The following is a 223,659-nucleotide window of genomic DNA, read 5'->3' as shown; positions in this document are numbered from 1 at the left end:
CGGCTCGGGCACCTGTGGCAACGGCGGCTGTCTTGCCGAGCTGTGGGGCGTGCGCGGCCGTCAGGACCCGCCGCCGCTGAAGCCGGGCGACACGGTCACCCTCGCCGTCGAGGGCATCGGCACCGTCTCCAACACCGTCGTCGCGGGTACCGCGCCGCTGCCGCTCCCGACGGGCCGACGGCGTGGCCGGGAGCGGCCGTGAAGCGGCTGCTGGGCAAGGTGGTCGTCGTCACCGGCGCCGCCCGCGGCCAGGGCGCGGCGGAGGCGGAGGCGCTCACCCGCGAGGGCGCCCGGGTCATCGCCACCGATGTACGGGACGCCCCGGGCTGTCGCCGCCTCGACGTCACCAGCGAGCGGGAGTGGGCCGAACTCGCCGCGGAAATCGGGGAGTCGTACGGCCAGGTGCACGGTCTGGTCAACAACGCGGGCGTCACCTGGCGCGCCCGCCTCGGCGACGTACGCCCCGAGGACTTCGACCGGGTGCACGCCGTGAACGTCACCGGGCCGCTCCTCGGCATCCGGCGGCTCGCCCCGCTGATGCGGCCGGGCGCGTCGATCGTCAACGTCGGCTCCACCGCGGCCCTGACCGGCCACTACCCGGTGGCGTACACGGCGAGCAAGTGGGCGCTGCGCGGCCTGTCCAAGGCGTCCGCCCTGGAGTTGGGACCGCGTGGCATCCGGGTCAACACGATCCATCCCGGGTTCATCGAGACCGAGATGACCGCGTCCGCCGAGCCCGCCTTCCGCGAGGCCAACGTCCGCGAGACACCCCTCGGCCGCACGGGGACCGTCGACGAGATCTCCCCGCTCGTCGTGTTTCTCCTGTCCGACGAGGCGTCCTTCATCACCGGCGCCGAGATCCCGGTCGACGGCGGTCTCACCGCGCACGGCGGGGTCAAGTCGATGTCCGACGCACTGAAGTAACGGGAACGGAAGGGCTTCATGGACAAGGTCCGCGCGAGCGCCGCCGAGGCGGTGGCCGACATCCCCGACGGTGCGTCGCTGGCCGTCGGCGGCTTCGGCCTCAGCGGCATCCCCGACGTGCTCATCAGGGCCCTGCACGCCCAGGGCGCCGGTGGCCTGGAGGTCGTGTCGAACAACTGCGGGGTCGACGGCCTCGGCCTGGGCATCCTGCTGGCGGACGGCCGGATCGCCCGCGTCACCGGCAGTTATGTGGGCGAGAACAAGGAGTTCGCCCGGCAGTACCTCTCCGGCGAACTGGAGGTGGAGCTGGTGCCGCAGGGCACACTGGCCGAGCGGCTGCGGGCCGGCTGCGCGGGCATCCCCGCCTTCTACACCCCGGCGGGCGTGGGCACCCAGGTCGCGGGCGGCGGCCTGCCCTTGCGTCACGCGTCCGACGGCTCGGTGTCCGTCACCTCGCCGCCGAAGGAGATCCGCACCTTCCGGGGCCGCCCGCACGTCCTGGAGCACGGCATCACCACCGACTTCGCCCTCGTACGGGCCTGGCGCGGCGACCGCCACGGCAACCTGGTGTTCCGCAAGGCCGCCGCGAACTTCAACCCGTTGGCGGCCATGGCCGGCGGGATCACCGTCGCCGAGGTCGAAGAGCTGGTGGAGCCAGGCGAGTTGAGCCCCGAGGCGGTGCACGTCCCCGGCATCTTCGTCCAGCGGGTGGTGGAGTTGACGGCTGCTCAGGCCGACGACAAGCGCATCGAGAAGAGGACCGTACGAGCATGAGCTGGACCCGCGACCAGATGGCCGCCCGCGCCGCCGCCGAACTCACCGACGGCTCCTACGTCAACCTCGGCATCGGTCTGCCGACCCTGATCCCCGGTCATCTCCCGCCGGGCGTCCAGGTGGTCCTGCACTCCGAGAACGGCATCCTCGGCACCGGCCCCTGTCCCACGGAAGCCGAGGTCGACCCGGATCTCATCAACGCGGGCAAGGAGACGGTCACCGTGCTGCCGGGTGCCGCGTTCTTCGACTCGGCCATGTCCTTCGGCATGATCCGGGGCGGCCACATCGACACCGCCGTGCTGGGCGCGATGCAGGTGTCGCAGCGCGGGGACCTGGCCAACTGGATGATCCCCGGGAAGATGGTCAAGGGCATGGGCGGGGCGATGGACCTGGTCCACGGCGCCCGCCGGGTCGTCGTCCTGATGGAGCACACCGCCAAGGACGGCAGCCCCAAGATCGTCCGGGAGTGCGCGCTGCCGCTCACCGGCGAGCGCTGTGTGCAGCGGATCATCACCGACCTGGGCGTCCTCGACGTCACGTCCGAGGGGCTCGTCCTCGTCGAGTGCGCGCCGGGCGTGAGCGCCGAGTACATCGCCGGGCGGACGGACGCGCCGCTCGCCCGGGCCGGCACTCATGCCGCGGTGTAGCCCAACTGCCGTCTCATGAACGGGGTCATGAGGGTCTTCGCCTTGGCCAGGGTGGTGGTACGGCCGCCGAGGACCGCGCTCTCGCCGCCCGGTACCGGGAGCATGGTCACGCCGTCGGCCGGGCCGAAGGGCACGATGAGCGGGGTGCGGTGGACCGCGCGGTAGGCGCGGGGTTTCTTGCCGTGCCGGCCTGAACTGCGCAGGTAGGCGCGGATGTTGTGGGCGGCGACCTCGGCCTGGGCGAGGGCCGCCGGAGTGACCTTGAGTTCGCCCACGTCGTTGACGTCGCCGACCGCGAACACGTCGGGGTACCCGTCGACCTGGAGCATGGTGTCGACCTTGACGTGCCCGGTCCCGTTCAGCCAGGCGCCGTGTCCGGCCAGGCGCAGCCACAGCGTGTTGGGCGTGGTGCCGGTCGCCCAGAAGGAGGCGTCCGCCTCGATGACGGTGCCGTGGGCGTCGCGGTAGGTGCCGAAGTCGTTGCCTGGCGACATGAAGGAGTCGAGGCGCACCTCCACGTCGTGCGCCTCCAGCCAGGCGCGGGCCTTCTGTCCGGCGCGGGCGCTGCCCGTGGAGTGCAGCAGTTCGGGGCCGGAGTGGGCGAGGGTGACCCGGGCGCCGGGGCGGGCCAGGCGTATCTCGGCGCCGAGTTCGACACCCGAGGGGCCGCCGCCGACGACGAGGACGTGCTGGGCGGTGGCGACCTTGCGCTGGTGCTCGCCGAACGACTTGGCGGCCTCCTCGGCGGTGGCGCCGGCGAAGCGCGCGGGTTCGGGGTAGTCGGCCCCGGTGGCGATGACCAGCACGTCGTACGGCAGGCGTTCCCCCGTGGCCAGTCGGACCTCGCGCCCGGCGGTGTCGATGCGGACCGCCTTGCCGGTGACCACCCGGCCGTGGGTGAGCAGGCGGTCGTACGGGATGAAGGGTGTCACCGTCCACTCCGGGCGCACTCCCGCCCGCAGCGAGGCGATGCGGTGGAAGAAGACCTCTTTGCGGTCGACGAGCGTGACCCGCGCCGTCGCGTCCAGTCGTTTCGCGAGGCGGACACCCGCGTAACCGCCGCCGATCACCACTACGTTGCCGTCGTGCACAACGGATCTCCTGTGCCTGGTGGGGGGAATGAGCGCGACAGTAACACTTGAAACCTCAAGCAATGGGCGGGCCGTGTGCGAGTCCCGTGAAGAGAGGTGAGACCAAAGCGCGCCGGACCCGTGGGGGAGTCCGGCGCGCCGCGCGTTCCGTTCCGCTACTTCCGGCCGACGCCCCCGTAGAAGCCGATCGAGGCGGCGTCGGCCGGCAGTGGCCCGTCGGGGCGCCAGAACGGGACCTGGGTCAGTCCCGGTTCCAGGAGGTCGAAGCCGTCGAAGTAGCGCTCGACCTCGGCGTGGCTGCGCAGGTTCATGCTGGCCGTCGCGTTCTTGTAGACGGCCTGTGCGTCGGTGCGCTCGAAGAGGTCACCCGTGGCGTGCGAAAGGACGAGGAAGCTCCCGTCCGGGAGAGCGTCACGCAGGGTGGAGACGATCTCCCCCGGCTTCTCCGCGTCCGTCACGAAGTGCAGGATCGCGACGAGCAGCAGGGCGACCGGCTCGTCGAAGTCGATGACCCGACGCACCTCGGGATGGTCCACGATGCTCCGCGGATCGCGCAGGTCGGCGAGGACGATACTCGTCTCCCCCGTGCGGCTGAGCAGCGCGTCGGCGTGCCGTTTCACGATCGGGTCGTTGTCGACGTAGGCCACCCGTACGTCGGTCGCCGCCTCGTGGGCGATCTCGTGCACGTTCGGCGAGGTGGGCAGCCCGGTGCCGACGTCGAGGATCTGGCGGACGCCCTCGCCGACGACGTGCCGGACGGCCCGGCGCAGGAAGTCCCGGTTGGCCCGCACGCTGACCCGCGCCTCGGGCGCGACGGCGACGAGCCGCTCGCCCGCCTCCTCGTCCACCTCGTAGTGGTCCTTGCCGCCCAGCAGATAGTCGTAGATCCGGGCGGGGTGCGGCCTGCTGGTGTCGATCTCCCCGACGATGCCGTCCTGCGTCACGTTCCACTCCCCTTGATGACCTGCGTGATCGACCGACGACAGTTTCACACATCAACTTCTGGGCGGGCAGCCAGAGTTCGCCCGAGGGGCCAGGCCCGTCACGACAGCGGCCCCGAACCGGCGGATTAATACCCCCGGGGGTATCTGTTACCTTGGGAGACAGATACCCCCGGGGGTAATTTCGTGAAGGAGGGACCTCGTGTTCTTTGTCGACACCCTGGAGACCGAAGGGCTGGGCAACCGCAGCTACCTCGCGGGCGGCGCCCGGACCGCGGTGGCCGTGGACCCGCCCCGTGACATCGACCGCGTCCTCGCCCGGGCGGCGCTGCGCGGCGTGCGGATCGTGGCCGTCGCCGAGACCCATGTGCACAACGACTACGTCACCGGCGGCCTGGAGCTGGCCCGGCTGACCGGCGCCCGCTATCTGGTGCCGGCCGGGGCGGAGGTGGCGTACGCCCGGGTCCCGGTCGCCGACGGGGACGTGCAGCCGGTCGACGAGGACCTGGCGCTGCGGGCGGTGGCCACGCCCGGACACACCCCGCACCACACCTCGTACGTCCTCGCGGAGGCGGGGCACGCGGTGGCCGCCTTCACCGGCGGGTCGCTGCTGATCGGCGGCGTCGGCCGCCCCGACCTGGTCGAACCCCGGCTGACCGAGCGGCTGGCCCGGGCCCAGCACGCCTCCGTGCACCGGCTCGCGGCGGAGCTGGCCGACGAGGTCACCGTCCTGCCCACGCACGGCTTCGGCAGCTTCTGCTCCTCCTCCGCCGCGGGCGGCGCGGGCGGCACGATCGGCGGCGAGAAGACGTCCAACCCGGGGCTCCTCCAGGACGTGGACACCTTCGTGAAGGAGCTGCTGGCCGGGCTCGACGACATACCCGCCTACTACGCCCACATGGGCCCGGCCAACTCCGGCGGCCCCGCCCCCGTGGACCTGACGGCGCCGGGCGTCGCCGACGCCGAGGAGATCGCCCGGCGGCTCGCGGCCGGGGAGTGGGTCGTGGACCTGCGCGGCCGGGTGGCGTTCGCCGCCGGGCATGTGGCCGGTGCGTTCAACTTCGAGGTCGACGGACAGCTGGCGACCTATCTCGCCTGGATGATCCCGTGGGGCAAGCCGGTGACCCTCCTCGCGGAGAGCGCCGCGGACCTGGCGCGCGCCCAGCGCGAACTGACCCGGGTCGGCATCGACCGCCCGGCCGCCGCGGCCGTCGGCACCCCCGCCGACTGGATCGCCGACGGCACCGCGCCCGCGTCCTTCCGCCGGGCCACGTTCGCCGATCTGGCCGCCGCCCGCGCGCGCGGCGAGGACGTGGTGGTCGTCGACGTCCGCCGGGACGGCGAGCGCACCGCCGCCGGCTGGATCGAGGGCAGCGTCCACCTCCCCGTCCACCAGCTCCACCACCGTCTGCACGAGGTGCCCGAGGGCACCGTGTGGGTGCACTGCGCTGGCGGTATGCGCGCCGCCATCGCCGCGTCCGTGCTCGACGCGGCCGGACGCGAGGTGGTGGCCGTGGACGACGGCTACGCGGCGGCGGCCGAGGCGGGGCTCACGCTCTGTACCACCGGCTGACGCCGGGGATCAGGAAACACGCATGAGGTACGACTTCCCCGGCACCCCCCGTGTCACCGCCACCGAGGCGCAGCGGCTGGTGCGCGACGGCACCGCCGCCCTGATCGACGTCCGCGAGACGGACGAGTTCCGGGCCGGTCACGTCCCCGGCGCCCACCATGTACCGCTCTCCCGGATCGCGACCGCCCATCTCCCCGAGACCGCCCACCCGCTGGTGCTGATCTGCCGCTCGGGCAACCGTTCCCGGCAGGCCGCCGCCCTGCTCGCCGCACGCGGTGTGGAGGCGGTCGACGTGATCGGCGGCATGCGCGACTGGGCAGCGCGGGGACTCCCCGTCGAAGGCGCGGGACTCCCCTTCGAAGACCCGGGACGCCCCGTCGAAGGCACCCCTGGAACCGTCATATGACCGCCCTCGTCCTGGCCCTGCTCGCCGGCGCCCTGGTCGGTCTCGCTCTCGGCGCACTGGGCGCGGGCGGGAGCATCCTGACCGTCCCGGCGCTGATCTACCTGCTCGGTTTCACCCCCGCCGCGGCGGCCACGGGCAGCCTGGTCATCGTGATCGTCACGTCGGTCACCGCTCTGGTGGCGCACGCCCGGGCGGGGGCGGTGCGCTGGCGGGCCGGGCTGCTGTTCGCGGCGGCCGGTCTGCTGCCCGCCGCGGTGGCCGGGGTCCTCGCCGCGCGGCTGCCCGCGGCCCTGCTCACGCTGATGTTCGCGGCGCTGGCCGCCCTGGCCGCCGTACGCATGCTGCGTCGTCGTACGCCCCGGCAGGCCGCGACGGTGTCGAACGGCCGGGCCGCGACGGCCGGTGCCGGACTCGGCGCGGTGACCGGGTTCCTCGGGGTCGGCGGCGGGTTTCTCGCCGTACCCGCGCTGGTGACCGTGCTGGCGGTGCCGATGAGCGCGGCGGTGGGGACCAGTCTGCTGGTCATCGTCGCCAACGCACTGGTGGCGCTCGCGGCCCGGGCCCAGTCGGCGGTCCAGCTGGACTGGGCGCTGATCATGCCGTTCCTGGCGACCGCCGTCCTGGGGGCGTGGGACGGCGGACGGCTGGCCGCGAAGGTGTCCCCCGCGGCGCTCCAACGGGCCTTCGGGACCGTACTGCTGACGATCGCGCTGGCCATGGGCGTCGGCGTGGTGCGGTGACCTCAGGCCAGTGAGAGAAAGAGCTTCTCCAGCCGGGACCGCATCTGCGCGGAGTTCCGCACCTCGGGGTCCTCGCTGGTCATGCACTGCTCCAGGCCGGTCGCGATGATCGAGAACCCGGCCCGGTCCAAGGCCCGCGAGACCGCCGCGAGCTGGGTGATGACGTCCTCGCAGTCCCGCCCCTCCTCAAGCATCCGGATGACCCCGCCCAGCTGGCCCTGAGCACGGCGGAGCCGGTTGAGCGCCGACCTCAGTTCGTCGGCGTCCATGTCGAGCTGCACGTTTCCTCCTCATATATACCCCCACGGGTATTCTACCCGTGGGCGGCAACACCTCACCGAAGGGTTCTGTTCCATGACCACCCCCGTCACCGTGGCCCCCGCCCGGCTCGCCGAGTTCACCGTCGTGGACGTGCGCACGCCCGGCGAGTTCGCCGGCGGCCATGTCCCCGGCGCGCACAACATCCCGCTGGACCGGCTCGACGAGGCGGCGAGCGCGCTGCGGACGGCCGCGACGCGCGGGCCGCTGCTGATCGTCTGCGCCTCCGGGGCCCGCTCGGCCAAGGGCTGCGACCGGCTCGGGACGCTCGGTATCGAGGCGCTCTCCCTGGACGGCGGCACCGCCGGCTGGGCCGCCGCGGGCCACCCGGTCGAGCGCCCGGCCGGGGCCCGTACGCCCTGGCCGATGGACCGCCAGGTCCGGCTCACCGCCGGTGCGCTGGTCGTGGCGGGCTTCGTCGCGGGGCTGGCCCGGCCGCCCGCGCACCGGCTGTCCGGCCTGGTCGGCGCCGGGCTGGTGTACTCCGCCGTGACCAACACCTGCGCCATGGCGACGCTCCTGGCCAGGCTTCCGCACAACCGGCCGGGCGCGGACGCGGTGCCCTTTGAGGAGACGCTGCTGCGCCTGGCCGGGTGACCTGCCGGGGAGGACGGGAATTCCGCCCCCGTCCTCCGCGGTCCGGGTGCCACGGGGTGATTCCGGCGCCGTAGCGCGCGGTGTGGGTGCGGGCGGGGCCGTGGTCGCGTACCTATGGAGGGCACCGCGTCGCCGCGACCCGACGGAGAGCCATGACCGACGCCGACCCCCAGGCCCCCGCCCCCGCCGCTCCCGCCGCTCCCCTGGCCCGGGCCGCCACCCTGCTGCGCCGCCCCAAGCTCTGGGTGGTCCCCACCGTCCTCAGCGGACTCCTCGCCCTGCTGCTCTCCCTGCTCTACATGGGCGGCATCGTCAACCCGCAGGGCGACCTGAAGGACCTGCCGATCGCGCTGGTCAACGGCGACACCGGCAAGCCGCTGCCCGGCCAGGGACAGAACCTGGGCACGCAGATCACCCGGTCGATCCTCGCGGACACGTCCAGCGACAAGGCCGAGTGGCGGCGGCTGAGCCGGGCCGAGGCCCAGGACGAACTGGACACCGGCAAGGTCTACGGCGCCCTCGTCATCCCCGCCGACTTCACCGACTCCGTCGCCGCGCTCACCACCACCGGCGCCGCCGCACGGCCGACGATCACCGTGCTCACCAACCCCGGCAAGGGCAGCCTCGGTTCGTCCCTCGCCAGTCAGATCAGCACCCAGGCGGCGCATCAGGCCTCGCAGACCATCGGCGAGCAGCTCGTCCGGGCCGCCCCGCGGGCCACCGCGACGGACAAGCTGCTGCTCGCCGACCCGGTGAACGTCGTTCCCCAGGTCGGCCATCCCCTCGGCGACCACAGCGGGCTCGGCCTGACCGCGTTCTACTACACGCTGCTGCTGGTGCTGGCCGGCTTCATGGGCGCCAACGTCATCAGCAACGGCGTCGACACCTCGCTCGGCTACGCCGACAACGAGATCGGCCCCTGGCACACCCGGCTGCCCACCGTGCCGATCAGCCGCACCCAGACACTGCTGCTGAAGATGGCGATGACCGCGGGCATCACCCTCGTCACCGTCTCCCTGGTGATGCTGGCCTGCGTCACCCTCCTCGGCATGGACGCGACCCATCTGCCGCTGCTGTGGATCTACTCGTACTGCGCGTCACTGGCCGTCGGCATCGGTGTGCAGGCCATCAACGCGGCGTTCGGCGGCATCGGACAGCTCGTGTCCATGTTCGTGTTCATCGTCCTCGGCCTGCCGTCCTCGGGCGCCACCGTCCCGCTCCAGGCGGTCCCCGGCTTCTACCGGTTCCTGTCCCACTTCGAGCCCATGCGCCAGCTCAGCGACGGCGTCCGCGCGATCCTCTACTTCGACGCCCGCGGCGACGCGGGCCTGAGCCGCTCCTGGCTGATGATCGCGATCGGCACCGCGGTGGGGCTGCTGTTCGGTTACGCGATGACCCTCTACTACGACCGCAAGGGCCACCGCCGCCTGACGCCCCAGCCGGCGTGAGGCTCACCGGTGCCATGACCTCAGCGTCGCGTACATGCGCCCACCCTGCTCCCGGCTGCAACCTTGTCGCAACCTCCCCTGTGGTGCGCTGGGGCGTATGGATGAGGAGATCCCGCGCGTCGAGCTCACCCTCGCGGCCGCCGACCTGCTGCGCCGGCTGCGCGAGGCGCACGGCCCGCTGATGTTCCACCAGTCCGGCGGCTGCTGCGACGGCAGCGCCCCGATGTGCTACCCCGAGGGCGAGTTCCGCACCGGCGGCTCGGACGTGCTGCTCGCGGAGCTGGAGGTCGAGGGCGTCGAGGAACCGGTGAGGTTCTGGATGTCCCGCAGCCAGTACGCGGTCTGGAGCCACACCCGCCTCATCGTGGACGTCGTCGAGGGCCGCGGCAGCGGCTTCTCCCTGGAGGCGCCCGAGGGCGTACGGTTCCTGATCCGCTCACGCCTGGTCGCCCCCTAGCAGTCCCCCGTACGGCCCTCGCCGTCTGGTGCACCCCCCTTGAGTCCTGCGACAGTTGACGGAACCTCAGGGGGGACTGTGACGCATCGTCGAACCGGGTTCCGGGCGGGCAGACGGGTACTGACGCTTCTGACGGCGTTCGGCGCGCTGGCCGGTGCGGCCCTGACGGGGGCGGCACCGGCCGGTGCCGTGCAGGACGCCGCCGTGCCGGTCGCCTCGGGTGTCACGTACCAGGAGTACGACCTCCAGGCGGCCAAGGGTCCGACGCGCATCCATGTGATCCGGGCCGACCTGCGCGATCCGAAGGTGCGCCTTGACCTGCTGTATCCCGGTGCGGTGGCCGCGCGGGCGCCGGTCTCCCAACTCGCCGACACCCAGGGCGCGGTGGCCGGGGTCAACGGCGACTTCTTCAACATCACCGAGACCCAGCACCCCGGCGTCGAGGCGACCGGGGCGAGCGTGGGACCGGCGATCGCGAGCGGGCACCCCCTCAAGGCGGCGGTACCGGACGGCCAGCGGTTCGGCCCCGCGCTGCCGCCCGGTACCTCGACCCGGAACGTGCTCGGCATGGGCGTGGACCGCCGGGTTCGGCTCGACGCCCTGACCCTGACCGGAACCATCGGCACCTGGGAGAACCGGCTGCCGTTGGGCGGGCTCAACCAGTACGCCCTGCCGGTGGGTTCGGTCGGCGCCTTCACCAGCGCCTGGGGCGGAGTCTCCCGGCTGCGCTCCACCTGCGGCACGGACACCGACCGGGCCGCCCCGTGCAGCACGGACACCTACGAGGTGACGCTCCGCCGGGGCAAGGTGGTGGCGACGGCCGACACCCCGGGCAGCGGTCCCATCGCCGACGGGACGACCGTCCTCGTCGGCCGGGAGGGCGGCGCGCAGCAGTTGCGGAAACTGTCCGTGGGCGAACTTGTGCGGGTACGGCAGCGGCTGGTGGCGACCGCGAGCAGGGTGCCGTACCGCTTCGCCGTCGGCGGCTATCCGGTCCTGACGGACGGGTCGCCGTTGCCCGGGCTGGACGCGACGACCTCGGCGGTGCGGACCGCCGTGGGCGTCTCGGACGGCGGCCGACGGGTGCTGCTGCTCGCGGTGGACGGGGCGGCGCCGTACCGCACCGGTCTGACGATCGCCGAAGTGGCTGACACCCTGCGCGACTTGGGCGCTGCCGACGGCTTCAGCCTGGACGGCGGTGGCTCGTCGACCCTGGTCGCCCGTGCCCCCGGCGCGACCGCCGTGACGGTACGCAACCACCCCACGGGCGGCGCGGAACGCCCCGTCCCGAACGGCATCGGGGTCTTCTCGACGAACTGAGCCTCAGGGTCGCAGGCTGCTCACGATGTCGGCGGTCGCCGTCAGACCGCTGCTGATGGTGGGCGCGATGCTCGTGCCGGCCAGAAAGAACCCGAGCAGCGCGCACACCAGGGCGTGGGAGACCTTCAGCCCGCCGTTGCGCAGGAAGATCACCGCCAGGACCAGAAGCAGCAGCACCACCGAGATGGAAATCGCCATCGTCAACCTCCTCCGCCACGCCGTCCCGTCCGGTTCACGGCGTTCGGCCGTAAGTGTGGCGTAGCGGAGGGTTCGTCCGGGCGGCTGACCTGTCCGCCGAACGTGTGGTTTCCCGGCCTAGCGGCGGGCGTCGAGGAAGGTCTCCAGGCCCGCCAGGTCGTCGGTGTTGAGGTAGTCGACACCGGCGTCGAGGAGTTCACCCCACAGCGCGTCGCGGGCGGGTCCGGCCAGGTCGGGGGTGGCCCAGAAGCGCACCTGCTGGCCGCGCGCGTGGGCGGCGTCGACGATGCCGTGCAGCCTCTGCCGCTCGGCCTCGGCGAAGGCGCCGACGCCCTGCCAGGTGAAGTTGAGCGTCCAGTTGTCGCTGATCAGAGAGATGAAGGAGGCGGGCGCCGAGGAGCCGAGGTCGGTGAGCCGGCCGTCGTAGAAGGCGCGCCGGACGGTCTGCGCCTCCATGGGCGTGCGGGCCGCGCGGTCACCGGAGATGACGGCGGTGACCGCCCCCGGGTACACCCTGCCGTGCGCGTACGTCGTGAACAGGTGCTTGTAGCGCCGGAGATGGCGGTCCAGCTCCAGGTACGTCGACGAGCCCTCGGTCTTGATGTCGATGAGCAACTGCACCGGCCTGCGCCAACCCCGGTACACGGAACCGTGGTTGGCCCTGACGATCCTGGCCAGCGGGTCCAGGTAGAGGGACTCCAGCGTGCGGCTCGGGTCGAGGTCGTCCACGGTGTGTCCGATGAGGAGCTGGTCGCCGACGAGGAAGATGTCGGCCTCGACGCTGCCGAAGCGGTGGTCGAGGGCGTCGAACAGCGGCCGGGGATGCTCGTAGTCGTTGTGGGCGTGGGCCCTCCACAACGGCCTTGGCCGGTGCTTCTGTTCGCCCGCGAGGGCCGGTGCTGCGGGCAGGGCGACCGCGCCCGCGAGGGCGGCGCCGATGGTGGTGAGGGCTCTGCGACGGGTGGTGAGGGCCATGCTCTGCCTCCCTTTGGGGCGGTACGAGACATGGGCGAGTATGCGGTCGCGGGGCCTTCAATGGGCATGCCCGTGAGAGGAGTTGGCCGGACTGCCGCTGTGCGTTCACCGGGCCCACCCGGGGAGCACGAAAAAGCCCGCCCCAGGTGGGGCGGGCTTTGTCCGGTGACGTCAGGGGGCTTGCAGGTCCACCAGTTCGGCCAACGCCGCGCGGTGGGTGCCGGCGGTGCCGTACGCGATCGAGTCGGACTTGGCCCGCTTCAGGTAGAGGTGGATCGGATGCTCCCACGTCATGCCGATGCCGGCGTGCAGCTGGAGCGCCTCCTCGGCTGCGCGTACCGCGACCGGCGCCGCGTAGGCCTGCGCGACGGCGACCGCGACGTCGGCGTCCGTCCCGGTGGCGAGCGCGTCGGCGGCGTTGCGGGCGGCGGCCCGGAGGTTGACGACCTCCAGCCACACCTGGGCGAGCCGGTGCTTGAGCGCCTGGAAGCCACCGACCGGCCGGTTGAACTGCTTGCGCTCCTTGAGGTAGCGCACGGTCTCGGTCAACACCCATTCCGCCAGACCGAGTTGCTCGGAGGCGAGCAGTCCGGCACCGGCCCGCAGGGCGCGGCGCACGGCGGGCTCGGCGTCGCCGAGGAGCCGTCCGGGGGCGCCGTCCAGGGTCACGGTGGCGAGCGGCCTGGTGAGGTCGAAGGACACCTGCGGGGTGACGGTCGCGTCGGCGGCGTCCACCGCGTACAGCCCGCCGTCGTCCGCCGGCACGAGCAGCACATCGGCCACGGCCGCGTCCGCGACGCCGGTCAACTCCCCGTGCAGGGAACCGCCTTCATGCCGTACGACCTTGTAGGCGCCGCCCGCGGCGACGTTCAGGGCGACGGCGAGGGCGCCGATCCTACGCCCCGCCGCCAGCTCGGCGAGCAGCCCCTCGTGGCCGACCTCCAGCAGGGCCTCGGTGGCGACGACGGCGCTGGTGAGGTAGGGCACGGGAGCCACGGCACGCCCCAACTCCTCCAGGACCACAGCGGCTTCGCGGTGCGTGGCACCCTGGCCGCCCTGGGCCTCCGGCACCAGCAGGCCCGCGAGGCCCATGCCGTCGGTGAGCGCCTTCCAGGCGGCGAGGTCGTGCGGGGCGTCCGACTCGGTGCGGGCGATGACGCCGGGGGCGTCGCAGTGGTCGGCGAGCAGGTCCCGTACGGCGGACCGCAGGGCCTCTTCCTCCTCCGAGTACAGCAGGTCGCTCATCGGGCCAGGTCCTTCCATGCGACGTCCTTGTCGGTGCGCGGCTCGGACGGCAGGCCCAGAACGCGCTCGGCGACGATGTTCAGCAGGACCTCGCTGGTCCCGCCCTCGATGCTGTTGCCCTTGGAGCGGAGGTAGCGGTAGCCGGCGTCCCGGCCGGTGAAGTCCACCAGTTCGGGCCGGCGCATGGTCCAGTCGTCGTACAACAGGCCTTCCTCGCCGCGGAGTTCGACCTCCAGGCCGCTGATCTCCTGGTTGAGGCGGGCGAAGGCGAGCTTCATGCCGGCGCCCTCGGGTCCTGGCTGGCCCAACGCGAGCTGCTGGCGCAGGCGTTCGCCGGTGAGGCGGGCGACCTCGGCGTCGACCCAGAGCGTGAGCAGCCGCTGGTGGAGGTCGTGGGTGCGCAGTTCGGGGCGCTCGCGCCAGGTCTTCGAGACCGGCCCGATCATGCCGCCCTCGCGGGGCAGGCGCATGCCGCCGATGGCGACGCGTTCGTTGTTGAGCGTGGTCTGCGCGACCTTCCAGCCGTCGCCGATGGCGCCGAGGCGGCGGGAGTCGGGGATGCGGACGTCGGTGAGGAAGACCTCGTTGAACTCGGCCTCGCCGGTGATCTGGCGCAGCGGCCGGACGTCGACACCGGGGTCGGTCATGTCGCACAGGAAGTAGGTGATGCCCGCGTGCTTGGGCACGTCCGGGTCGGTGCGGGCGATGAGGATGGCCCAGCGGGCGTTGTGCGCGCTGGACGTCCATACTTTCTGGCCGTTCACCACCCAGTCGCCGTCGCCCTCGCGGACGGCCCGGGTGCCGAGCCCGGCCAGGTCGGAGCCGGCGCCGGGCTCGCTGAAGAGCTGGCACCAGACCTCCTCGCCGGTCCACAGGGGCCGCAGAAAGCGCTGCTTCTGCTCGTCCGTGCCGTACTTGAGGATGGTCGGCGCGGCCATGCCGAGGCCGATGCCGTTGCGCCGGGGGTCGTTGTCGGGGGCGCCCGCGGCCTCCAGCTCGGCGTCCACGACGGCCTGGAGGGAGCGTGCGGTGCCGAGTCCGCCGAGCCCCTCGGGGTAGTGCACCCACGCCAGGCCGGCGTCGAAGCGGGCCCGCAGGAAGTCCAGGCGGTCGGTCGTGGCGGGCGGGTGGGCGGCCAGCAACTCCGCCGCACGGCGCTTGAGTTCGGCTGCGTCGATCATGCGGTGGCTCCCTTGCTGAGGGCGGGGACGACGGCGACCCGGCCGGTGGTCACGCCGTCACCGACGCGCTGCACGGCGGCCGCGGCCTCCGCCAGCGGCACCCGCTCGCTCACCAGCGGACCGATGGCGCCCCGGGCGGCGAGTTCGGTGAGCTGCTCGTGGCAGTGCCGGACCAGCTCGGGGTTCTTGGTGTTGTACAGGCCCCAGTGCAGGCCCTGGATCGAGTAGTTCTTCACCAGGGCGTGGTTGAGGCCGGGGCTCGGGATGGTCCCGCTGGCGAAGCCGACGACCACGATCCGTCCCTCGAAGGCGACGACCTTGGTGGACTGGGTGTAGGCGTCGCCGCCGACCGGGTCGTAGATCACGTCGGCGCCCCGCCCGCCGGTGGCCTCCTTGACCGCGGCGACGACGTCCTCGGCACGCCGGTCGATCACGACGTCACAGCCCAGTTCCCTGGCCACGGCGGCCTTGTCGGCGCCGCCGACGACGCCGATGACCTTGGCGCCGGCGGCCTTGCCGAGCTGCACGGCCGCGCTGCCGACCCCACCGGCGGCGGCGTGGACGAGCAGCGTCTCCCCCGCCTCCAGGTGGGCCCGCCGGTGCAGACCGAACCATCCCGTCTGGTAGCCGATGTGCAGCGCGGCGGCCTCGGCGTCGTCCAGCGAGTCCGGCGCGGGCAGCAGAGCGGCGGCGTCCGCGACGGCGTACTCGGCGAAACCGCCGTACGGCAGCGCGGGGTTGGCGAGCACCCGGCGCCCGTCCTCGGTCTCGCCGCAGATCTCCACGCCCGGCGTGAACGGCAGCGGTGGCCTGACCTGGTAGTGGCCGCGGCACATCAGCACGTCCGGGAAGTTGATGTTCGCGGCACGCACCTTCAGCAGGACCTGGCCGTCGCCGGGCGTGGGCGTCTCGACGTCCGCGAGCCGCATCACCTCACCCGGCTCACCGTTCTCGTGCACTTGCCATGCCTGCATGCGATGCCTCCACGCGACTACGTCGTACGACCTGGGGTAGTCGCATACTAAGCGGTCGCTTGCCGATCAGGGAACAGTAGCGTGCGTCACGACCGCGCCGACCGCTTCGGCTTCGCCCGTACGTGCATCCGCTCCCCCTGCGGCCCGAACAGACTCAGGAACTCCGCCGGGCCTTCCCCCGTCGACCCGAACCAGTGCGGCACCCGGGTGTCGAACTCGGCGGCCTCCCCGGCGCTCATCACCACGTCGTGGTCTCCGAGGACGACCCGCAGCCGCCCCGCCAGCACGTACAACCACTCGTAGCCCTCATGGGTACGGGGTTCGGGCTCCTCGTTCCGCTGCGGCACCAGCACCTTGTAGGCCTGGAGACCGCCCGGCTGCCGGGTCAGCGGCCAGTAGGTACGCCCGTGCCGCACCAGCGGCGCGGTCCGCACCCGCGGATCCCCCACCGGCGGCGTCCCGACCAGCTCGTCCAGCGGCACCTGATGGGCCTGCGCGATCGGCAGCAGCAGCTCCAGGCTGGGCTTGCGCAGCCCCGACTCCAGCCGGGACAGCGTGCTGACGGAGATGCCGGTGGCCTCCGACAGCCCGGCGAGGGTCACCTCGCGCTCCTTCCGGATCCGGCGCAGCCGGGGCCCCACATCCGCGAGAACACCCTCGACATCTTCATCGGTACTCATGCCCATATTGCAGAATCAGCAAAGATGTTTGTCAATCCCGCACGGGCGGAGCGACCGTGGCGGCATGACGGACACCCACGCATACGAAGTGATCGTGATCGGCGGCGGCGCGGCCGGTCTCTCCGCGGCTCTGGTCCTGGGGCGGGCCCGGCGCCGGACGCTGGTCGTCGACGCGGGCGAGCCCCGCAACGCGCCCTCGGCCCACATGCAGGGATATCTCTCCCGGGACGGCATGTCCCCGGCCGAGTTCCTGGCCATCGGCCGCGAGGAGATCGCCCGGTACGGCGTCGAGCTCGTCCGGGACCGGGTGGTCGACGTCTCCCAGGGCTTCGGCGTGACGCTGGCGAGCGGCCGCACCCTGCGCGCCCGCCGCCTGGTGATCGCGACCGGCCTCAGGGACGAGCTCCCCGCGGTCCCCGGCGTCGCCGAGCGCTTCGGCAAGGACGTCCTGCACTGCCCGTACTGCCACGGCTGGGAGGTCCGCGACCAGGCCTTCGGCGTCCTGGCCACGACCCCACTGAGCGTGCACCAGGCGCTGATGGTGTCCCAGTGGTCGAAGGAGGTGACGCTCTTCCTGCACACGGTCGCGGAGGCCGACCTGTCCGACGACGACCTGCGCAGGCTCGCCGCGGCGGGCGTCAAGGTGGTGCCGGGTGAGGTCGGGAGGCTGCGGATCGAGAACGACCGACTGACGGGCGTACAGCTGGCCGATGGCACGACCCACGCCCGCGATGTGCTGTTCACCGCACCCCGCGCCGTCCCGCAGAACGACCTACCGGCCCAGCTGGGCGCCGAGCTGAACGAGACCCCGTTCGGCGCGTACCCCGTGGTCGACGCGACGGGACAGACGACCGTTCCCGGCGTGTGGGCGGTGGGCAACGCGATGGGCTTCGGCGAGCAGGTGATCAACGCGGCGGCGGGCGGCTACCGGGCCGGGGCCACGATCAACGGGGATCTGCTGATGGCCGACCTCGACGCGACGCCCTGAAGGGGCGCGGGGCTGTGTCGATTTGCGGCTACCGCCGCGTGGGCGCGACCAGCCACGACACAGCCGCAGCCGACGAACGACCCGTTCGTCCAGGTGTGACCCGGCGGAGCGTGCCGCACCATGGGCTGCATGCTTCTTGCCCGGCTGGCCCAGGTGTCCCAGGAGGTCGCCGCGACCTCGGCGCGCTCGAAGAAGACCGCGCTGCTCGCCGACCTGTTCCGCGAGGCCGAACCGGACGACGTGCCGATCGTCATCCCGTATCTGGCGGGACGGCTGCCTCAGGGACGGCTGGGGGTGGGCTGGAAGGTGCTGAGCCGTCCGGTCCTCCCGGCAGCCGAGCCGAGCCTCACCGTCGCCGCGGTGGATGCCCTGCTCACCGAGCTGGGCATGGTGTCGGGCACCGGGTCCCAGGCCGAACGGACCCGTCTCGTAGGCGAGTTGATGGCCGCGGCCACCGAGGCCGAACAACGCTTCCTGCTCGGCCTGCTCAGCGGTGAGGTACGTCAGGGCGCCCTGGACGCGGTCGCCACGGAGGGTCTCGCCCAGGCCACCGAGGCGCCACCCGCGGACGTCCGCCGCGCGGTGATGCTCGCCGGCTCCCTCCAGACCGTCGCCGAGGCGCTGCTCGCGGACGGCCCCGAGGCCCTCGACCGCTTCCGGCTCACCGTCGGCCGCCCGGTCCAGCCGATGCTGGCGCACAGCGCCTCCTCGGTCGCCGAGGCGGTCGAGAAGCTGGGCGGGTGCGCGGTCGAGGAGAAGCTGGACGGCATCCGCGTCCAGGTGCACCGGGACGGCGACACCGTTCGCGTCTACACCCGCACCCTCGACGACATCACCGACCGTCTGCCCGAAGTGACAGCCGCCGCGCAGCAGTTGAAGGACGAGCGGTTCATCCTCGACGGCGAGGTCATCTCCTTCGACGCCGCCGGGCGGCCCCGCTCGTTCCAGGAGACGGCGGGGCGGGTCGGCTCACGGGTGGACGTGGCCACGGCCGCCGAACAGGTCCCCGTCTCCCCCGTCTTCTTCGACGCCCTGTCCGTCGACGACCACGACCTCCTCGACCTCCCGTTCGCCGAACGGCACGCGAGGCTGGCCCGGCTGGTCCCCGAACCGATGCGGGTGCGCCGGACGCTGGTGTCCGGCCCCGAGGACGTCACCGCCGCCGAGTCCTTCCTCGCCGAGACGCTGGAGCGCGGTCACGAGGGCGTGGTGGTGAAGTCCCTCGACGCCTCCTACAGCGCGGGCCGACGCGGCGCGTCCTGGCTGAAGGTCAAGCCCGTCCACACCCTCGACCTGGTCGTCCTGGCCGCCGAGTGGGGCCACGGCCGCCGCACCGGCAAGCTCTCCAACCTGCATCTGGGGGCACGGCGGGAGGACGGCTCGTACGCGATGCTCGGCAAGACGTTCAAGGGCATGACCGACGCGATGCTGGCCTGGCAGACCGAGCGGCTCCAGGAGCTGGCCACCGGAACCGACGGGTACGTGGTGACCGTACGGCCCGAGCTCGTCGTCGAGATCGCCTACGACGGTCTTCAGCGCTCCACCCGCTACCCGGCCGGCGTCACCCTGCGTTTCGCCCGTGTGGTGCGCTATCGCGAGGACAAGCGGCCGGAGGAGGCGGACACGGTGGAGACGCTGCTGGCCGCGCATCCCGAGGTCAGCCCATGAGGACCAGCGCCGGCCTGCTGCTCTTCCGGCACACCGGAGACGGCGTCGAGGTGCTGCTCGGTCACATGGGCGGCCCGTTCTTCGCGCGCCGGGACGCCGGGGCCTGGACCGTGCCGAAGGGTGAGTACGAGCCCGACGAGGAGCCGGCCTGGGAAGCCGCCCGGCGTGAGTTCCAGGAGGAGCTGGGGCTGCCGCCGCCCGACGGGGACGCCGTGCCCCTAGGCGAGGTGAAGCAGTCGGGCGGCAAGCTCGTCACCGTCTGGGCGATCGAGGCCGACCTCGATCCCGCGACCGTCGTCCCGGGCACGTTCCGGATGGAGTGGCCGCCGAGATCCGGGCGGGAGCAGGAGTTCCCGGAGCTGGACCGGGTGGCCTGGTACTCCCTCGCGCGTGCTCGCGAGGTGATCGTGAAGGCGCAGGCCACGTTTCTCGACCGGCTGGCGGAGCACTCGCCCTGACACGTTGCGGCGGGGCCCGCCGCGCGGGAAGGTCGAGAACACAGGTCCGCTCCCCCAGGAGGTCGGTCATGCCCATCGCGACGGTGAACCCGGCGAACGGCGAGACGCTCAAGACGTACGAAGCCATGGGCGCCGAGGAGATCGAGCGCCGGCTCCAGCTCGCGGAGGCCACCTTCCGCACCTACCGGACGACACCGTTCGCCGAACGCGCCCAGCTGCTCGGCCGGGCGGCCGATCTGCTCGACGGCCTCCAGCAGGACATCGGCAAGGTCATGACCACCGAGATGGGCAAGCCGGTCAAGCAGGCCCGCGCCGAGGCCGCCAAGTGCGCCAGGGCGATGCGCTGGTACGCCGAGCACGGCGAGGCGCTGCTGGCCGACGAGGAGCCCGCCGACGCCGATGTGAAGGACTCCGGCGCCTCCCGGGCCCTGGTGCGCTACCGGCCCCTGGGTCCGGTGCTCGCGGTGATGCCGTGGAACTTCCCCCTGTGGCAGGTCGTCCGGTTCGCCGCCCCCGCGCTGATGGCGGGCAACGTCGGACTGCTCAAGCACGCCTCGAACGTCCCCCAGACCGCCCTGTTCCTGGAGGACCTGTTCCACCAGGCGGGCTACCCGGAGGGCGTCTTCCAGACCCTGCTCATCGGCTCCGGCGCGGTCGAGGAGATCCTGCGCGACGAGCGCGTCAAGGCGGCCACGCTCACGGGCAGTGAGCCCGCCGGGCGCTCGGTCGCCGCCACCTGCGGCGACATGGTGAAGAAGACGGTCCTCGAACTCGGCGGCAGCGACCCGTACGTCGTGATGCCGTCCGCGGACATCGACCGCGCGGCCGAGATCGCCGTGACGGCGCGGGTGCAGAACAACGGGCAGTCGTGCATCGCCGCCAAGCGGTTCATCGTGCACGCCGACGTGTACGACGCCTTCGCCGAGAAGTTCGTGCGGGGCATGCAGCGGCTGACGGTCGGCGACCCGCTGGACGAGGCCACGGACATCGGCCCGCTCGCCACCGAGCAGGGGCGGGCGGACCTGGAGGAGCTCGTCGACGACGCGACGCGCAGCGGTGCCCGGGTGCTCTGCGGCGGCGAGCGGCCTGACGGGGACGGCTGGTACTACCGGCCGACCGTCCTGACCGACATCAGCCGCGAGATGCGTATCCACCGCGAGGAGGCGTTCGGCCCGGTGGCCACGCTCTACCGCGTGAGCGACCTCGACGAGGCGGTGCTGCTCGCCAACGACTCGCCGTTCGGACTGAGTTCGAACGTGTGGACGCGGGACGAGGCCGAGGTCGATCGTTTCGTACGGGATCTCGAAGCCGGTGCCGTGTATGTCAACGGGATGACCGCGTCCCATCCGGCGTTCCCGTTCGGCGGTGTGAAGCGGTCCGGGTACGGGCGTGAGCTGTCCGGGCACGGAATCCGCGAGTTCTGCAACATCACTACGGTTTGGCACGGAGCGTGACGTCTGCGCGGCTACCATCCCCGGTGTGAACCGTGAAGTGACTCTGCCGCTGATCGTCGACGACCGGGGCACCTTGCAGGTGTCCGCGGCCGATGTGAGCAAGTTGTTGCGCACGGTCGGGGGGCGGTGGCTGCATCTTGTCGAGGCGGGCGAGGAGGGTCTCGACGAGGACACGGTGGCCGCGTTGACCATCGAGTTGGCCAAGCTCGCCGATCGCATCGACGTGGCCTGCATTGCGCACAGTAGCGGCGGCGCGTCGTGAAGGTCGTTGTGCCGGCACCGGTTTGGAACCCGACCCGTCCCTGAAACGGAGTAACCCCGCGCGAAGTCGTCTGCCCCTCGGGTGATCGTGGACTGGACCACCCTCTGAGGCGAAAGCAGGCACGGTTCATGGCGACTTTGTGCAGACCCTCGGTGTCCGTTCCGGAGCATGTGATCACGATGGAGGAGACGCTCGAACTGGCGCGCTCCCGCCATGCGGACCATCCCCAACTGCCGCTGGCGCTCCGCTTGATCGAGAACACCGGTGTACGCACCCGGCACATCGTGCAGCCCATCGAGGAGACCCTGAAGCACCCCGGCTTCGAGGAGCGCAACAAGGTCTATGTGGCCGAGGCGAAGGCCCGTGTCCCCGCGGTCGTGCGGCGAGCACTGGACGACGCCGAGGTACTGCCCCGCGACATCGATGTCATCATCTATGTCTCCTGCACGGGCTTCATGATGCCGTCGCTGACGGCCTGGCTGATCAACGAGATGGACTTCGACTGCACCACGCGGCAGATCCCCATAGCCCAGCTGGGCTGTGCGGCCGGCGGTGCGGCGATCAACCGGGCGCACGACTTCTGCACCGCCTACCCCGAGGCCAACGCCCTCATCGTGGCCTGCGAGTTCTGCTCGCTGTGCTACCAGCCCACCGACCTGGGCATCGGGAACCTCCTGTCCAACGGCCTGTTCGGCGACGGCATCGCGGCCGCCGTGGTCCGCGGCCGGGGCGGCGAGGGCATCACGCTGGAGCGCAACGGCTCGTATCTGATCCCCGGGACCGAGGAGTGGATCATGTACGACGTCCGGGCCACGGGCTTCCACTTCCAGCTGGACAAGCGGGTGCCCGCCACCATGGAGCCGCTCGCCCCGGCGCTCCAGAACCTCGCGGGACTGCACGGCTGGGACGCCGCCGACCTGGACTTCTACATAGTCCACGCGGGCGGGCCCCGCATCCTCGACGACCTCAGCAAGTTCCTCCAGGTCGACCCGCACGCCTTCCGGTTCAGCCGGGCCACGCTCACCGAGTACGGGAACATCGCCAGCGCCGTCGTACTGGACGCGCTGCGACGACTGTTCGACGCGGGCGGGGCGCACCACCGGGCGCGCGGGCTGCTCGCCGGGTTCGGGCCCGGCATCACCGCGGAAATGACCCTGGGCCGCTGGCAGCGCACGGACGAGACGGACTGAGATGAGTGAAGAGACGATCACCGAGATCCTGCCCCCGATCCGGCACTGGCCGGCCCTCGACCTGAGCGGGACGGACTTCGACCCGGTCCTCACCGAGCTGATGCGCGAGGGCCCGGTCACCCGGATCCAGCTGCCCAACGGCGAGGGCTGGGCCTGGCTCGTCACCCGGTACGACGACGTACGGATGGTGACCAACGACCCCAGGTTCGGCCGGGAGGCGGTCATGGACCAGCCGGTCACCCGGCTCGCCCCGCACTTCATCCCGGAGCGGGGTGCCGTGGGCTTCCTGGACCCGCCGGACCACACCCGGCTGCGCCGCACGGTGGCCGCCGCGCTGACCTCCAAGGGCGTGGAGCGGGTACGGGAGAAGTCCCGCCGGATGCTGGACGAGCTGGTCGACGAGCTGCTCCAGGACGGCCCGCCCGCCGATCTCACCGCCACCGTGCTGAGCCCCTTCCCCATCGCGGTGATCTGCGAGCTGATGGGGGTCCCGGCGGCCGACCGGCAGGTCATGCACACCTGGACCCAGCTGATCCTGTCGTCCTCGCACGGCAAGGAGGTCAGTGAGAAGGCCAAGCAGGAGATGGGCGCCTACTTCGGCGATCTCATCGGGCTGCGGGAGGGCGGTACGGGCGAGGACGTCACGTCACTGCTCGGCGCCGCGGTGGGCCGGGACGAGGTGACCCTGGAGGAGGCCGTGGGGCTCGCCGTCCTGCTCCAGATCGGCGGCGAGGCGGTGACGAACAACAGCGGCCAGATGTTCTATCTGCTGCTGACCCGTCCGGACCTGGCCGACCGGCTGCGCACGGAACCGTCGATCCGCCCGCAGGCCATCGACGAGCTGCTGCGCTACATCCCGCACCGCAACGCGGTGGGCCTGTCCCGGATCGCCCTGGAGGACGTGGGCATCAGAGGCGTACGCATCCGGGCCGGCGACCCGGTCTATGTGTCGTATCTGGCCGCCAACCGCGACCCGGACGTCTTCCCGTTCCCGGAGACGATCGACTTCACCCGCAGCCCCAACCCGCACGTCTCCTTCGGCTTCGGCCCGCACTACTGCCCGGGCGGCATGCTGGCCAGGCTGGAGTCGGAGCTCCTGGTGGACGCGCTCCTGGACCGGCTGCCCGATCTGAGGCTGGCGGTCCCCGCGGATCAAGTGCCCTTCAGGAAGGGTGCGTTGATCCGTGGTCCCGAGGCGCTGCCGGTGACGTGGTGACGGCTCAGGAAGGTCTGCTGGTCCCGCCGGGGCACGGCCGGGTCGTCCAGACCCCCGCCCAGCACGTCACCTTCAAGGTGACCGGGACACACTCGCGCATGGCGTCCACCTTCGAGGTGATCGTCCCGCCCGGCTTCGACGTGGGCGCCCATGTGCACACCCGCAGCGAGGAGTTGTTCTACGTCCTTGAGGGCGAGCTGGACGTGCTGGCCTTCGAGCCCCGGGTACGAACCCCGGACAACTGGCAGCGCTGGGAGTCGAGTTCGGGCAACCGGGTGGTACGGGCGACACCGGGCACGGTGATCGTCGTACCCCCGGGCTGCCCGCACGCGTTCGCCAACCCGACGGACTCCCCCGCGAAGATGTTCTTCCAGGCGAGTCCGCCGCCGGACCACGAGCGGTACTTCGAGGAGCTGCTGGAGATCCTGGGCGACGGGGGCCCGCCGGACCACACGGCCATCGAGGAGCTGCGGGCCCGGTACGACATCGAGCAGCTCACACCGCTCCGGCACCGTTAGCGGATCGGCATCCCCGAGAGGGTGCGGGCGATCACCAGGCGCTGGATCTCGCTCGTACCTTCGAAGATCGTGTAGATCGCCGCGTCACGGTGCATCCGCTCCACCGGGTACTCGCGGGTGTAGCCGTTGCCGCCGAGGATCTGGACCGCCTGGGCGGTGACCTTCTTCGCCGTCTCGCTCGCGAACAGCTTCGACATCGAGCCCTCGGCGGCGGTGAACTGCTTGCCGTTGATCGCCATCCACGAGGCGCGCCAGACCAGGAGACGGGCGGCGTCGATGGACGTCCGCATGTCGGCGAGCTGGAAGGCGACGCCCTGGTTGTCGATGATCGGGCGGCCGAACTGTTCACGGGTCTTGGCGTAGTCGAGGGCGACCTCGTAGGCGGCCCGGGCGGTACCGACCGCCATCGCGCCGACGGCCGGGCGGGAGGCCTCGAACGTGGCCATCGCCGCGTTCTTCACGCGCTCGCCGCCGCCCGCCTTCGCCCGCTCCCTGGCCCGGGCGAGGCGCTCGTCGAGCTTCTCCTTGCCGCCGAGGAGGCAGGAGCCGGGGACGCGCACGTTCTCCAGGACGACCTCGGCGGTGTGCGAGGCGCGGATGCCGTGCTTCTTGAACTTCTGGCCCTGGGACAGGCCGGGCGTGTTCGGCGGGATGATGAAGGACGCGTGGCCCTTGGAGCCCAGCTCGGCGTCGACGACCGCGACGACGACATGGACGTTGGCGATGCCGCCGTTGGTCGCCCAGGTCTTCGTGCCGTTCAGCACCCACTCGTCCTTGGCCTCGTCGTACACCGCGCGGGTGCGCATCGAGGCCACGTCGGAGCCGGCGTCGGGCTCGGAGGAGCAGAACGCCGCGACCTTGACGTCGTTGGCGTCGCCGTACATCTGCGGGATCCAGGTGCCGATCTGCTCCTCGGTGCCGTTGGCGAGGACGCCGACAGCGGCCAGGCCGGTACCGACGATCGACAGCGCGATGCCCGCGTCGCCCCAGAACAGCTCCTCCATCGCCATGGGGATGCCGAGACCGGTGGAGTCGAAGTACTGCTGGGCGTAGAAGTCGAGCGAGTAGATGCCGACCTTGGCGGCCTCTTGGATGACCGGCCAGGGAGTCTCCTCACGCTCGTCCCATTCGGCGGCCGCGGGGCGGATCACATCGGCCGCGAAGCCGTGCAGCCAGTCCCGGACCTCCTTCTGTTCGTCGTTGAGCTCCATGGTGAACTCGGCCATGTCCCCTCCAGCGGCGGCGCAAATGCATGTTACTAGCGGTAACCCGAGTCTGTTACCGACCGGTAGGAAAAGTCAACTCCTGATGACCCCTCGGCAGCCCGTTCGATGCATGGTGCATGGTGGGTGTTAGTTTGCGCAGGCGTCACCGAATCAGCACGGGTGGGGAGAGCTCATGGACACCACGCAGCGGACCGATCAGCAGCGGTCCGCCGACCGCCGTCGGCGCGAGCTGCTGGAGGCCGCGGACAGGGTGGTCCTGCGTGACGGACCCCACGCCTCCATGAACGCGATCGCCGCGGAAGCGGGCATCACCAAGCCGATCCTCTACCGTCACTTCGGTGACAAGGGGGGACTTTACGCGGCGTTGGCCACACGGCATACCGATGCGCTGCTGGATTCTCTGCGGGCCGCGCTGGACGCGCCCGCGGATCGGCGGGAGCGGGTCGCGGCCACGCTCGACACGTACCTCGCGGCGATCGAGGCGCGGCCTCAGGTGTACCGGTTCCTGATGCATCCCGCGGAGGGAGGCCAGGTCGGGGACCAGGGGTTCGACGTCGGGAAGCACTCCGCTCCACTGCTGCGGCGGATGGGCGAGGAGTTGGCCCAGGTCATCGAGGACCGGCTGGACCTGGGGCCCGGGGGGCAGCAGCTGGCTCGGGTGTGGGGGCATGGGATCGTCGGGATGATGCACGCCGCGGGTGACTGGTGGCTGGGGGAACGGCCATGTTCCCGGGCCGAGTTGGTGCAGAGTCTGACCGACCTGTTGTGGGGGCGTCTCGCCGCGGCGGGCGACAAGGTGGGGGGTCCGGGCTTCTGAGGGTTGTATGTCGGCTGCCGGCCGGTGGGGGCTGGTCGCACAGTTCCCCGCGCCCCTAGGGACGCCGCGCTGCCCGGCCCCAAGAAGTGCGGCTCACCTGTCGCCTCAACTTGCTGTGACGCCAACCCGTCAGGCGGTCCGCATAGACCTTGCCGTCCACGTGGTCGCACTCGTGCTGCAAGCACCTCGCGAACCACCCGGTGCCATGCACCGTCACCGGCTCGCCCGTCATCGTGAAACCCTCCACCACCGCGTGGTCGTAGCGCTCCGTTCCCGCCTCCAAGCCGGGCAGGGACAGGCAGCCCTCCGGGCCTCGCAGGACCACTCCGTCGGCCTCCACCAGCCTCGGGTTCACCACATGGCCGAGGTGCCGGACGTCCTCGTCGTCCGGGCAGTCGTACACGAACACCCGCAGCGACTCCCCCACCTGGTTCGCGGCGAGGCCCACGCCCTGGGCCGCGTACATCGTCGCGAACAAGTCCTCCACGAGCGTCGCCAGTTCCGGGCCGAAGTCCGTGACGTCCTCGCACGGGGCGTGCAGAACGGGGTCACCGAGCAGCGTGAGGGGCCGGACACGGCCACGGGTGCCCGGAATGGAGCTGTTTCGCATGGCCGCAAGGGTACGGCGATTCGGGACTGCGAATGGATCTCGATAGGCTGACCACCACCACGTTGCCGTCAGGCGCGGCGCGTACGCAAGGAGGATCGAGAACTGATGGCAGGCAACTCGGACCCGCTCACGCCGCGGGCCAAGATCGCCGTGACCGCGGGCAAGGCGGTCGCGGCGGCGTCGCGCGCCGCAGGGCGCGGCAGCGGTTCGGTGATCGGCGGCCGGGTGGCACTCAAGCTCGACCCCGACCTCCTCGCCCGGCTCGCCCAGAACCTGGACGTGGTTCTGGTGTCGGCCACCAACGGCAAGACCACGACCACGCGACTCATCGCGGAGGCGCTGCGCGCCGCCGGTCCCGTCGTCTCCAACGCGCTCGGCGCCAACATGCCCGCCGGCATCACCTCGGCGCTGGCCGGCAGCTCGGAGGCGCGCTACGGCGTGATCGAGGTCGACGAGAAGTACCTCGCCGGCGTCGCCCGGGACACCGACCCCAAGTGCATCGCGCTGCTCAACCTCTCCCGCGACCAGCTCGACCGGGCCGCCGAGACCCGGATGCTCGCCGAGAACTGGCGTGAGGGGCTCGCGGGCAGCAAGGCCGTCATCATCGCCAACGCCGACGACCCGCTGGTCGTGTGGGCCGCCTCCTCCTCCCCCAACGTCGTCTGGGTCGCCGCCGGGCAGATGTGGAAGGACGACGCCTGGTCCTGCCCGTCCTGCGGCGGTGTGATGCAGCGGCCGGGCGACGACTGGTTCTGCGGGGAGTGCGGGTTCCGGCGGCCGACGCCGAGCTGGGCGCTGTCCGGGGACCACGTGCTGGACCCGCACGGTTCGGCCTGGCCCATCCATCTGCAGCTCCCGGGCCGTGCCAACAAGGCCAACGCCGCCTCCTCGGCCGCCGTCGCCGCCGTGTTCGGCGTACCGCCGCAGGTGGCGCTGGAGCGCATGTACCAGGTGCAGGCCGTGGCCGGGCGCTACGACGTCGTGCAGTTCCAGCAGCGCGACCTGCGGCTGCTGCTCGCGAAGAACCCGGCGGGCTGGCTCGAGACGTTCAGCCTTATCGATCCGCCACCCACCCCGGTGATCCTCTCCGTGAACGCGCGCGGCGCCGACGGCACCGACACCTCGTGGCTGTGGGACGTCGACTACACGCGGCTGACCGGCCACCCGATCTGTGTCGTCGGCGACCGCAAGCTCGACCTCGCGGTACGCCTGGAGGTCGCGAACCAGCACTTCCAGGTCTGCGAGAACCTCGACCAGGCCGTGCAGCTGTGCCCGCCGGGCCGCATCGAGGTCATCGCGAACTACACCGCCTTCCAGGACCTGCGCCGCCGCGTCGGCAACTGACACTTCAGGGGACTTTTGTGAGCGACAACCAGCTGCGGGTCGTCTGGATCTATCCCGACCTGCTCAGCACCTACGGCGACCAGGGCAACGTCCTGGTCGTGGAGCGCCGGGCGCGGCAGCGGGGCCTCGACGTGGCCCGGCTCGACGTGCGCAGCGACCAGCCGATCCCGACCTCCGGGGACATCTACCTCATCGGCGGCGGCGAGGACCGTCCGCAGCGGCTCGCGGCCGAGCGGCTGCGCCGGGACGGCGGACTGCACCGGGCCGTGGAGAACGGCGCGATCGTGTTCTCGGTGTGTGCCGGGTACCAGATCCTCGGGCACGAGTTCATCAACGACCTCGGCCAGCGTGAGCCCGGTCTCGGGCTGCTCGATGTCGTGTCCGTGCGCGGTGAGGGTGCGCGGTGCGTCGGTGACGTCCTCGCCGACATCGACCCGCGCCTCGGGCTGCCCCCGCTGACCGGCTTCGAGAACCACCAGGGCGTCACGCACCTCGGCCCCACCGCCCGCCCGCTCGCCAACGTCCGCCTGGGCAACGGCAACGGCACGGGCGACGGCACGGAGGGCGCGTACAACGACACCGTCTTCGGTACCTACATGCACGGTCCCGTCCTGGCGCGAAACCCCCTCATCGCCGACCTCCTGCTGAAGCTGGCGCTCGACGTGAACGCGCTGCCGCCGACCGACGACCGCTGGTACGAGGCGCTTCGCAACGAGCGCATCGCGGCGGCGCAGCAGCCGGCGTAGAGCCTGCTTGAGCTGGGAGTTCATCTGCGCTCCAGCCGCGTTTTACCAGCCCGTCTGACGATGTGTCCGCACACCTGAGCGGGGTCGTCCAGCAGGCGGACGCACGGTAGGGCCCCGCCCCCTCCTGCCGCTAGGGTGGCGGGGATCGAGCCGGACAGCGTGGTCCGGTCCCCGGCCCACGTTGAGAAGGTTGTTTCGGGCTATGCGCATAGGTGTCCTCACGTCCGGCGGCGACTGCCCCGGCCTGAACGCCGTCATCCGGTCCGTCGTGCACCGTGCCGTCGCCGACCACGGCGACGAGGTCATCGGCTTCCGGGACGGCTGGAAGGGCCTCCTGGAGTGCGACTACCTCAAGCTCGACCTCGACGCGGTGGGCGGCATCCTCGCCCGCGGCGGCACCATCCTCGGCTCCTCCCGGGTCCAGCCCTCCCATCTGCGTGACGGGGTGGAGCGGGCCAGGGGCCATGTCGCCGAGCTCGGCCTCGACGCGATCATCCCGATCGGCGGCGAGGGCACGCTGAAGGCGGCCCGGCTGATGTCCGACGCCGGTCTGCCGATCGTCGGCGTGCCGAAGACCATCGACAACGACATCGCGGTCACGGATGTCACCTTCGGCTTCGACACGGCCGTGGGCGTGGCCACGGAGGCCCTGGACCGGCTCAAGACCACCGCCGAGTCGCATCAGCGCGTGCTCGTCGTCGAGGTCATGGGGCGGCACACCGGCTGGATCGCGCTGCACTCCGGCATGGCGGCCGGCGCGCACGCCATCGTCGTACCGGAACGGCCCTTCGACATCGAGGAGTTGGCGCGACGGGTCGGCGAGCGGTTCCAGGCGGGCAAGCGGTTCGCGATCGTCGTCGCCGCGGAGGGGGCGAAGCCGGCCGCCGGGACCATGGAGTTCGACGAGGGCGGCAAGGACGTCTACGGGCACGAGCGCTTCGCCGGGATCGCGCGGCAGCTGTCCATCGAGCTGGAGCAGCGGCTGGGGAAGGAAGCGCGGCCGGTGATCCTGGGGCATGTGCAGCGCGGCGGGACGCCTACGGCGTATGACCGGGTGCTGGCCACCCGTTTCGGATGGCATGCGGTGGAGGCCGTGCACCGTGGTGAGTTCGGGCACATGACGGCGCTGCGGGGGACGGACATCGTGATGGTGCCGTTGGCTGAGGCGGTGGAGACGTTGAAGACGGTTCCTGCGGAGCGGTACGAAGAGGCTGAGTGCGTTCTCTGAGTTTCGCCGTGGGCCTGCGGGAGGGTTGCAGGCTGCGGGCTCGTTGTGGCTGGTCGCGCAGTTCCCCGCGCCCCTAGGGCGTTGACTGCCCCCGGTGTCATCAGGCGCCGGGGGCGGTTCTAGTCTGTGAGGCGGACACTTCGCACAACCCCCCACGAATCAGGAGCCGCCGCAATGGATCACAGCGGGCACGGCATGACCATGGATCTGCCGCCGTTCACGCTGGGGCGGGGGCTTCAGTGGTCGGCCGATCCGTTCTTCCTCGTCGCCTGTGTGGTGGGGCTGGGACTGTACGCGTACGGGGTCGTGCGGCTGCGGCGGCGTGGGGACGCCTGGTCGGCGGGGCGGACCGTCTCGTTCGCCGTCGGGGTGCTGACGATCATGCTCGTGATGTGCACCAGGCTGAACGACTACGGCATGGTGATGTTCAGCGTGCACATGGTGCAGCACATGGTCATCAGCATGCTGTCGCCGATCCTGATCCTGCTCGGCGCTCCGGTGACGCTGGCCCTGCGGGTGCTGCCCGCCGCCGGCCGGGGGCGGAAGGGGCCGCGCGAGTTGCTGCTGGCGCTGCTGCACAGCCGGTACATGCGGATCATCACGCATCCGGCGTTCACCATCCCGCTGTTCATCGCGAGCCTGTACGCGCTCTACTTCACGCCGATCTTCGACTTCCTGATGGGGTCGAGGACCGGTCACCTCGCGATGATGGTGCACTTCCTCGCGGTGGGTGTGGTGTTCTTCTGGCCGATCATCGGCGTCGACCCGGGGCCGCACCGGCCCGGCTATCTGATGCGGATGCTGGAGCTGTTCGCGGGCATGCCGTTCCACGCGTTCTTCGGTATCGCGTTGATGATGGCGTCCACCCCGATGGTCGAGACGTTCAAGAACCCGCCCGCCTCGCTCGGTATCGACGCGCTCTCCGACCAGAACGCCGCGGGCGGTATCGCCTGGGCGTTCAGTGAGATCCCGTCCGTGCTGGTGCTGCTGGCGCTGCTGTTCCAGTGGTACGGCTCGGAACAGCGGCAGGCCAGGCGGAAGGACCGGGCCGCCGACCGGGACGGCGACAAGGAACTCGAGGCATACAACGCCTATTTGGCCTCATTGAACGCACGTGGGCGCTGAAAGGCTTTTTGGGGCCGGGGCGTTCAGTAGCATGAAGCGCGTTGGGGAAACCGCCAGGGGGAGCGGTGATGACATTTCGCGCATTTATGCAGAGGCTCGCGACAAAGACTGCGTGTCTGCTGGTTCTCGTTCTCGCGGTGAGTGGATGCGACAGAGACACGCCCCTGCTGGCGGTGAAGGCGGTCGCGGCCGGTGTGCCCTCGCTGGCGCCGTTCTTCGACGAGGGCAGTGACCTGGGCCGGGATCAGCCGGTGACGTCGCAGCCCGTTCGAGGAAGTCTCCAGCAGGGCGACACCCCTGGTCTGTACGGGGGTTCAAAGCAACCGACGATCTGCGATGTCGACAAGCTCGAGAAATTCCTCACCGATCCCATGAACGACCAGAAAGCACAGGCGTGGGCACGCGCCCTGGGAATCACCACCGCCGAGATACCGGAATATCTGGATCGGCTCACTCCTGTTCTGCTGCGTCACGACACGCTCGTGCAGAATCACGACTACAAAAAGGGAAAGGCCGTTCCCTACGACTCGCTGTTGCAGGCCGGAATCGCGATTCTCGTCGATCGGCAGGGTCAGCCGGCCGCGAAGTGCAGCTGTGGAAATCCACTGCGTCCCTTCGCGGGTGACACGAGCCGTATCTCGGTCGAGTTCGGGGACGGGAACAAGGAGTGGAAGGGATACGACCGCTCCTCGGTCGTGGCCGTGCGGCCCGCGTCCCGTCCGCTGGAGAAGATCGCCCTGGTCGACGTGGCGGACCCCGATCGCGGGATCAGCCGACCGGTCGGCACGACGGGCGCGAAGGACGACATTTTCGACACCCGCAGGACGGAGGCCGTACCCCGGCTGACGGGGAAGACCTTCGGCGAGGCCCGTCGGGCGCTGGCCGACAAGGGGCTCGCGACCGGGTACGACACCGGGTCGGCGCCCGCCGACGGCGCACGGGTCACCGCGACCGATCCGCCGGCCGGGACCGAGCTGCGGTTCGGGCAGTACGTGACGGTGAGCGTGGCGGAGGGATCGTCGTCCGGGGGCGGTCTCACCTCTCCCCCGCCCGCGGAGCCCCCGCCCCCGGCGCCCTCTACGTCCGGACCCTCGAAGCCCGGACCGTCGACGTCGGGACCGTCCACGCCGGGTACCTCGCCGCCGCCCGCCAGTCACTCGGCGGGCACCCCGCCCGGCCCGTCCGCGTCTCCCTCGCCGTCGCCCCCGACCTCACCACCGCCCTCCTCACCGACCCCGGTGACGAGCGCCCCGCCTGCCGTGAGCAGCTCGCCCCCGCTGACGACGACGAGCGCGCCGCCACCGTCCTCGCCGCCGGTGACCACGAGCGCACCGCCACCGGTGACGACGACCGGCGCGCCGCCGCCCAGCAGTGAGTCCGCGCCCGAGGAGCCCACCGCGAGCGTCGCCACGTAGCGGCTCCGCAGAACCCGGGAGTCACCGGATGCCTTCAGGACCATCGACATCGGGAGTGGGCCGGGTCATCGCCGGCCGCTATCTGCTGCTGCACCAGCTGGGCAGCGGCGGGATGGGCCATGTGTGGCTCGCCCACGACCAGAGACTCGCCTGCGAGGTCGCGCTCAAGGAGATCGTCTTCCGTGACCCGTCCGAGGCCGGTCACGAGCGGGAGGCCCGGGTCGCCCGGGCCCGTGCGGAGGCCCGGCACGCGGCCGGGCTGCGCGGTCATCCGCATGTGGTGACCGTGCACGACGTGCTGGAGCACGACGGGCTCCCCTGGATCGTCATGGAGTACGTGCCCGGCGCCGTCGACCTGCGTGAGCTGATCGCCCGGCGCGGCCCGCTGGCGCCCGCGGAGTCCGCGCGGATCGGCCTCGCCGTCCTCGACGCGCTGACCGCGGGGCACGAGCGGGGGATCATGCACCGGGACGTGAAGCCGGCGAACATCCTGCTCGCGCCGGACCGCACCGGGGCACCGTACGGGCGCGTCCTACTCACCGACTACGGCATCTCCGTGCAGCCGGACGCCGGGGAGACGCGGTACACGCTGACGTCCGTGCTGGTCGGTACGGCGGGCTATCTGGCGCCGGAACGGGCCACCGGCGGGTCGCCCACCGCGGCCGCCGACCTGTTCTCACTGGGGTGCACGCTCTACCACGCGGTGGAGGGCTGCGGGCCCTTCGCCCGCGAGTCGCACTTCGCGGAGATCAGCGCGGTGGTGACGGAGGAGCCGCGGTCACCGGTGCGCGCCGGCGCCCTGGCCCCCGTACTGGAGGCGATGCTGGTCAAGGATCCGGGGCTGCGGATCTCCGCCGCGCAGGCGGAGGCGGCGCTGTCGCAGATCGTCGCGTCACAGGCGGACCCGTACGCGCGGACCCGGACCGACCTGGGCTCGCAGCCGCAGTGGGCGCAGCCGGGACCGGTCGCGCCGGTGCCGCAGCCCGTACCGGAGGGGTTCGGGCCGCTGGTCACCAGCGGTGGCGGGAGTCGGCGCCGTACCCGTCCGCGGGCCCTGCACTCCGCCCTCGCCGGGCTGCTGGGCCTGGTTCTCGCCGGGGGCGGGGTCTGGTACGCCGTGGCGCAGCAGCCGCCCGGGGAGGGCGGGGGTGGCGGCAGCGGGAACGCCGCGCCGTACGGGACGGACGTCGGGCTCGGCAAGGCGCTGCGGGACGGTGACTGTGTGACCGTGGACTGGCCGGGCGGGGCGCCCTTCACGGGTACGCCCCGGTTGGCCCTGGACGCGGCGTGCGGTGGTCCGCCGGACGGGCAGGTGATGGCCTTCGTCCCCGCCGCGTCCGCGGCCGAGGCGCGGGAGCAGGGGCCGGCACGCTGTGCGGAGCTGACCCAGGAGATCCGCGAGAAGCTCGCCGATGTGCGCGGCCTGGCCCTCGTACCGACCGCGGCGGGCTTCACCACCGCCGGACGGCGCACGGCCTGTCTGGTGGTGGGCGCGCACGGGCCGGTGTACGGGCCGCTCGGCGGGCATCGCGAGCCGGGGACGAAGTTCCTCGACGTCTCCTCGATGCAGAAGCGGGACTGTCTGGACGTGCGGTCCAACCGGGACGCGCGGCTGGTGTCCTGCGCGGCACCGCACGACGAGGAGGTGCTCGGATTCACCCGATTGGGCGAGGACGTGACGCTGGACGAGGCGCGCGCCGAGGCGGCGGACCTGGCCTGCGGTCGGGAGGTGGCGCCGGGTGACTACGGCTTCGATCCGTCGGTGTACCGGGCGGGGTCCTGGACGAGCGAGGGCCCGTGGAAGGCCGGAACTCATTTCGTCGTCTGCACCGTCAGGAAGCAGAACGGGGGCACCATGGAGGATGACGCATCATGAGGATCCCGAGGAGGGTGTTGCGATGCCCGGTTCCACGGACGGCTCGACCAGGACGATGGGGGTGCTCACCCTCGGCGGACTCGTCGTGGTGACCGCCTACACGGTGGCGCTCGGCAGCAACGGCTGGCTGTGGTTCGGCTGGGTCGTGCTGGGCCTGATCACCCTCGGGATGGTCGTCACGCGGAGCACCTGAGTCCGCACTAGTGCACGCCCGGCTGGTATTTCGGCAGCCGGGCGGTGATGCGCATGCCGGCGCCCACGGCGGTCTCGATGACGAGGCCGTAGTCGTCGCCGTACACCTGGCGCAGCCGGTCGTCGACGTTGGACAGCCCGATGCCGCCCGACGGGCTGACCTCGCCGGCGAGGATGCGGCGCAGCACGGCGGGGTCCATGCCCGCGCCGTCGTCCTCGATGACGACGAGGGCTTCGGCGCCCGCGTCCTGTGCCGTGATCTGGATGTGGCAGGTGTCGGGCTTGCCTTCCAGGCCGTGTTTGACGGCGTTCTCGACGAGCGGCTGGAGGCACAGGAAGGGCAGGGTGACCGGCAGCACCTCGGGGGCGATCTGCAGGGTGACGGAGAGGCGGTCGCCGAAGCGGGCCCGTACGAGCGCCAAGTAGTGGTCGATGGCGTGGAGTTCGTCGGCGAGGGTGGTGAAGTCGCCGTGCCGGCGGAAGCTGTAGCGGGTGAAGTCGGCGAACTCCAGGAGCAGTTCACGGGCGCGCTCGGGGTCGGTTCGGACGAACGACGCGATCACCGCGAGCGAGTTGAAGATGAAGTGCGGGGAGATCTGGGCGCGCAGGGCCTTGATCTCGGCCTCGATGAGCCGGGTGCGGGACTGGTCGAGGTCGGCCAGTTCCAGCTGGACGGAGACCCAGCGGGCGACCTCTCCGGCGGCCCGCACGAGTACGGCGGACTCGCGGGGCGCACAGGCCACCAGGGCGCCGTGCACCCGGTCGTCGACGGTGAGCGGGGCGACCACGGCCCAGCTGACCGTGCAGTCGAGGGCGTCGCAGGTCAGCGGGAAGGCCTCGCCGCGGCCGGTCTCCAGGGGGCCGGCGAGGCGTTTCATGATCTCGTCGCGGTGATGGCCGCCGACGCCGTCCCAGACGAGGACCCGCTTCTGGTCGGTCAGGCACAGCGCGTCCGTGCCGAGCAACGTCCGTAGCCTGCGGGCCGACTTGCGGGCCGTCTCCTCGGTCAGGCCCGCGCGGAGCGGGGGCGCGGCGAGGGACGCGGTGTGCAGGGTCTCGAAGGTGGCGTGCTCGACGGGGGTGCCGAGGCCGCCGAGGTTCTCGGGGCGTGCGGTGCGGCGGCCGAGCCAGAAGCCCGCGGCGAGGAGGGGGAGGATCGCCACGCACAGCCCGGCGAGGAATCCGCTCATGCCTTCACCTCCGCCCGCAGCTCCTCCGGCAGATGGAACCGCGCCAGGATCGCCCCCGTACCGGCCGGGACCCTGCCCGGGGTCGCCAGGGACACCAGCACCATGGTGAGGAACCCCAGCGGCACCGACCAGAGAGCCGGCCAGGCGAGCACGGCGTGCAGCGCGCCGGAGCCGGGGAAACCGGCCATGGTCGCCGCCACCGCCACCAGCGCGGAGCCGCCGCCCACCAGCATCCCGGCGGCGGCGCCCGGTGGGGTGAGCCGGCGCCACCAGATGCCGAGGACGAGCAGCGGGCAGAAGGAGGACGCGGACACGGCGAAGGCGAGGCCGACCGCGTCGGCGACCGGCAGCCCGCCGACCAGGGCGCTGGCGGCCAGCGGTACGGCCATGGCGATGACCGTGCCCAGCCGGAAGTGCCGTACGCCGCGTGACGGAAGCACGTCCTGGGTGAGCACGCCCGCCACGGCCATGGTCAGCCCGGAGGCGGTGGAGAGGAACGCGGCGAACGCGCCCCCGGCGACCAGCGCGCCGAGCAGGTCGCCGCCGAGGCCGCCGATCACCCGGTCGGGCAGCAGCAGGACGGCGGCGTCCGCGTCTGAGGTGAGGGTGAGTTCGGGGGCGTAGAGGCGGCCGAGGGCGCCGTAGACGGGGGGCAGCAGATAGAAGGCGCCGATCAGGCCGAGGACGGCGACGGTGGTGCGGCGGGCGGCGACGCCGTGCGGGCTGGTGTAGAAGCGGACGACGACGTGCGGCAGGCCCATCGTGCCGAGGAAGGTCGCGAGGATCAGTCCGTATGTGGCGTACAGGGGGCGTTCGCCGCGGCTCTCGGCCTGCGAGGGCGACAGACCGGCGTCGCTGCGCCGGTCGGCCTTGGGGACGGGGGCCCCGGCGGCGAAGGTGAGCCGGGTGCCGGCGTCGATGTGGTGGGTGCCGGCCCGGAGGCGGAGCGGGGTGTCCTCGTGGGTGCGGCCGTCCACCGTGCCGTCGACGGTGACCGTGAGCGGGCGGTCCAGTTTCAGGTCGAGGCCCTCGTCGACACGGACGACGCGCTGTTCGCGGAAGGTGGCCGGTTCCTCGAAGGCGTGGCTGGGGGCGCCGTCGCCCTGCCAGGCGAGGATCAGGAAGAGGGCGGGGACGAGGAGGGCGGTGAGCTTGAGCCAGTACTGGAAGGCCTGCACGAAGGTGATGCTGCGCATGCCGCCGGCGGCGACGGTCGCGACGACCACGACGGCGACGATGACGCCGCCCAGCGAGTCGGGCGCCCCGGTGAGGACCTGCAAGGTCAGTCCGGCGCCCTGGAGTTGGGGCAGCAGATACAGCCAGCCGACGCCGACGACGAACGCCCCGGCGAGCCGTCGTACCGCCTGGGAGGCGAGCCGGGCCTCGGCGAAGTCCGGGAGCGTGTAAGCCCCGGAGCGGCGCAGCGGGGCGGCCACGAAGAGCAAAAGGACGAGGTATCCGGCGGTGTAGCCGACCGGGTACCAGAGCATGTCGGGGCCTTGGACCAGGACGAGGCCCGCGATGCCGAGGAAGGAGGCCGCGGAGAGGTACTCGCCGCTTATGGCCGCCGCGTTCAGGCGGGGGCCCACGGTGCGGGAGGCGACGTAGAAGTCGGAGGTGGTGCGGGAGATGCGCAGGCCGAAGGCGCCGACGAGGACGGTGGCGACGACGACGAGGGCGACGGCGGGGACGGCGTAGCTGGAGTTCATCGGATCGGGTGGCTCAGCGGTCTTCCACGAGGCGGACGAAGTCGCGCTCGTTGCGTTCCGCCCGCCGCACGTACCAGCGTGCGAGCAGCACCAGCGGGGCGTAGACGCCGAAGCCGAGGACCGCCCATTCCACGCGTCGGGCGTCGGGCATCGCGGCGAACAGCAGCGGAAGCGGGCCGATGAGGAGGCCGAGGACGGCCAACACGGTGAGACCGGCGCGCAGTTGGCTGCGCATGAGGGAACGGACGTAGGTATCACCGAGGGTGGTCTGTTCGTCGATCTCGGTGCGGGGGCGGTAGTAGCCGGAGGCGCGGCGGGTGCGGCGGGGTGGTCCGGTGACGACGACGCGGCGTTCGACGGGGTCCTGGTGCGGCATGTCAGGACCTCCGCATCAGCAGGTCGCGCAGTTCGCGGGTGTGGCGCCGGCTGACCTGGAGTTCCTCGGTGCCGACCAGGACGCTGACCGTGCCGGCGTCGAGCCGGAGTTCGCCGATGTGGCGCAGGGCGACCAGATGGCGGCGGTGGATGCGGACGAAGCCGCGGGAGCGCCAGCGCTCCTCCAGGGTGGACACGGGGATGCGGACGAGATGGCTGCCCTTGGTGGTGTGCAGCCGGGCGTAGTCCCCTTGCGCCTCGACATGGGTGATGTCCTCGACGGAGACGAAGCGGGTCACGCCGCCGAGTTCGACGGGTATGTGGTCGGGGTCGGGTTCGTGCACGGGGATGCGGGGCGCGGGGTCGCCGGGTTCTGCGGGGCGTCGTACGAGTTCGGCGGCGCGGCGAACGGCCTCGGCGAGGCGCTCCTTGCGGACGGGCTTGAGGACGTAGTCGACGGCCTTGAGGTCGAAGGCCTGGACGGCGAAGTCCTCGTGGGCGGTGACGAACACGACCAGCGGGGGTTTGGCGAAGCCGGTGAGCAGCCGGGCCAGGTCCAGGCCGTCGAGGCCGGGCATGTTGATGTCGAGGAAGACGACGTCGATCGCCTCCGGGCCGTGCGGCCCCGACTCCAGCGCGCGGTTGATGCGGCGCAGCGCCTCGGTCGCGTCGCCCGCGCCCTCCGCGCTGCCGATCCGGGGGTCGGCGTTGAGGAGGTAGAGCAGTTCCTCCAGCGAGGGGCGTTCGTCGTCGACAGCCAGGGCGCGCAGCATGAACCCGGAGTGTAGGAGCAATCCGTACGTCTGCACACGTGCCGAGGCATGGACGTTCCCGCTGGGTTTCCGCTGGATACAGTGCCGACATGCACAGCGCGCCCGCACCGTTCGACGAGCTCGACCGGAAGATCATCACCGCTCTGATGGCGAACGCCAGGACGAGCTTCGCCGAGATCGGCTCGACCGTGGGGCTGTCGTCCACGGCGGTCAAGCGACGGGTGGACCGGCTGCGGGAGACCGGGGTGATCACCGGGTTCACGGCCACGGTGGAGCCGTCGGCGCTGGGCTGGCGTACGGAGGCTTATGTCGAGGTGTACTGCGAGGGCGCGGCCCCGCCGAGGCGGCTCGCGGAGGTGGTGCGCAACCATCCGGAGATCACGGCGGCGATGACGGTGACCGGCGCCGCGGACGCGTTGCTGCATGTGCGGGCGCGGGACGTGGAGCACTTCGAGGAGGTGCTGGAGCGGATCCGGGTGGAGCCGTTCATCCGCAAGACGATCAGTGTGATGGTGCTGTCCCATCTGCTCCCGGAGAGCCCCGAGGCGGGCGCGACCCAGCCCGCACCCGCGGCATCGCCCGAATAAACATCCGAGTACGCAGTGAACCTGCGTGCCCATGGCTGAAGACGCAGCATTCCTGCGCAGACACGCAATTCTCGTTGCTTGTCGGGTGTGACCGTCACTTCCTACCTTGGTGTCAACCCCAAGTCGACACCGCAGGAAGCGGAGGAACCCCTCTGTGTCCGAGTCCCGTGTGCCGCGCCGACGGCGATTCCTCGTCTGCGAACCCAGACATTTCGGCGTGCAGTACGCGATCAATCCCTGGATGCAACCCGACGTCCGCGTCGACGCGGACCTGGCCCGGACGCAGTGGCATGCGCTGATCGGCGCCTACCGGGCCCATGGCCACACCGTGGACTCCGTGGAGCCGGCCCCCGGTCTCCCGGACATGGTGTTCGCGGCGAACTCGGCGGTCGTGGTGGACGGCCGTGTCTTCGGCTCCCTCTTCCACGCGCCCGAGCGGCGCCCCGAGTCCTCGTTGTACGACACGTGGTTCAAGACGGCGGGCTTCGCCGTCCACCGCCCCGAGTCGGTCTGCGAGGGCGAGGGCGACCTGGTCTGGACGGGCCGGTACGTCCTGGCCGGTACCGGTTTCCGTACCACCCGGGAGGCGCACCGCGAGGTGCAGGAGTTCTTCGGGCACCCGGTGATCAGCCTGACGCTGGTGGACCCGCGCTTCTACCACCTGGACACGGCGCTGTTCGTCCTGGACGACTCCGCCGACGGCAACAACATCTCCTACTACCCGGAGGCGTTCTCGCCGGGCAGCCGGGAGGTGCTGGCGCGCCTGTACCCGAACGCGGTGCTCGCCACTCTGGACGACGCGCTGGCCTTCGGTCTGAACTCCGTGTCCGACGGCCGCAACGTCTTCATCGCGCCCCAGGCCGAGTCCCTGGCCTCCGCCCTCGCCGACCGCGGCTATGTCCCCGTGCCCGTCGATCTGTCCGAGTTCCGCAAGGCAGGCGGCGGCATCAAGTGCTGCACTCAGGAGATCCGCTCATGACAGCGCCCACCCGAGTACCCGTGACCACGCGCTCGTCCGCCGACCTGATCCGCGCCGAGGAACCGGTCCTGGCGCACAACTACCACCCCCTTCCGGTGGTCGTCGCCCACGCCGAGGGCGCCTGGGTCGAGGACGTGGAGGGGCGCCGCTACCTGGACATGCTGGCCGGCTACTCGGCCCTCAACTTCGGCCACCGCCACCCGGCACTGATCGAGGCGGCCCACCGCCAGCTCGACCGCCTCACCCTCACCTCCCGCGCCTTCCACAACGACAAGCTGGCCGAATTCGCCGAGCGCCTGGCCGAGTTGACCGGCCTGGACATGGTCCTGCCGATGAACACGGGCGCCGAGGCGGTCGAGTCCGGCATCAAGGTGGCCCGCAAATGGGCGTACGAGGTGAAGGGCGTCCCCGCCGATCAGGCGACGATCGTGGTCGCTGCGGAGAACTTCCACGGCCGTACGACGACGATCGTGTCGTTCTCCACGGACGAGACGGCACGGCAGGGCTTCGGCCCCTTCACCCCGGGCTTCCGGATCGTGCCGTACAACGACCTCGCGGCGCTGGAAGCGGCGATCGACGACACGACGGCGGCGGTGCTCCTGGAGCCGATCCAGGGCGAGGCGGGCGTGGTGATCCCCGACGACGGCTATCTCACGGGCGTCCGTGAGGTGACCCGCCGCAAGGGCTGTCTCTTCATCGCCGACGAGATCCAGTCGGGCCTCGGCCGCACGGGCCGCACGCTCGCCGTGGACCACGAGTCGGTCGTCCCGGACGTCCTGCTCCTGGGCAAGGCGCTGGGCGGCGGTATCGTCCCGGTCTCCGCGGTGGTGGCCCGCCGCGACGTCCTCGGCGTCCTGCGCCCCGGCGAGCACGGCTCGACGTTCGGTGGAAACCCGCTCGCGGCGGCGGTCGGCACGGCCGTGGTGGAACTTCTGGAGACGGGCGAATTCCAGCACCGCGCCATGGAGTTGGGCGCCCGGCTGCGGGACGGCCTGACGGCCCTCGTGGGCAAGGGCGTCCTCGGTTTCCGCTCCCGCGGCCTGTGGGCGGGCGTCGACATCGACCCGGCCTTCGGCACGGGCCGGGAGATCGGCGAACGGCTGCTGCGGGAAGGGGTGTTGGCGAAGGACACGCACGGCTCGACGATCCGCCTGGCACCGCCTCTGACCATCACGGGAGATGAACTCGCGGGGGCGTTGGGGGCGTTGGAGAGGGTGCTGACGCGGGACTGAACCACGGGTGCGGCTCTCCGGTTGCGGGGAGCCGCACCTCGTCCCGCACAAGGCCCCCGCGTCCGCCACTCATGCACGTGTTTCCGTCATCGTGGACTCGATCATGTTGCCGTCGAACCCTCACCCGCACCAGGCTGTCCCCCGCGGCCTTCCCCACCCGCGCCCCGTTCCGCGCGCTCCGGCATGCACTTACACTGGCACCCCCACGTCACGCCGGTTGACCTGCTGGAACGCGGCGGTTGAGCCGAATTGCCGGAGTGAGGAGCGTCCCCTTGTTCTACTACCTGCTCAAGTACGTGTTGCTGGGACCACTGTTGAGACTGGTCTTCCGGCCTCGGATCGAGGGTCTTGAGCATGTGCCGGCGAGTGGTGCGGCCATCGTCGCCGGGAATCATCTGTCCTTCTCGGACCACTTCCTGATGCCGGCGATCCTCAAGCGGCGCATCACGTTCCTGGCGAAGAAGGAGTACTTCACGGGGCCGGGTGTGAAGGGCCGGCTCACGGCGTTCTTCTTCCGCAGCGCCGGGCAGATCCCGGTCGACCGTACCGGCAAGGAGGCGGGGCAGGCCGCGATCCGTGAGGGGCTCGGGGTGCTCGCCAAGGACGAGCTGCTGGGGATCTATCCGGAGGGCACGAGGTCGCACGACGGGCGGCTCTACAAGGGCAAGGTCGGCGTCGCGGTGATGGCGCTGAAGGCCGGGGTGCCCGTCATCCCCTGCGCGATGATCGGCACCTTCGAGGCGCAGCCGCCCGGCAAGGTCATCCCCAACATCCACCCCGTCGTCATCCGCTTCGGCGAACCCCTCGACTTCTCCCGCTACGAAGGCATGGAGAACGAGAAGGCGATCCTGCGCGCCATCACCGACGAGATCATCTACGCCATCCTCAACCTCTCGGGGCAGGAGTACGTGGACGAGTACGCGGCCGTCGCCAAGGCGCAGGAGGCCGAGGCCAAGGCCAAGGCGGAGAAGGAGCGGCGGTTCCCGCGCATGCCCCTGGGGTGAGTCCGGCGCCGGCTCTGCTCTCGGCAGAGATCCTCACGCGGGTCGGCCCGGCCGTCGTAGCGTCGCCGTATGACACGACGTGCTGTGGTGATCGGGGCGACCGGGCAGATCGGCCGGGTGGCGGTGGGTGCGCTGGCGCGGGACGGATGGGAGGTCACCGCCCTGTCGCGGGGTGGCGGCCGTGACGACGGCTGGCCCGAGGGGGTGCGGGTCGTGCGGGGCGACCGGGAGGACGACGCCGTGCTCGCCGGTGCGGTCGGCGACGGATGTGATGTGGTCGTCGACGTGGTCGCCTACGGAGGCGGTCACGCACGGCAGTTGGTGTCCCTCGCCGACCGGATCGGGTCCGCCGTCGTCATCTCCAGTGTGTCGGTGTACGAGGACGACAAGGGGCGGAACTTCGACACCCAGGAAGAGCCGGACGGATTTCCCGAGTACCCCGTGCCGATGACCGAGCGGCAGCGGACGGTCCAGGCCGGCGACACCTCGTACAGCACACGCAAGGTCGTCCTCGAACGAGAACTGCTGGCCGCCGGTGAGCGGTTGCCGACGACGCTGTTGCGGGCCGGGGCCGTGCACGGGGCGTACTGCCGGACGCCGCGCGAGCTGTACTTCGTCAAGCGCAACCTCGACGGGCGGACCCGGCGGGTCCTCGCGTACCGCGGGGAGAGCCGGTTCCATCCCGCGAGTGTGCACAACGTCGCCGAGTTGATCCGGCTGGCCGCCGGCCGGCCGGGCAGCCGTGTCCTCAACGCGGTCGACCCGGACGCGCCGACGGTGGCGGAGATCGCGCGGGCCGTCGACGCCGTGATGGGCGTGACGGGACGGGAGGACGTGCTCGTGGACGGGCCGCCGCCCGCGCCCACCGTCGGGGACACCCCGTGGTCCGTGCCCGTGCCGGTCGTGTGCGACATGTCCGCCGCCGAGCGGGAGTTGGGGTATCGGGCGGTCGTCCGGTACGCGGACCGGCTGGCCGAGACCGTCGCCTCGATCGAGGCGGAGCTGGCCGGGCGGGACTGGCGGGAGGCGTACCCGAAGATGCTCCAGGCCTACGGCGACCTCTTCGACTACGCGGCGGAGGACACCTGGCTGACGGCATGACGAAGGGGCGGCCCGACTGCGGGCCGCCCCTTCGGTGTTACGGCTTCGGTGTTACGGCTTCGGCGTGGCGTGCGGACCGCACGTCACGTCGGCCGCGTCCAGCTTGCCGCTGAGCAGGTAGGCGTCCACCCGCTCGTTGATGCACGGGTTGACCAGGCTGGTCACACCGTGCGAGCCCGCGTCCTTCTCGGTGATCAGGCGGGAGCCCTTGAACCGCTTGTGCAGTTCGACCGCGCCCTCGTACGGGGTGGCGGCGTCACGCTCGGACTGGACGATCAGCACACCGGGCAGGCCCTTGCCGGTCTTCACGTCCACCGGGGTCTGCTGCTTCACCGGCCAGGTCGCGCACGGCAGGTTCATCCAGGCGTTGGCCCAGGTCAGGAAGGGGTAGTCCGTGTGGAGCCGGGTGTTGTCCCGGTCCCACTTCTTCCAGCTGGTGGGCCACTTGGCGTCGGTGCACTCGACGGCCGTGTAGACGGCGTTGCCGTTCTCCGAGGAGATGTTGCCCGCGATGTCGGTCATGTCGGGGGCTGCCGCGTCGACGACCGCCTGGGTGTCACCGGCGAAGTACTTGCTGAGCACGGTCGCCGTGGAGACCCACGCGGAGTCGTAGTACGGAGCGCTCTGGAAGAAGCCGATCAGCTCGGCCGGACCGACCACGCCACCGATGGGGTTCTTCTTCGCGGTGGCCCTCAACTCCAGGTACTTCGCCTGGACTTCGGCGCGGGTGGTACCGAGGTGGAAGGCGGCGTCGTTGGCGGCGACCCAGTCCTGCCAGTCGTTCCAGCGCTTCTCGAAGGCGACGTCCTGGTCGAGGTTGGCCTCGTACCAGATCTTCTCCCGCGACGGGTTGACGACACTGTCGACGACCATCCGGCGGACATGGCTCGGGAAGAGCGTGCCGTAGACGGCGCCGAAGTAGGTGCCGTAGGAGACGCCGAGGAAGTTGAGCTTCTTCTCGCCGAGCGCGGCCCGGATGACGTCCAGGTCACGTGCGCTGTTCGGCGTGGTCATGTGCGGCAGCATCTCGCCGCTGCGCTTGTAGCAGCCCTCGGCGTACTCGCGGGCCAGCTTGCGCTGGGCGAGCTTGTCGGCCTCGGAGTCCGGCACCGGGTCCATCTTGGGCGCCTTCACGAACTCCTGCGGGTCGATGCAGGAGATGGGCGCGGAGTGGCCGACGCCCCGCGGGTCGAAGCCCACGAAGTCGTACGCCTTCGACGTGTTGACCCACACCGGCGCCTTGGTCGTGACACGGCGCGGGAAGCGCAGGCCCGAGCCGCCCGGCCCGCCGGGGTTGTAGACGAGCGCGCCCTGGCGCTCGGCCGGCGTCCCGGTGTTGCCGATACGGTCGACGGCGATCTTGATCTGCTTGCCGTTGGGCTTGGCGTAGTCGAGCGGCACGGTGACCCAGCCGCACTGGATGGGCTTCTCCAGCCCCCAGTCGGCGGGACAGTCCTGCCAGGCGATGCCGGCCTTCTCGGCCCGGGCGGCGGCGACGGCGGCGCCGCGGGCCTCACGGTCCTGGCCGTGCCGTGCGCCCGCGCTCGCGTTCGCGGTGGGCGCGGCCACGGCCCCGGCTATCAGGGTCGCAGTGACGAGCACTCCGGCGGAGCCGAACGCCGCGACCCGCCCTGTCGGTCTGTGGTGCTTCAAGTGCGACCTCCCCGTACGTCATTGATGAGTACGGGGATCCTCTCGGCTGTGGGTTCCCTGAGAACAGGGGTGGTGACCCTTCTTTGCCAATCCGATAAACGGAGAGGGCCGTTCGCTAGCCGAGCGAGGTCAGGGCCTCGTCCAGCAACCTTCTCAGCCGCAGCGCGTCGGGCGCCATGGCGCTCACCAGCACGGCGGGCCCGGCGAGCGGCATGACCACGGCGCCGTCGCCAAGCACCCGCGCGGCCATCGGTTCGACAGCGAACTCCGGTCGTACGAGGACGAGTTGACCTACGGCACGATGTCCCGCCAGCACGGCCGGACCGTCCCACCCGCCCGGCGCCCCTGGCCCGCAGGCCAGCTCCTGGTCGAGGACGGTACGCCCGCCGACCCGCAGCACCAGACGGCTGGTCAGCCGCCCGGGCTCCTCGGCGGCCCGTCCCAGCACCTGCTCCTCGCGCAGCACGAGCCGACCGTACGCACCGACGTCGACGCGTGTCGAGACGTACAGTTCACTGCCGTTCGCGGAGATCAGCTGTTCCGGCAGCCAGCGCAGTTCGGCGCCGTCGGCGACGGTGAGCCGGACGTCGTACCGCGCCTCCGTCTTGGCCTGGCCCGGCAGGGCGATGGTGGCGGCGGCCGACCCGACGTGCAGCCGGGCTCCCTCCTCCGCCTCGGCCTCGACGGTGAAGTGGTCGCCGCCGAGCGGCCCGCTCATCGCGCCGACGAGCATGACCCGCGCCTCGGCACCGCTCCCCCGCGTCCGGCGCAGCGCCAGCGGCCCGTCGCCCTCCAGCACGGGGAGCGAGGTGCCGCCACGCCCGTCGTCGCGGGCGAGGATCCGCGCGGTCGCCTGGACCCCGGCGCTCATGCCGTCCACGCGGCGAGCTGCGCCCGCACCCACGCGGCGACGTCGCCCACTCCGGCCTCGCTCCGCAACGACTGGAACACAACCGGCAGTTCGGCCCGCTGCGCCTTGGCATCGGCCGCCATCCGCGCGAGGTCGGAGCCGACGTACGGTGCGAGGTCCGTCTTGTTGACGATGAGGAGGTCGGCGGTGGTGACGCCGGGGCCGCCCTTGCGCGGGATGTCATCGCCACCGGCGACATCGATCACGAAGATCTGGGCGTCGACGAGCCCCTTGGAGAAGGTCGCGGTGAGGTTGTCGCCACCGCTCTCGACGAGCACGAGATCCAGCGGACCGACCTCGTCCTCCAGGTCCTCGACGGCTTCGAGGTTGGCGGAGATGTCGTCGCGGATCGCGGTGTGCGGGCAGGCCCCCGTCTCCACGGCGGTGATCCGCTCGGGCGGCAGCACGGCCTCGCGCAGCAGGAACTCGGCGTCCTCGCGGGTGTAGATGTCGTTGGTGACGACGGCGAGGGACAGTTCGTCGCGCAGGGCGCGGCAGAGTGCGGCGACGGTGGCGGTCTTGCCGGAGCCGACGGGGCCGCCGAGGCCGATGCGGAGCGCTCTGCGGGAGCCGTCGGGGCGGTGTGCGTCCGCGCTGATGGCGGAGGGGGCGTCGTGGTCGTGGTCGAGGTGCATGTGCGGCTCCTGGTCGGTGTCGGGTGCGGGTGGGTGGGGGCTGGTCGCGCAGTTCCCCGCGCCCCTGAAAGACGGGGGGTGATCCGAGCGCCCTTATGAAGCGAACAGCCTTACCGGCCATGCCGCATGCAGTTCCGCGGCGATCTCCAGCAGCGGGGCGGAAGCTGCGGGCAAGGCGTCCAGGCCCTCGACCCGCACCCTGCGCCCGGCTTCCACCGCCTGGGCCGCTACGCGATCCAGTTCCGGTGCCAACCGGGCCAGCACCCCCGTCGCGTCGAACGGATCAAGGCTCAGCAACCGCACCGTCGCCGAAGCCGGGCCACTCACGCTCTCGTACGCCGCGCAGTACGCGGCGTCGACGGCGTCGAGCCCGGCCGCCCTGGCCGTGACCCCCAACACCACCGGCTGATGGGCGCCCTTGGGAAACTCCCGTGCGAGCGCGTCGAGTTCACGGGACGGCCAGGTCGCCCGGGCCGCCCGCATCAGCTGGCGCCCCAGCCTTCGCGCGGCGATCCGCAACGCGGGTGACGGTGTGCGCGCGTCCGCCGCCTCGTCCAACTCCACGGGATTCACGCCGAGTACGGCGGACGCGGCCAGCGACGCCGACACCAGCCCCGCCGTGTGCAACCGTCCCCGGCAGAACTCCTCCAGGCTCGAAGCCCCGTTGATCCGCCCGGACTTGACGGCCGCCTCGGCCCCGCCGGAGTGCGCGTGCCCTCCGGCGGGAAAGCGGCCGTCGGCCAGGACCAGAAGTGCGGCCCTGGACATCAGAACAGGAAGTAACGCTGAGCCAGCGGCAGTTCGGCCGCCGGAGTCGCCTCGACCAGCTCCCCGTCGATGTGCACCGCGAAGCTGTCGGGATCGACCTGCACCCGGGGACGCGCGTCGTTCTCCCGCATGTCCGCCTTGGTCACCCCACGCGTGGACTCGATGCCGACGAAGCGCTTGCCCAACTGGAGCCGCTCCGGAAGGCCGTCCTCGATCGCCAGCGGCGCCACGAAGTTGAACGAGTTGTTCGCGGGCGCTCGCCCGATCGCGCCGTACATCGGACGCGGCAGGATGGGCTGCGGGGTCGGGATCGACGCGTTGGCGTCGCCCATCTGCGCGTAGGCGATCTGGCCGCCCTTGACGACGAGATGCGGCTTGACGCCGAAGAACGCCGGCTCCCAGAGCACGAGGTCGGCGAGCTTGCCGGTCTCCACGGAGCCGACCTCCCGCGCGAGGCCCTGCGCGATCGCCGGGTTGATCGTGTACTTGGCCACGTACCGCCGCACGCGGTGGTTGTCGGCCCGGCCGTCCCCGGGCAGCGCGCCCCGCTTCCGCTTCATCACGTGCGCGGTCTGCCAGGTCCGCATGATGACCTCGCCGACCCGTCCCATGGCCTGGGCGTCGGACGAGATGATCGAGATCGCGCCGAGGTCGTGGAGGATGTCCTCCGCGCCGATCGTCGTCGGCCGGATCCGGGACTCGGCGAAGGCGAGGTCCTCCGGCACCGCCGGGTTGAGGTGGTGGCAGACCATCAGCATGTCGAGGTGTTCCTCGGCGGTGTTGACGGTGAAGGGCCGGGTCGGGTTGGTCGAGCTGGGCAGCACGTGCGGCTCGGAGACCACGGTCATGATGTCCGGCGCGTGCCCGCCGCCGGCGCCCTCGGTGTGGTACGCGTGGATACCGCGTCCGGCGATCGCGGCGAGGGTGTCACCGACGAACCCGGCCTCGTTCAACGTGTCGGTGTGGATGGCGACCTGGATGCCGGTCTGCTCCGCCACCGTCAGCGAGGCGTCGATGACCGCGGGCGTCGAGCCCCAGTCCTCGTGGAGCTTCAACCCCAGTGCCCCGCCCCGGATCTGGGACAGCATCGCCTCGTGCGAGACGGTGTTGCCCTTGCCGAGGAAGCCGATGTTGAGCGGGTACTGCTCCATCGCCTCCAGCATCCGGGCGAGGTGCCACGGACCGGGCGTCACGGTCGTGGCCTTGGAGCCCTCGGCCGGACCGGTACCGCCGCCGACCAGGGTCGTCACACCGGCGGCGAGCGCCTCGTCGGCGATCTGCGGGCAGATGAAGTGGACGTGCGCGTCGACCGCGCCGGCCGTCAGGATGCGTCCGTTGCCCGCGATGATCTCGGTCTCGGGACCGAGGACCAGGTCGGGGTGGACGCCGTCCATGGTGTCGGGGTTGCCGGCCTTGCCGATGGCGGTGATCCGGCCGTCGCGGATACCGACGTCGGCCTTGACGATCCCCCAGTGGTCGACGATCACCGCGCCGGTGATGACGGTGTCCGGGGTGCCGTCTGCGCGCGTAGCGCGCGCCTGGCCCATGGACTCGCGGATCACCTTGCCGCCGCCGAACACGGCCTCGTCACCGGCGAGTCCGGGACCGCCGGAGCGGTCCTCCTCGATCTCGACGATCAGGTCGGTGTCGGCGAGCCGGATGCGGTCACCGGTCGTGGGGCCGAAGAGGTCGGCGTACGCGGCACGCGAGATCTCAGGCATCGAGGGCACCTCCGGTCTCCCCGCGCAGCCCGGGCACGATCCGGGCGCCGGCCAGCGGGACGAGTTCGACGTCGACGGGAATGCCGGGCTCGAAGCGCACGGCGGTGCCGGCTGCGACGTTCAGCCGCTTGCCGCGCGCTGCCGCGCGGTCGAAGTCCAGGCCCGGGTTGGCCTCGGCGAAGTGGTAGTGGGAGCCGACCTGGACGGGCCGGTCGGCGGCGTTGAGGACGGTCAGCCGGGTGACCTCACGGCCCTCGTTGTAGACGATCGGGTCCTCGGCGAAGAGGATCTCTCCGGGAATCACGGCGGCCCCCGTCAGACGATCGGGTCGTGGACGGTGACGAGCTTGGTGCCGTCCGGGAAGGTGGCCTCGACCTGGACGTCGTGGATCATCTCGGGGATGCCCTCCATGACGTCGTCGCGGGTGAGCAGCTTGCGCCCGGAGGCCATGAGTTCGGCGACCGTACGGCCGTCACGCGCGCCTTCGAGGATGTGCGACGTGATGAGGGCGACGGCCTCGGGGTGGTTCAGCTTGAGTCCGCGGGCCCGGCGCTTCTCGGCGACGTCGGCCGCCACATGGATCAGCAGCCTCTCTTGCTCGTGCGGGGTCAGTTGCACGTCCCACCTCACAGTCCTCGCTCCGGACCGTGCGGGGCCCGGTTGCCTCAGCCGCCGGGCAAAGTCCCTGGTGGCGTGCCGGAAGGCTAGTTGGACCGGGTTTCAGGCAAGTTAACCGAGCGGTGGTCCATCGGTCGCGTCGCGGGGGTCGCCGGTCGCGTCGCGGGGGTCGCCGCCCGGGAGGTCCCGCACGCTCATCAACGCCCGCAGTCCGTCCCGGAGGATGTCGCTCGGGGCCGGTCCGAAGAGCGCCTGCTGGGCGATGAAGCCCATCGCCGCGGCCATCATCGTGCGGGCCACGTCGTCCGGGGGGACGTCCGAGCGCATCATCCCCGCGTCCTGGTAGGCCTCGACGATCCGCCCCCAGGCCGCGCGCACGGCACCGTAGCCGTCCCGCAGGATGGTCGCGAGCTCGTCGTTGCGGAGGGTCTCCGTCCATACCTGGACGACCAGCCGCGGGAACGCGGGCCGCCCGTCCACGGTCACCGACTCCTTGGTGGCGAGGACCCGGCCGAGCACCGAGGCCACCAGGAGGTCCGGCGGCGGGGGCGGGCTGCTGCGGGCCGCCTCCTCGAAGCCGTCGCGGACCTGGCCGAGCACCTCCTCGACGATCGCGGCGATGAGCACGTCCTTGCCGCTGAAGTAGCGGTACACGGCCCCGGCCGACAGATCGACCTCCTTCAGCACGTCCTGCATCGACGTGGCGTGGAAGCCGCCCCGCGCGAAGCAGACCGCGGCGCCGTCGAGGATCTGCCGACGGCGGGCGTCCAGGTGTTCCTGGGATACACGGGCCATGGTCACCAATCTAAAACGAACGTTCCTTCTTGACAAGGTCGACCGTCGGCGGGACGGTGGGGAAGAAATAAAACGAACGATCATTCTCTTTGAGAGTCCAGTACGGGAGGGACCCCCATGTCCACCGCCTCCGCTACGGCGCCCACCGACGGCCCCCGCCGACTGATCGCGGTCATCGTCCTCGTACCGCTGATCGCGGCGCTCGCCCTGTGGGCCTTCGCCTGGCCCGCCGCCCGCACCGCACCGCGCGACCTGCCGCTCGGCGTGGCCGGCCCCGCGTCCGCCACCGCCCAGGTGGAGGAACGACTGGCCGCACACAAGGGCGCGTTCGAGATCCACCACTACGCGGACGAGGCCGCCGCCCGGGACGCGATCGAGGACCGGACCGTCTACGGGGCGGTCGTCGTCACCCCCGGGGGACCCGGGCTGCTGACCGCGTCGGCCGCGAGCCCGGTGGTGGCGCAGCTGCTCCAGCAGGCCGTGGCGGCACCGGCGGCGGCCGAGGGCGCCCAGGTCAGGACGGTGGACGTGGTGGCGGCGCCCTCGAAGGACCCGCGAGGCGCGGCCCTCAACGCGAGCGTGCTGCCGCTGGCCCTGGCGGGGATCGCCGCGGGCGCGGTGGTGACGTTGAGCGGGCTGCGCGGGACGCGTGCCGTGGTCGGTCTGGTCGGCGCCTCGGCCCTGGTGGGCCTGGCCGCCGCCGGGATCGCAGACAGCTGGCTCGGCGTGCTGACCGGCAACTGGTGGGCGGAAGCCGGAGTGTTCGGGCTGGCGGCGCTGGCCGTGAGCGGTGCCGTCGCCGGCCTCGCCGCCCTTCTGGGCACCGCCGGGATCGGGATCGCCTCCGGCGTGATCATGCTGCTCGGCAACCCGTTCTCGGGAGCCGCCTCGGCTCCTGAGATGCTCCCCGCACCGGCCGGCGTGATCGGCCAGTGGCTGCCGCCGGGCGCGAGCGCGACCCTGCTGCGGTCGGTGGCGTACTTCGACGGCGCGGCGGCGACCGGGCCGGCCCTGACCCTGACCTGGTGGGCCGCGCTGGGCCTGGGCGCCGTACTGCTGGGCAACGCGCTCAGGACGCGCAGGAGGAGTGCCGCGCCCACGGTGGAAAGGGAGTTGGTTCCGACCGGCTGACCCGGGGCACCCCGGAACGGACCGCGCACCTCCGCTGTAGCGGACGGAGGTGTGCGGTCTTTTTACGACCGCCTCCTCGCCCTACGAAGCGCCGGTGCCCTGATGACGGGCCGCGATGCCGAACCGCTGCGGCTCACGCGGCGCCGAGGCGATCTCGCGCACCGTCGACACCGCGCTGATCACCTGCTCCTCGGCGGACTCCGGGAGGTCCTGGAGCGCCTCCAGCCGTTCGAGGTCGGCGGCGGAGACCAGGGCGACCAACGGCTTGCCGTGCCGCGTGACGACGACGCGCTCACCGCCGTACACCACTCGGTTGATCAGGTCGGCGAGCTCAGCCCTGGCTTGCGTCACCGGAATCTCGTAGGCCATACCCCCATCATAACGTCACGTACGTCCTGTACATTTTTTACAGACGCAGAAGGAGGGGACCCATGACCCGACCTACCGCCCGCCACGTCCTGCCCGAGTTCACCGAGCGCACGAGCTTCGGCAGCAGGACGAGGGACCCGTACTCGAAGCTGCTGGAGGAGCGGATCGTCTTCCTCGGCACGCGGATCGACGCCACCTCGGCCAACGACGTGATGGCGCAGCTCATGCACCTCGAGTACCAGAACCCCGACCGGGACATCTCGCTGTACGTCAACTCCCCCGGCGGCTCCTTCAGCGCCATGTCGGCGATCTACGACACGATGCGGTACGTCTCCTGCGACGTGGAGACGATCTGCCTGGGACAGGCCGGGTCGTCCGCGACCGTGCTGCTGGCGGCAGGGACCCCGGGCAAGCGGTCCGCGCTGCCGGGTGCGCGGATGATGCTCCACCAGCCCTCCCTGTCCGAGCCGGTGGCGGGGCAGGCCGGCGATCTGGCCATCCAGGCCGAGGAGTTGGGGCGCGTCCGCGACCGGCTGGAGGAGATGCTCGTACGCCACACCGGGCGGACGCGGGAGCAAGTCACCGAGGACATCGAGCGGGACAAGATCCTCACCGCCCAAGAGGCCCTGGAACACGGCCTGGTGGATCGGATCGTCCCCGGCCGCCGGGCGTCGCGCCCCTCGTCCGACACCCGGTGAGCGGGCGATGCTCCCACCCGAACTGCCTCCGCTGCCCGCGCTGACGCGCGCCGAGGGCGAGTTGATCGACCGTTATCTCGACGTGGTCGATCTGCTCGGCCGGATCAACCCCGCGCACCCCGGGGACACCTACCGCGGGCTGCGGGCCGCCCAGGCGTTGGTCGCCAAGGCGGCCGAGCTGCGCGACGCGCTGGCGACGATGCACCAGCGGGGCGAGGCCGAACTGCACGCGGCGACCCTGACCCGGGCGCTGCGCGTCCTGGACGGGGAGCGGCGCACGGCGCGGGTCATGGTGCCGCCGCACTCCGACAGTTGACGCACCGGCACCGGTCCGGACCGGATGTCGCGACACGAGGCGTCCGGACCGGCCTTCAAACGCACCAAAAGACGTACCCCCATATGGCGTAGCCAGCAGTAGTTTTGCGGGCCCGTCAGGCTTGCGCAACGCGCGTAGCCCAGGGCCGGAATGAGGTGTTCCGTCGCTGGTCCGAGGCTCCTCGGGCCCCTCGACGGTCGCTCGAACAGAGGAGTGTCCACCCGAACGGGTGAGTGGTGAGTAACAACACAAATCCCCGATTCCATTGGGTTTTTCGGCATTGAGTGCGTGAAGATCCCTGTCTGACGACAAGCCCCCGCCGCAGCGGCGGGGCGGTCCGGGCGGACGCCGAGTCCTGCCGCCGCCCGGATGACCGGTCGACAGGAGTGGATCGGCAGGAGTGGAGGACCCAGGCAAGACGGGTCGCCGGGAAGGTCGCTCCCTTCGGGGAGACCGGTCCGAGCAGCCCTTGGGGTGAAGCCGCGACAACGCGGCCGGGCAACTTCGCCAGCCCGAATCCGACAGGTCATCCTTCACAGGCGGCTGACGAAGGGTTGCGCATGTCTGCGCTCAATCGTGTCCCGTCGCTGATGGCCCGAGCCGGTACGGCCTCGGCCCTCACCATCGCCGCAGTGGGCGGCTCCATCGTGATCCCGGGCGTCGCCTCCGACGCGGAGGCCGCGACACCGGCGACGAAGGCACTTCAGGTGGCGGCCTCCAAGAAGGGCTCGCCCTACAAGTGGGGCGCCACGGGACCGCACAGGTTCGACTGCTCAGGGCTCACGCTGTACTCGTACAAGAAGGCGGGCAAGACCCTGCCCCGCACGGCGGCCCAGCAGTACAACAAGACCCGCCACATCTCTTCCGGCAGCCGCAAGGCCGGAGACCTCGTGTTCTTCCACTCGGGGTCGAACGTGTACCACGTCGGCATCTACGCCGGGAAGGGAAAGATCTGGCACTCCCCGAAGAGCGGGGAGGTCGTGAAGCTCGAGAAGATCTGGTCGAGCAGCGTCTGGTACGGCCGGGTCAAGTAGCTCCCCGCCGAGCGGACCGGTGACTCTCCCGTGGGGGTGACGGCCACCTGACCGGCCGTCACCCCCGCGGGGCTCTCAGCCGAGGCCCGCCAGCGGTTCCAGCAGCAGCACGACGCCCAGCACGCTCAGCGCGGCCCCCGTGCCCCCCGCGACGAGCCGTGCGGCCCGCGGGCGCCGCAGCCACCGGCCCAGCCGGTCCACCAGCAGCGCCACCGCCGGGAACCACACCAGGGCGAGCACGACCACGATCAGCGCCAGCAGCAGCGTGCGGGGCAGCACGGGCCGGCCCGCCGGCACGAACTGCGGCAACAGGCTCAGGAAGGTGATGGGCGCCTTCGGGTTCAGGGCATTGGTGACGAACCCCTGCCACACCGGCCGCACGCCGCCGCCCCCGGACTCCTCGACCGCGCCGTACGGACGGCTCAGCGAGCGCAGCGTCCGTACGCCGAGGTAGAGCACATAGGCGCCGCCCAGCAGTTGGAGCGCACGGAACAGCGCCGGTACGGCCGCCAGGACCGCGGCGACCCCGGCCACCGCGAGCGCCGTGTGCAGCAGCAGCCCGCCCGCGACGCCGAGGGCACTCGCGACACCGGCCCGGCGCGAGACCAGGGCATTGCGTACGACGACCGTGAAGTCGGCGCCGGGCATGGCGACCATGCCGGCGGCGACCCCGGTGAAGGCGATGAGCTGTCCGTCCATGCCGTCCAGCGTGCCGTGCCGGAGCCTTCAGCAGGTATGTCGAATATTCTGGGTCCGCCTTAAGCATCCCTTTAGCCTGGGGGCCCGTATGTACGATCCGAACCGCCTCGCCGCCCTGGTCGCGGTCGCCGAGGCCGGCTCGATCACCCGGGCGGCCGAGCGCCTCGGGTACACCACCCCCGCGCTCTCGCAGCAACTGGCCAAACTGGAGCGGGAGGCGGGCACGGCGCTTCTCGTACGGCATCACCGCGGCGCGCGGCTCACGGGCGCCGGCGAGCTGCTCGCGGCGCGGGCGCGCCGGGTGTTGGACGAGCTGGAGCAGGCCCGGCATGAACTGGCCCGGCTGACCGGGCTGTCCGGCGGCACGCTGCGGCTCGGTACCTTCCAGACCGCGGGCATCCATCTGCTGCCGTCCGTGCTGAGCGCGTTCCGCCGGGCGCATCCGGACGTGGAGCTGACGGTCGCCCACCTCGAACCGCCGGCCGGGGTGGAGGCGGTGGCCGCCGGTGACGTGGACCTGGCGCTGACGCACTCCTACGAACCCGCGGACCCGGTGCAGCTCCCCGCGTCCGTCAGCGCGGAGCCGGTCCTGGTGGAGGAACTGGTGCTGGTGACCGCCCCGGGGCACGTCCTCACGAGCGACACCTCGCGGCTGCCTCTCACCGCACTCGCCGGGCAGCCGCTGATCAGCATGGCCCCTGACCATCCCGCCCGGCGCGGCGTGGAGGCGCTCCTCGCCCGGGCCGGGGCCACGCCGTCCGTCCTGGTGGCGACTCCGGTGTACGCGCTGGTGTGCGCGCTGGTCAGTGCGGGGCTCGGGATCGCGGTGGTCCCGGAGATGGTGGCGCGGACGGCGGTCACTCCGGTGGGGACCCGGCCGCTGGGGACGGGGGAACTGCGCCGTACGATCTCGGTCGCCCACCGGGCCGACGGAACGGCCCCTGCGGCGGACGCCTTCCGGGCACTGCTCCGCGGCGCCTTCGGCCGCGCGAGACAGGCCGGTGTCTAGGGTTCCTGCTGTCCCGCCGCCGACACCGGCTCGGCCGGTACCGTCCACGGGAGTTCGATGGAGACGGTCTTGCCGCCCTCGCGGGTCGGCCGGACTCTGAGCTTGCCGCCGTGCTCCGCGGTGAGCCAGCGGATGATCACCATGCCGCGGCCGTTGTCCTGCTGGACGGCGGCCGGCAGCCGCTTCGGGAAGCGGGGGTGGCTGTCGGTGACCCCGATGCGCAGATGTTCGTCACGGTCGAGGTGGAGGTCCACCGTGAAGGTGGGTGACTGCCCGAAAGTGTGCTGTACGGCGTTGGTGGCGAGTTCGGAGACGATCAGCCGGATCGTCTCCGCCGCTTCGGTGTCCGCCGGCAGCCCCCATTCCGCCAGGGTGCTCAGGACATAGGCGCGGGCCGCGGAGACCGAGGCGGGATCGCTCGGCAGAGTGACGGATGCTTCCAGATGGTCTGCCATGGCGACGTCGTCCCTTTCCCACGGGACCGCAGCCCGACACGGAGCGGATGGTTCGAGTACGGTCCCGGACTGGTGCTTCTTCGCCAGACTGCCATTACCAGGCCGGTCACGGTGCCGATCCACCAAGATATGCATATATCTGTCGCTCGAAGCGGTGAACTCTCCGACGGAAGACCGTATTTGGGCGGCCCGGAAGGAGTAAGGAGTAGCCCATGCAGCACGGTCCCGCGGTACGCCGCCGGAAACTGGGCGCCGAACTGCGTGCGTTGCGCACCGGTGCGGGGCTCACCAGTGGTGAGGCGGCCCGGCTGGTGGGCTGGCACCAGTCCAAGGTGAGCCGGATCGAGACCGGCGCGAGCGGCGTGAAACCGGCCGATGTGCGGTTACTCCTGGACGCCTACGAGGTGCACGACGGCCAACTGCGGGAGTTGCTCCTGGTGTTGGCGGGCTCCGACGAGGCCGGGGCGGGACGCCATCACTGGTGGCACGCCTATCGCGGGGTGCTGCCGCCGACGTACCGGGACTTCATCAGCCTGGAGTCGCAGGCGAGCGCGATGCGTACGCTCGAGATCTCCGTCGTGCCGGGGCTCCTGCAGACGCCCGAGTACGCCCGTGCGGTCACCCGGGCCGCGGTCGGCGGCCTCGACGGCCTCGACGGCGAGCGGGACGAACGGCTCGACGCGCTGGTCGAGGTACGGCTGGCCCGGCAGGACGTGTTACGGGCCGACCCCCCGCTGGAACTGGCCGCGGTGCTCGACGAGGGAGTGCTGCGCCGGGAGATCGGCGGCCCCGAGGTGATGGCCCGGCAGCTGCGGCGGCTCATCGAGGCGGCCCGGCTTCCCCAAGTCAGGCTTCAGGTGCTGCCCTTCGCCGCGGGAGCACACATCGGCATCACCGGCCCTTTCGTTATCTTCTCTTTTTCGCGCACTTCTGATCTGGACGTGGTTGTTCTCGACCACTTGACGAGTAGCCTCTACCTGGAGCGGAAAGAAGACCTCCGGGCCTACACCGAGGCCTTCAACACCCTTCAGATCCACGCCCTTTCGCCCGAGGACTCGTTGGATTACATCGCCGGGATAGGTGACGGCGCGTAAGGAGGCACCATGTCTGCACTGCCTCGGAACGTACCTACCAGTACCGATCTGCACGACGTGCACTGGCTGCGCAGCAGCTACAGCACGGGAGCGAACAACTGTGTGGAGACCGCCCGGCCCGGGCCCGGCCCGCAGGCCGGACTCGTCGCCGTACGCGATTCGAAGGACCCGTCCGGACCCGCGCTGCTCTTCTCCCCCGAGAGCTGGGCGGGCTTCACGGCCGCGTTCTGATCAGTTCTGTCCGCACACGGCCGTGTCACGCCGACTCATGGTCGTGTCTCACCGATCACATGTACAGCGCGTTCGATCTGCGCCTCGGAGAGGTCCGCGCGGGCGGTCAACCGCAGCCGTGAGATGCCGTCGGGCACGGAAGGAGGACGGAAACAGCCCACGGACAGGCCTGCCGTACGGCAGTCGGCCGCCCACTGCACGGCCTCCTCCGGGGACGGCGCGCGCACGGAGACCACCGCGGCGTCCGGACGTACCGCCTCGTGCCCCGCGGCGGTCAGCCGTGCGTGCAGTTCGGCGGCCACCTCACGCGCCCGGGCCGCCCGCTCCGGCTCGCGGCGCAGCAGGCGCAGCGCCGACAGGGCGGCTCCGGCCGCCGCGGGGGCGAGGCCCGTGTCGAAGATGAACGTGCGTGCCGCGTTGACCAGGTGGTCGATCACCCGGGCCGGGCCGAGGACGGCGCCGCCCTGGCTGCCCAGCGACTTGGACAGCGTGACCGTCACGACGACGTCGTCGGCGCCCGCGAGCCCCGCCGCGTGCGGGGCGCCCCGGCCGCCGTCGCCGAGCACGCCCAGGCCGTGGGCGTCGTCGACCACCAGACCCGCGCCGTGCTCCCGGCACGCCTCGGCGAGCACGGCCAGCGGAGCGGCGTCGCCGTCGACGGAGAACACCGTGTCGGAGACGACGACGGCCGGCCCGTCATACGTCTGGAGCGCCTTGCGCACGGAGTCCGGATCGGCGTGCCCGACCACCTGGGTGGTGCCGCGGGCCAGCCGGCAGCCGTCGATCAGGGACGCGTGGTTCCCGGCGTCGGAGACGATCAGCGAGCCGTGCGGGGCGAGTGCGGTGACCGCGGCGAGATTGGCCGCGTAACCGGAGGAGAAGACGAGAGCCGCTTCAGAACCGCTGAATTCGGCCAGCTCGCGTTCGAGCTCGGTGTGCAGCTCGGTCGTGCCGGTGACGAGCCGCGAGCCGGTGGCCCCGCCGCCCCAGGTCCGCGCGGCCCGCGCGGCGCCCTCCACCACGTCGGGATGGTGGGCCAGACCCAGGTAGTCGTTGCTCGCGAGGTCCAGGAGCGGGGAGTCGGCGGGGCGCGGGCGCAGGGTCCGTACGAGTCCGGCGCGGCGGCGCAGCCGCGCCTGCTCGTCGATCCAGCCGAACGCCATGGGTCCTCCGGGGGTTTTGTAGGCAGCGAACAGACACTAGTGGGACAAGCAGCCGCCCACTGTGTGGCAATACCCACACAGTGAATGGCCGCTGTTGTACGAACTCTCCTTGGCCGGAGACGGCTCCTTAGGACAGGATCAGCTTTCATGGACCTGCTGAACACGCTGGTGGACAAGGGGCTTCGGCGCGAGCTGCCGACCCGCGAGGAGGCGCTCGCCGTCCTCGCCACTTCCGACGACGACCTGCTCGACGTGGTGGCCGCGGCCGGAAAGGTGCGCCGGCACTGGTTCGGCCGACGGGTGAAACTGAACTACCTCGTCAACCTCAAGTCCGGCTTGTGCCCCGAGGACTGCTCCTACTGCTCGCAGCGGCTGGGCTCCGAGGCCGGGATCCTGAAGTACACCTGGCTCAAGCCCGACGAGGCCTCCAAGGCCGCCGCCGCGGGTCTCGCCGGTGGCGCGAAGCGGGTCTGCCTGGTGGCCTCCGGACGCGGTCCGACGGACCGGGACGTGGACCGGGTCGCGGGCACCATCAAGGCGATCAAGGACCGGCACGAGAACGTCGAGGTCTGCGCCTGTCTGGGGCTGCTCTCCGACGGCCAGGCCGAGCGGCTGCGCGAGGCGGGCGCGGACGCCTACAACCACAACCTCAACACGTCCGAGGCGACGTACGGGGACATCACGACGACGCACACCTACGCCGACCGCGTCGACACCGTGCAGAAGGCGCACGCGGCGGGTCTGTCGGCCTGCTCGGGTCTGATCGCGGGCATGGGCGAGTCGGACGAGGACCTGATCGACGTCGTCTTCTCGCTGCGCGAGCTGGACCCGGACTCGGTTCCGGTCAACTTCCTGATCCCCTTCGAGGGCACCCCGCTGGCCAAGGAGTGGAACCTCACCCCGCAGCGCTGTCTGCGCATCCTGGCGATGGTCCGGTTCGTCTGCCCCGACGTCGAGGTGCGTATCGCGGGCGGCCGTGAGGTCCATCTGCGCACGATGCAGCCGCTCGCCCTGAACCTCGCCAACTCGATCTTCCTCGGCGACTACCTGACCTCCGAGGGCCAGGCGGGCAAGGCCGACCTCGACATGATCGCGGACGCCGGCTTCGAGGTGGAGGGCGCGGGCGAGGTCACGCTGCCGCAGCACCGGGCGGACGTGGCCGCCGCGGCTGCCGGCGGCGGGTGCGGGTCGCACGAGAGCGCCGGCGGGTGCGGGTCGCACGAGGGCACCGGGTGCGGGACCGGCTGTGGTTCCGTGTGCGGTTCCCATGAGGCCGCCGCCGCGCCCGAGGCCAACGAGCCGCGCACCGACCTGGTCGCCGTACGCCGTCGTGGGGCCGGAACGGATCTCGCGCCCAATGCCTGACCTGCCCGTGTCCGAGCTGCTGGAGCTCGACCGGCGGCATGTGTGGCATCCGTACGGCCCGATGCCCGGCCGGGTGGACCCGCTCGTCGTGGAGTCGGCGAGCGGGGTGCGCCTGCGCACGTCCGCCGGGGAACTGGTCGACGGCATGTCGTCCTGGTGGTCGGCCATCCACGGCTACAACCACCCGGTCCTCAACGAGGCCGCCACCACACAGCTCGGCCGGATGAGCCATGTGATGTTCGGCGGGCTCACGCACGAGCCCGCCGTCCGCCTCGCGAAGCACCTTGTCGACATGTCGCCCGAGGGTCTGGAACATGTCTTCCTGGCCGACTCCGGGTCGGTGTCGGTCGAGGTCTCGGCGAAGATGTGTCTTCAGTACTGGCGTTCGCTGGGCCGCCCGGGCAAGCAGCGGCTGCTGACCTGGCGGGGCGGCTACCACGGGGACACCTGGCAGCCGATGTCGGTGTGCGACCCCGACGGCGGCATGCACGACCTGTGGACCGGCGTACTGCCGCGCCAGATCTTCGCGGACGCGCCGCCGACGGAGTACGAGGAGTCGTACGCCGACCAGCTGCGCGCGCTGGTCGAGCGGCACGCCGACGAACTGGCCGCGGTGATCGTGGAGCCGGTGGTGCAGGGCGCGGGCGGGATGCGGTTCCACTCCCCCGCGTATCTGCGGGTGCTGCGCGAGGCCTGCGACGCGCACGACGTGCTGCTGGTGTTCGACGAGATCGCGACCGGCTTCGGTCGCACCGGCGCCCTGTTCGCGGCGCAGCACGCGGCGGTGACGCCGGACGTGATGTGTGTGGGCAAGGCGCTGACCGGCGGCTATATGACGATGGCGGCCACCCTGTGCACGGCACGCGTGGCCGACGGGATCTCGCGGGGCGAGGTCCCGGTGCTGGCGCACGGCCCGACGTTCATGGGCAACCCGCTCGCCGCCGCCGTGGCCTGCGCCTCGATCGAGCTGCTGCTGGGCCAGGACTGGCAGGCCGAGGTGAAGCGGATCGAGGCGGGGCTGACGGAGGGGCTGGCGCCGGCGCGTGACCTGCCGGGCGTCCGGGACGTCCGCGTCCTCGGGGCGATCGGAGTGGTCCAGCTGGATCACGAGGTGGACATGAAGGCGGCCACGGAGGCGGCGGTGCGCGAGGGTGTGTGGCTGCGGCCGTTCCGCGACCTCGTCTACACGATGCCGCCGTACGTCACGGGTGACACGGACGTGGCACGGATCGCGCGTGCCGTGTGCGCGGCGGCGGGAGAGGGTTGAGATGCCTGTACTGGTGATCACGGGCACCGGCACGGAGGTCGGCAAGACGATCACGACCGCGGCGGTCGCCGCCGCCGCGGTCGCCGTGGGCCGTTCGGTGGCCGTGCTCAAGGCGGCCCAGACGGGCGTACGGCCGGACGAGCCGGGCGACGCCCAGGAGGTCGCGCGCCTCGCGGGTCCGGTCACGACGGCCGAACTCGCCCGCTACCCCGAGCCGTTGGCCCCGGCGACGGCAGCGCGCCGGGCGGGCCGCGCCCCGGTTCGCCCGCCGGAGATCGCCGAGATGGCGGCCAAGCTGGCCACCGAGCACGACCTGGTGCTGGTCGAGGGTGCGGGTGGGCTGCTCGTGCGGTTCGACGAGGCGGGCGGGACGCTGGCCGACGCGGCGCGGCTCCTCGGCGCGCCGGTTCTGGTCGTGGCCACGGCCGGCCTCGGCACGCTGAACACCACGGAACTGACGGCCCGTGAACTGCGCTTCAGGGAGCTGGAGTTGGCAGGCGTCGTCATCGGCGGCTGGCCCGACTCCCCCGATCTGGCGATGCGGTGCAACGTGGCCGACCTGCCGGAGGTCGCCGGAGCGCCGCTGCTGGGGGCGCTGCCGATGGGCGCGGGCGCCTTGGCACCCGCCGACTTCCGTGCGGGGGCGCCGAGTTGGCTGGCGCCGCGGCTGGACGGGGTGTGGGACGCGGAGGCGTTCCGGGGCCGGGAAGCCGCCTGACTCAGATGCGGTCCGCGTCGATGTAGTGGCTGATCAGGCCGGGGGCCCTGCGTCATCGCATCTCCGCCCCTTCCCCTTCAGCCAGCAGCCGCACCAGTTCGATCCGCGAGCGGATCCCCAACCGGGTGAAGACGCCCCGCAGATGGTGGTCGATCGTGCGGGGGCTGAGGGCCAGCCTGGTGGCGATCTCCCGGTTGGTGGCGCCGTCGGCGGCCATGCGGGCGACCATGAGCTGCTGGGCGGTGAGCCGGGTGGTCAGGTCGTCCGGGGCCGTTGCGGCGGGAGTTGCCGGGGTGCCCAGGGCGCGGAGTTCCGCCCGGGCCTGGGCGGCGCCGTGCGGGGCGCCGAAGTGTTCGAAGGCCTCCAGGGCGCTGTGGAGACGGTCGCGGGCCTCGGTGCGGTGCCGCAGCCGGCGCAGCGCGCTGCCGAACAGCAGCTCGGTGCGGGCCCGTTCGAAGTCGCGGGTGCCTCGGGCATGCAGGTCGAGTGCGGTGCGGTAGTGGTCGACCGCTTCGGCGCCGGGGGCCAGCAGGGCCCGGCAACGGGCGCTCAGCGCCAGGTCGTCGGGGCTGCGGACGGCGCTCGCCCAGCGGTGGTAGTCGGCGTGCGCGACCCGGGCGACCCGGGTGTCGTCGGTGCGGACGGCCGCCTCCACGTAGTGCGGGGTGGCCAGGTGCCGGATGGCCCGGTGACCGTGGCCGGGGCCGAAGCCGGCGAGGGCGCGCAGCCGGGCCGCCGCCGCGGCGAACCGGCCGCTGCTCAGGTCGAGATAGGCGAGCGCCCACTGGGCGAGCGCGGCGGGCAGACCGAGGCCGCGGGCGAGGGCGTACGAGCGGGCCGTCGCCGCGCGTTCGCGGCACACGTCTGCGTCGCCCGTGAGCGCCGCGAACATGGCCAGGGCCGCCTGGAGATGGCAGGCACCGTTGTCCTGGCCGGTGGCGTACGCCTGCCAGAGGGCGTCGGCCGCGGCGGCCTCCCCGGCGCGCGGGCGCCCGGTCCAGAAGTCGGCGTAGGCCCGGAACTCCATCGCCTGCGCCGCGGCGACCGTCACGCCGCGCACCCGGGCGGAGGCGGCCGCGCGGACGGTCGCCGCGGTGGCCCTGGTGTGGTCGCCGAGCATGAGGGCGGCGATGCCGGCGTGGATCAGCAGGGTCGGGTCCCCGCCGGGGCCGCAGCGCCCGGCCGTCGCGCCAAGCAGGTCACGCGCGTCCTCGTACCGTCCCTCGAAGGCCGCCGCGAGCCCGCCGAGCGTCCCGGGCGGCTCGATGCCGAGCCTGCGGGCCACCCGGTCGGCCTCCCGACATCGCCGCAGGTCACCGGTGTAGATGGCGGCTTCGGTGGCACGGGCGAGGAGATGGAGGGCGGGGTCGGGGACGTCGAGGGTGGTGAGCGTGGGGCGCGATGTGTCCAGGGTTGCGGAAACGTTCCGGCCGTCGAACGCGGAGGCCGCTTCCGGAGTCGCGCCATCGACCTCGGACGGCGCGTCGCCCTCCTCCCCCGGTTCCCGCACCACAGCGGTCAGCAGGGCGTCGAACGCCTCCGCCGCGTTGCCGGCGCGCAGGGCGAGTACGCCGGTCAGCGCGTCGTCCTCGGTGCGGGCGGTCAGGGTGCGGGCGCGGTCGCCCGCACCCGACTGCCAGGCGTACACGGCGGCACGTGTCAACAGCAGGGTCTGCCCGGCCCGGTCGGGACAGAGCGCCGCCGCGCGTTCGGCGAGGGCGCGGGCCAGCGGGAGGCGGCCCTCGTCGCGGGCCTTGGCGGCGGCCGTGGCGAGTTCCCCGGCCAGTCGGGAGCTGGGGCCGAGGGCGCCCGCGCCACGGTGCCAGGAACGCAGCGGGGTCTCGCCCTCCGCGCGCAGCACGCGGGCCAGCAGCCGGTGGACGTCGCGCCGGTCCGCCGGGGAGCCGGTCTCGTACGCGGCGATCCTCGTCCAGGCGTCACGGAAGACGACCCCGTCGGCGCTCGCGTGGGCGAGCCCGGCGGTCTCGGCGGCTTCCAGGGGGCGGGTGTCGAGGCGGGCGGCGGCGACCGCGCGCAGGAAGGCGTGGGTGGCGACCGGGTACTGGTCGGCCGCGGCCAGGAGCAGCAGGAGGCGGGTGTCGTCGGGCAGGGCGCGGATCTGCGCGCGGTGGGCGCGCAGCAGCGACGGGGCCAGTGCGGCGGGTTCGGCGGGAAGGGGGTCGAGACCGGTCGAGCGGCGGTCGCCGAGCAGCCGTACGGCCTCGGCCGCCGCCCGCGGATCGCCGTGCACGGCGTGCAGGAGCCGTACGCGGACGCCCTCGGGCAGGGCGGAGACCAGGCCCTGCCACGCGTCCGTGGGGGGCGGTGGCGAAGTGGGGGCAAGGGGCGGGGGGTTCACCGGAGTCACCACGCCATCGACGTTACTGGCGAGTTAATTGACACGTAAAGACCGGCGATTTCACCGATGCGGCGCGCGTAGACCCGGCCGCACCCTCCTGACAACCCCACCCGTATCAGGAGGCACCATGCAACCCCGCATGCGCCGCATGTCAGCGGCCGTCTCGGCCGTCGTCACCTCGCTCCTTCTGTCGCTCTCCCTGTCCGCGGCCCCCGCTCAGGCCGCGACCCACGATCCGATCGTCTTCGTCCATGGTTTGAGCAGTGACGCGAGCAGCTGGGACGACTGGATCGCCGACTTCAAGGCCGACGGCTACACGTCCTCGCAGCTGTACGCGTTCTCGTACGACTGGTCCAAGTCGAACGTCACCACCGCGAGCCAGCTCTCCAGTTACGTGAAGACCGTGCTGTCGCAGACCGGCGCCTCGAAGGTGGATCTGGTCGTGCACTCCATGGGCGCCCTGAACTCCCGCTACTACCTGAAGAACCTGAGCGGCACGTCGTACGTGGACGACTTCGTCTCGGTGGCCGGGGTCAACCACGGCACGACGACCGCCTCCTGGTGCTCCTGGCTGTACACGTCGTGTGCCGAGATGTACACGGGCAGTTCGTTCCTGACCTCGCTCAACTCCGGCGACGAGACCCCGGGCAGCGTCTCGTACGCCAGCTACTGGTCCAACTGCGACGACGCGCTCACCCCGGACACCACCGCGATCCTCAGTGGCGCCACCAATGTCGAGGTCGGCTGCATCTCCCACACCGACATGAACAACGACTACGGCGTCTACCAGCAGGTGCGCGACTTCGTGGCGTAGGGCGCGGGCGGGAGGTGCACGGATCGCGCACCGGGGGACAATCACGGTAGGGCCCGTCCTTTCGGGAGGTCGCCATGCCGCTACGGTCCGCCGGCTCGGGCAGGTTGCCGAGTGATCCCGTGCACCACCCGCTGTTCGCCCGTTACTACGCCCGCGCGAGCGTCACCGCCGAGACCCGCTGGGGCATGGCCGGGGTACGTGACCGGCTGCTGTCCGGGCTGTCCGGGCGGGTGATCGAGATCGGCGCGGGCAACGGACTGAACTTCGGCCACTATCCGCGTACGGTCGCGGAGGTGGTGGCGATCGAACCGGAGCGCGCGCTTCGGCAGTTGGCGGTCGAGTCCGCCCTGCGTTCGGAGGTGCCCGTCGACGTGGTGCCGGGTGCCGCGGAGGCGCTGCCGGTCAAGAGCGAGGCCTTCGACGCGGCCGTGGTCTCGCTGGTGCTGTGCAGCGTGCGCGACGTGCCGCGGGCTCTCGCGGAGATACGGCGGGTGCTGCGGCCCGGTGGCATGCTGCGGTTCTTCGAGCACGGCCGGGGCGGCGGGCAGGCGATGCGGTTCGCCCAGCGGGCGCTGGACCGGACGGTGTGGCCCCCACTGGCCGGGGGCTGCCATCTGTCCCGCGAGCCGGTCGCCGCGCTGCGGGAGGCGGGGTTCGAACTCGGCCCCTACCGGCGGGTGTTCATGCCGGAGAAGGGGCCCAGGACGCCGGCGTCGTTCTGTGTGCTGGGCACCGCCTGGCGTCCGGCCGAGTGAACAGCCGGGCGTTCACCGGCTCCACTGCCGTAGTTCCGCCGCGATGTCGTGCACCGAGGCGTCCCCGTTCTTCACCAGCCGGGCCAGGTCACGGACCTGCTCGGGCGAGGTGACGACCTTGAGGCCGCTCGCGACGAGGTAGGCGTAGGCGACGGAGGACGCGTACAGGGCGTTGGAGCGCTCCAACGCCGGTACATGGATCAGGAGTTGGAGCAGGGCGGCGGCGCGGGCATGCGCGCTGTCGTAGACGGGCACGTCGAATATCTCGGCCTCGTGCCGCGCGACGGCCGCGACGAGGGCGCCCCAGTCGACGACCTGCGGGTCACCCGGGGTCTTCTGTTCGGCGAGCATGAGGAGCCAGGCGAGGTCGATTCTCAGGTGGTCGCTCAAGGGGTCAGCGACGTCCCTCGCGCTCGGCGCCGAACTCCTCGGCGAACACGTTCTCGTACTGCTTCATGAAGTCGGCGGCAGCCTCGACGAAGGTCTGCCCGGCCTCCCCGGCATCCTGCTTGACCAGCTCTTCGATGTAGCGGTTGACGCTCATGCCGCGGGCCAGGGCGCGTTCGCGAGCCGCGCGGGCGGTGCCCTCGTCCACCCGTACGTTCAGCTGGGTCTTCGCCATACCTTGACGCTAGCGCCGGACCGCTAGCACCGGCAAGAGGGTCCGCCCTCGGGTGGAGATTGCCCCTTACACCGGTATCAGGGGCCCGACCTGGGGTGGAGACGGCCCTGCACTCCAGGGGGATACCGGGTGTGGGCGGGGTCACACTACGCTCGGCCGGGAGTCCGTACGTCCGAGCGATCCGTAGGTCCCGAGCGATCCGTAGGTCCCGAACAATCCGTACGTCCGAGCGAGGAGGCAGTCTTGTCCACATCTGCTGCGGAGCACGCCCCCGGCCATGCGTCGGCCGACGGGGTCGCGGCCCGCGCCCGCGGACTGACCAAGGCGTACGGCTCGGGCGAGACCACGGTGCTGGCCCTCGACTCGGTGGACGTGGAGATCGCGCGCGGTCGCTTCACCGCGGTCATGGGGCCGTCCGGCTCCGGGAAGTCGACGCTGATGCACTGCCTGGCCGGGCTCGACAACGTGTCCGCCGGTCAGGTCTGGCTCGGCGACACCGAGATCACGGGTCTGAAGGAGCGCGAGCTGACGCGGCTGCGGCGGGACCGGATCGGGTTCATGTTCCAGTCGTTCAACCTGATCCCGACGCTGAACGCGGCCGAGAACATCACCCTGCCCATGGACATCGCGGGCAAGAAGCCCGACGAGAAGTGGCTGGACCAGGTCATCGACACGCTCGGGCTGCGGGACCGGCTCAAGCACCGGCCCGCCCAGCTGTCCGGCGGTCAGCAACAGCGAGTGGCGTGCGCGCGGGCGCTGGCCTCCCGACCCGAGCTGATCTTCGCGGACGAGCCGACCGGCAACCTCGACTCGCGAGCCGGTCTGGAGGTGCTCGGCTTTCTGCGCGACGCGGTGGACGACCTCGGGCAGACCGTCGTCATGGTCACCCACGACCCGGGCGCCGCCGCCCACTCCGACCTGGTGCTCTTCCTCGGGGACGGACGGATCGTCGACCGGATGGAGCGGCCGACGGCGGAGGCGGTGCTGGAGCGGATGAAGCGGTTCGACGTGATCCGCGGCCAGGCCGACAGCGGCACTCCCGCCGGCGACGCCTCCTCGGACGCCTCCCCCGACGCCTCCCCCGACGTCTCCCTCGACAAGGACTGAACCGGTGCTGAAGGCGACGCTCCGCAGCTTCCTCGCGCACAAGGGACGGCTGTTGCTGTCCGCGCTGGCCATCGTCCTGTCCGTGGCGTTCGTCGCGGGCAGCCTGATCTTCTCCGACACGGTGACCCGCACCTTCGACCGCCTCTTCGCCTCGACGTCCGCCGATGTGACGGTGGAGCCGAAGGACGACCTCGACTCCCAGGTGCCGACCGGCGAGGCCCGCACCCTGCCCGCCTCCCTTGCGGCCCAGGTCGCGAAGGTCGACGGCGTCGCCTCGACCCATCCGGACGTGAGCGTCGAGAACATCACGGTCGTCGACAGTGACAACGAGTCGGTCGGCCCGACCACCGGCGCCCCCACCATCGCCTCCGACTGGTACGTCACCGACCGCAGCCCCTTGAAGCTCACCTCCGGCCATGCCCCGCGCGGCGCCGCCGAGGCCCTTCTCGACGCGGACACCGCCGACAAGAAGCACGTGAAGATCGGTGACACCCTGACCGTGCTGGCCCAGCCGGGCACGTTCAAGGTCCGGGTCGTCGGCATCGCCACCTTCACCACCACCAACCCGGGCGCGGCCCTCCTCTTCCTCGACCCGGCCACCGCCCCGGACCAGCTGCTCGGCTCGCCCGACAAGGCGACGAGCGTCTCGGTGGACGCGGCCCCCGGGGTGAACGACGCCCGGCTCAAGACGCGGATCGCCGCGGTGCTGGACACGGGCGCCTATGACGTGAAGACCGCCGACGAGCAGGCCAAGTCCGCCTCGGAGGACCTCGGCGGGTTCCTGGACGTCATCAAGTACGTGATGCTCGGCTTCGCCGGGATCGCGGTGCTGGTCGGCGTGTTCCTGATCGTCAACACGTTCTCCATGCTGATCGCCCAGCGCACCCGGGAGTTGGGCCTGCTGCGGGCGCTCGGCGCGGACCGCAGGCAGGTGCGCCGGTCGGTGCTGACCGAGGCGATCCTGCTCGGCCTGGTCGGCTCGACGCTGGGCCTGGCGGCGGGCATCGGCCTCGCGGCGGGCCTCATCAAACTGATGGGTGTCTTCGGGATGAACCTCAAGGCCACCGAGATGGTGGTCGGTTGGGGAACTCCCGTGGCGGCGTACGTCGTCGGGGTCGGCGTCACCTTCGTGGCGGCGTATCTGCCGGCGCGGCGGGCGGCGGGCGTCTCGCCCATGGCCGCGCTCGCGGACGCCGAGATCGCGGGCATCGGCAAGCCGCTCAGGACGCGGGCGGTCGTGGGCTCGATCGTCGGAGCGCTCGGCGCGGCGGCACTGGTGGGCTGCGCGACGGCGACCAAGACGTCCTCGTCGGCCTCCCTGCTGGGCCTCGGTGTCGTCCTCACGCTCATCGCGACGGTGATCGCGGGTCCGCTGCTGGTCCGCCCGGTGATCCGGGTCCTGGGCGCCGCCTTCCCGGCCCTCTTCGGCTCGATCGGCCGGATGAGCCAGCGCAACGCCCTGCGCAATCCGCGCCGTACGGGCGCCACCGCGGCGGCCCTGATGGTGGGTCTCGCGCTGGTCGGCGGCATGTCGGTGGCGAGCGCGTCGATGTCGAAGTCCTTCGACCAGCAGATCGACACGACGTTGGGCGCCGACTTCGTCGTCCAGAACAGCAACTTCGTGCCGTTCTCGCAGACCGTCACGGACGCCGTGCGCGACACCGAGGGCGTCGGACTCGTCGTACGGCAGCGGTTCGCGCCGCTCGCGGTGCGGCTGCCGGACGGCAAGCGCGTCGAGACGACCGCCGCGGGCTACGACGACAAGGTGGACGACGTCGCCCATGTCACGTACGCGGAAGGGGACTCGGCGGCGGCGCTGGCGCCCGGCAGTCTGGGCATGGACGTGGACTTCGCCAAGGACCACGACGTACGGATCGGCGACACGATCCCCGTGGAGTTCCCGGGCGGGCAGCGCACGCGGATGAAGGTCGCCGCCCTCACCGACCAGGACGGCTCCGACGGTTTCGGCATGCAGGGCGGGCTGTTCTTCGGCATCGCCACGGCGGAGAAGTACGTGCCGGGAGGCCAGGACTCCGCGCTCTACGTCAACGCCGCCTCCGGCACGGACGCCGACCTGCTGCGGGCCCGGCTGGACAAGTCCCTCGACCCCTATCCGCAGGTCCAGGTCCGTGACCTGGCCGACTACAAGAAGCTGGTCCACGACCAGATCGCCGTCCTGCTCTACCTGGTGTACGCGCTGCTCGGCCTCGCGATCGTCATCGCCGTGCTCGGTGTCGTCAACACCCTTGCCCTGTCGGTGGTGGAGCGCACCCGGGAGATCGGCCTGCTGCGCGCGATCGGGCTCGCCCGCCGCCAGCTGCGCCGGATGATCCGCCTGGAGTCGGTGGTGATCGCCGTCTTCGGCGCGGTCCTGGGGCTGGCACTCGGGCTGGTGTGGGGGGTGTGCGTCCAGCAGGTGCTGGAGTTGCAGGGCATGAACGCGCTCGCGATCCCGTGGACGACGATCGTCGCGGTGGTGATCGGCTCGGCGGTCGTCGGCATCGTGGCGGCGCTGCTGCCCGCGTTGCGCGCATCGCGCATGAATGTGCTGGCGGCCATCGCGCACGAGTGAGGCAATCGGTGTGACCTCAAGTCACAGGCGCCGAACAGGTGGTAGACGTTCCCTCAAGTCGTACGCGTTCGAGGAGAGTTCATGCCGCGCCCGTTCCGCTTCGGGGTCAGCCTGATCGACCCCGCGCCCGCCGGGACGTGGCGGGCGAAGTGCCGCCGGGCCGAGGAGATCGGGTACGACGTGCTCCTCGTCCCGGATCATCTGGGCATGCCCGCGCCGTTCCCGGCGCTGGTGGCGGCGGGCGCGGCGACGGAGCGGCCACGGCTGGGCACGTTCGTGCTCAACGCGGGTTTCTGGAACCCGGCGTTGCTCGCCCGCGAGGTGGCGACGACGGACGCGCTGACGGAGGGACGCCTCGAACTCGGTCTGGGCACCGGGTACGTACGGGCGGAGCACGACCGGGCGGGACTGCCCTTCGGGTCGCCACGCGCGCGCGTGGACCATCTCCGGCACACGGTCGAGGAGTTGGGGCGGCTCCTCGACGTGCGGGTGCCGCTGCTGCTCGGCGGCAACGGTGAGCGGATGCTGCGGCTGACCGCCGAGCGCGCGGACATCGCCGCGTTCACGGGCGCGTATCTGGTCCCGGGGAGCACGGAGGGCAAGCTGGTGCCGACGCCCCTCGCGGAGTTCGACGCGCGGTTCGCCCGGTACCGGGAGCTGGCGGCCGGGCGCGCGGAACCGGCGGAACTGAACCTGCTCATCCAGATGGTGGTCGTCACGGACGATCCCGAGGCCGCCGTACGGCCCCTCGTCGACCGGGTTGCGGGCCTCACCGTGGAGCAGGCGCTGGAGCTGCCCATCCTGCTGGTCGGCAGTCGGGCGGAGGTCACCGCGAAGGTGCTCGCGCTGCGCGAGACGTACGGCTTCAGCTATCTGACCGTGCTGGAGCCGCACATGGAGGCGTTCGCGCCGGTCGTCGCTGAGCTGGGCGGCACGTGACCTCCGCCGCTGTCCGGATGCTGGAATTCCGGGTCTCGTCGTGGGGTGCGTGATGGGATCGGCGTATGACTGATCTGCACATCAGGGCCGCCGAGCCCGAGGACCTCGACCGTGTGCTGGCCTTCTGGAGGACGGCCGCCGAGGGCACGAGCATCAGCGACGACCGGGACGGCGTCGAGCGGCTCGTCGCCCGCGATCCCGAGGCGCTGATCCTGGCCGAGCGGAGCGGCGAGCTGGTCGGCACGGTGATCGCGGGCTTCGACGGCTGGCGCTGCCATCTGTACCGGCTGGCGGTGCATCCGGAGCGCCGCCGCCAGGGCATCGGCTCGGCGTTGCTGGCCGCCGCGGAGGAGCGGTTCGTGGAGCTCGGCGGGCGTCGCGGGGACGCGATGGTGCTGGTGCGCAACGAGACGGGGCAGGCGGCGTGGCGGGCGGCCGGGTACGAGCCCGAGGAGAAGTGGCGGCGCTGGGTGAAGCACCTCACGGTTTAGGCGGTTCTGCTTTTCCTTTGCCAGGGGTAGGTCACCCGTCCTCCCGGTGAAAGGTGTGGGCTGCGACGCCCTGTCCGATCATGGGACGGAGGTGACCCGATGACCGAAGTGCTCCTGCTGCTCGTGGCGATCCTGCTCTCCGTGGCCTGCGGTGCCTTCGTGGCCGCGGAGTTCTCGCTGACCACGGTCGATCGCGGCGCCCTGGAACGGGCCGTGGAGCGCGGCGAGCGGGGTGCGTCGGGCGCCCTGAAGGCCGTACGGAACCTGACCTTCCAGCTCTCCGGGGCGCAGCTCGGCATCACCGTGACCAACCTGGTCGTCGGCATGCTCGCCGAGCCGTCGATCGCCAAGCTCATCGCCGGCCCCCTGGAGTCGCTCGGGGTCTCCCCCTCGACGGCCTCCTCGCTCGCCCTGGTGCTGGGCACGGCGCTGTCGACGGTGTTCCTGATGGTCGTCGGCGAGCTGGTACCGAAGAACTGGGCGATCTCCTCGCCGCTGGCCGTGGCCAGACGGGTGGGCAACGCGCAGCGCTGGTTCAGCGCCGCGTTCCGGCCCTTCATCACGCATCTCAACAACACCGCGAACCGTGTCGTACGCCGTCTCGGCGTGGAGCCCACCGAGGAGCTGGCCGCCGCGCGCGGACCGCAGGAGCTGGCGGCGCTGGCCCGGTACTCCGCCAAGGAGGGCGCGCTGGAGGCCGACACCGCGGAACTCTTCGTCCGGACCCTGAATCTCGCGGACCTCACCGCGGAGAACGTCATGACACCGCGGGTGCAGGTCATCGCGCTTGACGCGCAGGCGACCTGCGAGGACGTCGCGAACGCCACGCGCGCGACCGGCCTGTCCCGTTTCCCGGTCTACCGCGGCAGCCTCGACTCGGTCGTGGGCACCGCGCACATCAAGGACGTCCTGACGGTCCCGGCCGAGCGCCGGCCCCGGGTGCCCGTCTCCGAACTGATGCGCGAGCCGCTGCTCGTACCGGAGTCGCTCACCGTGGACCGGCTCCTTGACCGGCTGTCCGGGAAGCGCACGATGGCCGTGGTCATCGACGAGTACGGCGGCACGGCCGGGGTGGCGACGCTGGAGGACATCGTCGAGGAGGTCGTGGGCGAGGTCCGCGACGAGCACGACCCGCACGAGACGCCCGACCTGGCCCCGGCCGGGAGCGACGACGAGGGCCGCACGCTCTACTCGGCCGACGGCTCGGCCCGCGTCGACCAGCTCGCGCGCGTGGGGCTGCGGACACCCGAGGGACCGTACGAGACGCTGGCGGGGCTCGTGGCGACCGAGCTCGGCCGGATCCCCCTCGTCGGCGACACCGTCGAGGTCACCGGCTGGCGGCTGGACGTCGTGGACGCCTCGGGGCGCCGGGCCGCGCGGGTCCTGCTGCACGCACCGCTCGACGTGTCCGACGAGGGGGCCGAGGCATGACCGCCGTCCAGCTGCTGATCGGCTTCGCGACCCTCGTGGTCAACGCCTTCTTCGTGGGCGCCGAGTTCGCGCTGATCTCCGTGCGCCGCAGCCAGATCGAGCCGTATGCCGAGGACGGCGATCGGCGCGCCAGGAGCGTGCTGTGGGGCCTGCGGCACGTGTCGGCGCTGATGGCCGCGGCCCAGCTCGGCATCACCCTGTGCACCCTGGTCCTCGGTGTCGTCGCCGAGCCGGCGATCGCGCACCTGCTGGAGCCGGTGTTCCACGCGCTGGGCGTGCCGAAAGGTGCGGGACACGCGGTCTCCTTCGTGATCGCGCTGACCGCGGCGACCTATCTGCACATGCTGCTCGGCGAGATGGTGCCGAAGAACATCGCACTGGCGGAACCGGTGCGCAGCGCGCTCGTGCTCGGCCCGCCCCTCGTCGCCCTGTCCCGCGGGCTGCGCCCGGTGATCTTCACCGTCAACGCCTTCGCGAACGGCCTGCTGCGGCTCCTGCGGGTGGAGACCAAGGACGAGGTCACGGCGACCTTCTCGGACGCGGAGCTGGCCCGCCTGGTGAAGGACTCCGACGAGGCGGGACTCATCGACGACCGCACCCGGGAGCGGCTGCACGACGCGCTGGAACTGGGCCGCCGTCCGGTGGGCGAGGTCGTGCTCCCGCTCGAACGCGTCGTCTACGCGCGCGTGGGCGTCACCCCGGAGGAGCTGGAGCGACTGTCGGCCGAGTCCGGGTTCTCGCGGTTCCCGGTGGTCGACGAGACCCGCAGGATCGTCGGCTATCTCCACGTCAAGGACGCCCTGGACGCCTCGCCGCGGGACGTGCCGTTCCCGGTGCGCGACATGCGGCCCATCGCGCGCGTGCGGGAGGGCACACCGCTGGACGACGTGCTGACGGCCATGCGGCGCGGCCGTACGCATCTGGCGGCGGCGGTCGGGGACGACGGGCGGCTGGCGGGGCTGGTGACGATGGAGGACGTGCTGCGGCGGCTGTTCGGGCAGCGGGCCTGAGTGCTTCAGCCGCCTACAGGGCGACCGACCGTCGGGTATGTGCACGGGATACCATTTCCTCCGCCATGCAGAAGAACCCCACACACACCAGCCTGGTCGCGGTCGGCGACTCCTTCACCGAGGGCATGTCGGACCTGCTGCCGGACGGCTCCTACCGCGGCTGGGCCGATGTCCTGGCCGGCCGGATGGCCGCCCACACTCCCGGTTTCCGCTACGCGAACCTCGCGGTGCGCGGCAAGCTGATCAAGCAGATCGTCGACGAGCAGGTCGACGTGGCGGCGGCCATGCAGCCGGACGTGATCACGCTGGTCGGCGGGCTCAACGACACTCTGCGCCCCAAGTGCGACATGGTCCGGGTGCGGGATCTGCTCACGGAGGCCGTGGAACGGCTCGCCCCGTCCTGCAAGCAGCTGGTCCTGATGCGCAGCCCCGGCCGCCAGGGTCCGGTCCTGGAGCGGTTCCGGCCGCGCATGGAGGAGCTGTTCGGCTGCGTCGACGAGCTGGCCGAGCGGCACGGCGCCCTGGTCGTCGACCTGTACGGGGCAGCGTCGCTGAGCGACCCGCGGATGTGGGACGTGGACCGGCTGCACCTGACGCCCGAGGGGCATCGCCGGGTGGCGGAGGCGGTGTGGCAGACACTCGGCTACGACCCCGAGGACACCGAGTGGCGTACCCCGCTGCCGGCGACGCTGCCGCCCGGGTGGGCCGCCCGCCGGGTCGCCGACGCCCGCTTCGCCAGGCAGCACCTGATGCCCTGGATCGGGCGGCGCCTCACCGGCCGGTCGTCCGGGGACGGGCTGCCGCCGAAGCGGCCCGATCTGCTGCCGTACGACGGGCCCGGGGCGTAGTCGCAGGTCGCCGGGACGGCCGGTCGTGACGTGGGTCTCGTAGTTTCCGACGAACGGACCCATGGCGCTGGCCTGCACAAACCGCCAGTAGAATCTGGACACGTGACTTCCGCTCCCGCCAAGCCCCGCATCCCGAACGTCCTCGCCGGACGCTACGCCTCCGCCGAGCTCGCCACGCTCTGGTCGCCCGAGCAGAAGGTGAAGCTCGAGCGGCAGCTCTGGCTCGCCGTGCTGCGGGCCCAGAAGGACCTCGGCATCGAGGTCCCGGAGGCGGCGATCGCCGACTACGAGCGTGTCCTCGACACCGTGGACCTGGCCTCCATCGCCGAGCGCGAGAAGGTCACCCGGCACGACGTGAAGGCGCGGATCGAGGAGTTCAACGACCTCGCCGGGCATGAGCACGTCCACAAGGGCATGACCTCGCGCGACCTCACCGAGAACGTCGAGCAGCTCCAGATCCGGCTCTCCCTGGAGCTGGTGCGCGACCGTACGGTGGCCGTGCTGGCGCGGCTCGGCAAGCTGTCCGGCGAGTACGCCGAGCTGGTCATGGCCGGCCGCTCCCACAACGTGGCCGCGCAGGCCACGACGCTGGGCAAGCGGTTCGCGACCGCCGCCGACGAGCTGCTCGTGGCGTACGGCCGGGTCGAGGAGCTGCTGGGCCGCTACCCGCTGCGCGGCATCAAGGGCCCGGTCGGCACCGCGCAGGACATGCTCGACCTGCTCGGCGGCGACGCGGCCAAGCTGGCCGACCTGGAGAACCGGATCGCCCGGCACCTGGGCTTCTCCGAGGCCTTCACCTCGGTCGGCCAGGTCTACCCGCGCTCGCTGGACTACGAGGTCGTCACCGCGCTGGTACAGCTGGCGGCGGCGCCGTCCTCCCTCGCCAAGACGATCCGTCTGATGGCCGGGCACGAGCTGGTGACCGAGGGCTTCAAGCCGGGCCAGGTGGGCTCCTCGGCGATGCCGCACAAGATGAACACCCGGTCCTGCGAGCGCGTCAACGGCCTGATGGTCATCCTGCGCGGCTACGCGTCGATGACCGGCGAGCTGGCGGGCGACCAGTGGAACGAGGGCGACGTGTCCTGCTCGGTGGTGCGCCGGGTCGCGCTGCCGGACGCGTTCTTCGCGCTGGACGGTCTGCTGGAGACGTTCCTGACCGTGCTCGACGAGTTCGGTGCCTTCCCGGCGGTCGTGGCCCGTGAGCTGGACCGCTACCTGCCCTTCCTCGCCACCACCAAGGTGCTGATGGGCGCGGTGCGCGCGGGCGTGGGCCGTGAGGTCGCGCACGAGGCCATCAAGGAGAACGCCGTGGCCTCCGCGCTCGCGATGCGTGAGCAGGGTGCCGAGCGCAACGAGCTGCTCGACAAGCTGGCCGCCGACGAGCGCATCCCGCTCGACCGGGCCCAGCTGGACGCGCTGATGGCCGACAAGCTGTCCTTCACGGGCGCCGCGGCCGACCAGGTCGGTGTGGTCGTCGGCCGGATCGAGGAGATCGTGAAGCAGCACCCGGACGCCGCCGGTTACACCCCCGGAGCCATCCTCTGACGCGCTTCACCGCCGCCGAGTTGGAGGCCGCCCGCGACCGTCCGGTACCGGATGTCGTCGCGGACGGTCTCCGCGTGCTGTTCTGCGGGATCAACCCCGGTCTGATGACCGCCGCGACGGGCCATCACTTCGCCCGTCCGGGCAACCGGTTCTGGCCGGTGCTGCATCTGTCGGGCTTCACGCCTCGTCTGCTGAAGCCGGCGGAGCAGCAGGAGTTGCTGGGCTACGGGCTCGGCATCACCAATGTCGTCGCGCGGGCGACCGCGCGGGCGGACGAGCTGAGCGCGGAGGAGTACCGCGAGGGCGGGCGACAACTGGCCCTGAAGGTGGCGCGGTTGCGGCCACGATGGCTGGCAGTGGTCGGGATCACCGCGTATCGGGCGGCGTTCGACGACAAGAAGGCGCAGGTGGGTCCGCAGGAGCGGTTGATCGGGGACACGCGCGTGTGGGTGCTGCCGAATCCGAGCGGGCTGAACGCGCACTGGACGGCGGCGACGATGGCGGAGGAGTTCGCGCGGCTGCGGCTGGCGGCCGAGGAGAGCTGACGGGTCACGGCGGTGCGGTCTCCGTGACGCCGGCCCAGAGCCGCGGCTGATTCACCTCGTCCCGGTCGGCCACCGCCACGGTGAGCCGACGGCCGGTGCCGGGCACGACCCACGTCCGCACGTCGATGGCCAGGGCGGTGAGCATCGCCCAGGGCTCGGGTATGACCTCACCCCGGGCGATGCGCTCCACCAACGTCACGGTGCCCCAGCGGTCCGACGCCCCCCATCGCTGCGTCAGCCGCTCGACGAGCGCCGCTTCGTAGGCGTAGCAGTCGCGCGCGTCCGGCCAGTCCCCCGGCCCTAACCACGCGGCGTGGTAGGGAGCGTGCGCCGCGCGGAAGTCCCGGGCGCACAACTGGTCGATCAGGGCGAGGTCCTTCGCGATGTCCATGTGATCCAGTAAACCGGGTACCACTGACAACTGGCGTGCCGTCAGGCGTCCCTGCGCCGCACGCTCCAGGCACCCGCGGCAACGGCCGCGGCGGTCCACAGCGCCGTCACCGCGAGGCCGGACCACGGTCCGAGCGGTCCGTCGTGCGTCTCGTACAGGACGAGCTGTCCAGCCCGGTCGGGCAGGTAGTCGGTGAGGCCACCGGATACGTCCCCGATCACGAACGACACGACCAGGATGAACGGGATCAGCAGGGACAGGGCGCCCATCCCGCTGCGCAGCAGCGCCGCGAGACCCGCCGCGAAGAGCGCCATCAGCATGAGGTAGATCCCGCAGCCCACGACGCCGCGCACCTGCTCCCCCGCGCTGAGCCCGCGCGCCGCGTCCCCGAGACCCGCGCGGGCGACGGCGAGAGCCGCGAAGGCGGTGACCAGTCCCACCACCAGGGTCGGTACGGCGATGGCGGTGAGCTTCGCCGCGAACCACCGCCCGCGCCGCGGCACCGCGGCGAGCGAGAGCCGCAGTCCACCGCCGTGGAACTCCGAGGACACGGCCATCGCGCCGAAGGAGATGGCCGCGATCTGACCGGGCATCACGCCGGACATCGCCATGAACAACGGGTCGAACTCGGGGTCGGAGGTCTCGGAGGCCCCGGCGATCGCGGAGAACGCCGTGGTCGCGGCGAACAGCGCCAGCAGCGCCCCCAGCAGCGAACGCAGGGTGCGGATCTTCAGCCACTCGGCGTGCAGGACGGGTGCGAACGGCATCTCAGGCCTCCTGCGGCTGTGCGGTGAACTCGGTCTCGGCGGCGGTGAGGTCCAGATACGCCTGTTCCAAGGTGGCCTCCTCCGCGGCCAGTTCGAGCAGGGGCACGCCCGCCGCGGAGACCAGGCGCCCTATGTCGTCCACGCGCGCGTGCCGCACGCTCCAGTGACCGTCGTGGTGTTCGGCTGCGTCGTGCCCGTGCTCGGCGAGGACCGTCCTGAGAGCGGCGGGGTCCGTGGTGCGGATCCGTACGCTCGGCTGCACGCGTGCGTGGATGAACTCCCGCATCGGGGTGTCCGCGAGGAGCCTTCCGCGGCCCAGCACCACGAGGTGGTCGGCGAAGGACGCGGTCTCGTTCATGAGGTGGCTGGAGACCAGGACCGTGCGCCCCTCCCCCGCGAGCCGGCGCAGCAACGCGCGGATCCAGATGATGCCTTCGGGGTCGAGGCCGTTGGAGGGCTCGTCGAGCATGACCACCTCGGGATCACCGAGCAGGGCGGCCGCGATACCGAGCCGCTGACGCATGCCCAGGGAGTACGTCCGCACCCGGCGCCGGGCCACCGCGGCGAGCCCGGTCTCCTCCAGCACCTCGTCCACGCGCCGGTCCGCGACGCGGTTGCTCGCGGCCAGGGTGCGCAGATGGTCGCGTCCGGTGCGTGAGCCGTGGGCGGCCTGCGCGTCGAGCAGGGCACCCACGTGCCGCAGGGGCTCCTGGAGCGTGGCGTAGGCACGGCCGCCGACCGTGGCGGTGCCGGAGGTGGGCCGGTCGAGGCCCAGTACCAGCCGCATGGTGGTGGACTTTCCGGCGCCGTTGGGGCCCAGGAAGCCGGTGACACGGCCGGGGAGGACGGTGAAGGTGAGGTCGTCCACGGCTCGCCGGGTGCCGTACTCCTTGGTGAGGGCCTGGACTTCGATGCTGGTCATGGCGTCAGCCTCGCCGCCGGAGCCGGTCCTGGGCCTCCCCCGCGGGTGGAGATCGTCTCCCCCGAGCGGGGGAGGCCTGTTGTCAGTGGGGGCTGGCACGATGACCGAATGGCTGGCTTGCTGCGCCCGTTCGGACGGGCGGTGACATACACACGGCTGCTGCATCTGTACATCGCGGTCGTGTGGCCCGCCATGTGGCTGTTCATCGAGGAGGCGTGGTGGACCTGGGTGGTGGCCGGCGCGGTGCTCGTGCCCGTCGGCCTGGTCCCCGCGATGCGCACCGTGGAGGGTTTGCAGGCAAGGCTGTTGCTGACCGGTCACCGGCCCGACAGCGCGAGCGACGACATCGTGGTCGCGCCGTCCGCGTCCTGGAGTGACCGGGGGCGGGTGGTGCTCTGGCTGGAGGCGCGGCTGCTGCTCGGCTGTACGACCTCGATCTTCACCGTCCGGCTGCTTCTGGCGTCCGTGGACTTGGCACTGTCCCCGTTCGGCACCGACGCCGATGACGGCGTGCCGTTCCTGCTCGACGGCCACCACTGGTGGCACGCCCTGCTGGTGCCGCCCGCGCTGGCCGTCCTGGCCGCCACGGTGGTCGGCTCCGGGCACCTCGTCACCGCACTCGCCCACCGCCTCCTCGGGCCTTCCCCGGCCGACCGGCTCGCCGCCATGGAGGAGCGCACCGAACAGCTCCTGGAGCGCACCCGTATCGCCCGTGAACTGCACGACTCCATCGGTCACGCCCTGACCGTCGCCGTCGTCCAGGCGGGCGCCGCGCGCGCGGCGGGCGATCCCGCGTTCACGGACCGCGCCCTGGACGCCATCGAGGAAACCGGCCGGGCCGCCCTGGAGGACCTGGAGCGCGTCCTCGGCATCCTGCGCGAGTCGGACCGCCCGGTCAGCTCCCGGCCCACGCTCACCGACGCCGACCGGCTCCTGGAGTCCGCGCGGGCGTCCGGCGCGAAGGTCGACGTCGACATGACCGGCCCCCTCGACACCGTCCCCGGGCCGGTCTCCCGTGAGGGCTACCGCATCCTCCAGGAGGCGCTGACCAATGTGCTGCGGCACGCCGGAGCCGTGCCCGTCCGGGTCCGGGTCGCGGTGCACGACGGTGTGCTCGCCCTGGAGGTCCGCAACCCGCTCACCGCCGACATAGCAGGGCCCGGCCGGGGCAGCGGGCTGCGGGGCATACGCGAGCGCGCGGCGCTGCTGGGCGGCCGGGCGCACACCGGCCCCGACCGAGGTGACTGGCAGGTGCACGCAGAGCTGCCGCTGCGCTGATCTACGCTGGCCGGATGCCGGTCACCGTTCTCCTCGTCGACGACGAACCCCTCGTACGCGCGGGTCTGCGGGCCGTCCTGGAGGCGCAGCCCGACATCGAGGTGGTCGGGGAGGCCGCGGACGGGGCGGCCGTGATTCCGCTGGTCCGGCAGCTGCGGCCGGACGTGGTGGCCATGGACGTGCGGATGCCGCTGCTGGACGGTATCGAGGCCACGCGCGCGGTGCTGCGGACGGTGGCCGAGCCGCCGAAGATCCTCGTGGTGACGACGTTCGAGAACGACGAGTACGTGTACGAGGCACTGCGGGCCGGAGCCGACGGGTTCCTGCTGAAGCGGGCCCGGCCGGCCGAGATCGTGCACGCGGTACGGCTGGTGGCCGAGGGCGAGTCGCTGCTGTTCCCGGCGTCGGTGCGGCAGCTCGCGGCCGAGTACGGCGAGGACGGCGGCAATCGTGCGGCCCGGGCGGCGATGGAGCGGGCTCAGCTGACCGAGCGGGAGGCCGAGGTGCTCCGGCTGATGGCGCGAGGGCTGTCGAACGCGGAGATCGCCGCCCGGCTGGTCGTCGGCACCGAGACGGTGAAGTCGCACGTCAGCGCCGTACTGGCGAAACTGGGCGCGCGGGATCGCACGCAGGCGGTGATCGCGGCGTACGAGTCGGGGTTCGTGGCACCGGGCTGATCGGGGCAGGCAAGCGATCTCTGTGATCCCGGCACTCGCCGGGCTCCGCCCTGACGAGTACGATCCGGCCAACATGCGCACGAGCTGGGAGGACGGACCGTGGGGCGGCTGACCGGCGGGGATCCCTCGCTGTTGCGACGGATCAACTCCGCGGTGGTGCTGCACGCGCTGCGTGCCACGGACTGCGCGACCCTCACCGAGATCACCCGGGTGACGGGCCTGTCCCGGCCGACGGTCGAAGGCGTGGTCGAGGGGCTGATCGAGGCGGGGTACGTCGTCGAGAAGGCGGCGGACGAGAGCGTCGTACGGCGGCAGGGGCGGCCCGCGCGAAGGTTCCGGTTCCGGGCCGAGGCCGGTCATCTGCTCGGCCTCGACATCGGGCCGCACCGGGTCGCCGCGCTCCTGTCCGACCTGGACGGCCGGGTGCTCGGCGCCGTCGCGAAGGACGTGACCGAGACGGCCTCCGCCGACGAGCGGCTGGAGCGGCTGCGTACGGCGGTCGCGGAGCTGCTGCGCCGGGCGGGGGTGTCCCGGGACTCGCTGCGCGCGGTGGGTGTGGCCTCGCCGGGGATCGTGGAGGCGGACGGCACGGTGCGGTTGTGCGCCGCGCTGCCCGAGTGGACGGGGCTGCGGCTCGGCGAGCGGCTGAGCCGGTCCTTCAAGTGCCCGGTGCTGGTGGAGAACGACGCCAACGCGGCGGCGGTCGCCGAGCACTGGAAGGGCGCGGCCACCGAGTCCGACGACATGGTGTTCGTGCTGGCCGGGCTGAGCCCCGGCGCCGGATCGCTGATCGGCGGGCGGCTGCACCGGGGGTTCGGCGGGGCGGCCGGAGAGATCGGGGCGCTGCACCTGCTGGGCCGCGGGGTGACGCCGGAGGCGCTGCTGTCCACCACGGACGAGCCGCTGCACCCGCTCGACGAGCAGGCCGTCGCCGAGGTCTTCGCACAGGCCCGCGAGGGCGACCAGCGGGCCCGCGCGGCCGTCGAACGCTTCATCCAGCGGCTCGTCCACGACGTGGCGGCCCTCGCCCTGGCCCTGGACCCCGAGCTGGTCGTGATCGGCGGCTGGGCGGCCGGCCTCGACGGTGTACTGGAGCCGCTGCGAAGGGAGTTGGCGCGTTACTGCCTTCGTCCGCCGAAGGTCACCCTGTCCCTGCTCGGCGAGGCGGCGGTGGCGACGGGCGCGCTGCGGCTGGCCCTGGACCATGTGGAGGAGCAGCTCTTCGCGGTGGAGGGCACGGTGACGGCGCGGCGCTGAGGGCCCTGACATGGCTCGGGCCCCGGAGCTGCACCGGGGCCCGAGCCATGTGATGGCGCGGCGGTCAGGACGCCCGGCGCTCCGGGTCCTGGTGGATCTCCACGCCGCCGGAGTCGCCGAACGTCAGCCGGCAGGTGTCGGCGCGGTAGGTGGCGACGGAGAGCGCGGCGGTGCGGCCACCGGCGAAGAAGCGGGTGGTGACGACCAGGACGGGGGCGCCCGGCAGGCGGTCCAGCTGCTTGGCGTCGTCCGCGCGGGCCGAGCCGAGTTCGACGGCGCTGTCCTGCCCCTCCAGTTCCAGGCGCTGCAACTCACGCAGTACGGCACGCGCGCGTGCCGCCCCCGGCGGGGTGTCTATGGCGGACAGCTCGGGCACCGACGACTGCGGGACGTAGAGCAGCTCCGCGGCGACGGGCTGACCGTGCGTCATCCGGGAGCGGCGCACGATGTGCACGCTGTCGTCACGGCCGGATTCCAGCACGGCGGCGACGGCGGCCGGCGGGACGTCCAGGGTGCTGTCGGCCGGCTGCCAGGCATCGGTGGCCGTGCCCGGCCAGGCCTGCTGCTCGGTGCCGACCGCGACCCCCACGCGCGGCGGCGCGACCGTCGTACCGACTCCTCGGCGGCGCTGGAGGCGGCCTTCCAGTTCGAGCTGTTCCAGGGCCTGGCGGAGCGTGGCACGGGCGACGCCGAACCGGGCGGCGAGGTCTCGCTCGTTGGGCAGGATCTCGCCCACGGAGAACTCGGAGTCCAGTGCCTCACTGAGCACGGTCTTGAGATGCCAGTACTTCGGTTCCGGCACCGATTCCAGCTGCGTGGTCCCCACCCTGTCCTCCGCAATCGCCGTAATCCGGCGGCGTTTTAGCGCCCTTGTTTATTAAAGGTTGTTGCACTTCTCTGCGACCATAGGGCGGCCCCCACCCTTGGTCAATACCAATCCTCGATCCCTGGCGGCACTCACAGGGACCGGGCCGCGGAGCGTTCACGAGGCGTTCGTACGGGGTGGTGGTTCGTGACATGACGGCAAAGCCCCCGTCGCGCAGGACGGGGGCTTCGAACCGTGCGCCGCTAGGCGGAAAGCGATTGCAGCTTGTCGGGGTTGCTCAGCAGGTAGACCGACTGGATCCGGCCGTCCGCGACGTCCACCTGGAAGACCGTGACGACCTCGTCGCCGGACAGGACCACGACCGCCGGACCGCCGTTGAGCTCCAGGGCACGGTAGGACATGTCCGGAACGCCCTTGCGCGCGGCGCCGATGAGGAACCGGCCGACCTTGTCCGCGGTCTCGATGATCCGCACCGGCGCCTTCGACTTGCCGCCACTGTCGCCGACGAGACGGACGTCGGGGGCCAGCAGCGACATGAGCGCGTCCAGGTCGCCGTCCGCGGCGGCGGCGAGGAAGCGCTCGGTGAAGTCACGGCGCTGGGCGGGGTCGACCTCGTAGCGGGGCCGTCGCTCCTCGACATGCCTGCGCGCCCGCCCGGCGAGCTGACGCACCGCCGGTTCCTCGCGGTCGAGGAGAGCGGCGATGTCCGCGTACGGGTATCCGAAGGCCTCCCTGAGCACGAACACCGCGCGCTCCAGGGGCGAGAGGGACTCCATGACGACGAGGACGGCGAGCGAGACGGAGTCGGCGAGCACGGCCCGCTCCGCGGTGTCCGGGACGACGTCCCCGAAGTCGGTGACGTAGGGCTCCGGCAGCCACGGCCCGACGTAGGCCTCGTTGCGCGCCTTGATCTGGCGGAGCCGGTCGATGGCCAGGCGGGTCGTGATCCGCACGAGGTAGCCGCGCGGTTCGCGCACGTCCCCGCGGTCGGCGCCGGACCAGCGCAGCCAGGCCTCCTGGACCACGTCCTCCGCGTCGGCCACCCGCCCGAGCATGCGGTAGGCGACTCCCAGCAGTACGGGGCGGTGCTCTTCGAAGACGTCGGTCACGGTGTCGATGGTCACGGCTCCATCCCAGCCGACCCGCCGCGCGCTGTCCAGGCGGATTCGGCAGTCCGACCCCGGAAGGGCTACCCGCCGGTAGCAATTGCTGACAAGCTGTCTACGCAGCGTCCGCCAGCGAGTTCGACACCCCCACGAGTCCCAGACGAGGAGCACATCCCATGGCCGGCACCGTCTCGTTCAAGGTCCCTTCCCCGCACGGCCCGCGATCGGTGACGGTCGACTACGCGCGCGTGGGCAGCGGCGAACCGCTGCTGCTGCTGCACGGCATAGGCCACCACCGGCAGGCCTGGGACCCGGTCGTGGACATCCTGGCGACCGAACGCGACGTCATCGCCGTGGACCTGCCCGGCTTCGGCGCGTCCCCGGGGCTGCCCGACGGACTCTCGTACGACCTGGCCACCACGACCGCCGTGTTCGGCGCGTTCTGCGAGGCGCTGGAACTGGACCGGCCGCATGTGGCGGGCAACTCGCTCGGTGGCCTGCTCGCCCTGGAACTCGGCCGGGAGAAGCTCGTACGGTCCGTCACCGCGCTGTCTCCCGCGGGCTTCTGGTCCGAGGCCGAGCGGCGGTACGCCTTCACCGTGCTGCTGGCGATGCGGGGGATCGCCCAGCGGATGCCGTTGCCCGTCGTGGAGCGGCTGTCGCGGTCGGCTGCCGGACGGACCGCGCTGACGAGCACCATCTACGCCCGCCCGGGCCGGCGTTCACCGGAGGCCGTCGTCGCCGAGACGCTCGCGCTGGTGAACGCGGAGGGCTTCGCCGACACCCTCCGTGCGGGCGGCTCCGTCCAGTTCGTGGAGGACGTCCCCGGCATCCCGGTCACCGTGGCCTGGGGCAGCAAGGACCGGCTCCTGCTGCGCCGCCAAGGGGGCCGCGCCAAGCAGATCATTCCCAAGGCCCGCCTCGTGCGGCTGCCCGGTTGCGGGCACTGCCCGATGAACGACGACCCGGCGCTCGTGGCGCGGGTGATCCTCGACGGCAGCCGCTGAGGCCTCCCGGACAGCAGGCGCCGAGGCCCTCCGGTTCCTGCGGAACGCGCCCGAGCCGAGGGCGACTCCGGCGCCCACGAGGCCGCTGCCGACGGCCTGGGCGGTGCCGTAGGCCCCTGTGCCGACGAGTGGGGCGGTGCAGGCGGCGGCGACCGGGATGAGGCCGGAGAACAACGTGGCACGCTCCGCGCCGATCCGCTGCACCCCCATGTACCAGCACACGAAGCCGACGACGGTGACGACCGCCGCCTGCCACAGCAGCGCGGCGGCCTCGGCGCCGTCCGGTCGGCGCCACCACGCCGTGCCGTCCAGGAGTAGCCCCGCCGCCAGGGACTCGGCCGCGGCGACCCCGCACACCGTCGCGGACAGCAGCCGTGGGCCCAGCGGGCGCAGTACGGGTACGGCGAGGACCGCGAAGCCGACCTCACCGGCGAGCGCGCCCACGGAGAAGGCGAGACCCGTGGCGTCCGTACGTCCCCAGCCCTGGACGGTGAAGGCCCCCAGGGCGACGAGCAACGCCCCGTAGAGCACGACGCGTTGGGGCCGACGTCCGTCGAGCGCCGGGACGACGACGGCCACCACGACGGGGGCGCAGCCGACGAAGACGCCCGGAACGGCGGGCTCGGCGGTGCGTTCGGCGGCGATGACGGCCATGTTGAAGCCGACCATGCCGACGGCGGCGAGCAGCGCGAGACGGCCCCACGCGCGGGGCCCGAGCGCCCTCAGCCGGGCCGGGGCGCCGCGCCCGGCGAGGGGCAGGAGCAGCAGACAGGCCAGTCCGTAGCGGAGGAACTGACCGCCCGCGTACGGGTAGTCGCCGAGTTTGCTGTTGGCGGTGAAGGACGCGCCGACGAGGACACAGGCGAATCCTGCGAGCAGCGTTCCGCGGGTGGTGGCGTTCATGGAAGTGACGCTAGGCAGTGGGGCGGTCCGGCTCGAGGTCCATTTCCGTGGCACGATCGGGGACCAATCGGGGACCGATCGGCAGTGGCGGGAAGGGTGGGGCGTGGGCGGGAGGGAGGACGCTGCGGGGTCGGCACCAGAAGGACGACCCGGGTTGCCGTCGGCTTCGGGCGGCGGTGCCGGGTCGGTCGCCTGGGAGCTGCTGCTTCCGGCTGTTTCCGCGCCCGCCCGTGCGCGTGGGCGGGCCTTGCAGTCGGCGCTGCGGGAGGCGGTGCGGTCGGGGCGGCTGGTGCCCGGCACGCGGTTGCCGTCGAGCCGGGATCTGGCGGCGGACCTCGGGGTGTCCCGGGGGCTGGTCACCGAGGCGTACGAGCAGTTGACGGCCGAGGGCTATCTGCGCAGCGGCCGGGGCGCGGGGACCTGGGTGGGCGGTGCCGTACGGGCGGCCCGGCCACGCGCGCGTGACCTCGCGCCCCGGCCGCCCGGTGCCCGGGCCGACTTCGTGCCCGGCACCCCGGACCTGTCCCTGTTCCCGCGGCCGGCCTGGGCGGCGGCGCAGCGTGGGGTGCTGGCGGAGCTGCCGCACCACGAACTCGGCTATCCCGACCCGCGCGGGCTGCCCCGGCTGCGTACCGCGCTCGCCGAACTCCTCGCGCGCCGCCGGGGTGTGGTCGCCGATCCGGAGCGGATCGTGGTGGTCTCCGGCGTGGCCCAGGCGACGACGCTGCTCGGCTTCGCGCTCCACGCGCGCGGGTTGCGCTCGGTCGGGGTCGAGGATCCCGGCAGCCCCCAGCACGACGGCCTCTACGCTGCGGCCGGTGTCACCCCGGTGCCGGTCCCGCTGGACGACGAAGGGCTCGCCCTCGGACCACTGCGGGCGTCGGGCGTCCGCGCGGTCGTCACGACGCCCGCCCACCAGTACCCCACCGGCATCGCCTGCTCCGCGCGGCGCCGGGCCGAACTCCTCGACTGGACACGCTCGGTGGACGGGTTCCTCCTGGAGGACGACTACGACGGCGACTTCCGCTACGACCGCGCCCCCGTCGGCGCGCTCCAGGGCCTCGACCCGGAACGCGTCGCGTACGCGGGCTCGGTCAGCAAGTCCCTCGCCCCGGGGCTGCGGCTCGGCTGGCTGCTCGTGCCGGAGGCCCTCGCCGACGAGGTGATCGAGCGCAAGCGGACCATGGACCTCGGCCATCCCACCCTCGACCAGGCGGCCTTCACCCGCTTCGTGGAGCGCGGCGACTACGACCGTCAGCTGCGCCGCTGCCAGCACGCCTACCGCGAGCGACGCGACGCCCTCGTGGCCGCGCTGGAGGAGCACTTCCCCGGCTCGGAGGTGTCCGGGATCGCCGCCGGGCTGCATGTCATCGCCACGCTGCCAGAGCGGTACGGGCCCGAGGAGCGCTTCCTCGCGCGCGTGACGGCGGCCGGGGTGGCCGTACGTCCGCTGTCGGCCTGCACGCACGCGCGTACCGGCGTCGATGACGGAGCCCGCGGTGGCGAGCGGGTTCCGGCGCACGCACGTACCGGCGACTCGGCGGAGGTGCGGCTGGTGCTCGGGTACGCGCACCTCTCCCCCGCGCGCGTCCGTGAAGGGATACGCCTGATGGCAGAGGCGATCTCCCGCTGATCGGCGCCCGCCCACGCGCGTGCTCTGTCTCGAACGCCGGTTCCCGTGCGAATGCGGTCAGTTGTTCACTTGCGGTTTCCGTGTGCGCTGCGGCGCACCAGTAGTCATGGCATCGCACACTGGCCGGATCCCGTCCCTGGAGGCGCATCCATGTCCCACCGTCCGTTTCCCGGCCGCCGCAGCGTGCTGCGCGGCTCCCTGGTCGCGTCGGCGGCCCTGACCCTGCCCGCCGCGGCCGGCGCCGCGGCACCGGCGTTCGCGCTCTCCGGGCGTCCCGAGGCGGGGTGGGGTGTGCAGACGGGAGACGTGACCGCGCACTCCGGGCTGGTGTGGGTACGTTCCGACCGTCCCGCGCGGATGATCGTCGAGACGTCCGCCACCGAGTCGTTCCGCAACGCGCGCCGCTGGCAGGGCCCCCTGCTCGGCGCGGGTACCGACTTCACCGGCACCACCCGCCTGCACGGCCTCCCGGCCGGCGAGCAGATCCACTACCGCGTACTGCTCGCCGACCCGGACGACCCGCGCCGCACCGGCGAGGCGGTCACCGGCACCTTCCGTACGGCGTCGGCCGGGCGCCGCGACGGCGTCCGCTTCCTGTGGTCCGGCGACCTGGCGGGCCAGGGCTGGGGCATCAACCCGGACTTCGGCGGCTACACGATCTACCAGGCCATGGCCGCGCTCGACCCGGACTTCTTCCTGTGCAGCGGCGACAACATCTACGCCGACGGCCCCATCCCGGCGACGGCCACGCTGCCCGACGGCAGTGTCTGGCGGAACGTCACCACCGAGGAGAAGGCGAAGGTCGCCGAGACGCTGGCGGAGTTCCGCGGGAACTTCCGCTACAACCTGCTCGACGACAACCTGCGGCGGTTCAACGCCCAGGTACCGTCGATCATCCAGTGGGACGACCACGAGGTGCGCAACAACTGGTACCCGGGCGAGGTGATCGCGTCCACCGACACCCGCTACACCGAGAAGAGCGTCGACGTGCTCGCGGCGCGGGCCCGGCGGGCGTTCGGCGAGTACTTCCCGATCTCCACGCTCCCGACGGGGCAGCGGGACGGCCGGGTGTACCGGGTGCTGCGGCAGGGTCCGCTGCTGGACGTGTTCGTGCTGGACATGCGGACGTACCGCAACGCCAACTCGGCCGACGACCAGACCGTGGACCCGCAGGGCATCCTCGGGCGTGAGCAGCTGGAGTGGCTCAAGCGGGAGTTGGCGCGCTCACGGGCGGTGTGGAAGGTGATCGCCTCCGACATGCCGCTCGGGCTCGTCGTGCCGGACACCACCGAGGGCAGGGCCAACATCGAGGCGGTGGCGCAGGGCGATCCGGGCGCGCCGCTCGGGCGTGAGCTCCAGATCGCCGAGCTGCTGCGGTACATCAAGCACCGTCGGATCACCGGCACGGTGTGGCTGACGGCCGACGTGCACCACACGTCGGCGCAGCACTACCAGCCGTCGCGGGCCGCGTTCACGGACTTCGAGCCGTTCTGGGAGTTCGTCTCGGGCCCGCTGAACGCCGGCGCCTTCCCGGCGAGCGCGCTCGACAACACCTTCGGCCCGGAGCGGGTGTTCGTGAAGGCCCCGACCGCCTCGAACGTCTCCCCCGCCGGCGGCTACCAGTTCTTCGGCGAGGTCGACATCGACGGCGACAGCGGCGAACTGACGGTCCGGCTGCGTGAGCAGGACGGCACCGTGCTGTTCACGCGGGTGCTCCAGCCGGGCCGCGTGGGTCAGTAACCCTCATCGGCTCCCGTACCCTCGAAGGCGGGCCGCGTACCGGCGTCATCCCCCGGTGCGCGGCTTGTGAACTCCCCCTTCGAAAGGGCGTTTTCGCAGGTCGAAGCCGATTGTCAGTGGTCGCCTCTACGGTTTTTCCATGACGCGATCCTTGCAGGCCGTGGCCTATCACCGACCCTCCGTGCTGGAGTCCGCGACGGGTGCGCAGCGCCTGGGACTGGAGACCTCACGGGGTGCGACGCCCTCGGGTCCGACGGACCATCCGCGGTTCTTCACCGGCTTCCTGACGTCTCCTCAGGTGACCTCCGCAGGCCTGCTCGCGGTGGCCGACGTGGCGGCGGCACGCTACTACCAGCGGCAGCTGCGCGCCTCGCTCGACCCGGTGGTGACGGGCAACGGCGACCGGCTGCGCTTCGAGTCCTTCTCGGGCTGCGGCGGGGTGTACGCCCGCCTGGACATCCTGGAGGCAGGCCTCGACGGCGGCGAGGTGGGGCACGGCACGACGAACGTCGATGTGAACAACCCCCTGCGCGAGGCCCTGTCGCGGATCGGCGCGGACGATCCGCTCCATCTGCGGGTCGGCCCCGAGGAGTTGGCCGTGACCACGCTGGACGGTCCGGTCGTGGAGAAGAAGGTACCGCTCCCGGACCGCTGGCTGCGGGGGTTCGCGGAGGCCCAGGTGATCGCGGCGGGCTTCGATCTGCGAGCCGAGCTGTCCGCCGCCGAGGCCGTGCGGTTCCTGCGCTCGCTGCCGCGCGGCGCATCACGGGGCGGCCCGCGCTGGGTGGCGCCGGCGGGCGGCGCGCTGCGTCCGACGACGCGCGCGGTACCGGGCGCGGTGTGTCTGCCCGGCCCGGAGCGGTTGATCGCTCTCCAGCGGGTGCTCCGGCACGCGACCGCGCTGCGGGTGTACGGCCCCACGGTGGCGGCCGGCGCCGACGCGACGGCCAGTGCCTGGGAGGCCGTCCTACCGGGCATGCGGCTCACCCTGACGCTGTCGCCCGACGCCTCACGCGGCTTCTCCGGTGAGGGCGGCGTTCTGGACGCGCTCGCCACCGACGAGGCCGCCGAGGACGCGGAGCTGATCGCGGTGCTCCTGGCCTGGGAGCCCCGCGTCGAGGTGGCCGACCTCGCCGCGGCGGCGGGCCTCACGCCCGAGCGGGTCCGGGCGGCCTTGGTGCGCCTCGGCACCTCGGGCCGCGTCGGGTACGACACGGCGGAGGCGGCCTACTTCCACCGAGAGCTGCCGTACGACGCCGAGCGCGTCGAGCGGCACAACCCGCGCCTGCGTTCGGCGCGGTCGCTGGTGGCGGCGGGGGCGATCGCCCTGGACGGCGCGGGGGGCACGGTGACGGCGGAAGACGGCCATGTGCACCGGGTGCGGGACACAGCGGGGGTGCTCACGTGCAGTTGTCTGTGGTGGGCGAAGTACCGGGGCGGACGCGGGCCGTGCAAGCACGCGCTGGCGGTGCAGATGGTGCGGCGGGGTGCCGCGGTCGAGGCGGTGGCCACGGTGGACGGGACTGCCGCGGTGGCGCGGGAGACGGTGCGAGTCGACGGGGGTGCGCGATGAACGCGCTGATGGACGCGGTGCGGGCCGGGCGGACGAGCGAGCTGACAGGCCTGCTGGACGGGATGACGGACGCCGAACGACGGGCGGTCTTCCCCGAGTTGAAGGAGCTCCGCAAGGAGTTGAGGGCGGATCGGTGGGGTGTGCAGGCCCGGCGCGCCCATCCTGCCCTCCAGGTGGCCGGAGCGGCCTGCCAGACCGGCGCCGCCGCCGTCGCGAACTGGCTGGCCGCCGCCGACATGCGGTGGTGGCAGGCGCCCCCGGCGGTGCTGATCGACGTCCTGGCCGATCGCGAGACCGACTGGCTCGCCGACGTGGTGCACCGGCTCGCCCAGCGCCCGCCGAGTGCGCGGGTGCCGTACGAGCTGATGGCGGGCCTGGTCCGGCTCTCCGCCTGCCAGGTCCCGACGACGCAGGCCTATGTGGAGGGCTGGACGCGCCACATCGGCAGCGTCTGGCAGCGCGGCGACACGGTGCTCGCCCGGCTCCGCAAGGACCCGCATCTCCCTCAGCTCGTGGCCGCGCTCTTCGAGACGGACGACATCGGTGGCACCCTTCAGTGGCCTGCCGAGGACGGGCCCAACAGCTGGACCGGCGCATTGGCGCAGCTCACCGCCGAGGGCGCCCTGGAGCGCGGGGCAACGGTCCACGCGTGCGTGTCCCGGCTTCTGCGGGGCGGGACAGTCGCCGACCACCGAGGGTTTCTGCGGCTCCTCAAGGCCCTCGACCTCACCCGCGAGGAAGAACGGGGACGCACAGCGGAGTGGCTGGCCCTGGCCTCGGACGCCCCCTCGGTGGTGGCCTCGCACGCGCAGTCGGTGCTGGGCGGCCTCGCCCTGGACGGCGAGTTGTCCGCGCGTCAGCTGGCCGAGATGTCGGGCGGGGTGCTGTTCCGCACCGAGAAGAAGCTCGTCCGGGCCCAACTCGTCCTGCTGGGCAAGGTGATGGCGCGCGACGCCGCTACGGCCGACGAACTGCTGCCCGCCGCCGCGCAGGCCTTCGGGCACGAGGACTCGGACGTCCAGGAGCGGGCGTTGAAGCTGGTGGAACGGCACATCGGGAAGGCCGGCGCCGAGACGCGGGCGGAACTGGCCGAGACAGCAGGGCAGTTGATGCCAGCGCTCCGCACGCGGGCGGTCGCATCGCTGGGCATGGCTGCGGCGGACATGGAGCCGGTGGTGCACGAGGAGGTGCTGCCGCCGGCGCCGGAGCCGGTGCGACTGAGGCCCGCTCCCGAGTCGGTGGCCGAACTCGCCGAGGAGGTCGGCGCGTTGCTGGCCTCCGGAGGTGATGTGGCGTCGTTCGAGCGCACCCTGGACGGGCTGGTACGCCACGCGCACACGAGCCGGGCCGCCCTGGTCGAGGCACTCGACCCCGTCGTGGCGCGACTGTGGTGGGCCACCGCCGAGACCGAACACATCCGGGGCGACACGTCCCTCACCAACTACCCGCACCTCCAGCTCGTCCTCGCGGCGGTGCTCGGCAAGGTCCGGACGGAGACGCTCCACGCCGCGGTCCAGCGCGGGACGACCGGGCAGACCTGTGTGCACAGCGCCCTCGACCGTGCCTACCAGGCGCGGATCTCCGAGGTGGCGTACCGGATGCGGACCGATCCGTTGCCGTTCCTGCTGTCCACCCCGACCTGGAGCACGGGCCTGCTGGAGCCCGACGAACTGGTGGAGCGCCTCGTCGGCTACCGGCGGCTGGGCGCCCGGCCCTCGGACGCGGACTTCGCGCAGGCACTGCTGCGCGTGCGGCGCGGGGACCGGGCCGCGGCGGCATCGGCGGCGGAGCGCGCGGCTGCCCTCGGCACCGAGCAGGGCAGACGGCTGGCCCGCTGGCTTACCGCCGGCGGCCCGCAGCTCCCGGTGGACCGGCGTCGTACGACCCACTCGCGCGTCCTGGTCGAGTGCGGGGCGCTTGAGGAAGTGCAGGACGAATTCCCGCGCGAGTTCCGGCCCCTCGGTCAGCCGGTGAGCGTCTACCGGGAACGCTGGCACTGCTACCACTGGGACGACTCGATACGTCCGCACTGGCTCGCCCTGCTCCCCGAGCGACGTGAGCTCGTCGCGGCCCGGATGCTCCGTGATCTCTCCACGGTCGCCGTGGACGACCTCCGCGGCCCTGCGGCCGTACTGCCCCTGCTCGCCGAGTCCGGCGGCGAGGCGGGCGACGCCGTCCATCTGTGCGTGGCGTACGGGCTCGGCGCGCGCCACGAGGAGGACCGGCTCGCCGCAGTGGACGCCCTGCTGGTGCTCGCCGCACGGGGCCAGCTCGATGCGGCGCTGCTGGGCTCGGACCTCGGGCAGTTGGCGCGGGACGGGGCGGTGAAGCCGTTGCGGCTGGCCGACTCGCTGCGCACGGCGGCCGCGACGGGGGCGAACGCGACGATCTGGGGGATGCTGCGCCACACCCTGCCGCTGCTGCTCGGCGACCTCGCGACCGGTGGGCCGGACGGACAGGCCGCCAGGAGCCGAGGGCTCGGGGAGCTGCTGGCGGTGGCCGCGGAGTGCGCCGAGCGGTCCGGGGCGCGGGGTGAACTGCCGCACCTGGCCACGGCCGCGGCCCGGCGCGGGTCGTCGCGGCTGGTGACGCAGGCCCGACGGTTGCAGGGGGCGTTGGTCGAGGAGGTCGCGGCGTGACACGAAGGTCGTGACAGGAAGGTCGTGACAGGAAGGTCGTGACAGGACCGCAAGGAAACAGACAAAAACCCCAGATTTAGTCTTTACCGGCCGGTCACAAACCGTTCGTGATCACGCAACACCGTTCCTTCACAGTGGCTGCATGAGTCGAGAAATGTCTGATGTGACGCGTGCGAAGCACGGACGTCCGGTCCACCACTGGCGCCGGGACGTCATCGAACTGGCCGCGCTGTTCACGGCGGTCGCGGTGGCGGACGCCGTCGCGAATCTGATCGGGCACGGGCCCGACGGTCCGCAACTGCTGCTGGTGTCGGCGGTCGTACTGGTCGCCACGGCTGGGTTCCACACCTGGTGGGCACGCCGCCACGGTCACGCGCCGCCGGTGAGCGATACCGATGCCCGGCCGCCCTCCTCGGAGACTCAGGCCGGGCCGTCCGCCGACACCGGGGAGAGCGTGCTGTGGCGGATGCGGACGACGGTGCAGGACGAACCGGGGTCACTGGCCGCGCTGTGCACGGCCCTCGCCGGCCACCGGGTCGACATCCTCAGCCTCCAGACGCACCCGCTGGCCGAGGGCACGGTGGACGAGTTCCTGCTGCGGGCGCCCGGTGAGCTGTCGGCGACCGAGATCACCCGGGCCGTCGCGCTGGCCGGCGGCGCCGGTACGTGGATCGAGCGGGCCGACGCCCACGACCTGGTCGACGCGCCGACCCGGGTACTCGGCCTCGCCACCCGTACCGCGCTCGACGCGGCGGAACTCCCCCTGGCGTTGCGCCAGTTGCTGGGCCGGTGCACGATCAGGTCCCTGCCCGGCACACCGGCCGGAGGGGGCCGCGGCCCGGAGAGCGTGCCCGTGGAGGGGGTACTGGAGGACACCGTGATGCGGCTGCGGGCACCGGAAGGCGGAGTGATCACCGTGGAGCGGCCGTACCTGCCGTTCACCCCGACCGAGTTCGCGCGGGCGCGGGCGCTGGTGGAGCTGGACACGGTCCTCGGACCGCGTGTGCCGCACAGCGAGGACGTGCTGACGCTGCCCGAGGGCAACGACATCACCGTGCGCCGGGCGGACATCGGGGATCTGGAGGCCGCGAAGGCGATGCACGAGCGATGCAGCCCGCGGACGCTCGGTCTGCGCTACCACGGGCCGGTCGGTGACGCGGACCGGTACTTGAACCACCTGCTCAGCCCGCGGTTCGGGCGGACACTGGCGGTCCAGACGGCGTCGGGGCGGCTGGTCGGGCTGGGGCATCTGCTGTGGGACGGGGACGAGACCGAGGTGGCGCTGCTCGTCGAGGACGAGTGGCAGCGGCGTGGGATCGGGGGCGAGTTGCTGCGCAGGCTGGTGGGGATGGCCGGTGAGGCCGGGTGCGAGAGTGTGTACGCGGTGACGCAGTCGTCCAACACGGGGATGGTTGCGGCGATGCGGGATCTGGGCCTCCCCCTCGACTACCAGATCGAGGAGGGGACCCTGGTGATCACTGCGCGGTTGGATGCGCGAGGAGTCGCCGAAGAGGTGGGCTCGGGGATCGCTGAGCGCCGTAGGGGTTAATGGCTGATGGCGGGTGCGGGTGTGCTGTGGCTGGTCGCGCAGTTCCCCGCGCCCCTCAGCGGCATCAGGCCCAAGGCGCCGTTCAGATCCGTCCAGAGATCTTCCACGTCCTCCAGGCCCACCGACATGCGCAGCAAGCCGTCGCTCACGCCGGCGTCCTGGCGGTCGTCCTCGGCCACTATGCGGTGGCTGATGGACGCCGGGTGCTGGATCAGGGTGTCGACGCTGCCGAGGCTCACCGCCGGGGTGATCAGGCGGACGTTCGCGATCACCTCGTGCGGGTCGCCGTGGACCTCGAAGGCGATCATCGCGCCGCCGATGCGCGGGTAGTGGACGCGGGCGACGCGCGGGTCGGCGGCGAGGCGGCGGGCCAGTTCGGCGGCGGTCGCGGAGGCCGCGTGGACGCGGACCGGCAGCGTCGACAGGCCGCGCAGGAGGAGATAGCCGGCCAGGGGGTGCAGGACGCCTCCGGTGGCGAAGCGGACCTGGCGGAGCCGGCCGGCGAACTCCTCGTCACAGGCCACCACACCCGCCATGACGTCACCGTGGCCGCCGAGGTACTTGGTGGCGCTGTGCAGCACCAGCCGTGCGCCCTGCTCGGCCGGGCGCTGGAGCACGGGCGTGGCGAAGGTGTTGTCGGCGAGCAGCGGGACCGTGCCGCAGGCGTGGGCCACCGCGCGCAGGTCCACCTCGGCGAGCGTCGGGTTCGCCGGGGACTCGACCATGACCAGGCCCGTGTCGGGGCGCAGCGCGTCGGTGATGCCGGCCGGGTCCGTCCACGTCACCTCGGAACCGAGCAGCCCGGCGGTCAGGAGGTGGTCGCTGCAGCCGTACAGGGGGCGGACGGCGACCACATGGCGCAGGCCCATCGAGCCCCGCACCAACAGGACCGCGCTCAGCGCGGCCATGCCGCTGGCGAAGGCGACCGCGGCCTCGGTGCCCTCCAGGCGGGCCAGGGCCGTCTCGAAGCGGGCGACGGTCGGGTTGCCGAGGCGGCCGTAGACGGGCGGGCCGTCGGGGTCGGCGCCGGTGGCGGCGAAGGCGTCGATACGGGCGGCCTCACCGCGGCTGTCGTACGAGGGGTAGGTGGTCGACAGGTCGATGGGCGGGGCGTGCAGTCCCTGCCGGGCGAGGTCGTCGCGGCCGGCGTGGACGGCCTCGGTGGCCAGGGCTCTGGTGGGCACAGGCGTCGTCTCCATGCGGGACAGGGTGAACACCGACCGGGTCGCAGGGGGAGAACACCGTGTTACGTTCGGCCCATGGCCGAATCTGTCGTACTGGATCCGGTGGACCTTCATCTTCTGCGGCTGTTGCAGAACGACGCCCGGACCACCTATCGCGATCTCGCCGCCCAGGTGGGGGTCGCGGCGTCGACCTGTCTGGACCGGGTGACCCGGCTGCGCCGGGCCGGCGTGATCCTCGGCCATCAGTTGCGACTGGATCCGGCGAAGCTGGGGCGGGGGCTGGAAGCGCTGCTGTCCGTGCAGGTGCGGCCACATCGGCGGGAGTTGGTGGGGCCCTTCGTGGAGCGGATCAGGGCGCTGCCGGAGTCACGGACCGTCTTCCATCTGACCGGGCCCGACGACTATCTCGTCCATGTCGCGGTCGCGGACATGACGGATCTGCAGCGGCTGGTGCTCGACGAGTTCACGGCCCATCGCGAAGTGGCCCGGGTGGAGACCCGGTTGATCTTCCAGCAGTGGGACTGCGGGCCGCTGCTCCCGCCTACGCCCTCGGCTCAATCCGGGTGACGTGCGGCGTCCCCTCGTACGAGGATGGACCGCATGTCACAGACCAACAGCCTGCCCCGTGAGGTGGCCGACGCGTACGTCGACGCCCTCATCGCCCTCGACCCGGTCACCGGCACCTATCTCGGCGTGAAGGAGAGTTCGAACCGTCTGCCCGACACCTCACCGGCGGGCCAGGACAAGCTCGCCCGGCTCCAGCGGGACACGCTCGCCCGGCTCGACGAGGCGGAGCGGCAGCCCGGCGCGGACAGTGACATCGAGCGGCGCTGCGCCCGGCTGCTGCGCGAGCGGCTCACCGCGGAACTCGCCGTGCACGACGCCGACGAGGGACTGCGCTCGGTCGGCAACATGGCGACGGCCGCTCATTCGGTGCGTGAGGTGTTCACGGTGACGCCGAACCAGACCGACGAGGACTGGGCGGCGATCGCCGAGCGGCTGCGGGCCGTGCCGGCCGCGTTCGCCGGGTACCGCGAGTCCCTCGCACTCGGCCTGGAGCGCAAGTTGTACGCCTCGCCGCGCCCGACCGCCACCTTCGTCGAGCAGCTCACCGAGTGGGCGGACACCGGGGAGGGACGCGGCTGGTTCGAGGACTTCGCGGCGGACGGCCCCGAGGCACTGCGCGCCGGGCTGGACGAGGCCGCGCGCGGCGCGACCGCGGCCGTCGTGGAGCTGCGGGACTGGATGCGGGACGTGTACGCGCCGACGATCGAGGGCGCCCCGAACACGGTCGGCCGGGAGCGGTACGCGCGCTGGGCCCGCTACTTCAACGGCACGGACCTGGATCTGGACGAGGCGTACGCGTACGGCTGGTCCGAGTTCCACCGACTGCTCGGCGAGATGAAGCAGGAGGCGGAGAAGATCCTGCCGGGCGCCGAGACACCGTGGGTGGCGCTCAAGCACCTCGACGAGCACGGCACCCGCATCGAGGGCGTCGAGGAGGTCCGGGAGTGGCTGCAGGGCCTGATGGACCAGGCGATCGAGTCGCTGGACGGTACTCACTTCGAACTGGCCGAGCGGGTCCGGCGGGTGGAGGCGCACATCGCCCCGCCCGGCGGTGCCGCGGCGCCGTACTACACGGCCCCGTCGGAGGACTTCTCCCGGCCGGGCCGTACCTGGCTGCCGACGATGGGCCAGACCAGCTTCCCGGCCTACGACCTGGTCTCCACGTGGTACCACGAGGGTGTCCCGGGCCATCACCTCCAGCTGGCGCAGTGGGCGCACATCGCGGACAGCCTCTCCCGCTACCAGGCCACGGTCGGCATCGTCAGCGCCAATGCAGAGGGCTGGGCGCTGTACGCGGAGCGGCTGATGGACGAGCTGGGCTTCCTCAGGGACGCGGAGCAGCGGCTCGGTTACCTGGACGCGCAGATGATGCGGGCGGCTCGGGTGATCGTGGACATCGGTATGCACCTGGAGCTGGAGATCCCGGCCGACTCGCCGTTCCACCCGGGCGAGGTCTGGACGCCGGAGCTGGCGCAGGAGTTCTTCGGAGCGCACAGCAGCCGTCCGGCGGACTTCGTGGAGAGCGAGCTGACCCGCTATCTGACGATCCCTGGCCAGGCGATCGGCTACAAGCTGGGCGAGCGGGCGTGGCTGCTGGGCCGGGAAAAGGCCCGGCAGCGGCACGGCGACGCGTTCGACCTGAAGGCCTGGCACATGGCGGCGCTGTCGCAGGGCTCGCTGGGCCTCGACGACCTGGTCGACGAGCTGGCGCAGCTGTAACAGCCACATCTGCTCGGTGGTCCAGCCCGCCTCGTCCGTCGCGGGTCGCGCGACGAGGCGGGCGCCATCGGCCCCGGACCGCTATCCGTGTGCCAACGGCCTCAGTTGTACGAGTCCCAGCCACGTCTCCGGCCCGGACCGGACGTGTGCGGCGCGCACCGCGTAGCGGCCGGGGTCGAGCGCGATCCAGACGTGGTCGGTGCGCAGGGAGTCGGTGCCCGGCCAGGCGGCGTCGAACAGCAGCACCGGGCCCGGCACGTTCCAGGCGACCTCCGGTCCCCACACGGCGGCGTCGAGCGCGGCCGGCACCTCCGCGAGCAGCTGCTCCTCGGACTCGGCCGCCGACCACCGTACGAAGAGGCCGCGGTCCGGCAGATAGGTGGTGGAGGCGGGCTCGTCGCCGAACACCAGCGCCGCGCTGTCACCCACCGGCAGTAGGCCGACGTGTCCGTCGACCTCGCAGGCCCGGTCGTAGTCCGAGGCGGTCTCGTCCCCGTCGGCGCCCGCCCAGAACGGGAGCACGGTCTCCGGGACCGCTATGAGCGGCCCGCCGCCCGACTCCACCCACTCCGCCACGCCCGGCTCCGCGTATCGCACCATGGCGCGGAATCTACCTGGTACATGACAGTGCGTGGCGCCCGTTCACAGGAAGACCGGAATCTGCGATTCATCGACGTCCGGTGACCCGGCTCAGCAGCCGCAGTTCTCCGCGTCCACCGGCGCCGTCAGCGGGTCCGCGTCACGGCGCTCCTTGCCCTCCCAGGTCTCGAACTCGAAGCCCTCGCGCGCCCAGTACTCGAAGCCGCCGAGCATCTCCTTGACCTGGTAGCCGAGTTCGGCGAGGGCGAGGGCCGAGCGGGTGGCGCCGTTGCAGCCGGGGCCCCAGCAGTACGTCACGACCGGCACGGACTTGTCGAGGAGTCGCTCGGCCTGCTCGGGGACGAGGGCGGTCGGCAGGTGGACCGCGCCGGGGATGTGGCCCTGGTCCCAGGCTTCGGTGGAGCGGGAGTCCAGGACGACGAAACCGGGGTCGCCCCCGGCCGAGAGCGCGGCGGCGACGTCGGAGACGTCGGCGTGGAAGACGAGGCTCGCACGGAAGTAGGCGGCAGCCTCGGCCGGGGCCGCCGGGGCGACGCGCAGGACGGGGTTGACGGTGTTCGTGCTGACGCTGCTCATGCGATGGCCTTTCCCTGACACGGCTCGCGGGGCTTCTCGTCGGGCCTCGTCGCCCTCCCCACATCCAGAAATCTACGTCGGTCGATCACGTCATTGAAGTGGTGATCCCCGGCGTTCCGCTTGATCCGCCGGTGATTCCCCTGGTATCTCTCCGGCATGACCGAGTTTTCCCCGGACGCCACCGACTGGCGCATCCTCGATGTCCTCCAGCGGGAGGGCCGGGCCAGCTTCGCCGAGCTCGCCCGTGCCGTCTCCATGTCCCCGAGCGCGGTCACGGAACGGGTGCGCCGGCTGGAGGAGGCGGGCGTGATCCAGGGATACGCGGCGGTCGTCGACCCGGACCGGCTGGGGCTGCCGATCCTGGCGTTCGTGCGGCTGCGCTATCCGAACGGCAACTACAAGCCGTTCCACGACCTGCTGGAGGCAACGCCCGAGATCCTGGAGGCGCACCATGTCACGGGCGACGACTGCTTCGTCATCAAGGTCGCCGCACGGTCGATGCGGCACCTGGAGGAGGTGTCGGGCAAGATCGGCGCACTGGGCGCGGTGACGACGAGCGTCGTCTACTCCTCACCCCTGCCGCGCCGACCGCTGGGCCGCTGACCTCACCTTCAGCGTCGATCCGGCTCTGCCCTTCACCACCTCCAACTGGGCGTGGATACGCCGCCGCAGGTCGGCCACATGGCTCACGATGCCGACACTGCGGTCCCGCTCGCGCAGTGAGTCGAGCACGTCGAGGACCTCGTCGAGGGTCTGGTCGTCGAGGCTGCCGAAGCCCTCGTCGATGAAGAGCGTGTCGAGCCGCACCCCGCCCGCCTCGTCGGTGACGACGTCCGCGAGGCCGAGGGCGAGGGCCAGCGAGGCGAAGAACGTCTCACCGCCCGACAGCGTGGCCGTGTCCCGCTCCCGGCCGGTCCAGGCGTCGACGACATGCAGCCCGAGCCCGCTGCGGCCACGTCCGGCCCGGTCGTCGGAGTGGACGAGGGTGTACCGCCCGGAGGACATCCGCAGCAGTCGCACGGTCGCGGCGGCGGCCACCTGTTCCAGGCGCGCGGCCAGCACGTAGGACTCCAGGCGCATCTTGCGTTCGTTGTCCGCCGAGGTGCCCGCGGTCAGGGAGGCGAGGCGGGCCACCCGGTCGTACTCCTCGCGCAGCGGGGCGAGACGGCGCACGGACACGGTCGCGCGCGCGGAGAGCCGGTCGAGGTCGGCGCAGCGCCGGGCGGCGGCGTCGCGCGCGGAGGCCGCGTCGCGCACCCGCTGGGCGGCGAGAGCGGCGGCCCGCTCGGCGGCGGCGAGGTCCGCGGGCGGCTGCTGGGCGGCGGCCGCGGTGTCGGGTTCGGCGAGGACGGCCCGTACGGCGGCCTCCTGCGACTGCCAGTCGTCGAGCCGCCGTTGCAGGTCGCGATGGGCCGCGTCGTCGAGGAGCGCCTGCGCCGCGGCCTGCGGGGTGTCGAAGCCGGCCCGGAACGCGGCGTCGGCCAGCCGGGCGTCGGCGTCCTTGAGCCGCTGGGCGGTGTCCTCGGCGACGCGGGCCGCGTCGGCGGCGTCGGTGAGCCGCCTGACCTGCCGCTCCAGTTGGTCGGCGCGGGCGGCGACGCTGTCGAGGGTGCCGCGCGCCTGCGTCAACTCCTCCTCCAGCACACCCCGTTCGCGGTCCAGGCGGTCCCGGTGCCCGACTCGGGACGCGGCCCGTACCGCGGCCTCCTGGCGCACCGCGGTGCGCCGCTCGTGCTCCTGCTCGGCCCGGCGCAGCTCCTCGTGCGCGGGGTGCAGGTCCGAGGCGGCGTGCCGAGCCTGGGCGTAGAGACGCTCCAACTCCTCGGCGGCTGAGGCGAGTTGCTCGGTGGAGGCGTCACCGGCCTCCGCCGTGGCGGCGGCGAGTGCCTCGCGTACGACGCCCAGGCGCTGTTCCTGCTCGCTGTGCCGTTCCTCCGCCTGCTGGTAGGCGGCCAGCGCCCGCTCCTCCGCCTCCCGGCCGACGTGCCCGGCGTCCTTGCGGGCGGGGGCCGGGTGCTCGGTCGCCCCGCAGACCGCGCAGGGTGCGCCGTCCGTCAGCTGGGCGGCGAGTTCGGCGGCGATGCCGTTGAGCCGCCGCTCCTTGACCTCCAGCCAGCGGGCCTTGAGCGTCAGCGCGTCCACCTGCGCGAGCCGGACCTGTTCGGCGGCCGTGTCGGTGTCACCGGCCAGCTGGTCCCGCAGCCGCGCCGCGCCCAGCCGCCGCTGCGCGGGCTCGCGCTGCACCCCGAGCTGCTCGGCCCGGGTCGCCGCCTCCTGGGCGGAGTCGATACGGGCCTGGAGCCCGCCGCGGGTCGCCTCCCACCCGGCGAGCCAGTCGTCCGCCTCACGCAGGACGTCGTCGTCGGCACGCTCCTGCCGGTCGAGGCCGGCCCGCTCCGCGACCAGTTCGGCCAGCCGCTGCTCGGCCCGCCGGGCCGACTCCAGCCCGCCCAGCTCCTCGGCGGCCCGGCGGGCGGCGGACGCGAGCCCGGCCGCGCCGGCGTCGGCGAAGGTGTCCGGCAGCAGCGCACGCGTGCGTTCCTGCGCTGCGGCCGCCCGGCCGTGCTCGGCGTCGGCGGCCTCCCGGAGCTCCAGCGCCGGCGCCACGGCCTCGGCCTTGCGGGCGCGCTCCATGCGCGCCAGTGCCTGCCGGTAGCCGTCGGACCGCTCCTCCATCAGCGCGGCCCGCTGCCGCGCCTCGCCGAACCGCTGTTGCAGCCGGGCCACTTCGCGTACGTCTCCCAGCGTGCGCTCGGCGGCCGCCTGCGCGGACTCGGCGGACGTGAGGCGGCTGTGGGCGATGGTGAGCTGCTCGCGGGCGGTGCTGCGGGCGACGGCGGCGGCGCTCATGACGGCGTCGGCGAGGCCCGGGTCCCCCGGTGCGGCGTCCGGCAGTGCCATCGCGTCGCCCGCCGCCTGCTGCATGCGGTGCGCGTCGGCCAGCAGCTCGGTGTCCCCGTCGCGGACCTGTGCCTCGGTGGCGCGGCGGCGATCGGCCAGACGCTTCTCGACCTCGGCGAAGCGGTGGGTGTCGAAGAGGCGCCCCAGCAGCCGGCCGCGCGCCTCGGCGTCCGCGCGCAGGAAGCGGGCGAAGTCGCCCTGCGGCAACAGGACGACCTGGCAGAACTGCTCGCGGCTCATGCCGAGGAGTTGGGTGATCTCCTCGCCGATCTCCTGGTGGGAACGGCTGAGGTCCTTCCAGGCGCCGGTCCGGGCGTCGTACTCGCGCAGCCAGCTCTGGGCCTTGTCGAGGGTGCTGCCCGAGCCGCGTTTCTTCGGGCGCTCCCAGGGCGGCTGGCGGGTGATCTCCAACCGGCGTCCGGCGACGGTCAGTTCGAGGCGGACCTCCGTGCGTGTGCCGGGCGCGGCGTGGTCGCTGCGCAGGGTGAGGCCCTGGCCGGTCTGGCGGGCGCCAGGGACGGAGCCGTACAGCGCGTAGCAGACGGCGTCCAGGACGGAGGTCTTGCCCGCGCCGGTCGGTCCGTGGAGCAGGAAGAGCCCGGCGACGGACAGCTCGTCGAAGTCGACGCTCTGAGCGCCCCCGAACGGTCCGAACGCGGTGATGTCGAGCCGGTGCAGCCTCACCGCGCCACCTCCCGCACGGTCTCGTCCGTCCGTACCGCGTCGAACGCCTCCCGCAGTACTCCCTGTTCGTCCTCGTCGGGTCCCGCGCCCCGCACATGGGAGACGAAGTCCTCGGCGATCTCCTGGTCGCTGCGCCCCGCGAGCCGCCTGGCGTAGGACACCTCGGGGTCGTCGGGGGCGCGCTCGGGGTCGAAGACGAGGCTGAGGGTGTGCGGGAAGCGCTCGGTGAGGCGGGCCATGGGGTCGGCGGGGCGGACGGTGTCGGTGAGGGTCGCCTCGACCCACGCCTCCTCGTGCCGCGTGAGGTCCGGGTCGGCGAGCAGCTCCTCCAGCGTCCCCCGCACGCGGGCCAGCGCGCGCGGCACCGGGCAGTCGACGCGCTCGGCGGTCACCGCCCCCTCGGCGTCGAGGTCGACGAGCCACATGCTCTTGCGGTGGTCAGCCTCGGAGAAGGAGTAGGGCAGCGGCGAGCCGGAGTAACGGACGCGGTCGGTGAGGGTCTGGCAGCCGTGCAGATGACCCAGCGCCGCGTAGTCGACGCCGTCGAAGACGGCGGCCGGTACGGCGGCGACCCCGCCGACGGTGATGTCCCGTTCGCTGTCGCTGGCCTCGCCGCCGGTGACGAAGGCGTGGGCGAGGACGACCGAGCGGGTGCCGCGCGCGCGGGTGGCGAGGTCGGCGCGGACGCGGTCCATGGCGGCGGCCAGCACCGCCTCGTGGCCGGGCTTCTCGACCCCGAACTCGTCCTTCACCAGGGCGGGTTCGAGGTAGGGCAGGCCGTAGAAGGCCACGGCACCGAACGCGTCCTCGAGGACCACCGGGGTGCCGCACGCCGACGGCTCGGTCCGCAGATGGATGCCCGCGCGGTCGATGAGCCCCGCGCCCACCCCGAGCCGGCGCGCCGAGTCGTGGTTCCCGGAGATCATCACCGTCGGCACACCGAGGTCGGCCAGCCGGTGCAGCGCGTCGTCGAACAGCTCGACCGCGGCCAGCGGCGGCACCGCGCGGTCGTACACGTCTCCCGACACGGTCACGGCGTCCACGCCGCGCTCACGCACGGTGGCGACCAGGTGACAGATGAACTCGGCCTGCGCGCCGAGCATGTTGACCCGGTGGAACGCCCGGCCGAGATGCCAGTCGGAAGTGTGCAGCAGTCTCATGATCCCCGAGACTAACGGCCGGGTCTGACAACACGGGCGGTCACCTGCATTTCAGGCATCTCCGTATGCCTCTCCACCCAGTTCGAACCCTGCCGTCCCGGCGGTCGCGTCCGCGAGCCACGCCGCGAAGGCGGGGACGTCCGCGTCCGGGAGGCCGATCTCGATGGTGACCGCCTCGCCGTAGCGGACTGCACGGACCTCGCGGCCGGTGGCGCGGAGGTCGTTCTGGACCTTGCCCGCGCGCTGGTGGTCGACCGTGACGGTGGCGAGGCGGAAGCGGCGGCGGGTGATCGTGCCGAGGGTGTCCAGAGCCTCGCCGACCGCGCCTCCGTAGGCGCGGATGAGACCGCCGGCGCCGAGCTTGACGCCGCCGTAGTACCGGGTGACGACGGCGACGACGTAGCGCATGTCGCGGCGCAGCAGCATCTGGAGCATGGGGACGCCGGCGGTGCCGCCCGGTTCGCCGTCGTCGCTCGCCTTCTGGATCGCGCCGTCGGCGCCGATGACGTAGGCGAAGCAGTTGTGGGTGGCGTCGGCGTGCTCCTTGCGGACGGCCGCGACGAAGTCCTGGGCCTCCTGCTCGGTGGCCGCGGGGGCGAGGGCGCACAGGAAGCGGGAGCGGTTGACCTCGGTCTCGTGCACGCCCGCGTGGGCGACTGTGCGGTACTCGTCCTGCATCGGGCCAGCCTATGCGCATCGGCTCGGGTCGCCCGCACGGGTGATGTGGCTCACCGATCGTGCCGCCTGCTCACCGTGCCTTCTTCCCCCGCGGCACCGTCACCGCCGTCAGCAGCGCCGTTCCCGGGGCCAGGCCCTCCCAGGCCGCCCCGCGCCAGGCCAGGACCGCGATCGCCGACGTCGGGAACTTCACCCGGACCGTGTCGAGGGTGTCGTCGAGGCCGTCGCCCGCGAGCTGGAGGACGAGGTCCTCCAGACCCGGGTTGTGGCCGATCAGCAGCAGCGTCTCGACCTCGGCGGACACCTCGCGCACGACCTCCAGGAGTTCGGGCACGTCGGCGCCGTAGAGCCGGGCGTCATGGCGGACCGGGGGCGGGGTGCCCCACTGGGCGGCGGCCAGCTCCCAGGTCTGACGGGCGCGTACGGCGGTGGAGCACAGGGCGAGATCGGGCAGGCAGTCGGCCTCGGCGAGCGCGCGGCCCGCGGCCGGGGCGTCCCGGCGGCCCCGCGGGGCGAGCGGCCGCCGATGGTCCGGCACACCCTCGGGCCAGGCCGACTTCGCGTGCCGCAGCACGACCAGACGGCGCAGCGGGCCCGCTCCGGCGCGCGCGATCATGCGGGCGCTCCCAGGTCGCGGGTGAGTTCGAGACCGAGGAGCCGGTCCGCGTAGGCGTACGTCTCGAAGCGGGCACCGGACGGGAGGCCCGAGGTCTCGACCGACCTCAGGACCCGGAGGACGCCGGGTACGTCGAGGTCGTCCTCCCAGGCCGTGCGCAGTTCCGCGCGCACCTCGTCGGGGACCGGCCGGGACGGCTCGCGCGCCCACGCGGCGACGGCGCGGCGCCACCGTACGAGGGTGGCGCGGGCGTCCTGGAGGGCGGTCACGTCGAGCCGTGCGGTCAGGTCCCGGCGCGTCGACAGCAGGGCGAGCCGCAGTACGTCGGGGTCGACGCCCTCCGCCGGCCCGTCGACGGCGGCGACGGCGACCCGGATCCCCTCCGTGTCCGGAGCGGTGCCGTCCTCCGCCACCACATGGACGGCCTGCGCCCCGCCGAGCCCTCTGCCCGCCTCCCGGCCGTCCTCGAAGGGCCGGACGCCGAGCGCCGCGGCGGCCGCCCGTACCTCGGGCCGCTGCTCCGCGCTGTCGAGCAGCGCCCACACCGGCGTGCCGCCGAGTTCGAGGGCGCGTACGAGGGTGTCGGCGACGAGCAGCACCCGCGGGGCGGTGTCGTCGAGGCCCGGCACATGCGCCTCGACACGGGTCAGGCCACGGCGGGCGGGGGCGGCCTCGACCGGGTCGCCGGTTCGGGCGTCGATGATGCGCAGCACGGGGTGAGCGTAGGCGGGACGGCGGCCGTCCGCAGGCAGGTGGCGCGGATTCCGGACAGGGTGGCGGGTGCGGCGAGGTGCGCGGGCCGGTGGGTCAGGGGTGCGCGCGGGACGTCGTACCGGGGAATCCGCGGGAGTGGTGCGCTGTTGTGCGGGACGCCACAGCAACGGAGACCCTCCAGGAGACCCACGGTGTACGGAGACGAAGCGACGGTCCGCAAGATGCTCACCGAGAGCGGCGACACCTGGGCGGTGGTCGGCCTGTCCTCGAACCGGCGGCGCGCGGCGTACGGCGTGGCCGAGGTGCTCCAGCGCTACGGCAAGCGGATCGTGCCCGTGCATCCGAAGGCGGAGACCGTGCACGGCGAACAGGGCTACGCCTCGCTCGCCGACATCCCCTTCGACGTGGACGTGGTCGATGTCTTCGTCAACAGCGATCTCGCCGGCCCGGTCGTCGACGAGGCGATCGCCAAGGGCGCCAAGGCGGTCTGGTTCCAGCTCGACGTGATCGACGAGGCGGCGTACGACCGTGCGCGTGCGGCGGGACTCGACATGGTGATGGACCGCTGCCCCGCGATCGAGATCCCCCGACTGCGGGACTGAGGCGCGGCGGGCGGCCGCGCCGGTCGACGGCCCGCACCTCAGCCCTGCCCCTCGCACGCGTTGATGTAGTACAGCTCTATCTCCACCCGGTCCGCCGATCCCCCGGACCAGAACGGGCGCGTGCCGACGTTTCCGCCGCAGAAGGCCTGGGGGCGGCGGGACTTGAGGGTGGCGTTGACGTCCTCCGCGAGGTCGGTCGCCGCGCCGAGCATCGACTGCGGGGCGACGCCGAAGGTGATGACCATGCCGATCCGGCGCCCGTCCCCGCTCGCGCGCATCTCCTTGTCTAGGGCCGCGACGATCTTCTTGCGGTCTGCGGCGTTGAGGTTGTTTCCCTTGCCGGAGGCGCGTCCCGTCGCGCCCGAGGACAGGGACACGGCGATGGTGTGCCCTTTCGGGTCGAGGCCTGTCGGTCCCTTCGCCGTGCGCGAGGGGGACGGCGAGGCGGAGGGCGACGGCGAGGACGAGGGCTTCGGGGACTTCTTGGCCCCCGCCGCACCGGTGCCGTCCGAGGCGACCATGCCGAGTACGACCAGGAACAGCACCAGGAACAGGTCCGCGAAGAGCCAGCCCGCGAGATGGCGCGGGGCGATACCGGCGCCCTGGGGGCGTCGCCTCACCGCTGTTCCCCGTTGTACCAGTCGTCACCGGGCCGGCGGGGCGGCGGCGTCGCGGCTCCGGTGTCGGGGCCCGTGGTGTCAAGACCGTCGGTGCGGGGGCGGGGTGGCGCGGGCGGCGGAGGCGGCGCCGCGACGGCAGGCCCGCGGGAGCCGCCGCCGGGATGCCCGTTGCCGTTGTAGGGGCCGTTGGAGGGGCCGCCGTGCGGGCCCGTGGACGGGCCGCCGGAGTTCGACATCGGGCCGGGGCCGGAGCCGTACCCGCCGGCCCCGCCCCCGTTCTGCAACAGCGCGAGCACCCGCTCCAGGGCGTCCATGTAGGCGTACATCCGCTCGCTGTTGTCGTTGAGGACGCCCATGGCCTCACCGACCCTGCGGGTGGTCTCGGTGACCTCGTCGGCGACGGTGGCGTGCACCCGGTTGGCCTCCTGGGAGCTGCCGGCCGCGCGGCGCAGTTCGGCGAGGAGACGGGTGAGGGACTCCCGGGTTGCCTGTTCGTCGCCGCGCAGGTCGTCGCGCATCTTGGCGAAGTCGCGCAGGAGTTGGTGCGGCACGGTCAGGGAGCGACCCATCTCGCCCAACTCGCCCGCGGAACGCGTCCATTGGTCGAGGGCGGTGACGAAGGTGCCCTCCGGTCCTGGCGCGAAGATCCGCTCCATGCGGTCGGCGCTGTCGGAGAGGGTGCGGGAGAGTTCGGCCGTGCTGCGGGTGATGTCCCGTGCGATGCCGACGAGTTGGCCGGCCGGCACGACCTGGGCCTCCAGGACCGCGTGTTTGGAGAGCTCCATGGTGAGGAGGGTCAGCTCGCCGCCGACCAGGGTGCGCAGCCGGGTGCGGGACGCCTCGTGCTCGGCGGCCCACTCCAGGCGTTGCAGCCACATCGTGGCGAGGACCACGCCGCCGATGAGCAGCACCACGAGCAGGACCGCGGTGCCGCCGAAGCCGGAGGCCCACAGCTTCAGGAAGTTGGTGCCCTTCGCCGAGTCCTGGAAGTCCTGGAAGGCGAACCACAGGGAGAGCCATGTCAGCACGATCGGCAGGAACACGGACACGTCCCGCGCGGTGGACACGACGGCGATCAGCCCGCTGTTGCGCGGCTCCTCGTCCGGCACCAGCACCTCGGGCGGATAGGCGTGCAGCAGGTTGACGCCGGACAGGGCCCGGCCGCCGGCCCGGGCGTCGTCGGCGATCCAGGTCAGGACGGAGCGCCCGGTGCTCTCCTCGGGGCACTCGCCGGCCAGCTCGGTCAGCCGGTCGGCGGCGGCCCGCAGCGCCACGGAGGGTTCGGGCGCCGGGGGCGCGGGCTGGTGGGTGTCGGGTTTCCTGCTGGACAAGACCTCTCCCTCAGTACCGGGGACCACGGCGGTCGGAGCCGTGATCCCCGTCGTGCGGCCGGCCGGGCAGATGCTGTTGGAAGTACTGCTGGACGACGACGCCCTGGACGGTGTCCTGCGCCTTCCCGCGCCGACAGCTGTCGAGCAGCGCCTGGAGCAGAGCGGGCGACGGGTTGCGCCCCGCCGCGTCCAGCACCTCCAGTACGTCCCGCTGCCCCAGTTGCGCCCCCAGGGTGCAGAGCAGCAGCAGCCGGTACAGATGCACCGCCTGCCACGGGTTCTGCGGCGCCATCCGGTCCACGGCCTCGGCGTGGAACTGGGTGCGGCGCAGGGCGTCGAAGGGGTTGAGGCGCTCCTTGCCGCCGCGGTGCCCGGTGCAGCTCTCCAGCAGGACGCGGGCCTGGGCCGGGGCGATCCGGCTGATCCGGTCGACCTCGCCCAGCAGGAACGTCATGCTGAAGCGGGCCACGAGCACGCGGACCATGTCGTTCAGCACGCTGTCGGCGACGCCGATGCGCAGGGCGATCCGCAGCAGGGGCAGCACGTCGAAGCTCGCGTGTCTGCGCGCGGCGCTCTCCAGCCGCTCCTCCATCACGCGGAACACCACCCGCCCGCCCGGCGGCGCCACGGTGAGCTCGCGCAGCAGGTCCGGGCCGCCGCCGTCGAAGCAGCGGTGCAGGGCCCAGGTGTGGATCTCGTCCCGCAGATGCCGGTAGGGCTGGAGTTCGAGCGTGTCGGGGCGCCACAGGGCCATGAGCCGGGCCAGCTGGCCCTCGGTGGCGCGGTCGAGTTCCAGCTGTATCCGGGGGATCGCGGTGGCGCTGCGCAGGTAGGCGTCCTCGCGGTCCGACAGGTCACCGCTCGGTGCCGCCTCCAGCAGGCTCATCACATCGGTCATGAGTCCGGGCGCCACCTGGTGTCCGGACGCCCACTCACGGATCTTCGAGGCGCTGGCCATCGGCTGGTCCGGGAGCAGCCGGGTGAGGGCGTCGGCACCGCGGCGCCGCTGGAAGGCGACGAGGCGTGCGGCCTGGTCGCGCAGGGGGCCGGGCGGGCCGGGGTCGGCCTTGACGTCGATGCGGCGCCGGGCCGAGTGCCGGGTCCCGGTGCCGTCGCCGCGTACGAAGACGAACTGGGGCAGGTCCTTCGCCCCGTCGTTCTCCTCCCGGGTGGCGAAGCCCCAGCTGCCCAGCACCACCCGGCCCAGCAGGCCGGCCAGGGCGTGCACGACGACCTCGCCGTCGACCGGTGAACCGACCACCGTGAGCGGCGCCCCGGGTTCGTCCATGACCGCTTCGACGAGTCGCACCAGCAGGTCGTCGGGCACCTCATCGGCCGCCGTGTCGAGGACGCCGAGGAGGTGTTGCTCGTCGATCAGCAACTGCCGTACGAGGTCCAGCGGGACCCGTTCCAGCCGCTCGGCGCCGCTCCCCCGGGCGGCCTGGCCGTCGAGCAGGGCGCTCTGCCGGACGGGCGGCGGCAGCCAGTCGTCCCAGTCGCTGCGGCAGGCGGCGAGCGCGAGGTGCAGGTCGATGCCGGCGGCCGGGCCGGTCAGGACGTAGGTGAGGGTGGACCCGGCCCGGCCGTGCGGGTCGCGGACCGGGAGTTTGCGCAGGACTGCGGCCTCGTGGTCGTGGCGCAGGTAGACGAAGCCCGGTGCGGTGTCACCGGGGTGCTCCTGGGTGGCCCACACCATGTGCTCGATCCGGCTGTTCCAGCGCAGCAGGGCCTCGCGGTCGAGGGAGGTGGCGACCGGGCCGACGTCGCCGCGGCCGGTGAGGGAGCGCTCGGACCACTGGTAGACGGTGATGTCGGCGCGGGGGCCGCCCCGCGCGGGCAGGCTCATGTGCCGGGCCCCCGTCCGAGCAACAGGGCGTCGGCGGCCGGCCCCGTCATGACGCCCTTCATGGCGAGCAGCGCCAACAGGGGTCGCAGTACCCGGTGTTGTCGGAACAGCGCCTCGTCGAAGCGGCGGGCGGCGGCCTGGTCGGCCTGGGCGCGGGGGCCGGTCCCGGTCGCGGAGGCGAGGTGCAGGGTGGAGCCCTGGCATTCGCCCGCGAGTTGCAGCCAGTCGCCGCCGCCGCGGGCGCCGAGGAAGGCGTACACGTCCTCGCTCTCCCGCTCCACGCTGCTCAGGTCGCCTTCGGCGTCCGGCTTCTCGTGCAGCCAGCCGTCGATCTCGCGGTAGCCGCGGAAGCGCAGCAGGTCGCTCTTGGTGACGACGAGGGCGCAGGGGACCGGCAGGAACGGCAGGGCGGGGTTGGCCTGTTGCTGGCGCAGCCGCTGGCGGACGTGCTCGAACGCCGGGTCGCGTCCGGTCGTACCGCCCTGGGAGGTCAGGCCGTACACGCGGGTCGGGTCGACGACGCAGAGCAGGGCGCTGAGCCGGTTGAGGAAGTCGGACTCGCGGCCGGGGCGTTCGAGCCGGCCGCCGGCCACGTCGAAGAAGACGACGCTGTGCGAGCGGCCGGAGTGCTCGTCGGTGACGACCAGGCCGGTGGAGTAGCGCAGTTCGGGGCGGTCGGCGGTGGCGACGAGTTCCTCGCGGCCGTCGATGAAGGGGGCGACGACCTCGTTGAGGTAGAGGTGGTAGCGCTGGGGGTCCAGGGCCTCCACGCGCAGGCCGTAGCGGGCCATGACGGTGGACTTGCGGGCCTGGTCGATCATCGCGGCCAGCAGATGGGACTTGCCGGTGCTGGAGGCGCCGACGAGTCCGATGCGGACCGGTTCGGTGCCGAACAACGGGTAGCGGTAGGGGAGTTCGTGCTGGGGCACGTCGTCGTTGCCGGGGCAGACCACATAGGTGCGGGCGAGCTGGGCGTCCCGCTCGGCGGCGGAGTGGGTGGGCAGGTCGGCCTCGGGCAGCATGCCGCCGGAGGCGTCGAGGACGACCCGCTCGGCCGTGTCCCAGTTCAGGGCCCGCAGGCACATGGGGCACTCGACGGGGCCGAGGGTGGGCAGCGGCCGGTCGGCGACGATCCGCAGCCGTCGCGCCAGCCGTCGCCACCGGCCCGGGGCGCGGGCGGCGGGCGGGGCGTAGCCGTTGGCCCGCAGACGGCCGGCGCCGGTGCGCTGGCGGGCGCGCAGGGCGCGGAACTCCTCGCGGGCGAGGGTCTCGCGGCGTCTGGCCTGTTCCGCGAGGGGCCGCTCGAACAGGCCGCTCGGCGGGACGCCGTCGACGAGGCGGCGGGCCAGTTCACGGGCGGGCGGGGAGACGGCGGAGCCCAACGGGAAGGCGGCGCGCAGGAGTTCCTGGAGCCATTCCTCGTGGCCCTGGTCGAGGGCGGCGTGGATGTGTTCGCGGGAGGAGCCGCGCGGCAGGGTCTCGCCGGTGGCCATCCAGAACGCGACGAGGGCGGCGCTGAGCACGTCCTGGTCGGCGGAGGCGGGGAGGCCGGGCCGGAATCCGGGCGCGTCCCACGCGGTCGCCGGGCGGTCGGGCAGCGGCTCGGTGGCGTACACGGCTCCGTCGAGACCGCCGAGCTGGAGTCCGTCGGCCGGGTCCCACCACAGGTGCTCGGGGCTGATCCGGCCGTGCACCAGGCGGGGTTCGTGCAGCCCGGCGACGGCTTCGAAGAGGTCCCGCACCACACTGCGCAGCCCTGGTCCGTGCAGCACGTCAGGGGTCTCGAAACCGGACAGGGGGACGCCGCGGCCGTCCAGGAGCAGCCGGTGCGGGCGGGTGGAGTCGTCGTAGGCGAGGACATGGGTGAGCTGGCGCGGCAGCTGCGCGCCGTGGAAGTCCGCGAGGCTGCCGAAGAGTTCGAAGTGCCGTCGCATGCGCCCCTCGGCCTCGGGCCCGACGGCCTCCTGCATCATCACCGGATGCCGGCCGGGCAGCCGGCGATACCGCCGCGTCCGGAAGGGCGGCTGCTCCAGGCGCCCCCGCTCCCCGGTGTCCTCCTCAAGACTGAAGACCGCCTCCACCCCGTCCCCCGACCCGGGCCTTCGGCCCCGGAACTCCGCCACCCCCGTGTCTCCTCCCCGTAGCCCTCCCGGACACCAACTATCACAGAACGCTGCCCACGCGAGCGGTGCTTCAGGCAGAGCACCGAAATGAGTGCACTCGGCGTTCACCAGTTCCTGACGGATGATCAACTCCTGTTGGTGAAAGGCCAGTCGGGGGTACGAGCCGGCCCGGTACAGTCGAATCACCTGAGGCTGGGGGGAGCACGCATGGGGGCACTGACGGCGGGGCGGCTGCAGCGGGACGGGGTGCTGCGCGTACTGGCGGAGCTGTACGCCGATCCGCTCACCGCGGAGCTGCTGCTGCGGGGGCTGGGTGCCGATCTGACCCGACTGCCGCCCTTCGGGGGCTCCCAGGCGCCGCTCGGTCACTGGTTCCGGATCTGTCTGACGATCGAGCACGGGGCGTTCGGCTTCACGCTGGAGGACCTCGTCCGGGCGGCGCACCAGGACTTCCCGACGAACGAGGTGCTGAGCCGGTCGGTTGACCCTCGGACGCCGGGCGGATCGCCGGACGACCGGCTGACCGTGCTGTGTCTGCTGGCGGGCCCCCGGGAGGCGTCCAGGCTCCAGCTGCGGCACGAGTACCGCACCATCGAGGAAGCCGCCCGCCGGGGACGTCGCCGCGTCCTCGACATCAGGCTGTCGGCGGCGACCCGGCGCCGCGATCTGATTCCCGCGCTCACCGAACACAGGCCGGACGTCCTGCACTTCGGCGGGCACGGCTCCGCCGACGGCGATCTGCTGCTGGAGGAGGAGGACGGCTCGGTCGCCCCGGTGAGCGCGAAGGCGCTCGCCGCGGTCCTCGACGCGGTGGGCGGAGTCACGGTCGCCGTCCTCAACGCCTGTCACCTGGGCCGGTATCTGGACGTCGTCAGACCTTTCGTGGGGGAGGTCGTCGGCGCCCCGGCGAAGCTGAACGACGAGGACGCGCTGGCGTTCTGCCGGGACTACTACGCGGCGCTGGCCCTCGGCGAGTCCTGGGAGAAGGCCTTCCAGCTGGGCCGGGCGGGTGTGGGGCTGGGTGTCCGCGGGCTACCGGACCTGCGGCGCGCGGTGCGGGTGCGGGAGAGCGACGCCGTATGACGCGCCGGCGAGCGCGGGGGCCGCACCGGGCGGCCGGACGGCGTGACCCCGGGCGACACGCGACGAACAAGCTGCGGAACCTGGAGCTGCGCCCGAAGAACGATCAACCCGCCCAGCGCCTGCACACGACCTCCGATCAGCGGGCCGTCACACGCCGGACGGCCGGGCGGCACGGTCAGAAGGGCGGCGGCCGATGAGCGAGCAGCGGCCCCGCACCGTGAGTGTGCATGTGCCCGCCGGGGTGAACGTGGCCGAGCGGCGGCGGCGCAGTCAGGCGCGGGAGCAGGCGGAGGCGGAGGCGCGGGAGGCGGCCGGGGGCGGACCCAGCCCGGCGGCGTACGACTTCCTGCTGGGGCAGGCGGGCGGGCGCCGCGAGGCGGTGGACGTGCCCCAGCCGGACGGCGAGCCCGGCGAGGAGGTCACCGTCGTCACCTCGCAGCTGCTGCGCAAGCTGGGCTCGGCCGGGACCACCTGCCCGGTCTGCCATCACTCCTTCCGGCTGGGCGAACAGATCTCCATCGAGCGCGCGGAGACCGGGCCCGGCGTCGTTCTCAAGCACCGCAGTCGACGCCTCGACTGTCTGAACCCCGCGGCGGGCGGCCACTCCTCCGCCGCGGCCGAACTGTTCCACCGAGGCGTGGACGAGGCGAATCCGCCCCCGCCGGAGCTGAACACCGTGCGGCTGCACCGGGACCACCCGCTGCTGCGGCTCCACCCGGGGCCGGGCGACGGGGCCCCGACCCGGCACCGCTGCTGGGTGTGCGGGCACACCTTCCGGCCGGACGAGGTGGTCATCCACTGCACCTGCGCGCCGGACGCGCCGAACTGCGCGAGCGCCGTCCACCGCGACCCGGACCACGGCCTGGTCTGCTACGACGACTGGAAGGCCCAGCATCCCGGGGTGCCGTGTCTGATGCTCAACTCCCTGCGGGACCCCAGGTGACCGGCGACCGGTTCGCGCGGCACGCGCTGATCCCGGGCTGGGACCAGCGGAGGCTCGCCGAGGCGACGGTCGTCCTCGCGGGCGCCGGCGCGCTCGGCAACACGGTGGCCCAGACGCTGGCCCTCGCGGGTCTGGGCCGCCTTGTGGTGTGCGATCCGGACACGGTCGCGGTGAGCAACCTCAGCCGCTGCCCGCTGTTCCGGGCGGGGGACGTGGGCCGGCCCAAGGCGCGGGTGCTGGCCCAGGCGCTGGCGGACCTCGCGCCCGGCACGGTCGTGGACGCCCGTGAGGCGCCGCATGTCTCCGGGGCCGGACTGGCCGAACTCCGGGAGGCGGACCTGGTGGTGAGCGCGCTGGACAGCCGGGCCGCCCGGATCTCCCTGGCCGGGCGGTGCACGCTCGCCGGGACCGGCATGCTCGACGGCGGCACGCACGCGTGGGGCGGCGAGGTCGCCTGGTACCCGCCGGGCGGGCGCTGCCGGGCCTGTGGTCTCGGTCCGGCCGAGCGTGCGGTGCGGGACGACCCTTGGTCGTGCGCCGCGCCCGATCCGGCCGCCGAGGTGGGCGCCTCCGCTCCGGTGTCCGCGCTGGTCGGCGCGTGGCTCGCCGACTTCGCCGTACGACTGCTGCTGGGGCTGTCGGTGCCGGACGCGCCGTTGCGGGTCGACGCCGCCGGGCTCGCCGGGCCCCTGTCCGGCACCCCGCCGCGCGGGCGGCCCGACCCGGAGTGCCCGTTGCACGAGCGGCTGCCCGGGGCGGTCCCGGTGCTGCCGCTGGACCACGAGGCCACGGTGGCCGACCTGTTGGACCACATCGACGTGCACGAAGAGCCGCTCACCTGGGCAGGCTTCAGCAGGCCGGTTCGGCGGCGGGCGGCGGTGCGCGCCGTCACCTCCCGGCTGCGGTCCGCGCCCGCCTCGGCGCGGCTGAGCGCACTGGGGGTGGCGCCACGTGAAGTACTGCCCGTGGTCCGACGCGACGGATCGGGGCTGCGGTACGTCGAGTTGGCTGCCGTCGGCAGGAAACGGCTCAGCACACAGGGCGACTTGAACGAGGCACAGTGCGCGACGACGGAGGGTGTCCTGTGAGGGACGAGCTGTACAACGAGCTGGAGCGGGTGATCAACCCCCAGGAGGGCGAGATCGTCCTGCGGTCGATCGGTTTCCGCGAGGCCCGCCTGCCGTCCACGGAACTGGCCCCCCGGTTCTACTGGTCGGAGGTGCGCCGTCTGATCGACGCGGGCGTGCTGGTGGACGGCGAGGCGTTGCTGGCCCGTGCGGCGCACAACGAGTACCCGGGCAACGCGGTGTTCCGGGCCTCCGTGGAGGCGCTGGAGCCGGTCACCGAGCCGCCGCAGCCGCCCCGCGCCGAGCGGCACAGCCCGCCGCCCTCCGGTCCGACGCCGGCGCCCGCGCCGCCGACGGAGCCGGAGACCTACCCGACCCTGGTCTTCGTGTGCAGCACGCACCACGCGGCGTTCATCGAGGAGGTGCGCCGCCTCGACACCCGCGCCGAGCTGTTCTTCGTCAGCCAGGGCGAAGAGGCCCAGGTGGGGCAGATCGCGATGTCCCTGACACGGGAACTGACGTTAGGTCAGATCGAGGACGTGCGCGGCGGGCTGATCGCGGCGGGCGCCCCGGCGGACCTGGAGATCCTCCAGGAGGTGTACGACCACCGCCCCTATCTGCTGGAGGCGCTCCGGGTCAACGGACCCGACCAGCAGCCCTACGACCTGGCGGGCGTGCCGTCGATCACCCCGGTGCGGGACATCGCCGCCGCCGTGCTGGCGCACTACGAGGGCCGGATGGGGCGGCGTCCGCGGACCGTCGTCGACCATCAGCAACCGGACGGCAGTTTCCGCCGCCTGGACCCCGCGCAGTCCCTGCACGACGCGGGCGTGCGCGAGGGCGACACGCTCAACGTGTATCCCGAAGCGACCGCCGGGCACGCCGAGTTGCGGATGCAGGCGATCATCCGGGTGCGCGAGGAGATGCATCGGTACGCGGACCAGCACGAGGACTTCGAGATCGTCGACACCGACGACCCGGAGTTCCCCACCGACTACGAGATCCGCTTCAAAGGGCCGGGCTTACGCCTCCCGGACCAGCGGAGCGCGAGCGCGCTGCCGCGTCCGGAGGCGCAGGACAAGCACAATCTGCTGATCCTGCTGGGCCCGGACTTCCCGCTGGTCGCCCCGGCCGTCTTCTGGCTGAGCCCGATCTTCCACCCCAACATCAAGGGACCCGATCCGCAGTACCCCGAGGCCGAGGGGGCGGTGTGTCTGGGGGTGCTGGCGCACTCCTGGCGCCCCGCGCTGGACTTCGGCCAACTGTGCCAGATGCTCGTGGACATGGCTGGGTATCGTAATTACGAGATCTCGGACAGTTTCAACCCAATCGCGGCATATTGGGCTCAGACGGAGGACGGTGCGGCCATGATCGAGGCCATCGGGGGCAAGCCGCCGGTGCCCGCCCCACCCCCCGACGACGGCGCGCTGCGCGTCGGCGCGCTGCGGATACGGCGGACGGACGGGGTGGCCGATGGCACTTGACATCGAGCTCTTCCAGGGCGAAGCGCGCCAACTGGTGCGCACCGAACCGCTGATCGCACTGCTGAAACCGGCGTTCGCGGCGGAGACGGCCCCCTTCAAGGGCCGCCCCCGTTTCGTGCTGATGCTGCGCAACGACCCCGGACCCGACACCTACGAGCCCGAGACGCCCGCGACCTCCGCACCCTCCGAGACCGACACCCATGAGGGGGATCTCCACCTCACCAATCTCCGCGCCGACTTCGGGTACATCCATGTCGCGATCCATATGGAGGGACGCGTGGTCTACCAGAAGCCCTACTCCGTCAACTCTCTCGTCGGCCCCGTACTCGCCCGGCTCGCGCGGGAGATCGCACCCGAGGAGCCTCGGTGGGCGTTCCGGATCGCCGGGCTGCCCTCGCCCGAGGACGGGGAGTCGGCGCAGCGGCTGCCCCCGGTGGTGGACGGCACGGACGACATCGACGTCTCGCGCTCCACCCGGCTGCCGTTCGGCATCCGCCCGGCCGCCGAGCCCGAGATCCCGCTGCTCGACCTGACCGAGTACGGCGTGACGCTCAGCGACACCGGGGCGCCGGTGACCGTGCTGCTCGGCACCGGGGTGCAGCGCAGCCTGATGGAGATGGAGCTGTCGACCGAGATCGAGGAGGGCGGCTTCCTGGTCGGCCGGGCCTTCCGCCGGGCCGACGACCCCGCCCTGCACGCGGTGATCGTCGACGAGGTGCTGCCCGCCGAGCACTCGGGGGCCTCTCTGATGCACTTCACGTTCACCGGCGACTCGTTCCGCGCGATGAGCCGCACACTCGGCGACCGTCAGCTCGTCGGCTGGTACCACACCCATCTGTTCCAGACCGAGCGCACCATCGGTCTGTCCCGCACCGACATCGACCTGCACCGGGACACCTTCCGGCGCCCCTGGCAGGTGGCCGCCCTGATCAACCTGACCTCGCGGCGGCGGGTGCTGACCTGTTACGCCTCCTCCGACGACTGGATGGCGCCCTGTCCGATCCGGAACCTCGATGACGACTCTGACAGCCACCGTAGTACGCATCCTTCACTGGGCCATCACTGAACCGGCGCCCGACGGCACCCCGTTGCCGCCTCCGACGACCTCCGCCGCGCCGCCCGAGAGCGACGACGACCCGGTCGTCCTCCTCGAACGGCTGGCCCGCGTCACCGCGGCCAGGCTGCGGCTGTCCGACCCACCCCTCGGGGACCGTGGGCCGACGGGCCTGGAGCCGCTGATGGTCGCGGCGGCACTGGCCCTGCGGGACGACCCGCCGACGGCACGTCTGATGGCGGAGGGCGTGGGCGGTTCGGGCACCGTCCGTGATCTGATGGCCCGTCACGGTCTGATCGGGCGCGCCCTGTCGGCGACGCCGGTCGACGACGAGCTGCGCACGGCACTGCTGCGCGCCTCCCCGCTCACCGCCCTCTTCGACGCTCCGCCACCGGGCACGGAGGAGCGCTGCGGGCAGCTTCTCGACCGGTTCCTCGACCACACCGAGGGCAGACGAGCGGCGGTGGCGGGCCTCGCCGCACCACCGTCCTCGCCCGCCACCGCCCGTCACCGCGCGGCACTGCTGCGCCGGTTCCGCTTCAGCCCGGGGGAGAGAACAGTCGTGTACGAGGTGTACGAGACAGCGCTGCTGCACTACGGCGGCCACTACCGCGGACTCACCGACGACGTCCGGAAGTTGGCGCGGGAGAACCCGGCCCGGCTGCTCGACGACGACGGGCCCGGCCAGTGGGCGCGGGCCACCCTCGACTGGTGGCAGCCCCTGTCCGTGCTGACCCGCCGCCATCCCGAGGAGCTGCGCCGCCGTCCGCTGCTCAGCGGCTACCGCAGGGGCACGGAACTGCACCGAATCTACGGCCGGGTCCGGGAGTTCGAGGCGTTGCGCGAGGTGCTGGACCGATGACGAGAGCGCTGCGCCTGGCCACCGCGGACCACGGCGACCGGATGGACCTGCTCGGCACGGCGGGCGACCGCCCGCTGCGGGAGGTGCTGGCCTCCTGCGAGGTGTGGCTGCTGGACCCGTTGGACGAGGAGTTGCTGGAGCGGCCCTGGTCGGACTTCGCCGCCGACATCCGCCTGCGGTCCGAGATCCACCCCGGTACGCCGCTGTTCGCGCCGCCCGGGATCACGGCCCCGCCGGCCGCGACCTCACTGACCAAGCCCCCCGCCGAGAACACCGGCGGTGTGGAGGCCGCGTCGGAACCCGAATCCGCCGACCACCCGGACCGCATCACCGACGCCCAGGCCGTCCGGCTCGCCTACTACCCGCACATCGAACGCGTCGCCTCCCTGCTGCGCAGCCGACTGCCCGTCCTCGTCATCAGCGAGAAGCTGATCGTCACCCATCTGTGGGAGGAGATGGTCACGCTCGCCGAGTGCCGCGGCATCCGGCTCGACGACGACTCGACGGACGACGAAGGCGGCGGTGGCCGTGGGTCCGGCGACCCCGTCGCCGACATGAACGGCGCGCAGCTGAGCACCCGTCAGCGCCGTCTCGCCCGACTCCGCGCCCAGCTGGAGGAGTTGAAGGAGGGCGATGTCATCGTCCTCACCCATCTCGACCTGCTGGCCGGCAGCGCCGACATCGGCCGGCACGCCGAAGCGCGCGAACTGGTCGAGCTGCTCTACGCCTTCCCCGACCAGCTGGTCCTCGCCTTCGCCGACCCCACCCTGCCGCTGCCGGACGTGCTGGCCGAGCGGTTCAGCGCCCGGGTCACCCTCAGCGGTCTGCCGCCGAAGGTGAGGACTCCGGAGACCGAGGAGACGCTCCTGGGGGCCGCGCTGGTGACGCGGGAGGAGGCCGAGACCTTCGAGGGGTTCCAGCCGCGCGAGTTCTACAAGCACGTCGCCGGCATGAACCCCGTACGCCTGCGCCAGGCCATGCGGTACGCCCACGAGAAGCACCGGACGCAGCCGAAGCGGGCCACTCAACAGGACCTGCGCGAGACGCTGTTGACGTTCAAGGCGCAGCAGTCCTCGCACTTCGAGGTGCCCAACGTCACGCTGGGCGACATCGGCGGCTACGACGAGGTCAAGGACGAGATCCGGCAGACGCTCGCCATCATCAGCGGCGCGCAGAGCCTGCCCGACGACATGGAGGAGGTGCGCTCCGAACTCGTCCCGCGCGGCATCATCTTCTACGGCCCGCCCGGCACCGGTAAGACCCTGTTCGCGAAGGCCATCGCCAACGGCATGAACGCCACCATCCAGGTGGTGTCGGGGCCGGAGGTCACCGACATGTACGTCGGTGAGAGCGAGCGCAAGGTGCGGGAGATCTTCGCGTCCGCGCGGCGCAGCGCGCCCTCCGTCATCGTCTTCGACGAGATCGACGCGATCACGATGGAGCGCAGCAACCGTCCCGACGGCGGCAGTCGGGCCGGCAACAGCGTGGTCGCGCAGATCCTCACCGAGATGGACGGTTTCCGGCCCGAGGTGCCGATGCTGGTGATCGGCACGACCAACCGCATCGACATCATCGACAAGGCGCTGCTGCGGCCGAGCCGGTTCCGCTCCATCGCCATCTCGCTGCCCGACGTCACCGCTCGCCGGGCCATTTTGCGCCACCACGCGGGCCGCTATCACATCTCCCTGGACGACGAGGTCCTCGAACTGATCGCCGAGGCCACCGCGGGCCGCAACGGCGACGAGCTGCGCTCCCTGATGCGGGACGCGTTCGTCGGCAGACACATGCACGGCATCGAACCCGACGCACGTCGGCTGGGCTGGCTGGTGGGGCGCCTCCAGCAGGGCCGCCTGGAAATGATCTCGGAGCGCCGATGAGCACCGCGACGGCCACCTGGAGTGGCGACGACCTCAACGCCGTACGACGTCTCAAGGCGCTCGGCCGCAGCATCGACCAGCACTTCGTGGGGCGGCGGCTCGCCCTGGACCTCCTTGAGGTCGCGGTGCTGGCGCACGAGCACGTGCTGCTGCTCGGGCCGCCGGGCACCGGCAAGACGGACCTCGTCAGCCGGTTCGCGGCCGGGCTCGGCAGCCGTCCCTTCGTACGGCTGCTGACCCGGTTCACCGAACCGGCCGAGCTGTTCGGGCCGGTGGACGTGCCCGCCTTCCAGAGCGGCCACGAGTACCGGTTCCGCACCGACGGCATGCTGCCCCAGGCGCATGTCGCGTTCCTCGACGAGATCTTCCAGAGCGGCAGTCCGATCCTCAACACCCTGCTGACGGTGATGAACGAGCGTGTCTTCCACAACGGCCAGGGCGTCGAGGCCGTCCCGCTCATCACCCTCGTCGGCGCCGCCAACTCCCTGCCGCAGGACCCTTCGCTGCTCGCCTTCGCCGACCGGTTCCTGCTGCGCCTGACGATCCCGCCGGTGGCCGGCAACCGGCTGGACGAGCTCCTGGCGAAGGGGTCCGCGCCCGGCCGCGCCACGTCCGCCGGTGACGAGCACGCCTGGATCGACGCGGCCACCCTGGACCGGCTGCACCGGCAGCTGGCACACGCCGATCTGAGCGCGGTGACCCCGGAGTACGCGGAGCTGATCCGTGAACTGCTCGGTCAGGGCGTGGCCTTGTCGGACCGGCGGATCATCCGCGGGCTCCGGCTGGTGGCCGCGGCGGCGCTCCGGCAGGAGCGCGTGCGGGCCGAGGCCGCCGATCTGTGGCCGCTGGAACACTTCTGGTCCGACCCGGCGCACGCGCCGGTGGTACAGGAGGCGGTACGCCGACGCACCGGCGGTCTCGCCGAGGACCCCGACGAACCCGCCCGGACCGTACAACGCCTGGTCTCCGACGCGCGGGTCCTCGGCCGTCAGGTCGGGGCCGGGTCGCCGCCCGCGTCCGTGGAGCGCGTCCTGCGTCAACTCAATGCGCTGAGGCTTGAGTTGAGGCGTGCTGTTCCGGGCAACAGGGAGGGCGAGAGGGAGCTCGCGAGTATCATCGACCACACTCTGGCCTTGCTGGACCAGGGCTGACGCACGGCTACGGGCGCCCGCGCCCGGCTGCGGAATCAGGGGGAAACCAGCTCTATGTGCAATCCGCGCAGGGTCCGTGTCGAGGCCACCAGAGAAGTCGTCGAGGCATGGGAACTCGCCCTGGAGCGTCATGCCAGCGCCAGCGACTCCGTGGTCAGTGAGCTGGAGGTGCGCCATCCCTTCGGCGGCACCCTGGGGCAGGCCACCCGGCAGGTCTTCGAGCGGACGCTCGCCACGGCCGACGGCTGGCGTGCCGAAGCCGGGGGCCACGTACTGACCTTGACGGACGGTCAGGTTTGCTATGACCCCACCACCGGCGAACTCGTGGTGACCGCCCGTCTGGAGGACCAGGTCACCGTCGAGGGCCACGCCGCCGAGACCGTGCGCGGCGCGGTCCGCGAGCAGGCCACCGGCAGCGGTGAAGGGCGTTACTACGCCGACGGGTTCGCCGGGCGCACCCGTGAAGTGGCCGAGCGCGAGGCGCAGGTGGTCGCCGAGGCCGACGCCGTGCGCCGGGCGCGCGAGCTGGCGGGACGGCTGCGGGCGCAGGCGGACCGGGAGTCGACCACCGCGGCCGCCGCGGCCGAGGCCCGGCTCCAGCGGGCGGCGGACGACGACGCGCGGGCCCGGCTGGCCGAGGAGCGCGAGCGGGTCCGCGCCGACCTGGAGGCCCGCAACCGCGAACGCATCACCCGGCTCGGGCAGGACGGACTGCGGGCCGTGAACGGCGTGCTGGCCACGGCCTATCAGCGGGCGCTGCTCGACTTCGCCCGACAGCACGGCGCCACCGGCATCCGGGAGCAGGAGTCCGACGGCGGCATCGACATCGAGTTCGAGATCGACTTCGACCGGATGGAGAACTGACTTCGAGGCCCGCTCGGGGTGGGGCCTCGACGGTGTGCGGAACTGATCCGGGAGGGAGAACTGATCGATGCGGGTGCGGGTGCGGTTCCGGTTCAACACGGACACCGGAGAGGTCGAACTGTTCCAGGTGGACGACATCGGCGCCGGTTCCGGCCCCGAACACGACGCCGAGCACGACCGGATCAGCGCCGAGCTGGGGCAGGTCCTGGCGCGCCGGCCGGACGTCGAGGAGATCTCTCCGTTCGAGGAGCGGCCCCTGCAACGGCACGATCCGACACCACAGACCCCGAGGCGGACACAGGAGGAGGACGTCGAGGGTCCGGAGCCGGGTGCGCGGGAGACCTCATGAGCCGGCGCACCCGGCTGCTGCTCAGGGCCGCGCGCTGCTACTCCGAGGCCCAGGCGCACGCCGAGGCCGCCCGCTGCTACGACCTCCTCGGCTGGCAGTGGTCGGCGGCCGACGCCTACCAACGGGCCGGCGACCTGGAGCACGCGGCGCGCACCTACCGGCAGGCGGGCCACCCGGAACAGGCGGCCCGCTGCTACCGGCTCCTCGGCCGCCCCGAACTCGCCGCCCGCTGCTGGCAGGAGCGGGGCCGCAGACCGGAGGCGGCCTGGGAGCTGCTCCTGGCAGGTGACATCACCTCCGCCCGCCGCCTCCTGGCCGCCGCCGACACCGTCGGCAACGGACCCCAGCAGCTCCGCCTCGAACTCGCCCGCGCCCTCGCCGACCGTCTCGGCGGCGGCCCGGCCGGCCCGCTCCTCACCCTCCTCCCGCGGATCGAGGCCCGTCTGCCGTCACTGGCCGCGCGCACCGAGCGTCGGCTGACGCTGGACTGGGGCGTCGAGGCAGCGGACCGGATCGAGCGCTTCGACTGGGGGGCACGGCTGTTCCGGGCGGCCTACGACGCCCAGGGCGGCGCAGACGTACTGGACCGCTGGCGGGAGTGGGCCGGCGAGCGGCTCGGCTCCACCGCCTGGCTGCCGTCCGGGCCGCCCGTCGAGGCGGACGTCGGGACGGGCGCCTGGACCGGCGTCGGAGCCCCCTTCGGAACCGGCACCGAGACGGGCGGCGGGACCGGCGTCGGCGCGGACATCGGCGCGGACGTCGGCGCGGACGTCGGCCGGGCGGAGGGGCGCTGATCCATGGAACGCGGCGAAAGCCCTCTGCGGCGTCTCCTGAACCGCATCACGCCGGAGACGCCCCCTTCCGCCGGCACCCCGCCGACCCCCATCGTGGCGCGCCCGGCGCCACGCGGGGCTCCGCCGCCGACCCCGCAGCCCCCTGCGGTCCAGCCCCCGCCACGGCCGCCCCGCCAGGCGAGCGGCTCCCACGACCACGGCGTCCGCTTCAGCGTGCGCCCCGCCCGCCCGCCGGAGGAGGGCCCTCCGACACCGGTGCCGCCGGTCACGTACACCTCCTCCCCCACCGTGGACTGGCGCGTCGCCGCCCGTTTCGCCTCCCCGCACCGGGTTCTCGGCGCGCTGGAGGCGCTGCACCGGGCGGGGGCGGCGCAGTGGAGCTGCCACGGGGAGCCGGGCGGCGGGGCGGTCTGGCTGCTCAGCGTGATCGGCCCGACGGTCGGCACCGAGCTGCTGACCCTGCACGGCGGCGCGCCTCGGCCGGTCCTCGGACACGGAGCGCTCGCGGGCCAACCCGGCGGCGGGCCGGAACAGTTGAGCGAGGTGCTGTCCTGGCCCGCGCTCGACCTGGTGGACCTGGTCTCCCGTCTCCCCCTGACCCCGCCCGCCCGGGCCGACCACCGCACCCTGCTGGTCCTGACGGCACCGCAACTGCTGTCGTCCGTCGTCCGGCAGGCGCTGGCCTTCGGCGTCGAGGTGTCGTCGCTCGCGGCACGGGCACGCCCCTGCGACAGCCCTGACGCCCCCCAACGCGAACTGACGGCCTTCGCGTTGACGTCACCGGACGCGATACCGAACGCCCTGCTCGTGGCCCTGTCGGCGCTGCCCCGGACGGCGGTGTGCCGTCCGGTGACCGGCTGCGAACGGCTGCTGCTGGACGTACGCCTGTGCCCTCCCCTCGACGACGCCCTGCTCTGCTCCCCGGTGCCCGAGGGGGAGTTGTGGCTGGTCGGCGACCGCGAGGAGTGGCCTCCGCTGCGCCTTGAGCCACTGGGAACGCCCGCTCCGGTGCCGACCGAGCTGGTCGGGGTGACGGCCGAACCCCCGCCCAGCGCCTACGCGTTGCCGGATGCCGCGCGGGTGCCGTCGACACAGGTGCGGGTGGTGTCCGACGCCCACGCGGACACCGCGGTCGACGCGGTTCTGCTGCACGACGACGAACTCCCCCTCCTGCGCCGGTACTTGCCGGGCCGTCCGCTCGGCGAGGCGGGATTCCTGCTGCCGGGACCCGGTCACCATCTGCTCCTCGAACCGGCGGGCCTGGCCCGCGACCTCCCCTTCGGCGTTCCCCTGCACCGCGTCGGTCCCGGCAGCCTGTTCCTGGAGTCCGGGCACACGCTCACGCCCCCGCTGCCGCCCGCGGCCCGCGCTCACCTCTTCGGCCTCGACGGCACCTCGGCGGTGGTCTGCTGGCACGGCGGCCGGCACCGCTTCCCGCTCGCCCCGATGGTGCCCCTGTGGACCCTGTGGGCACCATCGGAGCCGGTCGAGGTCTCCACCGGCCTGTCCAAGGCGGGCCACGAACTCCTCGACGCCCTGGACGCGCTGGCCACGGCGAGCGGCACCCCGCAGGGGCCCGCCGCGACACCCCACCACGACCCCGGCGAGGCGCTCGAACGTGCCGCACGCCTGCGCGCCACGGGCGACCACGAGGGCGCCGCCGAGGCCTTCCGTTCCGCGGGCGACCCCCTGGAGGCGGGCCGGCTGTTCGAACGGGCGGCGCTGGAGGGGACGGAGGAACGGTGACGGCGAGCGGCACAGCGGCGGGAGGCACCATGCCCGCGAGCGGCGGCACGCCCGTGACCGTCGACTCACCCGCGACCGTCGGCTCGCCCGCGACCGTCGGCGCGGGTACGGCCGGCTCGCCGGGACGCCCATGACGACCCGCCCCGAGACCGCCGCCCCTCCCGGCCCCCGGCGGCTGCTCGCGCTCACCGGTACCGACCCGTGTACCGGTCTCTCCCGGGACGGCACCGCGTTCGTGCATCTCACCGAGCGTGCCCTGAGCTGTCGTGACGACACCGGGCGGGTGCTGTGGTCGGCGGCCGGGGAGGGGCGGCCGTCGGCCGTGGCCTGGGGGCCCGACGGCGGTGAGGTGTTCGTGCTGCGGGCCGGGCGGGTCGAGGTGTACGACGGGGACAGCGGGGCGCCGGCCGACGACGGGTTCCCGGTGCCGGCCGGCGCGGACACGCTCACCGTGTCGCCCGACGGACTGTGGGTGGCCTGTGCCGGGGACGGCGTGCTGGTCCATCATCGCGGCACCCTCGTGTCGTCCCCGCTGCCGACGGTGGACCCGGTGGTCGCCCTGGCCTGGGATCCTCAGGGCCGCCAGCTCTGCCTGGCCACCGCCACCGCGCTCCAGCTGTGGAGCGTCGCCCCGGTCCGCATGGACTTCGCCCCGTGCACGGGCCGCACCGGCATCACCGCCCTCGCCTGGTCACCGGACCGCGACGCGCTCGCCTTCGCCGACGCGGCGGGGCTGCACCTGGTCGACCGCGCCACCGGCCGGCCCCTCGCCGACGCGCCGCTTCCCGGTGCCGTCGTCGGACTGGGCTTCAGCCGGACCGGACGATTCCTCGTGGCCGCAACCGGCCAGGAGGCCCTGCTCGTCCTCGACCGTGCGCTGGAGCGGATCGCGCGACTGCCCGCCCGGATCACGGCACCGCGGGACCTGAGCGTGTCGGCGACCGGGCGGGTGCTGTTCACCGCCGGGGCGGGCCCGGAGCTGTGGGAGCTGCCGGACGCGGCACCGTACCGCGCGGAGCGCCGGGTGGGTGTACTGCTGCGCAGCTGGGCGGCGGCGATGTGCCGCTCGGTGGGACGGACGCTGCCGGCCCTGCGGGACCGGGCGCCGCGGATCACCGGACAGACGCTGCTGCACGACGCGGGCGACGCCCTGTGGGCTCCGGCGATCTCCCCCTCGCGGGACGGCCGTTGGGTCCTGGAGACCGCGCCGGGTTCGCTCACCCGACTGACGGCGTCCGGTCCGGACGACGGACGCCGGAGTGTGGCCGTGGCCACGGGGCCCGGCGGCGCCCATGACCTGGAACTCTCGCCGGGAGGCGGGGAGTTGCTGGCCTGCGCGTCCCGCGAGGGCCAGGCGGGGCTGACCGTTGTCGACCTGGGCAGCGGGGAGGTCCGGGCGGTACTGGAGGGCGGCCAGGGTCCCGCGTGGTGCCCGGCGCCCGCCGAGGGGACGGCGACACTGGCCGTGCCCGAGCCGGGGCCCGCGCCCACGCACCTGTTCGTGCACGCCCTGGATGCCCGCGGCGCCCCGGCACAGCAGCGCGCGAGTCTGCATCTCCCGCAGGGCACGGGCCGCCCCACCTGGTCACCGGACGGGGCGGTCCTCGCGGCCGGGACCCTGGGCGCGGTCATGCTCTGGCACATGCCGCGCAGGGAGCGGGCCCGGCGACTGCCCCTGCCCTCCGGCGCGTTCGCCACCCGCGTCGCCTGGTCGCCGGACGGGAGCCGACTGGCCGCGACGCCCCCCGCCGGGCAGGGGCCGTTGGTGGTGTGGTCGACGCTGACCTGGCGGGTGCAGCGCGAGTTCGGGGCGCCGGGCGGGCGGGGCTGGGCACCGGCGCTGGCCTGGTCACCGGACGGCTCGCTGCTGGCCGTGCCGGGCCCCGGCGCGGACACCACGGTGGTCGAGGTGTGGGACGTGACCCGGGGCACGGTGGCGATGACCCTGGACGAGGGCCCCGAGCGAGGCCCGGTGTGGTCGGTGCGCTGGTCCTCCGACGGCCGCCGGCTGGCCGTCACGTACAGCGGCGGCCGCACCCTCCTGTGGGAGGTGCGGACCGCGCCGGAGGCGACGGAGCCCGGCCCGCCGTTGCCCGAATCACCCGCGTACCTGGCCGAGTTGGGCACGATGGCCGCCGCGGTCGACGCGACCGTCCCCCTGGACGCGCTCGCGGACATCGCGGGGCTGCTGCGTCCAACGCCGCCCCCGGGACGGCGGCTCGTCCATCGGAGCCCGGCCGCCCGCGCCCTGCGGAACCTGGGCTGGCCGCGCTCCGCGCATCCGGCGCTCGGCGCGCTGGTGGCGTCGCGGCTGCCGGGGGACGCGCGCTACGTCCCACCACCGGGCGTCTCCCTCCAGGAGCTGCGCACCACGCTGGAGTGGGGTCTGCGCGGCAGCGGCGAGCAGCCGGAGCGCCCCTCGGTCTCGGCCTCCGAACTGACCGCCGCCCTGGACCGGGTCGAGCGCGAACTCCTGCCGCTGCTGGCCCTGTTGGGTCCGGACGCGGTCCGGGAGGACCCGGCGCTGCCGTTGCGGCTCGCGCGGGGGCCGTGGGCGTCGGCCGCGGAGGCCGCCGCCCGGATCCCCGACCTGCCCTCGCGTCTGCCCGTCCTCCTCGGTGACGACGTACCCGGCCCCACCACGGCGGGCGCCCCCGCGCAGTGGGCCCGGCACGGGCCGCCCGACCGGCTGGTGCCGAGCCAAATGGCGCTGCCCGCGCCCCTGTTGAACGCCCTGTGGGCGCAGGACGCGCTGCTGTACCGCACCCGGCGCGGGCGGCTGCCGTGGACCGAGCGGGACGCGGTACTCGTCCTGGACACGGGAGCCGCGGCGCAGGGGCAGGTGGGCAGCTGTCTGCGTCTGTGCGCGCATCTGCTGGCGGCGGCGCTGCTGGCGGCCGACCGTGCGGTGGCGCTGGTGCACCTCGACGGCCGCGCGGCGCCCGCGCGGCTGACGGCCGCGTCGGACCTGCGCCGTCTGTGGATGCCGGTCCTGCCGGAGCCCGCCGACCCGGCCCGTGCGGCGGCGCTGGCCCGCGAGGCGGCGCGCGGGCTGGCCGCGGTCGACTCGGGCGAGCCCCGCACCCTGCTGTTCACGCACGTCCACGAGCCGGCGCTGCCCGTGCCGGGCGCGCTCACCCTCCGGGTCCACTACCCGCGGCACCCGGTCCCGCCGGACGGGCCGGACACCTGGGTGCTGGCACCGGAACCGGACGGGGACGACCTGCGGCGGGTGCTCGTGCAGATCCTCGGGCGGCTCTGAGTCAGCCGCAGAGCATCTGCTCCACCGCGTCGGGCCCCATCTTCTCCAGCAACGCCTCCAGCATGTCCGGCCGGAAGGCGTCGCCGAGCACCTCGACCCCCGTCTCGTCCCAGCTGATGCGCAGCCGTACGAGCCGTCCGTCGGGATGGTCGTCGTACTCCGACGCGTCGATCAGGTCCGGCAGGTCCTCCACGAAGCGGTACTCGGCACTCATGCCCCAACCCTCTCGTCCATGGTCCAGATCCCGGCGATCCGCTCCCCGCAGGCCGGGCAACTCCCGTCGCGCAAAAGACTCTCCGTCTGCCCCCATACCCCCCGGGTCACCACGTCGACCCCGCATCCCGGGCATCGGGTGGCCCGGCCCTCGGCGCCGAGGGCCCGCTCGACGTACACGTACCGCAGTCCGGCCGCCCGCCCGATGCGCGCCGCGTCCGCGAGGCGCTCCGGCGAGGTGGGGCGGTGGTCGCGCATCCGGTACGTGGGGGTGAAGCGCAGCAGGTGCCAGGGCGTGTCCTGGCCGAGCGAGGCGACGAACTCAGCGATGCGCACGAGCTGTTCGTCCTCGGCGCTGGTTCCGGGGATGAGCGGCGTGCTCGCCTCGACCCATACCCCGGCGGCCTTCAGCAGCCGCAGCGTCTCCAGGACCGGCGCGAGCGGCGCTCCGGTGAGCCGGCGGTGCGCCTCCTCGTCGGCGGCCTTGACGTCGATGTTGACGGCGGCGAGGACCGGGGCGACGCGCTCCACCGCTTCCGGCGTGAGGAAGCCGTTGCTCTTCCACACCAGCGGCACGCCCGACGGGCGGGCCCGGGCGCCGAGTTCGAGGGTGAGCTCGGCGGCGAGGGAGGGTTCGGAGTAGGAGAGGGCGAGGCCGCCGCCCCGCTCGGCGGCGGCCGTGACCAGCTTCTCGACGTCGGCGTCCTGCGCGGAGACCTGGCTGCCGGGGTCCCTGCCGTACTGGGAGACACGGTGGTTGACGCAGTAGTCGCAGCGGAACGAGCAGCCGGGCGGGGCCAGGGTCAGCAGCGGCAGACCGGGCCGGAAGTGGTAGAAGGGCTTGCGCTCCACCGAGGACCAGTGCTCGACGGTGGTGCCCCACGTGGCCGTCAGAACCCGGTCGCCGTCCCGCCGGCGCACTTTGCAGGCTCCCGTGTCACCGTCGCGCAGTCGGCAGCGGAACGGGCACAGGGTGCACTGGAGGCCGCCGTCGACCGCCCGGTAGAAGTCCGCCGGTACCCACGCGACCACCCCGCCACCTCACCCCGTCACCCGGATTTCCACGGTACTCGGTTCCCCGGCGCCGCAGGGCGCGGACATAATGCTCGGATGACCGAGGCCTCCCCCCTCCCCAGCGGTGCGCTCCCGCTCCACAAGCCGGTCGTCGTCATCGGCGCCGGGCCGGCCGGACTCACCGTCGGCAACATCCTGCGGGCCGTCGGCGTCGACTGCGTGGTCCTGGAGACGGAGACCCGCGCGTTCATCGAACAGCGGCCCCGTGCCGGGGTGTTGGAGGAGTGGGCGGTACGAGGCCTCGAACAGCGGGGTCTCGCGGCGAACCTGCTGGAGCGGGCGCAGCGGCACACGGAGTGCGAGTTCCGGCTCGGCGGCGAGCGGTACCGGTTCGGGTACACGGGACTGACGGGTCATCACCACTGGGTGTATCCGCAGCCGTTGCTGGTGACGGACCTGGTGCGCGAGTACGCGGACGTGCGCGGCGGCGACATTCGGTTCGCGGTGCGGGACGTACGGCTGCACGCCCTGGACTCGGACCGTCCCGTGGTGGAGTACGTCGACGAGTTCGGCGAAGACCGGCTGATCCCCTGCGACTTCGTGGTGGGCGCCGACGGGGCGCGCGGTGTGACCCGCTCCCTGCTCACCCCGGACCGCGCGCTGGTCTCCCGGCACGACTACGGCGTCGGCTGGCTGGCGCTGCTCGCGGAAGCGCCGCCGTCCAACGACTGCGTGGTCTTCGGCATCCACCCCAACGGCTTCGCGGGTCACATGGCGCGCAGCCCCGAGGTGACCCGCTACTACCTGGAGTGCCCGCCGGGCGACGATCCGGACAACTGGTCGCACGACCGGGTGTGGTCGGAACTCCGGCTGCGCCTCGGCGCGAACGGCGCCCCGCCGCTCACCGAGGGCCGCCTCATCGAGAAGCGTGTCCTCGACATGCACAACCACGTGGTCGAACCGATGGTGTTCGGCCGCCTCTTCCTCGCCGGCGACTCCGCCCATCTCACCGCGCCCATCGCCGCGAAGGGCATGAACCTCGCCCTGCACGACGCCTTCCTGCTCGGCGACGCGCTCGTGGCCCGGCTCACCAAGGGCGACTCCACCGGTCTGACCGGCTACTCGGCCGCCTGTCTGGGCCGCGTCTGGGACTACCAGGAGTTCTCCCAGTGGCTGTCGGAGGTCTACCACGGCACGTCGTCCGGCGACCCGTACCTCGCGGGCACCACCCAGGCCCGCCTGCGCCGCCTGTTCTCCTCCCCCGCGGCGGCACTCGCGTTCGCCGAGCAGTACCTGGGCAAGGACCCGGAGTACTGAGCGACCGACGCTAGTCGTGCACGGGCCGGTCGCTGAGCCGGTGGTCCGCCACGTTGAGCGCCTCGTCGACGAGTCGCCGCAGATGCCCGTCGCGGAGGGCGTAGATCACCCGTCGGCCTTCCTTCCGCGTGGTCACCAGTCCCGCCAGCCGCAGCCGGGCCAGATGCTGGCTGACCGCCGGCCGGGCCGCCCCGCACGCCTCGGTGAGGGTCGTGACGTCCGCCTCCCCGCCGGTCAGGGCGTGCAGCAGGGTGAGGCGGGTGCGGTCACCGAGGAGGGCGAGGAGTTCGGCGGCGAGGGCGAACTGTTCGTCGCCCGGGGCCTGCGGGTGCGCATGATGCGCAGGTGATAGGTGCATGCGTGCGCTCATACGCACATAATGGCGGTGTGGGCGGCGCACGTCCACCGCACGCACCGGAAGGGGCCTCACGTGAGCGACCGGCACCACCACGGACACGGGCATGAGCACACCCGTCACCATCCGCGGAAGCACCCCCTCGGCCACCGTCTCAAGCACCTCCTCACCCCCCACTCCCACGAGACCGCCGACAAGCTCGACCCGGCGCTGGAGTCCTCGGCACGCGGTATGCGCGCCCTGTGGGTGTCGCTGGTGATCCTCGGGCTGACGGCGCTGGCGCAGGCCGTCGTGGTGGTGCTGTCCGGGTCGGTCGCGCTGCTCGGCGACACCGTGCACAACACGGCGGACGCGCTGACCGCCGTACCGCTCGGGATCGCGTTCGTGCTGGGCAGGCGCGCGGCGACCCGTCGGTTCACCTACGGGTACGGGCGGGCCGAGGATCTCGCGGGCATCGCGATCGTGCTGACGATCGCCGCGTCGGCGGCCTTCGCGGGGTGGACCGCCGTCGAGCGGCTCCTCGACCCGCGGCCCGTGCAGCATGTCCCGGCGGTCGCGGTCGCCGCGCTCGTGGGCTTCGCGGGCAACGAGTGGGTGGCCCGCTATCGCATCAGGGTGGGCCGGGACATCGGCTCGGCCGCGCTGGTCGCGGACGGACTGCACGCCCGCACGGACGGATTCACCTCGCTCGCGGTGCTGCTGGGCGCCGGGGGCTCGGCGCTGGGCTGGCAACTCGCCGACCCGCTCGTGGGGTTGGCGATCACGGCGGCCATCGCCCTGGTCCTGCGGGACGCGGCGCGCGAGGTGTTCCGGCGGGTGATGGACGCCGTGGACCCGGCCCTCGTGGACCGCGCCGAGCGGGCGTTGCTGGAGGTCGAGGGGGTGCGCGGGGTGGGCGAGTTGCGGCTGCGCTGGATCGGCCACAGGCTGCGCGGCGAGGTCGCGGTGGTGGTGGACGGGGACGCGACGGTACGGCAGGCGCACGCCATCGCCGTGGACGCGGAACACGCGCTGCTGCACGCCGTACCGCGCCTGACCGCCGCCCTGGTGCACGCCGACCCGGCACCGCTCCCGGGCGAGACCGACCCGCATCTCACCCTCGCCCACCACACGGCGGCCTGAGTTCAGACGCCCAGCCCGTCCAGCACCACGGCACCGGGCAGCTCGGCGAACGCCTTGCCCGGCACGAGCAGTTTGCCGCGCCTGCGCCCGCTGCCGACCAGGACGTAGGGCAGGTCGACGACGGCCGAGTCCACCAACAGCGGCCAGTCGGCGGGGAGTCCGACGGGGTGATGCCGCCGTACTCCATGCCGGTCTCCCCCGTCGCCGTGTCCATGGAGGCGAACGAGGCCTTGCGGGACCCGAGTTGGCGGCGTACGACACCGTTGACGTCGACCCGGGTGGTGGACAGCACGACACACGCGGCGAGCGTGGACTCACCGCCGCGCTTGCCCGCCACCACGACACAGTTCGCGGACCGCTCCAGCAGCTCCTGCCCGTAGTGCTCCACGAAGACGGCGGTGTCGGCCCACTCCGGGTCGGTGTCGACGTAGACGATCTGCTCGGCGGGGACGCTGCCGCTCCAGCGGCGTACCGCGTCCGCGACGGGGGCGGTCAGTTCGTCGAGGCAGTCGGGGGCGGGCGTGGCGTGCTCGAAGTGTCCGATGGGTGCGTCCATGACCGCACGCTAACAGCCCTGCGGCGGCGGCCCGCCGGGGGTCTCAGGTCGCGGGCGGGACCGAGATGGCCAGCACGAACACCGTCGGTTCGGTGCCCTGATTGCCGTAGGTGTGGGCGGCGTTGGCGTCGAAGGTGACGCTGGAGCCGGCCGGGACGCGGTGCTCGGCGCCGTCGACCGTGAGGCTCAGCTCCCCGGCGGTGACATGGCCGATCTCGACGGTGCCGACCGGGTGCGGGTCGGAGGAGCTGCTCTCACCGGGCATCAGCCTCCACTCCCACATCTCCAGCGGGCCGGGCGCCTCCGTGCCCGCCAGCAGCCGGCTGTAGCTGCCCGCGTCGGTGTGCCAGAGCCGTACGACCTGCTCGGGTGGGACGATCCGCACCTTGGGGCCCTGTTCGTAGTCGAGCAGGGTGGTGACACTGACGCCGAGCGCGTCGCCGATCTTCACCACCGTGCCGATGCTCGGGTTGGTGCGGGCCTGCTCGATCTGGATGAGCATGCCGCGACTGACCCCGGCCCGCGCGGCGAGCACGTCCAGGGTGAAGCCGCGCTCGGTCCGCCAGCGTTTGACGTTGCGCGCCAGGGACTGGGTCAGCAGGTCGAGGTCCGACACATCACGTCCAATATTTTGTATGACAGTGTGCAAGTTGATGAACTACGGTGGGGTGCACCGAATCGTTCATCGAACTGTACTGCGAGGCGCTCCGTGACAGCACTCTTCGCCCTGGCCACGAGCCTGTTGTGGGGCCTGGCCGACTTCGGCGGCGGACTGCTGACCCGGCGGACCCCGGCACTGACGGTGGTCGTCGTCTCGCAGGGCATCGCGACCGCCGTGCTGGGCGCGATCGTGGTCGTCCTGGGCGGCTGGAGCGAGGCGGGACCCCGTCTGTGGTTCGCGTTCGCCGCCGGTCTCGTCGGGCCGGTCGCGATGATCTGCTTCTACAGGGCGCTCGCGCTCGGCCCGATGGGCGTCGTCTCACCGCTCGCCACCCTCAGCGTCGCGGTTCCCGTCGGGGTCGGCCTCTTTCTCGGCGAGCGCCCCGGCCCGACCCAGTTCGCGGGGATCGCGGTCGCGGTCCTCGGCGTCGTCCTCGCGGGCGGCCCGCAATTGCGAGGCGCACCCGTCCAGCGCGAGGCGATCGTCCTCACCCTGATCTCCGCGCTCGGCTTCGGCATGGTGTTCGCGCTGATCGCGGAGGCGTCGACGACCGTCACCGGTCTGTTCCTCGCGCTCTTCGTCCAGCGGGTGACGAACGTCGCGGTGGGCGGCGCCGCCCTGTACGCCTCCGTACGCAGGGGCAACCCGGCCCTGCCCCCGACCGGCTTCGACTGGTCCACACTCCCGGCACTGGCCTTCGTCGGCCTCGCGGATGTCGCGGCGAACGGCACGTACGCGATGGCCGCCCGGATCGGCCCGGTCACGGTCGCCGCCGTACTCGCCTCGCTCTACCCGGTCGTGACCGCTCTGGCCGCCCGCGGCTTCCTCAGCGAACGCCTGAGGGCGATCCAGGCGGCGGGCGCGGGCCTGGCCCTGGTCGGCACGCTGCTCCTGGCGACCGGCTGAACCGCCCCGCTCAGTCCAGCTCCGCCAGCTTCGCCACGGTCTCCTCGTCCAGCTCCGCGAGCGCGTTCAGCTGCTCCGGGGTGATCCCCTCGGGTATCGGCACCGGCGCCGGAGTCCTGAGCGGCGGCTGCCACCCCTCCTCGGGAGTCCATCGCCGTACGACCCGCGCGGGCGCCCCCGCCACCACGGCATGGTCGGGCACGACGCCCCGGACCACCGCACCGGCGGCCACGACCACGTTCCGCCCGATCCGCGCCCCCGGCAGGATCACGGCACCGGTCCCGATCCAGCATCCGGGGCCGATCTCCACGGCTTCCATGCGCGGCCACTGCTTGCCGATGGGCTCGTGCGGATCGTCATAGGAATGGTTCGTCGACGTCACATAGACATACGGCCCGAAGTAGCAGTCGCTGCCGATGGTGACGGTCGTGTCGGCGATGACATGGCTGCCCCGGCCCAGCACCACCCCGTCCCCGATGCGCAGGATCGGCTCGGGGCCGAGGTCCAGGTCGGGCATGAGTCCGGCCGTCAGGGTGACCTGCTCGCCGACGATGCAGTGGGACCCGAGGTGGATCCAGGGCTCGCCGAAGACCGTGCCGAGCGGGAAGGCGAGCCTGGTACTCGTTCCCATCGCGCCGAAGCGGAAGCGACCCGGCCGCTCGGCGGTCACGGAGCCCGTGCGCTGCACCCAGGCCCAGCCGGCATGGACGGCGCGCTGCGCCACACGGCGCCGCCAGGATGAGAACGTGTTCTTGCGCTTCAGCACCCGCTCACGGTACTGAGCGGACGGCCCCCGTATGAGGTCGGGGGCTTGTGATCTTCGCCCTACCGGGTGGCGTACGGTGCGGAGGAACCGAGGACGGCCAGGAGGAGCGAGGCGATGACGCACAAGGCGTTGATCACGGGTATCGGCGGCAGGGAACCGAAGATCGACGGGGAGGCCTTCGTGGCCCCCAACGCGACGGTGATCGGCGACGTGACGCTCTCGGCGGGGGCGAGCGTCTGGTACGGCGCGGTCGTCCGCGGCGACGTCGAGGCCATCTCCGTGGGTGCCCACAGCAACATCCAGGACAACTGCACCCTCCACGCCGACCCCGGCTTCCCGGTGACCATCGGCGAGCGTGTGTCGGTGGGCCACAACGCGGTGGTGCACGGGGCGACGGTCGGCGACGACTGCCTGATCGGCATGGGCGCGACGGTCCTCAACGGCGCGGTGATCGGCGAGGGCTCGCTCGTCGCGGCCCAGGCGCTGGTGCCGCAGGGGATGCGGGTGCCGCCGGGTTCACTGGTGGCGGGAGTCCCGGCGAAGGTGCGGCGCGAACTGACGGAGGAGGAACGTCAGGGAGTCACACTGAACGGCACGCTGTACGCGGACCTCGCCAAGGCTCACGGCGAGGTGCACGAGACGCCGTGAACCTCAGTCGGCGGCCGGGACGACCTCGGGCTCGGCCGCCTGCTTCTCGGCCGTCGCCTTCCTGGCTTTCCTCTTCAGCACCAGCATCGAGGTCAGCCCGATGAGAACGGCAAGCACCAGCCCCAGCCAGGAGAACCGCTTCAGCCAGTCCTCCGCGACGACACCCACGTAGTAGATGACGGCCGTCGTACCCCCGGCCCAGACGATCCCGCCCAGCACATTGGCGATCAAAAACTTCCAGTACGGCATGTGCAGCACACCCGCGAGCGGCCCCGCGAAGATCCGCAGCAGCGCGACGAAGCGGCCGAAGAAGACGGCCCACATGCCCCACTTCTCGAAGGACCGCTCGGCCGTCGCGATGTGCCCCTCGCTGAAGTGCCGGGGGAACTTCTTCCCCAGCCAGGCCAGCAGGGGCCGACCGCCCTTGCGCCCGATGGCGTAGCCGATCGAGTCACCGATGACGGCACCCGCGCTGGCGCAGGCACCGAGGACGAAGGGGTTGATGTCACCGTGCTGCGAGGCGAGCAGCGCGGCGGAGACGAGGATGATCTCGCCCGGCAGCGGGATACCCAGGCTCTCCAGGCCGATGACCAGGCCCACCAGCAGATAGATGCTGACCGCGGGTACGGTCTCGAGCCATTCCTGGACGTGCACCGCCGGTTCCTCCCGTGTCCTGTGATCCCGTGTGATCCCGGCGCACGCCCGCGTGGGCGTGCGCCGGAAGCCTACCCGTTAGGAGACGGCGGCCGAGTCCCAGAGGTTGCATCGGTGCGCGCTGTGGACGGTCGTGCTCACGGCGTTACCGCCCGCGGAGGCGGTCCGCAGCGAGAGCACCTCCCCGGTGCCGGACGGCATGGCCGGCTGCCCGTCGGCATGTGGCGCTCCACCCCGCACGAAGGACCCCCAGTACTGGACCATCTGCCGGGACAGCGCCCGCTGCTCCGCGTCGAGCGGGGACTCCAGACCGAAGTGCTTGAAGAGGTACTGCACCTCGTTGACATGGGTCGCCCCGAAGTCGAAGTCCGTCCCGAGGTTGCGCAGCGAGGCGAAGGGCGGGCCCGTGCGGTCGGCGAACTCGTACGCGTAGACCGGTCCGCGTCCGGCGAGCACCTCGTCGAGACGGAGCGCCGGGCAGGCGAAGAGCATGTCGCCGAAGGCCGTGGCGTAGGCGATGGTGGGGGACGGCTGGGCGGCGAGCGGATAGTCCCGGAGGGCCTCCTCGCCGAATTCCTGCCGCATGACCGTCGAGTACTGCTCGGCCGTGAGTGGACGGCCGCCGAGGTCGAAGCGGGCGAAGGCGAACAGCCGGCCCTCGTCCTGGTTCGCGCCGTTCATCACCGGCACCCCGGCCGCGGCTCCCCGGGCCAGCGCGGCGGACGGCTGCCGCGGCAGGAAGCGTCCGCCGGTGACCGGCCCCCAGTCGAAGTCGCCCTGGGCGGCGAGGATGTCGGCGGCGGACTTGCCGCGCAGACAGGCGACGCTGTCACAGCCGAGCTTGCGCGCGAAGTCGGCGCCCTCGGTCACGGCCGTCCGGTGCGGGCGGGCGGCGCAGTCGTCGTACGCGCCGCTCTCGATGATGCCCGCCCGGAACAGGCCCTTGCTCATGGGTGAGGCAAGCTGGGTGCAGACCGAGCGGCCGCCCGCCGACTCACCGGCGATGGTCACCCGGCCGGGGTCGCCGCCGAAGCGGCCGGCGTTGGCGCGCACCCAGCGCAGCGCGGCCTGCTGGTCGAGCATGCCGAAGTTGCCGGAGACACCGTCGGACGCCTCGTCGTCCAGGCCGGCGGTGGCGAGGAACCCCAGCGCCCCCAGGCGGTAGTTGACGGTCACGACGACGGTGCCGGTCTGTCGCGCGAACGTATCGGGCACGATGTCCTGGCCGGCTCCGGCGGTGAGGCCGCCGCCGTGGAACCAGACCAGGACCGCGTTGCGGTGGGCGCCCTCGGGGACGTAGACGTTGAGGTCGAGGCAGTTCTCGGTGTACGAGGGCTGCTCGTATCCCGGGTCCCAACTCGCGCCCTGGACACACTTGTCGCCGAAGTCCTGCGCCCCGCGCACCCCTTGCCAGGGCCGGACCGTCCGTGGCGCGGTCCAGCGGAGCTTCCCGACCGGCGGCTCGGCGTACGGGATGCCGAGGAACTGCCTGCCCTCGGTGGTGACTTCACCCCGGACCAGGCCCGCCTCGGTGCGCACCACGGGGTCGTCCGACGCGGCCTGGGCCGTCGTGGGAAGCACGAGGGTGGCCGCAAGTGCCGTCAGTGCGACGGCGATCCGGCGCATCACCGCGCCACCCCCGCCCGTGTCCGCAGCCGCAGATCCCCGGCCGACGCCCCGACCCACACGTCCCGGCGCCCGGTCCCGAGCACCCAGTCATGGCGTTTCGGATCCCAGGAGGACAGCGTGCGCGCGGCGACCCGCACGGTGACCCGCCTGCGCTCCCCCGCCCGCAGGGTGAGCCGGCGGTAGCCGCCCAACACCCTTACCGGCTGGTCGAGTCGGAGGTGCGGCGAGGGTCCCACGTACACCTGCGGCACGGCGATGCCCGCCCGGCGTCCGGTGTTGCGGACGGTGAAGGTCACCGAGAGACCGTGGCCATGGGGCTCGGCGGACAGGTCCTCGTAGGCGAAGGCCGTGTACGACAGGCCGTGGCCGAAGGGGAACAGCGGTCGTACGCCCTCGGCGGCGTACCAGCGGTAGCCGATGTGGACGCCCTCCGAGTACTCCTCGACGCCGTCCACGCCCGGGTAGCGGCGTGGGTCCCCGGCGACCGGGTGGTGGTCGTCGTCGGCGGGGAAGGACTGGGTGAGCCGGCCGCCGGGGTCGGTGTCGCCGAACAGGACGGCGGCGGTGGCGGCCGCGCCCTCCTGGCCGGGGTAGTACATCTGGAGCACGGCTCCGGTGCGCTCCAGCCACGGCATCGACGTGGCGGACGAGGTGTTGAGGACGACGGTCGTGCGCGGGTTGGCCGCCGTGACGGCCTCGATGAGCCGTTCCTGGTGGCCGGGGAGCGCGATCGTGGTGCGGTCCTGGCCCTCGGTGGCGTCCTCGTAGGCGAACAGGACGACCTGACGGGCGGCCTTCGCCGCCGCCACCGCCTCGGCGACGTCCGCGGCCCGGGTCGCCGCGGTGATGCGGCGCAGCCGGAAGGTCTGTCCGGTGTCGCCGCCCTGCGCGGTGATCTTCAGGGTGTGCGCACCCTTGGTCAGTGGGAGCGTCCTGCGGCGCACGAGCAGTCCGTCCGGCGCGGCGGAGACGAGGCCGCCCGCGAAGTACTCGCCGTAGCCGGGCAGCACCGGGAAGAGGTCCTCGCCGTCGAGGAGCACCTTGGGCCGGGAGGCGGGCGCGCCGGTGAAGTGGAGGACGAAGGTCCACTCGTCGGTGTCGGGGACGGTGAGCGTCCCGTCGTACGTCCATGTCGCACCTGCCTCGACCTGCCGGCCCTCGCTGTCCAGGGCGGGGCTGAAGGCGGACGCGGGGATCGCCTTGCCGTAGAGGTCCTCGCCGAGGGCGTAGGTCACGTGCGCCGCGCGTGCCTTGATGGCGTCGAGGGGGCTGTCGGCGCGGTCGGGGACGACGTGGGCGCTGCCGCCGCCGCTGACGAAGGGCAGGGCGCCGGTCGGGCCGATGACGGCGATGGCGCCGTCGGTCAGGGGCAGGGTGGAGTGCTCGTTGCGGAGCAGGGTCGCGCCCGCCTCGGCGACCTCCAGCGCGACGGCCGCGCCCGCTTTCGCGTCCCGTTCCGGGCGGGCCGGGGCCGTGCCGTCGAGGAGGCCGAAGCGGTCCATGACGGTGAGAACGCGGCGCACGGACCGGTCGACGTGGTGCTCGGGCACGCTGCGGTTCTCGACGGCCTTCTTCAGCGCCGTACCGAAGTACGTGCCGTCCGGCATCTCCATGTCGAGGCCCGCGGCGAGGGCCTCTCGGGTGCTGTGGGCGGCGAACCAGTCGGTCATCACCCAGCCGTCGAAGCCCCAGCGTTCGCGCAGGACGTCGGTGAGCAGCGTCCGGTTCTCGCAGGAGTAGGTGCCGTTGACCTTGTTGTACGCGCCCATCACGGCGCCGGTGCCGATGCCGACGGCCGCCTCGAAGCCGCGCAGTTCGACCTCGTGCAGGGTCTGTTCGTCGACCCGCACGTCGACGGTCATGCGGTCCTTCTCCTGGTTGTTCATCGCGAAGTGCTTGACGGTGGCGACGAGGCCCTCGGCCTGGATGCCCTCGATCTCGGCGGCGACCAGGTCGGCGGAGAGCAGCGGATCCTCGCTGAAGGTCTCGAAGTTGCGGCCCGCGTACGGGGTGCGGATCAGGTTGACCATCGGGGAGAGCAGGACGTCCTGGCCGAGGGCGCGGCCCTCGTGGCCGATGACGCGGCCGTAGCGGCGGGCCAGTTCCGGGTCGAAGGCGGAGGCCAGCATCACGGGGGCGGGCAGGGCCGTGGCGTGCCGGGTCACGCGGACGCCGGCGGGGCCGTCGGCGAGGCGCAGCGGGGGGATGCCGAGGCGTTCGACGCCCGGGACGTAGCCCGCCTGGCCGAGGGAGGCGGGGTCGGTGGCGCCGTGCAGGAGGGAGATCTTCTCGTCGAGGGTGAGGCGGGCGAGGAGGCCCTCGACGCGGGGTCCCGCGCCGTGGCCGGGTCTCCCCAGGGCATGGGCGGGGGCGGCGGAGCCGCTGGTGGCCGCCGCGGCGACGGCGATCGCCCCGCCCAGCAGACGCAGGGCGGATCGCCGGGGGACGGAGACGCTGTCGGTCATGAGCCGTCACTCCTTCGGTATCTGAACGCACTGTGCGACAAAACGGACTTGACGCGGGGTCAGAAACGCCTGGGATGCGGCGGGAAAACTATGACGGCAGGTGACTCGTGTCAATGAATTGAACAAGGGCCGCCCTCGTTGGGGCGGCCCTCATGCTCAGCGAAGAACGGATCCGAGGGACGTGACGACGGCCGCCGCCTTCTCGGACACCGCGGCCGGGACCTCCACCGGCACCTGGGGGATCACCTCGGCCTCCGGTTCCTCCCGGTGATCGACCTGCGCCATGCGCGTCTCGTAGGGATCGGGATCGCCGCCGGGCGGCGGGGCCGTGCTCGGGGGCTCGACGGGGAGGCGTGGTGAAGGGACGGCAGGGAGGGATCCCTCGCCCTTCTTCTCCTCCTCCGGTTCGCCCTTCTCTTCCGGCCCGCCCTTCTTCCGCGGCTCCCCCGTGGCCGCGGAGCCGCCCGTTTCGAGCACCCATCGCTGGTCCTCGGCGCCGTCCCGGTCGGCGACCACGACGTCCCGGCCCTCGCCGGGCGCGAGGGCGAGCCCGCGGTGCCAGCGGAGCAGGATCTCGCCGCCGACCGTGAGGTCGTACTGCACCTCTCCGGCGTGGACCAGGCAGCCGGCCAGGACCACCGCGTGCTTGTCGGGGTCGGAGGCGAGGCAGAGCCCGGGGTCGACGAGGCTGCGCAGCAGGCCGTCGCCCTCGTACGACCACTGCTGCGACCGGGCCGTCGAGCAGGCGGCGAGGACCGCGGCGACACCGTCGGCGGCCGTGCCCCCGTGCAGGTCGAGGCAGAGGTCCTCGGCGGCGCTGCGGAGTCTGCCCTGTCCGACCTCCACCGGGTCGGTCGCGGAGGCGGCCGACGGGGAACCGACGGGGGTCGGCCGCACCGAGGGGGTGGTGCGGTTGCCGCTGGGGGCACCCCAGGTGGCGCCCGGGTCGGGGAGACCGTTGTCACCGGACCAGCCACGGGCGACGAGCACGGTCGCGAGCAGGGCCAGGGACGTCAGGCCGACCACGGCGACGGCCTTCGCGTTCCGCCGTGGCGCGGCGAGGCGACGGGCCGGAGCGGGGCGGTGCCGGCCGCCGCGCGGACGGGCGTCCGGTGTCTGCCGGGTGCCACCGCGGCCGGGGCGGGAGTCGAGATAGCGCCGGGCACCCCAACCGAGCACGGTCTCGGCGAGCAGGACGTCCAGGCCGCCCTCGAAATGGCTGAGCTGCTCGGCGGCGTGCCGGCAGAAACGGCACTCCGTCAGATGCCGCTGGACGTCCGGCAGCAGGGGGCCGCCGCGACGGATGGGGACATCGAGGAGGCGGTTGTAGAAGCCGCATTCCTTGGAGGGTGCGAGTTCCCGGTGAGCACGGACACAGCCCTGCCGGAATTGCTCACGGGCCTGTTGCAGGGCGTCCGCCGCGCGGCCCACGTCCACGCCCAGCAGACCGGCCGGTACGGATATGGGTTCGGCCTCGACCTCCATGTGCCACAACAGGCATTGGGAGGCCCCGGGAAGGGCCAGGAAAGCGCGCTCGGCGAGCTGCCGCCTTTCGGGTGTGACACCGCGCGCCGCACGCAGTCCACGCCCTCCGGTCGGTTTGCCCAGTTCCGGCAGCGCGGCGGAAATACGGTCCTCGGCGGCCCACTCCTTCACCGTCTCCCTTACGGCGGCCAGGAGTTGGGGACGTACGGCACCGCCGTTCGCGCGGCCGAACACCCGATGGAACGCGGCGGCGGCCACCAGCTCGGCCGAACCGGACGAGGAGGCCAGACAGATGACCGCGTAGTCATGAGTCGCCCGCCAGTGTCGGGCCAGCAGCAGGGCGGTCGCACGGGAACCGCCCTCGGCGCCGCCCAGTTGGGCGACGAGTTGACGGTCGGACTCCCCGGGGCTCGCTCCCGGACGTGGTGGGTAGGGGGGTCGTGGGGGGTACGGGGATTGCACTGAACCATTTCCTTCCGAGCCGCGGACGCGCGGGGAAAACGCATACGTCGGAAAAGCAGGTGCGTGATTGGTGCATACCTATGCCGCGTCAGCTACTGAGCGGTCACCAGGGGGCGCTCACTTTCGCACATACGAATCACAAGAAACAAGAAGTTCGAGTGACCGAAGTTCAAAACGCTGTGAATTCAGATAAGTTACCGACGGTATCCGCACCCGCATTCGAAATCGCGACCGGCCGGACGTCAAGTTGTGTGCGGGCAAAGACGGTTGGCACACGAAATCTCCAACCTCGGCACGGTCCGCGCCAGACGTACACGCGACCCCGCCCGGACCCACAGGCCGCTCCCAGGCTTCTCCCGGGGTGCTCTCATTCCAGTCGGCCAGCATGAGCCGCATGATCGCCCCCCACTCCCCCGCCCCCGCCGCCCGCACCGTGCACAAGGCGGTCGTGCCGGCCGCCGGGCTCGGCACCCGGTTCCTGCCCGCCACCAAGGCGACGCCGAAGGAGATGCTGCCGGTCGTCGACAAGCCGGCCATCCAGTACGTCGTCGAGGAGGCGGCCGCCGCCGGTCTCGACGACGTACTGATGATCACCGGCCGCCACAAGCGGGCCATCGAGGACCACTTCGACCACGCCTTCGAGCTGGAGCAGGCGCTCACCGCCAAGGGCGACACGGTCCGTCTGGACGCCGTGCGCGACCCCGCGCGCCTCGCGAACATCCATCACATCCGGCAGGGCGAGCCTCTCGGCCTCGGCCACGCGGTGCTGTGCGCCCGCCGGCACGTCGGCGACCAGCCCTTCGCCGTACTCCTCGGCGACGACCTCATCGACCCGCGCGAGACCCTGCTCAGCCGGATGCTCGACGTCCGGGACCGCCACGACGGCACGGTCGTCGCCCTGATGGAGGTTCCTCCGGAGCAGATCCACCTCTACGGCTGCGCGGCCGTCGAACCCACCGACGAGGACGGCGTCGTCCGGGTCACCGGCCTGATGGAGAAGCCCTCACGGCAGGACGCGCCGAGCACCTACGCGGTCATCGGGCGCTATGTCCTCGATCCGGCGGTCTTCGACACCCTGGAGCGCACCCCGCCCGGCCGCGGCGGCGAGATCCAGCTGACCGACGCCCTCCAGGAACTCGCCGCGGACGGCACGGTGCACGGGGTCGTCTTCGACGGACTGCGCTACGACACCGGCGACAAGGCCGACTACCTGCGCACGGTGGTCCGGCTGGCGTGCGACCGCCCCGACCTGGGCCCCGAATTCCTGGCCTGGCTCAGGGAGTTCGTGGCGACGGCCGAGGCGAACGGGGCGGTCGGTCGGCGCCGTCCCGCGGCGTGACCGACCCCTTGCTCAGCTGTTGGGACGCAGCGTCCACAGGACGGTCATCTCACCGGTCACCGCTCCGTCGCCGCGGCGGATCTCGATCGACACGGGGAATTCGGGCCGCTTGCCCGCGTCCAGCTCGGCGACGACGTCGGCGGCGGGACGCCCGAGGGTCGCGGTGGCCGTCACGGCACCCATCGCCAGCTTCTTGTAGGCGATCTCGGCGCTGACGGCGAGCGGCACGGCGCGCGCGAGCTGGTCTCCGAACGCGGCGAGCACGATGGCGCCGCTGGCGGACTCGCCGAGCGTGAACATCGCCCCGGCGTGCGGCCCGCCCACGTGGTTGTGGAACTCACCCTGGTCCGGCAGGCCGACCACGGCCTTCTCCGGCGAGGTCTCCTGGAACTCGAGGTTCAGCGTCCGGGCCATGGGCACGGTGGCGGCAAGCATCTCGCCGATGGACATCTGGTCTGCGCTCATGCCAGGCATGTTACCCACGAGTAGCGTTTGCTGACCAGAGCGGTGTGATGATCGTCGTATCCTTGCGCCCCATGTGGCCAGGAGAGAGCTCGCCGGGGGACGGCACGGATCCGCAGCAGCACGCGAACCCCTATCGGCAGCCCGGATACCAGCAGCCCAACCCGTACACGGCCGCCACGCAGCCGCCCCCGCAGAGCGGCCGGGACCGTCGTACGAGAACCGTCGCAATCGGCATGGCCGCGGCCGTCGTGGTCGCCGCGACGGTGACCGGGGCCGTGCTCCTCGGCGGCGGCAGCGACGACGGGGCGGCACCGGACCCGACGCCCACCTCGACCTCGGCCACTGCCTCCCCTTCGTCGTCCGCCGACCCGCGGGGCACGGACGGACAGCAGCCGACGGTGGCCGGCTGGAAGGTCGTGGTCAATCCGGGGCTGGGGGTCGCGTTCGACGTACCGGCCAACTGGGCGCTGGAGTCCCCCGACTGGGTGTCGTACGTCGCGGAGGACGACGATCCCGAGGACACGCCGCTCGTCGCCATGAAGGCGCCCGCCGTGCTGAAGAAGCAGTGGTGCACGTCGGACGACGACAAGGACGGTCGTACGGAGGACACCGCGCTGGCCAGCGCGGGCTCGCGCGGGAACAACGGGGCGAAGAGCACCGAGGAGATCGCCCGCGCGGACTCGGCGGCCTGGGTCTACGGCCTGTACACCCAGCCGGACAGGAAGAAGGTCACCACCGGCCCGGTCACCTCCTTCACCACCGCGTCGGGTCTGACCGGCAGCGTGGCCACCTCGCGGTCCTCCGGAGCGGTACGGCAGGGCAAGTGCGACTCCGACGGCAAGGCGACGACCTTCGCGTTCACGAACTCCGCGGGCGACTTCGCCTCCTGGTCGTTCGTCGGCGCCCAGGGCGTGGAGGGCGAGGTTCCGCAGACCACGGTCGAGAAGGTGCTGAGCACGGTGCGCGTGTTCGCGCCGACGGAATCCTGAGAGGTCCCGTTCCACTTGCTACGTCCCTGACAAGGGGCGGTGACCGAACCGATGCACGGACGCCACTAAGGTGGCCTCCCATGTGGCCAGGACAGCAGCCGCCCGGGGGCGAGCAGAACCCGCAGGACCCGAACAACCCGTACCAGCAGCCGGGGTACCAGCAACCCAATCCGTACCAGCAGCCGGGCTACCAGCAGACCGGCCCGCAACAGGGCGGGTACCCGCAGCCGAACCCCTATGCCCAGCAGCAGCCGCCCACGCAGTGGGACGCGCCCGGGGTGCCGCAGCCGGCCCAGGGCGGGGGCAACGGCGGGGGCAACCGGACGAAGGTGACCGCGATCGTGGCGGCCCTCGCGGTCGTCGTGGCCGCCGGTGTCACCGGTTTCCTGGTTCTCGGCGGCGACAAGGACGACGAGGCCGACGGCGGCTCGGGCAAGGACAAGGGCGGTACGTCGGCCCCTTCGAAGTCCACGGACACCGACCCCAGCGCCTCCGCCTCCGGCTCGGACGACAATCCGCGCGGCGGCGAGGCGGAGAAGGCGACGATCCCCGGCTGGAAGGTCGTGATCAACCCCAAGTGGGGCACCGCCTTCGACGTACCGGCCGACTGGAAGGTCGAGACGCCGGGCATGCTCATCGGCTTCGAGAAGGACGACGCCAAGGCCGGCGACAAGCCCATCATCACGATGTCCGCCCCGGCCTACCTCAAGGAGTCGTGGTGCACGTCCGACGACGACAAGAACGGTGACACCGAGGACACCGCCCTGGCCACCGCGGGCACCAAGGGCGCGAACGGCGCCAAGGACACCGACGAGGTCGCGGTCAACCAGGTCCCGTGGTGGGTGTACGGCGGCTACACGCAGCCGGACAAGAAGAGCATCACCTTCGACGAGAAGGCGGAGAAGTTCACGACGACCTCGGGCGTCGAGGGCAGCGTCGCCTGGGCCCGGTCCAAGAACACGCCCCGCAAGGGCAAGTGCGCGACCGACGGCAAGGCGGTCACGTTCGGGTTCAAGAACTCCGCGGGCGACTATGTGGCGTTCAGTCTGTACGGCGCCACGGGCGTCAAGGACGAGCTCCCGGACTCCACCATCATGAAGATCCTCGGCACGGTCCGCCTGCACGGCGAGCCCACCGGCTGACGCCGTGGCGTGACCAGTTCTTTCGCCGCGGACCCGACGGGGCCGGGCGCACCTGCACGCCGGCCACCTCCGCCGCGTTCGTCACCCGCCTCGGCAGCCAGGGCCCGCTGATCGGCGACGCGGTGGCGGACGGGCCGCCGAGGCACCGGCACAGTCCGTCGGGACGGACTCAGCCGATACCGAACGCCCCGTCCGGGGGCTCGGGTGACGGGACCGCGTCCTCGTCCCGCACCGGCCGCGCAGCGCCCGTGAACGTGCGCAGGGCGTCCCCGTGCTCGACCCGGGCCGGAAAGGCGTCCGCGGCCATGAGCCGGGCCAGTGCGGCGGTGTCGAGGGGACGCCGGGCGGCGACGACCACGGCGTTCCCGAACCGCCGCCCCCGCAGCACACCCGGCTCGGCGATCAGCGCGAGCTCCGTGAACACGGTCCCCAGCGTGGCCAGTTGGGACCGCAGAAACGCGAACGGCGCGGCATCGGCGAGGTTGGCCAGATAGACGCCCCCGTCCCGCAGCACCCGCCCCGCCTCGCGCACATACCCCGCGGACGTCAGATGCGCCGGCACCCGCGAGCCCCCGAAGACATCGGCCACGAGCACGTCCGCGGAGTCGGCGGGCGCCCCCTCCAGCCACGTACGCGCATCGGCGGCGTGCAGCGACATGCCGGCGCCGTCGGGTAGCGGCAGCTGCTCCACGACCAGCTCCAGCAGGCCCCGGTCGGCCTCGACGACGTCCTGCCGGGAGCCCGGCCGGGTGGCGGCGACGTACCGGGGCAGGGTCAGCGCACCTCCACCGAGATGCAGCACGTCCAGCGGCTGTCCGGGCTCGGCCAGGATGTCCAGGACATGGCCGAGCCGACGCGCGTACTCGAACTCGAGGTGCGTCGGCTCGTCCAGATCGACGTACGACTGAGGTGCCCCGTCGACGGTGAGCAGCCAGGCCCGTTCGCGGTCGACGTCAGGCATGAGCTTGGCGAACCCGTGATCGACGACACGGGCGACGGGGATGGCTTCGGTCACCTGTCCATTGTGCCTGGGCCTTCTTGGCCTGGGGGCGCGGGGAACTGCGCGACCAGCCACATACGGCCCGCAGTCCCCCACACACCTCAGCCACCCTCACACAACGGCTGTCACCGTCCCCGCACCAACAGTCCGACCACCCTCACGAATGGCGAACCCGAGCCCGGGCTCCAGAGGTACATCCCTCCCGAGCTCAACAGTCATGGTGACCGTCTCCCCGGGCCGAGCGACCGCCACCTCACCAAGGTCGACGTCCCCCACCACATCCGCGGTCCGGATGTAGAACTGCGGCCGATACCCCGTCGCGACCGGCGTCGTACGCCCGCCCTCACGCGAGGACAGCACATACACCTGGGCCGTGAACCGCCGTCGCGGCTCGACGGAGCCCGGCGCCGCGACCACATGCCCCCGCCGCACCGCGTCCCGCGGGACGCCCCGCAGCAGCAGCGCCACGTTGTCCCCGGCCTGCGCCTCCTCCATGGGCTTGCCGAAGGTCTCCAGGCCGGTGACCACGGTGTCCACGGAGGCTCCCAGCACTTCGACCCGGTCACCCACCTTCACCGTCCCCCGCTCGACCGCACCGGTGACCACCGTCCCCCGGCCGGTGATGGTGAGCACGTTCTCCACGGGCAGCAGGAACGGCGCGTCCACGTACCGCTCCGGCATGGGCACATACGTGTCCACCGCGTCGAGCAGCGCCTCGACGGACGCCGTCCACCGCGGGTCGCCCTCCAGCGCCCTGAGCCCGGAGACCCGTACGACCGGGACCGCGTCCCCGCCGTAGCCCTGCGAGGTGAGCAGGTCGCGGACCTCCAGCTCGACGAGGTCGATGAGCTCCTCGTCGCCCGCGTCGGCCTTGTTGAGGGCGACGACGATGTGGTCGACGCCCACCTGCCGGGCGAGCAGCACGTGTTCGGCGGTCTGCGGCATGATCCCGTCGAGCGCGGAGACGACGAGGATCGCCCCGTCGAGCTGCGCGGCACCGGTGACCATGTTCTTGACGTAGTCGGCGTGGCCCGGCATGTCCACGTGCGCGTAGTGCCGGGTGTCGGTCTCGTACTCGACGTGCGCGATGTTGATGGTGATGCCGCGCGCCGCCTCCTCCGGGGCCCGGTCGATGCGGTCGAACGGGACGAAGGTGCCGGCGCCGCGGTCGGCGAGGACCTTGGTGATGGCGGCGGTCAGGGTGGTCTTGCCGTGGTCGACATGGCCCATGGTGCCGATGTTCAGATGCGGTTTGGTGCGCACGTATGCCGTCTTGGGCATGGCTGTACCTCGAAGCCTCGTAAGTGGCGATGGGGACCCCAAGGACTCGCCGACCCTCCCCCTGCGGGGTCCGCCGGACGATCCGGGGAGGGTCAGCTTCGGGCGCCGTCGACGGCCGTCAGGAAGACGGGCACGGCAGCCTTCGGTGCATCCGCGACCGCGGATGCTGCGAGGACGAAGGCGTGCCGGAACATGGTGTCGATCATTGCCGACGGTTTGCCCGACGTCGAACGATTTTTCAGGGCAGGGGGTTCACGTTTTCGGGGCGGGGAGGTTCACGCCCCGATGTTCTTCAGTGCCTCCCGCACCGACAGCGGCGCGAAGCGGCCCTCCTCGCGCGCGAGGAAGCTCCGTACGGCCTCCGGGTCGGTCTTGGCGTACTCGCGCAGTGCCCAGCCGATCGCCTTGCGGATGAAGAAGTCGGGGTGTCCGGACTGGTGCAGGCAGTAGGTGAAGAGGCGTGCGGTGTCGGTGCGTTCCTTGTGGCGGAGCTGGTGGAGCAGCGCGGTGCGGGCGATCCACAGGTCGTCGTCCACGATCCAGGCGTCCATGTCCGCCTTGAGCGCCGGGTCGGCCGCGACGAGGGTGCCGACGACGTGCGCGGCCAGCAGGTCCACGGTGTCCCACCAGGGCACGGTGGAGACCAGGTGCCGGGCCACCGGCAGGAAGCCGGACGAGAGGACGCGCGCGTGGCGGCGCAGACAGTCGACGGCGAAGTACTGGTACTCGCGCTCGGGCAGCCGCCAGCAGCGCAGCGCGATGGCCGTGCAGTCGGCCTCGTCGGGGCGCGGCACGCCCTCCATGACGGTGCGGGACAGGGCCCGGCGGACGGGGGTGGCAAGGCCGAGGAAAGGGGCGACGTCCTTCATGTACGCGCGCATGGGCTCGGCCCGCGCGGGGTCGGCCGCGGCGCCGTACGTGGCCGTGAGCCGCTCCAGCACGGTGTCGGCGAGGGCACTGCGCGGCAGTGAGGGAGATCCCACACCTGTGACGCTCATGAGACGAACCATACGGCGATCACACACATCGGTCGGTTAGTGTCACCGGATGCTCGATGCCACCACCCGCTCTGGGGGCACCGCCACGGCCCGTCCCCCGGCCGCCGCCACGGAGCTCGCGCTCACCGCACCCCTGCCGGTCGGTCTCGCCGCCCGCTGCTCCAGAGTGCTGCTCTCGCCCTGGTCACGGCTGTCCCTGCTCGTGGCCCTGCTCGTGGGCGCGGGTGCGACCGTGCTCCTCTTCGAGCCACAGCGGCTGCTGGCGGACGGCTGGCCACCGCAGCTCGGCGGAGCCGCGGCGGCCCTGGTCTTCGCGGCGGCGTACGGCCTGTGCACGGTGGCCTTCGTACCGCGCCCCCTGCTCAACCTGGCAGCGGGCGCCCTCTTCGGCACCCAGCTGGGGCTGGGTGCCGCCCTCGGGGGCACGGTGCTCGGGGCCGGCATCTCCTTCGCCCTCGGCCGGATCCTCGGCCAGGACGCCCTGCGTCCGCTGCTGCGGGGCCGCTGGCTGAAGGCCGCCGACGGTCAGCTGAGCCGGCACGGCTTCCGCTCGATGCTGGCGGTGCGCCTGTTCCCCGGGGTGCCCTTCGCCGCCGCGAACTACTGCGCCGCCGTCTCGCGCATGGGCTACGTCCCCTTCCTGCTGGCGACGGCACTCGGCTCGATCCCGAACACGGCGGCGTACGTGGTGGCAGGCGCGCGTGCGTCGACGCCGACGTCCCCGGCCTTCCTGATCGCGATGGCGGCGATCGCCGTACCGGCATTGGTCGGGGCAGTGGTGGCCTGGCGCAAGCGCCACCATCTCCGGGCACGCTGAGCAACCTGAGGGGCGCGGGGCTGTATCAATGTGCGGCTCCGCCGCGTGGGCGCGACCAGCCCCCACCCGCCCGCAGCCGCTCAAACAGCCTCAAGCACCATGGCGTTGGCGAGTCCCCCCGCCTCGCACATGGTCTGCAACGCATAGCGAGCGCCCCGCTCCCGCATCGCATGGACCAGCGTCGTCGTCAGCCGCGTACCGCTCGCCCCCAACGGATGCCCGATCGCGATGGCACCCCCATGCACGTTGACCTTGGCCAAGTCCGCCCCCGTCTCCTGCTGCCAGGCCAGCACCACACTGGAGAACGCCTCGTTGACCTCGAACAGGTCGATGTCGGCGAGCGACAGTGAGGCCCTGCGCAGCACCTTCTCCGTGGCCGGGATGACCCCCGTCAGCATCAGCAGCGGATCCGACCCGGTCACGGCGAAACTGTGCAGCCGCGCCAACGGCCGCAGCCCCAGACGGGCAGCCGTCTCACTGGACGTGATCAGCACGGCCGACGCCCCGTCGTTGATCGGGCTCGCGTTGCCCGCCGTGACGTTCCAGTCGATCTGCGGGAAGCGCTCGGCGAAGTCGGGGTCGTAGTACGCGGGCCTGAGTCCGCCGAGGATCTCAGCGGTACTGGACGGCCGCACGCACTCGTCCCGCCCCACCCCGTCCAGCGGAGCCACCTCCGCGTCGAAGAGACCCGCGGTCCACGCCTCGGCCGCCTTGTGGTGCGAGGACACCGCGAAGGCGTCCATCCGGTCCCGGGTGATCGACCACTTGGCCGCGATGAGCTCGGCGCTGATGCCCTGCGGGACCAGCCCCTCGGGGTAGCGCTCGGCGACACCCGGGCCGAACGGGTCCTTGCCGGGCGGAACGTTGGACCACATCGGCACCCGGCTCATCGACTCCACACCACAGGCCACGACGAGGTCGTACGCGCCCGCGATGACGCCCTGCGCCGCGAAGTGCACGGCCTGCTGGGAGGAGCCGCACTGGCGGTCCACGGTGGTCGCCGGCACCGTCTCCGGGAAGCCCGCCGACAAGGCGGCGTAGCGGGTGGTGTTCATGGCCTGCTCGCCGACCTGGTCGACGGTGCCGCCGATGACGTCGTCGATCAGTGCCGGATCGACGCCGGAGCGCTCGACGAGGGTGCGCAGGGTGTGGGCGAGGAGCTCCACGGGATGGACGTGCGCGAGGGAGCCGTTCGGCTTGCCCTTGCCTATGGGGGTGCGTACGGCTTCGACGATCACTGCGTCACGCATGGATGGGGCCTCCAGCCTGGAACACGGGCATTACCGGTCAGTAGGAAATCCGAACTCACCATAGCCCTGTGAGTTGGAAAATCAAACCCACTCCTGGAAGCCCCCTAGAATCGGCCCCATGGCCGCCCCCAAACACCCGCGCCCCTGTTCCATCGCCGACACCCTGGCGCTCGTCGGCGAGAAGTACTCCCTGCTCGTCCTGCGCGAGGTCTGCCTCGGCAACGGCCGCTTCGACCAGCTGGTGCGCAACATCGGCGCCCCGCGCGACATCCTCGCCACGCGGCTGCGCCGGCTCGTCGAGGCCGGGATCCTGACGAAGCGCGCCTACAGCGAGCGTCCGCAGCGCTTCGAGTACCGGCCGACACGGGCGGGCCTGGAGCTGGAGCCGGTCCTCATGACCCTCATGGCCTGGGGCGACCGGCATCTGCACCAGGACGACGACCGGCCCATGGTCGTCGAGCACTCCTGCGGCAACGAGCTGCTCCCCGTCGTCACCTGCCGGGCCTGCGGCGCGGACGTGCGCCACGAGGACCTGAGCGCCCACCCGCAGGTCCCCGGGTGGACCGTGACGGGGCCGACGGCGGCGTAGCGACGCCCCGGCTCAGCGGTGTGCCCGGCAGAACGCGCGGACGGCCTGGTTGAAGCGCTCCGGCGCCTCCAGGTTGCTGACATGTCCGGCGCCGGGAAGCAGCACCAGCTCGGCGTCCGGAATCGCCTCCTCGAAGGCGCGGGCGACGTCCAGCGGTGACCGTGCGTCCAGCTCGCCCCACACCAGCAGGGTCGGCACGGCGATCCGGGGCAACACGTCACGCTCGTCCGCCTCGGCCATCATGAGCAGCTGCGCCCCCAGGGTCTCCGGGCGCACGTCCCGCGCCATCGCGTCGAGCAGCGGCACGAACTCGGCGGGCGGCTCCCCGGCGAACAGACCCGGCAGCGTCGGATCGAACTCCTCGCGCGGCGCCGCGAGCATCCGCCGCGCGCCCTCGGCCCGGGCCGCCACCTCCTCGGGCGGCAGGGAACCCTTCCACCCGGCGTAGGTGTCGACCAGCAGCAGGGCCGAGACCAGCTCGGGATGGTGGCGGTACAGCTCCAGCGCGACCGTCCCGCCCCAGGAGAGGCCGACGACACGGGCCGGACCGAGCCCCACGTCCTCGATGACGGCGGCGAGGCAGTGGGCGTAGTCCGCGAGGGTGAAGCCGGGCGGCAGGTCGGAGGAGCGCCCGGCACCCGGCTCGTCCCACGCCACGACCGTGAACTCGTCGGCCAGCGTGAAGAGCTGCGGCCGCCACATCCGGGCGTTGTATCCCGCGCCGTGGACAAGGACCAGCGGTGGTCCCTGGCCGACGCGGTCGTAGGCGACCTCGACGCCACCCACCTGCACCGTGGCCATGCCTCCAGGCTAGGCGAGGGGGCCGCCGGTGTCGCGACGGCCCGGAGCCCGGCTCGGCCGTTCTCGAAGACGGCCCGCGGCCCGGGTCAGTCGCCCTGGTAGACGTCCAGTCGCCCGCACATCCCGAACTTCCCGTGCTCCAACGGCTGTTCCGCCCGCACGACCGCGTCGGCGAGATGGGAGAGGTCGCCCCGTTCGAGACGGTCCAGCTGCTCCCCCGTGGCCGCGGCGGCAGCGGCCGCACCGTTCTTCCAGCGTTCCCGCCACTCGGCGAGCCGGGGCCGGACGAGTGCGGCGGCGGCCCGATGGAAGTCGGCCAGCCCTTGGGGAGCCTCCCGCAGCAGCCGGTATCCCTCCAGGGCGAGGTCGCGCCGGGCCCGGGCGATCCGCTCCCGTTCCGCCTCGGGCGCGTCCGCCGGGATCGTGGTCGCGGCGGCGTACGTCTCCGGGTCGGTCAGATACTCCGGCGGCAGGGTCAGCACCGCGTCCCCCGCCTCCGGCAGTCCGCTGTTCTGCATGAGGACGGTGATCCGCAGCCCGCCCTCGTTGACCAGCCGATGGACGGTGCCCGGCGTGAACCGGGCGACCGTGCCGGGTACGAGGGGCGTGACCTCGTACCCGGCCGTCGTGAGCGTCTGCACGGCACCCCGGCCGCCGGTGACGACGTACGCCTCCGAACAGGTCAGGTGCATATGGGGAGTTCCGCCGTGCAGACCGTCGGCGGCGGGCCAGTCGTACACGCACAGGTGCGAGACGGCGACCCCGCCGGGGAGCCCCGCGTACGGGGTCACCACGGGTGGGTGTCCAGGTACTTGGCGATCTCCTCCCGCTGCCAGGCGCCGTCGGCGACGACGACGCGGTAGCGGCGGGTGAGGGTGGCGCCCGGGGCGAGTTCGAGCTCGTCGTAGAAGGCCCAGGAGGGAGCGACGCCCGCGAACGGGTCGTTGCGCACGAACCAGTGGGCCGGGTGGGCGCCCCGGGTGCCGAGGTGGTCGTTCTCCGGGGCGTGCTCGAAGACGAGGGTGGCGTGGCCGTCCGTGCCGTCGTGCTCGCCGGAGAAGGCCAGCCAGGGCGCCTGGGCGCCGAGCAGGTCCGGGCCCTCGGCGTCCGGGGCGGTGATCCGGCCGTCGCGGAAGGCGCGCGGGCCGCGCCAGAACAGGCCGGTGTACCCGGCGAGTTCGCGTCCGGCGGTGGTCGGGCTGCCGAGGCGCAGCGGCTCGTCGCGCCGGTTGGTGATGGCGCTCGTCCAGGTCAGCGCCCAGGAGCGGGACTCCTGGTCGACGTCGTGGATCTCGATCCGGCGATCCTCGTCGGCCCACAGCTCGCCGCTGTACGGGTGCCAGGTGAGGCGCTCGGCGATGACGGCCCGGTCGTCGTGCGCGGCGACCTCGTCGAAGGCGACGTGGGCCATGGAGCCGACGCGCTCGGGGAGTTCGAGGTATCCCTCGCCGTGCACATAGGAGTTGCCGCCCCACAGGTTGGCACCCGACACGTGCGAGGCGGTCAGGGACAGGCCCTTGTGCCAGCGGTGGTCGTTGGGCCGGTAGTCGGTGACGACGTCGCCGGCCAGGGTCCGCAGCGGGTGGATGTACGGCTTGGGGGCCTCCCACGCCGCCTCCGGCCGGTACACGTACGCGAGCAGCTCGACGCCGGTGACCGGGTCGGTCACGGTGACGCGGTCGCCGTGCGCGTGGGCGATGCGCAGTGCGCTCATGCGGGTACCTCCTCACCGGACGCGACGTTTTCGGAGGATACGGCGGATACGGCCGCCTCCGCGGCCGGTGCCCAGCCGGGGGCGTCGCCGTGCATGGCCGTGTGGAACGGGTCGCCCGGGCCGATCTCGCCCGCCTTCACGGTGACGTCCGTGAACGCCGACTTGTAGAGCGCGGCGACCAGTTCGAGGCTGGTGCGCCCGTCGGCGCCGCTGCCGCGCGGACGTTCGCCGGCCCGCATGCTCGCGACGAGCTCGCGCAGCTGCTCCAGGTGCGAGCTGGGCACGTCCGCGCCGAAGTCCCGCCAGGCGTCGGCCTCGTCGCCGGACACGTCGGCGGCCGGGGTGATGTGCCAGTTCGCGTTGGAGTGGCCGTACAGATGGGTGAGTTCGACGGTCGCGCGCTCGCAGTCGATACGGATGCGGCTGACCTCGTCGGGGCTCAGGACGCTGTTCACGATCGTCGCCATGGCGCCGCTCTCGAAGCGGACCAGGGCGGTGGAGACGTCCTCGGTCTCCACGTCGTGCACCAGCCGCCCGGCCATGGCGCGGACCTCGCTCCACGGGCCCAGCAGGTCCAGCATGAGGTCCATCTGGTGGATGCCGTGCCCCATGGCGGGACCACCGCCCTCGGTCGCCCAGCGGCCCCGCCAGGGCACTGAGTAGTAGGCGGTGTCGCGGTACCAGGTGGTCTGGCAGTGGACGACCAGCGGCCGGCCGAGGGCCCCCTCGGCGAGCAGCCGGCGCACATGCCGGCTGCCCGAACCGAAACGGTGCTGGAAGACGATGGAGGAGTAGGGGCCGCTCTCGGCGCCCTCCTCCGCCTCGACCGCGGCGTAGTCGGCCAGCGTCGGCACCGGCGGCTTCTCGCACCAGACCCAGGCCCCGGCGCGCAGCGCTGCGATGCTCTGGTCGCGGTGGAGGGTGGGCGGCGTGCAGATGGTGACCAGGTCGGGCCGCTGTTCGCGCAGCATGCGGTCGAGGTCGGTGTAGGCGTGCGGGACCCCGCCCGTCGCGCAGAACTCCTCGACGGCGGCGGCGTCGATGTCCACCGCGGCGACCACCTCGGTCTGGCCCTCGTCGGCGAGCGCGGCCAGCGCGGGCAGATGGGAGCCGCGCGCGATGGCGCCGGTGCCGATGACGGCCGCGCGGATACGGCGACCGTCCAAGGGAGTGAGGGGGGACATGGGCGTGATCAGCACTCCTCGAACGAACGGCAGACAGCGCCGACGCCTGCCACCCGGCCAGCAAGCGCTTTCTCTCCGCAGCAACCTAAGCGGCGACACTATGACCGGTCAACAGGTCGTAGCCCAGCTCGCGAGGTCTTCTCACACCCTGGTCACCAGTACCCCACGAAGCCCCTGTGCCGGGCCCGTCACCACCGGACGCTAGGCTTCCCTCCGCACCCGCGATCACCGTGACCCGACGGCTCGGTGTGCCCGTCGCTCCTCCCACGATCAGCGCTTGGACTCCGTACCTCCATGTCTTGGTTTGAATCGCTCGTCCTCGGACTCGTCCAGGGGCTCACCGAGTTCCTGCCCGTCTCCTCCAGCGCGCATCTGCGACTGACCGCGGCCTTCGCGGAGTGGGAGGACCCGGGAGCGGCCTTCACGGCGATCACCCAGATCGGCACCGAGGCCGCCGTGCTGATCTACTTCCGCAAGGACATCGGCCGGATCATCTCGGCCTGGTTCCGGTCACTGACCAACAAGGCGCTGCGCAGCGACCACGACGCCCAGATGGGCTGGCTGGTGATCGTCGGCTCGATCCCGATCGGCCTGCTCGGCATCACGCTCAAGGACCAGATCGAGGGCCCCTTCCGCGATCTGCGGATCACCGCGACCATGCTCATCGTCGTCGGCATCGTCATAGGCGTCGCCGACCGCATGGCCGCCCGCGACGAGAGCGGCGGCAAGCACCGGGCGCCGACGCAGCGCAAGTCCCTGGAGGACCTGGGCGTGCGGGACGGCCTGATCTTCGGTCTCTGCCAGGCCTGCGCCCTCATCCCGGGCGTCTCCCGTTCCGGCGCCACCATCAGCGGCGGCCTCTTCATGGGGTACAAGCGCGAGGCCGCGGCCCGTTACTCCTTCCTCCTGGCCATCCCCGCGGTGCTGGCGTCCGGCCTCTTCGAGACCAAGGACGCGCTGGAGGGCGGCCATGTGGAGTGGGGGCCGACGATCTTCGCGACGATCATCGCGTTCATGGTCGGTTACGCGGTCATCGCGTGGTTCATGAAGTTCATCTCCACCAAGAGCTTCATGCCGTTCGTCTGGTACCGCATCGCGCTCGGCATCGTGATCATCGTGCTCGTGTCGATGGGCGCGCTGAGCCCGCACGCGGCGGAGTCGGCGGGCTGACGGAGAGCCGGGACACGTCGTCCCGGGGCGGAAACCAACATGTTCGCCCAGTGAACTCCGTGACCAATCACATACGTTGTGCGTAGCCGTTCGGTAGCGCAGTGTCAGTGCTTGCCCCTAGGCTTGTCGGCATGTCCCCCGATTCCATGGCCTCTGGTTCCGTGCGGTCTGCTGCCGAAGTGAACGAGCAGATCCGCGCGTTGTGGCTGCGGGCGGGCGGCTCGCTGTCATCCCAGGAGCGCGAGGAGTACGAGCTGCTGGTTGTCGAGTGGGCGGCCGCGATCCGCGGCAGTGTGATCGAGGCGGCCTGACCGGGGCGTCGGCGCTCAGTCGTTGACGGCTCCGTAGTGCAGGACGCCGTCGCGGGGCAGCAGGTAACCCATGCCCCGCTTCTCCGGCAGCCCACCGCTCAGCATCGAGGCTTCGGCCAGGCCGGAGACGTTCCAACCGACCAGCCCCAGGCTGAACGGCGCCTCGCGAAACGCGATCGTCGCGAGGGCGGCCAGCCAGTCATCCGCGGCGGCGGACCGCTCGAAGGACCCCTCCTCGAAGGCGACGCCGGCCTGCCGCAAGGCTGACAGCGGCACACCGAAGTCCAGCCAGTCACTGCTGTCGTCGCCGCCCCGGACCGCCGTGACCCCGAACGCCACCCGTTCTCCGGTGGGCAGCCGGACCCGCCCCAGAAGCCACCCGAACTCCGCCAGCGCGGCGACCGTGCACGGCACGGCCTCCTGCTCCTCCGGCTCCCGGTCCCCGTGCCCGTAACACCCCTCCACCTGAGCCGCGGTCCACATCGCGTCCAGGACGGCTTGAAGCGCGGCGGCGTCCGTCGAACCGACCTCGATGGCCAACTCGTAGAAACCCTCGGCCCAGAACTGGTGGCGGAAGGAGGCTGCGTACGTCATCGCACGATGATCGCGCACCCGTGCCTCTCCCGAGATCCGCTCCCCCCTAGGATCCGCCCATGGACCACCTCGACAGCGTCCCTCCGCGCCAGGGCCTCGTGATCTTCCTGCGCGGCACGTCGAGTTCGGGCAAGTCGAGCATCGCGGCGGAACTGCTGCGGATGCTCGACGAGCCGTACTTCCATCTGCCGGTGGACGCGTTCCACGCGATGCGGTCGGGCGCGCCCGTGCCGCCGGACCAGCTGGGAACCGTCCTGCACCGCACCTGGCAGGGCTACCACCGAGCGGTCGCCGGCATGGCCGCGGCCGGCAACAACATCGTGGTCGACCACGTGCTGAGCGCCCGTTGGCGACTCGACGACTGTCTGTCGCTGTTCGCCGCCGAGGACGTCGTGCTCGTCGGGGTGCACTGCCCGCCCGAGGAGCTGGAGCGCCGCGAGCGCGAACGCGGCGACCGGCCGGCCGGGCTCGCGGCGCGCCAGCTGAAACAGGTCCACGCCCACGGGATCTACGACCTCGAATGCGACACCAGCCTCGCCACCCCGCGCGAATGCGCCCTGCGTATCAAGGAGTTCCTGCCCGACCGCCCGACACCGACGGCGTTCGAGCGACTGCGCGCGGGCCGCTGACGACGCGGATCAGCGGATCAGCCGCCCACCGTGCCCGAAACTCCTCGCACCGCACCGAAGCCGTCCTCGCTACCGTCGTGCCATGCGAGCGATCGTCATAGGCGCGGGCATCGGCGGGCTGGCCGCGGCGCTGGCACTGCGCCGGGGCGGGGTCGAGGTGACGCTCGTCGAGCAGGCCCCGCGGTACACCGAGGCCGGTGCCGGGATCCAGCTCGCTCCCAACGCCACGCGGGTACTGCGCCGGCTGGGGCGACTCGACGCGGTCGCCGCGCTGTCCGCGCCGCCCGGGCAGCTCAGCTTCCGTACCTGGTCCGACGGGAGCGAGATCTGCCGCTACGCCCTGGGGCGCGAGGTCGAGGAAGCGTTCGGGGCGCCGTATCTCCAGGTCCACCGGGCCGATCTCCAGCAGGCGCTGGCCGCCGCGGTGCCGTCGCGGTCCGTGCGGCTGGGCACCCGGATCGTGGGCGTCGACCAGGACGACAGGTCGGCCACGGTGACGACCGCGGACGGCGAACGCCTCGCCGCGGACCTGGTGGTCGCCGCCGACGGCATCCGGTCCGCCGCCCGGCAGTGGCTCTTCGGCGCGGACGCGGCGGTGTTCTCCGCGACGGCCGCCTACCGGGCACTGCTTCCGGCCACCGAGGTCGCCGATCTGGACCTCCCCGACACCGGGATCTGGCTCGGACCGGGCCGGCACTTCGTCCACTACCGGCTGCGCCGGGGCGAACTCCTCAACGTCGTGGCCGTGTTCGGGACCAAGGCCGCGCAGGAGTCGTGGACCGCGCGGGCGGAACCCGGGGAACCCCTGCGGGCGTTCGAGGGGTGGGAGGACCGCGTCGTCCAAGTCCTCGCCCGCGCGGGGCGGATGTACCGCTGGGGCATCTACACCCGCACCCCGCTGGCCCGTTGGCACCTCGGCCGGGTGACCCTGCTGGGCGACAGCGCCCATGCCATGGTGCCCTTCCAGGCGCAGGGCGCGGCCCAGGCGATCCTCGACGCGGCCGTGCTCGGCGACTGCCTCACCGACGCGGCACCGGACGACGTACCCGAAGCGCTGGACCGGTATGTGCGGCGGCGTCTGGCGGACGCCACCGGGATGCAGGCCCGGTCCGCGAGCGCGGGCGAGGAGTTCCATCTGCCGGACGGTCCGCAGGCCCGGGCGCGTAATGCCCGGATGGCGGCCCACGCGGCGGAGCACCGGTTCTGGTCGGCGTCGAGCGCCTGGGGCGCCGACGTCCTCGAAGATCCGGCTCCGTGAGGAGCGCCGCGCGCCCAACTGGCGCTCCGCGCCGCCCGATTGTCCGCGCACACCCCTTGGCCCGGCCCGCCCCATGCCCAACACTCGGCCCATGACGCAGCGTGTGGAGCTCGCCACCGTGATGGACCGGTTGGCCGTCGACGAACTGATCACCGACTACGCGGTATCCGTGGACGACGGGGACTGGGCGGCGTACCGGCGGCTGTTCGCCCCCGGCGGCCGTGCGGACTACCGGTCGGCCGGCGGGGTCGAGGGAGACGCCGGGCAGGTCGCCGCCTGGCTCGCGGAGAGCCTGAACCTCTTCTCCATGCGGCAGCATCTGATCGTCAACCGGCGCGTCAGCTTCGGTGTGCTGGACCACGACACGGGCGACACGGCCCGGGTCCAGGCGGACTACGTCAATCCGATGCGCCTGGCGCAGGACGGTGACGGCTCCTCGGCGCCCGACTTCGTGTGCGGCGGACGCTACGCCTTCGGGCTGCTGCGCACGGACGACGGCTGGCGGCTGCGCGAGGTGGTGGTCCACGAGAAGTGGCGGCGCCTTCCCGGCCCGCGGCCCGCCCCCGTGATCAACTGAGCCGATGCCCTCTGTCCCCGGGGCCTTCGCACCAAGCACACTGGAGGGACGCACGGGGTAGGGAGGCGCCGTATGAAGACGCTCGGCCACTGGCTCACCACCCCCTGGCGGAGATCCGCGGTCGCCGCCCTGGCCGGTGCCCTGCCCGTGCTCGCCTTCCCGGCCCCGTCGCTGTGGTGGTTCGCCTACGTCGCCCTGGTCCCCTGGATGCTGCTGGCCCGCTCCGCGCCGACCGGGAAGCGGGCGGCGTACGACGGCTGGGCGGGCGGGTTCGGCTTCATGCTGGCGATGCACCACTGGCTGCTGCCGAGCCTCCATGTCTTCACGCTCCTCATCGCCGCCCTGCTCGGCGGGCTGTGGGCGCCCTGGGGGTGGCTGGTCCGGCACTTCCTCGGCGGCCCCGGCCGGCGGATCGTCGGCGCCTTCCTCGTGCTGCCGTCCGGGTGGCTGCTGGTGGAGCTCGTCCGGTCCTGGCAGGGGCTCGGCGGGCCGTGGGGGGTGCTCGGTTCCAGTCAGTGGCAGGTGGAGCCGGCGCTGCGGCTGGCCTCGGTGGGCGGGGTGTGGCTGATCAGCTTGCTGATCGTGGCGGTGAACGTCGCGTTCGCCGTCCTGGTCGTCGTCCCCCGTTCCCGTGTGCCCGCCGTCGCGGCTCTCGTCGCCACGGCCGCCGTCACCTCCGCGGCCTGGATGTGGTCACCGCGCCCCGACGCCGCCGGACACGTCCGGATCGCGGTCGTACAGCCGGGCGTGATCGACGGTCTTCGCAGCGGTGACAAGCGCTTCGCGCGCGAGGAGCGGCTCACCCGGGAACTCGCCGGTCAGGACGTCGACCTGGTCGTGTGGGGCGAGAGCAGCGTCGGCTTCGACCTCGGTGACCGGCCCGACCTGGCCGGACGGCTCGCGGCGCTCTCCGCGGAGACCGGCGCCGACATCCTGGTCAACGTGGACGCCCGCCGCTCCGACAAGCCGGGCATCTACAAGAGTTCGGTGCTGGTCGGCCCGGACGGGCTCACCGGCGACCGCTACGACAAGATGCGGCTGGTGCCGTTCGGCGAGTACATCCCGGCCCGCTCCCTGCTCGGCTGGGCGACCTCCGTCGGCAAGGCCGCGGGCGAGGACCGGCGGCGCGGCAGCGAGCAGGTCGTCATGGACGTCGGGCACGGGCTGAAGGTCGGCCCGATGATCTGCTTCGAGTCCGCGTTCCCCGACATGAGCCGCCATCTCGTCGAGTCCGGCGCCGAGGTGCTGATCGCCCAGTCGTCGACCTCGTCGTTCCAGGACAGCTGGGCGCCGGAGCAGCACGCCTCGCTGGCCGCCCTGCGCGCCGCCGAGACGGGCCGCCCGATGGTGCACGCGACGCTGACCGGGGTGTCGGCGGTGTACGGCCCGGAGGGGCAGCGGGTCGGCTCCTGGCTGCCCACCGACGCGAGCACCGCCGCGGTCTACGACGTCCCGCTGGCCACCGGCGTCACCCCGTACGTCCGCTTCGGCGACTGGCCGACGCACGCGGCGCTGCTGATCCTGGCCGTCTGGTGCGTCGCCCACGGGCTGCGGGCCGTACGGCTCAGGCGGGTCGCTCCCGCACCGCGCGTACCACCCGCTCGCACAGCTCATGGGTCGCCAGCGCGTCCCGGGCGCTGAGCACCTTGCCCGCGCGCACGGCGTCGAGGAAGGCGAGGACCGCCTGTTCGATGCCGCGCTGCCGGGCCACCGGCACCCAGTCGCCGCGTCGGCGCACGGTCGGCTGGCCCTTGTGGTCGACGATCTCGGCGAGGTTGACGACCTGCCGCTTGGTGTCCTGCCCGGAGACCTCCAGGATCTCCTCGGCCGAGCCGCTGAGCCGGTTCATCACGCCGAGCGCGGTGTAGCCGTCCCCGGAGAGCTGGAGCACGACGTGGTGCAGCAGCCCGTCCCGGACGCGGGCGCGCACGGTGACGTCGTCGATCGGGCCGGGGGCGAGGAAGCGCAGGGTGTCGACGACGTGGATGAAGTCGTCGAGGATCATCGACCGCGGTTCCTCGGGCAGCCCGATCCGGTTCTTCTGCATGAGGATCAGCTCGCGCGGATGGTCGGCGCACTGTGTGTACCCGGGCGCGAAACGCCGGTTGAAGCCGACGGCCAGCGACACCCCGCGCTCCTCCGCGAGCGCCACCAGCCGCTCGGAGTCGGCGAGTTCGTACGCCAGCGGCTTGTCGACGTACGTCGGTACGCCCGCCTCCAGCAACCGCGTCACGATCTCGGGGTGCACGCCGGTGGGCGCGTGCACGAACGCCGCGTCCAGTCCCGCGGCGAGCAGCGCGTCGAGGTCCCGGTGCCGCTGTGTCTCGGGGAGGCGCAGGCCGTCGGCGACCCGGGCGAGGGTGGCGGGCGTCCGGGTCTGGAGGTGGAGTTCGACGCCGGGCAGGCCGCCGAGCACCGGCAGGTAGGCCTTCTGGGCGATGTCGCCGAGTCCGATGCAGCCGACCTTCACTGGCTCTCCCTGTCGCTTGCCCGCGCCTGACACGACGGAAGCATACGGCGGCCGCGGAGGCCGCCAGTCGGCGATGCTGTGTCGGGGCGGGCGATGCGGACGGCCTGGCGGCGATGGACGTCGTAGGCAGTCGGGCGGCGGTGTGCGCGGCGCGGTCGTCGGCATGGTGGGCCAGGACCACCGTGTCCTCGACCACCTGGTCGCCGCCCTGGCCGAGAGTCGGGGCATGGCATGGGCGGCGTCGCCGAGGCGGGCGTGCCGGCCGTGGTCGAAGGCGGGCCGCTGGTCGACGCGGTGGTCGTCCTCGGGGCGGGCGATGCGGACGGCCTGGCGGCGATGGACGTCGTACGGGGCAGTCCGGCGGCGGTGTACGCGGCGCGGCCGTCGGCATGGTGGGCCAGGACCACCGTGTCCTCGACCACCTGCTCGCCGCCCTGACCGAGAGTCGGGGGCATGGCATGGGCGGCGTCGCCGAGGCGGGCGTGCCGGCCGTGGTCGAAGGCGGCCCGCTGGTCGGCGAGCTGGTCGTCCTCGGGGTGGGCGGGCGTGGCCGGGGCGTTCGGGTCGCGGATGCCGGGCCTGGACGAAGTGCGAGCAGGGCTGCGGGAGTTGCTCGACGGCACGTTGGGTGCGTGAAGCCGGCCGAGGGAATCCTGGGTGCGCGCGCCGGGCCGTTCGGGCGACGATGCCCGCATGACGACGACGCGACGCAGTGAACCGTCCGAGACCGCCGACGAACGCACCATGCTGGAGGGCTGGCTCGACTACCACCGCGAGACCCTGGCCCTGAAGTGCGAGGGGCTGACCGACGCCCAGCTCAGAACCGCCTCGGTGGAGCCGTCCACGCTGTCCCTCATGGGGCTGGTGCGGCACCTGGCGGAGTGCGAGCGGGGCTGGTTCCGCAAGGTGCTGATGGCCGACGACCCGGGGCCGATCTACTACAGCGACGAGGACCCGGACGGCGAGTTCCGGCTCAGCGAGGCCGACACCTGGGAGGAGGCCCACACCACCTGGCGGGCAGAGATCGAGATCGCCCGGCGCAATGCCGCCGCCTTCGGCCTCGACGACCTCTCCAAGGGGCGCAGCAGGTTCAGCGGCAAGCAGTTCAACCTGCGCTGGATCTACACCCACATGATCGAGGAGTACGCCCGGCACAACGGCCACGCCGACCTGATCCGCGAGCGCATCGACGGCGCGACCGGCGACTGAGGGTCGGTCGGCCCCCTCGTCAGCCATGGCGGGGTCGCACCCTCCGTACGGGGCCGGAGATCACCCGTGCGGGGCAACCTCCGCTTGTCCGCCGCCCCAAACCCGGCGTGAACCAGCAGAGTTGCGCAGGTGCATCGAACGACGACCACCGCAACGCTCCTGGTGACCGTGGCTGTCTCGGCCCTCTCCGGCTGTGTGACGGTCCAGCGTCCAGTCGCCCCCGGCCCACCGGCGGCGCCGTCCCTTCCGGCGGCGCCCCGTGCGGACGGCGAGGCGGAGCCGCAGATCGTGCAGGCACCGGCGCGGGAGGCCCTGGAGCTCATCGGCCCGTCCCGCGAGGCGAAACCCGACGCGCCCGCCGCGCACCGGGCGGCCCCGCCGTCCGCCGCCCGGCAGCCGGTGCCGGCGCAGCAGGCCCCGCGCACGCACCCCGAGCACCCGGCCCATCCCGAGGCCCGGCACCCGCAGCACCCGCAGCACCCGCGCGTCGAGATCCCCGACGTGGCGACGGCCGTGCCGAAGAACCCGGACGTGTGCGGCCTCGGCAAGCAGTACGGCGGCTGGCGCAAGGACAGCCCGGAGGCGCGGATCTGCGAGCAGACGTACGGCCGTTAGCCCTGCTGGCGCCCGGGTCCCCGGGCGTGGCTCACGGGCGCTGTCTCGGCGGTGCCCATCCGCCCCCGCCGGACGGACCGCCCTCCCCCAGCCGCAGCTCCAGCCGGCTGATCGCGGCCCGCACGCCGTCCCCGTAACTGTCGTGGGCCAGGGCGTCCGCCGCCCCGCGGGCCCGGTGGAGGTGGGTGCGGGCGGCGTCGGAGCGGTCGAGTTTCACATAGTCGGCGGCCAGATTGAGATGCAGCGAGGGGTACAGGGCACGGACGGCGAGGGTGCTCTCGTGCTCGGCGAGGCGGTCGTCGGTGAGTTCCTCGGCCGCGGTCAACGCCCTCAGATCCCAGGCCAGTTCGTCGGAGGGGTCGTCCTGGGCGTCGGCCATGTAGTGGGCGAGGGTGCAGCGGTGCAACGGGTCGCCGTCCTCGCCGATCTCCGCCCACAGGTCCAGGAAGCGGTGCCGGGCCTCCTCGCGGTCCCCCGCGTGATGCAACATGACGACCTGCCCGATCCGTGTCATCACGGCATCCGGCGCCGCCTGCTCCTGTCGCTCCGCCACCGCGTCCTCCACACCGTCAGGCCGTCCTGGTCGCACCTGACGCTAATCGGAGACACTGACAATCACGGCGAGGCGGGGCCGACCCGGCGGATCGGCCCCGGGACGGCTCAGGCCAGGTTCGGGATCGTCCAGTCGATCGGCTCATGGCCCTGGAGCGCGACCGCCTCGTTGATCTGCGTGAACGGGCGGGAGCCGAAGAACTTCTTCGCGGACAGGGGCGAGGGGTGGGCGCCCTTGACCACGACATGCCGGGTCTCGTCGATCAGCGGGAGCTTCTTCTGGGCGTAGTTGCCCCAGAGCACGAAGACCGCCGGGTCGGGCCGGTCGGCCACCGCGCGGATGACCGCGTCGGTGAACTTCTCCCAGCCCTTGCCCTTGTGCGAGTTGGCCTCGCCGGAGCGGACGGTGAGTACCGCGTTGAGCAGCAGGACGCCCTGCTGGGCCCACGGCAGCAGATAGCCGTTGTCCGGAACGGGCGTGCCCAGCTCCTCCTTCATCTCCTTGTAGATGTTCCGCAGGGAGGGCGGGGTCTTCACACCGGGACGGACCGAGAAGCACAGGCCATGGCCCTGGCCCTCGCCGTGGTACGGGTCCTGACCGAGGATCAGGACCTTCACCCGGTCGTAGGGCGTCGCGTCGAGGGCGGCGAAGACCTCCTCGCGCGGCGGAAAGACGGGACCCTTCGCCCGCTCCTCCTCGACGAACTCGGTCAGCTCCTTGAAATAGGGCTGCTGGAGCTCGTCGCCCAGGACCCCGCGCCAGGACTCGGGCAGCATGGCGATGTCGGTCACGTCAACGTCCTTATGTCGTGCGGTCACTTCAGTGCTCAGAACCTACAGGCGACCACTGACAACCGACCGCACACCCCGAAAGCCCTCACTCACCAGCTCGTCTTGCGGTAGAGCTCGCCCATCATCATGATCGTCGACGGGTCCAGGGCCGTCTCGCCGCCGGAGATGTCGTCGTTCGCGGCGACGTACTGCCGGCCCTGCCACAGCGGCAGCAGCCGGGCGTCGTCGGTGATGATCTGCTGGGCCTCCTCGAAGTCCTTGACCACGTTGGCGCGGTCGCTCTGGCGGCGCGAGCGCGGCAGCAGGGTGCCGGTGATCTCGGGCTGCGGGTAGGGCGTGCCGAGGGCGTTCTGGTTGCCGACGAAGGGAGAGATGAAGTTGTCGGCGTCCGGGAAGTCGGGGAACCAGCCGCGCCCGAACACCGGGTACTCACCGTTCTGGTAGCCGGTGACATAGGTCTTCCAGGGCCGGCTCTTGAGCGTGATCTCGAACAGGCCGGAGTCCTCCAGCTGGGCCTTCAGCTCCTCGAACTCGGCCTTGGTCGCGGAGCCGTAGCGGTCCGTGGTGTACCAGAGGGTGAGCGGGACGGTCTGGGTGATCCCGGCGTCCTGGAGGATCTTCTTGGCCTTGGCGACGCTGGGGTTTCCGTAGTCGTCGAAGAAGCCCGTGGTGTGGCCGGTGAGGCCCTTGGGGACCATGGAGTACAGCGGCTCGACGGTGTCCTTGTAGACCTTGTGCGCGATCGCCCCGCGGTCGACGATCTGGGCGATGGCCTTGCGGACGGCGAGTTTGCCCGCCCAGGGGTCCTTGGGGTTGAACACCAGATAGCTGATCTCGGTGCCGGAGCCGTCGAAGAGCTGGTAGTCGGAGTCGTTCTGCTCCTTGTCCAGGGTCACGATGTCGTCGGCGCCCAGTCCGCGGAAGGCGACGTCGAGGGAGCCGTCCTTCAGTCCCTGCACCATGGGCGCGGACTCCTTGAAGTAACGGATGGTCACCGCGTCGTTCTTGCGCTTGGCGTAGCCGTCGTAGTCGCCGTATCTGACGAGTTCGGCCTTGTCGTCGCTGTACGCCTTGAGGGTGTACGGGCCCGAGCCGACGATGGTGTCGCCCTTGCGCAGCGAGCCGGCCGGGTACTCGTCGGGGTCGACGATCGACATGGCGGGGGTGGCGAGGACGAACGGGAAGGTGGCGTCGGGCTTGTTGAGGTGGAAGACGATCTCGCGGTCGCCGAGCGCCTGGACCCGGTCGAGGCTGCCGAGCAGACCGGCGGGGCCACCGTTGACGTTGATCTTGCCGATCCGGTCGATGGAGTGCTTGACGGCCTTGGCGTCGAGCGTGTCACCGTTGGAGAACTTCAGTCCCGCGCGCAGCGTGCAGCTGTAGGTGCGGTTCGACGAGTCGGTGAACTTGCAGCTCTCGGCGGCGTCCGGCTGCGGCGTGGTGGCGCCGGAGGGATAGCTGAGGAGCGTCTGGTAGATGTTGCGGAACAGCTCCCAGGAGCTGTCCCAGGACGCTGCGGGGTCCAGGGTGCTGGGGGCACTGGTGGTACCGACGACGATCGGACCCTGCTCGTCGGAGGAGTCCGACGACAGGACGCCACACCCGGCCACCAGCGACGATATGGAGGCGAAGGCCGCCATCCGCCGTATGCCTCGGTTCCGGTTGAACACGCGCACGCTCCTCGATCTGCCATGCCAAGGGTTGGCAGACCATACCGCAGCCCCGGGCGACCCGAACCGGGTCCTCCGGCTGGTTCTCGAGCGTTGAGACCGCGGCGGCGCTGTCAGGAGTCTGTGCGGTTGTTGTACGTCCCCGTGTGCGGTGTTTGTACGTCGACACGGACGGCCGGTCTGTACGTCGACCCGGGCGCCGCTTCTGTCGAGCGGCGCCCGGGTCGGTCGTACGAGAGGGTCAGCCGACGCCGGCGTTGAGGAAGATGCCGCCGTCGACGACGAGCGTCTGGCCGGTGACCCAGGCGGACTGCTCGGAGGTGAGGAACTCCGCGGCGCCGCCGATGTCGGAGGGCACACCGAGCCGGGCCAGCGGGTAGGAGGCCGCGGCCTCCTCCTCCCGGCCCTCGTACAGGGCCTGGGCGAACTTGGTCTTCACGACCGCCGGGGCGATCGCGTTGACCCGCACCTTGGGCGCGAACTCGTGGGCGAGCTGCTGGGTCAGGTTGATCATCGCGGCCTTGCTGACGCCGTAGGCGGCGATGAAGGGCGAGGGCGCGATGCCCGCGACGGAGGCGATGTTGACGATCGCGCCGCCGTTCTCCTTCTGCCAGGCGTGCCAGGTCTTCTGCGCGAAGCCGAGCGCAGAGATCACGTTGGTCTCGAACACCTTGCGAGCCACGTTCAGGTCGAGGTCGGCGATCGGGCCGAACACCGGGTTGGTACCGGCGTTGTTGACCAGGAAGTCGACGCGGCCGAAGGCCTCCATGGCGCGCTCGACGGCGACGGCCTGATGTGCCTCGTCGTGGGCTTTGCCGGCGACGCCGATGACCCGGTCGGCACCGAGCTGCTCGACGGCCTCCTTGAGGGCGTCCTCGTTGCGGCCGGTGATGACGACCCGGTCGCCGCGGGCGACGAGCGCCTCGGCGACGCCGTAGCCGATGCCGCGGCTGGCGCCCGTGACGAGGGCGACCTTGCCGGAGAGTTCGGGGAGTTCCACCGAAGTCATGTTCCTGTTCCCCTAGTCGAGCGGTCCGCCGGCCACGTACAGCACCTGGCCGGAGACGAAGCCGGCGGCTTCGTTCGTGAAGAAGGCGATGGCGTTGGCGATGTCCTCGGGCTCGCCGACCCGGGCCACCGGGATCTGGGTGGCGGCGGCGGCCTTGAACTCCTCGAAGCCCATGCCGACGCGGGCGGCGGTGGCCGCGGTCATGTCGGTGGCGATGAAGCCGGGGGCGACGGCGTTGGCGGTGATGCCGAACTTGCCGAGCTCGATGGCGAGGGTCTTGGTGAAGCCCTGGAGACCGGCCTTGGCGGCGGAGTAGTTGGCCTGGCCGCGGTTGCCGAGCGCGGAGGACGAGGACAGGTTGACCACGCGGCCGAAGCCGGCGTCGACCATGTGCTTCTGGACGTACTTCGTCATCAGGAAGGAGCCGCGCAGGTGCACGTTCAGGACGGTGTCCCAGTCCGAGGCGCTCATCTTGAACAGCAGGTTGTCGCGGAGCACGCCCGCGTTGTTGACGAGGATCGTCGGGGCGCCGAGCTCCGCGACGACGCGCGCGACGGCCGCCTCGACCTGGGCCTCGTCGGAGACGTCCGCGCCGACCGCGATCGCCTTGCCGCCGGCCGCGGTGATCTTCTCGACGGTGTCCTTGCAGGCGGCCTCGTCGAGGTCGATCACGGCGACCGCGCGGCCCTCGGCGGCCAGTCGTACGGCGGTGGCCGCGCCGATGCCGCGCGCGGCACCGGTGACGATCGCTACCCGCTGCTCAGTGGTGGACATTGCTGCTTCTCCTCGCCCTTGAAGAATGTGCGGCCCGATCGGTGAGCGACCGCTTAGTACCTTCAGCAGACGTGACGCTAGAAGCCCTGGCACCCGGTGTCAACGCCGCACGCCCCGGGTGTGATCCATTACCTGACCAGGAGATCCAGCAGACGCTCGGTCTCGGCCGCCGGATCCAGGGTGAGCCCGGTGTGCACGGGGCCCGGCTGGACGACGGTGGAGCGGGGCGCGATCAGCCAGCGGAAGCGTCGCCCGGCGTCGTCGGTACCGGCCTGACCGGCCGCGTCACCACCCCCGCAGACCCGTTCCACGGCGGTCAGCGCCGCCCTGACCCCGGCCACGTCGGCCTCCGGGTCCAGGGCCCGCAGCCGCGCCTCGTCGAGGTGGGTGCGGGCACCGACGTACCCCTTCGCCCGGCAGTACACGAGCACCCCGGCGTTGATGCACTCGCCGCGCTCCACGCGCGGCACGACGCGCAGCAGGGCGTACTCGTAGACGTCCCGGTCGTTGCCCTCGCCGCCCTTGATGATGTGGCGTTCGACGACGCTGCCGGCCATGTGGACGTGGCGCTCGCTCATGCGATCCCCTGGATGCGGTCGTGGATGACGGCGGCCCGGGCCAGCAGAGGCCGGGTGTAGGCCCGGCGCAGCTCGTCCGGGGTGTCGAAGCCGGGTTCGTCGGCCAGCCAGGCGTCCGGGATCTCGGCGGTGACCTCGGCGAGGAGCTCCTCGGTGACCCGTGGGGCCAGCTCCGCGGCGGCGGTCGCGAGGTCGGGGGCGAAGCGGGCGAGGGCGTGGTCGCCGGCGTCGTAGGGGCGGGCCGCGGAGGCGTCGGCGGCGGGCCAGTTGTGGTGCCAGATCATGGTGGCGCCGTGGTCGATCAGCCACAGCTCGCCGTGCCACATCAGCAGGTTGGGGTTGCGCCAGGAGCGGTCGACGTTGTTGATCAGCGCGTCGAACCAGACGATCCGCCCGGACTCGGCCGCGTCCACCTCGAAGGCGAGCGGGTCGAAGCCGAGCGCGCCGGAGAGGAAGTCCATCCCGAGGTTGGTGCCGCCGCTGGCCCGCAGCAGGTCCTGCACCTGCTGCTCGGGCTCGCCGAGTCCGAGCACCGGGTCCAGGTCGAGCGTCACGAGTCGCGGCACCCGGAACCCGAGCCGGCGGGCGAGCTCGCCGCACAGGACCTCGGCGACCAGCGTCTTGCGGCCCTGTCCCGCGCCGGTGAACTTCATGACGTACGTCCCGAGGTCGTCGGCCTCGACGAGTCCCGGCAGCGAGCCGCCCTCACGCAGGGGCGTGATGAAGCGGGTCGCGATGGCTTCCTTGAGCATCGCCCCAGGTTACTGGGGCTCCGCTGAACAACCCGCACTCCGGGCCCGTACCTCAGGGCAGTTCACGAGGTATCCGCGGAAGGGACGTCAGCATGGCCAGCGAATCGCTTCATCCCGCTTCGGCACCGAGCCGCCGTACGGTCGTGGCGGCGGTGGGGGCGGCAGGGCTCGCCATCACGCTGAACGCGTGCGGCTCGGACGACGAGGGGTCGACCGCCGCGGCCGGGACCGCGCTCGGGAAGACCGCGGACATCCCGGAGGGCGGCGGCAAGATCTTCGCGGACGCGGGGGTGGTGGTGACCCAGCCGACGGCGGGCACGTACAAGGCGTTCTCGTCCAAGTGCACGCATCAGGGCTGTGCGGTGACGGGGATCGCCGACGGGGTGATCACCTGCCCGTGCCACAAGAGCGAGTTCTCGGTGACCGACGGCAGCGTGAAGAAGGGTCCCGCCACCCAGCCGCTGCCGGAGGAGAAGATCACCGTGAGCGGGGACTCGATCACCCTCGCGTGAGGATCAGGCCCGCTTTCGCCGGCCGAGACAGGCCAGCAGGTCGGCCGTCGTGGTGAGCGTGGCGACCAGCGCGAGGGTGTTGCGGATCATCGCGGGGGTGTAGTCGGAGGGCACCCCCGCGATGGCGTCCGTGGGCACCACGGCCGTGTAGCCGCGGTTGACCGCGTCGAACACGGCGTTGGGGATCGCGATGTTGGCGGAGACGCCGGTGACGACGAGGGTGCGGCAGCCCAGGTTGCGCAGCAGCGGGTCGACGTCGGTGCCCTGGATCGGCGACAACCCGTGCAGCCGTCGTACGACGAAGTCCTCCTCGGAGACTTCGATCGGGGCCGCGACCCGGACCGCGCTGGTGCCGGACAGCTGCTGGACGGGGAGCCGTTCGGCGGCGCGGAAGAGGCGCGCGTTGCGGTTGGCGCCGCGGCCGTCGGGGCGGCGTTCGGCGATGGCGTGGACGACCTGGACGCCGCTGTCGTGGGCGGCCGCGACCAGCCGGGCCACGCTGGCGAGGACGCCCGACGACCGCGCCTCCTTGGCGAGTTCGGGGAGTGCGCTGTCCGGGCCGACGACACCTTGCTGACACTCGACGGTGAGCAGCACGGTGGTCGCCGGGTCGAGGAGTTCGCTCAACTGCTCGTGCGACGGCACGTTTTCCCCCTTGTCGCCGACGGTACGGAGCGGGCGAGCGTAGCCACCATTGCGTGTTGATGGAAGAGACCGCATTGTCTTCTGACAGAAGTCTTCTGACGGACTGTCAGAAACTGAGCCAGGAGAGAGAGGGGGGCGCATGACCGTCACTCAGCGCCGGGGCCGGAAGATCATGATGACGCCGGGCGAGCTGGACGAGTTCCTCGCCGGCCAGCGCACCTGCCGGGTCGCCACCGTGTCGAAGGACGGCGCTCCGCATGTGAGCACGCTGTGGTTCGCCTGGGACGGCACCTCGTTGTGGCTGTACTCGGTGGTGAAGAGCAAGCGCTGGACCGATCTGCGCCGCGATCCACGGGTCGCGATCGTGGTCGACACCGGTGAGGAGTACGACGAGCTGCGCGGCGTCGAGCTGTCGGGTGCCGTGGAGTTCGTCGGCGAGGCACCCCGGGTCGGGGATCTCTACGCCGAACTCGACGTGCCCGAAACGCTGTTCGCGCGCAAGAACTTCGGCCTCGACGAGATGCCGCACGACGGCCGACACGCGTGGATGCGGCTGACCCCGGACAAGATCGTGTCGTGGGACTTCCGCAAGCTGCCCTCCCTGTAGGGCGGTTCAGCCGAGGTCGGCCGCCGCCGCCCTGAGCGCCTCGACCGCCGCCCTGATCGACGGGCGGCGGTCGGCGTCCGCGCGCCAGACGACGTACACATGGCGCCGGACCCGCTGCTTGAGCGGGACGGTCACGACCCCTTCGGGCATCGGGTGGCGGCCCAGCAGCGGGGCGATGCAGACACCCAACCCAGCGGCCACCAGGCCGAGTTGGGTGTGGGTCTCGGCTGCGCGGTGGCCGACGATGGGCTCGATGCCCTTGGCGCGCAGGGTGAACATCAGCCACTCGTGACAGAACTCGCCCTGCCCCCAGGTGATCCACTCGTCCCCCGCGAACTCGGCGAGGTCCACCTCCTCGCGGTCGGCGAGCCGGTGCCCGACCGGCATCGCCACGTCCGCCGGGTCGTCCAGGACGGAGGCCTTGACCAGGCCGTCGGGAAGCGGCATCGGCTTGTTGTACCAGTCGAGGACCACGGCGAGGTCCAGGTCGCCGCGGACCACGCCGGCGATGCCGAGTTCCGGTTCCAACTCGCACGAGCGGACCCGCAGCGCGGGGTGGGCGGCGACGAGCGCGGAGAGGGCGGCCGGGAACAGTCCGCGCGCGGCGGTGGGGAACGCGGAGAGTCGCAACTCGCCGACGACCTGCCCGCGTTGGGCCTCCAGGTCGGACTGGGCGAGTTCGACCTGCGAGAGGATACGGGCCGCGTGCTCGGCGAGCAGCCGGCCGGCGTCCGTGAGCCGCACCCCTCTGCCGTTCTTGGCGAGGAGCCGCTGGCCGACCTCGCGCTCCAGCTTGGACATCTGCTGGGAGACCGCGGACGTCGTGATGTGCAGTCCCTCGGCGGCGCCGCTCACCGAGCCGTGCCGGGCGAGGGCGTCGAGGGTGCGCAAGCGCTCCAGGTTCAACATGTAAGCGATGCTACGAGATATCGCGTCGAACATCTCGCTTGTGCTACGAGGTCTTCGACCGTCATGGTTGCTCTCATGACCACCGCCGCCCGCACCCGGACCCGAACGCTCGACTGGCGCCTGCGCTTCGCCACCCTCGCCCTGATCTGGGGTTTCAGCTTCCTGCTGATCAAGGTGGGCACGGACGGGTACGCCCCCTTCCAGGTCACCTTCGGCCGGTTGCTGTTCGGGACGCTGGTGCTGGCGGCGGCGATGGCGGTGAAGCGGGAGCGGCTGCCGCGTGGCGCCCGCACCTGGGGCCATTTGACGATGGCCGCCCTCCTCCTGAACGCCCTGCCGTTCTCGCTCTTCGCGTACGCGGAGCTGACGATCCCGTCCACGCTCGCGGGGATCTGCAACGCGACCTCACCGCTGTGGGGCATGGCGCTGTCCGTGGTCGCGCTGTCCGAGGACCGGCCGACGCGGGTCCGGGTCGCCGGGCTCGGGATCGGGTTCCTCGGGGTCCTGACGGTGCTGGGCGCCTGGCAGGGCTTCCACGGCCTGGACGCCAAGGGCACGGTGATGGCACTACTCGCCTCCCTGAGCTACCCGATCGGCTGGATCTACGTCCGCCGCACCCTCGCCGGTACGGGACACTCCCACCTCTCCATGACCGGGGCCCAACTGCTGTTGGCGACGCTGCAACTGGCAGCCGTCACCCCTCTGTTCACCTCGTTCCCGACGCGCTTCACGGCCGTGCCCCTGCTGGCGGTCGCCACGCTGGGCGCGCTGGGCACCGGGCTGGCCGTGCTCATCCAGTACGGCCTGGTGGCCGAGGTCGGGCCCACGACCGCCCAGATGGTCACGTACTTCATCCCCGTCATCGCCACCGCGGCGGGCGTCACGATCCTCGGGGAACCCCTGAGCTGGTCGACCCCGGTGGGAGCGGCGATCGTCCTGACGGGAGCAGCACTGACCCAGGCCCGAAAGACCCCGCCGCGCAACGCCCCGAACCAGGCCAACCACACGGCCCACACCCCCACCACCCCTGCGACCCCCACCTCGGCCCCGACGAACCACACCAGCCCGACCGCGGGCCCAACCACCTGACGCAGGACCAGAAGGCCCAACCGCCGAACCACACCACCCCCGCCCCGAACCAAGCCGGCCACACGACCCACACCCCGGACCGACCACCCCTGCGACCCCCACCCCAGCCCCGGCCAACCACACGGCCCACACCCCGGCCCCAGCCCCGGCCAACCACACTGCCCGCACCCCAGCCCCGGCCAACCACACCACCCCGACCCCGAGCCCAACCAACTAACGCAGGACCAGAAGGCCCAACCACCGAACCACACCACCCCCGGCCCCGAACCAAGCCGGCCACACGACCCACACCCCAGGCCGACCAACCGAACCGACCCCACCCCCGGCCCGACCAACCACCCTGCCCGTACCTTCGACCCCACCGACCAGGCAGGCCGCACCCCCACCCCGGTCGACGGCGCGAGGGACACCGCCGCGCCCGGTCGGCCCACGGCGAACACTCGCGCCCCGGCCGGCGACGCCACCTACACCCCGCCCCGGCCGATCCGCCCCGCGTGCCCCCGCCCCGGCCGATCCGCTCCGCGTGCCCTCACCTCGGCCGGTCCCGCCCCGCACATCCTCGTCCCGGCCGGCGGCGACACCCCACCTCAGCCAACGTCGTCACACATAACCCCGCCCCGGCCCAGGCCCCACCGCCGCCGCGATCGCCTCGGCCAGGGGTGCCGTCTCCGGCTCGGTCAGCGTGGCGATCGTGACGCGGATGCCGGGGGCGGCGTCCAGGCGGAAGCGGGCGCCCGGTGCCACCGCCCAGCCGGCGTGGAGGAGGCGGGCCACCGCGCCCGTCTCGTCGGGGACGGGGATCCAGACGTTGAGGCCGCTGCGGCCGTGCGCGGGGACGCCGCGCCGGGCCAGTTCGGCGATCAGGGCGTCCCGGCGGGCCGCGTAGGCCGCCGCCACCGTCTTCGGGTCGACCGCACCCTCGGCCCACAGCCGGGCCACCGCCCGCTGCGTGATCCTGCTGACCCAGCCCGGGCCGAGACTCTGCCGGCCGCGTACCCGGTCGACCGTGACGGGGTCACCCGTGAAGACGGCGAGCCGCAGGTCGGGGCCGTAGGCCTTGGCGGCCGAGCGGACGAAGGCCCAGCTGCGGGTGGCGCCGGCCAGCGCGTGCAGGGGCAGGTCGACGATGCCGTGGCCGTGGTCGTCCTCGATGAGCAGGGTCTCCGGGTGTTCCCTCAGCACGGCACGCAGGGCACGCGCGCGTGCGGCCGTCACGGCGGCGCCGGTCGGGTTCTGCGCCCGGTCGGTGACGATCAGGGCGCGCGCCCCCGACCGCAGGGCCGCGCGGACGCCGTCCGGGAGCGGCCCCTCGTCGTCCACACCGACAGGGGCCGTACGCAGTCCGACGGCCGGGATCAGATCCAGCAGGCTGCCCCACCCGGGGTCCTCGACGGCGACCGTGTCACCCGCTTTCAGGTGAGCCGCCAGGACACGCTCGATCACGTCGAGCGAGCCCGAGGCGACCTCCAGGGGCCCGCCGGGCACACCGTCGGCGTCCAGCGCGGCCCGCGCGCGGCGTGCCAACTCCGGCTCCACCGCCGCCTCCCCGTACATCACCGGCTCCCGGTCGTTCCGCTCGGCCGCCGCCGCGAACACGCCCGCCAGGCTCGGCAGCAGCTCCCGGTCCGGGTTGCCGCTCGCCACGTCCCGGACGCCGGCCGGCACCTCCACCCGGATCGACTCGCGCCCGGTCGTGGCCGGCTTGGGCCGCACCCGGCTGCCCCGGCGCCCCGAGGTCTCGATCACCCCACGCTCGCGCAGGATGCGGTACGCCGCCGCGACCGTGTTCGGGTTCACGCCCAGTTCGCCCGCCAACTCCCGCATGGGCGGCAGAAGTTGGCCCGGCTCCAGCTCACCGGCACCCACCGCGCGCTCGACGCTCGCCGCGATCTCGGCTGCGCCACGTCCTTCGATCCGGTATTCTCCTAGCACAAAGCAGATTATGCACTAGTGCAAACAGTCTCGCAACTCGCCGCACCTTTCATTACGGAGACCGCCATGCAGGGGACCACGCAGCCGACGACACCACCGACCGCCGCCTACCCGGCGACCGACCGCACGGTGCCCACCCGCTCCGCGGACCGTGCCGCGTACGACAAGGAGGTCGTGCACGCGATACTCGACGAGGCCTACGTCTGCCACCTCGGCTTCGTCCGCGACGGCGCGCCGGTCGTGCTGCCGACGCTGTACGCCCGGGTCGGCGAGCGCCTCTATGTGCACGGCTCCACCGGCTCCCGCCCGCTGCGGATGACCGGCCAGGCCGACCCCGGTCTGCCGGTGTGCCTGACGGTCACCCACGTCGACGCGCTGATCCTGGCCCGCTCGGCCTTCCACCACTCCATCAACTACCGGTCCGTGGTGGTGCACGGCACGGCGTACGACGTGACGGACCCGGAGGAGAAGCGCCTCGCCCTGGACGCGCTCGTCGACCACGTCGTGGCGGGCCGTTCCAAGGACTCGCGGCCCGCCAACAAGAAGGAACTGGCCGCCACCGCCGTCATCCGCCTCGACCTCGACGAGGTCTCGGCCAAGCTGCGCACCGGCGGCGTCAACGACGAGCCCGAGGACCTCGCCCTCCCCCACTGGGCCGGAGTCGTCCCGCTGCGCAAGGGCTACGACACCCCGATCGGCGACCCCGACCTGGCCCCCGACACCGTCCTGCCCGACTACCTGACGACCCTGTGATGCTGATCCACCCGTGGGACGCACCCCGCGCGGATGCCGAGTGGCACCAGTGGCTCGCCGTCCATGACTTCGGCACGCTGGTGGTCAACGGACTGGACGGCGAGCCGCCGTACGCCCAACCGCTGCACTTCACCTACGACGCCGACCGCGGCGAGGTGCTCACGCACCTGGCCCGCCCCCACCCGATGTGGGCGGCGTTGCTGTCGAACCCCGACGTCGTACTGAGCGTGGTCGACGACTATGTGTACGTGCCCGGCCCCTGGCAGGCCGGTGTGGACATCCCGTCCGAGCACGGCACGCCGACCAGCTTCTACGCGGCCGTCCAACTCCGTTGCCGGGCCCATGTGGTGGACGACCCGGCCGAGAAGGCAGCGCTGCTCAACCGCCAGGTCGGGCACTTCCAGCCGAAGGGCGGTACCGCGGAAGTCGCCGTCGGCGAGGCGCCGTTCGACCGGCTGCTGTCCGGCCTGCGCGGTGTCCGGCTCGACGTCACGGGCGTACGCGCGAAGTTCAAGTTCGGCGGCAGACGGACCGAGGAGGTCCAGGACTCGATCGCCGAACATCTGGCCGAGCGCTCCGGACCGCGGGACGCGGCGGCGCGTGAGCACATCCGGCGCCGCCGCGTCAGCTGACGCTCCTACACCGGTACGGGCTCGCCGCGCCGCCCCGCACGGGTCTCCGCCATCGCGAGACCCGTGACCGACCCCAGCATCAGCAGGGTGCCGAGGAGGGTCGGCGCCGTCAGCCGCTCGCCGAACAGGACCACGGCCAGCACGGCCGCGCCGACCGGCTCCAGGAGCATGATCACGGACACGGTCGCCGACCGTACGGCCGCGGCACCCGCGAAGTAGAGGGTGTAGGCGAGGGCCGTCGGCACGGTGGCGAGGTAGGCCAGCAGCCAGAGCAGCAGGCCGGGGCGGGCGGTGTGCGGGACCAGGCCCTCGGCCAGCGCGAACGGCAGCAGCAGCGCGCTGGTGACGGCGAACACCCCGACGGACGTACCGGCCGCGTCCGCTCCGCCGTCCCGGCCCCAGCGCCGGGTGAGCAGGGTCATCGCGCAGCCCCCGGCCGCCGACCCCAGCCCGAGCAGCACGCCCCAGGGGCGTACCGCGGAACCGTCGTCCCAGAGCGTCAGCACCCCGAGCCCGGCGAGTGCCCCGGCGACGGCCGTCACGCCACCGCGCCCGAGCCGCTCCCCCAGGGTCAGCCGGGCGCCGACGGCGACGAAGACAGGCCCCGCGCCGAGCGAGACCACCGTGGCCACGGCGAGCCCGGTGATCTGGACGGCGGCGAAGTAGCCGGTCTGGAACACGGCGAGCCCGAGGCCGGTGGCCGCCGCCCGCAGCGCCTTGCGGCCGAGCGGTTCGCGCGGTGCGGTGCGGGCCTGGGGACGCAGCAGCCGTACGGCGGCCAGCAGGACGAGCCCGGACGCGCAGCGCCAGAAGGACAGGGCGACGGGCCCCAGATCGCTGACCCCGTAGGCCAGTGTGGCGACCGCGCCCGCGGTGCCCCAGGCGGCACCGGCGACGATCAGACAGAGCAGGCCTCGCCCGACGGGCAGGCCGGAAACAGCATTCGACACGTGTCGTCTCCGCAGACTTGGAGAAGTGCGGACCCCGACCGAGCGGGATCCATGGACTTCGTCCGCGGGCAGCACCGTTCCACCCGGCACGGGGCCGGGCGTGGCTTCGGCAGGGCCCGCCTCAGACGGCGGGCGGCGCGATGACGCGGTGCGTATGCATGATCGGCAGACTAGGCAGCGGCCGAGCGATCCGACAACTCCCTTTCCGGGCCGCCGCTCGCCACCGGTTCCGGGGAGCCCTTCGCGGGGGCCGAGGACTGGGCGATGAAGGCGCCGGCCAGGACGACCGCGCCGCCGATGATCTGCGGGGCGGAGAGGTGCTCGCCGAGCAGGATCCAGGCGAGGACGGTCGCGATGACCGCTTCCAGGCAGGCGACGACTCCGGCGACCTGGGGCGAGAGGCGTCGTACGGAGACCACGCCGGTGATGTACGCGAGCACGGTCGCGATCAGGACGATCCAGGACAGCAGCAGGGCGGCGGCGACCGAGGTGCCGTTCATGTCGGCGGTGCCACCGAGCACGGACCAGTCCATGGTCCAGGGGCGGGCCACGGCGGTGAGCACGAGGGCGCCGACGAGGAGGCCGTACGCGATGACCCCCAGCGGGTCGGGGGCGTCGGCGCCGGAGTCGCTGCCCTGGTCGGACAGGACGAAGTAGCCGACCTGGCAGCAGGCCGCGCCGAGCGCGAGGAGCAGGCCCACCGCGTCGAAGCTCAGCCCCGACCAGACCTCGACCACGCACGCCAGCCCGCCGACCGCGAGGACCACACCGAGCGCGGCGGCCCGGGTGACCGGCCGGCGCTGCACGAACCGCACCCAGCCGAGGACGAGGGCGGGTGCGAGGTACTCGACGAGCAGCGCGACACCGACCGGGATCCGGGAGATGGAGGCGAAGTAGAAGGCCTGGACCCCGGCCACGCCGAGCAGTCCGAACCCGGCGAGCAGCGCGGGGCGACGGCGCAGCAGGGCCCGGTGGCGCACGGCGAGCGGCAGCATCACAAGGGCCGCGCCGGCCACTCGCAGCCACACCACGTGAAGCGGGTCGAGCCCCGCCTCGATCAGCGGCTTGGCCGCGACACCGGAACCTCCGAAGGCGACCGCCGACGCGAGGGCGAGGCCGAGCCCGACACCCCGTCCGCGGTTGCCGCCACTGCTGTCAATCGTCTGCACCGGCACATGATGACAGGCCATGACATGAGCGTCACCCCCGATGACACCTGTCTCAGCGGCTGGACGCCGTACGGCTGTCCGGCAGGCCGCCGTCCCAAGGCCGGCTGTCGATCCGGGCCAGCAACGCGCCCGCGTCGATCCCGGCGCGGGTCAGCACCTCGACGGCGCGCGCCTCGGGGTCGGCGACGACGGCCGCGAGCAGGTCGATGCCGCCCGCCCGGTCGGCGCCGCGGTCGGCGGCGCGCTCCTCGGCGAACTCCATCGCGCCCGCGGCCAGCGGCGAGAAGCCCTCCGCCTGGGTCACCACGGGCACCGCGCCGGAGTCCTCGACGCTGCCCTGCCAGCGCAGCCCGTAGCCGATACTGCGCTGCACGAGATAGGCGAGCAGCCGGGCGAGCCGCGGTCCGCCCTCGAAGACGGCCCGCACCTCGGCGTCGTACTCCAGGAGGGAGTGCAGCAGATGGGCCGTGTCGATCTGCCGGTCCCCGTCGCGGAGCGCCCGTCGGCGCGCGCCGGAGACCACCGCTGCCAGCTCCTCGCCGAGCCGGGCATCGTGGTCCGCGCGATGGCCTCCCGGCTCGCTCACCGACTGCCGGGGAATACGGGGTTGCACATCCCCTACCCCATCAGTCCCGCCGGACCGGGGCATCCCCGGCGGGAACCATCTTCGCGTCCGGCGGAGAGTGGACCCGCACGGCCGAAATCTCGTCCTTACGGATGAGATCTGGCCGATTCCTCACGACGGGCGCGCGCCGCCTTGATTCACGCCCGTACGCAACCACCCGTACCGGCTCGCTCGTCTCACAGGTACATGGAGAGCAGCTGCTGGCTGGTGGCTCTGCCGGCCGTCGACGGGATGCAGTACGTGTACCGGGTGTACGCCCCGGAGGACGCGCTGCTCGCCGACCTGTTCTGGGACGCCTGGCACTGCCACGACGAGAGCACGTTCCCGCGGGCGTGGGACGTGTTCGACGCGGCGGTGATACGCCTGGTGGCCTGACCGGCCGCCGGCTCGGCCCGTCTCCATATTTCCTGACGGTTCATCAGCATTGAATGTTCGCGGCCCTGCGGCTACGTTCCGCGACACCGTAGCCGGAGACGAAGGGGTGGTCGCATGGCCGAAGTCAGCGCGGAGGCACGGATCGAGGCGCCGGCCGAGAAGGTGTGGAGCCGGCTCACGGACTGGTCGTCGTACGGCGAGTGGAACGCCACCCACACCAGCTTCCCCGAGGGCGGCCCGAAGAGCCTCGAAGTGGGCGGGACCTACCAGGAGAACATGAAGCTGATGGGTTTCCCGGCCGAGGTCGAGTGGACCATCGACGAGCTGGAGCCGGCCCGGGTGTTCGCCACCAAGGGCAAGGGCCCGATGGCGGTGAGCCTGGTCAACCGCTACACGCTCGTCCCCGACGGCGACGCGACCACGGTCCGCATCGACAGCGAGTTCACGGGCGCGGCGGTGTCCCTGATGGCGGGCAAGCTGAAGGACTCGGCGACGGCCGCGCTGAACGAGTCACTGCGGAAGCTGGCGGGTCTGGTCGCCTGACCGGGAGCGGACGCACACCGAGGCGCCCCGCGGATGTTCCGCGGGGCGCCTCGGTGTGGCCGTACGGCCGTCAGTCCTCTTCGGCGAGGATCAGGTACAGCTTCTTGCGGGCGTCGTTGATGACGCCGACCGCCTTCTCGCGCTGCTCCTTGCTGCCGGTCTTCCAGACCTGCCCGAAGGCCTCCATCAGACCGAAGCCGGCCTGGCGGATCTCACCCAGCGCTTCGAAGTCCACACCACGGGAGGCTTCCTCCCAGGGCGCGTCGGGGCCCTCCTCGGCCGCGGTGCGGCCCGCCTCGGTGAGCGAGAACAGCTTCTTGCCGCCCTCGCTCTCGCTGGCGATCAGGCCCTCGTCCTCCAGCAGCTGAAGGGTGGGGTACACCGAGCCGGGGCTGGGCTTCCACGCCCCGCCGCTGCGCTCGGCGATCTCCTGGATCATCTCGTACCCGTGCATCGGCCGGTCCCTGAGCAGGGCGAGGATCGACGCGCGTACGTCGCCGCGCCGCGCCCTCCCCCTCGGTCCGCCGCGCCCTCGTGGCCCCCAGGGGCCCGGACCGAAGCCCGGTCCACCGAAGCCGGGGCCGCCGGGGCCACCCGGCCCGAAGGGCCCGAAGGCACCACGCCGACCGTCGAAACCGCCTCGGCCGCCTCGGGGGCCGGGTCCACCGTGTCCACGTTCGAATCCATGGGAACGCATCGCCATCACTCCATCCATCGTTGATCTGTCGCGATGCGTCAACGATATATCGGAACTGTTCGCATGGCAAGGCCCATGGAGCCGACCCGAGCCGAACCCCGCGCGCCGTGCTCCCGCTCAGTGCCCCCGGAACGCCTCCTCCAGCCACCAGGCCCCGTGCTCCTTCGTGACCTTGGCGTCCACCAGCAGCGGTGCCAGGCGGGGCCCCGCCACCCAGTCCTCCACCGCCTTGAGGTCGGCGCGGCCTCGTACGGTCACCGCCTCGAAGCCATGACCGCGGGCGACGGCGGCGAGGTCGGTGGGCGGGAAGGTGACCGTGTCGAGGGGGAAGCCGTCGGGGCCGAAGTGGTGGACCTCGGCGCCATAGGCCTCGTCGTCGTAGACGATCACGACCATGGGCAGCCCGAGCCGGCGTACGGTGTCCAGCTCGGCCACTCCCATCAGCGCCCCGCCGTCCCCGAGCGCCGCCACCGGCAACCGGTCCGGCCGGGCCAGGGCCGCGCCGATCGTCGTCGCGAGGCCCAGGCCGATCGACTGGAAGGCCTGGGTGAAGCAGAAGCCCTCCTCGTCGGGCACCGAGAGATGGGCGCTCGGATAGCCCATGAAGTTGCCGGAGTCGACGCCCACGACCCGCTCGGCCGGGAGGATGGCGTCGAGGGCGGCGCTCAGGGTGCGCGGGTCGATACGGTCCCGGGTGCTCTCGTCGTCGTAGGGGATGTCCCGCCACCGGCCGCGGGCGCGGAGGGCATGCGCGACGTCCTCGGTGCGCCGGCCCTCGCGTCGTTCGCCGCCCGCGGCCAGCGCCTGTCGTGCCGTGCGGGCGACGTCACCCGTGACGCCCAGGTGGATCTCACGGTGCGCGCCGAGCGCGGAGGCGTCGTCGTCGACCTGGACGACGGTGGTGTCGGGCCCGATCATTCGGCCGTGCCGCGTGGTCCACATGGTGAGGGCACAGCCCCAGGCCACGATCAGGTCGGCGTCCTGGATCAGCTCGGCGGCCAGGGGCGTGGCGAAGCCTCCGGAGATGCCGAGCGACCAGGGATCGCCGTGGAACAGGCCGTGGGCGACGGCGGAGGTGGCGAGCAGGGCACCGTGGTGGTCGGCGAGCGCGGTCAGGGCCTCGCCGGCCGCCCTGGCACCGCGGCCCGCCACGAACACGGGGCGGCGGGACCGGGCGAGGGCCGCGACCAGCGCCGCCACCTCGGCCGCGGCCGGTTCCACGGGGGTCCGCGCCGGGGGCGGTACGACGGCGAGGGCGGCCATGTCGGGGACGTCCAGGTCCTGCACGTCCAGGGGAAGGTTGAGGACGACGGTACGGCGCTCGTGCAGGGCGCGTCGTACGGCGCCGCAGGCCTGTTCGACCGCCGACGCCGGGGACGTCACGCGTTCCGTGACCGCGCCCACCGCCCGCGCCAACGCCTCCTGGTCGACGTGGAAGTTGGAGGTCGGCCGGGTGGCCTCGGCGGCCAGGACGAGCAGCGGGGTGCGGCTCTTCGCGGCCTCGGCGACACCCGTCAGGGCGTTGGTCAGGCCGGGCCCCTGATGGACGCTGAGGGCGGCGACCGTGCCGCTGACCCGGGCGTAGGCGTCGGCCATGGTGGCCGCTCCGCCCTCGTGGCGGGCGGCGACGAAGCGGGCACCGGCCGCGGTCATCGCGTTGGTGACATGGAAGTTGCCGGAGCCGACCACGCCGAACACCTGCCGCACACCGGCCCCGGTCAGGGCCCGGCCGACCGCCTCGGCGACCTTCATGAGCGCTCCACCAGGGCGATGACCCGGGCCGGCGAGCCCGAACCCCGGACGATCGGCAGCGGGCCCGCGACGACCACGGCGCCGGTGGCGGGCAGCCCACCGAGGTTCTGGAGCTGCGTCAGCCCGTACTTGTCGTTGCCCATGAGGTACGAGTGGCAGGGGAAGACGGGGTCGAAGGAGTGTGCCGCGCCGGCGTCGGTGCCCACCGTCTCGGTGCCGAGGCCGATCACCGGGGACTCCTCGGCAACCCAGCGGGCGCACTCGGGCGACAGGCCCGGGGTGTGAGGGCCGTTCTCGTCGGCGTTCAGGAAGTCCCGCTGGGACTGGGACCTGGCGTCCCAGCCGGTGCGCAGCAGCAGCCAGCCGCCGTCGGGCAGCGGACCGTTCGCGGCCTCCCACGCCTTGATGTGGTCCACCTCGACCAGGAAGTCGGGATCCCCTGCCGCCTCGGCGGAGAAGTCCAGCACGGCCGCGGGCGCGATCAGCCGGCTCACCGGCACCGAGGCCACGTCGGTGAGGTCCTTGCCGGTGACCCAGTGGTTGGGGGCGTCGAAGTGGGTGCCGGTGTGCTCGCCCGTGCGGAAGTTGTTCCAGTACCAGGCCGGGCCGCGGTCGTCGTACCGGCTGATCTCCTCCAGCTCGAACACCTGCGTCTGCCCGAACGGCTCGGGCAGCTGGATCACCGGGGTGTCCGAGGACAGCGGCGACGTGAGATCGACGACCTCGATCGCACCGCCCCGCAGCCCGGCCAGCAGGGCTTGGAGAACGGACGGCTGGGACATGGCGGCCTCCTGGACTGTCGCGGATAGGTGACGCGTTGACGACGGTCGCACCGCCGCGGCGACGCGTCCAGACAGCGCTCCGGGAGGGAGACCGGGAGGAAAGCCGGGAGGGAAATGGGTCCAGTGGCCCCGAATTGGCCTTGGCCCGGTGGGCCACTCGCGCTTAGCGTCGGGCGCATGCGTATCCGAATCGTCGACGCCTTCACCGACCGCCCCTTCGCCGGCAACCCCGCCGGCGTGCTGCTCCTCGACTCCTTCCCGGACGACGAGCGGCTCCAGAACGTGGCCGTCGAGGTCAACCACGCCGAAACGGCCTTCGCCCACCCCCTTCCCGAGGGCGGCGACGCCGACTGGGCGCTGCGCTGGTTCACTCCGGCCGCCGAGGTCAACATGTGCGGCCATGCCACGCTGGCCACGGCGCACGTGCTGCGCACGACCGGCGCGCACGAGGGCCCGGTGCGGTTCGCCACCCGCAGCGGCGTGCTCATCGCGACACCGGGCGAGGACGGTTCGATCACCCTGGACTTCCCCACCGCGCCGCTCACCCGGACCGAGGTCCCGGACGGAGTCGCGGCGGCGCTGGGCACCGAGCCGCTCTCCGCGTTCGACACCGGTCCGAACGTCGGCGACCTGGTCCTCGAACTCGCCGACGAGAAGACCGTCCACGCCCTCGACCCCGACCACAAGGCCCTCGGCGCCTTCTCCGAGCGAGGCATCATCGCGACCGCCCGCGCCGAGGACCCGGCCCGGGGCTACGACTTCGTCTCCCGCTGCTTCTTCCCGAACTACGGCATCGACGAGGACCCGGTCACCGGCAGCGCCCACACCGCGCTGGCCCCCTTCTGGGCCGGACGTCTGGGCCGCACCGAACTGACCGGCCTCCAGGCCTCCCCGCGCTCGGGCCGGGTCCGCACCGAACTCCGCGGTGACCGCACCCTCCTCACGGGCCGCGCGGTCACCACGATCGAGGGTGAGCTGCTCGTCTGACGCCCCCGGCAGGGCCGGCGCCGGCTCACGCGGTCGGCAGCCAGCCCACCTTGCCGGCCAGCAGTGCGTACCCGACGAACGCCCCGATGTCGAGCAGCGAATGCGCCACCACCAGGGGCCCCACGCGGCCCCATCGGCGGTAGAGGTAGACGAACACCACGCCCATCGCCATGTTGCCGATGAACCCGCCGATGCCCTGGTAGAGGTGGTACGACCCGCGCAGTACGGAACTGGCCACCAGCGCGGTCCCCGGCGTCCAGCCCAACTGGCCGAGCCGGCGCAGCAGATAGCCGACGACGATGACCTCTTCGAGGATCGCGTTCTGCAGCGCGGACAGCACCAGCACCGGGTACTTCCACCACACCTCGGGCAGCGCCTCGGGCACGACGGTGAGATTGAAGCCCAGGCCGCGTGCGGCCAGGTAGAAGGCGATTCCGGTACTGCCGATCACCGCGGCGATCCCCGCGCCCCGCGCCAGGTCGAACCAGGGCTTGGTGCGGTCGAAGCCGAGGACGCGCAGGCTGCTCCCCTCCCGCAGCAGCAGATGCGCGACCAGGGCGACGGGCACGAGTGACGAGGCGATCCCGAAGAGCTGCCAGGCGAGATCGAGCCAGGGACGGCCGGGTGCGGCCGAGGCGTTGAGGGTGGCCGCCTGGTCCTTGAGGCCGCCAGGTTTCGTGACCGATCCGACAAAGCTGATCAGGGCGGACACACCGCTCGCACCGAGCGAAAGCCCCAGAACGAGCAGGGTCTCGTCCCGGAGGATCCGTCGTGAGGACCGCTCCGGCGGAAAAGAATCAGCCACCGCACCCGCCTCTGCCTGCACACCTGACTCCAATTCAGTAATCCCGTCTCATCCCCTTCGTGGCCCCGCTAGGGTCCTCGAAAGAACTTACGAAGATCGTGAGAACTTACGACGATCGTGCGCGACAGGCCGTTGGGGGACGGACACCGTACGGGGCGTTCCTCCCCCTTCGACCGCCATACCGGCCGGCGACCGGCAGCAGGTCCGACAGGGAGGGGCACCACCGTCATGGGACGTCACAGCTTGCCCGATCAGTATGGGGCGGGCGGCAGCGACCCCCGTCCACGCGCCCGGCGCCGCTCGGTGGCCATCGCGACCGTACTCGTCCTGACCATCGCCGGCGGCGCGGCGGCGGCCGTCCGCAGCGGACTGCTCTCCTTCGGCTCCTCCTGCCAGGACAACGCGGTACGGCTGAAGGTCGCCGCCTCTCCCGACGTGGTCCCGGCCCTGCGCGCGGCGGCGGAGCGGGCCCGTGACCACAGCCTCACCTCCGACGGCCGCTGCGTGGACGTCACCGTCAGCGCCCAGGACTCCCACACGGTCGCGGACACACTGCTCAGGGGCCGGAAGACCGATGTGCAGATATGGGTGCCGGACTCGGAGGTCTGGGTCGAGCGGGTCGGGGCGGACAGGGCGGCGACGGAGGTGACGCCGGTCGGCAACTTCGCGTCCTCGCCCGTGGGGGTGGCAATGGTGCCGCGGGCCGCGAAGTCGCTGGGGTGGCCGAAGAAGACGTACAGCTGGATCGAACTCGCCGGTGCCACCATGCGGGACGACGGCCTCAGGCTCGGCGCGGCCGACCCCGCGCGCAGCGCGACCGGCCTGCTCGCGCTGACCCGGCTGAGCGCCGCCGCGGGGGCGATCGAGGGCGGCGACACCCAGGCGGCGGCCATGATGAAGACCCTGTCACAGCGCACGTCCGACAGCGACACCCAGGTCCTGGACACCCTCCCGCGCGACGCCTCCGGCACCGAACAGGGCAACCCGAAGCGCAACCAGGCGCTGGTCCTCAGCGAGCAGGCCGCGTTCGCGTACAACGCCTCCGCCGGGGGCGAGGGGCTCGACCTCTTCTATCCGAAGGACGGCTCACCGCGGCTCGACTTCCCCTACACCCTGGTCGACCAGGCGGTGCTGAGCACGGACGAGAGCCGGGCGGCGCTGCGGTTCGTGAACTATCTGCGCAAGCCCGAGCAGCAGAAGCTGTTCCACAAGTACGGCTTCCGCACCTCCGACGACGAGGTGGCGCAGTCGGTCGTCACGCGGGCGGGCGGCAGCAAGCCGCAGCCCTACGCTAAGCCCGCCGTACGGCCGGCCTCCAAGGCGGCGCTCGAGGAGGCGCTCGGCACCTGGACCATCACGGTGCAGAGCGCTCGGATCACCACGGTCGTGGACGCGTCCTCCTCGATGTCCGAGCCGGTCGCGGGCACGGCCCAGTCCCGCATGGACGTCACCAAGGCGTCCCTCCTCCAGGCCCTCGCCACGTTCACGCCGGACGACGAGATCGGCCTGTGGGACTTCTCCACCAAGCTCGACGGCGACAAGGACTACCGCGTCCTGGTGCCGACCGAGCGTCTCGGCTCGACCCAGGGCAACGGCACCCAGCGCGACCGCCTGACAGCGGCGTTCAGCGGCCTCGCCCCCGTCCCGAACGGCGCGACCGGCCTCTACGACACCACCCTCGCCGCCTACAAAGCGGCCGTCTCCTCCTACGCCAAGGGCAAGTTCAACGCGTTGGTCGTCCTGACCGACGGGGTCAACCAGGACCCCGGCAGCATCTCCCGCGGCGCCCTCGTCAACCGCCTCCGCCAACTCACCGAGCCCGACCGCCCCGTCCCCCTCATCATGATCGCCGTAGGCCCCGACGCGGACCGCACGGAAGCCACCCAGATAGCCACCGCGACAGGCGGCTCCGCCCAGGAGGTCTCCGACCCGTCCCAGATCCATGAGGTGATCCTCAAGGCGATCGTGGCGGCGGGGGCGGAGGAGGGCGTCGGGGGTTGAACGCGGAGGAGAGCAGCGGGGGGGGAGGAACGGAAAGGAGAGCAGCGGGGGGGATGAACGAGGAGGAGAGCAGCGGGGGGATGAGTGCGGCGGGCAGCGGCGGGGGCCGACTCGCACGATAGCGAGCGCGGACTGAACGCGAAGGACAGCGGCGAGGGGGTGAGCGCAGAGACAGCAGCGGGAGCCGACTCGCACGACAACGGGCGCGGGCTGAACGCGGCGTTCAGCGGCGAGAGGGTTGAGTTCGGAGGACAGCAGCGGCAGCCGACTCGCACGACAGCCGGCGCGGACTGAACGCGGCGTTCAGCGGCGCGCGCTGAACGCAGAAGACAGCGGCGCGCGCTGAACACAACGGACAGCCCGCGCGGGCAGAGCGCGGAAGGCAGCGACGGGGCTGAACCCGGCTGGCGGCTGGCGGCTGGCGGCTGGCGGCTGGCGGCTGGCGGCTGGCGGCTGGCGCAGTCTGAGCGCGGACTGGCAGTCGACGCAGGCACATCTACGCCTGCCACCCCACACCTCGCCTCCCGCCTATGCCGCCCTCCCGCCTATCCCTCCCGCACCTCCCGCCTATCCCTCCCGCGCCCTCCCGCCTATAGCGCCCCCGTACCCGCCCGCCCCTCTTCATGCCGGTTATCTCCGCCCGCCGCAACGGCGCTCAGCCACCCCGGCCCCGCCCGGCGGTGCCCACCGGGCCCACGTCCTCCGTCCTCTCCCCTCCGCGCCCTCACCCCAGCGGCACCGGCTCCGGCAACCCCACCGGCCACATGTGCACCGGGTCGCCGACGTGCATCAGCTCGCAGTACCTCCGCGTCAGCGCGGCGAACGCGGCGTCGCGGCTCAGCCCCTTCTCCAGCGCCCGGTGGAAGGTCGCGGACTGCCAGGTCGCCCCGTTGGCACGGCGTCGGCAGCGTTCGTCGATGACACCGAGGTAGAAGTCCCGGTCGGCGGGTTCCACGCCCCACCCGTCGAGCCCGGCCTCGGCCAACGGCAGCAGCTCGTCGCGTACGAGAGTGACGGCGTCGACCTGGGTCAGCCCGCCAAGGCGTCCGCGCCGCGGCCATTCGAAGCGGGCGTCGATCCCGTACTTGCAGGCCGCGTCGAAGTTGGCGGCGGCCGACTCGAAGGGCAACCGGGTCCACACGGGCCGCGACTCCTCGGCGAGGGCGCGGACGACACCGTAGTAGAACGCGGCGTTGGCGATGACGTCGGTGACGGTGGGCCCGGCCGGGAGCACGCGGTTCTCCACGCGCAGATGCGGGACGCCGTCGGCGATGCCGTACACCGGCCGGTTCCAGCGATACACCGTGCCGTTGTGCAGGACGAGTTCGGCGAGACTCGGCACCCCGCCCTCGTCCAGCACCCGCAGCGGGTCCTCGTCGTCGCAGATCGGCAGCAGCGCCGGGTAGTAGCGCAGGTTCTCCTCGAAGAGGTCGTACGCCGAGGAGATCCACCGCTCCCCGAACCAGGTGCGCGGCCGCACCCCCTGCGCCTGGAGTTCGGGCGGGCGGGTGTCGGTGGACTGCTGGAACAGCGGGGGCCGGGACTCGCTCCACAGCTCCTTCCCGAACAGGAACGGCGAGTTGGCGCCGACGGCGATCTGCGCGGCGGTGACGGCCTGCGCGGCGTTCCACACGTCGGCGAAACGCCCCGGGGTGACCTGGAGGTGCAGTTGCACGGAGGTGCAGGCAGCCTCCGGCGCTATCGACTTCGAGGTACAGCTCAGGCGTTCCACCCCGTCGATGTCCAGGGTGAAGTCCTCGCCGCGGGCGGCCACGATCTGGTCGTTGAGCAGGGTGTAGCGGTCGACGTCGGAGAGGTTGGACGAGACCAGGTCGTCCCGGTCGAGCGTCGGCAGAATGCCGATCATCACGATCCCCGCGTCGAGCTCTCCCGCCTTTCGGTCCGCATAGGCCAGCGAGGTGCGTATTTCCTCGGCGAGCCGGTCGAATACACGCCCTCCCAACTGATGTGGAGCTATGTTGACTTCCAGGTTGAACATGGCGAGTTCTGTTTGGAAATCGCGGCTCGCGATGCGTTCGAGTACCTGCGCATTCAGCATTTTCGGCATGCCGTCGGCGCCGGTGAGATTCAGTTCGATCTCCAGCCCCATGAGGTTCTTCGGCCGGTCGAACCGCTTCTCCTCCAGCAGCCGCTCCAAGCCCGCCAGACACTGCCGGAGCTTGCCGCGGTAGTGCTGGCGATCGGACAGATCGAACCGACCTGCCACGACCTTCTCCCCCATCGAAGCATCCCTCCTCGGATGGGCGTGCCGTACATCGGCCGCCGGGCGTCCCGGGTCAGGTGGGATGATGCCCAGTGGAGCCGATCGATAACGTCCCGCGCGGACCCGGCAACCGCTACTCTGGCGCAAGTGACCGGCGGCACATTCACCGGGCATGCGGCACTGTGCAGTTTCGAGTGCCCTGAACATCTCGTGAAAAACGCCGACGACAATTGGCCGTCCAGTTCTCCGGCATTCTTCGAGGTCATCGCCGTACGGCGGATCCAGAATCGGGATGATTCCCACGTATCGCCGACCGAATGGACCCTTGCCGAACCTCCCGGAAACGGCTAGACGAAACATCGTCTGAACACGTGTCGTATAAACTCCGCGAGCGAGGCAGAAGGCGGGCGCCCCGGTCGAACGATCCTGCCGTCAAGGTCCCGTACGGCAGGCCTTACCCCCCTCAAGCGTATGCACGACCCGGCCCCCGCCTCTCTGACCCCGCGAGCTGACAGCGCCGTCCGCCCACGCCCTCGCGCCACTGTGCCTGTCGAATGAGAGGCGACCCACCATGCCGCTGCATGTACCCCCGGCCCCCGCGCCCGCACTTCGCTCCGTCCTCACCGCGCTCGGTTCGCCCACCGCTGTCCGCGAGGCCCGAACACCGTCCCTGCGTAACGCCCAGGGGCCCGCCACGCCCGAACTCCCGCTGCCCGTCCACGTACTCGACGAGATCACCGCCGAGGGCGCCGCCGCCACCCGGCTGGCCGGGTGGCGCTTCCTGATCCGGTGCGGCGACCGCGCCGTGGCCGCGGCCGAGACCCGGCTGACCCCCGACGGCTGGGCCTTCTCACACTTCTTCGAAGGCCCCTACATCACCTCCACCGAGCGCGCGCTGCGCCAGGCCGAGACCATGCAACAGCCCTACCAGCCACGCCTGTTGTCGGTCCCCGGCCTGTACATGCTCACGCTCTGGCTGCACGGCGACTGCACCGCCGACGGCGCCGGCGGCCACCCCGCCGCCACCGATCTGCTCGTCCCGCTCGCGCCCGCGCCACCCGGTATCGCCGCCCACCGGCCGAACCGCGTCGCCGAACTCCTCCCGATGCTGACCCACCGGGTGACACCGGCACCGGCACCCCTGCTGAGCCAGCCCGCCTGACGCCCACGACATCGGGGACACCGAAGACATCGGCTCGTACGAGCGAATCACAGCTCGTACGAGCCTTTTTCCTGCCCGCACCCGTCCGGACTAGCCCCATCCGGCCATCGCGAACCACCCGAAGGGACAGTGCAGTTGGGATGAACCGTCCGCCCGGGTGACGCGTCCTGAACCTGTGAGTAGCGGTGCTGCCAAATCCCTGCGGATTGACGCCCGTGGGGCAACACTGGTTCCGACCGACTTATCACAACGGGGGCAACGATGAAAACCACGACAAAGCGAAAGATCCCACCCATGTGCCAGCACCAGCCGCCGTGTCCGACCGCCGACTCCGCCGACCGGGAATCCGCCCGCCTCGCGGCGCACCACCCGGAGCAGGGCTGGAGCCTGCTGTGCAACGGGGTTCTGCTCTTCGAGGACACCGGCGAGCTCCTGCCCGACGGCCAGATCATCGCCCCGCACCGCCCGCTGGGCACCGACAAGGTGATGACCGCCGCCTGACGTACCGCCCGGGCGGCCGGCGCACGCCCGGAGAACAGTGGGGCCGGCCCGCAGACACACGCTGCGAACCGGCCCCGACGCATGTCCGGAGGCGCTCACTCCCCGTAGCCCCGCATGCGGAATGCGCTCATCCTGACGATCGGCCCCCTGCACCCCTTCCCATCCGTGCCCGTTTTCCGGAAGACTCCTGGAAGTTTCGATCCGTCAGTGGATCCGTCCACGGAGGTGGGGAGTTGGCAACACACGAGGTCGGCACCGAGGGGCCGGCCGAGCCCGGGAGCCGGATCACGATCACCGAGATCGCCCGACAGGCGGGTGTCTCGGTGCCGACGGTGTCCCGGGTCGTGAACGGACGTTCCGACGTGTCGCCCAAGACCCGGGCGCGGGTCGAGCAACTGCTCCAGCAGTACGGCTACCGCAAGCGCCCCACGGCCTCGGGCACCGGCGCCGCCCTGCTCGACCTGGTCTTCAACGACCTCGACAGCCCCTGGGCGGTGGAGATCATCCGCGGGGTCGAGGAGGTGGCGCACGCGGCCGGCGTCGGCACCGTGGTCTCGGCGATCCACGGCCGCTCCGGCGACGCCCGCGAGTGGATGCGCAACCTGCGGGCCCGTGCCTCCGACGGCGTCATCCTCGTGACCTCGTTCCTGGAGCCCGTGCTGCACGAGGAGTTGCGCATCCTCGGCGTGCCGCTGGTGGTCGTCGACCCGGCGGGCTCCCCCGCGCTGGACGCCCCCACCATCGGCGCCGCCAACTGGTCGGGCGGCATGGCGGCCACCGAGCATCTGCTCTCGCTGGGCCACCGCAGGATCGCCCTGATCGCGGGCCCGCCCCGGCTGCTCTGCTCCCGGGCGCGGTTCGACGGCTACCGGGCCGCGCTGGAGGGTGCGGGGCTCGGCGTCGACGACTCCCTCGTCGTCCCCGGCGACTTCCACCCCGAGTCCGGCTTCGACGGCTGCAACGCCCTCCTCGACCTGCCCGAGCCGCCCACCGCGATCTTCGCGGCCAGCGACCAGATGGCGCTCGGCGCGATCGAGGCGCTGCGCCGCCGCGGGCTCAGGGTGCCGGAGGACATGAGCCTGGTCGGTTTCGACGACCTTCCGGAAGTCCGCTGGTCCGCCCCGCCCCTCACCACAATCCGTCAACCACTGGCGGACATGGGCAAGTTGGCCGTCCGCACGGTGCTCAGACTGGCCCGCGACGAACAACCGGACTCCCCCAGGGTGGAGCTGGGCACGGAGCTGGTGATCCGCGCGAGCACGGCACCTCATCCCGGCTGACGACACGACACCGGCCCGGCGGTGGGACACACCGCCGGGCCGGGCCGCACCCCGGCGGACTCCCCTCCGTGCCCAGCCGCCGGGTGTCTCGTGAGGGCGCGCGCTACTTCAGCGCGTCCCTGATCGCGAAGTACGCGGGCTTCGGCCGGAGTTGCTCGTCGTACGGCAGGGCGGCGCCCTGGCCCTCGAAGAACGCCGGGATCCAGCTGTACTTGTCGGTGTAGTCCCAGATCGTGATGCCCACGCACCGGCGCACCGCGAGGCAGGCGTCGGTCAGATCGGCGTACCACTGAGCCTGTTGGGCGAGCTTCTCCTCGGTCGCCGGCAGGATCATCCGGATGTCGACCTCGGTGAGCGCCGTGTCGAGGCCCAGCTTGGCGAACCGGCGGAGGTTGTCCTCCAGCGAGGTGGGATAGCCGTACTGGAGCGCCAGGTGGGCCTGAAGGCCGATGCCGTCGAGCGGAACGCCCTTGGCCTTCAGCTCCTTGGCGAGGTTGTAGTAGGCGTCGCTCTTCGCGCCGACCGTCTCGATGTTGTAGTCGTTGAGGTAGAGCTTGACCTTCGGGTCGGCCTGCCGGGCCCAGCGCAGGGCGTCGGCGATGTAGCCGGGGCCGAGGGTCTTGTAGAAGACCGTCTCGCGGTAGGTGCCGTCCTCGTTGAAGGCCTCGTTGACGACGTCCCAGGCGAAGACCTTGCCGCGGTAGTGCCGTACCTCGGTCTGGATGTGCTTCTTCAGCACGGCCCGCAGCTCGGTCGCCGTCCACTCCCTGGAGGTCACCCAGTCGGGCAGCTGGCTGTGCCAGACGAGGGTGTGGCCGCGCACCTTCTGGTGGTGGGCGCGGGCGAGGTTCACGATCTCGTCGCCGTTGGTCCAGTCGAAGACGCCCTGCTGGGGCTCGGTGGCGTACCACTTCATGCCGTTGCCGGGCGTGATCTGGTCGAACTCGCTGCCGAGGAGCGCCTTGTAGGGCTCGTCGACGAGTTCGGGGTTGTCGGTGGCGCTGCCGAAGTAGCGGCCGTGGCGCTGGGCCAGGTCGGCGAGCGTGGGCTGCTTGTCGTGCGCCTGGGCGGGCGCCGCCATTCCGCTGGCGACCAGGACCGCGGCCACGGCGCCGACGAGTCTGAGGCGGTTCTTGAGCATGGTGGTGCGACTCCTCACGTGCGGGGGTGGGGGCCGTACTGCCGCCGTCAGCCCTTGGTGGCTCCGGCGGTGAGGCCGCCGACGAGCTGCCGCTCGGCGACCGAGTAGAAGGCGAGGGCCGGAACCATCGCGAGGACGAGATAGGCGAAGACCCGGGCGTAGTCGGCGGAGTACTGGCCCTGGAACTGCTGGACGCCGATGGGCAGCGTCCACCAGGTGTTGTCGGTGAACACCAGCAGCGGCAGCATGAAGTTGTTCCAGCTGGTGACGACCGCGAGCACCGAGACCGTGCCGAGTGCCGGCCGGGCCATCGGCAGCAGCACCCGCCACATGAACCCGAAGGAGCTGCACCCGTCGAGGGTGGCCGCCTCCTCCAACTCCCCCGGGATCTCCCGGAAGAAGGCCCGCAGGATGATGATGGTCATCGGCAGCCCGAACGCGGCCTGCGGCAGGATCACGCCCAACGGGTTGTCCAGCAGCCCGAGATAGCGCAGCAGCAGGAAGAGCGGCAGCGCGGCCACCGCGAAGGGGAACATCAGCCCCATCGTGAAGAAGGTGAACAGCACCTCCCGCCCCCGGAACGCGAACCGCGCGAAGGAGAACGCGGCCAGCGCCGACACCGCGACGACGATCACCGTCGTGGCGATCGCGATCAGCGTGCTGTTGCCGAGCAGCTTCCAGAAGTCGCCCGAGCCCAGGATGTCGGTGTAGTTGCTCGCCAGCCAGTGCTCCGGCAGCCCGAACGGGTTGCTGGAGAGCTCGTCCGTGGATTTGAAGCCGGACAGCACGGCATACACCAGGGGTACGACCATGACGGCGCCGACGGCGAGCAGGATGACGTGCAGCGGCAGCGTGCGTGCGGTTCTGCTCCTGCGGCTCGTTCCGTCGCTCCTGCGGCCCGGTGCCTCGGTCCTGAGGCTCATGTGCCGGCCCCCCTCATCGTGGTGGTGGCCCCTTCGAGGTCGCGGCGGAGCACGAACCGCTGGTAGGCGAGGGCGAAGACGAGGCAGATGCCGAACATGACCACGCTGATCGCGCTGGCGTAGCCCACCTGGTAGCGCTTGAAGCCGTACTGGAACATGGTCACGGCCATGGTCTCGGAGTGGTGGTCCGGTCCGCCCTGCGTGATCACCCACACCAGGTCGAAGAGCTGGATCGAGCCGATCACGGCCAGGAAGACGCTGATGCGGATGGTGGGCATGAGCAGCGGCAGGGTGACGCTGCGGAAGCGCTGCCACGCGTTGGCGCCGTCGATGAGCGCCGCCTCCGTCAACTCCCTCGGCACGGACTGGAGTCCGGCCAGGTAGAGCATCATGTGGAAGCCGAAGTACTTCCAGGTCATGACGATGAACAGGGTCGCCATGACCCAGGACGGGTCGGCGAACCACTCGCCGCCGAGGCTGTCGAGGCCGATGGCGCCGAGGAGATGGTCGGCGAGACCGTCGTCCGGTGCGAACACCATGCTGAAGAGCACGCCGGTGATGGCCTCGGACAGGACGTAGGGCGCGAAGAACAGCATCCGGTAGACGGCCCGGCCGCGCAGCCGCTGGTTGAGCAGGACCGCCATCGCGAGCGCGAAGGGCAGTTGCAGCGCGAGCGTGAGCAGCACCAGGACGAGGCAGCGCCACAGGTCGCCCAGGAACACCGGGTTGTCGAAGAGGTCGGTGAAGTTGTCGACACCGATGTAGTCCTCGGGCATCCCGAAGCCGCCCCAGCGGAAGAAGGCGGCGTACAGCGCGAACAGCATCGGCAGCAGCACGAGCCCGGTGAACAGGACCAGCGCGGGCAGCTGGAAGCCCATCGCGGTGAGCCAGTTGAGCGTGCGCCGCCGGGCCCGCCCCCGGGCCCTGAGCTTGTCCGGGGGCGGGACGTCGGTGCCGGGACCGCTCCGCTTGTCTGCGAGGAACGTGGAGGTCATCGGCTGCTACTGCTCTTCCTTCGTGACCTTCGTGATCGACTGGGCGACCTGCTCGGGGGACTTGGAGCCCGCGATGAGCGCGGCCACGCTGTCGTTGACCTCCTGGCCGACGGCGGGGGCGTAGGCCTGGTCGAGGTAGAGCTGGAAGCCGGTGGCCCCGTTCAACTGGGCCTGTACGGCCTTGAGGTTGGCGTCGGAGATGGCGCTCTCCGCGCCCGGGACCACCGGGAGGGTGCCGGTCTTCTTGACCAGCTCCAGGTCGGTGGCCTCGGAGGCGAAGAACTTCAGGAAGTCGACGGCCGCCTGCGGCGCACCCCGGCGCAGCGCGTGCCCGCCGCCACCGCCGAACACCTCGGTGATGGCGCCCTTGCCGCCCTCGACCGCCGGGAACGGGAAGAAGCCGAGGTCCTTCCCGAGTCCCTTGCCCGCGTCGGCCTCGACCTGCGGCGCCCACTGGCCCATGAGCTCCATGGCCGCCTTGCCGTTGCCGACGCTGGCCGCCTGACCGGTCGGGGTGGAGTACGCGGCGTTGAGGAAGCCCTTCTGGAACGGCTGGAGGTCGACGAGGGTCTTGAGGTGGGCGCCCGCCTGGACGAACTCGGCGCCGGTGAAGTCCTTGGCGTCGTAGGCCTTCTGCAGGGCACTGGCGCCGGCGGTGCGCATCGCGAGGTACGCCCAGTAGTACATGCCCGGCCACTTCTCCTTGCCGGCGAGGGCGATGGGCGTGATGTTCTTCGACTTCAGCTTGCTGACGGCTTCGAGGAACGCTCCCCAGGTGGTGGGGGGTTCGGTGATGCCGGCCTGCTTGAAGAGCGCCTTGTTGTACCAGAAGCCGATCATGCCGATGTCGAACGGTATGCCGTAGACCTTGTCGTCGATCAGATAGGCCTCCTTGGAGACCTTCAGCAGGTCGTCGGCCCACGGCTTGGTCTTGCCGGTGAGGTCCTCGACGAGGCCCGCGTCGACCTGCTGCTTGAGGACGCCGCCGCCCCAGGTGTGGAAGATGTCGGGGAGCTTCCCGGAGGCGATCAGCGCCGTCATCTTCGACTTGTAGGCGTCGTTCTCCATCTGAACGATCTTTACCTTGACCTTGGGGTTCTGGGCCTCGAACTTCTTGGCGAGGCCCGCCCAGACGGTGTGGGCCGGTTCGGTGGTGGAGATGTTCCACCACTCGATCGTGGTCGTTCCGTCGGACGACCCACCGTCCGAGTCGCCACCGCAGCCGCTCAGTGCGGTCATGCCCAGACCGGTCGCGGCGGACGCCGCCAGGAAGCCGCGGCGGGACAGTGCCGGGTCGCCCATTTTGTACTCCTTGGGTACGGGACGGCGTGTCCACTACACCGTCCTCAGGACCGAAAGTTTCGGAGTTGATCCAGAAAGCTTCGTTGATGCCGCACCCTAGAGACAGCTCCCAAACGGTGGCAACCCCTTGTACGAGGTGAATCTGCCGTCGACTTCCGCGGCGCCCGTGGCGCCTGACGCCGACGCGCCCGGCCCGAGAGTTTCCGACGCCTTCCGGAACTACCGCGTCGGCTCGGCCGCGTACGTGAACCAGTCGAAGCCGGCGCTGCCCTCGGTGACGTACATCCCGATGACCCGGCCGGTGAATCCGCCGGCGACCTGGGTGGACAGATAGCGGCCGTCCAGCGCGGCGAGTTCCTCGCCGTCGACGGTGAAGGTGATCGCGTCGGGGCCGCCGGCCCGCAGTCCCGGCAGGTCCTCGCCCGTCGCGGTGACCAGCGGTTCCGTGCGCACGCCGACGCCGAGGGTGAGCGGTCCGGCGGCCACCGACCGCCGCGCGACGCACTGCCGCGCCGGCCCGATCCGGGCGATCACGCTCGCCTCTCCCCCGGCGATCTCCAGGTCGTAGTGATGGGCCTCGTCGATCCGCACGGACAGCCCGGCCCGCCCGTTTCCGGGCTCCAGCAAGGCCTCCACCCGGCACTCGGGGTGCTGCTGGCGGCGCCCGACGAAGGTGTGTCCGGGCCGGTCGAGGCTGCCCCCGGTGGCGTGCAGGGTGAGCGCCCCGGGCCGCTCGTCGAGCGACCACGAGCCGGCCGGCCTGCGGCGCGGGGAGATCCAGTACGGGGCGAGTTCGGCGGCGTCGAAATCGTCCCGCTCCGGCTGCGGCGGTACGGGGTGCCAGGCGGCCGGCGCCGGATGGCTCTCCCGCACCGGACCCACCGTCGGCCACCCCTCGACCCACTCCACCGGCGTCAGGAAGGTCTCCCGGCCGAGCACATGGAAGCCCGGGAAGTAGCCGCGTGGACGGGTACCCAGGAGCACCATCCACCAGGTGCCGTCGGCCGCCTCGACGAGGTCGGCGTGGCCGGTGCACTGGATCGGCGAGTCGGTGCTGCGGTGGCTCAGCACGGGGTTGTCCGGGGCGGGTTCCCAGGGTCCGCGCGGCGAGCGGGCACGGGCGATCGACACACTGTGCCCGTGGGCGGTGCCGCCCTCGGCGAGCATCAGGTACCACCAGTCGCCGATCCGGTACAGATGCGGCGCCTCCGGGGCCTCCAAGCCGGTCCCCGACCACACCGGAAGGGGCCCTTCCAGGACCTTCCCCGTCTCGGGGTCGATGCGCGCGAGGAGGCAACCGGCCACCGTGCACCAGCAGTTGCCGTCCTCGTCCCAGGCCAGGTCGGGGTCGATGCTGGGGACGTCGACCCACACCGGGTCGGACCACGGCCCTTCGGGCCGCTCACTGGTGACGATGAAGTTCCCACGGGTGCCGACGACCGTGGTGATCAGGTAGAAGCGGCCGTCGTGGTGGCGCAGGGTCGGGGCGTAGATCCCCGCGGAGGCCGGGACGTCGTCGGGGAGCTCCAGCTGCCCCGGTCGGTCGAGGACGTTGCCGATCTGCCGCCAGTGCACGAGGTCGCGGCTGTGGAAGAGCGGGACGCCGGGAAAGTACTCGAAACTGGAGCAGACCAGGTAGTAGTCGTCACCGACCCGGCACACGCTGGGGTCGGGGTGGAAGCCACCGAGGACGGGGTTGTCGTACGTCCGCATATGCGTCAGCCCTTCCGACGGGGCCGATCGAAACATTCGACCCCACTGGCGAACATTACGAAAGCGGACTGTACGAGGATGCCCGGACAGGAACAAGACAGCGCTTGCCCGCGCGCAGGCACTGCCGAGGGACGGCGGCACGCGGCCGGGGCCGGTCGGACGGCGTCTTGATGACGTCAGTCGCCCTCGACCAGCGCCTTGAGCGCGATGTTGAGCTCCAGCACGTTCACCCGGGGCTCCCCGAGGAAGCCGAGGCCGCGGCCTTCGGTGTGGGCGTCGACCAGCTTCCGCACCTCGGTGACGGAGAGGCCGTTGCGCTCGGCGACCCGGTGGACCTGGAGGTCGGCGTACTGCGGGGAGATGTCCGGGTCGAGGCCCGATCCGGAGGAGGTGACCGCGTCGGCGGGGACCTCGGAGGGCCTGACCTTGTAGCCGGCGGTGGAGTTCTCCCTGACGACCTTGGCCTTCGCCTCCTTCACCCACTTGATCAGCTCGGGGTTGTCACCGGAGCGGTTGGTGGCGCCGGACAGGAGCAGCCTGTACCGGGTGTTGACCGAGTTCTCGCCCAGACCGCGAGCCGGACGGGGCTGGAAGTAGTCCAGGCTGTAGCCCTGCTGGCCGATCAGCGCGGACCCGACGACCTTGCCGCCGGCCTTGATCTCGGAGCCGTTCGCCTTGTCGGGGAAGAGGGCCTGTGCGACGCCGGTGACGGCCAGCGGATAGACGACACCGGTGAGCAGGGTCAGCACCAGCAGCGCGCGCAGGCCCGCGCCCAGCAAACGTCCGGTGTTCGCAACTGAGTTGTTCATGGCGGTCAACCGATTCCGGGGATCAGGGAGATGAGCAGGTCGATGAGCTTGATACCGACGAACGGAGCGATCAGCCCGCCCAGCCCGTAGAGGGTGAGGTTCCGGCGCAGCAGCCGGTCCGCGCTCACCGGCCGGTACCGCACGCCCTTCAAGGACAGCGGCACCAGCGCGACGATGATCAGCGCGTTGAAGACGACGGCCGACAGGATCGCGGAGTCCGGCGAGGACAGGCCCATCACATTGAGCTTGTCCAGGCCCGGGTAGACGGCCGCGAACAGCGCCGGGATGATCGCGAAGTACTTCGCGACGTCGTTGGCGATCGAGAACGTGGTCAACGCGCCCCGGGTGATCAGCAGTTGTTTGCCGATCGCGACGATCTCGATGAGCTTGGTCGGATCGGAGTCGAGGTCGACCATGTTGCCGGCCTCCTTGGCGGCCGACGTACCGGTGTTCATGGCCACGCCGACGTCCGCCTGAGCCAGCGCGGGCGCGTCGTTCGTGCCGTCCCCCGTCATCGCGACCAGCTTGCCGCCGGACTGCTCCCGCTTGATGAGCGCCATCTTGTCCTCGGGGGTCGCCTCCGCGAGGAAGTCGTCGACGCCCGCCTCCTCGGCGATCGCCTTGGCGGTCAGCGGGTTGTCACCCGTGATCATGATGGTCTTGATGCCCATGCGACGCAGTTCCTCGAACCGCTCGCGCATCCCGCCCTTGACGACGTCCTTGAGGTGGATGACACCCAACACCCGCGCCCCGTCGGCGTCTTCGACGGCCACGAGCAGCGGGGTGCCGCCGGCCTCGGCGATCCGGTCGGTCACCTCCCGGGCATCCTCGCCCACTTCGCCGCCCTGCTCGACCACCCAGGCGACGACCGAACCGGCCGCGCCCTTGCGGATCCTGCGCCCGTCGACATCCACCCCGGACATCCGGGTCTGCGCGGTGAAGCCAATCCACTCGGCACCGTGCAGCTCACGCTCCCGTAGCCCGTACCTCTCCTTCGCCAGGACGACGACGGAGCGGCCCTCGGGCGTCTCGTCGGCCAGCGACGACAGCTGGGCGGCGTCGGCGACCTCGGCCTCGGTCGCCCCGCGCACCGGCACGAACGCGGCGGCCTGACGGTTGCCGAGGGTGATGGTGCCGGTCTTGTCGAGCAGCAGCGTGGAGACGTCCCCGGCGGCCTCGACCGCGCGGCCCGACATGGCGAGGACGTTGCGCTGCACCAGCCGGTCCATGCCCGCGATTCCGATCGCGGACAGCAGGGCGCCGATGGTCGTCGGAATGAGGCAGACCAGCAGCGCGACCAGCACGACCATGGTCAGATGGGTGCCCGCGTAGTCGGCGAGCGGCGGCAAGGTGGCCACGGCCAGCAGGAAGACGATCGTCAGTGACGCGAGCAGGATGTTGAGCGCGATCTCGTTCGGCGTCTTCTGCCGGGCCGCGCCCTCGACGAGGTTGATCATCCGGTCGATGAAGGTCTCGCCGGGCTTCGTCGTGATCTTGATGACGATGCGGTCGGAGAGGACCTTCGTGCCGCCGGTGACGGCACTGCGGTCGCCGCCCGACTCCCGGATCACCGGCGCCGACTCACCGGTGATCGCCGACTCGTCGACGGACGCGACCCCCTCGACCACGTCCCCGTCGCCGGGGATGACGTCACCGGCCTCACAGACAACCAGGTCCCCGATCCTCAACTCGGTGCCGGCGACCACGGTCCCGTCGGCCTTGCGCGCGACGGTGTCGGTCTTGGCCTTGCGCAGGGTGTCGGCCTGCGCCTTCCCGCGGCCCTCGGCGACGGCCTCCGCCAGGTTGGCGAAGATCACGGTCAGCCAGAGCCAGGCGCTGATGGTCCAGCCGAACCAGTCGCCCGGGTCCTTGAAGGAGAAGATCGTCGTCAGCACCGAGCCGACGAGGACCACGAACATCACCGGGGACTTGACCATCACCCGCGGATCGAGCTTGCGGACGGCGTCCGGCAGCGACTTCAGCAGCTGCCCCGGATCGAAGAGGCCTGCCCCGACACGCCCCTGCGGGGGCTTGTGCCCGGCGGGCGCGTCCGGGTGGGGCACCAGGGTGGGAGTGGACATCGCGTCCTGCTTCTGTAGGTCGGTGGTCATGACGCCAGCCCCTCGGCCAGCGGCCCCAGCGCGAGCGCCGGGAAGTACGTCAAGCCGGTGATGATCAGGATCGCGCCCACCAACAGGCCGGTGAACAGCGGCTTTTCCGTCCGCAGGGTGCCTGCCGTGGCCGGCACCGGCCGCTGCTCGGCGAGCGAACCGGCCAGCGCCAGCACGAACACCATCGGCAGGAAGCGGCCGAAGAGCATGCACAGGCCGAGCGTCGAGTTGAACCACTGCGTGTCCGCGTTCAGCCCGGCGAAGGCCGAGCCGTTGTTGTTGGAGGCGGACGTATAGGCGTACAGGATCTCGGAGAACCCGTGCGCCCCGCTGTTGGTCATCGAGTGGCCCGGGGTGGGCAGTGCCATCGCGAACGCGGTGAAGACGAGCACCAGCGCCGGGGTGATCAGGATGTAACAGGCGGCCAGCTTGATCTCGCGGGCGCCGATCTTCTTGCCCAGGTACTCGGGCGTACGGCCGACCATCAGACCTGCGATGAACACCGCAATGACCGCCATGATCAGCATGCCGTAGAGACCGGACCCGGTACCGCCGGGCGCGATCTCGCCCAGCATCATGCCGAGCAGGGTGATGCCGCCACCCAGTCCGGTGAAGGAGGAGTGGAAGGAGTCCACCGCGCCGGTCGAGGTGAGCGTGGTCGCCGTGGCGAAGATCGAGGAGGCGCCGACACCGAAGCGGGTCTCCTTGCCCTCCATCGCCCCGCCGGCGATCTCGAACGCCGGTCCATGGTGGGCGAATTCGGTCCACATCATCACGGCGGTGAAGCCGAGCCAGATGGTGGCCATGGTCGCGAGGATCGCGTACCCCTGCCGGACCGAGCCGACCATGAGGCCGAAGGTCCGGGTCAGCGCGAACGGGATGACCAGGATCAGGAAGACCTCGAAGAGGTTGCTGAAAGGGGTGGGATTCTCGAACGGATGGGCGGAGTTGGCGTTGAAGTAGCCGCCACCGTTGGTGCCCAGCTCCTTGACGGCCTCCTGCGAGGCGACCGCCCCACCGTTCCACTGCTGCTGCCCGCCCATGAACTGGCCGACCTCGTGGATACCGGAGAAGTTCTGGATGACACCGCAGGCGACGAGGACGATCGCGGCGATGAACGCGCCCGGCAGCAGGATGCGGACGACACCGCGGACCATGTCGGCCCAGAAGTTGCCGAGCTCACCGGTCCGGGAGCGCGCGAACCCGCGCACGAGCGCCACCGCGACGGCGATACCCACGGCCGCGGAGACGAAGTTCTGCACCGCCAGACCGGCGGTCTGCACGACGTGGCCCATGGCCTGCTCGCCGTAGTACGACTGCCAGTTGGTGTTGGTCACGAACGACACGGCGGTGTTGAACGCCTGGTCCGGGTCGATGGAAGCGAACCCGAGCGAGCCGGGCAGCACGCCCTGCATCCGCTGCAGCAGGTACAGGAACAGCACGCCGACGGCGGAGAAGGCGAGGACACCGCGCAGATACGCGGACCAGCGCATCTCGGTGTCGGGATCGGCGCCTATGCCCTTGTAGATCCACCTCTCCACACGCCAGTGCTTGTCGGAGGAGTAGACCCTGGCCATGTAGTCGCCAAGAGGGATGTAGGCGAGGGCCAGCGCGCCGATCAGGGCGAGCAGCTGGAGAACGCCTGCGAGGACGGGACCCATGTCGGCTCTCAGAACCTCTCCGGAAAGATCAGGGCGAGGACGAGATAGCCCAGCAGGGCGACGGCCACGACGAGGCCGACGATGTTCTCGGCGGTCACAGCTTCGTCACCCCCCTGGCGACAAGAGCCACCAGCGCGAAACCCGCGATCGTGGCGAGGACGAAGGCCAAGTCGGCCATCGCGAACTCCTGGAGTGAGGTTCGATGAACAGGGACGCTTCGAGGAAACCGCCGACGCGACCGGGAATCGACCACCGTTGACGGCTCCCATACGGCACTCGGCGCGCCTTTGACGGGTCCCTTACGCCGACGGCCTTCACCAAGGCCGGATCCCCACCGGGAGGACCTGCCCGAGGCCCTGATAACACTGGGTGTTCGCCCCGTCCCGGCCCACCGCCACCTCACCCGCACGGCGCAGCGCCCGGTCCCGCCCCGCAAGCACACCTCCTGACCTGCGGCCGACACTCCCAGGCTCAGTCTTAACGGACTCTTGACGCCTACGACCCCCTTGATCCATGGGCCCCTGCATCACTCTCCGCTTACGCTGATCCCGCCGTCCGTGTGATGGCCGGAACCGCACGGAACCGCATCCCGAGCCGCACATCAGGAGCCCTCGATGGCCACCACCGAACACCCCCCACCCAGCCGCCTGCGCGCCTGGATGCTGGAGGGTCTGTCCGACATGGGCAAGGGGCAGGGCCACTCCGGGCCGACGGGGCAGACCGAGGACACCGAGCAGCCCGGGTCCGAGCCGGAACACCAGGGCCAGCGCTGGTACCGCGTCATGTGCCTGACCGGCGTCGACTACTTCTCGACCCTCGGCTACCAGCCCGGCATCGCTGCCCTCGCGGCCGGCCTGCTCTCCCCCGTCGCGACGATCGTGCTGGTGATCGTCACTCTCGCGGGCGCGCTGCCCGTGTACCGGCGCGTCGCCGAGGAGAGCCCCCACGGCCAGGGTTCCATCGCGATGCTGGAACGCCTGCTCACCTTCTGGAAGGGCAAGCTCTTCGTCCTCACCCTGCTCGGCTTCGCCGCCACCGACTTCCTGATCACCATCACCCTGTCGGCAGCGGACGCCTCGACCCACCTGGTCGAGAACCCGCACCTCAACAGCGCCCTGCACGACCAGCAGATGCTGATCACCCTCGTCCTCGTGGCCCTGCTCGGCGCGGTGTTCCTCAAGGGCTTCCTGGAGGCCATCGGCGTAGCGGTCTTCCTGGTGGGCCTCTACCTGGCCCTCAACGTCGTGGTCGTGATCGTCGGCCTGTGGCATGTCGCCACCGCCGGCCATGTGGTCACCGACTGGTCCAGCGCCCTGACCGCCGAGCACGGCAACGTCTTCGTGATGATCGGCGTGGCCCTGGTCGTCTTCCCCAAGCTCGCCCTCGGCCTCTCCGGCTTCGAGACCGGCGTCGCGGTCATGCCGCACGTCAAGGGCGACCCCGGCGAGACGGAGGAGAACCCGGCGGGCCGCATCCGGGACACCAAGAAGCTCCTCACCACGGCCGCGCTCATCATGAGCTGCTTCCTCATCGCGACCAGTTTCATCACCACCCTCCTCATCCCGGAGAAGGAGTTCGAGTCGGGCGGCCAGGCCAACGGCCGCGCCCTCGCCTTCCTCGCCCACGAGTACCTGGGCGGCGCCTTCGGCACGGTGTACGACGTGTCGACCATCGCCATCCTGTGGTTCGCCGGCGCCTCCGCGATGGCGGGCCTGCTGAACCTGATGCCCCGCTATCTCCCCCGCTACGGCATGGCCCCGCACTGGGCCCGCGCCGTCCGCCCCATGGTCATCGTCTTCACCCTGATCGCCTTCGTGGTCACCTGGATCTTCGACGCCGACGTCGACGCCCAGGGCGGCGCGTACGCCACCGGTGTCCTCGTCCTGATCAGCTCGGCGGCGATCGCGGTGACGATCGCGGCGCGGAAGGCGGGTCAGCGCGGCTGGACGGTCGGTTTCGCGGTGATCTCCGCGGTGTTCCTCTACACGACGGTCGTCAACGTCATCGAGCGCCCGGACGGTGTGAAGATCGGCGCCTGCTTCATCGCGGGCATCATCCTGGTCTCGCTCCTGTCCCGACTGGCCCGCGCCTTCGAACTCCGCGTCACGAGCGTGTCCCTGGACCCCATGGCGGAACGATTCATCAGGGACATGGCCAGCCGTAAGATCCGCTTCATCGCCAACGAGCCCGACAGCCGGGACAAGGCCGAGTACCGCGACAAGATCGAGCAGATCCGCGAGGACAACGACATCCCCAGCCAGGAGGACTTCGTCTTCGTCGAGGTCACGGTCACCGACCCTTCGGAGTTCGAGGCCGGGCTCACGGTCCGCGGCGAGGTCCTGCACAACCGCTACCGGGTCCTGACCCTGGAGTCGTCCTCCATCCCCAACGCCCTGGCCGCCTTGCTCCTCCACGTCCGCGACACCACTGCCTGCACCCCCCACATCTACTTCGAGTGGACCGAGGGCAGCCCGTTCGCCAACTTCCTCCGCTTCTTCCTCTTCGGCCAGGGCGAGGTGGCCCCGGTGACCCGAGAGGTCCTACGAGAAGCAGAACCAGACCGCACCCGGCGCCCCAGAGTCCACACGGGCTGAGCCCCGACAAACCCGAAAGCCGGATGACCCCAACACACCCACACCAACACCCCCAAACCCACCCACACCCCTACCGTGGTTGCCCATGACCCTGAGCATCCGCAACCAACTCCCCGGCACAGTCACCACCATCACCACCGGCGAAGTAATGGCCACCATCGGCATCCGCCTCACCAGCGGCCAAATCCTCACCGCGGCGATCACCAAGGAATCCGTGACCGCCCTCGCCCTGGCCCCGGGCTCCGCCGTCCGCGCCCTCATCAAGTCGACGGAGGTGGCCGTAGCCACCACCCCGATGACCGGCCTCTCCATCCGCAACCAACTCCCCGGCACGGTCACCACCATCGCCATGGGCGCAGCGATGGCCTCCGTGAAGATCGCGTTCGAAGGCACCGAACTGACCGCCGCCATCACCAAGGACGCCGCAGCCGACCTCTCCCTCGCGCCCGGCACCGCGGTAGTGGCCCTGATCAAGTCGACCGAGGTCTCGTTGGCAACGGCGTGACGAAAAGGGCCCCGCCGAAGCGGGGCCCTCCTGCACAGCCAGGCTCAGTTCTCGTACGCGTCCAACGGCGGGCACGAGCACACCAGGTTCCGGTCACCGAACGCCTGGTCGATCCGCCGCACCGGCGGCCAGTACTTGTCGGCGACGACAACCCCACCCGGGAACACGGCGTCCTCACGCGAGTACGCGTGCTCCCACTCCCCGCCGAGCGCCCCGGCGGTGTGCGGAGCGTTCCGCAGCGGGTTGTCCTCCGCGGGCCACTCCCCGGCCCCGACCTTCTCGATCTCCGCGCGAATGGCGATCATCGCGTCGCAGAACCGGTCGATCTCGATGATGTCCTCGGACTCGGTCGGCTCGATCATCAGCGTCCCGGCGACTGGGAAGGACATCGTCGGCGCGTGGAACCCGTAGTCGATGAGCCGCTTGGCCACATCGTCCACACTCACACCCGTCGCCTTGGTCAGCGGCCGCAGATCGATGATGCACTCGTGCGCGACCAGCCCACCGGGTCCGGTGTAGAGCACGGGGTAGTGCGGCTCCAGCCGCTTGGCGATGTAGTTGGCGCTCAGCACGGCCACCTGCGTGGCCCGCTTCAGCCCTTCCCCGCCCATGAGCCGCACGTACGCCCAGGAGATCGGCAGGATCCCCGCGGACCCCCAGGGCGCGGCGGAGATCGGCCCGACACCCGTCTCCGGCCCGGCGGCCGGCTGCAGCGGGTGGTTCGGCAGATACGGCGCCAGATGCGCGCGCACGCCCACGGGACCCACACCCGGCCCGCCCCCGCCGTGCGGAATGCAGAACGTCTTGTGCAGGTTCAGGTGCGAGACGTCCCCGCCGAAGTGCCCCGGCTTGGCCAGCCCGACCAGCGCGTTGAGGTTGGCGCCGTCGACGTACACCTGCCCGCCCGCCTCGTGCACCTGCGCGCAGATGTCCGCGACATGCTCCTCGAACACACCGTGCGTCGAGGGGTACGTGATCATCAGCACCGCGAGCTCGTCCCGGTACTGCTCGATCTTCGCCCGCAGATCCTCGACGTCGATCTCACCGTCCTCGGCGGTCTTCACGACGACGACCTTCATGCCCGCCATCACGGCGCTGGCTGCGTTGGTCCCGTGCGCGGAGGACGGAATCAGACACACGGTCCGCTGCTCGTCACCATTGGCCCGGTGATAACCGCGTACGGCGAGCAGCCCGGCCAGCTCCCCCTGCGACCCGGCGTTGGGCTGGAGCGACACCTTGTCGTACCCGGTGACCTCGGCGAGCCGCTCCTCCAGCTCACGGATGAGCGTGAGATAGCCCTGCGCCTGCTCGGCGGGGGCGAAGGGGTGCAGCTGCCCGAACTCCGGCCAGGTGACCGGCTCCATCTCGGTGGTGGCGTTGAGCTTCATGGTGCAGGAGCCCAGCGGGATCATGCCGCGGTCGAGCGCGTAGTCCCGGTCGGCGAGCCGACGCAGATAGCGCAGCATCGCGGTCTCGGACCGGTACTGGTGGAAGACGGGGTGGGCCAGGAACTCGTCCGTACGCACCAGCGCACCCGGCAGCGCGTCCTCGGCCGCCGCGTCCAGCGCCTCGACGTCCCCTTCGACCCCGAACGCGCTCCATACGGCGTCCAGCTGGGCCCGCGTGGTGGTCTCGTCGCAGGCGACGGAGACGTGATCGGCGTCGACGAGACGCAGGTTGACCCCGTTCTCCGCGGCGGTGGCGACGACCTCGGCGGCCTTGCCGGCCACCCGCACGGTCAGCGTGTCGAAGTAGGCGCCGTGCACGACCTCGACCCCGCCCGCGGTGAGCCCCGCGGCGAGGACACGGGCGTAGCGATGCGTCCGCCGGGCGATGCCCTTCAGCCCTTCAGGCCCGTGGTAGACGGCGTACATCCCGGCCATCACGGCGAGCAGCACCTGAGCGGTACAGATGTTGCTGGTGGCCTTCTCCCGCCGGATGTGCTGCTCCCGAGTCTGCAGAGCGAGCCGGTACGCCTTGTTCCCGTCCGCGTCCACGGACACACCCACGAGCCGCCCGGGCAGGCTGCGCGCGAACTTCTCGTGCACCGCCATGTAACCGGCGTGCGGCCCGCCGAAGCCCATCGGCACACCGAACCGCTGGGTGGTCCCGACGGCGATGTCGGCCCCGAGTTCCCCGGGCGACTTCAGCAGCGTCAGCGCCAGCAGGTCGGCGGCGACGGTCACCAGGGCCCCCAGCCCGTGCGCCTGGTCGATGACCGCCTTGAGGTCGCGTACGGCACCGGAGGCGCCCGGGTACTGGATGAGCACGCCGTTGATCTCACGCGCGGCGATGTCGGCCGGGATCCCGCCGCTGAGGTCGGCGACGACGACCTCGACACCGGTCGGCTCGGCGCGGGTCTCGATGACGGCGATGGTCTGCGGCAACGTGTCCGCGTCGACCAGGAACAGCCCCTTCTTGTTCTTGCCCATGCGCCGGGACAGCGCCAGCGCCTCGGCGGCGGCCGTGCCCTCGTCGAGCAGCGAGGCGCCGGAGGTCGGCAGCCCGGTGAGCTCGGCGACCATGGTCTGGAAGTTGAGGAGGGCCTCCAGCCGGCCCTGGGAGATCTCGGGCTGGTAGGGCGTGTAGGCCGTGTACCAGGCGGGGTTCTCCATGACGTTGCGCAGGATGACGGGCGGAGTGAAGGTCCCGTAGTACCCGAGCCCGATCATGGACCCGAGAACCTGGTTGCGATCGGCGAGCGACCGAAGCTCGGCCAGCACCTCGGCCTCGGTACGCGCGCCCGGCAGATCGAGGGAGTCGGCGTTCTTGATCACATCCGGCACCGCGGCGGCGGTGAGCTCGTCCAGCGAGCCGTATCCGACCTGCGCGAGCATCTTGGCCCGGGCCTCGTGGTCGGGGCCGATGTGACGCTGCTCGAAGGGGATCCCCTGCTCGAGTTCGGTGAGCGGAGTGCGGTGGGCGGTCATTGCGGAGGCCTCCTGGTCTGACGCGACCTTCGAGGGACACCACGGCTGCGGGTCCCGGCGGCCTCCCCCTCTGTCATCTCAACCTGAGAGCTTCACCGGACAACCCGAAGGTGCCCGGCTTTCACCGTCGGTGAGAGCGGAAGCCGTCGACACCCGCTCTGCTTTCCAGAGTGGCCTCGTCAGTGCGGTACGTGGGCCTGAGAGATTCCGGGGAGGATTTGCTCCTTCGGCGCCCCCGGACGATCTCCGGAGGACTCTCCCGCACAGGGTCAACAGCCGCTTGCCAGCCTACCAGCGCGCAAAATGCGGATCCCTGGAGGAGCCCTCGAGTGGCCACCGGCCTCAATCTGCTCTTTTGTAGTGCTTACGGATGAGTTGCGAGTCGCGACCTAGTGGAGGGCCCGTGCAGACCGATATCGATCCGCGCAACCTGATCGGCCGCAAGGCGATGGACCGCAACGGCACCAAGATCGGCACGATCGACGAGGTCTACCTCGACGACGCGACCGGCGTGCCGGAGTGGGCGGCCATACGCACCGGCCTGTTCTCCAGGGACGCCTTCGTCCCCCTGGAGCCGAGCGAACTGATCGAAGGCACCTTGCGCGTCCCCTTCGACCGCTCCTTGATCAAGGACGCCCCCGACTTCGGCGTGGGCCGCCACCTCTCTCCCGACCAGGAACTCCAGCTCTACCACCACTACGGCCTGGACGTCGCCCCCGCACCCCCACTCCCGGACCGAGACTTCGGCAAGCTGGCAGGCACAGAGGAAGCAGAAGCCTGACAGCCCCACGACCCCGCACCCCGCAGCGCCCCGTAAACGGATGTGTCACGGGTGGTGCGGGTGGGAGACCAAATCCGGCCGAAGGCCGGACGCCCCACCCTCCACCGCCACCAACGGCAAAGGCTCAGCCACAGCCAACGACGCATCATCCACCCGAAACGTCCGCACCCGCCCCGGCTCGGAATCCGGCGTCTCGAACCGCACCGTCACCCGCCCCAGCCCACTCCCCTGCACCCACCCATGCCCGAACTCGGCATGCGTGACGTCATGCCCCGCAACCCACCGCCGCTCGACAGGAGCCTCGTCCTTCTCCGCGGCCACCTCCCCCGGCTCCTCCTCCGGCAGCTCCCCCAGATCCCCCGCGGCCTGCGCGAACAGATCCTCCTGCGTGTAGTCGGCCAGTCCGGAAACCCCCACCCCCAGCAGCCGCACACCCCCCGTCGTGTCCACGGACTCCAGCAACCGCGCCGCGGCCTCCCGCACGACCGCCGGATCATCGGTGGGCCCCCGCAGCGTCTCGGACCGGGTCAGCGTGGAGAAGTCGTACCGCCGCACCTTGAGCACGATCGTGCGCCCCGACAACCCGGCCCCCCGCAGCCTCCGCACACACCGGTCGGCCAGCCGCTGCACCTCCATCCCCACCCGCAGCCGATCGTGGATGTCCACGTCGTACGTGTCCTCGACCGACACCGACTTGGTCTCCCGCTCGGCCACCACCGGCCGCTCGTCATGCGCCAACGCCATGGCATACAGCCCGTGGCCGTGCGCCTTCCCCAGCAGCCGTACCAGCTCGTCCTCGCCCGCCTCCACGATCTCCTCGACCGTGTGGATACCTGCCCGCCGCAGATGGTCCCCGGTGGCCGGCCCCACCCCAGGCAGGATCCGCACGGACATCGGCCCGAGCAGCTCTCGCTCGGTCCCCGGATCGATCACCACCAGACCGTCGGGCTTGGCCTGCTCGGACGCGATCTTCGCGAGCATCTTGGACGCCGCGAGCCCCACCGACCCCGTGAGCGCGGTGACCGCCCGTATGTCGGCACGCAGCTTCTCCCCCACCAGCCGCGCCGAGCCCTCGTCCCAGGCCGCTCCCCCGGCCTCCAGATCCACGAACGCCTCATCGAGGCTCAACGGCTCCACCAGCGGCGACAGCGCCCGCAGCAGCGCCATCACCTGCTCACTGATCGACCGGTAGAACCCGAAGCGCGGCACGAGATACGCGGCATTCGGCGCCAGCCGCCGCGCCTGCGCCATCGGCATCGCCGAATGAACCCCGAAGACCCGGGCCTCGTACGACGCGGTGGCCACCACACCACGCGGCCCCAGCCCGCCCACCACCACGGCCTTCCCGCGCAGACTCGGCTTGGACGCCTGCTCCGCCGAGGCGAAGAAGGCATCCATGTCGAGATGCAGGATCGTGGGCGCGTTTCTCACATGTCCGATGCTGCCCTACGCCACTGACAATGCCCTCGGTGATGCCCCGGGCAGAGCCTCAAACGGCCCGATTGCCCCGCCGCCGCGCCAGCTCGTCGGCGGGATTGTGCCCCACGAGCGTCTCGCCGGTGTCGATCCGCTCCCCGTGCAGCTGCGACAAGGCGCTCTCCACGTCCCGCCACACCACACCCACGGCGATCCCGAAGATGCCCTGGCCGCCCTGGAGCAGCGCGTGGACCTCGTCGGGCGAGGTGCACTCGTAGACCGTGGCACCGTCGCTCATCAGTGTCATGCGCTCCAGGTCGCGGAAACCGCGCTCCCTGAGGTGCTGCACTGTGGTACGGATGTTCTGCAGCGACACACCGGTGTCGAGGAACCGCTTGACGATCTTCAGGACGACAACGTCCCGGAAGCTGTACAGCCGCTGCGTCCCCGACCCGTAGGCGGGCCGCACACTCGGCTCGACGAGACCGGTACGCGCCCAGTAGTCGAGTTGCCGATAGGTGATGCCGGCGGCCGCACAGGCCGTCGGACCGCGGTAGCCGATCTCCTCGGACGCCATGGACGTCGCCCCTCCGCCACTGCTCGGCACGGCCGCCGGTCGCTGCGGAACGTGATCGGCCGCGCTGCCGTGATGGGGGTCCCCCCAACTCGAACGCAGTTGAGAGCTTGGGGGAGGGTACGGACCGCTTGCCCCGAGACTCCGTCCGGGGGCACCCCCAGCCGTACCGTCGCCGCTGCTTCGCACGCCGACCTCCGTCCTTGACCTGCCTTCTCGACGGTAGGCAGTCACCCGGGGCGCGTCAACGATCGCCACACTCGGCACGCCGAGTGATAATCACCCTAGGAGTGGTTTCCCGTACCCCACCGCGGGGAAAGGCTAGCCGAATGCGCTTGAGGCGGGCCGTAGGACGCTCTCACACGCCGGTGGCAAATGCCAGCATTTCGGTGGTGACCGGACACAGCCGCCCCGTCACGGAGCGCGCGTCCACCGGACCGGCCCCTCTCACTGGCTGCTGGTGCCGAAGTCCTCGGGCGAGATCTGGTCGAGGAACTCGCGGAACTTCTCCACCTCGTCCTCCTGCTCGTCCGGGATCGCGATCCCCGCGTCGTCGAGCACACCGTCGCTGCCGTAGATCGGCGTTCCGGTGCGCAGCGCCAGCGCTATGGCGTCGGAGGGCCGGGCACTCACCTCGACCCCGCTGGCAAAGACGAGCTCCGCGTAGAAGACGCCCTCACGCAGGTCCGTGATGCGCACTTCGGTGAGCTCCTGGCCGACGGCCTCCAGCACGTCCTTGAACAGGTCGTGGGTCAGCGGTCGTGCGGGGGCCATGCCCTGCTGGGCGAAAGCGATCGCCGTCGCCTCCCCCGGCCCGATCCAGATGGGGAGGTAGCGGTCGCCTCCCACTTCACGCAGAAGCACGATCGGTTGGTTGGAGGGCATTTCGACCCGGACACCTACGACATCGAGCTCGTTCACACAGCAACCCTAGGCCGTGCCCGGGACGTTTGGGTAGTCGGGCCGGAAACGGGAGCCGGATCCGACGTCCGCGCCCTTCAGGGCAGCCGTACGCCGAGGGCCGTCTGCACCAGCGCCGCGTGCAGCTTCACCGTGAGCCCCGCCAGTTCCTTCGTGCGGGCCTCCGCGTGCGCCCGGGTCTGCGGGTTGCGGTGGCGCTTCAGCGGGGCCACCACCTGGTCCACAAGGCCCGCCTCACGGTCGGCGGCGGCCTTCATCGCCCGCAGATGCCGCGGCTCGATCCCGAACCGCCCCAGCTCGACGACGAGCGCCGCCACGGTGACCACCTCGGCGTCGTACGCCCCGTCGGGCAACGGAGCGATGAGCCCGTACGACTCCCACTCCTCGAGCTCCCGCTCACCGATCTCGGCGGCCGCCATCAGCTCGGCCCGGCCGATCCGCGCCGCCGTAGGGGCCTCCCAGGGGTCCGGCAGGGCTTCCCCTCCGTCCCGCTGGCGCCCCACCACCGGCAGCGCCACGGCCTCACCTCGCTCCATGGCGTCCAGGTACTCCCGGATCACCTTGAGCGGCAGATAGTGGTCCCGCTGCATCCGCAGCACATGGCCGAGGCGCTCGACGTCCTCCGCACTGAACTTGCGGTACCCCGAAGGGGTCCGTTGCGGCTCGATGAGGCCCTCGGACTCCAGGAAACGGATCTTGGAGATGGTGACTTCGGGGAACTCGTCGCGCAGCACGTTGAGCACCGTGCCGATGCTCATCAGCCCACTGTCCGCGGCGGCGGCACCGTGACCGGCACCGCCGCTCGGTGTTTGAAGCATGGACCTTCCCTGACGGGGTCAGTAGCCCCGCTGGCTCGCGTAGAAGACCAGCCGGTACTTGCCGATCTGTACCTCGTCCCCGTTGTGCAGCGGCACCGTGTCGATCCGCTCCCGGTTCACATACGTGCCGTTGAGGCTGCCGACGTCGCTCACGGTGAACGAGCCGTCCTGCTGGCGACGGAACTCCACATGGCGGCGCGACACCGTCACGTCGTCCAGGAAGATGTCGCTCTGCGGATGACGGCCGGCCGTGGTCAGATCACCGTCCAGCAGGAAGCGGCTGCCCGAGTTCGGCCCGCGGCGCACGACCAGGAGCGCGGAACCCAGCGGCAGCGCGTCGACGGCCGCCTGCGCCTCCGGAGAGAGCATGGGGACCTGCGTCTGACCGGTGACCTCGGCGTCGTAGGCCTCAAGACCCGAGATCGAGATGGTGGAGGTCGTCTCGGACGGGCGCTCGGGCCCACCACGCAACGGCGCACCGCAGTTGGAGCAGAAGCGGCTGTTCTCCGCGTTGCGGTTACCGCACCTCGTACACACCAGGGCCGACATGGAAAACTCTCCACCCGTACTTGAGGTTGACGGTTGCCCGAAACCTATGCCGCCGGGCTGCGCAGGGTCAACCGGCGCGCCCTGCGCTCCGGCGGCGTCACCGCCCACCTGGTCCCGGAACAGCGGGCGCTGGCCCTCCGCGTCTGGCTGCGCGCGATGGCGAGCGGTCGCGTTCGCATGGTCGCTACCCTCTCGCGCGCTCTTGCCGAACAACTTCGCAAACAACTTCACGGGCGATTCCCCTTGACCGAAACAGACCCGCCCGTGGGGCAGGACGAACCCTGACTGCATACACCGGCCGACCCGGACATCCTGACAACGTCCGTATCCACCAGACAGTTTCCACCACGCACCACCCAATCGGTGCGCCGACCCCCCGCAACCTCATGCCCTCGCCGGACGTCCCTCATGCACCCGCGGTTCACCGGGAGGACGACCGAGCGTAGTCAGGCTGCTTCGCGGCTCGCAAGGCGTCCACGACGATCTTGGTCGACCGCTCGACGGTGACCGTGGCCTGCTCCTTCTCCAGAGTCTGCACCACGCCTCCAGGAATGTTGAGCGCCGGTTCGAGGTCCTGCGGTTTGCCGATGACCTTGAAACGATACGGAGCGTTGATCTTGTTCCCGTCGACGCTCACACTGTTGCCCGACTCGGTCAGATAGGTGCCGGCCACCACCCGCACGCCGTTCACCTGGATCGCCTCGGCACCGGCCGCGCGCAGCTCCTGGATCGCGTCGAGCAGCATGTCCGCCTCGACCGTCCTCTTCGTGTCCTCGATCGTCATCGTGATGCCCGGTCCCTGCGCGGCCACCGTGCCCGCCAGGATGCCGAGTTGCCGCTCCTTCTCCAACGTCTGCTTGCGGGCCTCCTCCGCCTGGTCCGAGCTGTTCTCCAACTCGTCCCGCTGGTTCTCGAGACCCTGCTTCTCGTCCTCAAGACGCTGTGTACGGTCATCGAGTTCATCGAGGATGCGAACAAGATCTTCCTGCCGGGCACCGCGCAGCGCGCTGTCGCCGTCGCTGTTCGACGCCACCTGCACGGCCAGCCCGAAGCCGAGGCCGAACAACAGCACGGCGACGATCAGTTGGGCACGGGTGACGCGCGGCGGCCAGAGCCCCTGAACCAGCCGCTGCCGGCCGGTCAGCCCGGGCTTGTCGTCCTGCGGCGACGCCACCGCCTCCGGGGCCGTCGCGGGCCGTTCCTCGGGCAGTTCCTTGCGCAGCCGGTTCTCCGGCGTGCCGTCCTGGTCGCTCATCGGCCTCACGCCCGGAAGACATGCCGACGGATCGCCGCGGCGTTGGAGAAGATCCGGATACCGAGGACGACGACCACACCGGTCGACAGCTGGGCACCCACGCCCAACTTGTCCCCCAGGAACACGATCAGCGCGGCGACGACCACGTTGGACAGGAACGACACCACGAAGACCTTGTCGTCGAAGATGCCGTCGAGCATGGCTCGCAGACCGCCGAAGACGGCGTCGAGCGCCGCCACGACGGCGATCGGCAGATAAGGCTCGACGACCGCCGGAACCTCGGGCCGGACCAAGAGGCCGGCCACGACTCCCACGACGAGGCCCAGTACGGCGATCACGATGTGCCCTTCTCAGTTCTCGGCTGTGCTGTACGTACGATCACACTCGTTGCTGCCGGCAGCCGGAGATCCCCCTCCACGGAGATGCCCGTCCGGATGCCGTAGTTCTCCTGCAGAGCGTTCAGATAGAGCCCGTCGGCGCTGTTCTGGAACCTGGTGCTCAGCCGCTGCCCGTCCCCCACCGCGAGCACCGTGTACGGCGGCACGAGCGGCCTGTTGTCGACCAGTATCGCGTCGCCCGCGGCCCTGATCGCGGACAGCGCCGTCAGCCGCTGTCCGTTGATCGAGATGGCCTCCGCGCCCGATTCCCAGAGCCCGTTGACCACACGCTGCATGTCCCGGTCCCGGACCCGCCCGGTGTCGGAGAACCCGGAGGTCTCTCGCGGGTCGCCGTCGCCACCGGTGGTGGCCTCCTTGGCGTCGTCCACGACCAGCTTCACGCCGGGTCCGTGCACGGCCGCGGCACCGGACAGAATGCCGACCAGGTCCGCCTGTCCGCTGCCGCCACTGTCCCGGAGCGCCTCACGCTGCATGGCGCTCACATCGTCGCGAAGGTCGTCGACCGTGCCCTCGAGCTTGTCGGCCGTGTCCGTCTCGCGGTCGATGCGGTCGATCAGCTCCTCGCGCTCCTTGGCGACGACGGGAGCCGCGACGCGTGCCTGCGCCGCCCCCACGGTCACGACCAGAGCCGCCAGCACCAGGCCGGCGGCGAGACCGAGCTTCGCTCGCAGTGTCTTCGGCAGGCCCCCCTCGCCTGCGGCCTTCTTCCGAGCGGCCGCCTCCGCATACCCGTCGTCGAGGCTGTGGTCCATGACGTTGGTGAGCAGCGACATGGAGGCGTCTGGGCGCGAGGGGCGCGTAGGAGTGCTCCGAACGGGGGGCTGCTGCGGCATGCCGCACATCGTCGCACGTCGCGACCACTACCTCCGAATGGCCCCACCGGCGTGCCGGACAGGCCCCCTTGGGGACACCTGTCCGGCACGCACGCGTGCAGCGTTTTTCAGCGTCCGGCGCTGTCCACGACCGCCGACCACTCGTCGAGCAGTGCCTGGGCGGAGGCGTCATCTGGCCCTTCGGCCCACAGATGAGTGACCGCCTCGGCGGGGTCGGGCAGCACCATGACCCATCGCCCGTCGGTCTCCACGACCCGCACCCCGTCGGTCGTGTCGACAAAGCGATCGCCGGCCGCCTCCACGACCCGACGCATCACAAGCCCCTTGACCGCCCAGGGGGTAGCCAGATCCCGCTTGAGGACATGCGCCCGCGGAATCCGCGCGTCGATCTGGCTGAGCGTGAGCTGCGTCCGCGCCACCAGCCCGATCAGCCGCACAAAGGCCGCCGTACCGTCGAACACACTGCTGAACTCGGGCACGATGAACGCGCCCTTGCCGTCACCGCCGAAGATGGTCGAGTCATCCCGACCGACCCGCGTCAGATCGTCGGGCGACGTCGTCGTCCACTCCACCTGCGTCCCGTGGTACGCCGCCACCTGCTCGGCGATCCGCGTGGTGGTCACCGGCAGCGCCACCCGACCACTGCGCCGCTCCGCGGCCACCAGGTCGAGCATCACCAGCAACGCCCGGTCGTCCTCGACGATCCGCCCCTTCTCGTCGACCAGCGACAGCCGCTCACCGACCGGGTCGAACCGCACCCCGAACGCCGCCCGCGACGACGCCACGATCTCCCCGAGCCGCACCAGACCCGACCGCCGCACATCCGCGGTCTCCGTGGGCCGCGACTCATCGAGCCCCGGATTGACGGTCAGCGAGTCCACCCCGAGCTTGCCGAGGAGACTGGGCAGCACAAGCCCGGCGCTACCGTTGGACGCATCGACGACGACCTTCAGCCCCGACTCGGCGATACCCGTCGTGTCGACGTTCCGCAGCAGCGACCCGGTGTACGAGTCGAACACGCTCGCGGGAAAATGCAGATCCCCGATCTCGCCGGGGAACGCTCGCCGATACTCCTGCCGCGCGAACACCCGGTCCAGCTTCCGCTGACTCCCCTGCGACAGGTCGGCTCCCCGCCCGTCGAAGAACATGATGTCCACGGAATCCGGCACCCCGGGCGTGGTCCGAATCATGATCCCACCCGCACTGCCCCGAGCGGTCTGCTGCCGGGCAACGGGCAGCGGTACGTTCTCCAGATCCCGTACGTCGATGGCGCTGGCCTGCAACGCGGAAATGACCGCCCGCTTCAGCGCTCGCGCACCACGGGAGTGGTCGCGGGCCGTGGTGACCGTGGACCCCTTCTTCAGAGTCGTGGCATAGGCACCGGCGAGACGCACGGCGAGCTCGGGCGTGATCTCCACGTTCAGGATCCCGGAGACCCCTCGGGCACCGAAGAGATGCGCCTGCCCCCGGGACTCCCAGATCACCGAGGTATTGACGAAGGCGCCGGCCTCGATGGTCTTGAACGGGTAGACCCGCACATTGCCCTGAACGATCGATTCTTCACCGACAAGGCACTCGTCCCCGATGACCGCGCCGTCCTCGATCCGGGCCGCACGCATGATGTCGGTGTTCTTCCCGACGACACAGCCGCGCAGATTGCTGTGCTGCCCGACGTACACGTTGTCGTGCACCACGGCCTTGTGCAGGAACGCCCCGCTCTTCACGACGACGTTGGACCCCACGACGGTGTGCTCGCGGATCTCGGCGCCGGCCTCGACCTTGGCGTAGTCCCCGATGTAGAGCGGTCCCCGAAGAACGGCGTCGGGATGCACTTCCGCACCCTCGGCCACCCACACACCCGGCGAGAGCTCGAAGCCGTCGATCTCGACGTCGACCTTGCCCTCCAGGACGTCGGCCTGGGCCTTCACATAGCTCTCGTGGGTACCGACGTCCTCCCAGTACCCCTCGGCGACAAAGCCGTAGATCGGCTTGCCTTCCTTCATCAGCTGTGGGAAGACGTCACCGGACCAGTCGACGGGCACATCGGCCTCGACATAGTCGAAGACCTCGGGCTCCATCACGTAGATGCCGGTGTTCACCGTGTCGGAGAAGACCTGCCCCCAGGTCGGCTTCTCGAGGAAGCGCTCGACCTTTCCTTCTTCGTCGACAATGGTGATACCGAATTCCAGCGGATTGGGTACGCGCGTCAGACAGACGGTGACCAGCGCGCCCTTCTCCTTGTGGAAATTGATCAGCTCGGTGAGGTCGAAGTCGGTCAGGGCATCGCCGGAGATGACGAGGAAGGCATCGTCCTTCAACGCCTCTTCGGCGTTCTTGACGCTTCCGGCGGTACCGAGTGGCTTCTCCTCGTTGGCATAGGAGAGCTCCATTCCGAGCTCTTCGCCATCACCGAAGTAGTTCTTGACCAGTGAGGCCAGGAACTGAACAGTAACGACGGTCTCGTTGAGCCCATGCCTTTTGAGCAGCCTGAGCACGTGCTCCATGATCGGGCGGTTGGCCACGGGTAGGAGCGGCTTGGGCATGCTCGAGGTCATGGGGCGAAGGCGTGTGCCTTCACCTCCGGCCATCACGACGGCCTTCATGTCGGAAGCGTCCTCCTCACAAGAGACGACGGTCTAGCCGACGTCACCCGTCCAGATTGTCCCGCACTTTTTCACCACGGGCCATCGCGCCAGTAAGACTGCGCCAATCGGCGAGTTCAATCGGCCATGGCGTCCGCACGGATCAGACGGCGGACTTGTACCACGTAGAGGACTCCTGCCCACCAGTACAGCGTTGTACCCCATCCTGCGAACGCCCATCCGAAAATAGCAGCGAGTGACGGCAGCCAGCCAGTTCCGTCACTGAGCAGGAGCAAGGGGAAGGCATACATCAAGTTGAACGTGGCGGCCTTGCCGAGGAAGTTCACCTGCGGCGGCGGATAGCCGTGGCGCCGGAGGATACCCACCATCACCAGCAGGACCAGCTCCCGCGCCAGCAGTACAGCGGTCAACCAGATGGGCAGAATCTCGCGCCAGGTCAGTCCGACCAAAGTCGAGAGAATGTAGAGCCGGTCTGCCGCGGGATCCAGGAGCCGGCCGAGGCTGCTGACCTGGTTCCAGCGCCGGGCGAGCTTGCCGTCCAGATAGTCACTGACTCCGCTGAAGGCCAGCACCAGAAGCGCCCAACCGTCACTCTGGGGGCCTCCGAACTCGGGCCTGAGAATCAACCACAGGAAGAGGGGCACACCAAGGAGCCGCGCCATGCTGAGGATGTTGGGGATGGTGAGGACCCGATCCGTCTGGACGCGAGTCTCCTGGACCTCCACCCGGGGGCCTCCTGTGGGAAACGTACCAACGTTGCCCCCTGACCCTACCTCAACACAAAAAAGCTCCGGCTCTCGGGCGGTATGCCCAAGAGCCGGAGCTATAAAAGGAGTTCGGCGGCGTCCTACTCTCCCACAGGGTCCCCCCTGCAGTACCATCGGCGCTGTAAGGCTTAGCTTCCGGGTTCGGAATGTAACCGGGCGTTT

218 protein-coding genes, 1 rRNA gene, 4 pseudogenes and 2 riboswitches (1 of these 225 only partly in view) are annotated in these 223,659 nt (G+C 71.8%); of the genes and pseudogenes, 113 read left to right on the top strand and 110 right to left on the bottom strand.

Annotation, left to right across the window (positions count from 1 at the left end):
- The 4 genes in view from ACIHIX_RS27470 to ACIHIX_RS27455 are tightly spaced (at most 18 nt apart) and all read left to right on the top strand, a layout consistent with a single transcriptional unit that may run on beyond the window.
- On the top strand, positions 1-202 hold the end of the coding sequence (locus ACIHIX_RS27470; RefSeq protein WP_399960595.1) for a fumarylacetoacetate hydrolase family protein. It extends 770 nt beyond the left edge of the window; the window shows 202 of its 972 coding nt (coding positions 771-972); the start codon falls outside the window, past its left edge; it ends in the stop codon at positions 200-202.
- The gene (locus ACIHIX_RS27465; RefSeq protein ID WP_399960593.1) at positions 199-924 is read left to right on the top strand and encodes an SDR family NAD(P)-dependent oxidoreductase; all 726 of its coding nucleotides are present in this window, start codon (positions 199-201) and stop codon (positions 922-924) included. Before ACIHIX_RS27470 ends, ACIHIX_RS27465 begins: the two co-directional genes overlap by 4 nt.
- Before the next feature lie 18 nt (positions 925-942).
- Positions 943-1,698, top strand: coding sequence for a CoA transferase subunit A (locus tag ACIHIX_RS27460; protein ID WP_399960591.1), 756 nt, complete (start codon positions 943-945; stop codon positions 1,696-1,698).
- Positions 1,695-2,345, top strand: a complete 651-nt coding sequence (locus ACIHIX_RS27455) for a CoA transferase subunit B (RefSeq protein WP_399960589.1) — start codon at positions 1,695-1,697, stop codon at positions 2,343-2,345. The genes ACIHIX_RS27460 and ACIHIX_RS27455 overlap by 4 nt, the downstream gene beginning before the upstream one ends.
- On the opposite strand, the gene ACIHIX_RS27450 is transcribed toward ACIHIX_RS27455, so the two are convergent.
- Positions 2,330-3,436 carry an NAD(P)/FAD-dependent oxidoreductase gene (locus ACIHIX_RS27450; RefSeq protein WP_399960587.1) on the bottom strand — a complete coding sequence of 369 codons (1,107 nt, stop codon included), beginning with the start codon at positions 3,434-3,436 and terminating at the stop codon, positions 2,330-2,332. The two genes, ACIHIX_RS27455 and ACIHIX_RS27450, sit on opposite strands and share 16 nt — an antisense overlap.
- A 155-nt stretch (positions 3,437-3,591) precedes the next feature.
- Positions 3,592-4,380, bottom strand: a complete 789-nt coding sequence (locus ACIHIX_RS27445; protein WP_399960585.1) for an SAM-dependent methyltransferase — start codon at positions 4,378-4,380, stop codon at positions 3,592-3,594.
- A 199-nt stretch (positions 4,381-4,579) separates the two neighbouring features.
- Here ACIHIX_RS27445 and ACIHIX_RS27440 point away from each other — a divergent pair, with 199 nt between their 5' ends.
- The 3 genes from ACIHIX_RS27440 to ACIHIX_RS27430 are packed head-to-tail and all read left to right on the top strand — an operon-like array spanning position 4,580 to position 7,096.
- A complete protein-coding gene (locus tag ACIHIX_RS27440) occupies positions 4,580-5,950 on the top strand; it encodes a rhodanese-like domain-containing protein (RefSeq protein ID WP_399960583.1) in 1,371 nt (456 codons plus the stop codon).
- 22 nt (positions 5,951-5,972) lie between these two features.
- The gene (locus ACIHIX_RS27435; protein WP_399960581.1) at positions 5,973-6,356 is read left to right on the top strand and encodes a rhodanese-like domain-containing protein; all 384 of its coding nucleotides are present in this window, start codon (positions 5,973-5,975) and stop codon (positions 6,354-6,356) included.
- Positions 6,353-7,096: a sulfite exporter TauE/SafE family protein gene (locus tag ACIHIX_RS27430; protein WP_399960579.1), complete on the top strand. Its 744-nt coding sequence runs from the start codon at positions 6,353-6,355 to the stop codon at positions 7,094-7,096. Before ACIHIX_RS27435 ends, ACIHIX_RS27430 begins: the two co-directional genes overlap by 4 nt.
- A 2-nt stretch (positions 7,097-7,098) precedes the next feature.
- On the opposite strand, the gene ACIHIX_RS27425 is transcribed toward ACIHIX_RS27430, so the two are convergent.
- Complete coding sequence (locus ACIHIX_RS27425) at positions 7,099-7,377, bottom strand: metal-sensitive transcriptional regulator (protein WP_399960577.1); 279 nt, start codon at positions 7,375-7,377, stop codon at positions 7,099-7,101.
- 73 nt (positions 7,378-7,450) lie between these two features.
- Here ACIHIX_RS27425 and ACIHIX_RS27420 point away from each other — a divergent pair, with 73 nt between their 5' ends.
- The 4 genes from ACIHIX_RS27420 (at position 7,451) to ACIHIX_RS27405 (ending at position 11,236) form a co-directional block, all read left to right on the top strand.
- Positions 7,451-8,011, top strand: a complete 561-nt coding sequence (locus tag ACIHIX_RS27420; RefSeq protein ID WP_399960575.1) for a rhodanese-like domain-containing protein — start codon at positions 7,451-7,453, stop codon at positions 8,009-8,011.
- Positions 8,012-8,163: 152 nt separating this feature from the next.
- Positions 8,164-9,459: a YhgE/Pip domain-containing protein gene (locus ACIHIX_RS27415; protein ID WP_399960573.1), complete on the top strand. Its 1,296-nt coding sequence runs from the start codon at positions 8,164-8,166 to the stop codon at positions 9,457-9,459.
- Positions 9,460-9,556: 97 nt separating this feature from the next.
- The gene (locus ACIHIX_RS27410; protein WP_399960572.1) at positions 9,557-9,916 is read left to right on the top strand and encodes a DUF779 domain-containing protein; all 360 of its coding nucleotides are present in this window, start codon (positions 9,557-9,559) and stop codon (positions 9,914-9,916) included.
- Between the two features lie 78 nt (positions 9,917-9,994).
- Positions 9,995-11,236, top strand: coding sequence for a phosphodiester glycosidase family protein (locus ACIHIX_RS27405; RefSeq protein WP_399960570.1), 1,242 nt, complete (start codon positions 9,995-9,997; stop codon positions 11,234-11,236).
- A gap of 3 nt (positions 11,237-11,239) precedes the next feature.
- Here the strand turns inward: ACIHIX_RS27405 and ACIHIX_RS27400 are convergent, their stop codons facing one another.
- The 6 genes from ACIHIX_RS27400 to ACIHIX_RS27375 form a co-directional block, all read right to left on the bottom strand.
- Complete coding sequence (locus ACIHIX_RS27400) at positions 11,240-11,434, bottom strand: hypothetical protein (RefSeq protein WP_329341817.1); 195 nt, start codon at positions 11,432-11,434, stop codon at positions 11,240-11,242.
- A 117-nt stretch (positions 11,435-11,551) separates the two neighbouring features.
- The gene (locus ACIHIX_RS27395) at positions 11,552-12,409 is read right to left on the bottom strand and encodes a phosphatidylinositol-specific phospholipase C/glycerophosphodiester phosphodiesterase family protein (protein WP_399960568.1); all 858 of its coding nucleotides are present in this window, start codon (positions 12,407-12,409) and stop codon (positions 11,552-11,554) included.
- Between the two features lie 171 nt (positions 12,410-12,580).
- Positions 12,581-13,654 carry an acyl-CoA dehydrogenase family protein gene (locus ACIHIX_RS27390; protein ID WP_399960566.1) on the bottom strand — a complete coding sequence of 358 codons (1,074 nt, stop codon included), beginning with the start codon at positions 13,652-13,654 and terminating at the stop codon, positions 12,581-12,583.
- Entirely contained in the window at positions 13,651-14,835 is a 1,185-nt protein-coding gene (locus ACIHIX_RS27385) for an acyl-CoA dehydrogenase family protein (protein WP_399960564.1), read from the bottom strand. Before ACIHIX_RS27385 ends, ACIHIX_RS27390 begins: the two co-directional genes overlap by 4 nt.
- A complete protein-coding gene (locus tag ACIHIX_RS27380; protein ID WP_399960562.1) occupies positions 14,832-15,809 on the bottom strand; it encodes an NADPH:quinone oxidoreductase family protein in 978 nt (325 codons plus the stop codon). The genes ACIHIX_RS27385 and ACIHIX_RS27380 overlap by 4 nt, the downstream gene beginning before the upstream one ends.
- A gap of 86 nt (positions 15,810-15,895) precedes the next feature.
- Complete coding sequence (locus ACIHIX_RS27375; RefSeq protein WP_399960560.1) at positions 15,896-16,489, bottom strand: helix-turn-helix domain-containing protein; 594 nt, start codon at positions 16,487-16,489, stop codon at positions 15,896-15,898.
- A gap of 64 nt (positions 16,490-16,553) precedes the next feature.
- Between ACIHIX_RS27375 and ACIHIX_RS27370 the strand changes: the two genes are divergently transcribed.
- The 8 genes from ACIHIX_RS27370 to ACIHIX_RS27335 all read left to right on the top strand — a co-directional run bounded on the left by ACIHIX_RS27370 (position 16,554) and on the right by ACIHIX_RS27335 (position 24,243).
- Positions 16,554-17,477: an NAD(P)/FAD-dependent oxidoreductase gene (locus ACIHIX_RS27370; protein ID WP_399960558.1), complete on the top strand. Its 924-nt coding sequence runs from the start codon at positions 16,554-16,556 to the stop codon at positions 17,475-17,477.
- A 129-nt stretch (positions 17,478-17,606) separates the two neighbouring features.
- Positions 17,607-19,145 (top strand): ATP-dependent DNA ligase, encoded by a 1,539-nt coding sequence (locus ACIHIX_RS27365; protein ID WP_399960557.1) that lies wholly within the window; start codon positions 17,607-17,609, stop codon positions 19,143-19,145.
- Positions 19,142-19,603 carry an NUDIX domain-containing protein gene (locus ACIHIX_RS27360; RefSeq protein WP_399960555.1) on the top strand — a complete coding sequence of 154 codons (462 nt, stop codon included), beginning with the start codon at positions 19,142-19,144 and terminating at the stop codon, positions 19,601-19,603. Before ACIHIX_RS27365 ends, ACIHIX_RS27360 begins: the two co-directional genes overlap by 4 nt.
- A gap of 68 nt (positions 19,604-19,671) precedes the next feature.
- Positions 19,672-21,057 carry an NADP-dependent succinic semialdehyde dehydrogenase gene (locus ACIHIX_RS27355; RefSeq protein ID WP_399960553.1) on the top strand — a complete coding sequence of 462 codons (1,386 nt, stop codon included), beginning with the start codon at positions 19,672-19,674 and terminating at the stop codon, positions 21,055-21,057.
- A 25-nt stretch (positions 21,058-21,082) separates the two neighbouring features.
- Complete coding sequence (locus ACIHIX_RS27350; RefSeq protein ID WP_126270496.1) at positions 21,083-21,319, top strand: DUF6213 family protein; 237 nt, start codon at positions 21,083-21,085, stop codon at positions 21,317-21,319.
- A 104-nt stretch (positions 21,320-21,423) separates the two neighbouring features.
- Positions 21,424-22,509, top strand: a complete 1,086-nt coding sequence (locus ACIHIX_RS27345) for a type III polyketide synthase (RefSeq protein WP_399960847.1) — start codon at positions 21,424-21,426, stop codon at positions 22,507-22,509.
- A 1-nt stretch (position 22,510) separates the two neighbouring features.
- Positions 22,511-23,725: a cytochrome P450 gene (locus tag ACIHIX_RS27340; protein WP_399960551.1), complete on the top strand. Its 1,215-nt coding sequence runs from the start codon at positions 22,511-22,513 to the stop codon at positions 23,723-23,725.
- Complete coding sequence (locus ACIHIX_RS27335) at positions 23,722-24,243, top strand: cupin domain-containing protein (protein WP_399960550.1); 522 nt, start codon at positions 23,722-23,724, stop codon at positions 24,241-24,243. Before ACIHIX_RS27340 ends, ACIHIX_RS27335 begins: the two co-directional genes overlap by 4 nt.
- Here the strand turns inward: ACIHIX_RS27335 and ACIHIX_RS27330 are convergent.
- Positions 24,240-25,469 (bottom strand): acyl-CoA dehydrogenase family protein, encoded by a 1,230-nt coding sequence (locus ACIHIX_RS27330; protein WP_399960548.1) that lies wholly within the window; start codon positions 25,467-25,469, stop codon positions 24,240-24,242. The genes ACIHIX_RS27335 and ACIHIX_RS27330 overlap by 4 nt on opposite strands.
- A gap of 172 nt (positions 25,470-25,641) precedes the next feature.
- Here ACIHIX_RS27330 and ACIHIX_RS27325 point away from each other — a divergent pair, with 172 nt between their 5' ends.
- Positions 25,642-26,286 (top strand): TetR family transcriptional regulator, encoded by a 645-nt coding sequence (locus ACIHIX_RS27325; protein WP_399960546.1) that lies wholly within the window; start codon positions 25,642-25,644, stop codon positions 26,284-26,286.
- A gap of 55 nt (positions 26,287-26,341) precedes the next feature.
- Here the strand turns inward: ACIHIX_RS27325 and def are convergent, their stop codons facing one another.
- Entirely contained in the window at positions 26,342-26,896 is a 555-nt protein-coding gene (gene def, locus ACIHIX_RS27320) for a peptide deformylase (RefSeq protein WP_399960544.1), read from the bottom strand.
- A 105-nt stretch (positions 26,897-27,001) separates the two neighbouring features.
- Between def and ACIHIX_RS27315 the strand changes: the two genes are divergently transcribed.
- The 5 genes and pseudogenes from ACIHIX_RS27315 to ACIHIX_RS27295 form a co-directional block, all read left to right on the top strand.
- On the top strand, positions 27,002-28,240 hold the full coding sequence (locus tag ACIHIX_RS27315) for a MurT ligase domain-containing protein (protein WP_329341794.1): 1,239 nt from the start codon (positions 27,002-27,004) through the stop codon (positions 28,238-28,240).
- 17 nt (positions 28,241-28,257) lie between these two features.
- Positions 28,258-28,986, top strand: coding sequence for a type 1 glutamine amidotransferase (locus tag ACIHIX_RS27310; RefSeq protein ID WP_079309501.1), 729 nt, complete (start codon positions 28,258-28,260; stop codon positions 28,984-28,986).
- Between the two features lie 202 nt (positions 28,987-29,188).
- Complete coding sequence (locus ACIHIX_RS27305) at positions 29,189-30,214, top strand: 6-phosphofructokinase (protein WP_399960541.1); 1,026 nt, start codon at positions 29,189-29,191, stop codon at positions 30,212-30,214.
- 174 nt (positions 30,215-30,388) lie between these two features.
- On the top strand, positions 30,389-31,339 hold the full coding sequence (locus ACIHIX_RS27300) for a cytochrome c oxidase assembly protein (protein WP_399960539.1): 951 nt from the start codon (positions 30,389-30,391) through the stop codon (positions 31,337-31,339).
- Between the two features lie 68 nt (positions 31,340-31,407).
- A pseudogene (locus tag ACIHIX_RS27295) lies at positions 31,408-32,289 on the top strand (DUF6777 domain-containing protein); the annotation flags it as partial.
- Positions 32,290-32,492: 203 nt separating this feature from the next.
- Here ACIHIX_RS27295 and ACIHIX_RS27290 read toward each other — a convergent pair.
- Positions 32,493-32,750: a hypothetical protein gene (locus tag ACIHIX_RS27290; RefSeq protein ID WP_399960869.1), complete on the bottom strand. Its 258-nt coding sequence runs from the start codon at positions 32,748-32,750 to the stop codon at positions 32,493-32,495.
- 32 nt (positions 32,751-32,782) lie between these two features.
- On the opposite strand from ACIHIX_RS27290, the gene ACIHIX_RS27285 reads away from it, so the two are divergent.
- Together ACIHIX_RS27285 and ACIHIX_RS27280 are read left to right on the top strand one after the other, a co-directional pair.
- Positions 32,783-34,630: a protein kinase gene (locus ACIHIX_RS27285; RefSeq protein WP_399960537.1), complete on the top strand. Its 1,848-nt coding sequence runs from the start codon at positions 32,783-32,785 to the stop codon at positions 34,628-34,630.
- Positions 34,631-34,652: 22 nt separating this feature from the next.
- Positions 34,653-34,823: a hypothetical protein gene (locus tag ACIHIX_RS27280; RefSeq protein ID WP_399960536.1), complete on the top strand. Its 171-nt coding sequence runs from the start codon at positions 34,653-34,655 to the stop codon at positions 34,821-34,823.
- A gap of 7 nt (positions 34,824-34,830) precedes the next feature.
- Here ACIHIX_RS27280 and ACIHIX_RS27275 read toward each other — a convergent pair whose 3' ends face one another.
- From ACIHIX_RS27275 to ACIHIX_RS27260, 4 genes are read right to left on the bottom strand one after another with little or no spacing between them, the layout of a single operon-like run.
- Complete coding sequence (locus tag ACIHIX_RS27275) at positions 34,831-36,012, bottom strand: sensor histidine kinase (protein ID WP_399960534.1); 1,182 nt, start codon at positions 36,010-36,012, stop codon at positions 34,831-34,833.
- Positions 36,009-37,721 carry a cation acetate symporter gene (locus ACIHIX_RS27270; protein ID WP_399960532.1) on the bottom strand — a complete coding sequence of 571 codons (1,713 nt, stop codon included), beginning with the start codon at positions 37,719-37,721 and terminating at the stop codon, positions 36,009-36,011. The genes ACIHIX_RS27275 and ACIHIX_RS27270 overlap by 4 nt, the downstream gene beginning before the upstream one ends.
- Positions 37,722-37,734: 13 nt before the next feature.
- Positions 37,735-38,097: a hypothetical protein gene (locus ACIHIX_RS27265; protein ID WP_399960530.1), complete on the bottom strand. Its 363-nt coding sequence runs from the start codon at positions 38,095-38,097 to the stop codon at positions 37,735-37,737.
- A gap of 1 nt (position 38,098) precedes the next feature.
- On the bottom strand, positions 38,099-38,869 hold the full coding sequence (locus ACIHIX_RS27260; protein ID WP_399960528.1) for a LytR/AlgR family response regulator transcription factor: 771 nt from the start codon (positions 38,867-38,869) through the stop codon (positions 38,099-38,101).
- An 89-nt stretch (positions 38,870-38,958) separates the two neighbouring features.
- On the opposite strand from ACIHIX_RS27260, the gene ACIHIX_RS27255 reads away from it, so the two are divergent.
- From ACIHIX_RS27255 to ACIHIX_RS27235, 5 genes are all read left to right on the top strand, one after another.
- A complete protein-coding gene (locus tag ACIHIX_RS27255) occupies positions 38,959-39,456 on the top strand; it encodes an Lrp/AsnC family transcriptional regulator (RefSeq protein ID WP_399960526.1) in 498 nt (165 codons plus the stop codon).
- A gap of 154 nt (positions 39,457-39,610) precedes the next feature.
- Positions 39,611-40,435 (top strand): dimethylargininase, encoded by an 825-nt coding sequence (gene ddaH / locus ACIHIX_RS27250; protein WP_399960524.1) that lies wholly within the window; start codon positions 39,611-39,613, stop codon positions 40,433-40,435.
- A complete protein-coding gene (rocD, locus tag ACIHIX_RS27245) occupies positions 40,432-41,667 on the top strand; it encodes an ornithine--oxo-acid transaminase (protein ID WP_399960522.1) in 1,236 nt (411 codons plus the stop codon). Before ddaH ends, rocD begins: the two co-directional genes overlap by 4 nt.
- 272 nt (positions 41,668-41,939) lie before the next feature.
- A complete protein-coding gene (locus ACIHIX_RS27240) occupies positions 41,940-42,671 on the top strand; it encodes a lysophospholipid acyltransferase family protein (RefSeq protein ID WP_399960520.1) in 732 nt (243 codons plus the stop codon).
- 84 nt (positions 42,672-42,755) lie between these two features.
- On the top strand, positions 42,756-43,772 hold the full coding sequence (locus ACIHIX_RS27235) for an NAD-dependent epimerase/dehydratase family protein (protein WP_399960845.1): 1,017 nt from the start codon (positions 42,756-42,758) through the stop codon (positions 43,770-43,772).
- 51 nt (positions 43,773-43,823) lie between these two features.
- On the opposite strand, the gene ACIHIX_RS27230 is transcribed toward ACIHIX_RS27235, so the two are convergent.
- The 8 genes from ACIHIX_RS27230 to ACIHIX_RS27195 form a co-directional block, all read right to left on the bottom strand.
- The gene (locus ACIHIX_RS27230; RefSeq protein WP_399960518.1) at positions 43,824-45,425 is read right to left on the bottom strand and encodes an alpha/beta hydrolase; all 1,602 of its coding nucleotides are present in this window, start codon (positions 45,423-45,425) and stop codon (positions 43,824-43,826) included.
- Between the two features lie 115 nt (positions 45,426-45,540).
- Positions 45,541-46,296, bottom strand: a complete 756-nt coding sequence (locus ACIHIX_RS27225) for an urease accessory protein UreD (protein WP_399960516.1) — start codon at positions 46,294-46,296, stop codon at positions 45,541-45,543.
- A complete protein-coding gene (gene ureG, locus ACIHIX_RS27220) occupies positions 46,293-46,970 on the bottom strand; it encodes an urease accessory protein UreG (protein ID WP_399960515.1) in 678 nt (225 codons plus the stop codon). The genes ACIHIX_RS27225 and ureG overlap by 4 nt, the downstream gene beginning before the upstream one ends.
- A 93-nt stretch (positions 46,971-47,063) precedes the next feature.
- On the bottom strand, positions 47,064-47,738 hold the full coding sequence (locus tag ACIHIX_RS27215) for an urease accessory protein UreF (protein ID WP_399960513.1): 675 nt from the start codon (positions 47,736-47,738) through the stop codon (positions 47,064-47,066).
- Entirely contained in the window at positions 47,738-49,459 is a 1,722-nt protein-coding gene (locus ACIHIX_RS27210; RefSeq protein ID WP_399960511.1) for an urease subunit alpha, read from the bottom strand. The genes ACIHIX_RS27215 and ACIHIX_RS27210 overlap by 1 nt, the downstream gene beginning before the upstream one ends.
- Positions 49,452-49,763 (bottom strand): urease subunit beta, encoded by a 312-nt coding sequence (locus ACIHIX_RS27205; RefSeq protein WP_399960509.1) that lies wholly within the window; start codon positions 49,761-49,763, stop codon positions 49,452-49,454. The genes ACIHIX_RS27210 and ACIHIX_RS27205 overlap by 8 nt, the downstream gene beginning before the upstream one ends.
- Positions 49,764-49,774: 11 nt before the next feature.
- The gene (locus ACIHIX_RS27200) at positions 49,775-50,077 is read right to left on the bottom strand and encodes an urease subunit gamma (RefSeq protein WP_010355509.1); all 303 of its coding nucleotides are present in this window, start codon (positions 50,075-50,077) and stop codon (positions 49,775-49,777) included.
- 111 nt (positions 50,078-50,188) lie between these two features.
- A complete protein-coding gene (locus ACIHIX_RS27195) occupies positions 50,189-50,872 on the bottom strand; it encodes a TetR/AcrR family transcriptional regulator (RefSeq protein WP_399960507.1) in 684 nt (227 codons plus the stop codon).
- A gap of 117 nt (positions 50,873-50,989) precedes the next feature.
- Here ACIHIX_RS27195 and ACIHIX_RS27190 point away from each other — a divergent pair, with 117 nt between their 5' ends.
- Positions 50,990-52,003, top strand: a complete 1,014-nt coding sequence (locus ACIHIX_RS27190) for an ABC transporter permease (protein WP_399960505.1) — start codon at positions 50,990-50,992, stop codon at positions 52,001-52,003.
- 81 nt (positions 52,004-52,084) lie between these two features.
- Here the strand turns inward: ACIHIX_RS27190 and ACIHIX_RS27185 are convergent, their stop codons facing one another.
- Positions 52,085-52,372: a type II toxin-antitoxin system Phd/YefM family antitoxin gene (locus tag ACIHIX_RS27185; protein WP_399960504.1), complete on the bottom strand. Its 288-nt coding sequence runs from the start codon at positions 52,370-52,372 to the stop codon at positions 52,085-52,087.
- A 62-nt stretch (positions 52,373-52,434) separates the two neighbouring features.
- Here ACIHIX_RS27185 and ACIHIX_RS27180 point away from each other — a divergent pair, with 62 nt between their 5' ends.
- The 3 genes from ACIHIX_RS27180 (at position 52,435) to ACIHIX_RS27170 (ending at position 54,420) form a co-directional block, all read left to right on the top strand.
- Positions 52,435-53,070, top strand: coding sequence for an ATP-dependent Clp protease proteolytic subunit (locus tag ACIHIX_RS27180; protein ID WP_399960502.1), 636 nt, complete (start codon positions 52,435-52,437; stop codon positions 53,068-53,070).
- A gap of 7 nt (positions 53,071-53,077) precedes the next feature.
- Positions 53,078-53,386 carry a hypothetical protein gene (locus tag ACIHIX_RS27175; RefSeq protein ID WP_399960500.1) on the top strand — a complete coding sequence of 103 codons (309 nt, stop codon included), beginning with the start codon at positions 53,078-53,080 and terminating at the stop codon, positions 53,384-53,386.
- A gap of 336 nt (positions 53,387-53,722) precedes the next feature.
- Positions 53,723-53,943: riboswitch (cyclic di-AMP (ydaO/yuaA leader) on the top strand.
- 3 nt (positions 53,944-53,946) lie between these two features.
- Complete coding sequence (locus tag ACIHIX_RS27170) at positions 53,947-54,420, top strand: C40 family peptidase (protein WP_399960499.1); 474 nt, start codon at positions 53,947-53,949, stop codon at positions 54,418-54,420.
- Positions 54,421-54,495: 75 nt separating this feature from the next.
- Here the strand turns inward: ACIHIX_RS27170 and ACIHIX_RS27165 are convergent, their stop codons facing one another.
- The gene (locus tag ACIHIX_RS27165; protein WP_399960497.1) at positions 54,496-55,119 is read right to left on the bottom strand and encodes a LysE family translocator; all 624 of its coding nucleotides are present in this window, start codon (positions 55,117-55,119) and stop codon (positions 54,496-54,498) included.
- 88 nt (positions 55,120-55,207) lie between these two features.
- On the opposite strand from ACIHIX_RS27165, the gene ACIHIX_RS27160 reads away from it, so the two are divergent.
- On the top strand, positions 55,208-56,128 hold the full coding sequence (locus ACIHIX_RS27160; protein ID WP_399960495.1) for a LysR family transcriptional regulator: 921 nt from the start codon (positions 55,208-55,210) through the stop codon (positions 56,126-56,128).
- Here ACIHIX_RS27160 and ACIHIX_RS27155 read toward each other — a convergent pair.
- On the bottom strand, positions 56,125-56,583 hold the full coding sequence (locus ACIHIX_RS27155) for an ATP-binding protein (protein ID WP_399960493.1): 459 nt from the start codon (positions 56,581-56,583) through the stop codon (positions 56,125-56,127). The two genes, ACIHIX_RS27160 and ACIHIX_RS27155, sit on opposite strands and share 4 nt — an antisense overlap.
- A gap of 212 nt (positions 56,584-56,795) precedes the next feature.
- Here ACIHIX_RS27155 and ACIHIX_RS27150 point away from each other — a divergent pair, with 212 nt between their 5' ends.
- Positions 56,796-57,677, top strand: coding sequence for a helix-turn-helix domain-containing protein (locus tag ACIHIX_RS27150; protein ID WP_399960491.1), 882 nt, complete (start codon positions 56,796-56,798; stop codon positions 57,675-57,677).
- A gap of 9 nt (positions 57,678-57,686) precedes the next feature.
- A complete protein-coding gene (locus ACIHIX_RS27145) occupies positions 57,687-57,908 on the top strand; it encodes a DUF397 domain-containing protein (RefSeq protein WP_329341743.1) in 222 nt (73 codons plus the stop codon).
- Between the two features lie 35 nt (positions 57,909-57,943).
- Here the strand turns inward: ACIHIX_RS27145 and ACIHIX_RS27140 are convergent, their stop codons facing one another.
- Complete coding sequence (locus ACIHIX_RS27140) at positions 57,944-59,071, bottom strand: 8-amino-7-oxononanoate synthase (protein ID WP_399960489.1); 1,128 nt, start codon at positions 59,069-59,071, stop codon at positions 57,944-57,946.
- 147 nt (positions 59,072-59,218) lie between these two features.
- Between ACIHIX_RS27140 and bioB the strand changes: the two genes are divergently transcribed.
- Genes bioB through bioD form a run of 3 tightly spaced genes read left to right on the top strand, consistent with a single transcriptional unit; the run spans position 59,219 to position 62,421 of the window.
- The gene (bioB, locus tag ACIHIX_RS27135; RefSeq protein ID WP_399960487.1) at positions 59,219-60,436 is read left to right on the top strand and encodes a biotin synthase BioB; all 1,218 of its coding nucleotides are present in this window, start codon (positions 59,219-59,221) and stop codon (positions 60,434-60,436) included.
- Complete coding sequence (locus tag ACIHIX_RS27130; RefSeq protein ID WP_399960486.1) at positions 60,429-61,703, top strand: adenosylmethionine--8-amino-7-oxononanoate transaminase; 1,275 nt, start codon at positions 60,429-60,431, stop codon at positions 61,701-61,703. Before bioB ends, ACIHIX_RS27130 begins: the two co-directional genes overlap by 8 nt.
- 1 nt (position 61,704) lies before the next feature.
- Positions 61,705-62,421, top strand: a complete 717-nt coding sequence (gene bioD, locus ACIHIX_RS27125; RefSeq protein WP_399960484.1) for a dethiobiotin synthase — start codon at positions 61,705-61,707, stop codon at positions 62,419-62,421.
- Positions 62,422-62,473: 52 nt separating this feature from the next.
- On the opposite strand, the gene ACIHIX_RS27120 is transcribed toward bioD, so the two are convergent.
- Complete coding sequence (locus tag ACIHIX_RS27120) at positions 62,474-64,792, bottom strand: LuxR C-terminal-related transcriptional regulator (protein ID WP_399960482.1); 2,319 nt, start codon at positions 64,790-64,792, stop codon at positions 62,474-62,476.
- 115 nt (positions 64,793-64,907) lie between these two features.
- Here ACIHIX_RS27120 and ACIHIX_RS27115 point away from each other — a divergent pair, with 115 nt between their 5' ends.
- Together ACIHIX_RS27115 and ACIHIX_RS27110 are read left to right on the top strand one after the other, a co-directional pair.
- Positions 64,908-65,594 (top strand): esterase/lipase family protein, encoded by a 687-nt coding sequence (locus ACIHIX_RS27115; RefSeq protein ID WP_399960481.1) that lies wholly within the window; start codon positions 64,908-64,910, stop codon positions 65,592-65,594.
- 74 nt (positions 65,595-65,668) lie between these two features.
- On the top strand, positions 65,669-66,349 hold the full coding sequence (locus tag ACIHIX_RS27110; protein WP_399960479.1) for a class I SAM-dependent methyltransferase: 681 nt from the start codon (positions 65,669-65,671) through the stop codon (positions 66,347-66,349).
- Positions 66,350-66,361: 12 nt separating this feature from the next.
- On the opposite strand, the gene ACIHIX_RS27105 is transcribed toward ACIHIX_RS27110, so the two are convergent.
- The gene (locus ACIHIX_RS27105) at positions 66,362-66,700 is read right to left on the bottom strand and encodes a fic family toxin-antitoxin system, toxin component (RefSeq protein ID WP_399960844.1); all 339 of its coding nucleotides are present in this window, start codon (positions 66,698-66,700) and stop codon (positions 66,362-66,364) included.
- Positions 66,701-66,743: 43 nt separating this feature from the next.
- The gene (locus ACIHIX_RS27100; RefSeq protein WP_399960477.1) at positions 66,744-66,971 is read right to left on the bottom strand and encodes an antitoxin; all 228 of its coding nucleotides are present in this window, start codon (positions 66,969-66,971) and stop codon (positions 66,744-66,746) included.
- A 243-nt stretch (positions 66,972-67,214) separates the two neighbouring features.
- Here ACIHIX_RS27100 and ACIHIX_RS27095 point away from each other — a divergent pair, with 243 nt between their 5' ends.
- The 9 genes from ACIHIX_RS27095 (at position 67,215) to mug (ending at position 77,459) form a co-directional block, all read left to right on the top strand.
- Complete coding sequence (locus ACIHIX_RS27095) at positions 67,215-68,078, top strand: ABC transporter ATP-binding protein (protein ID WP_399960475.1); 864 nt, start codon at positions 67,215-67,217, stop codon at positions 68,076-68,078.
- Between the two features lie 4 nt (positions 68,079-68,082).
- Positions 68,083-70,650 carry an ABC transporter permease gene (locus ACIHIX_RS27090; protein ID WP_399960473.1) on the top strand — a complete coding sequence of 856 codons (2,568 nt, stop codon included), beginning with the start codon at positions 68,083-68,085 and terminating at the stop codon, positions 70,648-70,650.
- 81 nt (positions 70,651-70,731) lie between these two features.
- Positions 70,732-71,589 (top strand): TIGR03621 family F420-dependent LLM class oxidoreductase, encoded by an 858-nt coding sequence (locus ACIHIX_RS27085; protein WP_399960471.1) that lies wholly within the window; start codon positions 70,732-70,734, stop codon positions 71,587-71,589.
- 65 nt (positions 71,590-71,654) lie between these two features.
- Positions 71,655-72,080 carry a GNAT family N-acetyltransferase gene (locus ACIHIX_RS27080; RefSeq protein ID WP_399960469.1) on the top strand — a complete coding sequence of 142 codons (426 nt, stop codon included), beginning with the start codon at positions 71,655-71,657 and terminating at the stop codon, positions 72,078-72,080.
- A gap of 99 nt (positions 72,081-72,179) precedes the next feature.
- Positions 72,180-73,511, top strand: coding sequence for a hemolysin family protein (locus ACIHIX_RS27075; protein WP_399960467.1), 1,332 nt, complete (start codon positions 72,180-72,182; stop codon positions 73,509-73,511).
- A complete protein-coding gene (locus tag ACIHIX_RS27070; protein ID WP_399960465.1) occupies positions 73,508-74,521 on the top strand; it encodes a hemolysin family protein in 1,014 nt (337 codons plus the stop codon). Before ACIHIX_RS27075 ends, ACIHIX_RS27070 begins: the two co-directional genes overlap by 4 nt.
- Before the next feature lie 65 nt (positions 74,522-74,586).
- Positions 74,587-75,369, top strand: coding sequence for an SGNH/GDSL hydrolase family protein (locus tag ACIHIX_RS27065; protein WP_399960463.1), 783 nt, complete (start codon positions 74,587-74,589; stop codon positions 75,367-75,369).
- A gap of 102 nt (positions 75,370-75,471) precedes the next feature.
- Positions 75,472-76,914, top strand: coding sequence for an adenylosuccinate lyase (gene purB, locus ACIHIX_RS27060; protein WP_399960461.1), 1,443 nt, complete (start codon positions 75,472-75,474; stop codon positions 76,912-76,914).
- Positions 76,911-77,459, top strand: a complete 549-nt coding sequence (gene mug, locus ACIHIX_RS27055) for a G/U mismatch-specific DNA glycosylase (protein ID WP_399960842.1) — start codon at positions 76,911-76,913, stop codon at positions 77,457-77,459. The genes purB and mug overlap by 4 nt, the downstream gene beginning before the upstream one ends.
- Positions 77,460-77,463: 4 nt before the next feature.
- Here mug and ACIHIX_RS27050 read toward each other — a convergent pair whose 3' ends face one another.
- From ACIHIX_RS27050 to ACIHIX_RS27040, 3 genes are read right to left on the bottom strand one after another with little or no spacing between them, the layout of a single operon-like run.
- Positions 77,464-77,850, bottom strand: a complete 387-nt coding sequence (locus ACIHIX_RS27050) for a hypothetical protein (RefSeq protein ID WP_399960459.1) — start codon at positions 77,848-77,850, stop codon at positions 77,464-77,466.
- Positions 77,851-77,891: 41 nt separating this feature from the next.
- Positions 77,892-78,617 carry an ABC transporter permease gene (locus ACIHIX_RS27045; RefSeq protein ID WP_399960457.1) on the bottom strand — a complete coding sequence of 242 codons (726 nt, stop codon included), beginning with the start codon at positions 78,615-78,617 and terminating at the stop codon, positions 77,892-77,894.
- A 1-nt stretch (position 78,618) separates the two neighbouring features.
- The gene (locus tag ACIHIX_RS27040; protein WP_399960455.1) at positions 78,619-79,539 is read right to left on the bottom strand and encodes an ABC transporter ATP-binding protein; all 921 of its coding nucleotides are present in this window, start codon (positions 79,537-79,539) and stop codon (positions 78,619-78,621) included.
- A 108-nt stretch (positions 79,540-79,647) separates the two neighbouring features.
- Here ACIHIX_RS27040 and ACIHIX_RS27035 point away from each other — a divergent pair, with 108 nt between their 5' ends.
- From ACIHIX_RS27035 to ACIHIX_RS27025, 3 genes are all read left to right on the top strand, one after another.
- Complete coding sequence (locus ACIHIX_RS27035; RefSeq protein WP_399960453.1) at positions 79,648-80,817, top strand: histidine kinase; 1,170 nt, start codon at positions 79,648-79,650, stop codon at positions 80,815-80,817.
- Between the two features lie 14 nt (positions 80,818-80,831).
- The gene (locus ACIHIX_RS27030) at positions 80,832-81,494 is read left to right on the top strand and encodes a response regulator transcription factor (RefSeq protein ID WP_329341714.1); all 663 of its coding nucleotides are present in this window, start codon (positions 80,832-80,834) and stop codon (positions 81,492-81,494) included.
- Between the two features lie 99 nt (positions 81,495-81,593).
- On the top strand, positions 81,594-82,751 hold the full coding sequence (locus tag ACIHIX_RS27025) for an ROK family transcriptional regulator (protein WP_399960451.1): 1,158 nt from the start codon (positions 81,594-81,596) through the stop codon (positions 82,749-82,751).
- Between the two features lie 64 nt (positions 82,752-82,815).
- Here the strand turns inward: ACIHIX_RS27025 and ACIHIX_RS27020 are convergent, their stop codons facing one another.
- Both ACIHIX_RS27020 and ACIHIX_RS27015 read right to left on the bottom strand, forming a co-directional pair.
- On the bottom strand, positions 82,816-83,577 hold the full coding sequence (locus ACIHIX_RS27020) for a GntR family transcriptional regulator (protein ID WP_399960449.1): 762 nt from the start codon (positions 83,575-83,577) through the stop codon (positions 82,816-82,818).
- 242 nt (positions 83,578-83,819) lie between these two features.
- Positions 83,820-84,701 (bottom strand): RNA polymerase sigma-70 factor, encoded by an 882-nt coding sequence (locus ACIHIX_RS27015; RefSeq protein ID WP_399960447.1) that lies wholly within the window; start codon positions 84,699-84,701, stop codon positions 83,820-83,822.
- Between the two features lie 158 nt (positions 84,702-84,859).
- On the opposite strand from ACIHIX_RS27015, the gene ACIHIX_RS27010 reads away from it, so the two are divergent.
- The gene (locus ACIHIX_RS27010; RefSeq protein ID WP_399960445.1) at positions 84,860-85,690 is read left to right on the top strand and encodes an alpha/beta fold hydrolase; all 831 of its coding nucleotides are present in this window, start codon (positions 84,860-84,862) and stop codon (positions 85,688-85,690) included.
- A gap of 69 nt (positions 85,691-85,759) precedes the next feature.
- On the opposite strand, the pseudogene ACIHIX_RS27005 reads toward ACIHIX_RS27010, so the two are convergent.
- A pseudogene (locus ACIHIX_RS27005) lies at positions 85,760-86,593 on the bottom strand (EamA family transporter); the annotation flags it as partial.
- A 154-nt stretch (positions 86,594-86,747) separates the two neighbouring features.
- Here ACIHIX_RS27005 and ACIHIX_RS27000 point away from each other — a divergent pair.
- The 5 genes from ACIHIX_RS27000 (at position 86,748) to ACIHIX_RS26980 (ending at position 95,727) form a co-directional block, all read left to right on the top strand.
- Positions 86,748-88,226, top strand: a complete 1,479-nt coding sequence (locus ACIHIX_RS27000; protein WP_399960444.1) for a PLP-dependent aminotransferase family protein — start codon at positions 86,748-86,750, stop codon at positions 88,224-88,226.
- Positions 88,227-88,376: 150 nt separating this feature from the next.
- Positions 88,377-89,966, top strand: coding sequence for an alkaline phosphatase D family protein (locus tag ACIHIX_RS26995; RefSeq protein WP_399960442.1), 1,590 nt, complete (start codon positions 88,377-88,379; stop codon positions 89,964-89,966).
- A 139-nt stretch (positions 89,967-90,105) separates the two neighbouring features.
- Positions 90,106-91,539 (top strand): SWIM zinc finger family protein, encoded by a 1,434-nt coding sequence (locus tag ACIHIX_RS26990; RefSeq protein ID WP_399960440.1) that lies wholly within the window; start codon positions 90,106-90,108, stop codon positions 91,537-91,539.
- On the top strand, positions 91,536-94,178 hold the full coding sequence (locus tag ACIHIX_RS26985) for a DUF6493 family protein (protein ID WP_399960438.1): 2,643 nt from the start codon (positions 91,536-91,538) through the stop codon (positions 94,176-94,178). Before ACIHIX_RS26990 ends, ACIHIX_RS26985 begins: the two co-directional genes overlap by 4 nt.
- Before the next feature lie 154 nt (positions 94,179-94,332).
- Complete coding sequence (locus tag ACIHIX_RS26980; protein ID WP_399960436.1) at positions 94,333-95,727, top strand: GNAT family N-acetyltransferase; 1,395 nt, start codon at positions 94,333-94,335, stop codon at positions 95,725-95,727.
- Here the strand turns inward: ACIHIX_RS26980 and ACIHIX_RS26975 are convergent.
- A complete protein-coding gene (locus ACIHIX_RS26975; protein WP_399960434.1) occupies positions 95,724-96,926 on the bottom strand; it encodes a trans-sulfuration enzyme family protein in 1,203 nt (400 codons plus the stop codon). The genes ACIHIX_RS26980 and ACIHIX_RS26975 overlap by 4 nt on opposite strands.
- A gap of 60 nt (positions 96,927-96,986) precedes the next feature.
- Between ACIHIX_RS26975 and ACIHIX_RS26970 the strand changes: the two genes are divergently transcribed.
- Together ACIHIX_RS26970 and ACIHIX_RS26965 are read left to right on the top strand one after the other, a co-directional pair.
- Positions 96,987-97,478 carry an Lrp/AsnC family transcriptional regulator gene (locus ACIHIX_RS26970; RefSeq protein ID WP_059198292.1) on the top strand — a complete coding sequence of 164 codons (492 nt, stop codon included), beginning with the start codon at positions 96,987-96,989 and terminating at the stop codon, positions 97,476-97,478.
- A gap of 33 nt (positions 97,479-97,511) precedes the next feature.
- Complete coding sequence (locus ACIHIX_RS26965; RefSeq protein WP_399960432.1) at positions 97,512-99,197, top strand: DUF885 domain-containing protein; 1,686 nt, start codon at positions 97,512-97,514, stop codon at positions 99,195-99,197.
- Between the two features lie 81 nt (positions 99,198-99,278).
- On the opposite strand, the gene ACIHIX_RS26960 is transcribed toward ACIHIX_RS26965, so the two are convergent.
- Both ACIHIX_RS26960 and ACIHIX_RS26955 read right to left on the bottom strand, forming a co-directional pair.
- A complete protein-coding gene (locus tag ACIHIX_RS26960) occupies positions 99,279-99,797 on the bottom strand; it encodes an immunity 21 family protein (RefSeq protein ID WP_399960430.1) in 519 nt (172 codons plus the stop codon).
- A gap of 90 nt (positions 99,798-99,887) precedes the next feature.
- Positions 99,888-100,373, bottom strand: coding sequence for a rhodanese-like domain-containing protein (locus ACIHIX_RS26955; protein WP_399960428.1), 486 nt, complete (start codon positions 100,371-100,373; stop codon positions 99,888-99,890).
- A gap of 156 nt (positions 100,374-100,529) precedes the next feature.
- On the opposite strand from ACIHIX_RS26955, the gene ACIHIX_RS26950 reads away from it, so the two are divergent.
- Complete coding sequence (locus ACIHIX_RS26950; RefSeq protein WP_399960426.1) at positions 100,530-100,976, top strand: Lrp/AsnC family transcriptional regulator; 447 nt, start codon at positions 100,530-100,532, stop codon at positions 100,974-100,976.
- On the opposite strand, the gene ACIHIX_RS26945 is transcribed toward ACIHIX_RS26950, so the two are convergent.
- From ACIHIX_RS26945 to ACIHIX_RS26925, 5 genes are all read right to left on the bottom strand, one after another.
- Entirely contained in the window at positions 100,944-103,958 is a 3,015-nt protein-coding gene (locus ACIHIX_RS26945; protein WP_399960424.1) for an AAA family ATPase, read from the bottom strand. The two genes, ACIHIX_RS26950 and ACIHIX_RS26945, sit on opposite strands and share 33 nt — an antisense overlap.
- Positions 103,955-105,118: an exonuclease SbcCD subunit D gene (locus ACIHIX_RS26940; protein WP_399960422.1), complete on the bottom strand. Its 1,164-nt coding sequence runs from the start codon at positions 105,116-105,118 to the stop codon at positions 103,955-103,957. Before ACIHIX_RS26940 ends, ACIHIX_RS26945 begins: the two co-directional genes overlap by 4 nt.
- Before the next feature lie 51 nt (positions 105,119-105,169).
- Positions 105,170-105,796, bottom strand: a complete 627-nt coding sequence (locus tag ACIHIX_RS26935) for a YigZ family protein (RefSeq protein ID WP_399960421.1) — start codon at positions 105,794-105,796, stop codon at positions 105,170-105,172.
- 70 nt (positions 105,797-105,866) lie between these two features.
- Entirely contained in the window at positions 105,867-106,412 is a 546-nt protein-coding gene (locus tag ACIHIX_RS26930) for a SixA phosphatase family protein (protein WP_399960419.1), read from the bottom strand.
- Positions 106,409-107,164 carry a hypothetical protein gene (locus ACIHIX_RS26925; RefSeq protein WP_399960840.1) on the bottom strand — a complete coding sequence of 252 codons (756 nt, stop codon included), beginning with the start codon at positions 107,162-107,164 and terminating at the stop codon, positions 106,409-106,411. The genes ACIHIX_RS26930 and ACIHIX_RS26925 overlap by 4 nt, the downstream gene beginning before the upstream one ends.
- Positions 107,165-107,317: 153 nt before the next feature.
- Between ACIHIX_RS26925 and ACIHIX_RS26920 the strand changes: the two genes are divergently transcribed.
- A complete protein-coding gene (locus ACIHIX_RS26920) occupies positions 107,318-107,728 on the top strand; it encodes a CoA-binding protein (RefSeq protein WP_399960417.1) in 411 nt (136 codons plus the stop codon).
- 38 nt (positions 107,729-107,766) lie between these two features.
- Here the strand turns inward: ACIHIX_RS26920 and ACIHIX_RS26915 are convergent, their stop codons facing one another.
- From ACIHIX_RS26915 to ACIHIX_RS26900, 4 genes are read right to left on the bottom strand one after another with little or no spacing between them, the layout of a single operon-like run.
- The gene (locus ACIHIX_RS26915; protein ID WP_399960415.1) at positions 107,767-108,348 is read right to left on the bottom strand and encodes a hypothetical protein; all 582 of its coding nucleotides are present in this window, start codon (positions 108,346-108,348) and stop codon (positions 107,767-107,769) included.
- Complete coding sequence (locus tag ACIHIX_RS26910) at positions 108,345-109,679, bottom strand: hypothetical protein (protein WP_399960413.1); 1,335 nt, start codon at positions 109,677-109,679, stop codon at positions 108,345-108,347. The genes ACIHIX_RS26915 and ACIHIX_RS26910 overlap by 4 nt, the downstream gene beginning before the upstream one ends.
- Positions 109,680-109,689: 10 nt before the next feature.
- The gene (locus ACIHIX_RS26905; protein ID WP_399960412.1) at positions 109,690-111,525 is read right to left on the bottom strand and encodes a hypothetical protein; all 1,836 of its coding nucleotides are present in this window, start codon (positions 111,523-111,525) and stop codon (positions 109,690-109,692) included.
- A complete protein-coding gene (locus ACIHIX_RS26900; protein WP_399960410.1) occupies positions 111,522-113,648 on the bottom strand; it encodes a hypothetical protein in 2,127 nt (708 codons plus the stop codon). Before ACIHIX_RS26900 ends, ACIHIX_RS26905 begins: the two co-directional genes overlap by 4 nt.
- A gap of 207 nt (positions 113,649-113,855) precedes the next feature.
- On the opposite strand from ACIHIX_RS26900, the gene ACIHIX_RS26895 reads away from it, so the two are divergent.
- The 13 genes from ACIHIX_RS26895 to ACIHIX_RS26835 all read left to right on the top strand — a co-directional run bounded on the left by ACIHIX_RS26895 (position 113,856) and on the right by ACIHIX_RS26835 (position 130,184).
- The gene (locus tag ACIHIX_RS26895; RefSeq protein WP_399960408.1) at positions 113,856-114,731 is read left to right on the top strand and encodes an effector-associated domain EAD1-containing protein; all 876 of its coding nucleotides are present in this window, start codon (positions 113,856-113,858) and stop codon (positions 114,729-114,731) included.
- A 193-nt stretch (positions 114,732-114,924) separates the two neighbouring features.
- Positions 114,925-115,674: a hypothetical protein gene (locus ACIHIX_RS26890; protein ID WP_399960406.1), complete on the top strand. Its 750-nt coding sequence runs from the start codon at positions 114,925-114,927 to the stop codon at positions 115,672-115,674.
- A complete protein-coding gene (locus ACIHIX_RS26885) occupies positions 115,671-116,762 on the top strand; it encodes a HesA/MoeB/ThiF family protein (protein WP_399960404.1) in 1,092 nt (363 codons plus the stop codon). The genes ACIHIX_RS26890 and ACIHIX_RS26885 overlap by 4 nt, the downstream gene beginning before the upstream one ends.
- Entirely contained in the window at positions 116,759-118,225 is a 1,467-nt protein-coding gene (locus ACIHIX_RS26880; protein ID WP_399960402.1) for a ubiquitin-conjugating enzyme E2, read from the top strand. Before ACIHIX_RS26885 ends, ACIHIX_RS26880 begins: the two co-directional genes overlap by 4 nt.
- Complete coding sequence (locus ACIHIX_RS26875) at positions 118,215-119,291, top strand: JAB N-terminal domain-containing protein (RefSeq protein ID WP_399960400.1); 1,077 nt, start codon at positions 118,215-118,217, stop codon at positions 119,289-119,291. The genes ACIHIX_RS26880 and ACIHIX_RS26875 overlap by 11 nt, the downstream gene beginning before the upstream one ends.
- Positions 119,239-120,141 (top strand): hypothetical protein, encoded by a 903-nt coding sequence (locus ACIHIX_RS26870; RefSeq protein WP_399960398.1) that lies wholly within the window; start codon positions 119,239-119,241, stop codon positions 120,139-120,141. Before ACIHIX_RS26875 ends, ACIHIX_RS26870 begins: the two co-directional genes overlap by 53 nt.
- Complete coding sequence (locus ACIHIX_RS26865) at positions 120,138-122,018, top strand: ATP-binding protein (RefSeq protein ID WP_399960396.1); 1,881 nt, start codon at positions 120,138-120,140, stop codon at positions 122,016-122,018. Before ACIHIX_RS26870 ends, ACIHIX_RS26865 begins: the two co-directional genes overlap by 4 nt.
- A complete protein-coding gene (locus tag ACIHIX_RS26860) occupies positions 122,015-123,169 on the top strand; it encodes an AAA family ATPase (RefSeq protein ID WP_399960394.1) in 1,155 nt (384 codons plus the stop codon). Before ACIHIX_RS26865 ends, ACIHIX_RS26860 begins: the two co-directional genes overlap by 4 nt.
- A gap of 54 nt (positions 123,170-123,223) precedes the next feature.
- The gene (locus ACIHIX_RS26855; RefSeq protein WP_399960392.1) at positions 123,224-124,033 is read left to right on the top strand and encodes a hypothetical protein; all 810 of its coding nucleotides are present in this window, start codon (positions 123,224-123,226) and stop codon (positions 124,031-124,033) included.
- A 67-nt stretch (positions 124,034-124,100) separates the two neighbouring features.
- Positions 124,101-124,382, top strand: coding sequence for a hypothetical protein (locus ACIHIX_RS26850; protein WP_399960390.1), 282 nt, complete (start codon positions 124,101-124,103; stop codon positions 124,380-124,382).
- Positions 124,379-125,176, top strand: a complete 798-nt coding sequence (locus tag ACIHIX_RS26845) for a hypothetical protein (RefSeq protein ID WP_399960388.1) — start codon at positions 124,379-124,381, stop codon at positions 125,174-125,176. Before ACIHIX_RS26850 ends, ACIHIX_RS26845 begins: the two co-directional genes overlap by 4 nt.
- Before the next feature lie 3 nt (positions 125,177-125,179).
- Positions 125,180-126,922 carry a hypothetical protein gene (locus tag ACIHIX_RS26840; RefSeq protein WP_399960386.1) on the top strand — a complete coding sequence of 581 codons (1,743 nt, stop codon included), beginning with the start codon at positions 125,180-125,182 and terminating at the stop codon, positions 126,920-126,922.
- Positions 126,923-127,052: 130 nt separating this feature from the next.
- A complete protein-coding gene (locus ACIHIX_RS26835; protein WP_399960384.1) occupies positions 127,053-130,184 on the top strand; it encodes a hypothetical protein in 3,132 nt (1,043 codons plus the stop codon).
- A gap of 1 nt (position 130,185) precedes the next feature.
- Here ACIHIX_RS26835 and ACIHIX_RS26830 read toward each other — a convergent pair whose 3' ends face one another.
- Entirely contained in the window at positions 130,186-130,398 is a 213-nt protein-coding gene (locus ACIHIX_RS26830) for a radical SAM-modified peptide, FtsH ternary system-associated (RefSeq protein WP_399960382.1), read from the bottom strand.
- Positions 130,395-131,429 carry an AmmeMemoRadiSam system radical SAM enzyme gene (gene amrS, locus ACIHIX_RS26825; protein ID WP_399960380.1) on the bottom strand — a complete coding sequence of 345 codons (1,035 nt, stop codon included), beginning with the start codon at positions 131,427-131,429 and terminating at the stop codon, positions 130,395-130,397. The genes ACIHIX_RS26830 and amrS overlap by 4 nt, the downstream gene beginning before the upstream one ends.
- A gap of 78 nt (positions 131,430-131,507) precedes the next feature.
- On the opposite strand from amrS, the gene ACIHIX_RS26820 reads away from it, so the two are divergent.
- On the top strand, positions 131,508-132,728 hold the full coding sequence (locus ACIHIX_RS26820) for a 4-hydroxybenzoate 3-monooxygenase (RefSeq protein ID WP_399960378.1): 1,221 nt from the start codon (positions 131,508-131,510) through the stop codon (positions 132,726-132,728).
- 10 nt (positions 132,729-132,738) lie between these two features.
- On the opposite strand, the gene ACIHIX_RS26815 is transcribed toward ACIHIX_RS26820, so the two are convergent.
- The gene (locus ACIHIX_RS26815) at positions 132,739-133,098 is read right to left on the bottom strand and encodes an ArsR/SmtB family transcription factor (RefSeq protein ID WP_399960376.1); all 360 of its coding nucleotides are present in this window, start codon (positions 133,096-133,098) and stop codon (positions 132,739-132,741) included.
- A gap of 60 nt (positions 133,099-133,158) precedes the next feature.
- Between ACIHIX_RS26815 and ACIHIX_RS26810 the strand changes: the two genes are divergently transcribed.
- A complete protein-coding gene (locus tag ACIHIX_RS26810; RefSeq protein WP_399960374.1) occupies positions 133,159-134,205 on the top strand; it encodes a cation diffusion facilitator family transporter in 1,047 nt (348 codons plus the stop codon).
- Positions 134,206-134,207: 2 nt separating this feature from the next.
- On the opposite strand, the pseudogene ACIHIX_RS26805 reads toward ACIHIX_RS26810, so the two are convergent.
- Positions 134,208-134,761, bottom strand: a pseudogene (locus ACIHIX_RS26805) (YbaK/EbsC family protein).
- A gap of 43 nt (positions 134,762-134,804) precedes the next feature.
- Positions 134,805-135,377, bottom strand: a complete 573-nt coding sequence (locus ACIHIX_RS26800; RefSeq protein ID WP_399960372.1) for a helix-turn-helix domain-containing protein — start codon at positions 135,375-135,377, stop codon at positions 134,805-134,807.
- 93 nt (positions 135,378-135,470) lie between these two features.
- Here ACIHIX_RS26800 and ACIHIX_RS26795 point away from each other — a divergent pair, with 93 nt between their 5' ends.
- Positions 135,471-136,328 (top strand): EamA family transporter, encoded by an 858-nt coding sequence (locus tag ACIHIX_RS26795; RefSeq protein WP_399960370.1) that lies wholly within the window; start codon positions 135,471-135,473, stop codon positions 136,326-136,328.
- A 10-nt stretch (positions 136,329-136,338) separates the two neighbouring features.
- Here ACIHIX_RS26795 and ACIHIX_RS26790 read toward each other — a convergent pair whose 3' ends face one another.
- Complete coding sequence (locus ACIHIX_RS26790) at positions 136,339-137,094, bottom strand: acyltransferase (protein ID WP_399960368.1); 756 nt, start codon at positions 137,092-137,094, stop codon at positions 136,339-136,341.
- Between the two features lie 114 nt (positions 137,095-137,208).
- Here ACIHIX_RS26790 and ACIHIX_RS26785 point away from each other — a divergent pair, with 114 nt between their 5' ends.
- Positions 137,209-137,742, top strand: a complete 534-nt coding sequence (locus tag ACIHIX_RS26785) for a gamma carbonic anhydrase family protein (protein WP_399960366.1) — start codon at positions 137,209-137,211, stop codon at positions 137,740-137,742.
- Positions 137,743-137,745: 3 nt separating this feature from the next.
- Here the strand turns inward: ACIHIX_RS26785 and ACIHIX_RS26780 are convergent, their stop codons facing one another.
- The 4 genes from ACIHIX_RS26780 to ACIHIX_RS26765 form a co-directional block, all read right to left on the bottom strand.
- Complete coding sequence (locus ACIHIX_RS26780) at positions 137,746-138,396, bottom strand: DedA family protein (protein WP_399960364.1); 651 nt, start codon at positions 138,394-138,396, stop codon at positions 137,746-137,748.
- Positions 138,397-138,474: 78 nt separating this feature from the next.
- Entirely contained in the window at positions 138,475-140,022 is a 1,548-nt protein-coding gene (locus ACIHIX_RS26775) for a carboxylesterase/lipase family protein (RefSeq protein ID WP_399960362.1), read from the bottom strand.
- Positions 140,022-142,490 carry a beta-glucosidase gene (locus ACIHIX_RS26770; protein ID WP_399960360.1) on the bottom strand — a complete coding sequence of 823 codons (2,469 nt, stop codon included), beginning with the start codon at positions 142,488-142,490 and terminating at the stop codon, positions 140,022-140,024. Before ACIHIX_RS26770 ends, ACIHIX_RS26775 begins: the two co-directional genes overlap by 1 nt.
- Positions 142,491-142,646: 156 nt before the next feature.
- Positions 142,647-144,437 carry an RICIN domain-containing protein gene (locus ACIHIX_RS26765; protein ID WP_399960358.1) on the bottom strand — a complete coding sequence of 597 codons (1,791 nt, stop codon included), beginning with the start codon at positions 144,435-144,437 and terminating at the stop codon, positions 142,647-142,649.
- A gap of 394 nt (positions 144,438-144,831) precedes the next feature.
- Here ACIHIX_RS26765 and galU point away from each other — a divergent pair, with 394 nt between their 5' ends.
- Positions 144,832-145,776: a UTP--glucose-1-phosphate uridylyltransferase GalU gene (gene galU / locus ACIHIX_RS26760; protein WP_399960356.1), complete on the top strand. Its 945-nt coding sequence runs from the start codon at positions 144,832-144,834 to the stop codon at positions 145,774-145,776.
- Between the two features lie 12 nt (positions 145,777-145,788).
- On the opposite strand, the gene ACIHIX_RS26755 is transcribed toward galU, so the two are convergent.
- Positions 145,789-146,226: a DUF4442 domain-containing protein gene (locus ACIHIX_RS26755; protein ID WP_399960839.1), complete on the bottom strand. Its 438-nt coding sequence runs from the start codon at positions 146,224-146,226 to the stop codon at positions 145,789-145,791.
- Positions 146,227-146,312: 86 nt separating this feature from the next.
- Here ACIHIX_RS26755 and ACIHIX_RS26750 point away from each other — a divergent pair, with 86 nt between their 5' ends.
- Entirely contained in the window at positions 146,313-147,230 is a 918-nt protein-coding gene (locus ACIHIX_RS26750; protein ID WP_399960355.1) for a hypothetical protein, read from the top strand.
- A gap of 80 nt (positions 147,231-147,310) precedes the next feature.
- Positions 147,311-148,372, top strand: coding sequence for a hypothetical protein (locus ACIHIX_RS26745; protein ID WP_399960353.1), 1,062 nt, complete (start codon positions 147,311-147,313; stop codon positions 148,370-148,372).
- A gap of 169 nt (positions 148,373-148,541) precedes the next feature.
- Here the strand turns inward: ACIHIX_RS26745 and ACIHIX_RS26740 are convergent, their stop codons facing one another.
- From ACIHIX_RS26740 to ACIHIX_RS26730, 3 genes are all read right to left on the bottom strand, one after another.
- Positions 148,542-149,387, bottom strand: a complete 846-nt coding sequence (locus ACIHIX_RS26740; RefSeq protein WP_399960351.1) for a spermidine synthase — start codon at positions 149,385-149,387, stop codon at positions 148,542-148,544.
- Between the two features lie 96 nt (positions 149,388-149,483).
- The gene (gene tuf / locus ACIHIX_RS26735) at positions 149,484-150,653 is read right to left on the bottom strand and encodes an elongation factor Tu (protein WP_399960349.1); all 1,170 of its coding nucleotides are present in this window, start codon (positions 150,651-150,653) and stop codon (positions 149,484-149,486) included.
- 275 nt (positions 150,654-150,928) lie between these two features.
- Positions 150,929-151,651, bottom strand: coding sequence for a DNA alkylation repair protein (locus ACIHIX_RS26730; protein ID WP_399960347.1), 723 nt, complete (start codon positions 151,649-151,651; stop codon positions 150,929-150,931).
- Positions 151,652-151,700: 49 nt separating this feature from the next.
- On the opposite strand from ACIHIX_RS26730, the gene ACIHIX_RS26725 reads away from it, so the two are divergent.
- Positions 151,701-152,468 (top strand): TVP38/TMEM64 family protein, encoded by a 768-nt coding sequence (locus tag ACIHIX_RS26725; protein WP_399960345.1) that lies wholly within the window; start codon positions 151,701-151,703, stop codon positions 152,466-152,468.
- Between the two features lie 80 nt (positions 152,469-152,548).
- On the opposite strand, the gene ACIHIX_RS26720 is transcribed toward ACIHIX_RS26725, so the two are convergent.
- Positions 152,549-153,718, bottom strand: coding sequence for a thiolase family protein (locus tag ACIHIX_RS26720; protein WP_399960343.1), 1,170 nt, complete (start codon positions 153,716-153,718; stop codon positions 152,549-152,551).
- Positions 153,719-153,836: 118 nt separating this feature from the next.
- Here ACIHIX_RS26720 and ACIHIX_RS26715 point away from each other — a divergent pair, with 118 nt between their 5' ends.
- Positions 153,837-154,307, top strand: coding sequence for a winged helix-turn-helix transcriptional regulator (locus tag ACIHIX_RS26715; protein ID WP_399960341.1), 471 nt, complete (start codon positions 153,837-153,839; stop codon positions 154,305-154,307).
- A gap of 12 nt (positions 154,308-154,319) precedes the next feature.
- Here the strand turns inward: ACIHIX_RS26715 and ACIHIX_RS26710 are convergent, their stop codons facing one another.
- The 4 genes from ACIHIX_RS26710 to ACIHIX_RS26695 all read right to left on the bottom strand — a co-directional run bounded on the left by ACIHIX_RS26710 (position 154,320) and on the right by ACIHIX_RS26695 (position 158,006).
- Positions 154,320-155,108 (bottom strand): alpha/beta fold hydrolase, encoded by a 789-nt coding sequence (locus tag ACIHIX_RS26710; protein WP_399960339.1) that lies wholly within the window; start codon positions 155,106-155,108, stop codon positions 154,320-154,322.
- An 86-nt stretch (positions 155,109-155,194) separates the two neighbouring features.
- Positions 155,195-155,899, bottom strand: a complete 705-nt coding sequence (locus tag ACIHIX_RS26705; RefSeq protein WP_399960337.1) for a cupin domain-containing protein — start codon at positions 155,897-155,899, stop codon at positions 155,195-155,197.
- A complete protein-coding gene (locus ACIHIX_RS26700) occupies positions 155,896-156,822 on the bottom strand; it encodes a PmoA family protein (RefSeq protein WP_399960335.1) in 927 nt (308 codons plus the stop codon). Before ACIHIX_RS26700 ends, ACIHIX_RS26705 begins: the two co-directional genes overlap by 4 nt.
- Positions 156,819-158,006 (bottom strand): Gfo/Idh/MocA family protein, encoded by a 1,188-nt coding sequence (locus tag ACIHIX_RS26695; RefSeq protein WP_399960333.1) that lies wholly within the window; start codon positions 158,004-158,006, stop codon positions 156,819-156,821. The genes ACIHIX_RS26700 and ACIHIX_RS26695 overlap by 4 nt, the downstream gene beginning before the upstream one ends.
- A 294-nt stretch (positions 158,007-158,300) precedes the next feature.
- Here ACIHIX_RS26695 and ACIHIX_RS26690 point away from each other — a divergent pair, with 294 nt between their 5' ends.
- Together ACIHIX_RS26690 and ACIHIX_RS26685 are read left to right on the top strand one after the other, a co-directional pair.
- Positions 158,301-159,176, top strand: coding sequence for an undecaprenyl-diphosphate phosphatase (locus ACIHIX_RS26690; protein ID WP_399960331.1), 876 nt, complete (start codon positions 158,301-158,303; stop codon positions 159,174-159,176).
- Positions 159,177-159,307: 131 nt separating this feature from the next.
- Entirely contained in the window at positions 159,308-159,487 is a 180-nt protein-coding gene (locus tag ACIHIX_RS26685; RefSeq protein WP_399960329.1) for a hypothetical protein, read from the top strand.
- Between the two features lie 15 nt (positions 159,488-159,502).
- On the opposite strand, the gene ACIHIX_RS26680 is transcribed toward ACIHIX_RS26685, so the two are convergent.
- The gene (locus ACIHIX_RS26680; RefSeq protein WP_399960328.1) at positions 159,503-160,081 is read right to left on the bottom strand and encodes a hypothetical protein; all 579 of its coding nucleotides are present in this window, start codon (positions 160,079-160,081) and stop codon (positions 159,503-159,505) included.
- 59 nt (positions 160,082-160,140) lie between these two features.
- On the opposite strand from ACIHIX_RS26680, the gene ACIHIX_RS26675 reads away from it, so the two are divergent.
- The 4 genes from ACIHIX_RS26675 (at position 160,141) to lnt (ending at position 164,186) form a co-directional block, all read left to right on the top strand.
- A complete protein-coding gene (locus tag ACIHIX_RS26675; protein WP_399960326.1) occupies positions 160,141-160,710 on the top strand; it encodes a chloramphenicol phosphotransferase CPT family protein in 570 nt (189 codons plus the stop codon).
- A gap of 82 nt (positions 160,711-160,792) precedes the next feature.
- Positions 160,793-161,968, top strand: coding sequence for an FAD-dependent monooxygenase (locus tag ACIHIX_RS26670; protein ID WP_399960324.1), 1,176 nt, complete (start codon positions 160,793-160,795; stop codon positions 161,966-161,968).
- Between the two features lie 91 nt (positions 161,969-162,059).
- On the top strand, positions 162,060-162,545 hold the full coding sequence (locus ACIHIX_RS26665) for a nuclear transport factor 2 family protein (protein WP_399960322.1): 486 nt from the start codon (positions 162,060-162,062) through the stop codon (positions 162,543-162,545).
- Positions 162,546-162,617: 72 nt separating this feature from the next.
- A complete protein-coding gene (lnt, locus tag ACIHIX_RS26660; RefSeq protein ID WP_399960320.1) occupies positions 162,618-164,186 on the top strand; it encodes an apolipoprotein N-acyltransferase in 1,569 nt (522 codons plus the stop codon).
- On the opposite strand, the gene ACIHIX_RS26655 is transcribed toward lnt, so the two are convergent.
- Both ACIHIX_RS26655 and ACIHIX_RS26650 read right to left on the bottom strand, forming a co-directional pair.
- Positions 164,110-165,015 (bottom strand): Gfo/Idh/MocA family protein, encoded by a 906-nt coding sequence (locus tag ACIHIX_RS26655; RefSeq protein ID WP_399960838.1) that lies wholly within the window; start codon positions 165,013-165,015, stop codon positions 164,110-164,112. The genes lnt and ACIHIX_RS26655 overlap by 77 nt on opposite strands.
- A gap of 309 nt (positions 165,016-165,324) precedes the next feature.
- Positions 165,325-165,512: pseudogene (locus ACIHIX_RS26650) on the bottom strand (monooxygenase); the annotation flags it as partial.
- Here ACIHIX_RS26650 and ACIHIX_RS26645 point away from each other — a divergent pair.
- The 3 genes from ACIHIX_RS26645 (at position 165,469) to ACIHIX_RS26635 (ending at position 166,839) form a co-directional block, all read left to right on the top strand.
- Positions 165,469-165,651, top strand: a complete 183-nt coding sequence (locus tag ACIHIX_RS26645) for a hypothetical protein (protein WP_399960867.1) — start codon at positions 165,469-165,471, stop codon at positions 165,649-165,651. The pseudogene ACIHIX_RS26650 and the gene ACIHIX_RS26645 overlap by 44 nt on opposite strands.
- A gap of 57 nt (positions 165,652-165,708) precedes the next feature.
- Complete coding sequence (locus ACIHIX_RS26640; protein ID WP_399960318.1) at positions 165,709-166,224, top strand: DinB family protein; 516 nt, start codon at positions 165,709-165,711, stop codon at positions 166,222-166,224.
- A gap of 129 nt (positions 166,225-166,353) precedes the next feature.
- Positions 166,354-166,839, top strand: coding sequence for a hypothetical protein (locus tag ACIHIX_RS26635; RefSeq protein ID WP_399960316.1), 486 nt, complete (start codon positions 166,354-166,356; stop codon positions 166,837-166,839).
- Positions 166,840-166,870: 31 nt separating this feature from the next.
- On the opposite strand, the gene ACIHIX_RS26630 is transcribed toward ACIHIX_RS26635, so the two are convergent.
- The 7 genes from ACIHIX_RS26630 to ACIHIX_RS26600 form a co-directional block, all read right to left on the bottom strand.
- On the bottom strand, positions 166,871-167,392 hold the full coding sequence (locus ACIHIX_RS26630) for a hypothetical protein (RefSeq protein WP_399960314.1): 522 nt from the start codon (positions 167,390-167,392) through the stop codon (positions 166,871-166,873).
- A gap of 107 nt (positions 167,393-167,499) precedes the next feature.
- A complete protein-coding gene (locus ACIHIX_RS26625) occupies positions 167,500-168,183 on the bottom strand; it encodes a uracil-DNA glycosylase (protein ID WP_399960312.1) in 684 nt (227 codons plus the stop codon).
- 89 nt (positions 168,184-168,272) lie between these two features.
- Positions 168,273-169,853 carry an ABC transporter substrate-binding protein gene (locus ACIHIX_RS26620; RefSeq protein ID WP_399960310.1) on the bottom strand — a complete coding sequence of 527 codons (1,581 nt, stop codon included), beginning with the start codon at positions 169,851-169,853 and terminating at the stop codon, positions 168,273-168,275.
- Between the two features lie 241 nt (positions 169,854-170,094).
- Positions 170,095-170,862, bottom strand: coding sequence for an SDR family oxidoreductase (locus tag ACIHIX_RS26615; RefSeq protein WP_399960308.1), 768 nt, complete (start codon positions 170,860-170,862; stop codon positions 170,095-170,097).
- Positions 170,863-170,874: 12 nt separating this feature from the next.
- Complete coding sequence (gene fabG / locus ACIHIX_RS26610) at positions 170,875-171,636, bottom strand: 3-oxoacyl-ACP reductase FabG (protein ID WP_399960306.1); 762 nt, start codon at positions 171,634-171,636, stop codon at positions 170,875-170,877.
- Positions 171,637-171,764: 128 nt separating this feature from the next.
- Entirely contained in the window at positions 171,765-172,214 is a 450-nt protein-coding gene (locus ACIHIX_RS26605; RefSeq protein ID WP_399960304.1) for a DUF3037 domain-containing protein, read from the bottom strand.
- Positions 172,211-172,966, bottom strand: coding sequence for a HipA family kinase (locus tag ACIHIX_RS26600; protein ID WP_399960302.1), 756 nt, complete (start codon positions 172,964-172,966; stop codon positions 172,211-172,213). The genes ACIHIX_RS26605 and ACIHIX_RS26600 overlap by 4 nt, the downstream gene beginning before the upstream one ends.
- Positions 172,967-173,058: 92 nt before the next feature.
- Here ACIHIX_RS26600 and ACIHIX_RS26595 point away from each other — a divergent pair, with 92 nt between their 5' ends.
- Entirely contained in the window at positions 173,059-173,478 is a 420-nt protein-coding gene (locus tag ACIHIX_RS26595; RefSeq protein WP_399960300.1) for a Rieske (2Fe-2S) protein, read from the top strand.
- A 3-nt stretch (positions 173,479-173,481) separates the two neighbouring features.
- Here ACIHIX_RS26595 and ACIHIX_RS26590 read toward each other — a convergent pair whose 3' ends face one another.
- Positions 173,482-174,123 (bottom strand): cysteine hydrolase, encoded by a 642-nt coding sequence (locus ACIHIX_RS26590; RefSeq protein ID WP_399960298.1) that lies wholly within the window; start codon positions 174,121-174,123, stop codon positions 173,482-173,484.
- 139 nt (positions 174,124-174,262) lie between these two features.
- Here ACIHIX_RS26590 and ACIHIX_RS26585 point away from each other — a divergent pair, with 139 nt between their 5' ends.
- On the top strand, positions 174,263-174,730 hold the full coding sequence (locus tag ACIHIX_RS26585; RefSeq protein WP_399960296.1) for a pyridoxamine 5'-phosphate oxidase family protein: 468 nt from the start codon (positions 174,263-174,265) through the stop codon (positions 174,728-174,730).
- Between the two features lie 6 nt (positions 174,731-174,736).
- Here the strand turns inward: ACIHIX_RS26585 and ACIHIX_RS26580 are convergent, their stop codons facing one another.
- The gene (locus tag ACIHIX_RS26580) at positions 174,737-175,639 is read right to left on the bottom strand and encodes a LysR family transcriptional regulator (protein WP_399960294.1); all 903 of its coding nucleotides are present in this window, start codon (positions 175,637-175,639) and stop codon (positions 174,737-174,739) included.
- A gap of 75 nt (positions 175,640-175,714) precedes the next feature.
- Between ACIHIX_RS26580 and ACIHIX_RS26575 the strand changes: the two genes are divergently transcribed.
- Entirely contained in the window at positions 175,715-176,728 is a 1,014-nt protein-coding gene (locus ACIHIX_RS26575) for a DMT family transporter (protein WP_399960292.1), read from the top strand.
- Between the two features lie 600 nt (positions 176,729-177,328).
- Here ACIHIX_RS26575 and ACIHIX_RS26570 read toward each other — a convergent pair.
- Complete coding sequence (locus ACIHIX_RS26570) at positions 177,329-178,660, bottom strand: aminotransferase class I/II-fold pyridoxal phosphate-dependent enzyme (protein WP_399960291.1); 1,332 nt, start codon at positions 178,658-178,660, stop codon at positions 177,329-177,331.
- Between the two features lie 66 nt (positions 178,661-178,726).
- Here ACIHIX_RS26570 and ACIHIX_RS26565 point away from each other — a divergent pair, with 66 nt between their 5' ends.
- Together ACIHIX_RS26565 and ACIHIX_RS26560 are read left to right on the top strand one after the other, a co-directional pair.
- On the top strand, positions 178,727-179,413 hold the full coding sequence (locus ACIHIX_RS26565) for a pyridoxamine 5'-phosphate oxidase family protein (RefSeq protein ID WP_399960289.1): 687 nt from the start codon (positions 178,727-178,729) through the stop codon (positions 179,411-179,413).
- Positions 179,413-180,045: an FMN-binding negative transcriptional regulator gene (locus ACIHIX_RS26560; RefSeq protein WP_399960287.1), complete on the top strand. Its 633-nt coding sequence runs from the start codon at positions 179,413-179,415 to the stop codon at positions 180,043-180,045. The genes ACIHIX_RS26565 and ACIHIX_RS26560 overlap by 1 nt, the downstream gene beginning before the upstream one ends.
- Before the next feature lie 5 nt (positions 180,046-180,050).
- Here ACIHIX_RS26560 and ACIHIX_RS26555 read toward each other — a convergent pair whose 3' ends face one another.
- The 3 genes from ACIHIX_RS26555 to ACIHIX_RS26545 all read right to left on the bottom strand — a co-directional run bounded on the left by ACIHIX_RS26555 (position 180,051) and on the right by ACIHIX_RS26545 (position 182,777).
- Positions 180,051-180,995, bottom strand: a complete 945-nt coding sequence (locus ACIHIX_RS26555) for a DMT family transporter (RefSeq protein ID WP_399960285.1) — start codon at positions 180,993-180,995, stop codon at positions 180,051-180,053.
- A gap of 170 nt (positions 180,996-181,165) precedes the next feature.
- Complete coding sequence (locus ACIHIX_RS26550) at positions 181,166-182,170, bottom strand: EamA family transporter (RefSeq protein ID WP_399960836.1); 1,005 nt, start codon at positions 182,168-182,170, stop codon at positions 181,166-181,168.
- 46 nt (positions 182,171-182,216) lie between these two features.
- On the bottom strand, positions 182,217-182,777 hold the full coding sequence (locus ACIHIX_RS26545) for a Clp protease N-terminal domain-containing protein (protein ID WP_399960284.1): 561 nt from the start codon (positions 182,775-182,777) through the stop codon (positions 182,217-182,219).
- 198 nt (positions 182,778-182,975) lie between these two features.
- Between ACIHIX_RS26545 and ACIHIX_RS26540 the strand changes: the two genes are divergently transcribed.
- A complete protein-coding gene (locus tag ACIHIX_RS26540) occupies positions 182,976-183,164 on the top strand; it encodes a hypothetical protein (protein ID WP_399960283.1) in 189 nt (62 codons plus the stop codon).
- 114 nt (positions 183,165-183,278) lie between these two features.
- The gene (locus tag ACIHIX_RS26535) at positions 183,279-183,707 is read left to right on the top strand and encodes an SRPBCC family protein (protein WP_329341553.1); all 429 of its coding nucleotides are present in this window, start codon (positions 183,279-183,281) and stop codon (positions 183,705-183,707) included.
- A gap of 70 nt (positions 183,708-183,777) precedes the next feature.
- On the opposite strand, the gene ACIHIX_RS26530 is transcribed toward ACIHIX_RS26535, so the two are convergent.
- The 3 genes from ACIHIX_RS26530 to ACIHIX_RS26520 form a co-directional block, all read right to left on the bottom strand.
- Positions 183,778-184,404: a PadR family transcriptional regulator gene (locus tag ACIHIX_RS26530; RefSeq protein ID WP_399960281.1), complete on the bottom strand. Its 627-nt coding sequence runs from the start codon at positions 184,402-184,404 to the stop codon at positions 183,778-183,780.
- 117 nt (positions 184,405-184,521) lie between these two features.
- Positions 184,522-186,156, bottom strand: a complete 1,635-nt coding sequence (locus ACIHIX_RS26525; RefSeq protein WP_399960279.1) for a thiamine pyrophosphate-binding protein — start codon at positions 186,154-186,156, stop codon at positions 184,522-184,524.
- On the bottom strand, positions 186,153-186,938 hold the full coding sequence (locus tag ACIHIX_RS26520; protein WP_399960277.1) for a cyclase family protein: 786 nt from the start codon (positions 186,936-186,938) through the stop codon (positions 186,153-186,155). Before ACIHIX_RS26520 ends, ACIHIX_RS26525 begins: the two co-directional genes overlap by 4 nt.
- 177 nt (positions 186,939-187,115) lie before the next feature.
- Between ACIHIX_RS26520 and ACIHIX_RS26515 the strand changes: the two genes are divergently transcribed.
- Positions 187,116-187,925, top strand: coding sequence for a PhzF family phenazine biosynthesis protein (locus ACIHIX_RS26515; protein ID WP_399960276.1), 810 nt, complete (start codon positions 187,116-187,118; stop codon positions 187,923-187,925).
- A 25-nt stretch (positions 187,926-187,950) separates the two neighbouring features.
- Here ACIHIX_RS26515 and ACIHIX_RS26510 read toward each other — a convergent pair whose 3' ends face one another.
- Complete coding sequence (locus ACIHIX_RS26510; protein WP_399960274.1) at positions 187,951-188,751, bottom strand: CPBP family intramembrane glutamic endopeptidase; 801 nt, start codon at positions 188,749-188,751, stop codon at positions 187,951-187,953.
- Between the two features lie 207 nt (positions 188,752-188,958).
- Between ACIHIX_RS26510 and ACIHIX_RS26505 the strand changes: the two genes are divergently transcribed.
- Positions 188,959-190,731, top strand: a complete 1,773-nt coding sequence (locus ACIHIX_RS26505; RefSeq protein ID WP_399960272.1) for a substrate-binding and VWA domain-containing protein — start codon at positions 188,959-188,961, stop codon at positions 190,729-190,731.
- Between the two features lie 724 nt (positions 190,732-191,455).
- Here the strand turns inward: ACIHIX_RS26505 and ACIHIX_RS26500 are convergent.
- Positions 191,456-192,973 (bottom strand): glutamate-cysteine ligase family protein, encoded by a 1,518-nt coding sequence (locus ACIHIX_RS26500; RefSeq protein ID WP_399960270.1) that lies wholly within the window; start codon positions 192,971-192,973, stop codon positions 191,456-191,458.
- A 129-nt stretch (positions 192,974-193,102) separates the two neighbouring features.
- Between ACIHIX_RS26500 and ACIHIX_RS26495 the strand changes: the two genes are divergently transcribed.
- From ACIHIX_RS26495 to ACIHIX_RS26480, 4 genes are all read left to right on the top strand, one after another.
- Positions 193,103-193,306 (top strand): hypothetical protein, encoded by a 204-nt coding sequence (locus ACIHIX_RS26495; RefSeq protein ID WP_399960268.1) that lies wholly within the window; start codon positions 193,103-193,105, stop codon positions 193,304-193,306.
- 220 nt (positions 193,307-193,526) lie between these two features.
- Positions 193,527-194,117, top strand: a complete 591-nt coding sequence (locus tag ACIHIX_RS26490; protein ID WP_399960266.1) for a hypothetical protein — start codon at positions 193,527-193,529, stop codon at positions 194,115-194,117.
- A gap of 294 nt (positions 194,118-194,411) precedes the next feature.
- On the top strand, positions 194,412-194,618 hold the full coding sequence (locus tag ACIHIX_RS26485; RefSeq protein WP_329341539.1) for a DUF5999 family protein: 207 nt from the start codon (positions 194,412-194,414) through the stop codon (positions 194,616-194,618).
- A 233-nt stretch (positions 194,619-194,851) separates the two neighbouring features.
- Positions 194,852-195,898, top strand: coding sequence for a LacI family DNA-binding transcriptional regulator (locus tag ACIHIX_RS26480; RefSeq protein WP_399960264.1), 1,047 nt, complete (start codon positions 194,852-194,854; stop codon positions 195,896-195,898).
- Positions 195,899-196,001: 103 nt separating this feature from the next.
- Here the strand turns inward: ACIHIX_RS26480 and ACIHIX_RS26475 are convergent, their stop codons facing one another.
- From ACIHIX_RS26475 to kdpF, 9 genes are all read right to left on the bottom strand, one after another.
- On the bottom strand, positions 196,002-197,039 hold the full coding sequence (locus ACIHIX_RS26475; RefSeq protein ID WP_399960262.1) for an endo-1,4-beta-xylanase: 1,038 nt from the start codon (positions 197,037-197,039) through the stop codon (positions 196,002-196,004).
- 47 nt (positions 197,040-197,086) lie between these two features.
- The gene (locus tag ACIHIX_RS26470; protein WP_399960835.1) at positions 197,087-197,851 is read right to left on the bottom strand and encodes a carbohydrate ABC transporter permease; all 765 of its coding nucleotides are present in this window, start codon (positions 197,849-197,851) and stop codon (positions 197,087-197,089) included.
- A gap of 107 nt (positions 197,852-197,958) precedes the next feature.
- Positions 197,959-198,957: a carbohydrate ABC transporter permease gene (locus ACIHIX_RS26465; RefSeq protein ID WP_399960260.1), complete on the bottom strand. Its 999-nt coding sequence runs from the start codon at positions 198,955-198,957 to the stop codon at positions 197,959-197,961.
- Positions 198,958-198,963: 6 nt separating this feature from the next.
- Positions 198,964-200,259, bottom strand: coding sequence for an extracellular solute-binding protein (locus ACIHIX_RS26460; protein WP_399960258.1), 1,296 nt, complete (start codon positions 200,257-200,259; stop codon positions 198,964-198,966).
- Between the two features lie 219 nt (positions 200,260-200,478).
- Positions 200,479-201,972 (bottom strand): glycoside hydrolase family 43 protein, encoded by a 1,494-nt coding sequence (locus ACIHIX_RS26455; protein ID WP_399960256.1) that lies wholly within the window; start codon positions 201,970-201,972, stop codon positions 200,479-200,481.
- A gap of 176 nt (positions 201,973-202,148) precedes the next feature.
- Complete coding sequence (locus tag ACIHIX_RS26450) at positions 202,149-202,781, bottom strand: potassium-transporting ATPase subunit C (protein WP_399960255.1); 633 nt, start codon at positions 202,779-202,781, stop codon at positions 202,149-202,151.
- Between the two features lie 5 nt (positions 202,782-202,786).
- Entirely contained in the window at positions 202,787-204,892 is a 2,106-nt protein-coding gene (kdpB, locus tag ACIHIX_RS26445; RefSeq protein WP_399960253.1) for a potassium-transporting ATPase subunit KdpB, read from the bottom strand.
- Entirely contained in the window at positions 204,889-206,553 is a 1,665-nt protein-coding gene (kdpA, locus tag ACIHIX_RS26440) for a potassium-transporting ATPase subunit KdpA (protein ID WP_399960251.1), read from the bottom strand. Before kdpA ends, kdpB begins: the two co-directional genes overlap by 4 nt.
- Before the next feature lie 8 nt (positions 206,554-206,561).
- Positions 206,562-206,651: a K(+)-transporting ATPase subunit F gene (gene kdpF / locus ACIHIX_RS26435; RefSeq protein WP_016434100.1), complete on the bottom strand. Its 90-nt coding sequence runs from the start codon at positions 206,649-206,651 to the stop codon at positions 206,562-206,564.
- 516 nt (positions 206,652-207,167) lie between these two features.
- Here kdpF and ACIHIX_RS26430 point away from each other — a divergent pair.
- Positions 207,168-209,147: an APC family permease gene (locus ACIHIX_RS26430; RefSeq protein ID WP_399960249.1), complete on the top strand. Its 1,980-nt coding sequence runs from the start codon at positions 207,168-207,170 to the stop codon at positions 209,145-209,147.
- Between the two features lie 85 nt (positions 209,148-209,232).
- On the top strand, positions 209,233-209,652 hold the full coding sequence (locus ACIHIX_RS26425) for a molybdopterin-binding protein (RefSeq protein ID WP_399960247.1): 420 nt from the start codon (positions 209,233-209,235) through the stop codon (positions 209,650-209,652).
- A gap of 44 nt (positions 209,653-209,696) precedes the next feature.
- Here ACIHIX_RS26425 and gcvP read toward each other — a convergent pair whose 3' ends face one another.
- Entirely contained in the window at positions 209,697-212,582 is a 2,886-nt protein-coding gene (gene gcvP / locus ACIHIX_RS26420; protein WP_399960245.1) for an aminomethyl-transferring glycine dehydrogenase, read from the bottom strand.
- Between the two features lie 175 nt (positions 212,583-212,757).
- Positions 212,758-212,854: riboswitch (glycine riboswitch) on the bottom strand.
- A gap of 131 nt (positions 212,855-212,985) precedes the next feature.
- Here gcvP and ACIHIX_RS26415 point away from each other — a divergent pair.
- Positions 212,986-213,363 carry a PRC-barrel domain-containing protein gene (locus tag ACIHIX_RS26415; protein WP_399960243.1) on the top strand — a complete coding sequence of 126 codons (378 nt, stop codon included), beginning with the start codon at positions 212,986-212,988 and terminating at the stop codon, positions 213,361-213,363.
- Between the two features lie 45 nt (positions 213,364-213,408).
- On the opposite strand, the gene ACIHIX_RS26410 is transcribed toward ACIHIX_RS26415, so the two are convergent.
- The 11 genes from ACIHIX_RS26410 to rrf all read right to left on the bottom strand — a co-directional run.
- Positions 213,409-214,794, bottom strand: a complete 1,386-nt coding sequence (locus ACIHIX_RS26410; RefSeq protein WP_399960241.1) for a DNA polymerase IV — start codon at positions 214,792-214,794, stop codon at positions 213,409-213,411.
- A gap of 58 nt (positions 214,795-214,852) precedes the next feature.
- Positions 214,853-215,542, bottom strand: coding sequence for a MerR family transcriptional regulator (locus ACIHIX_RS26405; RefSeq protein ID WP_399960239.1), 690 nt, complete (start codon positions 215,540-215,542; stop codon positions 214,853-214,855).
- A 258-nt stretch (positions 215,543-215,800) separates the two neighbouring features.
- Positions 215,801-216,274 carry a bifunctional nuclease family protein gene (locus ACIHIX_RS26400; protein ID WP_004002801.1) on the bottom strand — a complete coding sequence of 158 codons (474 nt, stop codon included), beginning with the start codon at positions 216,272-216,274 and terminating at the stop codon, positions 215,801-215,803.
- Between the two features lie 77 nt (positions 216,275-216,351).
- Positions 216,352-217,092, bottom strand: a complete 741-nt coding sequence (locus ACIHIX_RS26395) for a MerR family transcriptional regulator (RefSeq protein WP_399960237.1) — start codon at positions 217,090-217,092, stop codon at positions 216,352-216,354.
- Positions 217,093-217,110: 18 nt separating this feature from the next.
- The gene (locus tag ACIHIX_RS26390; RefSeq protein WP_399960235.1) at positions 217,111-218,001 is read right to left on the bottom strand and encodes an FHA domain-containing protein; all 891 of its coding nucleotides are present in this window, start codon (positions 217,999-218,001) and stop codon (positions 217,111-217,113) included.
- Positions 218,002-218,062: 61 nt separating this feature from the next.
- A complete protein-coding gene (locus ACIHIX_RS26385; RefSeq protein WP_399960233.1) occupies positions 218,063-218,896 on the bottom strand; it encodes a DUF881 domain-containing protein in 834 nt (277 codons plus the stop codon).
- Between the two features lie 5 nt (positions 218,897-218,901).
- On the bottom strand, positions 218,902-219,234 hold the full coding sequence (locus ACIHIX_RS26380; RefSeq protein ID WP_003988855.1) for a small basic family protein: 333 nt from the start codon (positions 219,232-219,234) through the stop codon (positions 218,902-218,904).
- Entirely contained in the window at positions 219,231-220,067 is an 837-nt protein-coding gene (locus ACIHIX_RS26375) for a DUF881 domain-containing protein (RefSeq protein WP_399960231.1), read from the bottom strand. The genes ACIHIX_RS26380 and ACIHIX_RS26375 overlap by 4 nt, the downstream gene beginning before the upstream one ends.
- A 167-nt stretch (positions 220,068-220,234) precedes the next feature.
- On the bottom strand, positions 220,235-222,730 hold the full coding sequence (locus ACIHIX_RS26370; RefSeq protein ID WP_399960229.1) for a sugar phosphate nucleotidyltransferase: 2,496 nt from the start codon (positions 222,728-222,730) through the stop codon (positions 220,235-220,237).
- Positions 222,731-222,846: 116 nt separating this feature from the next.
- Entirely contained in the window at positions 222,847-223,455 is a 609-nt protein-coding gene (locus tag ACIHIX_RS26365; protein ID WP_399960227.1) for a CDP-alcohol phosphatidyltransferase family protein, read from the bottom strand.
- Positions 223,456-223,564: 109 nt separating this feature from the next.
- Positions 223,565-223,659, bottom strand: a 5S ribosomal RNA gene (gene rrf, locus ACIHIX_RS26360); the annotation flags it as partial.

The organism is Streptomyces sp. NPDC051913, from assembly GCF_044593635.1.
In the GTDB taxonomy this organism is placed as follows: domain Bacteria; phylum Actinomycetota; class Actinomycetes; order Streptomycetales; family Streptomycetaceae; genus Streptomyces.
The sequence above is the reverse complement of the archived record's forward strand: the minus strand, read 5'-3'. Positions and strand labels throughout refer to the sequence as shown.

Bases quoted from the DNA above. Each gene is read 5' to 3' on its own strand.
- ACIHIX_RS27460 (WP_399960591.1), top strand. From the start codon at position 943: ATGGACAAGGTCCGCGCGAGCGCCGCCGAGGCGGTGGCCGACATCCCC.
- ACIHIX_RS27455 (WP_399960589.1), top strand. From the start codon at position 1,695: ATGAGCTGGACCCGCGACCAGATGGCCGCCCGCGCCGCCGCCGAACTC.
- ACIHIX_RS27435 (WP_399960581.1), top strand. From the start codon at position 5,973: ATGAGGTACGACTTCCCCGGCACCCCCCGTGTCACCGCCACCGAGGCG.
- ACIHIX_RS27430 (WP_399960579.1), top strand. From the start codon at position 6,353: ATGACCGCCCTCGTCCTGGCCCTGCTCGCCGGCGCCCTGGTCGGTCTC.
- ACIHIX_RS27420 (WP_399960575.1), top strand. From the start codon at position 7,451: ATGACCACCCCCGTCACCGTGGCCCCCGCCCGGCTCGCCGAGTTCACC.
- ACIHIX_RS27415 (WP_399960573.1), top strand. From the start codon at position 8,164: ATGACCGACGCCGACCCCCAGGCCCCCGCCCCCGCCGCTCCCGCCGCT.
- ACIHIX_RS27410 (WP_399960572.1), top strand. From the start codon at position 9,557: ATGGATGAGGAGATCCCGCGCGTCGAGCTCACCCTCGCGGCCGCCGAC.
- ACIHIX_RS27400 (WP_329341817.1), bottom strand. From the start codon at position 11,434: ATGGCGATTTCCATCTCGGTGGTGCTGCTGCTTCTGGTCCTGGCGGTG.
- ACIHIX_RS27395 (WP_399960568.1), bottom strand. From the start codon at position 12,409: ATGGCCCTCACCACCCGTCGCAGAGCCCTCACCACCATCGGCGCCGCC.
- ACIHIX_RS27390 (WP_399960566.1), bottom strand. From the start codon at position 13,654: ATGAGCGACCTGCTGTACTCGGAGGAGGAAGAGGCCCTGCGGTCCGCC.
- ACIHIX_RS27385 (WP_399960564.1), bottom strand. From the start codon at position 14,835: ATGATCGACGCAGCCGAACTCAAGCGCCGTGCGGCGGAGTTGCTGGCC.
- ACIHIX_RS27380 (WP_399960562.1), bottom strand. From the start codon at position 15,809: ATGCAGGCATGGCAAGTGCACGAGAACGGTGAGCCGGGTGAGGTGATG.
- ACIHIX_RS27375 (WP_399960560.1), bottom strand. From the start codon at position 16,489: ATGAGTACCGATGAAGATGTCGAGGGTGTTCTCGCGGATGTGGGGCCC.
- ACIHIX_RS27370 (WP_399960558.1), top strand. From the start codon at position 16,554: ATGACGGACACCCACGCATACGAAGTGATCGTGATCGGCGGCGGCGCG.
- ACIHIX_RS27365 (WP_399960557.1), top strand. From the start codon at position 17,607: ATGCTTCTTGCCCGGCTGGCCCAGGTGTCCCAGGAGGTCGCCGCGACC.
- ACIHIX_RS27360 (WP_399960555.1), top strand. From the start codon at position 19,142: ATGAGGACCAGCGCCGGCCTGCTGCTCTTCCGGCACACCGGAGACGGC.
- ACIHIX_RS27355 (WP_399960553.1), top strand. From the start codon at position 19,672: ATGCCCATCGCGACGGTGAACCCGGCGAACGGCGAGACGCTCAAGACG.
- ACIHIX_RS27340 (WP_399960551.1), top strand. From the start codon at position 22,511: ATGAGTGAAGAGACGATCACCGAGATCCTGCCCCCGATCCGGCACTGG.
- ACIHIX_RS27330 (WP_399960548.1), bottom strand. From the start codon at position 25,469: ATGGCCGAGTTCACCATGGAGCTCAACGACGAACAGAAGGAGGTCCGG.
- ACIHIX_RS27325 (WP_399960546.1), top strand. From the start codon at position 25,642: ATGGACACCACGCAGCGGACCGATCAGCAGCGGTCCGCCGACCGCCGT.
- def (WP_399960544.1), bottom strand. From the start codon at position 26,896: ATGCGAAACAGCTCCATTCCGGGCACCCGTGGCCGTGTCCGGCCCCTC.
- ACIHIX_RS27315 (WP_329341794.1), top strand. From the start codon at position 27,002: ATGGCAGGCAACTCGGACCCGCTCACGCCGCGGGCCAAGATCGCCGTG.
- ACIHIX_RS27305 (WP_399960541.1), top strand. From the start codon at position 29,189: ATGCGCATAGGTGTCCTCACGTCCGGCGGCGACTGCCCCGGCCTGAAC.
- ACIHIX_RS27300 (WP_399960539.1), top strand. From the start codon at position 30,389: ATGGATCACAGCGGGCACGGCATGACCATGGATCTGCCGCCGTTCACG.
- ACIHIX_RS27285 (WP_399960537.1), top strand. From the start codon at position 32,783: ATGCCTTCAGGACCATCGACATCGGGAGTGGGCCGGGTCATCGCCGGC.
- ACIHIX_RS27280 (WP_399960536.1), top strand. From the start codon at position 34,653: ATGCCCGGTTCCACGGACGGCTCGACCAGGACGATGGGGGTGCTCACC.
- ACIHIX_RS27275 (WP_399960534.1), bottom strand. From the start codon at position 36,012: ATGAGCGGATTCCTCGCCGGGCTGTGCGTGGCGATCCTCCCCCTCCTC.
- ACIHIX_RS27270 (WP_399960532.1), bottom strand. From the start codon at position 37,721: ATGAACTCCAGCTACGCCGTCCCCGCCGTCGCCCTCGTCGTCGTCGCC.
- ACIHIX_RS27265 (WP_399960530.1), bottom strand. From the start codon at position 38,097: ATGCCGCACCAGGACCCCGTCGAACGCCGCGTCGTCGTCACCGGACCA.
- ACIHIX_RS27260 (WP_399960528.1), bottom strand. From the start codon at position 38,869: ATGCTGCGCGCCCTGGCTGTCGACGACGAACGCCCCTCGCTGGAGGAA.
- ACIHIX_RS27255 (WP_399960526.1), top strand. From the start codon at position 38,959: ATGCACAGCGCGCCCGCACCGTTCGACGAGCTCGACCGGAAGATCATC.
- rocD (WP_399960522.1), top strand. From the start codon at position 40,432: ATGACAGCGCCCACCCGAGTACCCGTGACCACGCGCTCGTCCGCCGAC.
- ACIHIX_RS27225 (WP_399960516.1), bottom strand. From the start codon at position 46,296: ATGAGCGCCGGGGTCCAGGCGACCGCGCGGATCCTCGCCCGCGACGAC.
- ureG (WP_399960515.1), bottom strand. From the start codon at position 46,970: ATGCACCTCGACCACGACCACGACGCCCCCTCCGCCATCAGCGCGGAC.
- ACIHIX_RS27215 (WP_399960513.1), bottom strand. From the start codon at position 47,738: ATGTCCAGGGCCGCACTTCTGGTCCTGGCCGACGGCCGCTTTCCCGCC.
- ACIHIX_RS27210 (WP_399960511.1), bottom strand. From the start codon at position 49,459: ATGCCTGAGATCTCGCGTGCCGCGTACGCCGACCTCTTCGGCCCCACG.
- ACIHIX_RS27195 (WP_399960507.1), bottom strand. From the start codon at position 50,872: ATGGCCCGTGTATCCCAGGAACACCTGGACGCCCGCCGTCGGCAGATC.
- ACIHIX_RS27190 (WP_399960505.1), top strand. From the start codon at position 50,990: ATGTCCACCGCCTCCGCTACGGCGCCCACCGACGGCCCCCGCCGACTG.
- ACIHIX_RS27185 (WP_399960504.1), bottom strand. From the start codon at position 52,372: ATGGCCTACGAGATTCCGGTGACGCAAGCCAGGGCTGAGCTCGCCGAC.
- ACIHIX_RS27180 (WP_399960502.1), top strand. From the start codon at position 52,435: ATGACCCGACCTACCGCCCGCCACGTCCTGCCCGAGTTCACCGAGCGC.
- ACIHIX_RS27175 (WP_399960500.1), top strand. From the start codon at position 53,078: ATGCTCCCACCCGAACTGCCTCCGCTGCCCGCGCTGACGCGCGCCGAG.
- ACIHIX_RS27170 (WP_399960499.1), top strand. From the start codon at position 53,947: ATGTCTGCGCTCAATCGTGTCCCGTCGCTGATGGCCCGAGCCGGTACG.
- ACIHIX_RS27165 (WP_399960497.1), bottom strand. From the start codon at position 55,119: ATGGACGGACAGCTCATCGCCTTCACCGGGGTCGCCGCCGGCATGGTC.
- ACIHIX_RS27160 (WP_399960495.1), top strand. From the start codon at position 55,208: ATGTACGATCCGAACCGCCTCGCCGCCCTGGTCGCGGTCGCCGAGGCC.
- ACIHIX_RS27155 (WP_399960493.1), bottom strand. From the start codon at position 56,583: ATGGCAGACCATCTGGAAGCATCCGTCACTCTGCCGAGCGATCCCGCC.
- ACIHIX_RS27150 (WP_399960491.1), top strand. From the start codon at position 56,796: ATGCAGCACGGTCCCGCGGTACGCCGCCGGAAACTGGGCGCCGAACTG.
- ACIHIX_RS27145 (WP_329341743.1), top strand. From the start codon at position 57,687: ATGTCTGCACTGCCTCGGAACGTACCTACCAGTACCGATCTGCACGAC.
- ACIHIX_RS27140 (WP_399960489.1), bottom strand. From the start codon at position 59,071: ATGGCGTTCGGCTGGATCGACGAGCAGGCGCGGCTGCGCCGCCGCGCC.
- bioB (WP_399960487.1), top strand. From the start codon at position 59,219: ATGGACCTGCTGAACACGCTGGTGGACAAGGGGCTTCGGCGCGAGCTG.
- ACIHIX_RS27130 (WP_399960486.1), top strand. From the start codon at position 60,429: ATGCCTGACCTGCCCGTGTCCGAGCTGCTGGAGCTCGACCGGCGGCAT.
- bioD (WP_399960484.1), top strand. From the start codon at position 61,705: ATGCCTGTACTGGTGATCACGGGCACCGGCACGGAGGTCGGCAAGACG.
- ACIHIX_RS27115 (WP_399960481.1), top strand. From the start codon at position 64,908: ATGCAACCCCGCATGCGCCGCATGTCAGCGGCCGTCTCGGCCGTCGTC.
- ACIHIX_RS27110 (WP_399960479.1), top strand. From the start codon at position 65,669: ATGCCGCTACGGTCCGCCGGCTCGGGCAGGTTGCCGAGTGATCCCGTG.
- ACIHIX_RS27105 (WP_399960844.1), bottom strand. From the start codon at position 66,700: ATGCTCGCCGAACAGAAGACCCCGGGTGACCCGCAGGTCGTCGACTGG.
- ACIHIX_RS27100 (WP_399960477.1), bottom strand. From the start codon at position 66,971: ATGGCGAAGACCCAGCTGAACGTACGGGTGGACGAGGGCACCGCCCGC.
- ACIHIX_RS27085 (WP_399960471.1), top strand. From the start codon at position 70,732: ATGCCGCGCCCGTTCCGCTTCGGGGTCAGCCTGATCGACCCCGCGCCC.
- ACIHIX_RS27080 (WP_399960469.1), top strand. From the start codon at position 71,655: ATGACTGATCTGCACATCAGGGCCGCCGAGCCCGAGGACCTCGACCGT.
- ACIHIX_RS27075 (WP_399960467.1), top strand. From the start codon at position 72,180: ATGACCGAAGTGCTCCTGCTGCTCGTGGCGATCCTGCTCTCCGTGGCC.
- ACIHIX_RS27070 (WP_399960465.1), top strand. From the start codon at position 73,508: ATGACCGCCGTCCAGCTGCTGATCGGCTTCGCGACCCTCGTGGTCAAC.
- ACIHIX_RS27065 (WP_399960463.1), top strand. From the start codon at position 74,587: ATGCAGAAGAACCCCACACACACCAGCCTGGTCGCGGTCGGCGACTCC.
- ACIHIX_RS27050 (WP_399960459.1), bottom strand. From the start codon at position 77,850: ATGGACATCGCGAAGGACCTCGCCCTGATCGACCAGTTGTGCGCCCGG.
- ACIHIX_RS27045 (WP_399960457.1), bottom strand. From the start codon at position 78,617: ATGCCGTTCGCACCCGTCCTGCACGCCGAGTGGCTGAAGATCCGCACC.
- ACIHIX_RS27040 (WP_399960455.1), bottom strand. From the start codon at position 79,539: ATGACCAGCATCGAAGTCCAGGCCCTCACCAAGGAGTACGGCACCCGG.
- ACIHIX_RS27035 (WP_399960453.1), top strand. From the start codon at position 79,648: ATGGCTGGCTTGCTGCGCCCGTTCGGACGGGCGGTGACATACACACGG.
- ACIHIX_RS27030 (WP_329341714.1), top strand. From the start codon at position 80,832: ATGCCGGTCACCGTTCTCCTCGTCGACGACGAACCCCTCGTACGCGCG.
- ACIHIX_RS27010 (WP_399960445.1), top strand. From the start codon at position 84,860: ATGGCCGGCACCGTCTCGTTCAAGGTCCCTTCCCCGCACGGCCCGCGA.
- ACIHIX_RS26995 (WP_399960442.1), top strand. From the start codon at position 88,377: ATGTCCCACCGTCCGTTTCCCGGCCGCCGCAGCGTGCTGCGCGGCTCC.
- ACIHIX_RS26990 (WP_399960440.1), top strand. From the start codon at position 90,106: ATGACGCGATCCTTGCAGGCCGTGGCCTATCACCGACCCTCCGTGCTG.
- ACIHIX_RS26985 (WP_399960438.1), top strand. From the start codon at position 91,536: ATGAACGCGCTGATGGACGCGGTGCGGGCCGGGCGGACGAGCGAGCTG.
- ACIHIX_RS26980 (WP_399960436.1), top strand. From the start codon at position 94,333: ATGTCTGATGTGACGCGTGCGAAGCACGGACGTCCGGTCCACCACTGG.
- ACIHIX_RS26975 (WP_399960434.1), bottom strand. From the start codon at position 96,926: ATGGAGACGACGCCTGTGCCCACCAGAGCCCTGGCCACCGAGGCCGTC.
- ACIHIX_RS26970 (WP_059198292.1), top strand. From the start codon at position 96,987: ATGGCCGAATCTGTCGTACTGGATCCGGTGGACCTTCATCTTCTGCGG.
- ACIHIX_RS26965 (WP_399960432.1), top strand. From the start codon at position 97,512: ATGTCACAGACCAACAGCCTGCCCCGTGAGGTGGCCGACGCGTACGTC.
- ACIHIX_RS26960 (WP_399960430.1), bottom strand. From the start codon at position 99,797: ATGGTGCGATACGCGGAGCCGGGCGTGGCGGAGTGGGTGGAGTCGGGC.
- ACIHIX_RS26955 (WP_399960428.1), bottom strand. From the start codon at position 100,373: ATGAGCAGCGTCAGCACGAACACCGTCAACCCCGTCCTGCGCGTCGCC.
- ACIHIX_RS26950 (WP_399960426.1), top strand. From the start codon at position 100,530: ATGACCGAGTTTTCCCCGGACGCCACCGACTGGCGCATCCTCGATGTC.
- ACIHIX_RS26940 (WP_399960422.1), bottom strand. From the start codon at position 105,118: ATGAGACTGCTGCACACTTCCGACTGGCATCTCGGCCGGGCGTTCCAC.
- ACIHIX_RS26935 (WP_399960421.1), bottom strand. From the start codon at position 105,796: ATGCAGGACGAGTACCGCACAGTCGCCCACGCGGGCGTGCACGAGACC.
- ACIHIX_RS26930 (WP_399960419.1), bottom strand. From the start codon at position 106,412: ATGATCGCGCGCGCCGGAGCGGGCCCGCTGCGCCGTCTGGTCGTGCTG.
- ACIHIX_RS26905 (WP_399960412.1), bottom strand. From the start codon at position 111,525: ATGAGCCTGCCCGCGCGGGGCGGCCCCCGCGCCGACATCACCGTCTAC.
- ACIHIX_RS26895 (WP_399960408.1), top strand. From the start codon at position 113,856: ATGGGGGCACTGACGGCGGGGCGGCTGCAGCGGGACGGGGTGCTGCGC.
- ACIHIX_RS26890 (WP_399960406.1), top strand. From the start codon at position 114,925: ATGAGCGAGCAGCGGCCCCGCACCGTGAGTGTGCATGTGCCCGCCGGG.
- ACIHIX_RS26875 (WP_399960400.1), top strand. From the start codon at position 118,215: ATGGCACTTGACATCGAGCTCTTCCAGGGCGAAGCGCGCCAACTGGTG.
- ACIHIX_RS26870 (WP_399960398.1), top strand. From the start codon at position 119,239: ATGACGACTCTGACAGCCACCGTAGTACGCATCCTTCACTGGGCCATC.
- ACIHIX_RS26865 (WP_399960396.1), top strand. From the start codon at position 120,138: ATGACGAGAGCGCTGCGCCTGGCCACCGCGGACCACGGCGACCGGATG.
- ACIHIX_RS26860 (WP_399960394.1), top strand. From the start codon at position 122,015: ATGAGCACCGCGACGGCCACCTGGAGTGGCGACGACCTCAACGCCGTA.
- ACIHIX_RS26855 (WP_399960392.1), top strand. From the start codon at position 123,224: ATGTGCAATCCGCGCAGGGTCCGTGTCGAGGCCACCAGAGAAGTCGTC.
- ACIHIX_RS26850 (WP_399960390.1), top strand. From the start codon at position 124,101: ATGCGGGTGCGGGTGCGGTTCCGGTTCAACACGGACACCGGAGAGGTC.
- ACIHIX_RS26845 (WP_399960388.1), top strand. From the start codon at position 124,379: ATGAGCCGGCGCACCCGGCTGCTGCTCAGGGCCGCGCGCTGCTACTCC.
- ACIHIX_RS26840 (WP_399960386.1), top strand. From the start codon at position 125,180: ATGGAACGCGGCGAAAGCCCTCTGCGGCGTCTCCTGAACCGCATCACG.
- ACIHIX_RS26835 (WP_399960384.1), top strand. From the start codon at position 127,053: ATGACGACCCGCCCCGAGACCGCCGCCCCTCCCGGCCCCCGGCGGCTG.
- ACIHIX_RS26830 (WP_399960382.1), bottom strand. From the start codon at position 130,398: ATGAGTGCCGAGTACCGCTTCGTGGAGGACCTGCCGGACCTGATCGAC.
- ACIHIX_RS26820 (WP_399960378.1), top strand. From the start codon at position 131,508: ATGACCGAGGCCTCCCCCCTCCCCAGCGGTGCGCTCCCGCTCCACAAG.
- ACIHIX_RS26815 (WP_399960376.1), bottom strand. From the start codon at position 133,098: ATGAGCGCACGCATGCACCTATCACCTGCGCATCATGCGCACCCGCAG.
- ACIHIX_RS26785 (WP_399960366.1), top strand. From the start codon at position 137,209: ATGACGCACAAGGCGTTGATCACGGGTATCGGCGGCAGGGAACCGAAG.
- ACIHIX_RS26775 (WP_399960362.1), bottom strand. From the start codon at position 140,022: ATGCGCCGGATCGCCGTCGCACTGACGGCACTTGCGGCCACCCTCGTG.
- ACIHIX_RS26770 (WP_399960360.1), bottom strand. From the start codon at position 142,490: ATGACCGACAGCGTCTCCGTCCCCCGGCGATCCGCCCTGCGTCTGCTG.
- galU (WP_399960356.1), top strand. From the start codon at position 144,832: ATGATCGCCCCCCACTCCCCCGCCCCCGCCGCCCGCACCGTGCACAAG.
- ACIHIX_RS26755 (WP_399960839.1), bottom strand. From the start codon at position 146,226: ATGTCCATCGGCGAGATGCTTGCCGCCACCGTGCCCATGGCCCGGACG.
- ACIHIX_RS26750 (WP_399960355.1), top strand. From the start codon at position 146,313: ATGTGGCCAGGAGAGAGCTCGCCGGGGGACGGCACGGATCCGCAGCAG.
- ACIHIX_RS26745 (WP_399960353.1), top strand. From the start codon at position 147,311: ATGTGGCCAGGACAGCAGCCGCCCGGGGGCGAGCAGAACCCGCAGGAC.
- tuf (WP_399960349.1), bottom strand. From the start codon at position 150,653: ATGCCCAAGACGGCATACGTGCGCACCAAACCGCATCTGAACATCGGC.
- ACIHIX_RS26730 (WP_399960347.1), bottom strand. From the start codon at position 151,651: ATGAGCGTCACAGGTGTGGGATCTCCCTCACTGCCGCGCAGTGCCCTC.
- ACIHIX_RS26725 (WP_399960345.1), top strand. From the start codon at position 151,701: ATGCTCGATGCCACCACCCGCTCTGGGGGCACCGCCACGGCCCGTCCC.
- ACIHIX_RS26720 (WP_399960343.1), bottom strand. From the start codon at position 153,718: ATGCGTGACGCAGTGATCGTCGAAGCCGTACGCACCCCCATAGGCAAG.
- ACIHIX_RS26715 (WP_399960341.1), top strand. From the start codon at position 153,837: ATGGCCGCCCCCAAACACCCGCGCCCCTGTTCCATCGCCGACACCCTG.
- ACIHIX_RS26710 (WP_399960339.1), bottom strand. From the start codon at position 155,108: ATGGCCACGGTGCAGGTGGGTGGCGTCGAGGTCGCCTACGACCGCGTC.
- ACIHIX_RS26700 (WP_399960335.1), bottom strand. From the start codon at position 156,822: ATGAGCGCACTGCGCATCGCCCACGCGCACGGCGACCGCGTCACCGTG.
- ACIHIX_RS26695 (WP_399960333.1), bottom strand. From the start codon at position 158,006: ATGTCCCCCCTCACTCCCTTGGACGGTCGCCGTATCCGCGCGGCCGTC.
- ACIHIX_RS26690 (WP_399960331.1), top strand. From the start codon at position 158,301: ATGTCTTGGTTTGAATCGCTCGTCCTCGGACTCGTCCAGGGGCTCACC.
- ACIHIX_RS26685 (WP_399960329.1), top strand. From the start codon at position 159,308: ATGTCCCCCGATTCCATGGCCTCTGGTTCCGTGCGGTCTGCTGCCGAA.
- ACIHIX_RS26680 (WP_399960328.1), bottom strand. From the start codon at position 160,081: ATGACGTACGCAGCCTCCTTCCGCCACCAGTTCTGGGCCGAGGGTTTC.
- ACIHIX_RS26675 (WP_399960326.1), top strand. From the start codon at position 160,141: ATGGACCACCTCGACAGCGTCCCTCCGCGCCAGGGCCTCGTGATCTTC.
- ACIHIX_RS26670 (WP_399960324.1), top strand. From the start codon at position 160,793: ATGCGAGCGATCGTCATAGGCGCGGGCATCGGCGGGCTGGCCGCGGCG.
- ACIHIX_RS26665 (WP_399960322.1), top strand. From the start codon at position 162,060: ATGACGCAGCGTGTGGAGCTCGCCACCGTGATGGACCGGTTGGCCGTC.
- lnt (WP_399960320.1), top strand. From the start codon at position 162,618: ATGAAGACGCTCGGCCACTGGCTCACCACCCCCTGGCGGAGATCCGCG.
- ACIHIX_RS26645 (WP_399960867.1), top strand. From the start codon at position 165,469: ATGGCATGGGCGGCGTCGCCGAGGCGGGCGTGCCGGCCGTGGTCGAAG.
- ACIHIX_RS26640 (WP_399960318.1), top strand. From the start codon at position 165,709: ATGACGACGACGCGACGCAGTGAACCGTCCGAGACCGCCGACGAACGC.
- ACIHIX_RS26615 (WP_399960308.1), bottom strand. From the start codon at position 170,862: ATGACTTCGGTGGAACTCCCCGAACTCTCCGGCAAGGTCGCCCTCGTC.
- fabG (WP_399960306.1), bottom strand. From the start codon at position 171,636: ATGTCCACCACTGAGCAGCGGGTAGCGATCGTCACCGGTGCCGCGCGC.
- ACIHIX_RS26605 (WP_399960304.1), bottom strand. From the start codon at position 172,214: ATGAGCGAGCGCCACGTCCACATGGCCGGCAGCGTCGTCGAACGCCAC.
- ACIHIX_RS26600 (WP_399960302.1), bottom strand. From the start codon at position 172,966: ATGCTCAAGGAAGCCATCGCGACCCGCTTCATCACGCCCCTGCGTGAG.
- ACIHIX_RS26595 (WP_399960300.1), top strand. From the start codon at position 173,059: ATGGCCAGCGAATCGCTTCATCCCGCTTCGGCACCGAGCCGCCGTACG.
- ACIHIX_RS26585 (WP_399960296.1), top strand. From the start codon at position 174,263: ATGACCGTCACTCAGCGCCGGGGCCGGAAGATCATGATGACGCCGGGC.
- ACIHIX_RS26580 (WP_399960294.1), bottom strand. From the start codon at position 175,639: ATGTTGAACCTGGAGCGCTTGCGCACCCTCGACGCCCTCGCCCGGCAC.
- ACIHIX_RS26575 (WP_399960292.1), top strand. From the start codon at position 175,715: ATGACCACCGCCGCCCGCACCCGGACCCGAACGCTCGACTGGCGCCTG.
- ACIHIX_RS26565 (WP_399960289.1), top strand. From the start codon at position 178,727: ATGCAGGGGACCACGCAGCCGACGACACCACCGACCGCCGCCTACCCG.
- ACIHIX_RS26560 (WP_399960287.1), top strand. From the start codon at position 179,413: ATGCTGATCCACCCGTGGGACGCACCCCGCGCGGATGCCGAGTGGCAC.
- ACIHIX_RS26540 (WP_399960283.1), top strand. From the start codon at position 182,976: ATGGAGAGCAGCTGCTGGCTGGTGGCTCTGCCGGCCGTCGACGGGATG.
- ACIHIX_RS26535 (WP_329341553.1), top strand. From the start codon at position 183,279: ATGGCCGAAGTCAGCGCGGAGGCACGGATCGAGGCGCCGGCCGAGAAG.
- ACIHIX_RS26530 (WP_399960281.1), bottom strand. From the start codon at position 184,404: ATGCGTTCCCATGGATTCGAACGTGGACACGGTGGACCCGGCCCCCGA.
- ACIHIX_RS26525 (WP_399960279.1), bottom strand. From the start codon at position 186,156: ATGAAGGTCGCCGAGGCGGTCGGCCGGGCCCTGACCGGGGCCGGTGTG.
- ACIHIX_RS26520 (WP_399960277.1), bottom strand. From the start codon at position 186,938: ATGTCCCAGCCGTCCGTTCTCCAAGCCCTGCTGGCCGGGCTGCGGGGC.
- ACIHIX_RS26515 (WP_399960276.1), top strand. From the start codon at position 187,116: ATGCGTATCCGAATCGTCGACGCCTTCACCGACCGCCCCTTCGCCGGC.
- ACIHIX_RS26505 (WP_399960272.1), top strand. From the start codon at position 188,959: ATGGGACGTCACAGCTTGCCCGATCAGTATGGGGCGGGCGGCAGCGAC.
- ACIHIX_RS26500 (WP_399960270.1), bottom strand. From the start codon at position 192,973: ATGGGGGAGAAGGTCGTGGCAGGTCGGTTCGATCTGTCCGATCGCCAG.
- ACIHIX_RS26490 (WP_399960266.1), top strand. From the start codon at position 193,527: ATGCCGCTGCATGTACCCCCGGCCCCCGCGCCCGCACTTCGCTCCGTC.
- ACIHIX_RS26485 (WP_329341539.1), top strand. From the start codon at position 194,412: ATGTGCCAGCACCAGCCGCCGTGTCCGACCGCCGACTCCGCCGACCGG.
- ACIHIX_RS26475 (WP_399960262.1), bottom strand. From the start codon at position 197,039: ATGCTCAAGAACCGCCTCAGACTCGTCGGCGCCGTGGCCGCGGTCCTG.
- ACIHIX_RS26470 (WP_399960835.1), bottom strand. From the start codon at position 197,851: ATGGTCGTACCCCTGGTGTATGCCGTGCTGTCCGGCTTCAAATCCACG.
- ACIHIX_RS26465 (WP_399960260.1), bottom strand. From the start codon at position 198,957: ATGACCTCCACGTTCCTCGCAGACAAGCGGAGCGGTCCCGGCACCGAC.
- ACIHIX_RS26460 (WP_399960258.1), bottom strand. From the start codon at position 200,259: ATGGGCGACCCGGCACTGTCCCGCCGCGGCTTCCTGGCGGCGTCCGCC.
- ACIHIX_RS26455 (WP_399960256.1), bottom strand. From the start codon at position 201,972: ATGCGGACGTACGACAACCCCGTCCTCGGTGGCTTCCACCCCGACCCC.
- ACIHIX_RS26450 (WP_399960255.1), bottom strand. From the start codon at position 202,781: ATGAACAACTCAGTTGCGAACACCGGACGTTTGCTGGGCGCGGGCCTG.
- kdpB (WP_399960253.1), bottom strand. From the start codon at position 204,892: ATGACCACCGACCTACAGAAGCAGGACGCGATGTCCACTCCCACCCTG.
- kdpA (WP_399960251.1), bottom strand. From the start codon at position 206,553: ATGGGTCCCGTCCTCGCAGGCGTTCTCCAGCTGCTCGCCCTGATCGGC.
- ACIHIX_RS26430 (WP_399960249.1), top strand. From the start codon at position 207,168: ATGGCCACCACCGAACACCCCCCACCCAGCCGCCTGCGCGCCTGGATG.
- ACIHIX_RS26425 (WP_399960247.1), top strand. From the start codon at position 209,233: ATGACCCTGAGCATCCGCAACCAACTCCCCGGCACAGTCACCACCATC.
- gcvP (WP_399960245.1), bottom strand. From the start codon at position 212,582: ATGACCGCCCACCGCACTCCGCTCACCGAACTCGAGCAGGGGATCCCC.
- ACIHIX_RS26395 (WP_399960237.1), bottom strand. From the start codon at position 217,092: ATGCTTCAAACACCGAGCGGCGGTGCCGGTCACGGTGCCGCCGCCGCG.
- ACIHIX_RS26385 (WP_399960233.1), bottom strand. From the start codon at position 218,896: ATGAGCGACCAGGACGGCACGCCGGAGAACCGGCTGCGCAAGGAACTG.
- ACIHIX_RS26375 (WP_399960231.1), bottom strand. From the start codon at position 220,067: ATGTCGCTGCTCACCAACGTCATGGACCACAGCCTCGACGACGGGTAT.
- ACIHIX_RS26370 (WP_399960229.1), bottom strand. From the start codon at position 222,730: ATGAAGGCCGTCGTGATGGCCGGAGGTGAAGGCACACGCCTTCGCCCC.